This is a genomic window from Streptomyces sp. LMG1-1-1.1 (assembly GCF_040815545.1).
Classification (GTDB): domain Bacteria; phylum Actinomycetota; class Actinomycetes; order Streptomycetales; family Streptomycetaceae; genus Streptomyces.
Map to the genome: position 1 here is coordinate 1 of NZ_JBFPNH010000054.1, position 230,686 is coordinate 230,686.

The 230,686-nt window shown below is 71.7% G+C and carries 182 protein-coding genes and 8 pseudogenes (1 of these 190 cut by a window edge); 109 read left to right on the forward strand and 81 right to left on the reverse strand.

Annotation, left to right across the window (positions count from 1 at the left end; genetic code table 11):
• The first annotated feature begins 1,232 nt into the window (after positions 1-1,232).
• Positions 1,233-1,808, forward strand: coding sequence for a DUF6328 family protein (locus MRBLMG1_RS27945; protein WP_367826906.1), 576 nt, complete (start codon positions 1,233-1,235; stop codon positions 1,806-1,808).
• Positions 1,809-2,040: 232 nt separating this feature from the next.
• On the opposite strand, the gene MRBLMG1_RS27950 is transcribed toward MRBLMG1_RS27945, so the two are convergent.
• The 3 genes from MRBLMG1_RS27950 to MRBLMG1_RS27960 form a co-directional block, all read right to left on the reverse strand.
• Positions 2,041-2,214 carry a CsbD family protein gene (locus MRBLMG1_RS27950; protein WP_367826907.1) on the reverse strand — a complete coding sequence of 58 codons (174 nt, stop codon included), beginning with the start codon at positions 2,212-2,214 and terminating at the stop codon, positions 2,041-2,043.
• A gap of 95 nt (positions 2,215-2,309) precedes the next feature.
• On the reverse strand, positions 2,310-4,040 hold the full coding sequence (locus MRBLMG1_RS27955; protein WP_367826908.1) for a thiamine pyrophosphate-dependent enzyme: 1,731 nt from the start codon (positions 4,038-4,040) through the stop codon (positions 2,310-2,312).
• A 32-nt stretch (positions 4,041-4,072) separates the two neighbouring features.
• Positions 4,073-5,665, reverse strand: coding sequence for an FMN-binding glutamate synthase family protein (locus tag MRBLMG1_RS27960; RefSeq protein ID WP_367826909.1), 1,593 nt, complete (start codon positions 5,663-5,665; stop codon positions 4,073-4,075).
• A 119-nt stretch (positions 5,666-5,784) separates the two neighbouring features.
• On the opposite strand from MRBLMG1_RS27960, the gene MRBLMG1_RS27965 reads away from it, so the two are divergent.
• Together MRBLMG1_RS27965 and MRBLMG1_RS27970 are read left to right on the forward strand one after the other, a co-directional pair.
• Positions 5,785-6,156 (forward strand): hypothetical protein, encoded by a 372-nt coding sequence (locus MRBLMG1_RS27965; RefSeq protein WP_367826910.1) that lies wholly within the window; start codon positions 5,785-5,787, stop codon positions 6,154-6,156.
• 101 nt (positions 6,157-6,257) lie between these two features.
• Positions 6,258-6,419, forward strand: a complete 162-nt coding sequence (locus MRBLMG1_RS27970; RefSeq protein ID WP_033211473.1) for a DUF5670 family protein — start codon at positions 6,258-6,260, stop codon at positions 6,417-6,419.
• 137 nt (positions 6,420-6,556) lie between these two features.
• Here the strand turns inward: MRBLMG1_RS27970 and MRBLMG1_RS27975 are convergent, their stop codons facing one another.
• Positions 6,557-6,784 (reverse strand): DUF5133 domain-containing protein, encoded by a 228-nt coding sequence (locus MRBLMG1_RS27975; protein ID WP_367826911.1) that lies wholly within the window; start codon positions 6,782-6,784, stop codon positions 6,557-6,559.
• A gap of 284 nt (positions 6,785-7,068) precedes the next feature.
• Here MRBLMG1_RS27975 and MRBLMG1_RS27980 point away from each other — a divergent pair, with 284 nt between their 5' ends.
• The 4 genes from MRBLMG1_RS27980 to MRBLMG1_RS27995 all read left to right on the forward strand — a co-directional run bounded on the left by MRBLMG1_RS27980 (position 7,069) and on the right by MRBLMG1_RS27995 (position 15,418).
• Positions 7,069-11,091 (forward strand): HAMP domain-containing protein, encoded by a 4,023-nt coding sequence (locus tag MRBLMG1_RS27980; RefSeq protein WP_367826912.1) that lies wholly within the window; start codon positions 7,069-7,071, stop codon positions 11,089-11,091.
• 115 nt (positions 11,092-11,206) lie between these two features.
• The gene (locus tag MRBLMG1_RS27985; RefSeq protein WP_367826913.1) at positions 11,207-13,756 is read left to right on the forward strand and encodes a SpoIIE family protein phosphatase; all 2,550 of its coding nucleotides are present in this window, start codon (positions 11,207-11,209) and stop codon (positions 13,754-13,756) included.
• Between the two features lie 53 nt (positions 13,757-13,809).
• Entirely contained in the window at positions 13,810-14,178 is a 369-nt protein-coding gene (locus MRBLMG1_RS27990) for an STAS domain-containing protein (protein WP_367826914.1), read from the forward strand.
• A 64-nt stretch (positions 14,179-14,242) separates the two neighbouring features.
• Positions 14,243-15,418, forward strand: a complete 1,176-nt coding sequence (locus MRBLMG1_RS27995; protein ID WP_367826915.1) for a PP2C family protein-serine/threonine phosphatase — start codon at positions 14,243-14,245, stop codon at positions 15,416-15,418.
• Between the two features lie 118 nt (positions 15,419-15,536).
• Here the strand turns inward: MRBLMG1_RS27995 and MRBLMG1_RS28000 are convergent, their stop codons facing one another.
• Positions 15,537-16,049, reverse strand: a complete 513-nt coding sequence (locus tag MRBLMG1_RS28000; protein WP_367826916.1) for a MarR family winged helix-turn-helix transcriptional regulator — start codon at positions 16,047-16,049, stop codon at positions 15,537-15,539.
• Between the two features lie 107 nt (positions 16,050-16,156).
• Here MRBLMG1_RS28000 and MRBLMG1_RS28005 point away from each other — a divergent pair, with 107 nt between their 5' ends.
• Both MRBLMG1_RS28005 and MRBLMG1_RS28010 read left to right on the forward strand, forming a co-directional pair.
• The gene (locus MRBLMG1_RS28005; protein ID WP_367826917.1) at positions 16,157-17,368 is read left to right on the forward strand and encodes a PP2C family protein-serine/threonine phosphatase; all 1,212 of its coding nucleotides are present in this window, start codon (positions 16,157-16,159) and stop codon (positions 17,366-17,368) included.
• Between the two features lie 110 nt (positions 17,369-17,478).
• On the forward strand, positions 17,479-17,928 hold the full coding sequence (locus MRBLMG1_RS28010; protein ID WP_367826918.1) for an ATP-binding protein: 450 nt from the start codon (positions 17,479-17,481) through the stop codon (positions 17,926-17,928).
• A 115-nt stretch (positions 17,929-18,043) separates the two neighbouring features.
• On the opposite strand, the gene MRBLMG1_RS28015 is transcribed toward MRBLMG1_RS28010, so the two are convergent.
• Entirely contained in the window at positions 18,044-18,301 is a 258-nt protein-coding gene (locus MRBLMG1_RS28015) for a WhiB family transcriptional regulator (RefSeq protein ID WP_367826919.1), read from the reverse strand.
• A 271-nt stretch (positions 18,302-18,572) separates the two neighbouring features.
• On the opposite strand from MRBLMG1_RS28015, the gene MRBLMG1_RS28020 reads away from it, so the two are divergent.
• From MRBLMG1_RS28020 to MRBLMG1_RS28035, 4 genes are all read left to right on the forward strand, one after another.
• The gene (locus tag MRBLMG1_RS28020) at positions 18,573-20,255 is read left to right on the forward strand and encodes a PP2C family protein-serine/threonine phosphatase (RefSeq protein WP_367826920.1); all 1,683 of its coding nucleotides are present in this window, start codon (positions 18,573-18,575) and stop codon (positions 20,253-20,255) included.
• A complete protein-coding gene (locus MRBLMG1_RS28025; protein WP_367826921.1) occupies positions 20,252-21,355 on the forward strand; it encodes a cobalamin B12-binding domain-containing protein in 1,104 nt (367 codons plus the stop codon). The genes MRBLMG1_RS28020 and MRBLMG1_RS28025 overlap by 4 nt, the downstream gene beginning before the upstream one ends.
• Positions 21,352-21,753 (forward strand): STAS domain-containing protein, encoded by a 402-nt coding sequence (locus MRBLMG1_RS28030; RefSeq protein WP_367826922.1) that lies wholly within the window; start codon positions 21,352-21,354, stop codon positions 21,751-21,753. The genes MRBLMG1_RS28025 and MRBLMG1_RS28030 overlap by 4 nt, the downstream gene beginning before the upstream one ends.
• A 136-nt stretch (positions 21,754-21,889) precedes the next feature.
• The gene (locus MRBLMG1_RS28035; protein ID WP_367826923.1) at positions 21,890-22,315 is read left to right on the forward strand and encodes an SsgA family sporulation/cell division regulator; all 426 of its coding nucleotides are present in this window, start codon (positions 21,890-21,892) and stop codon (positions 22,313-22,315) included.
• 70 nt (positions 22,316-22,385) lie between these two features.
• On the opposite strand, the gene MRBLMG1_RS28040 is transcribed toward MRBLMG1_RS28035, so the two are convergent.
• Entirely contained in the window at positions 22,386-22,808 is a 423-nt protein-coding gene (locus tag MRBLMG1_RS28040; RefSeq protein WP_367826924.1) for an ATP-binding protein, read from the reverse strand.
• A gap of 167 nt (positions 22,809-22,975) precedes the next feature.
• Here MRBLMG1_RS28040 and MRBLMG1_RS28045 point away from each other — a divergent pair, with 167 nt between their 5' ends.
• Positions 22,976-23,833, forward strand: a complete 858-nt coding sequence (locus tag MRBLMG1_RS28045) for an RNA polymerase sigma factor SigF (RefSeq protein WP_414721659.1) — start codon at positions 22,976-22,978, stop codon at positions 23,831-23,833.
• Positions 23,834-23,915: 82 nt separating this feature from the next.
• On the opposite strand, the gene ppk2 is transcribed toward MRBLMG1_RS28045, so the two are convergent.
• Together ppk2 and MRBLMG1_RS28055 are read right to left on the reverse strand one after the other, a co-directional pair.
• Positions 23,916-24,875 carry a polyphosphate kinase 2 gene (ppk2, locus tag MRBLMG1_RS28050; RefSeq protein ID WP_367827202.1) on the reverse strand — a complete coding sequence of 320 codons (960 nt, stop codon included), beginning with the start codon at positions 24,873-24,875 and terminating at the stop codon, positions 23,916-23,918.
• A 218-nt stretch (positions 24,876-25,093) separates the two neighbouring features.
• On the reverse strand, positions 25,094-25,774 hold the full coding sequence (locus MRBLMG1_RS28055) for a DUF4230 domain-containing protein (protein ID WP_414721660.1): 681 nt from the start codon (positions 25,772-25,774) through the stop codon (positions 25,094-25,096).
• A gap of 364 nt (positions 25,775-26,138) precedes the next feature.
• Between MRBLMG1_RS28055 and MRBLMG1_RS28060 the strand changes: the two genes are divergently transcribed.
• Positions 26,139-26,615, forward strand: coding sequence for a VanZ family protein (locus MRBLMG1_RS28060; protein WP_414721661.1), 477 nt, complete (start codon positions 26,139-26,141; stop codon positions 26,613-26,615).
• A gap of 71 nt (positions 26,616-26,686) precedes the next feature.
• Here MRBLMG1_RS28060 and MRBLMG1_RS28065 read toward each other — a convergent pair whose 3' ends face one another.
• The 5 genes from MRBLMG1_RS28065 to MRBLMG1_RS28085 form a co-directional block, all read right to left on the reverse strand.
• Positions 26,687-27,943: an NAD(P)/FAD-dependent oxidoreductase gene (locus tag MRBLMG1_RS28065; protein ID WP_367826926.1), complete on the reverse strand. Its 1,257-nt coding sequence runs from the start codon at positions 27,941-27,943 to the stop codon at positions 26,687-26,689.
• A gap of 94 nt (positions 27,944-28,037) precedes the next feature.
• Entirely contained in the window at positions 28,038-29,537 is a 1,500-nt protein-coding gene (locus tag MRBLMG1_RS28070; protein WP_367826927.1) for a cryptochrome/photolyase family protein, read from the reverse strand.
• A gap of 208 nt (positions 29,538-29,745) precedes the next feature.
• Positions 29,746-32,163, reverse strand: a complete 2,418-nt coding sequence (locus MRBLMG1_RS28075; protein ID WP_367826928.1) for a bifunctional serine/threonine-protein kinase/ABC transporter substrate-binding protein — start codon at positions 32,161-32,163, stop codon at positions 29,746-29,748.
• A 29-nt stretch (positions 32,164-32,192) separates the two neighbouring features.
• A complete protein-coding gene (locus tag MRBLMG1_RS28080) occupies positions 32,193-33,413 on the reverse strand; it encodes a metallophosphoesterase (protein ID WP_367826929.1) in 1,221 nt (406 codons plus the stop codon).
• Between the two features lie 272 nt (positions 33,414-33,685).
• On the reverse strand, positions 33,686-34,327 hold the full coding sequence (locus MRBLMG1_RS28085) for a TetR/AcrR family transcriptional regulator (protein ID WP_367826930.1): 642 nt from the start codon (positions 34,325-34,327) through the stop codon (positions 33,686-33,688).
• 71 nt (positions 34,328-34,398) lie between these two features.
• On the opposite strand from MRBLMG1_RS28085, the gene MRBLMG1_RS28090 reads away from it, so the two are divergent.
• Both MRBLMG1_RS28090 and MRBLMG1_RS28095 read left to right on the forward strand, forming a co-directional pair.
• Positions 34,399-36,021, forward strand: coding sequence for an FAD-binding oxidoreductase (locus MRBLMG1_RS28090; protein ID WP_367826931.1), 1,623 nt, complete (start codon positions 34,399-34,401; stop codon positions 36,019-36,021).
• Positions 36,022-36,273: 252 nt separating this feature from the next.
• A complete protein-coding gene (locus tag MRBLMG1_RS28095; protein WP_367826932.1) occupies positions 36,274-37,212 on the forward strand; it encodes an SMP-30/gluconolactonase/LRE family protein in 939 nt (312 codons plus the stop codon).
• A gap of 224 nt (positions 37,213-37,436) precedes the next feature.
• Here MRBLMG1_RS28095 and MRBLMG1_RS28100 read toward each other — a convergent pair whose 3' ends face one another.
• On the reverse strand, positions 37,437-38,450 hold the full coding sequence (locus tag MRBLMG1_RS28100) for a PI-PLC domain-containing protein (RefSeq protein WP_367826933.1): 1,014 nt from the start codon (positions 38,448-38,450) through the stop codon (positions 37,437-37,439).
• A 279-nt stretch (positions 38,451-38,729) separates the two neighbouring features.
• On the opposite strand from MRBLMG1_RS28100, the gene MRBLMG1_RS28105 reads away from it, so the two are divergent.
• Positions 38,730-39,017: a WhiB family transcriptional regulator gene (locus tag MRBLMG1_RS28105; RefSeq protein ID WP_367826934.1), complete on the forward strand. Its 288-nt coding sequence runs from the start codon at positions 38,730-38,732 to the stop codon at positions 39,015-39,017.
• A 193-nt stretch (positions 39,018-39,210) separates the two neighbouring features.
• On the forward strand, positions 39,211-40,005 hold the full coding sequence (locus tag MRBLMG1_RS28110) for a barstar family protein (RefSeq protein ID WP_367826935.1): 795 nt from the start codon (positions 39,211-39,213) through the stop codon (positions 40,003-40,005).
• Between the two features lie 372 nt (positions 40,006-40,377).
• Here the strand turns inward: MRBLMG1_RS28110 and MRBLMG1_RS28115 are convergent, their stop codons facing one another.
• A complete protein-coding gene (locus tag MRBLMG1_RS28115; protein WP_367826936.1) occupies positions 40,378-40,806 on the reverse strand; it encodes a Fur family transcriptional regulator in 429 nt (142 codons plus the stop codon).
• A gap of 338 nt (positions 40,807-41,144) precedes the next feature.
• On the opposite strand from MRBLMG1_RS28115, the gene katG reads away from it, so the two are divergent.
• Entirely contained in the window at positions 41,145-43,340 is a 2,196-nt protein-coding gene (gene katG / locus MRBLMG1_RS28120; protein ID WP_367826937.1) for a catalase/peroxidase HPI, read from the forward strand.
• A 275-nt stretch (positions 43,341-43,615) separates the two neighbouring features.
• Positions 43,616-44,137: a hypothetical protein gene (locus MRBLMG1_RS28125; protein ID WP_367826938.1), complete on the forward strand. Its 522-nt coding sequence runs from the start codon at positions 43,616-43,618 to the stop codon at positions 44,135-44,137.
• A gap of 104 nt (positions 44,138-44,241) precedes the next feature.
• Here MRBLMG1_RS28125 and MRBLMG1_RS28130 read toward each other — a convergent pair whose 3' ends face one another.
• A complete protein-coding gene (locus tag MRBLMG1_RS28130; protein ID WP_367826939.1) occupies positions 44,242-44,772 on the reverse strand; it encodes a hypothetical protein in 531 nt (176 codons plus the stop codon).
• 203 nt (positions 44,773-44,975) lie between these two features.
• On the opposite strand from MRBLMG1_RS28130, the gene MRBLMG1_RS28135 reads away from it, so the two are divergent.
• The gene (locus tag MRBLMG1_RS28135) at positions 44,976-47,363 is read left to right on the forward strand and encodes a hypothetical protein (protein ID WP_367826940.1); all 2,388 of its coding nucleotides are present in this window, start codon (positions 44,976-44,978) and stop codon (positions 47,361-47,363) included.
• Positions 47,364-47,449: 86 nt separating this feature from the next.
• Here the strand turns inward: MRBLMG1_RS28135 and MRBLMG1_RS28140 are convergent, their stop codons facing one another.
• Complete coding sequence (locus MRBLMG1_RS28140) at positions 47,450-49,615, reverse strand: glycoside hydrolase family 9 protein (RefSeq protein ID WP_367826941.1); 2,166 nt, start codon at positions 49,613-49,615, stop codon at positions 47,450-47,452.
• Between the two features lie 327 nt (positions 49,616-49,942).
• Between MRBLMG1_RS28140 and MRBLMG1_RS28145 the strand changes: the two genes are divergently transcribed.
• Both MRBLMG1_RS28145 and MRBLMG1_RS28150 read left to right on the forward strand, forming a co-directional pair.
• Positions 49,943-51,244, forward strand: coding sequence for an SLC13 family permease (locus MRBLMG1_RS28145; protein WP_367826942.1), 1,302 nt, complete (start codon positions 49,943-49,945; stop codon positions 51,242-51,244).
• Positions 51,245-51,249: 5 nt separating this feature from the next.
• Complete coding sequence (locus MRBLMG1_RS28150) at positions 51,250-51,771, forward strand: universal stress protein (RefSeq protein ID WP_367826943.1); 522 nt, start codon at positions 51,250-51,252, stop codon at positions 51,769-51,771.
• Positions 51,772-52,027: 256 nt separating this feature from the next.
• Here MRBLMG1_RS28150 and MRBLMG1_RS28155 read toward each other — a convergent pair whose 3' ends face one another.
• Entirely contained in the window at positions 52,028-52,990 is a 963-nt protein-coding gene (locus tag MRBLMG1_RS28155) for a zinc-dependent alcohol dehydrogenase (protein WP_367826944.1), read from the reverse strand.
• A gap of 490 nt (positions 52,991-53,480) precedes the next feature.
• Here MRBLMG1_RS28155 and MRBLMG1_RS28160 point away from each other — a divergent pair, with 490 nt between their 5' ends.
• From MRBLMG1_RS28160 to MRBLMG1_RS28180, 5 genes are all read left to right on the forward strand, one after another.
• Positions 53,481-54,482 carry an ABC transporter substrate-binding protein gene (locus tag MRBLMG1_RS28160; protein ID WP_367826945.1) on the forward strand — a complete coding sequence of 334 codons (1,002 nt, stop codon included), beginning with the start codon at positions 53,481-53,483 and terminating at the stop codon, positions 54,480-54,482.
• A gap of 68 nt (positions 54,483-54,550) precedes the next feature.
• Complete coding sequence (locus MRBLMG1_RS28165) at positions 54,551-56,113, forward strand: sugar ABC transporter ATP-binding protein (protein ID WP_367826946.1); 1,563 nt, start codon at positions 54,551-54,553, stop codon at positions 56,111-56,113.
• Positions 56,110-57,225 (forward strand): ABC transporter permease, encoded by a 1,116-nt coding sequence (locus tag MRBLMG1_RS28170; RefSeq protein WP_367826947.1) that lies wholly within the window; start codon positions 56,110-56,112, stop codon positions 57,223-57,225. Before MRBLMG1_RS28165 ends, MRBLMG1_RS28170 begins: the two co-directional genes overlap by 4 nt.
• The gene (yjfF, locus tag MRBLMG1_RS28175) at positions 57,222-58,229 is read left to right on the forward strand and encodes a galactofuranose ABC transporter, permease protein YjfF (RefSeq protein ID WP_367826948.1); all 1,008 of its coding nucleotides are present in this window, start codon (positions 57,222-57,224) and stop codon (positions 58,227-58,229) included. Before MRBLMG1_RS28170 ends, yjfF begins: the two co-directional genes overlap by 4 nt.
• A gap of 118 nt (positions 58,230-58,347) precedes the next feature.
• Positions 58,348-59,418: an aldose epimerase family protein gene (locus tag MRBLMG1_RS28180; RefSeq protein ID WP_367826949.1), complete on the forward strand. Its 1,071-nt coding sequence runs from the start codon at positions 58,348-58,350 to the stop codon at positions 59,416-59,418.
• A 75-nt stretch (positions 59,419-59,493) separates the two neighbouring features.
• Here the strand turns inward: MRBLMG1_RS28180 and mmsB are convergent, their stop codons facing one another.
• Genes mmsB through chvE form a run of 3 tightly spaced genes read right to left on the reverse strand, consistent with a single transcriptional unit; the run spans position 59,494 to position 63,460 of the window.
• Positions 59,494-60,738, reverse strand: a complete 1,245-nt coding sequence (mmsB, locus tag MRBLMG1_RS28185) for a multiple monosaccharide ABC transporter permease (protein WP_367826950.1) — start codon at positions 60,736-60,738, stop codon at positions 59,494-59,496.
• Positions 60,735-62,354, reverse strand: coding sequence for a multiple monosaccharide ABC transporter ATP-binding protein (gene mmsA, locus MRBLMG1_RS28190; RefSeq protein WP_367826951.1), 1,620 nt, complete (start codon positions 62,352-62,354; stop codon positions 60,735-60,737). The genes mmsB and mmsA overlap by 4 nt, the downstream gene beginning before the upstream one ends.
• A complete protein-coding gene (gene chvE / locus MRBLMG1_RS28195; RefSeq protein ID WP_367826952.1) occupies positions 62,351-63,460 on the reverse strand; it encodes a multiple monosaccharide ABC transporter substrate-binding protein in 1,110 nt (369 codons plus the stop codon). Before chvE ends, mmsA begins: the two co-directional genes overlap by 4 nt.
• A gap of 223 nt (positions 63,461-63,683) precedes the next feature.
• Here chvE and MRBLMG1_RS28200 point away from each other — a divergent pair, with 223 nt between their 5' ends.
• The 4 genes from MRBLMG1_RS28200 (at position 63,684) to araD (ending at position 69,300) form a co-directional block, all read left to right on the forward strand.
• On the forward strand, positions 63,684-64,730 hold the full coding sequence (locus tag MRBLMG1_RS28200; RefSeq protein WP_367826953.1) for a LacI family DNA-binding transcriptional regulator: 1,047 nt from the start codon (positions 63,684-63,686) through the stop codon (positions 64,728-64,730).
• Between the two features lie 387 nt (positions 64,731-65,117).
• Positions 65,118-66,824 (forward strand): ribulokinase, encoded by a 1,707-nt coding sequence (gene araB, locus MRBLMG1_RS28205; protein WP_367826954.1) that lies wholly within the window; start codon positions 65,118-65,120, stop codon positions 66,822-66,824.
• Positions 66,825-67,033: 209 nt separating this feature from the next.
• Positions 67,034-68,542: an L-arabinose isomerase gene (gene araA, locus MRBLMG1_RS28210; protein WP_367826955.1), complete on the forward strand. Its 1,509-nt coding sequence runs from the start codon at positions 67,034-67,036 to the stop codon at positions 68,540-68,542.
• Positions 68,543-68,586: 44 nt separating this feature from the next.
• A complete protein-coding gene (araD, locus tag MRBLMG1_RS28215; RefSeq protein WP_367826956.1) occupies positions 68,587-69,300 on the forward strand; it encodes an L-ribulose-5-phosphate 4-epimerase AraD in 714 nt (237 codons plus the stop codon).
• Between the two features lie 57 nt (positions 69,301-69,357).
• Here the strand turns inward: araD and MRBLMG1_RS28220 are convergent, their stop codons facing one another.
• From MRBLMG1_RS28220 to MRBLMG1_RS28235, 4 genes are all read right to left on the reverse strand, one after another.
• Positions 69,358-70,806 (reverse strand): endo-1,4-beta-xylanase, encoded by a 1,449-nt coding sequence (locus tag MRBLMG1_RS28220; RefSeq protein ID WP_367826957.1) that lies wholly within the window; start codon positions 70,804-70,806, stop codon positions 69,358-69,360.
• Positions 70,807-71,117: 311 nt separating this feature from the next.
• A complete protein-coding gene (locus MRBLMG1_RS28225; protein WP_367826958.1) occupies positions 71,118-72,605 on the reverse strand; it encodes a glycoside hydrolase family 43 protein in 1,488 nt (495 codons plus the stop codon).
• Positions 72,602-74,821 (reverse strand): beta-glucosidase, encoded by a 2,220-nt coding sequence (locus MRBLMG1_RS28230; RefSeq protein ID WP_367826959.1) that lies wholly within the window; start codon positions 74,819-74,821, stop codon positions 72,602-72,604. Before MRBLMG1_RS28230 ends, MRBLMG1_RS28225 begins: the two co-directional genes overlap by 4 nt.
• A 9-nt stretch (positions 74,822-74,830) precedes the next feature.
• The gene (locus MRBLMG1_RS28235) at positions 74,831-75,844 is read right to left on the reverse strand and encodes a LacI family DNA-binding transcriptional regulator (protein ID WP_367826960.1); all 1,014 of its coding nucleotides are present in this window, start codon (positions 75,842-75,844) and stop codon (positions 74,831-74,833) included.
• Between the two features lie 262 nt (positions 75,845-76,106).
• On the opposite strand from MRBLMG1_RS28235, the gene MRBLMG1_RS28240 reads away from it, so the two are divergent.
• From MRBLMG1_RS28240 to MRBLMG1_RS28295, 12 genes are all read left to right on the forward strand, one after another.
• Entirely contained in the window at positions 76,107-77,399 is a 1,293-nt protein-coding gene (locus MRBLMG1_RS28240; protein ID WP_367826961.1) for an extracellular solute-binding protein, read from the forward strand.
• Entirely contained in the window at positions 77,392-78,381 is a 990-nt protein-coding gene (locus MRBLMG1_RS28245) for a carbohydrate ABC transporter permease (protein WP_414721662.1), read from the forward strand. Before MRBLMG1_RS28240 ends, MRBLMG1_RS28245 begins: the two co-directional genes overlap by 8 nt.
• Complete coding sequence (locus tag MRBLMG1_RS28250; RefSeq protein ID WP_367826962.1) at positions 78,378-79,208, forward strand: carbohydrate ABC transporter permease; 831 nt, start codon at positions 78,378-78,380, stop codon at positions 79,206-79,208. Before MRBLMG1_RS28245 ends, MRBLMG1_RS28250 begins: the two co-directional genes overlap by 4 nt.
• A gap of 69 nt (positions 79,209-79,277) precedes the next feature.
• Positions 79,278-80,642: a glycoside hydrolase family 30 protein gene (locus MRBLMG1_RS28255; RefSeq protein WP_367826963.1), complete on the forward strand. Its 1,365-nt coding sequence runs from the start codon at positions 79,278-79,280 to the stop codon at positions 80,640-80,642.
• A 29-nt stretch (positions 80,643-80,671) separates the two neighbouring features.
• Positions 80,672-81,712: an endo-1,4-beta-xylanase gene (locus tag MRBLMG1_RS28260; protein WP_367826964.1), complete on the forward strand. Its 1,041-nt coding sequence runs from the start codon at positions 80,672-80,674 to the stop codon at positions 81,710-81,712.
• Positions 81,709-82,755, forward strand: coding sequence for a Gfo/Idh/MocA family protein (locus MRBLMG1_RS28265; RefSeq protein WP_367826965.1), 1,047 nt, complete (start codon positions 81,709-81,711; stop codon positions 82,753-82,755). The genes MRBLMG1_RS28260 and MRBLMG1_RS28265 overlap by 4 nt, the downstream gene beginning before the upstream one ends.
• Positions 82,752-83,612: a PmoA family protein gene (locus MRBLMG1_RS28270; RefSeq protein WP_367826966.1), complete on the forward strand. Its 861-nt coding sequence runs from the start codon at positions 82,752-82,754 to the stop codon at positions 83,610-83,612. Before MRBLMG1_RS28265 ends, MRBLMG1_RS28270 begins: the two co-directional genes overlap by 4 nt.
• Entirely contained in the window at positions 83,606-84,292 is a 687-nt protein-coding gene (locus MRBLMG1_RS28275) for a cupin domain-containing protein (protein ID WP_414721663.1), read from the forward strand. Before MRBLMG1_RS28270 ends, MRBLMG1_RS28275 begins: the two co-directional genes overlap by 7 nt.
• 61 nt (positions 84,293-84,353) lie before the next feature.
• On the forward strand, positions 84,354-85,826 hold the full coding sequence (locus tag MRBLMG1_RS28280; RefSeq protein ID WP_367826967.1) for a non-reducing end alpha-L-arabinofuranosidase family hydrolase: 1,473 nt from the start codon (positions 84,354-84,356) through the stop codon (positions 85,824-85,826).
• A 140-nt stretch (positions 85,827-85,966) separates the two neighbouring features.
• Positions 85,967-87,517 (forward strand): sigma-70 family RNA polymerase sigma factor, encoded by a 1,551-nt coding sequence (locus tag MRBLMG1_RS28285; RefSeq protein WP_367826968.1) that lies wholly within the window; start codon positions 85,967-85,969, stop codon positions 87,515-87,517.
• Between the two features lie 279 nt (positions 87,518-87,796).
• On the forward strand, positions 87,797-90,151 hold the full coding sequence (locus MRBLMG1_RS28290; protein WP_367826969.1) for a non-reducing end alpha-L-arabinofuranosidase family hydrolase: 2,355 nt from the start codon (positions 87,797-87,799) through the stop codon (positions 90,149-90,151).
• A gap of 38 nt (positions 90,152-90,189) precedes the next feature.
• Positions 90,190-92,814: an RICIN domain-containing protein gene (locus MRBLMG1_RS28295; RefSeq protein ID WP_367826970.1), complete on the forward strand. Its 2,625-nt coding sequence runs from the start codon at positions 90,190-90,192 to the stop codon at positions 92,812-92,814.
• 117 nt (positions 92,815-92,931) lie between these two features.
• Here MRBLMG1_RS28295 and MRBLMG1_RS28300 read toward each other — a convergent pair.
• Together MRBLMG1_RS28300 and MRBLMG1_RS28305 are read right to left on the reverse strand one after the other, a co-directional pair.
• A pseudogene (locus MRBLMG1_RS28300) lies at positions 92,932-94,051 on the reverse strand (sensor histidine kinase).
• A complete protein-coding gene (locus tag MRBLMG1_RS28305; protein WP_367826971.1) occupies positions 94,048-94,728 on the reverse strand; it encodes a response regulator in 681 nt (226 codons plus the stop codon). Before MRBLMG1_RS28305 ends, MRBLMG1_RS28300 begins: the two are co-directional and overlap by 4 nt.
• Positions 94,729-95,144: 416 nt before the next feature.
• Here MRBLMG1_RS28305 and MRBLMG1_RS28310 point away from each other — a divergent pair, with 416 nt between their 5' ends.
• Complete coding sequence (locus MRBLMG1_RS28310) at positions 95,145-96,377, forward strand: DUF418 domain-containing protein (RefSeq protein ID WP_367826972.1); 1,233 nt, start codon at positions 95,145-95,147, stop codon at positions 96,375-96,377.
• A 10-nt stretch (positions 96,378-96,387) separates the two neighbouring features.
• Here MRBLMG1_RS28310 and MRBLMG1_RS28315 read toward each other — a convergent pair.
• Positions 96,388-98,186, reverse strand: a pseudogene (locus MRBLMG1_RS28315) (ABC transporter ATP-binding protein).
• A 395-nt stretch (positions 98,187-98,581) separates the two neighbouring features.
• Here MRBLMG1_RS28315 and MRBLMG1_RS28320 point away from each other — a divergent pair.
• The 4 genes and pseudogenes from MRBLMG1_RS28320 to MRBLMG1_RS28335 form a co-directional block, all read left to right on the forward strand.
• Positions 98,582-99,787: pseudogene (locus MRBLMG1_RS28320) on the forward strand (carboxylesterase family protein); the annotation flags it as partial.
• Positions 99,788-100,207: 420 nt separating this feature from the next.
• Positions 100,208-101,008 carry a hypothetical protein gene (locus tag MRBLMG1_RS28325; RefSeq protein ID WP_367826973.1) on the forward strand — a complete coding sequence of 267 codons (801 nt, stop codon included), beginning with the start codon at positions 100,208-100,210 and terminating at the stop codon, positions 101,006-101,008.
• 83 nt (positions 101,009-101,091) lie between these two features.
• On the forward strand, positions 101,092-101,790 hold the full coding sequence (locus tag MRBLMG1_RS28330; RefSeq protein WP_422664614.1) for a HalD/BesD family halogenase: 699 nt from the start codon (positions 101,092-101,094) through the stop codon (positions 101,788-101,790).
• Between the two features lie 100 nt (positions 101,791-101,890).
• Positions 101,891-103,159: an NAD(P)/FAD-dependent oxidoreductase gene (locus MRBLMG1_RS28335; RefSeq protein ID WP_367826975.1), complete on the forward strand. Its 1,269-nt coding sequence runs from the start codon at positions 101,891-101,893 to the stop codon at positions 103,157-103,159.
• Between the two features lie 50 nt (positions 103,160-103,209).
• On the opposite strand, the gene MRBLMG1_RS28340 is transcribed toward MRBLMG1_RS28335, so the two are convergent.
• The gene (locus tag MRBLMG1_RS28340) at positions 103,210-104,214 is read right to left on the reverse strand and encodes an ABC transporter substrate-binding protein (protein WP_367826976.1); all 1,005 of its coding nucleotides are present in this window, start codon (positions 104,212-104,214) and stop codon (positions 103,210-103,212) included.
• Between the two features lie 258 nt (positions 104,215-104,472).
• On the reverse strand, positions 104,473-107,139 hold the full coding sequence (locus MRBLMG1_RS28345; RefSeq protein WP_367826977.1) for a SpoIIE family protein phosphatase: 2,667 nt from the start codon (positions 107,137-107,139) through the stop codon (positions 104,473-104,475).
• Positions 107,140-107,632: 493 nt separating this feature from the next.
• On the opposite strand from MRBLMG1_RS28345, the gene MRBLMG1_RS28350 reads away from it, so the two are divergent.
• Complete coding sequence (locus MRBLMG1_RS28350; RefSeq protein WP_414721664.1) at positions 107,633-109,615, forward strand: SpoIIE family protein phosphatase; 1,983 nt, start codon at positions 107,633-107,635, stop codon at positions 109,613-109,615.
• 82 nt (positions 109,616-109,697) lie between these two features.
• Complete coding sequence (locus MRBLMG1_RS28355; RefSeq protein ID WP_367826978.1) at positions 109,698-110,195, forward strand: hypothetical protein; 498 nt, start codon at positions 109,698-109,700, stop codon at positions 110,193-110,195.
• Between the two features lie 45 nt (positions 110,196-110,240).
• Here MRBLMG1_RS28355 and MRBLMG1_RS28360 read toward each other — a convergent pair whose 3' ends face one another.
• Both MRBLMG1_RS28360 and MRBLMG1_RS28365 read right to left on the reverse strand, forming a co-directional pair.
• Positions 110,241-111,212 (reverse strand): alpha/beta hydrolase, encoded by a 972-nt coding sequence (locus tag MRBLMG1_RS28360; protein ID WP_367826979.1) that lies wholly within the window; start codon positions 111,210-111,212, stop codon positions 110,241-110,243.
• 63 nt (positions 111,213-111,275) lie between these two features.
• Positions 111,276-112,268: a helix-turn-helix domain-containing protein gene (locus tag MRBLMG1_RS28365; protein ID WP_367826980.1), complete on the reverse strand. Its 993-nt coding sequence runs from the start codon at positions 112,266-112,268 to the stop codon at positions 111,276-111,278.
• Positions 112,269-112,898: 630 nt separating this feature from the next.
• Between MRBLMG1_RS28365 and MRBLMG1_RS28370 the strand changes: the two genes are divergently transcribed.
• The 4 genes from MRBLMG1_RS28370 to MRBLMG1_RS28385 all read left to right on the forward strand — a co-directional run bounded on the left by MRBLMG1_RS28370 (position 112,899) and on the right by MRBLMG1_RS28385 (position 117,691).
• A complete protein-coding gene (locus MRBLMG1_RS28370) occupies positions 112,899-115,682 on the forward strand; it encodes a helix-turn-helix transcriptional regulator (protein ID WP_367826981.1) in 2,784 nt (927 codons plus the stop codon).
• Positions 115,683-115,744: 62 nt separating this feature from the next.
• Positions 115,745-116,740: an alpha/beta hydrolase gene (locus MRBLMG1_RS28375; protein WP_367826982.1), complete on the forward strand. Its 996-nt coding sequence runs from the start codon at positions 115,745-115,747 to the stop codon at positions 116,738-116,740.
• 210 nt (positions 116,741-116,950) lie between these two features.
• Positions 116,951-117,223 (forward strand): SDR family oxidoreductase, encoded by a 273-nt coding sequence (locus MRBLMG1_RS28380; RefSeq protein WP_367826983.1) that lies wholly within the window; start codon positions 116,951-116,953, stop codon positions 117,221-117,223.
• A 30-nt stretch (positions 117,224-117,253) separates the two neighbouring features.
• The gene (locus MRBLMG1_RS28385) at positions 117,254-117,691 is read left to right on the forward strand and encodes an NUDIX hydrolase (RefSeq protein WP_367826984.1); all 438 of its coding nucleotides are present in this window, start codon (positions 117,254-117,256) and stop codon (positions 117,689-117,691) included.
• Between the two features lie 68 nt (positions 117,692-117,759).
• On the opposite strand, the gene MRBLMG1_RS28390 is transcribed toward MRBLMG1_RS28385, so the two are convergent.
• The 4 genes and pseudogenes from MRBLMG1_RS28390 to MRBLMG1_RS28405 all read right to left on the reverse strand — a co-directional run.
• Positions 117,760-118,224: a hypothetical protein gene (locus tag MRBLMG1_RS28390; RefSeq protein ID WP_367826985.1), complete on the reverse strand. Its 465-nt coding sequence runs from the start codon at positions 118,222-118,224 to the stop codon at positions 117,760-117,762.
• A 232-nt stretch (positions 118,225-118,456) separates the two neighbouring features.
• Entirely contained in the window at positions 118,457-119,296 is an 840-nt protein-coding gene (locus tag MRBLMG1_RS28395; protein ID WP_367826986.1) for a class II glutamine amidotransferase, read from the reverse strand.
• A gap of 534 nt (positions 119,297-119,830) precedes the next feature.
• Positions 119,831-120,214 (reverse strand): hypothetical protein, encoded by a 384-nt coding sequence (locus MRBLMG1_RS28400; protein WP_367826987.1) that lies wholly within the window; start codon positions 120,212-120,214, stop codon positions 119,831-119,833.
• 254 nt (positions 120,215-120,468) lie between these two features.
• Positions 120,469-120,603 (reverse strand): annotated as a pseudogene (locus MRBLMG1_RS28405) (oxidoreductase); the annotation flags it as partial.
• A 533-nt stretch (positions 120,604-121,136) separates the two neighbouring features.
• On the opposite strand from MRBLMG1_RS28405, the gene MRBLMG1_RS28410 reads away from it, so the two are divergent.
• Both MRBLMG1_RS28410 and MRBLMG1_RS28415 read left to right on the forward strand, forming a co-directional pair.
• Positions 121,137-121,652, forward strand: a complete 516-nt coding sequence (locus MRBLMG1_RS28410; protein WP_367826988.1) for an RICIN domain-containing protein — start codon at positions 121,137-121,139, stop codon at positions 121,650-121,652.
• A 151-nt stretch (positions 121,653-121,803) separates the two neighbouring features.
• Positions 121,804-122,283: an RICIN domain-containing protein gene (locus MRBLMG1_RS28415; protein WP_367826989.1), complete on the forward strand. Its 480-nt coding sequence runs from the start codon at positions 121,804-121,806 to the stop codon at positions 122,281-122,283.
• A gap of 572 nt (positions 122,284-122,855) precedes the next feature.
• On the opposite strand, the pseudogene MRBLMG1_RS28425 reads toward MRBLMG1_RS28415, so the two are convergent.
• A pseudogene (locus MRBLMG1_RS28425) lies at positions 122,856-123,050 on the reverse strand (IS5/IS1182 family transposase); the annotation flags it as partial.
• On the opposite strand from MRBLMG1_RS28425, the pseudogene MRBLMG1_RS28430 reads away from it, so the two are divergent.
• The 5 genes and pseudogenes from MRBLMG1_RS28430 to MRBLMG1_RS28450 form a co-directional block, all read left to right on the forward strand.
• Positions 123,048-123,161 (forward strand): annotated as a pseudogene (locus MRBLMG1_RS28430) (IS5/IS1182 family transposase); the annotation flags it as partial. The pseudogenes MRBLMG1_RS28425 and MRBLMG1_RS28430 sit on opposite strands and share 3 nt — an antisense overlap.
• A gap of 4 nt (positions 123,162-123,165) precedes the next feature.
• Positions 123,166-123,748, forward strand: a pseudogene (locus tag MRBLMG1_RS28435) (transposase family protein); the annotation flags it as partial.
• Between the two features lie 365 nt (positions 123,749-124,113).
• Positions 124,114-124,551: an aspartate 1-decarboxylase gene (panD, locus tag MRBLMG1_RS28440; RefSeq protein ID WP_367826990.1), complete on the forward strand. Its 438-nt coding sequence runs from the start codon at positions 124,114-124,116 to the stop codon at positions 124,549-124,551.
• A gap of 36 nt (positions 124,552-124,587) precedes the next feature.
• Entirely contained in the window at positions 124,588-124,917 is a 330-nt protein-coding gene (locus tag MRBLMG1_RS28445; RefSeq protein WP_414721665.1) for a GNAT family N-acetyltransferase, read from the forward strand.
• 461 nt (positions 124,918-125,378) lie between these two features.
• The gene (locus tag MRBLMG1_RS28450) at positions 125,379-126,842 is read left to right on the forward strand and encodes a transglycosylase family protein (protein WP_367826992.1); all 1,464 of its coding nucleotides are present in this window, start codon (positions 125,379-125,381) and stop codon (positions 126,840-126,842) included.
• Here the strand turns inward: MRBLMG1_RS28450 and MRBLMG1_RS28455 are convergent.
• Positions 126,723-127,781, reverse strand: coding sequence for a DMT family transporter (locus MRBLMG1_RS28455; protein ID WP_367826993.1), 1,059 nt, complete (start codon positions 127,779-127,781; stop codon positions 126,723-126,725). The genes MRBLMG1_RS28450 and MRBLMG1_RS28455 overlap by 120 nt on opposite strands.
• A gap of 292 nt (positions 127,782-128,073) precedes the next feature.
• Between MRBLMG1_RS28455 and MRBLMG1_RS28460 the strand changes: the two genes are divergently transcribed.
• The 3 genes from MRBLMG1_RS28460 to MRBLMG1_RS28470 all read left to right on the forward strand — a co-directional run bounded on the left by MRBLMG1_RS28460 (position 128,074) and on the right by MRBLMG1_RS28470 (position 130,790).
• On the forward strand, positions 128,074-128,787 hold the full coding sequence (locus MRBLMG1_RS28460) for a (2Fe-2S)-binding protein (RefSeq protein WP_414721672.1): 714 nt from the start codon (positions 128,074-128,076) through the stop codon (positions 128,785-128,787).
• Positions 128,788-128,847: 60 nt separating this feature from the next.
• Positions 128,848-130,332 carry an SDR family NAD(P)-dependent oxidoreductase gene (locus tag MRBLMG1_RS28465; protein ID WP_367826995.1) on the forward strand — a complete coding sequence of 495 codons (1,485 nt, stop codon included), beginning with the start codon at positions 128,848-128,850 and terminating at the stop codon, positions 130,330-130,332.
• Positions 130,333-130,619: 287 nt separating this feature from the next.
• The gene (locus tag MRBLMG1_RS28470) at positions 130,620-130,790 is read left to right on the forward strand and encodes a hypothetical protein (RefSeq protein WP_367826996.1); all 171 of its coding nucleotides are present in this window, start codon (positions 130,620-130,622) and stop codon (positions 130,788-130,790) included.
• Between the two features lie 82 nt (positions 130,791-130,872).
• Here MRBLMG1_RS28470 and MRBLMG1_RS28475 read toward each other — a convergent pair whose 3' ends face one another.
• From MRBLMG1_RS28475 to MRBLMG1_RS28485, 3 genes and pseudogenes are all read right to left on the reverse strand, one after another.
• Positions 130,873-132,297 (reverse strand): lipase maturation factor family protein, encoded by a 1,425-nt coding sequence (locus tag MRBLMG1_RS28475; RefSeq protein ID WP_367826997.1) that lies wholly within the window; start codon positions 132,295-132,297, stop codon positions 130,873-130,875.
• 22 nt (positions 132,298-132,319) lie between these two features.
• Positions 132,320-132,871, reverse strand: coding sequence for a DUF1990 family protein (locus tag MRBLMG1_RS28480; protein ID WP_367826998.1), 552 nt, complete (start codon positions 132,869-132,871; stop codon positions 132,320-132,322).
• A 170-nt stretch (positions 132,872-133,041) separates the two neighbouring features.
• Positions 133,042-133,854 (reverse strand): annotated as a pseudogene (locus MRBLMG1_RS28485) (YndJ family protein); the annotation flags it as partial.
• A gap of 292 nt (positions 133,855-134,146) precedes the next feature.
• Here MRBLMG1_RS28485 and MRBLMG1_RS28490 point away from each other — a divergent pair.
• The 8 genes from MRBLMG1_RS28490 to MRBLMG1_RS28525 all read left to right on the forward strand — a co-directional run bounded on the left by MRBLMG1_RS28490 (position 134,147) and on the right by MRBLMG1_RS28525 (position 144,571).
• Entirely contained in the window at positions 134,147-135,643 is a 1,497-nt protein-coding gene (locus MRBLMG1_RS28490) for a DUF6777 domain-containing protein (RefSeq protein WP_367826999.1), read from the forward strand.
• Between the two features lie 49 nt (positions 135,644-135,692).
• Positions 135,693-137,777: a SpoIIE family protein phosphatase gene (locus MRBLMG1_RS28495; RefSeq protein ID WP_414721666.1), complete on the forward strand. Its 2,085-nt coding sequence runs from the start codon at positions 135,693-135,695 to the stop codon at positions 137,775-137,777.
• A 210-nt stretch (positions 137,778-137,987) separates the two neighbouring features.
• Positions 137,988-139,334 (forward strand): wax ester/triacylglycerol synthase family O-acyltransferase, encoded by a 1,347-nt coding sequence (locus MRBLMG1_RS28500; RefSeq protein WP_367827209.1) that lies wholly within the window; start codon positions 137,988-137,990, stop codon positions 139,332-139,334.
• A 36-nt stretch (positions 139,335-139,370) separates the two neighbouring features.
• Positions 139,371-140,243 (forward strand): Fpg/Nei family DNA glycosylase, encoded by an 873-nt coding sequence (locus MRBLMG1_RS28505; RefSeq protein ID WP_367827000.1) that lies wholly within the window; start codon positions 139,371-139,373, stop codon positions 140,241-140,243.
• 30 nt (positions 140,244-140,273) lie between these two features.
• Positions 140,274-141,029 (forward strand): LytR/AlgR family response regulator transcription factor, encoded by a 756-nt coding sequence (locus MRBLMG1_RS28510; protein WP_367827001.1) that lies wholly within the window; start codon positions 140,274-140,276, stop codon positions 141,027-141,029.
• A 117-nt stretch (positions 141,030-141,146) separates the two neighbouring features.
• Entirely contained in the window at positions 141,147-141,533 is a 387-nt protein-coding gene (locus MRBLMG1_RS28515) for a hypothetical protein (protein ID WP_367827002.1), read from the forward strand.
• Positions 141,534-141,579: 46 nt separating this feature from the next.
• Positions 141,580-143,331: a cation acetate symporter gene (locus tag MRBLMG1_RS28520; RefSeq protein ID WP_367827003.1), complete on the forward strand. Its 1,752-nt coding sequence runs from the start codon at positions 141,580-141,582 to the stop codon at positions 143,329-143,331.
• 31 nt (positions 143,332-143,362) lie between these two features.
• Positions 143,363-144,571 carry a histidine kinase gene (locus tag MRBLMG1_RS28525; protein WP_367827004.1) on the forward strand — a complete coding sequence of 403 codons (1,209 nt, stop codon included), beginning with the start codon at positions 143,363-143,365 and terminating at the stop codon, positions 144,569-144,571.
• Positions 144,572-144,588: 17 nt separating this feature from the next.
• Here the strand turns inward: MRBLMG1_RS28525 and MRBLMG1_RS28530 are convergent, their stop codons facing one another.
• The 3 genes from MRBLMG1_RS28530 to MRBLMG1_RS28540 form a co-directional block, all read right to left on the reverse strand.
• A complete protein-coding gene (locus MRBLMG1_RS28530; RefSeq protein ID WP_367827005.1) occupies positions 144,589-145,092 on the reverse strand; it encodes a hypothetical protein in 504 nt (167 codons plus the stop codon).
• A 219-nt stretch (positions 145,093-145,311) separates the two neighbouring features.
• Entirely contained in the window at positions 145,312-145,731 is a 420-nt protein-coding gene (locus MRBLMG1_RS28535) for a PaaI family thioesterase (RefSeq protein ID WP_367827006.1), read from the reverse strand.
• 4 nt (positions 145,732-145,735) lie between these two features.
• On the reverse strand, positions 145,736-146,293 hold the full coding sequence (locus MRBLMG1_RS28540; RefSeq protein ID WP_367827007.1) for a sigma-70 family RNA polymerase sigma factor: 558 nt from the start codon (positions 146,291-146,293) through the stop codon (positions 145,736-145,738).
• A 260-nt stretch (positions 146,294-146,553) separates the two neighbouring features.
• On the opposite strand from MRBLMG1_RS28540, the gene MRBLMG1_RS28545 reads away from it, so the two are divergent.
• Both MRBLMG1_RS28545 and MRBLMG1_RS28550 read left to right on the forward strand, forming a co-directional pair.
• The gene (locus tag MRBLMG1_RS28545; RefSeq protein ID WP_367827008.1) at positions 146,554-147,774 is read left to right on the forward strand and encodes a CapA family protein; all 1,221 of its coding nucleotides are present in this window, start codon (positions 146,554-146,556) and stop codon (positions 147,772-147,774) included.
• Positions 147,775-147,887: 113 nt separating this feature from the next.
• Entirely contained in the window at positions 147,888-148,778 is an 891-nt protein-coding gene (locus MRBLMG1_RS28550) for a polysaccharide deacetylase family protein (protein ID WP_367827009.1), read from the forward strand.
• 68 nt (positions 148,779-148,846) lie between these two features.
• Here MRBLMG1_RS28550 and MRBLMG1_RS28555 read toward each other — a convergent pair whose 3' ends face one another.
• Positions 148,847-149,509, reverse strand: coding sequence for a class F sortase (locus MRBLMG1_RS28555; protein WP_367827010.1), 663 nt, complete (start codon positions 149,507-149,509; stop codon positions 148,847-148,849).
• 494 nt (positions 149,510-150,003) lie between these two features.
• Here MRBLMG1_RS28555 and MRBLMG1_RS28560 point away from each other — a divergent pair, with 494 nt between their 5' ends.
• Positions 150,004-150,528: a hypothetical protein gene (locus MRBLMG1_RS28560; RefSeq protein ID WP_367827011.1), complete on the forward strand. Its 525-nt coding sequence runs from the start codon at positions 150,004-150,006 to the stop codon at positions 150,526-150,528.
• A 118-nt stretch (positions 150,529-150,646) separates the two neighbouring features.
• Here the strand turns inward: MRBLMG1_RS28560 and MRBLMG1_RS28565 are convergent, their stop codons facing one another.
• The 3 genes from MRBLMG1_RS28565 to MRBLMG1_RS28575 form a co-directional block, all read right to left on the reverse strand.
• Positions 150,647-151,213 (reverse strand): hypothetical protein, encoded by a 567-nt coding sequence (locus MRBLMG1_RS28565; protein WP_367827012.1) that lies wholly within the window; start codon positions 151,211-151,213, stop codon positions 150,647-150,649.
• 167 nt (positions 151,214-151,380) lie between these two features.
• Positions 151,381-152,145: a hypothetical protein gene (locus MRBLMG1_RS28570; protein WP_367827013.1), complete on the reverse strand. Its 765-nt coding sequence runs from the start codon at positions 152,143-152,145 to the stop codon at positions 151,381-151,383.
• 100 nt (positions 152,146-152,245) lie between these two features.
• Positions 152,246-152,992, reverse strand: a complete 747-nt coding sequence (locus tag MRBLMG1_RS28575) for a hypothetical protein (protein ID WP_367827014.1) — start codon at positions 152,990-152,992, stop codon at positions 152,246-152,248.
• Positions 152,993-153,535: 543 nt separating this feature from the next.
• Here MRBLMG1_RS28575 and MRBLMG1_RS28580 point away from each other — a divergent pair.
• Both MRBLMG1_RS28580 and MRBLMG1_RS28585 read left to right on the forward strand, forming a co-directional pair.
• Positions 153,536-154,348 (forward strand): SAM-dependent methyltransferase, encoded by an 813-nt coding sequence (locus tag MRBLMG1_RS28580; protein ID WP_367827015.1) that lies wholly within the window; start codon positions 153,536-153,538, stop codon positions 154,346-154,348.
• Positions 154,345-156,510 (forward strand): putative bifunctional diguanylate cyclase/phosphodiesterase, encoded by a 2,166-nt coding sequence (locus tag MRBLMG1_RS28585; RefSeq protein ID WP_367827016.1) that lies wholly within the window; start codon positions 154,345-154,347, stop codon positions 156,508-156,510. The genes MRBLMG1_RS28580 and MRBLMG1_RS28585 overlap by 4 nt, the downstream gene beginning before the upstream one ends.
• Before the next feature lie 79 nt (positions 156,511-156,589).
• Here MRBLMG1_RS28585 and MRBLMG1_RS28590 read toward each other — a convergent pair whose 3' ends face one another.
• Positions 156,590-157,477, reverse strand: a complete 888-nt coding sequence (locus tag MRBLMG1_RS28590; RefSeq protein ID WP_367827017.1) for a LysR family transcriptional regulator — start codon at positions 157,475-157,477, stop codon at positions 156,590-156,592.
• A 96-nt stretch (positions 157,478-157,573) separates the two neighbouring features.
• On the opposite strand from MRBLMG1_RS28590, the gene MRBLMG1_RS28595 reads away from it, so the two are divergent.
• From MRBLMG1_RS28595 to melC2, 5 genes are all read left to right on the forward strand, one after another.
• A complete protein-coding gene (locus tag MRBLMG1_RS28595) occupies positions 157,574-158,299 on the forward strand; it encodes a succinate dehydrogenase (protein WP_414721667.1) in 726 nt (241 codons plus the stop codon).
• 1 nt (position 158,300) lies between these two features.
• Positions 158,301-160,244, forward strand: a complete 1,944-nt coding sequence (locus MRBLMG1_RS28600) for a fumarate reductase/succinate dehydrogenase flavoprotein subunit (RefSeq protein WP_367827018.1) — start codon at positions 158,301-158,303, stop codon at positions 160,242-160,244.
• Positions 160,241-160,990 carry a succinate dehydrogenase/fumarate reductase iron-sulfur subunit gene (locus MRBLMG1_RS28605; protein WP_367827019.1) on the forward strand — a complete coding sequence of 250 codons (750 nt, stop codon included), beginning with the start codon at positions 160,241-160,243 and terminating at the stop codon, positions 160,988-160,990. The genes MRBLMG1_RS28600 and MRBLMG1_RS28605 overlap by 4 nt, the downstream gene beginning before the upstream one ends.
• A gap of 294 nt (positions 160,991-161,284) precedes the next feature.
• Positions 161,285-161,674: an apotyrosinase chaperone MelC1 gene (gene melC1, locus MRBLMG1_RS28610; RefSeq protein WP_367827020.1), complete on the forward strand. Its 390-nt coding sequence runs from the start codon at positions 161,285-161,287 to the stop codon at positions 161,672-161,674.
• Between the two features lie 23 nt (positions 161,675-161,697).
• A complete protein-coding gene (melC2, locus tag MRBLMG1_RS28615) occupies positions 161,698-162,525 on the forward strand; it encodes a tyrosinase MelC2 (protein WP_367827021.1) in 828 nt (275 codons plus the stop codon).
• A 16-nt stretch (positions 162,526-162,541) separates the two neighbouring features.
• Here melC2 and MRBLMG1_RS28620 read toward each other — a convergent pair whose 3' ends face one another.
• Entirely contained in the window at positions 162,542-164,920 is a 2,379-nt protein-coding gene (locus tag MRBLMG1_RS28620) for an ATP-binding cassette domain-containing protein (protein WP_367827022.1), read from the reverse strand.
• Between the two features lie 53 nt (positions 164,921-164,973).
• On the reverse strand, positions 164,974-165,990 hold the full coding sequence (locus tag MRBLMG1_RS28625; RefSeq protein WP_367827023.1) for an MsnO8 family LLM class oxidoreductase: 1,017 nt from the start codon (positions 165,988-165,990) through the stop codon (positions 164,974-164,976).
• 142 nt (positions 165,991-166,132) lie between these two features.
• On the opposite strand from MRBLMG1_RS28625, the gene MRBLMG1_RS28630 reads away from it, so the two are divergent.
• From MRBLMG1_RS28630 to MRBLMG1_RS28655, 6 genes are all read left to right on the forward strand, one after another.
• The gene (locus MRBLMG1_RS28630; RefSeq protein ID WP_367827024.1) at positions 166,133-167,380 is read left to right on the forward strand and encodes an ABC transporter substrate-binding protein; all 1,248 of its coding nucleotides are present in this window, start codon (positions 166,133-166,135) and stop codon (positions 167,378-167,380) included.
• A gap of 12 nt (positions 167,381-167,392) precedes the next feature.
• Positions 167,393-170,272 (forward strand): ABC transporter permease subunit, encoded by a 2,880-nt coding sequence (locus MRBLMG1_RS28635; protein ID WP_367827025.1) that lies wholly within the window; start codon positions 167,393-167,395, stop codon positions 170,270-170,272.
• The gene (locus MRBLMG1_RS28640) at positions 170,269-171,063 is read left to right on the forward strand and encodes an ABC transporter ATP-binding protein (protein WP_367827026.1); all 795 of its coding nucleotides are present in this window, start codon (positions 170,269-170,271) and stop codon (positions 171,061-171,063) included. Before MRBLMG1_RS28635 ends, MRBLMG1_RS28640 begins: the two co-directional genes overlap by 4 nt.
• 291 nt (positions 171,064-171,354) lie before the next feature.
• Positions 171,355-171,558: a DUF6229 family protein gene (locus MRBLMG1_RS28645; RefSeq protein WP_367827027.1), complete on the forward strand. Its 204-nt coding sequence runs from the start codon at positions 171,355-171,357 to the stop codon at positions 171,556-171,558.
• Between the two features lie 237 nt (positions 171,559-171,795).
• Complete coding sequence (locus tag MRBLMG1_RS28650; RefSeq protein ID WP_367827028.1) at positions 171,796-174,669, forward strand: type 2 lanthipeptide synthetase LanM family protein; 2,874 nt, start codon at positions 171,796-171,798, stop codon at positions 174,667-174,669.
• A 99-nt stretch (positions 174,670-174,768) separates the two neighbouring features.
• On the forward strand, positions 174,769-175,257 hold the full coding sequence (locus MRBLMG1_RS28655) for an LNS2 domain-containing protein (protein WP_367827029.1): 489 nt from the start codon (positions 174,769-174,771) through the stop codon (positions 175,255-175,257).
• 45 nt (positions 175,258-175,302) lie between these two features.
• Here the strand turns inward: MRBLMG1_RS28655 and MRBLMG1_RS28660 are convergent, their stop codons facing one another.
• Entirely contained in the window at positions 175,303-175,518 is a 216-nt protein-coding gene (locus tag MRBLMG1_RS28660) for a dodecin (protein ID WP_367827030.1), read from the reverse strand.
• Positions 175,519-175,796: 278 nt separating this feature from the next.
• On the opposite strand from MRBLMG1_RS28660, the gene MRBLMG1_RS28665 reads away from it, so the two are divergent.
• From MRBLMG1_RS28665 to MRBLMG1_RS28675, 3 genes are all read left to right on the forward strand, one after another.
• Complete coding sequence (locus tag MRBLMG1_RS28665; protein ID WP_367827031.1) at positions 175,797-177,047, forward strand: extracellular solute-binding protein; 1,251 nt, start codon at positions 175,797-175,799, stop codon at positions 177,045-177,047.
• Between the two features lie 137 nt (positions 177,048-177,184).
• The gene (locus tag MRBLMG1_RS28670) at positions 177,185-178,012 is read left to right on the forward strand and encodes a GNAT family N-acetyltransferase (RefSeq protein ID WP_367827032.1); all 828 of its coding nucleotides are present in this window, start codon (positions 177,185-177,187) and stop codon (positions 178,010-178,012) included.
• The gene (locus MRBLMG1_RS28675) at positions 178,009-178,899 is read left to right on the forward strand and encodes a lysophospholipid acyltransferase family protein (protein WP_367827033.1); all 891 of its coding nucleotides are present in this window, start codon (positions 178,009-178,011) and stop codon (positions 178,897-178,899) included. The genes MRBLMG1_RS28670 and MRBLMG1_RS28675 overlap by 4 nt, the downstream gene beginning before the upstream one ends.
• Here MRBLMG1_RS28675 and egtD read toward each other — a convergent pair.
• Genes egtD through egtA form a run of 4 tightly spaced genes read right to left on the reverse strand, consistent with a single transcriptional unit; the run spans position 178,794 to position 183,080 of the window.
• Positions 178,794-179,759: an L-histidine N(alpha)-methyltransferase gene (gene egtD / locus MRBLMG1_RS28680; RefSeq protein ID WP_367827034.1), complete on the reverse strand. Its 966-nt coding sequence runs from the start codon at positions 179,757-179,759 to the stop codon at positions 178,794-178,796. The two genes, MRBLMG1_RS28675 and egtD, sit on opposite strands and share 106 nt — an antisense overlap.
• Entirely contained in the window at positions 179,756-180,508 is a 753-nt protein-coding gene (gene egtC, locus MRBLMG1_RS28685; RefSeq protein WP_367827035.1) for an ergothioneine biosynthesis protein EgtC, read from the reverse strand. Before egtC ends, egtD begins: the two co-directional genes overlap by 4 nt.
• Positions 180,508-181,824, reverse strand: coding sequence for an ergothioneine biosynthesis protein EgtB (gene egtB, locus MRBLMG1_RS28690; protein ID WP_367827036.1), 1,317 nt, complete (start codon positions 181,822-181,824; stop codon positions 180,508-180,510). The genes egtC and egtB overlap by 1 nt, the downstream gene beginning before the upstream one ends.
• A complete protein-coding gene (gene egtA / locus MRBLMG1_RS28695; protein ID WP_367827037.1) occupies positions 181,821-183,080 on the reverse strand; it encodes an ergothioneine biosynthesis glutamate--cysteine ligase EgtA in 1,260 nt (419 codons plus the stop codon). The genes egtB and egtA overlap by 4 nt, the downstream gene beginning before the upstream one ends.
• A 223-nt stretch (positions 183,081-183,303) precedes the next feature.
• Here egtA and MRBLMG1_RS28700 point away from each other — a divergent pair, with 223 nt between their 5' ends.
• Together MRBLMG1_RS28700 and MRBLMG1_RS28705 are read left to right on the forward strand one after the other, a co-directional pair.
• Complete coding sequence (locus tag MRBLMG1_RS28700; RefSeq protein ID WP_367827038.1) at positions 183,304-184,134, forward strand: TIGR02452 family protein; 831 nt, start codon at positions 183,304-183,306, stop codon at positions 184,132-184,134.
• 77 nt (positions 184,135-184,211) lie between these two features.
• A complete protein-coding gene (locus MRBLMG1_RS28705; protein WP_367827039.1) occupies positions 184,212-184,382 on the forward strand; it encodes a hypothetical protein in 171 nt (56 codons plus the stop codon).
• 93 nt (positions 184,383-184,475) lie between these two features.
• Here the strand turns inward: MRBLMG1_RS28705 and MRBLMG1_RS28710 are convergent, their stop codons facing one another.
• From MRBLMG1_RS28710 to MRBLMG1_RS28725, 4 genes are all read right to left on the reverse strand, one after another.
• Entirely contained in the window at positions 184,476-185,879 is a 1,404-nt protein-coding gene (locus tag MRBLMG1_RS28710; RefSeq protein ID WP_367827040.1) for a flotillin family protein, read from the reverse strand.
• An 83-nt stretch (positions 185,880-185,962) separates the two neighbouring features.
• Positions 185,963-186,193, reverse strand: coding sequence for a hypothetical protein (locus MRBLMG1_RS28715; protein ID WP_366306345.1), 231 nt, complete (start codon positions 186,191-186,193; stop codon positions 185,963-185,965).
• A 14-nt stretch (positions 186,194-186,207) separates the two neighbouring features.
• Entirely contained in the window at positions 186,208-186,915 is a 708-nt protein-coding gene (locus MRBLMG1_RS28720; protein WP_367827041.1) for an alpha/beta fold hydrolase, read from the reverse strand.
• A 51-nt stretch (positions 186,916-186,966) separates the two neighbouring features.
• Positions 186,967-188,241, reverse strand: coding sequence for an MFS transporter (locus tag MRBLMG1_RS28725; RefSeq protein ID WP_367827042.1), 1,275 nt, complete (start codon positions 188,239-188,241; stop codon positions 186,967-186,969).
• Positions 188,242-188,396: 155 nt separating this feature from the next.
• On the opposite strand from MRBLMG1_RS28725, the gene MRBLMG1_RS28730 reads away from it, so the two are divergent.
• From MRBLMG1_RS28730 to MRBLMG1_RS28740, 3 genes are all read left to right on the forward strand, one after another.
• A complete protein-coding gene (locus MRBLMG1_RS28730; protein ID WP_367827043.1) occupies positions 188,397-189,431 on the forward strand; it encodes a LacI family DNA-binding transcriptional regulator in 1,035 nt (344 codons plus the stop codon).
• Positions 189,432-189,738: 307 nt separating this feature from the next.
• Positions 189,739-190,008, forward strand: coding sequence for a hypothetical protein (locus MRBLMG1_RS28735; RefSeq protein WP_367827044.1), 270 nt, complete (start codon positions 189,739-189,741; stop codon positions 190,006-190,008).
• A 216-nt stretch (positions 190,009-190,224) separates the two neighbouring features.
• Complete coding sequence (locus MRBLMG1_RS28740) at positions 190,225-191,412, forward strand: thiolase family protein (protein WP_367827045.1); 1,188 nt, start codon at positions 190,225-190,227, stop codon at positions 191,410-191,412.
• 310 nt (positions 191,413-191,722) lie between these two features.
• Here MRBLMG1_RS28740 and trxA read toward each other — a convergent pair whose 3' ends face one another.
• Positions 191,723-192,088 carry a thioredoxin gene (gene trxA, locus MRBLMG1_RS28745; RefSeq protein WP_367827046.1) on the reverse strand — a complete coding sequence of 122 codons (366 nt, stop codon included), beginning with the start codon at positions 192,086-192,088 and terminating at the stop codon, positions 191,723-191,725.
• A 116-nt stretch (positions 192,089-192,204) separates the two neighbouring features.
• Between trxA and MRBLMG1_RS28750 the strand changes: the two genes are divergently transcribed.
• On the forward strand, positions 192,205-193,656 hold the full coding sequence (locus MRBLMG1_RS28750) for a dihydrolipoyl dehydrogenase family protein (protein ID WP_367827047.1): 1,452 nt from the start codon (positions 192,205-192,207) through the stop codon (positions 193,654-193,656).
• A 7-nt stretch (positions 193,657-193,663) separates the two neighbouring features.
• Here MRBLMG1_RS28750 and MRBLMG1_RS28755 read toward each other — a convergent pair whose 3' ends face one another.
• Complete coding sequence (locus MRBLMG1_RS28755; RefSeq protein ID WP_367827048.1) at positions 193,664-194,308, reverse strand: TetR/AcrR family transcriptional regulator; 645 nt, start codon at positions 194,306-194,308, stop codon at positions 193,664-193,666.
• A gap of 158 nt (positions 194,309-194,466) precedes the next feature.
• Between MRBLMG1_RS28755 and MRBLMG1_RS28760 the strand changes: the two genes are divergently transcribed.
• Complete coding sequence (locus MRBLMG1_RS28760) at positions 194,467-195,873, forward strand: purine-cytosine permease family protein (protein ID WP_367827049.1); 1,407 nt, start codon at positions 194,467-194,469, stop codon at positions 195,871-195,873.
• A 142-nt stretch (positions 195,874-196,015) separates the two neighbouring features.
• On the forward strand, positions 196,016-197,704 hold the full coding sequence (locus MRBLMG1_RS28765; protein WP_367827050.1) for an amidohydrolase: 1,689 nt from the start codon (positions 196,016-196,018) through the stop codon (positions 197,702-197,704).
• 70 nt (positions 197,705-197,774) lie between these two features.
• On the opposite strand, the gene MRBLMG1_RS28770 is transcribed toward MRBLMG1_RS28765, so the two are convergent.
• The 4 genes from MRBLMG1_RS28770 to MRBLMG1_RS28785 form a co-directional block, all read right to left on the reverse strand.
• Positions 197,775-198,662 carry a F510_1955 family glycosylhydrolase gene (locus MRBLMG1_RS28770; protein ID WP_367827051.1) on the reverse strand — a complete coding sequence of 296 codons (888 nt, stop codon included), beginning with the start codon at positions 198,660-198,662 and terminating at the stop codon, positions 197,775-197,777.
• Positions 198,663-198,789: 127 nt separating this feature from the next.
• Entirely contained in the window at positions 198,790-199,452 is a 663-nt protein-coding gene (locus MRBLMG1_RS28775) for a DUF305 domain-containing protein (protein WP_367827052.1), read from the reverse strand.
• A 92-nt stretch (positions 199,453-199,544) separates the two neighbouring features.
• On the reverse strand, positions 199,545-200,060 hold the full coding sequence (locus MRBLMG1_RS28780; RefSeq protein ID WP_367827053.1) for a hypothetical protein: 516 nt from the start codon (positions 200,058-200,060) through the stop codon (positions 199,545-199,547).
• A gap of 52 nt (positions 200,061-200,112) precedes the next feature.
• Positions 200,113-200,457 (reverse strand): tetratricopeptide repeat protein, encoded by a 345-nt coding sequence (locus tag MRBLMG1_RS28785; protein ID WP_367827054.1) that lies wholly within the window; start codon positions 200,455-200,457, stop codon positions 200,113-200,115.
• A gap of 152 nt (positions 200,458-200,609) precedes the next feature.
• Here MRBLMG1_RS28785 and MRBLMG1_RS28790 point away from each other — a divergent pair, with 152 nt between their 5' ends.
• The 3 genes from MRBLMG1_RS28790 (at position 200,610) to MRBLMG1_RS28800 (ending at position 206,894) form a co-directional block, all read left to right on the forward strand.
• Complete coding sequence (locus MRBLMG1_RS28790; protein WP_367827055.1) at positions 200,610-201,575, forward strand: pirin family protein; 966 nt, start codon at positions 200,610-200,612, stop codon at positions 201,573-201,575.
• 339 nt (positions 201,576-201,914) lie between these two features.
• Positions 201,915-203,150, forward strand: a complete 1,236-nt coding sequence (locus tag MRBLMG1_RS28795) for a hypothetical protein (protein ID WP_367827056.1) — start codon at positions 201,915-201,917, stop codon at positions 203,148-203,150.
• A 198-nt stretch (positions 203,151-203,348) separates the two neighbouring features.
• The gene (locus MRBLMG1_RS28800) at positions 203,349-206,894 is read left to right on the forward strand and encodes a hypothetical protein (protein WP_367827057.1); all 3,546 of its coding nucleotides are present in this window, start codon (positions 203,349-203,351) and stop codon (positions 206,892-206,894) included.
• Between the two features lie 566 nt (positions 206,895-207,460).
• On the opposite strand, the gene MRBLMG1_RS28805 is transcribed toward MRBLMG1_RS28800, so the two are convergent.
• The 10 genes from MRBLMG1_RS28805 to MRBLMG1_RS28850 form a co-directional block, all read right to left on the reverse strand.
• Positions 207,461-208,699, reverse strand: a complete 1,239-nt coding sequence (locus MRBLMG1_RS28805) for a hypothetical protein (RefSeq protein ID WP_367827058.1) — start codon at positions 208,697-208,699, stop codon at positions 207,461-207,463.
• Between the two features lie 601 nt (positions 208,700-209,300).
• Entirely contained in the window at positions 209,301-210,926 is a 1,626-nt protein-coding gene (locus MRBLMG1_RS28810) for a cation acetate symporter (RefSeq protein ID WP_367827059.1), read from the reverse strand.
• Between the two features lie 5 nt (positions 210,927-210,931).
• A complete protein-coding gene (locus MRBLMG1_RS28815) occupies positions 210,932-211,174 on the reverse strand; it encodes a hypothetical protein (protein ID WP_367827060.1) in 243 nt (80 codons plus the stop codon).
• 307 nt (positions 211,175-211,481) lie between these two features.
• The gene (locus MRBLMG1_RS28820; protein WP_367827061.1) at positions 211,482-212,828 is read right to left on the reverse strand and encodes an NAD(P)/FAD-dependent oxidoreductase; all 1,347 of its coding nucleotides are present in this window, start codon (positions 212,826-212,828) and stop codon (positions 211,482-211,484) included.
• A 44-nt stretch (positions 212,829-212,872) separates the two neighbouring features.
• On the reverse strand, positions 212,873-214,420 hold the full coding sequence (locus tag MRBLMG1_RS28825) for a long-chain-fatty-acid--CoA ligase (protein WP_367827062.1): 1,548 nt from the start codon (positions 214,418-214,420) through the stop codon (positions 212,873-212,875).
• 117 nt (positions 214,421-214,537) lie between these two features.
• Complete coding sequence (locus tag MRBLMG1_RS28830) at positions 214,538-216,001, reverse strand: aldehyde dehydrogenase family protein (protein ID WP_367827063.1); 1,464 nt, start codon at positions 215,999-216,001, stop codon at positions 214,538-214,540.
• Positions 216,002-216,028: 27 nt separating this feature from the next.
• Positions 216,029-217,126, reverse strand: coding sequence for a Zn-dependent alcohol dehydrogenase (locus MRBLMG1_RS28835; protein ID WP_367827064.1), 1,098 nt, complete (start codon positions 217,124-217,126; stop codon positions 216,029-216,031).
• Positions 217,127-217,180: 54 nt separating this feature from the next.
• The gene (locus tag MRBLMG1_RS28840; protein WP_367827065.1) at positions 217,181-219,526 is read right to left on the reverse strand and encodes an AMP-binding protein; all 2,346 of its coding nucleotides are present in this window, start codon (positions 219,524-219,526) and stop codon (positions 217,181-217,183) included.
• Positions 219,527-219,594: 68 nt separating this feature from the next.
• Positions 219,595-220,311 carry a transporter gene (locus MRBLMG1_RS28845; RefSeq protein ID WP_367827066.1) on the reverse strand — a complete coding sequence of 239 codons (717 nt, stop codon included), beginning with the start codon at positions 220,309-220,311 and terminating at the stop codon, positions 219,595-219,597.
• Positions 220,312-220,335: 24 nt separating this feature from the next.
• Complete coding sequence (locus MRBLMG1_RS28850; RefSeq protein WP_367827067.1) at positions 220,336-221,235, reverse strand: phytanoyl-CoA dioxygenase family protein; 900 nt, start codon at positions 221,233-221,235, stop codon at positions 220,336-220,338.
• A 198-nt stretch (positions 221,236-221,433) separates the two neighbouring features.
• Here MRBLMG1_RS28850 and MRBLMG1_RS28855 point away from each other — a divergent pair, with 198 nt between their 5' ends.
• Positions 221,434-222,027 (forward strand): TetR/AcrR family transcriptional regulator, encoded by a 594-nt coding sequence (locus MRBLMG1_RS28855; RefSeq protein WP_367827068.1) that lies wholly within the window; start codon positions 221,434-221,436, stop codon positions 222,025-222,027.
• 81 nt (positions 222,028-222,108) lie between these two features.
• Here the strand turns inward: MRBLMG1_RS28855 and MRBLMG1_RS28860 are convergent, their stop codons facing one another.
• From MRBLMG1_RS28860 to MRBLMG1_RS28870, 3 genes are read right to left on the reverse strand one after another with little or no spacing between them, the layout of a single operon-like run.
• Positions 222,109-222,882: a gamma-glutamyl-gamma-aminobutyrate hydrolase family protein gene (locus tag MRBLMG1_RS28860; RefSeq protein WP_367827069.1), complete on the reverse strand. Its 774-nt coding sequence runs from the start codon at positions 222,880-222,882 to the stop codon at positions 222,109-222,111.
• Positions 222,879-224,249: a glutamine synthetase family protein gene (locus tag MRBLMG1_RS28865; protein WP_367827070.1), complete on the reverse strand. Its 1,371-nt coding sequence runs from the start codon at positions 224,247-224,249 to the stop codon at positions 222,879-222,881. The genes MRBLMG1_RS28860 and MRBLMG1_RS28865 overlap by 4 nt, the downstream gene beginning before the upstream one ends.
• Positions 224,242-224,907: a hypothetical protein gene (locus MRBLMG1_RS28870; protein WP_367827071.1), complete on the reverse strand. Its 666-nt coding sequence runs from the start codon at positions 224,905-224,907 to the stop codon at positions 224,242-224,244. Before MRBLMG1_RS28870 ends, MRBLMG1_RS28865 begins: the two co-directional genes overlap by 8 nt.
• Positions 224,908-225,065: 158 nt before the next feature.
• On the opposite strand from MRBLMG1_RS28870, the gene MRBLMG1_RS28875 reads away from it, so the two are divergent.
• The 4 genes from MRBLMG1_RS28875 to MRBLMG1_RS28890 all read left to right on the forward strand — a co-directional run bounded on the left by MRBLMG1_RS28875 (position 225,066) and on the right by MRBLMG1_RS28890 (position 229,994).
• Entirely contained in the window at positions 225,066-226,037 is a 972-nt protein-coding gene (locus MRBLMG1_RS28875; protein WP_367827072.1) for an alpha/beta hydrolase, read from the forward strand.
• Between the two features lie 198 nt (positions 226,038-226,235).
• A complete protein-coding gene (locus tag MRBLMG1_RS28880; RefSeq protein ID WP_367827073.1) occupies positions 226,236-227,900 on the forward strand; it encodes a flavin-containing monooxygenase in 1,665 nt (554 codons plus the stop codon).
• The gene (locus tag MRBLMG1_RS28885) at positions 227,897-228,277 is read left to right on the forward strand and encodes a hotdog domain-containing protein (RefSeq protein ID WP_367827074.1); all 381 of its coding nucleotides are present in this window, start codon (positions 227,897-227,899) and stop codon (positions 228,275-228,277) included. Before MRBLMG1_RS28880 ends, MRBLMG1_RS28885 begins: the two co-directional genes overlap by 4 nt.
• A gap of 247 nt (positions 228,278-228,524) precedes the next feature.
• Positions 228,525-229,994, forward strand: a complete 1,470-nt coding sequence (locus MRBLMG1_RS28890; protein WP_367827075.1) for an MFS transporter — start codon at positions 228,525-228,527, stop codon at positions 229,992-229,994.
• Between the two features lie 104 nt (positions 229,995-230,098).
• On the opposite strand, the gene MRBLMG1_RS28895 is transcribed toward MRBLMG1_RS28890, so the two are convergent.
• Positions 230,099-230,686: the 3' portion of an ATP-binding SpoIIE family protein phosphatase gene (locus MRBLMG1_RS28895; protein WP_367827076.1), read on the reverse strand. Its footprint extends 1,764 nt past the window's final position; the window shows 588 of its 2,352 coding nt (coding positions 1,765-2,352); the start codon falls outside the window, past its right edge; it ends in the stop codon at positions 230,099-230,101.

Sequence of the window (230,686 nt, forward strand, 5' to 3'; positions counted from 1 at the left end):
CCCCAGGCCGGCGCCCCAGGCCGGCGCCCCAGGCCGGCGCCCCAGGCCGGCGCCCCAGGCCGGCGCCCCAGGCCGGCGCCCCAGGCCGGCGCCCCAGAGCCCGCGCCCGGGGACGACGTATCCCGGCAGGCCGGACCGCCGAGCGGTTTCCCCGCATCTCGGGGTTTGGCCCCGGAAAGAGCGGCAAGCCGAACTGGTAGGCACCGGAAGCGGAGTGACGGACAGTCGGCCCACGGAACCCACCCAGGAGGCGCTCAATGTCGAACCCGACCCGAGCGCTCGCCCGCGTGGCGCCGTGCGCCGCGCCGGTGGGACCGACCCGGCCTCGCCGCCTCGCACACGCCTCCGGTGGCCCGTCGGGACCGGGGACTGCCTCCCGGGACCACGGGCATCGGCGCGAGCCGCCGCACCCGGGGAGGCCCACGCCGGGCATTGCGATGCCGGGTGCCCCCCTGTACGGCATCCCCGCGCGGGGGCTGCCCGCGGGGACGGTTCCCACGCCCGCGCACTCCGGCCGGACCGGCGAGGCGGCGCACTCCGCCCCGGTCCGCCCGCCCCGTCGCCCGACCCGCCCTCCGGTGACGCCGCCGTCGCGGCTGCCGGAGGCCGCAGTCCCGTCCGAGGACCCCAGTGCCTCGGGCCGGAGCGGGGAGAGCCGCACGTACGCTCCCGCCGTGACCCCCGACGCGCCGCGCGGACGGGACGGGCAGGAGGGGCAGGAGGGGCTGAACGGGCGGGCCGACGGTCCAGCCGCCGGTGACCGCGGGCGGCCGCCCGGCGACGGCGGCAACGCCCGTCGCGGACGGTGGCGGCACCACGCGCCCCCGCGAACGGCCGGTACGCCGCGGGCCTGACTCCGCACCGTGCCGCGCCGGACGGAAGCCCCCACGCTCGACGGGGGCTTCCGCCGTGCCGGCCCCGCTCCAAAGCGCCGCACGTCCGCGCCGCACCCCGAGCCCCGGCGCGCGCCCCGGACCACCCGACGACTCGCATTACCCCACGACCCACACCGCCCGGCGCCCCGCACCACCCCATGACGCGCACCACCCCACGACGCGCACCGCCCCGCGCCCCGCGCCACCCCACGCCCCGCACCACCCCACAACTCCCCGAGCCGCCCGTGCGGCACGGGGCGTCCGCGCAGTCCGCAACCGATCACGGGCGGAGCGCCACCGGACCCGGTGGTGAGGGCCCGTTCCTGCCCCGTCCCCGTACTTCAGAGGAGGATCTTCATGATCGAACGAAACGCCGTTACGCCGGAGGACGAGCCGAGGGAGGCGCGGCACGGCGGGAAGGCGCAAGAGCCGGACAGCGGCCCCGGTGCCGGCACCGGCAGGCACGACGGGCGCGGCGAGACGGAGGAGGAGCGCGCGGACCGGCGCTGGCAGGAGCTGCTCCAGGAGATCCGGGTCGCGCAGACCGGGGTCCAGATCCTCCTCGGCTTCCTCCTCACCGTGGTGTTCACCCCGCTCTTCCACGACCTGGAGCGGACCGACAGGATGATCTACCTGGTCACGGTCGTCCTCGGGTCGCTGGCGACGGGCGCGCTGATCGGCCCCGTCTCCTTCCACCGGATCGTGTCGGGGCGGCGGGTCAAGCCCCAGGCCGTCGTCTGGGCCTCCCGGCTCACCTTCACCGGCATCCTGCTGCTGCTCGCGACGCTGACGGCCGCCCTGTTCCTCATCCTGCGGGTGGCGACGCACGACCCGTACGTGCCCTGGCTGGTCTCCGGCATCCTCGCCTGGTACCTGGTCTGCTGGTTCGCCCTGCCCCTGTGGGTCCGCACCCACTACGCGGACGGAAGCTGACCGGAGCGCGTCGCGAGAAGGCCCCCGACCCGAGGCGCGTACCGGCCCGGGAAGGCCCCCCGCCCCGAGGACCCGAGGCGCGTACCGGCCCGGGAAGGCCCCCCGCCCCGAGGACCCGAGGCGCGTACCGGCCCGGGAACTGCCGCCGGCGGAGGACGACGACGGAGAGGGGCGGCCCGCCGGATGGCGGGCCGCCCCTCTTGGTGCCGGACGAGGTCAGTCGTCCGTGGGATCAGTGCTTGAAGGCGTCCTTCGCCTTCTCCTTCGCGGCGCGGGCGTCGCCCTTGGCCTGTTCGGCCCGGCCTTCCGCCTCGAGACGCTCGTCGTCGGTCATCCGGCCGACCGCCTCCTTGACCTTGCCCTTGGCCTGCTCGCCCTTGGCCTTCATCTTCTGCTCACCCGACACAAAGGATCACTCCTTCTCCGTGCGACACATCTGACAACAGAGCGCCTCACCGGAATCGGCGCGTACAAACCCATGGAAATCTGGCGCGTCATCGCTCAGCGCGCCCCGGAGGGGAGGTTCTCCTTGATCTTGGCGATGGCGAAGCCCCACCCCTGCGACACCGTCGGCTTCCCCGGCACGGCCACCTCCGCCGGGTTGGTCAGCACGTCGAGGAGGACCGGGCCGGGGAGGGTGAGCGCCTTGCGCACGGCCTCGTCGAGCTCGCCCGGCGCGGTGACGCGGATGCCGGTCAGCCCGAGCGCCTCGGCCACCGCGGCGAAGTCGGGGTTGTCCAGGACCGTCCCGAACTCGGGAAGCCCCGCCTGCTCCTGCTCCAGCTTGACCATGCCGAGGCGGCGGTTGTCGAAGACGACGAGTTTCACCGGCAGCCGTTCGGAGCGGATGGTCATCAGGTCGCCGAGCAGCATACTGAGGCCGCCGTCGCCGCAGAAGGCCACGACCTGCCGGTCCGGCGCCCACAGCTGCGCCCCGATGGCCTGGGGCATGGCGTTGGCCATGGATCCGAGGTTGTAGGAGCCGATCAGCCGGCGGGTGCCGCGCATCCGCACGAGCCGCGAGAGCCACACGGTGGCCATCCCGGTGTCCGAGGTGAAGATCGCGTCGTCGGCGGCGTGGCGGTCGACGGCCGCCGCGAGGGCCTCGGGACGGATGTCCGCCTCCCGGTTGTCGAACATGGCCCGCACCCGTCCCAGCAGCCGCCTGTCGTGGTCGGGGTCGGCGAGGTCGGCCTGGCCCTTCCGCCAGTCCGCGTACCGCTCGCGGCTCTCGTCGAGGTGGTCGCGCGAGGGGACGGGCGCCAGCAGCGGCAGCAGGGCCCGCAGCGTCGCGCCCACGTCCCCGGCGAGCCCGACGTCCACCGGAACGCGGCGCCCGAGGTGCTCCTCGCGGGTGTCGATCTGTACGACCCGGCAGTCCTCCGGATACCAGTCCCGGTAGGGGAAGTCCGTCCCGAGCATGATCAGCGTGTCGCAGGAGTCCATGGCGTGGGCCGCGGCCGGATTGCCGATGAGGCCGGTCTGGCCGACCTCGTACGGGTTGTCGTCCTCGAAGCCCTCCTTGCCCTTCAGGGTCAGCACCATCGGCGCCGAAAGCAGCTCGGCGGCGCGCAGTACCTCCTCGCGGGCCTCCCGGGCGCCGCGCCCGACCAGGAGGGTGACCCGCGAGCCCTGGGTGATCGCCTCGGCAGCCTCGGCGAGCGCCGGGTCGTCGGGACGCGTGACGGCCGGGCGCGGCAGCGCGAACCGCGTCGGCCGGTCCTCCTCGACCTCCCGGTCGCCGAGGTCGCCGGGGACGGTCAGCACCGCCACGCCCCGCCCGGTCACGGCCGCCCGCACTGCGGACTCCAGCAGCCGGGGCATCTGGGAGGGGGAGGTCACGGTGGCCCGGTACACGGCCACGTCCCGGAAGAGGAGGTCGTTGTCGACCTCCTGGAAGTAGTCCCCGCCCACCTCCGACAGCGGCACCTGGCCGCAGATCGCCAGGACCGGCGCGCCGCTCTTGGCCGCGTCGTACAGTCCGTTCAGCAGGTGCACCGAGCCCGGTCCCACCGTGCCCATGCAGACGGCCAGTTCGCCGGAGAGCTGGGCGCGCGCTCCGGCGGCGAAGGCCGCCGCCTCCTCGTGGCGGAAGCCGGTCCAGTCGATGCCCTCGGTGGTCCGGATGGCGTCGGTGAGCGGGTTGAGCGCGTCGCCGACCACTCCGAAGACACGGCCGACACCGAGGTCCGCGAGTCCGTCGACGATCACCTGCGCGACGGTACGAGTCATGGGGTCTCCCTTCACTGTGCACGTCGACCGGGTCACCGCAGGGTGAACCGGTCCGGATGAGCCGCCTTCCAGTCGCCTGCCCACGTGTCCGGAACCGATGCGGGCGACAGGAGCACACCGGGTTCGAGCGGTTCGTACAGCTCGGCGTGGGACCGCACGGCGTCCGGACCGACCCGGCGCAGCAGCATGCCGGGCCCCAGCTCCCGGGGGCCGTCGGCGCCCATGGCGGCCATGAGTGCGAGGGCGCTCCGCACGGTCGCCTCCTGGAAGCGCCGTACCCGCTCCGCCTTGTCCTGGACATCGAGGGCGCGGGCGCGCCGGCGGTCCTGGGTGGCGACCCCGACGGGGCAGGTGTTGGTGTGGCAGCGCTGGGCCTGGATGCACCCGAGGGCGAACATCATGGCCCGGGCGGAGTTGGTGTAGTCGGCGCCCTGGATCAGCCGCTTGACGATGTCGCTCCCGGTGGCGATCTTGCCGGAGGCGCCGATCCGGATGCGGTCGCGCAGCCCCGTGCCGACGAGGGCCCGGTGCACCGTGGTCAGGCCCTCGGTGAGGGGCAGGCCGACGGTGTCCGCGAACTCCAGCGGGGCGGCGCCGGTGCCGCCCTCCGCCCCGTCGACGACGATGAAGTCGGGCGTGAGGTCCTCCTCCAGCATCGCCTTGCAGACGGCGAGGAAGTCGCGGCGCGCGCCCACGCAGAGCTTGAAGCCGACCGGCTTGCCGCCGGAGAGCTCCCGCATCCGGCCGAGGAAGCGCACCAGCTCCCGGGGGGTCCGGTAGACGCGGTGGTACGGCGGGGAGATCACCGTGCGGCCCTCGGGGACGCCGCGGACGGCGGCGATCTCCCGGCCGACCTTGGAGCCGGGCAGTACGCCCCCGATACCGGGCTTCGCGCCCTGGCTGACCTTCAGCAGGACGCAGGCGACCTGGTCGAGCGCGGCCTTCTCGGCGAACCGCCGCGGGTCGAAGCCGCCGTCCTCGGCACGGCAGCCGAAGTACCCGGTCCCGATCTCCCAGACGAGGTCGCCGCCGGGGGCGAGGTGGTGCTCCGATATCCCGCCCTCGCCGGTGTCGTGGGCGAAGCCGCCGCGCCGGGCGCCCTCGTTCAGGGCGCGGATCGCCGGGGCGGACAGGGAGCCGAAGCTCATCGCCGACACGTTGAGCAGGGCCATGTCGTAGGGCCGGGCGCAGTCGGGGCCGCCGATCCGGACCCGGGGCGGCTCGTCCGGCACCGGGCGCGGGGCCATGGAGGGGACCAGGTACTCGGTGCCGGTCCGGTCCAGCTCCAGCTCGGTGCCGAAGGGGTCCTCGGCGTCCGTTCCCTTCGCCCGCTCGTACACGATGGACCGGGTGTCCCGGTCGAAGGGCACGCCGTCGACGTTCCCCTCGACGAAGTACTGCTGGACCTCGGGGCGGATCGCCTCCATCGCGAATCGGAGGTGCCCGAAGAGCGGATAGTTGCGCAGGATCGAGTGGCGCCGCTGGACGACGTCGTACGACGCGACCGCGGCGAGCAGCAGGGCGGGGCCGGCCGCGCACCACCACCACGGGGACACCAGGGCGGCCGCGAGGCCGGTGGCGAGCGCGGCGAGGACGGGGCAGACCACGAGCAGTGACGTCACCATGGACGGCCGTCTGTCCCGGACGGGCGCGGTCAAAAGCGCGCGAGGGGAACGGGCGGGGCGGGACCGGCGGGACCGGATCCACCAGGTTTAGCGTGCGGGAGTCCGGCCAGACGGTGCCCATGAGTGCTTCGGAGAACAGCGAACGCAACCAGTTCCCCTGGACCGGCCCCTACGTCGTCCCGGACTACCCCGACCTGGCGCGGGTGGACGACCCGGACGTGGACGAGGGGTACGAGCCGGCCGCTCTCGGGGAGCCGGGCGTCCTGCCCGAGCCGTTCGCCGAGAAGGCCCGCGCCGCCGCGTACGTGGCCCGCGGCGCCGGGAGCGACCTGTGGGCCGCCGCGCGTGCGCACCGGGCCGTGGCGGCCGGTGCCGCCGCCGGCACGGCGGCCGCGCTCGCCCTCGCGTACGGGTGGGGGCACCGGGCCGGGCGCCTGGCCGCGCGGCGCGACCTCGGCCCGGTGGCCCTGTTCTTCGAACGCCGCGGCTGAGCGGGCGGCGCTTCCCGCCCCGTAGGAGGCCGGTGCGCGCGTGTGCGCCGTCCGGCCGTCCCTCTACCTTTCCGTCACCGTCCTTACGGAGGTCGATCCGCATGGTCCCCCTGCTTCTCGTACTGCTTCTCGTCCTGCTCCTCTTCGGCGCCGGCTTCGCCGTCAAGGCGCTCTGGTGGATCGCCGTCATCGTGCTCGTCCTGTGGCTGCTGGGCTTCGTGGCCCGGCCGAAGGGCGGCACGGGCCGCTGGTACCGCTGGTAGGCGGCCCCGCGGCGCGCGCCCGCCCGAGACGTGACCGAGCCCGGCACCTCCGTCAGGAGGGTGCCGGGCTCGGTCGTGCGCGCTAAGGGGCCGGCACCGCCCCGGAGAGTCCGGAGGGTGCCGGGTTGGCCGGGTGCTCAGGCGCTCAGTATCGAGTCGTCCTCGGGGCGCGCGCCCGGCAGGCGATGGCGGGCCGCGATCAGCGCCGCGTCCACGTCACGCGTACCGGTGGAGACGCACAGCGTGTATGCGAGGTCGTCCATGCGCCGCCGTACTTCCTTGCCGCCGTTCTCGGCCTGGAGCACCTTGAGCGTCTCGTACTGCTCGATGAGATTGCGCAGGACCGCGGGGTGGGCCATCAGCACGTACTGCTCCCCTCGTCGTGGGGGCGGGAGACCGCCCGGTTCGACGCGCGTGTACCCCGGAAGTGGCGTCGTACGCCCCTCCGCCCGGGCCCGGAGAGGACGGGTTCCGGCCGGATGGCCCGGCACCGCCCTCCTCTTGTCGATCACGGAGGGGTAGTGTCGTCATGATTGCCGTACGGCAACGATCGCGGTAGTCGGAGCCGTCCCGGGGGAGCGGACGTCCGGCGCGCGGCGTGGGCCGCGCGGTCCGTGTGCGCAAGCTTGCTGGGGAACGAGGATGGGGCATGTCCGACACGACGACCAGGGGCTCCTCCGGCCGGGAGCAGCTCGGCCCGGCCGCAGTGGTCGAGCCTGAACTCCGTCAGCTGCTGGCCGGGCTTACGGCCGTGCGGGACGGCGACTTCGGCACCCGCCTGCCGGACGAGGCCGACGGGCTGATGGGCGAGATCTCCCGGGTGTTCAACGGGATGGTCGACCAGCTGTCCCTGTTCACCTCCGAGGTGACGCGGGTGGCACGCGAGGTCGGCACGGAAGGGACGCTCGGCGGGCAGGCCGCCGTGCCCGGTGTCTCCGGCACCTGGGCCGACCTGACCGACTCGGTGAACGCGATGGCCGGCAACCTCACCACCCAGGTCCGGGACATCGCCCATGTGGCGACGGCCGTCGCCAAGGGCGACCTCTCCCAGAAGATCGACGTGGACGCGCGCGGCGAGATCCTGGAGCTGAAGAACACCATCAACACGATGGTCGACCAGCTCTCCGCCTTCGCCGACGAGGTCACGCGCATGGCCCGTGACGTGGGCACCGAGGGCATCCTCGGGGGACAGGCCGACGTGAAGGGCGTCTCCGGTACCTGGCGCGACCTGACCGACTCCGTCAACTCGATGGCGGGGAACCTCACCGCTCAGGTGCGGGCGATCGCCCACGTCGCCACCGCCGTCGCGGGCGGCGACCTGTCGAAGAAGGTCGACGTGGACGCCCGGGGCGAGATCCTGGAGCTGAAGACGACCATCAACACGATGGTCGACCAGCTCTCGGCCTTCGCCGACGAGGTGACCCGGGTCGCCCGCGAGGTCGGCACCGAGGGCAACCTCGGCGGCCAGGCCACCGTCCGGGGAGCCTCGGGCACCTGGAAGGACCTGACCGACAACGTCAACGTGATGGCCTCCAACCTCACCGGGCAGGTGCGTTCGATCGCCCAGGTCGCCACCGCCGTGGCCCGCGGCGACCTCTCCCGCCGGATCACCGTGGAGGCCAAGGGCGAGGTCGCCGCCCTCGCCGACACCATCAACACCATGGTGGACACCCTGTCCGCCTTCGCCGACGAGGTGACCCGCGTCGCCCGCGAGGTCGGCACCGAGGGCCGGCTCGGCGGCCAGGCCAGGGTGCCGAACGTGGCCGGCACCTGGAAGGACCTCACCGACAACGTCAACTCCATGGCGAACAACCTGACCGGACAGGTCCGGAACATCGCCCAGGTCACGACCGCCGTCGCCAACGGCGACCTGTCGAAGAAGATCGACGTCGACGCCCGGGGCGAGATCCTGGAGCTGAAGACGACCATCAACACGATGGTCGACCAGCTGTCCTCGTTCGCGGCCGAGGTGACCCGCGTGGCCCGCGAGGTCGGCAGCGAGGGCCGGCTCGGCGGCCAGGCCGAGGTCGAGGGGGTCTCCGGCACCTGGAAGCGGCTGACCGAGAACGTCAACGAGCTGGCGGGCAACCTCACCCGCCAGGTTCGCGCCATCGCCGAGGTCGCGAGCGCCGTCGCCGAGGGCGACCTCACCCGCTCGATCACCGTCGAGGCGTCGGGCGAGGTGGCCGAACTCAAGGACAACATCAACGCCATGGTCGGCTCGCTGCGCGAGACGACGCGGGCCAACCAGGAGCAGGACTGGCTCAAGTCCAGCCTGGCCCGGATGTCCGCGCTGATGCAGGGCCACCGCGACCTGGCCGTCGTCGCCGACCTCGTCATGGACGAGCTGACCCCGCTCGTGGCCGCCCAGTACGGCGCGTTCTACCTCGCCGAGGAGGGCGCCGACGGCGTCGAGCTGGGCCTCGTCGGCTCCTACGGACGCCCCGCCGGCGACCAGGACCCGGTCCGCTTCCGACTGGGCGAGTCGCTCGTCGGACAGGCCGCCCGCAGCCGCCGCACCATCGCCGCCGACAACGTGCCCGCCGACTACGTCACGATCTCCTCGGGTCTCGGCAGCACGTCCCTGGGCAGCCTCGTGGTGCTGCCGGTCGTCGTCGAGGAGCAGGTGCTCGGCGTCATCGAGCTGATGTCCTTCAGCCCCTTCACCTCCGTGCACCGGGACTTCCTGGAACAGCTCATGGAGACCGTCGGCGTCAACCTGAGCACCATCGTCGCCAACGCCCGTACCGACGAACTCCTGGACGAGTCCCAGCGCCTGGCCGGCGAACTCCGCTCGCGCACCGAGGAGCTCCAGGTGCGGCAGGAGGAACTCCAGCTCTCCAACGCCGAGCTGGAGGAGAAGGCGGCCCTGCTCGCCACGCAGAACCGCGACATCGAGGCCAAGAACCTGCAGATCGAGCAGGCCCGGCAGGAGCTGGAGGACCGCGCCCAGCAGCTCGCCCTGGCCTCCACGTACAAGTCGGAGTTCCTGGCCAACATGAGCCACGAACTGCGCACCCCGCTCAACAGCCTGCTGATCCTGGCCCAGCTGCTGGCCCAGAACCCGACCCGCAACCTCACGGCCAAGCAGGTCGAGTACGCCGGCATCATCCACTCGGCCGGATCCGACCTGCTCCAGCTGATCAACGACATCCTCGACCTCTCCAAGGTGGAGGCCGGGAAGATGGACCTCAACCCGGAGCGCGTGCCCCTGCGCGGGCTCCTCGACTACGTCGAGGCCACGTTCCGCCCCCTCACCTCGCAGAAGAGCCTCGCCTTCGCGGTCTCCACGGCCGCCGGCGTCCCCGTCGACCTCGTCACCGACGACACGCGGCTCCGCCAGGTGCTGCGCAACCTGCTGTCGAACGCCGTCAAGTTCACCGAGCACGGCAGCGTCGAACTGCGCATCGAACCGGCCACGGACAGCGAGCTGCCCGTGTCCGTGCACCGCGGCGGCCCCGTCGTCGCCTTCCGCGTCGCCGACACCGGCATCGGCATCGCCCCCGAGAACCTGGACGCCATCTTCGGCGCCTTCCAGCAGGCCGACGGGACGACCAACCGCAAGTACGGCGGCACCGGCCTGGGCCTCTCCATCAGCCGCGAGATCGCGTATCTGCTCGGCGGCGCCCTCACCGTCACCAGCGTGCCCGGCGAGGGCAGCACCTTCACCCTCTACCTCCCCGTCACCCGCACCGACTTCACCGAGCAGTCCGACCCCGCCGCCCCGCCGGCGGACCCCTCGACGGTGGGCACCCTCCCGGCCCGGGGCGGCGCGCTCGCGCTGCCCGGCGCCCCGGCCGCCCGGCCCACCCGGCGCCTCCTCGTGATCGAGGAGCGCCCGCGCGGGCTCCTCGCCGTCGTCGCCGAGAACGCGATCACCCAACTCGCGGCCGACGGCGGGCACACGGGCCGGGCGGACATCGAACTGGTCGCGGTCGTCGGCCCCCAGGAGGCCGCCACCGCGCTCGCCACCCAGCCGTTCCACTGCGTCGTGCTCGACGTCGACATGGCGGACGGCGACGCCCTGCGCTTCCTGGACGCCGTGGACGGCGACGAGGCGCTGCGCACCGTCCCCGTCCTCGCGCACAACAACCGCCGGCTTCCCGCCGACGAGGAGGGCGCCCTCCAGGACCTCGCCGGCCGCCGCCCGCTGGAACTCCTCTCCAGCCTCGACGAGCTGCGCGAGCGGATCGCCCTCCACCTGTCCTCGGAGCAGCCCGGCGACGTCGTGCCCCTGGTGCGCGGCGACCACTGGGCGCCCGCGCCCCAGGCCATCGACACCACCCTGCGCGGCAGGACCGTCCTCGCCGTCGACGACGACGCCCGCAACCTGTACGCCCTCAGCGGCATCCTGGAGCTGCACGGCATCACCGTGCTGCACGCCGAGAACGGGCGGAAGGGGATCGAGACGCTCCTGGCGAACCCGGCCGTCGCCCTCGTCCTGATGGACGTGATGATGCCGGAGATGGACGGCTACACGGCGACCGCGCGGATAAGGGAACTGCCGCAGTACGCGGACCTGCCCGTGATCGCCGTCACCGCGAAGGCCATGCCCGGCGACCGGGAGAAGAGCCTCGCGTCCGGGGCAAGCGACTACGTCACCAAGCCCGTCGACGCCGACGAACTGATCGCCTGCGTCAGCCGCTGGCTCGACGGCGGGGAGGCCTCGTGATCGTCCCCGCGGGATCGCCCCGCACTCCCCGCCCGGGCCCGGAGCGCCGGACCGGCGCACCCCGGCCCCGTCCGCACGGCGGCCCCGGGGCCGCCCCGACCGAGGAGTCGCCGACGTGAGTGGCCCCCGCTTCCCGGGCGCAGACCCGTCCGCCGGCCCCTCCGAGGCAGGCGCCGCCGCGTCCCCGACCCCCGGCACCGCCGTCCCGCACCCCGCCCCCGGCACCGCCGTCCCGTACCCCGCCGACGGCACCGCCGTCCCGTACCCCGCCGACGGCACCGCCGTCCCGTACCCCGCCGACGGCGCGTCGGCCGACGCGTCCCCTGACGGCCGGCTGGCCGCCACGGTGGAACGGCTGCGCGGCGAGGTGCGCGCCGCGCACGCGGCGGCCGAGGGCCGCGCCCTGATCGAACTCGCCAAGGGGGTCATCGTCGAGCGCCTGGGCTGCGGCCCCGCCCAGGCGGCCCGCCAGCTCGCGGAGCTCGCCGACCAGGCCGGACTGTCCCGGCTCGAGCTGGCCGCGGACATCATCAACCAGGCGGCCCGGGACCGGCTGGCCGGGGCCGCCGACGAGTTCGTGCGGACGGCCGTCGGCGAGCCCGGCGCCACCGCCCCCGCCGCACCCGCCGCCTCGGTCGCCGTGCGGCTGCGTACGGCGGAGAGCGCGGCGCTCAGCGCCGGTGACACCCAGGCCGTCGCCGAGTCGCTGCTCAGGCACGCCCTCGAACCCCTGGGCGCCGTCGCCGTGGCGATCTGGACCACCGGCCCGGACACCTCGCTGAGCCTGCGCGGCCACGCCGGCTTCGGCCTCGACGAGGCGGCCCGCTGGCACTACGTACCGCCGGGGGTGACCACCGCGGCCCGCCAGGCGCTCACCGGGCGCCGCACCGTCCGGTACGCCTCGCTCGCGGCCGCGGGCATCCCCTCGATCGGACGCGCGCGCCATCCCGACGGCGGCCGGGTCGTCGTCCCCGCCGGGACCGGCGGCCGCATACACGGCGTCCTGGAGATCTGCTGGGCCCGTCCGCTCGACGCCCTGCCGCAGGCCGTGGAGCGCCAGATCGAGGCCCTCGCCGAGCTCTGCGCCCACACCCTGGAGGCGCTGCCCGAGGCCTCCCCCGGGGGCTTCCCCGTCCCCGCCCCCGGCGGGGACGGGGCGCCGGGGCTGGCCGAACTCTCGGACGCGCTCTACGACCCCGCCCTCGTCCTCACGCCCCACCTGGACGAGGCGGGGAAGCTCGTCGACTTCCGCATCCGGCACACCAACGCGCACTTCCAGGATCCGGCCGGACGGCCCCGCGGCTCCGTCGACGGGGCCTTGCTCCTGGAGGCGTACCCGGCGACGGCGGGCGGCAGCGAACTCTTCGAACGGATCGAGCGGGTCTACGCCACGGGGGAGCCGTTCCGCGCCCGCCGGGTCCGGCTCACGGCCCTGGTGGACCAGGTGCCGCTCGCCTCGCTGGCCGACATCAGCATCAGCCGGTGCGGCGCGAGCGTCCTCCTCATCTGGCGCGTCGAGGACGAGTCGGCCCGCCTCGCCAGCCTCCTCCAGCACGCCCAGCGGCTCGGCCGGGTCGGCGCCTTCGAGGAGGACCTCGTCACCGGGGACATCACCTGGCACGGCCAGCTCTTCGAACTCTTCGGCCGCAGGCCGACGGAGCCGCCGGTCGCCCTGCGCGACCTCGCCGCCCATGCCCACCCCGACGACGCCGACACCATCCGCCGCTTCCTCCAGACGGTGCTGTACCAGCGGCGAGTGGGTTCCGCCGCCTTCCGCATGCTCCGCCACGACGGCGTCACGCGGCACATCCGGGTGACCGCCGAACCCGCCCTGGGCGCCGACGGCGGTCTCCAGACCGTCCGGGGCGCCTACCAGGACATCTCGGCGCAGCACTGGACCGAGGTCGCCCTCACGGCCACCCGCGACCGGCTGGCGGCGACGGAGGAGGCGGCTGAGGAACGCAACCGGCTCACCCTCCAGCTCCAGCACGCCATCATGCCGCCGGCCAAGCCGCCGCTCGACGCGCCGGGCCTCGACGTCGCCGTGCGCTACCGCCCCGCCGAGTCCGAGTCCCTGGTCGGCGGCGACTGGTACGACGCGGTCGTGCTGCCGTCCAAGAAGGTGCTCCTCTGCGTCGGGGACGTCGCCGGCCACGGCGTGGAGGCCGCCACCGGCATGGTGGTGCTGCGCAACGCCCTCCGCGGCCTCGCCGTCACGGGCGCGGGCCCGGGGCAGCTGCTGTCCTGGCTCAACAGCGTCGCCCACCACCTCACGGCCCAGGTCACGGCCACCGCCGTGTGCGGCATCTACGACCCGGGGAGCCGTACGCTGCGCTGGGCCCGCGCGGGACACCTCCCGCCGGTGCTGGTCCGCGGGGACGAGGCGCTCGACCAGTCGCTCCTGCACGGGCTGCTGCTGGGGGCCCTCGCGGAGGTCGAGTACGAGGAGGCGGAGCTCCGGCTCGAACCCGGCGACACGGTGCTGATGTACACCGACGGGCTCGTCGAGCGGCGGGACACCGCCGTCCAGGAATCCGTCGCCCAGCTGCTCACCGTCGCCCGGCAGCCGTCCGACAGCCTCGAAGCCCGACTGGACCAGCTGCTGGCGCGCAGCAAGTCGGACACGGACGACGACACGTGCGTGGTCGGCGTCCAGGTGTCCTGACCCCGTCCGTCCGCCCCACGACTTGCCCCACCCCCCCACGGAAAGCAGGGAACATGCCCGAGCGAGAACCGATCCTGGAAGTCGACGTCGAGATCCGCGACGACCGCACGGCCGTGCTGACCGTGGCGGGTGAGCTGGACATGGAGACGGCCGCCCGGCTCGAGGACCGCCTGACGGAACAGTTCGGCCAGGGGCGGCGCCGTCTCGTGCTGGAGCTGTCCGCCCTCGACTTCATGGACTCCTCGGGGCTGAACGTCCTGATCAGGGCGGTCAACAGGGCGCGGGAGACCGGCGGCGACCTGTATCTCGCCGCGCCGACCCCGGCCGTGCGCCGCATCCTGGAGATCACCGGCGTGACGACGACGATCCCGCCGCACGACGGCGTGGCGGACGCGCTGGCCGCGGCCGGCGGCGCGAGATAGCGGACCGGCGGCCCGGTCCCGTGCACGGGACCGGGCAGGGAAGAGGAAGAGGAAGAGGAAGACCGTGCACGAGATCGCCGAGATCGAGCATGCGCTCCGCCGGGCGGCTCCGCACCGGCTCGTGGGGGTCGTCGAGGACGCCCTCAGGGAGCACTGCGGGGTGCTGCGGGTGGAACTCCGCCTGGCCGACTACGGTTTGCGGACGCTCCAGCTCGTCGGCCACGTCTCGGGGGCGGATGCGTCGGTGCCGATCCACGACAGCCCGCAGGGGCGCGCCTTCGGCGCCCAGGAGCCGCACGTCGTCCGGGAGCCCGGGGCGCTCCGGCTCCACCTGCCCGTCACCGTCCGCGGGGACCGGCTGGGGGTGCTGACGGCCGAGCTGCCCCCGGAGGCCGACCTCAGGCCGCTGCTGCCGGGGCTCGCCCAGGTCTGCGAGGCGCTCGGCCACGAGATCCTGGTGGCGGAGCGCGACACGGACCTGTACGTCCTGGCGCGGCGTGCGACGCGGCTCACGCTCGCGGCGGAGATGCAGTGGCAGCTGCTGCCCGGCCGTTCCTGCGCCCGTCCCGAGTTCGCCCTCGCCGCCCATCTGGAGCCCGCCTACGCCATCTTCGGCGACAACTACGACTGGTCGGTCTCGGACGGCCGGCTGACCCTGACGGTCACCAACGGCATGGGAGAGGGCATCGAGGCCGCCCTGCTGACGAACCTCGCGATCAACGCGCTCCGCAACGCCCGCCGGGCCGGCCTCCCGCTGGCGGACCAGGCCGCGCTGGCGGACCAGGCCGTGTACGCCCAGTACCGGGGCGAGGCCTTCGTGTCGGTGCTGCTGCTCTGCTTCGACCTGGCCACGGGCGAGGTGGAGGCCGTGGACGCCGGATCGCCCCGGCTGTGGCGGCAGCGGGGGCAGGCGGTGGAGTCCGTCGGCTTCGAGGCGCAGCTGCCCCTCGGCATGTTCGAGGACACCGTGTACGTGCCCGAGCGGTTCGCGGTGCGTCCGGGCGACCGGCTGCTGTTCGGCAGCGACGGCGTGTACGCGGCCGTCTCGCCCGCGGGGGAGAGCTACGGGGACCGGGCGCTGGCCCGCGCGCTGAGGGGGACGCGGCTGCTGCCGCCCACGCACGTGCCGCAGGCGGTGCTCCGGGAGCTCGCCGTCCACCACGGCGGCAGTCCGCTGGAGGACGACGCCCTGGTCGTCTGCCTCGACTGGCACGGCACCGTGGCAACAGTTGCCGTGTGACAACTGTATCCTTGGGGCAACACCTGGCGGGTGCCCGGAAGAACGCCGTCAAGGACGACCAGAGGTGGCAATGAGGACATGGGGTGTGCGCCCGGCCGGAGCCGGCGTCGCGCGGGGATCAGGCCGAACTGACGTCCTTCAGCGGCGTGCGTGCGGGTGACGAGGCGGCCGCTCCACTCCCTCCCACGGCTTCGTGGAACCCGGTGAGCCCCCGCAGCAGCGCCTTGCGGCTCGTCGGCGACATGTCCGCGATGACCGCGAGCAGGGCCTCCTCGCGCTGGCCCCTGAGGTCCCGCAGGTACGCCTTGCCGTGCACGGTCAGGTGCAGCTCCAGCTGCCGACGGCTCACGGGGCTGGGCAGCCGCTGCACGAATCCCAGCGCCTCCAGCCGGTCGCACATGCGGCTCACCGAGGGCGGGGCGGAGCCGAGCAGCTCGCCCAGGGTGCGCAGGCTGATGCCCTCCTCGCGGTCCAGGCTGTACAGCACGCGCAGCTGACTCGCCGAGACGGGTGTCGACGACACCATGTCCCGGCCGCGCTCCCACAGCACCTCCAGCAGCTCGATGAGCTCCCGGGCGGACTCGGCCGTCCGCTGCGGTTCCCGCGGCGGCGGGGCGGGGTTGCCGTTCATGCCTGCCGACCCTCCTCGGACGTCCCGGGCCGGGGACAGCGGCCTTGCGACGGACCGGTCATCTCCACATCTCTCCAGAAGGCGGTACGGATCCGGTGGATCGACACGTGACAGTGGAAGGCGCACTGCGCGGGGCGGCACCGCACCTCCTGCTGGACTCCCTCCGTACCAGTCTCGCCCACCTGTACGCCGCGACCTCCGCCGACCTGCTGCTCGTCGACTACGGATTCACGACCCTGCGCCCCGTGGAGCCCGTCCAGACACCTGGCGGGATGCCGATCGCGCCCGTGGACGCGGGCCCCGCCGGCCGCGTCTTCCGCACCCAGCAACCATATCTTTTCCGTGATGTCGGGCCCACGGCGACCGTTTACCTGCCCGTCACGGTCCGCGGCGACCGTTTCGGCGTCCTGGTCGTCGTCCTGCCCGCGGACCGGGCCACCCCGGAGACCCCCGCGAGCCTCGCCCGGGTCGCCGAGACCCTCGGGCACGCCCTGCGCGTCGCCGACCGGCACACCGACCTGTACCGCCGCACCCGCAGGACGCACGCCCTCAGCGTCGCGGGGGAGATGCAGTGGGACACCCTGCCGGGCCGGGCCTGCGCCGGACCGGCCTTCGACCTGCACGCCCACTGGGAGCCCGCCTACACCTCCGGAGGGCACCTCCTGGACTGGAGCGCCACCGAGCGGGACCTCGTGATCGTCGTCGCCGACGGCGCCGGCCCCGGCACCCCGGCCGCCCTGGCGAGCACCCTCGCCCTGACGGCGATCCGCAACGCCCGGCGGGCCGGGCTCGACCTGGTGACCCAGGCCAGCCTCACCGACCAGGCGCTCTACGGGCAGTACCGCGGCGAGCACCCCCTCTCCGCCCTGCTGCTCCGGCTCGACCTGACCACCGGCGAGGCCGAGGTGGTGGACGCCGGGTCGCCGACGCTCTGGCGCGTCCGCTCCACCGTGACCGAGCGCATCGAACTGGACCGCCAACTGCCGCTGGGCATGTTCGAGGACACCGTCTACGCCCCCCAGCGCCTGCGCCTCCTGCGCGGCGACCGGCTCGTCTTCGTGGCCCACGGCACCGGAGAGCCGACGGCCGGCCACGGGCACGAGGCGCCGGACGGTCCCGTCGCCCGCGCCCTCACCCGGGCACGCCGCCGGAAGGGCGCGGACGTCCCCCGGGCCGTCGTACGGGCGGTGCGCGGGACACCCCGTGGCGCGCCGGACGCCGTCCTCGTACTCTGTCTCGACTGGCGCGGCCACGAGGCGGGGACCCCGGGCCAGGGACGGTACGGGGGGCCCACGCCGACCGCGCCGGCGTCCCCTTGACGCGCTGTCGGCGGTGATCCGCGTTGCGGGCGGTGTGGAAATCATGAAGAGGGGAAAGGCGGGTACGAGGAGCCCAGCCGCCGACCCAGGACGAGGGGAGCACCAGCGCCATGACGGACGCGATGACCGCAGAGCGCGCGGTCCCGGAGCCTCTGCTGTCCGCGGGTGCCGTCTACGACGACGCCGCCGCCCGCGGCGGGGCGATCGCCTCCGCCCGCGCCTTCACGGCCGAGTTCCTCGCGGCCGCCCCGACCGTGCTGCCCGGACCGGTCGGCCAGGAGCGCGTCGAGCTCGCGCAGCTGGTGGTCAGCGAACTGGTCACCAACGCGATCCGGCACACGTCCGGCCCCTGCTGGCTCCTCCTGGAACTCGGCCGCGACGTCCTGGAGATCTCGGTCTTCGACCAGGAGGCCGCCGCCCCCGTGCCCCGCGGACACGACCCCCGCCGCATCGGTCAGCACGGCGTCGAGATCGTCGTCGCCGTCTGCGAGAGCCTCACCGTGGAGCCCGCCCCGGAGGGGAAGCGGGTCCGCGCCCGCCTCTCCCTCCTGCCGCAGTAGGCCCACACGACGAACCCGCCCGACCGGCGAGCGCGCTGACGCACCGGCACCTCACCGGCCCGCCGGGCGCACCACGGCCCTCCGGGAACGCCGGGGGCCGTGATCCGGCGGCCGGTCACCGGCGGCCGTTCGCCTTGCGGCGGGCCCGGCGTTCCAGCGCATGCCGCTCGGCCTCGGTCAGGCCGCCCCACACTCCCGACGGCGGGTGCGGCTGCGCCAGGGCCGAGCGCAGGCACGGCTCGCGTACCGGGCAGCCCCGGCAGACCCTCTTGGCCTCCTCCTCCTGGGCGAGGGCGGGGGAGCCGGTCCCCACCGGGAAGAACAGATCGGGGTCGACCTCCTGGCAGACCGCGTCCGCACGCCAGCCGTCCATGTGAGCCTCCTGGCACATGAGTAGGGATGCGTCTCTCCCCGTTCGCCTGACCGTTCGTCCGTCCGTGAAACCCCGGCGGGACCGCTCCGGGACGCCACCGGGCCCCCGGGTGAAGCGCCTGTGTCGGAATCGTGGGGATAGTGCGGGGAAGAGAGGGGTGCGTACCGGAAGAGGGGGGTTCACTTGATGTGCGGCGCCCACTGCGGAATGGTGGACGGACGAGCTGTCGTCGAGTGGGAAGGGGGCGGGCCACTACGCGCGGGCCACGCTTATGACTGTTTTCGAGGACAAGTCCGGCCGCTCCCGGGAGAGCACGGGAGCGGGGAGCACCTCGTGGCTCGGGTCGCCGCATCCGGCGGTGGTGGCCGACCGCCAGGGCGGCGTCGTGGAGTTCAACGCCGCCGCGGCCGACCTCTTCCCGCGGATGGGGGTCGGCAAGTGGCTGGACGAGGTCGTCCCGGGATGGCTCGCCGACGCCCACCGGCGACTGGCCCACCCGGCCCGCACACCCGCCGCCGCGACTCCGGCGCGGGCGGGACCCGCCCCGCTGCGCGGCAGCCACGCCGGCCGGCTCCTGAGGGCCCACCCCAGCGAGTCCGGCCACGGCGACGTGGCCTGGTGGCTGGTCGACGACTCCGACCTGACGGCCGCGCAGGACGCCCTGCGCACCGAACGGGAGCGCCACGCGATCCTGGCCGAGGCGTCCACCCAGCTGCTGGCCTCGCTCAACCCCGACCGCTGCCTGGAGAAGGCGGCCCTGCTCGCCGCCGCCCACCTCGGCGACGCGGCCCTCGTGATCTCCCCGCCCGTGCGGAACCGCTACACGGTGGTCACCGCCATCGACGGGGGGTTCGAGCGGACCCAGCTCACCCTGGATCCGACCGGCGTGCCTGGTCTCGCCGAGGCACTGCAGGGTTTCCCCCCGGTGCCCGCCCGCTGGATCGACCCGGCCGAACTGCCGCCCTGGGCCGTGCCCGAGGGCTTCGGCGGGACCCCCGGGTCCGTCGCCATCACCCCGCTGCCCGGCCACGGCGTGCCCGCGGGCGCCCTGATCCTGCTGCGGCGCGGCGGACGGCGGGCCTTCGACGCCTCGGAGGAGCTCTTCGCCCGGCTGTTCGCCGCCCGCGCCGGCGCCGCCCTGTCGGCCGCGTGCCTCTACGCGGAGCAGGCCCGCATCACGCGCGCGCTGATCGCCGAACTCCTCCCGCCCCGGCTCCACCACGTCGGCGGGGTCGACTTCGCCGGCGGCTACCGCACCTCCCAGGACACCGAGCGGATCGGCGGCGACTTCTACGACGTGCACCCCTGCACCGACGACGGCCAGGAGACGCTCGCCGTCCTCGGCGACGTGTGCGGCAAGGGGCTGGACGCCGCCGTGCTCACGGGCCGGATCCGCAGCACCTTGCACGCCCTGCTGCCCCTCGCCGGAGACCACCAGGACGTCCTGCGGCTGCTCAACGGCGCCCTGCTGACCGCCCGGCACACCCGCTTCGCCACCCTGGTCCTGGCCTCGGTGCGGCGCACGGGCGGCCGGGTGCGGCTCCGGCTCACCAGCGCCGGCCACCCCCGCCCGCTCCTCCTGCGCGCCACGGGAGAGGTGGAGGAGGCGGACACCGGCGGGACCCTGGTGGGCGCCCTCCCCGTCGTCACCAGTCGGTCGGCGACCGTGGACCTGTCGCCCGGCGAGACCTGCGTGCTCTACACGGACGGGATCACGGAGGCCCGCGGCGGGCCGCTCGGCTCGGCCATGTTCGGCGAGGACCGGCTGCGCTCCGCGCTCGCCGAGTGCGTGGGACTCCCGGCCGAGGCCGTCGTCGAGCGCGTGCAGATGATCGCCGGGGACTGGGTGGGCCGCGGTCCGCACGACGACATGGCGGTCGTCGCCATCACCGCGCCGCACACCACCCACCTGTCCGCGGTGAACGGCCACACCCGGGGCAGGTACACCGCATGAGCACGCAGACCACCACCTCGACCACCGACCTCGCCGCCGCCCGCCGGCAGCTGTGGGCGGCCCTGGAGGCGAGGGACGAACCGGCGGCCACCGCCGCCGTCCTCGGCGCCCACGACGCCGGGGTCCCGGCCGAGGACCTCCTCCTCGACGTGATCGGCCCCGCCCAGGCCAGGGTCGGCGCGGAATGGGCCGCCGGCCGCATCGGGGTCGCCCAGGAGCACGCCGCCACGGCCATCCAGGACCGCGTCGTCGCCGCCCTCGCCCACCGCACGGCGGACGGGACCCGTCCCCGACCGGAGACCGGGGAGGCGCCCCGGCGCGTCACCGTCGCCTGCGTCGACGGCGAGTGGCACGCCCTGCCCGCCCGCCTCCTCGCCGAGGTCCTGCGCGGCCGGGGCTTCCTCGTCGACTACCTCGGGGCGCACGTCCCCACCCCGCACCTCATCGCCCACCTGCACCAGACCGGCACGGACGTCGTCGCCCTCTCGTCCTCGCTGCCGGTCCGGCTCCCGACGGCCCACGCCGCCGTCACCGCCGTCCAGGCCATCGGGCTCCCCGTCCTCGTCGGAGGCGCCGCCTTCGGCCCCGACGGCCGCTACGCCCGCCTGCTCGGCGCCGACGGGTGGGCGCCGGACGCCCGGGCCGCCGCCCGTCTCCTTGCCGCCTTCCCGCCGCGGGGCACGGCCCGGCCCGCCGCAGCCCGCGACCTGCCCCATCTCGCCGACCAGGAGTACACCCTGGTCACGCGCGCCCGGACCCAACTCGTCCGGCAGGTCCTCCAGGGCCTCGAGGACGCGGTCCCGGCGATGGCCTCGTACACCGACCGGCAGCGGGAGCGGACCGCCGAGGACATCGCCCACATCGTCGACTTCCTCGGCGCGTCCCTCTACGCCGACGACGCCGAGCTCTTCACCGGCTTCGTCACCTGGACCGCCGAAATCCTCCGGGCTCGCGGCGTCCCGGGCGATGCCCTGATCGCCGCCCTCGACCTGCTCGCCGACGCCCAGCACGACTTCTCCCGCGCGCGGGCGCACCTCGCCGCCGGGCGCCGCGCCCTCCTCCGCGTACCCGCCCCGCCCGCCCCGGGACCCCACTCGTGAACACCCCCGACCACACCTTCGAAGTCAAGGCCGTCGCCGCGCCCGACAGGATCCTGTACGTGACGCTCGTCGGCGACCTGGCCTGGGACGGCGCCGACGAGCTGCTGGACGCGACCCGGGCCCACCTCGACCCGGCGACCGCCCCGGCGGGCCTCCGCGTGGACTGCGCCGGAGTCACCCTGTGCGACTCGACGGGCCTCTCCGCCCTGTTGGCCCTCCACCGGCTCGCCGAGGCCGCGGGCGTCCCGCTGCACCTCGACCGCAGACCGCCCTTCCTTGACCGGCTGCTCCTCCTCACCGGCACGTACGAGCACCTGACGGGCCGGTCCGAGACCGCCGGGCCCGACGGCGACACCCCGAGCGGCGCGGCGGAGAGCCCTCGTCCCGCCGGCCCCTGACGGCCCCTTTCACGACCTTCACCACATCGTGACACCATCGGCACATCCGTCACGGCGGCACGAGGTGTAGCAGGGACGGGACGGGTCAAGCGGACACCGCACCCGCTCGCTGACAGCCCCTCAGCCGGAGGACCCCATGCCCCAGCACCCCGTCGCCCCGCTCCCCGCACCGCGCGTCCTCACCCAGCCCATGGCCATGGAACTGCTCACCTCGGACGCGGCGGTCCGGATCGACACCACCGTCGGCTACGACTCCCGCGACCCGCACGCCCTGAGCATCGCCTTCCACCTCCTCGGCGAGGACCCGGTGGTGTGGCGCGTCGACCGCGAGATGATCCTCGCCGGATCGCTCCAGCCCACCGGCGAGGGCGAGGTCCGGCTCCGTCCCGCCCCCGACGGCGGACTCCTCCTGCGGCTCGGGCCGGTGGGGCAGCGCGCCGTCGTCAGGTGCGAGCAGGAGGCACTCGGCCGTTTCGTGCGCGACACCTTCGTCCTGGTGCCGCTGGGCACGGAGGAACGCCACCACGACTGGGGACCGCTGCTCGCGTCCCTGGGGCGCTGAAGTGCGGTGCGCCGGAACGCCGTACGGGGACGGACACCCGTCCGCGCAAGGGGCCCGTGGAGTGGCTCCCTCAGCCGGGACGGCCGGGGGCGGCCGGGCGGAAACAGGCCGTCACGTCCTTGCCCCGCGGACAGGGGCGGGTCAGCACGTCGTCGGCGAGCGCGTCGACCAGGAGCATTCCGCGCCCGCCCAGCGCGCCGTCGTCCGGGCTGCGCTGCTCGGGCACCTGCGGCGAGGCGTCGTGCACGGTGACGTGCAGGCACTCCTCGTCCCAGGTGAGGATCAGCTGCGCGTCGCTGCGGGCGTGCACATGGGCGTTGGTGACGAGTTCGGAGACCGTCAGCACGACGGAGTCCGCCACGCCGGGGGCGGTACGGTCCCAGCCGAGCGTCGCCAGGTGCTCGCGCGTCCAGTCCCGGGCCGTCTTCACGCTGCTGCCTATCGGCAGCGACCGCGCCCAGCCGATGGCCCTCATCGAGTGATCCCGTGTCATGACTCTCCTTCGTACGACCGGTTCGAGGTTCCGTCTGCCCCTCGACCGGGAGAAGGGAACCGATAGAAAACACATGAGGAGTCGATGGGTGTGGATGTGAGAAGACCGGGTAGGCGACCAGCCTCAGGGTCACGCGATACGAGCAGTACACGTGAAAGGGGAACGGTGTGACGGTCACCACGATGTCGACCACGGGAGTCCAGTCCGGAGCGGGGACGCTGCCGCAGATCCCGGACACGTTGGCGGTCGCGCCCAAGGACGCGAGGGCCCTGTCGAAGGTCTTCTTCCAGGAGCTCGCGACGCTGGAGGAGGGGACGCACGAGTACCAGTACGCGCGCAACACCCTCATCGAGATGAACATGAGCCTGGTCCGCTACGCGGCCGGGCGTTTCCGCCACCGCGCCGACGAGATGGAGGACATCGTCCAGGTCGGCATGATCGGCTTGATCAAGGCGATCGACCGGTTCGAGCTGTCGCGGGAGGTCGAGTTCACCACCTTCGCCGTCCCCTACATCGTCGGCGAGATCAAGCGGTTCTTCCGGGACACCTCCTGGGCGGTGCACGTACCCCGCCGGCTCCAGGAGGCGCGGGTGGAACTGGCCAAGGCGACCGAGGAACTGAGCTCGCGCCTGGGGCGGACGCCGACGGTCCGTGAGCTGGCCGAGCTGATGAGCCTCACCGAGGAGGAGGTCACCGAGGCGCGGCTGGCCTCCAACGGCTACAACTCCTCGTCGCTGGACGCCGCCCTCGGCGGCGAGGACGAGGACGGCGACGCCTCGCTGGCCGACTTCATCGGCAGCGAGGACCCCGCCATGGCGCTGGTGGAGGACTTCCACTCGCTGTCCCCGCTCATCGCCGACCTCGACGAGCGGGACCGCCGGATCATCCACCTGCGGTTCGTCGAGGAACTGACCCAGGCTCAGATCGGTGAGCAGCTGGGCTGCTCGCAGATGCACGTCTCGCGGCTGCTCGCGCGCACCGTGAAGCGCCTGCGCGAGGGCCTGCTGGGCACCGGCGTCGGCTGATCCCGGCCGGCCGGCCCGCACGACTACGGCTCCAGGGCTCCCGCACCGACACGCGTCCGGTGCGGGAACCCTGGAGCCGCAGTCATGCGGGCGGGTGCTGGCCCCGGCCCACCGGAGGGCCGGCCAACGGCGTGGGGGAGAGCGCCGACGGCTCCTCTCCCGCTTCCAGGAGGGTGTCGGCGGCGCCCACGATCAGGGGATCGGGCAGGCCCACGGCCTCGGCGTCCTTGCTGGCGTAGTCGATCCGCCACAGCAGATAGCGCATCGCCTCCAGCCGCCCCCGGCGCTTGTCGTTGCTCTTGACGACCGTCCACGGCGCGTCGGCGGTGTCGGTCGCGCGGAACATCTCGATCTTCGCGGCGGTGTACGCGTCCCACAGGTCCAGCGAGGCCAGATCCGTCGGCGACAGCTTCCACTGGCGTACCGGGTCCACCTGCCGGATCGCGAACCGGGTGCGCTGCTCCGCGCGGGAGACCGAGAACCAGAACTTGACCAGGATGGTGCCGTCCTCGACCAGCATCGACTCGAAGGCCGGGCACTGCCGGAGGAAGAGCGCGTGCTGCTCCTCCGTGCAGAAGCCCATGACCTTCTCGACACCCGCGCGGTTGTGCCAGGAACGGTCGAAGAACACGATCTCGCCGCGCGCCGGCAGGTGCGGGACGTACCGCTGGAAGTACCACTGTCCGGCCTCCCGCTCGGTCGGCTTGTCCAGGGCGACGATCCGCGCCCCACGGGGGTTCAGCCGCTCCGTGAAGCGCTGGATCGTGCCGCCCTTGCCCGCGGCGTCCCGCCCCTCGCAGATCACTACCAGCCGGGCCCCCGTCTCCTTGACCCAGCGCTGCAGCTTCAGCAGCTCGATCTGCAGGACCCGCTTGGTCCGTTCGTACTCCCGGCGGCGGACCTTCCGGTCGTAGGGGTAGTTCTCGCGCCAGGTCCGGATGGGTCCCCCCTGCGCGTCCAGCAGGACGGGCTGCTCCGGCTGGCTGGTGTCCACTCTCAGCCCGGCCAGCAGGTCGTCGGCGGGGTCGACGGCGTCGCTCATGTGTCGGCTCCTTGGTGCGTCGTTGGCGTCCGGGGCGTCTTTGGGGTTCGGGGCGCCGGGGCCGGGGCCGTCCCGGTCGTCGTCGTGAGTGCTCATAGGGGCCCCTTGCCCCGTCGGCGGGCCGACACGAGCGTCACGACTGACGCGTCACCCGTACGGCGCAGTCGGGCCGGAGGGCGCCCGCCCCGCGGAACGCCCTCCGGCCCGGCTGATCCCGTTCAGACGAAGGTCACGGTCACCCGCTCGAAGCCGAGGCCCCGCAGCAGTTCCCGCAGCATCGCGGCGGTGTTCCGCTCCGCCCGGGACGTCAGGTCGGACTCCCGGGCCGCGTCGCCGATGCGCCGGGCGGCGAGGACGTGGACGGCCTGCTCGCTCGAGGGGTTGTCCGAGAACAGGTCGCCGATCCGGTCGAGCAGACCGCGCTGCTTGGACACGGCGTACGAGCGCTCCGGATCGAGCGCCGGGTCGGCCAGCCGGGCGTGCGGCAGCCGGAGGGTGGCGTCGGTCCGGTCGGCGTCGACGGTGACGGCGTCGTCCCCGAGGCCGCCGAACTCGACGTAGGAGGCGACGCTGCCGATCGCCACGTACAGGGTGCGGGTGCCGCGGATCGCGTCCGGCAGGAACCGCGCGTCGTGCTCCAGGTCGACCACCACCTGGTAGGTCCCCGCCGCCCCCTCGTACCGGCTCAGGTCCTGGACGGACTTCAGGACGGCGGGGCCGGAGCGGTCCTTCACGTCCGTCCCGAAGACGTCCATGCCGGGGATCCGGAGGAACTGGCCGATCAGCATGAGGGCGACGGCGAGCACGAGCAGGACGACGGCGGCGAGGGGCCACCTCCCTCCGGGGCGCTTCCACGAACGGCGGGCCGGCGCGGGTCTGGTCTCGGTCTCTTCTCCCATGCGGCCCGGATGCCCGAGTCCGCCGCTCCCACACCTAACTCGGTCCGAAATAGGGTCTGTTGGGGCGCGAGGGAGAGGCGGTCCGGAAGTGGGCGCCCCGCGGGGCCGCAGGGCATGCGGCCCCCCGGCGGGGGTACGCGGGATCCGTTGGGACGCGGACACCAAGGGGAGGAGACGGCTCATGTTCGGTCGGAGAGCGACGAAGAGACGGGGCGGTGCGCCCGCCGGAGGGGACGGAGGCGGCGGGGGAGACGCGGGGGGTGCGGGCGGAGCGGCGCCGGCCGGCGGGAGCCCGGAGCGGAAGGAGCCGGTCACCGCGGCGCCCCGGGCCGCTGTCCCGGTCCGGCGCGGCCCGGGTCCGTTCGTGCGGGCGCTCGTCGCCCTCACGGCCCTCGCGGGCATGGTGGCGTTCGCCGTGGTCCTGGCCCGGCTGACGCTGGAGGCCTCGCCGGCCTCCGTGCCCCTCACCCACAACAACCTGACGCCCGGGCGCTCGATCGAGGCCTACCTCGGCCGGCCCGCGTTCGTGGACACCGTCAAGCAGCTCGGCGGCAACATCCTCCTCGGCGTCCCCTTCGGGATCCTGCTGCCGCTGCTGGCCCGCAAGGCCCGCGGCTTCCTCCGCGTCGCGCTCCTCACCGCGGCCACCATGCTGCTCGTGGAGCTGGTGCAGGGGGCGCTCGTCACGGGCCGCGCCTTCGACATCGACGACGTCCTCCTCAACACGACGGGAGCGCTGCTCGGCTACGTGACCGTCGGCCGGCGCCTGGGCCGCGCCGTGCACCCCCGCACCCGCCCCCGCTGGTGGCAGCGCCGACGCCCGGCCCGTACCTCGGCATGACAGCCGGGACGGCGGGCTCCGGCGCAGGACCGGCCTAGGGGATACCCGCCGGTGCCTCGCCCGAGGGGGCCTCAGACCGCGTCCGCCCGTAGGTCGTCCAGGACCGCGCGGGCGGCCCGCGCGCCCGAGGCCAGCGCGCCCTGGACCGAACCGGTCGCCCGGTGGTCCCCGCACACGTACCGACCGGGTGCCCACCGCACGGACCGGGAGAGCGGCATCGGGCCCGGCATCGCCGGCAGCGCGTCCGGGACCGTGACGCGGTGGACGGGCTCCCAGCCGCCCGTGTCCGCGCCGTACACCTCGCCCAGGGCCGCGAGCACCGCCGCCGTGTCCGACGGTCCCGGAGAGCCGAGCACCGACGTGGACACCAGCGCCCGGCCGTCGGCGGAGAACCCCGGCTGGACGGCGGTGAGGACGCAGGTGTTGAGGAACCTGCGCGCGGAGTCGACGACCAGCACGGGCTCGTCCAGGGGAGGCCGGTCGGCCGCGTGGTACAGCGTGGTCACGGTCCGGCCGGCCGGGACGGGAAGTCCCGGCAGCAGCTCCGCCGCGACCCGCTGCCCGGTGGCGACGACGACCGCGCGGGACCGCAGCTCGCGCCCGTCCGCGAGGACCACGCCATCCGGCCCCAGCGCGGACACCACGGTTCCGGTGCGCGGCACGTCCGGCGGCAGCCGCGCGGCGAGCTGGGCGGGCACGGCGCCGATCCCCTCGGCCGGAAGGCACAGGGTGCCGCGCAGCATGCTCCGCCACACCAGGTGGAAGAAGCGCGCCGAGGTCTCCAGCCGGTCCTCCAGGAACACACCGGAGAGGAACGGCCGGAAGAACGTCTCCACGAGCCGCGGCGACACGCCCGCCGCGGCCAGCGCCTCGCGCGTGGTCCCGTCGGCGCCGCGCCGCAGCACGGACGCCGGTGCCAGCGCGTCCCGCGCCGACAGGACGGAGAGCGCGAGCAGGTCGCGGCCGGACGCGAGCCGCCCCGGCAGCAGGTCCCGGGCCTCGCCCGGGCGGCGGCTCGGATCCGTGAACCGGCGCGGCCCGCGCTCGGTGTGCACGAGCACCCCCGGCGTGAACGGCCGCAGCCTCAGGGGCCTCAGCCGCACGCGCCGCTTCACCTGCGGATACGAGGTGTTGAAGACCTGGAAGCCGCGGTCCACGGTGAAGCCCGCCACCCGGTCGGTGCGCATCCGTCCGCCCACCGCGTCACCCGCCTCCAGGAGCAGCACCCGCAGGCCCGCCGCGCACAGGTCGGCGGCGCAGGCGAGGCCGGCGGCCCCCGCTCCGACGACCACCGCGTCGTACCGTGTGTCGTCCGTCGTCCTCTTCATGCCGTCCTCTCTCCGTGTCCGCGAGGTCGCCCCCGCCCGCGTGCCGTGGCCCTGCCTCGCCCACCCGTAGGGGCGGGCGGGCGGCGCGGGGCCGTCAGGGCGGGCCGGCGCCCCGCTTCCGCTCCTGTTCCAGGAGGGCGGGCAGGTCCCGCAGCCGGTCGAGCCCCGCCACCGGCCGGGACGTGCGGGGGTTGCGGCCGAGCCGGTCGCGGTGCCGGTGGAGGAAGGCCCAGTATCCGGTCGTGAACGGGCAGGCGTCCTCGCCGACCCGCCGGTCGGGGCGGTAGGGGCACGGCCCGCACAGGTCGCTCATGCGGTCGATGTAGGCGCCGCCGGAGGTGTACGGCTTGCTCGTCATCCGGCCGCCGTCGGCGTACTGGGACATGCCGACGACATTGGGCAGCATCACCCAGTCGTAGCCGTCGGCGAAGCTGCGGTGGAACCAGTCGGTCACGGCCGCCGGGTCCCAGCCGCGCTGGAGCGCGTAGCTGCCGAGGACCATCAGGCGCGGGATGTGATGGGTCCAGGCCGTGTCCCTGACCTCGCGCAGGGCCGTCGCCACGCACCGGGCCGACACGGCGTCCGCGTCCAGCTCCTCCCACCAGCCGGGGACGGCCCCGGTGTGCCCGAGGACGTTGCTCGTCCGGTACTCCTCGCCGAAGTGCCAGTACAGGTGCCAGACGTACTCGCGCCAGCCGGCGATCTGCCGGACGAAGCCCTCCACGGACCGGAGCGGCGCCGCGCCCGCTCGCCAGACGGCCTCCGCCCCCTCCACGCACTCCGCCGGGTCGAGGAGTCCCAGGTTCAGTGACGTCGACAGCAGACTGTGGCTCATGACGCCGTCGCCGGCCAGCATCGCGTCCTCGTGCGCGCCGAACCCGGCGAGCCTGTGGTCCAGGAAGCGCCGTAGCGCGGCGAGCGCCTGACGACGGTCCGCCGGGAACGCCCGGGGACCGTCCCGGCCGACGAAGGAGACGTCCCCGTCCCTTTCCCAGCGGTCCAGGTCGTGCCGGACCTCCTCGTCGATGTCGTCCTCCCGGGGCCGGTACGGCGCCGGCGCGCCCAGCGAGCGCGCTCCCCGCGGCGGTGGCACGCGGTTCTCGCGGTCGAGGTTCCACACGCCTCCGGTCGGCCCGTCCCCCTCCATCAGGAGGTCGTGGTCGCGGCGGACCCGCCGGTAGAAGTCCTCCATGCGGAGGGTGCGCCGCCCCTTCGCCCAGGCCGCGAACTCGTCCGGACCGACGAGGAACCCGCGCGGCGGCAGCACCGTGACATCGCCGAGCGAGCGGACCAGGCGCAGCGCCGCCCGGGAGGTGGGGTGGTGCACCGTCACCCGGCCGCGTCCGACGGCACGCCGCAGCCCCTCCCGGTAGGTGTCCGCCCGCACGTACGTCACCCGGTCGCCGAGCTCGGCGGCGCGGTGCCGCATGGCCGACAGGACGAGGTGGGCCTTCGCCCTGTGGAAGCGCCGGCGACGGAAGACGGAGCGGGCCTCGATCATCACCACGGGGGCGCCACGGGCGGGGCCCTCCTCGCCCGGCGCCAGGAAGGCAGGCCCCAGCTGGGCCCCGAAGAGCCAGTGCGTCTCCGTCATGCCTCACCCGTCCCTCTCCAGGCCGTCCCCGACGACGCCCGGGCAGGCCCCGACGACGACTGCCCGATCCCGCACGCCCCGTCTTCCCTCTTCACCCCGAGCGCGCCCGCCGGATGCACCAGTGCCCCTGGTCCTCGGCGCCCTCTTCGTCAGGAACGCGCCTCGGCGACCTGCGACCGCTCGGTGGCGGTAGCCGAGGGGAACCCCGTCAAGGAGTGGAAGGCCCGGTCGTCCTGGCCTGCCAGCTTCCGCCGTCCACCCGGTACACCGTCAGTCGGCGGTTGACGGGGTCGCCGCCGTCGAAGGCGACGCGGCCGGTGACGCCGTCGAAGGCCAGCCGCTCGACGGCTCGCGGCAGTTCCGCCCGGACGCCGTCGGCGAGTGTGCCGCCCTCCGCCTTCGCGACGGCCTTCACCGCTTCGATGAGGGCCCAGGTCGCGTCATAGGCGTAGGGGCCGTACCAGCCGGGTGGCTGGGAGTAGCCCGCTTCGCCGTAGCGGGTCAGGAAGTCGCGTCCCGCCGCCGACTCCGTAGCGGGGGCGCCGATCTGGGTCGCGAGGTCGCCGTCGGCCCGGGGGTTCGCCGTGAGGTACTGCTGGTCGAAGACGCCGTCGCCGCCCATCAGTGGGATGGCCACTCCGGCCTGCTTGAGCTGCTGGGACAACGGTGCCGCGGTGTCGTAGTAGCCGCCGAAGTAGACGGCCTCGGCGCCCGAGGACCGCACCCTGTCGGCGAGGCCCGCGAAGGAGCGTTCCGCGGGATCCACCTGCTCGGTGCCGACGACGGTCCCCCCGAGCTTCTTCCACTCGGCCGTGAGGCCGGCGGTGAGGGCGGTGCCGTGGCTGCTCGCGTCGTCGACGACGTAGAGCCTGGTCTTCCCGGCCCCGTGCAGGTACCGGGCGGCGAACGGCCCCTGGTCGACGTCCGTGCCGATCGTCCGGAAGTAGGTGGGGTACGGACGGACGCGGGTGCCCGACGCCCAGTCGGGGCCCAGCGTCAGGGCCGGGTCGGTGTTGCCCGGTGACACGTTGACGACGCCCGCGCGAGACAGCGCCGGCACCAGGGTGCGGGCGACGCCGGAGTTGAGCGGGCCGACCACCCCCACCAGCTTGGCGTCGGACACGAGCCGGGCGGCGTTGGCCGCGCCCTTGGCGGGGTCGGCTTCGTCGTCCACGGCCGTGATCTCGAAGGTCACACCGGGGACGTGACCGGTGTCGTTGGCGGTCCTGACCGCCAGTTCGGCGGAGTTCCTGACACCGACGCCCATCGAGGAGAGTCCGCCGCTGAGGGGCGCGGCCACCCCGATCCTCACCGTGACGGACGCCGCCGCCGGCCCGCCGCCCCCCGTCCGGCCGCCGCTCTGCGCGTCGTCGTCGCGGGTGAGGGACCAGGTCAGGAAGGATCCCGTGGCGAGCACGGCGAGTGCCGTGGCCAGGACCGCGGAGCGCCGGGTGAGTCCCCGCCCTCGTGCGGACACCCCGTCTGCCTGCTCCGACCGGGCTGTCGCGCCGAGTGTCCCCCGCTGCTCGTCAGAGGTCACGACGACCGGCGGGTCCGTCGGCCGGTCCGGCACGGGGTGGCGCGCGGAGCCCGCGTCGGCCCCGGAGGAGTCCGGGACCGTGGGGGTCGCCGCGGACGGTGCCGACGAGGGAGCCTGCTGCGGCATCGTCGGGGCGGAGGAGGGCTCCACCGCCGCGTCCGGTGCCGGAGCCGCCGTCGGATCGGGGGCGGGAACCCGTCGGCTGTCCGGTTCGGGTTCCCGTGCGGGGCCGGGACCGTGAGGCGCGTCGGGGCGGGGCGGGGCGGACATCAGTACGCCCCTGAGCATCTCAGCCGCTTCCGCGGCGCCCACGCGTCGTGCCGGGTCCTTGGTGAGGAGGGCGTCCAGCACGGGGGCGAGCGGGCCGGCGTGGACCGGCGGCCGGTGCGGGCGGGTGAACACGGCCACGGCGAGGGCGTGGAGACCCTCCGCCTCGAACGGGGGGTGCCCCTCGACGGCGTGGTACAGGGTGGCGCCGAGCGCCCACAGGTCGTTGGCCGGGGTCGGGCGCTTGCCGTCCAGCTGCTCCGGCGGCATGTACTGCGGCGTGCCGATGACGATCCCGCTGTGGCTCAGCTTGGTCGTGGCGTCCGCGAGGTGGGCGATGCCGAAGTCGGTCAGGACGACACGGTCCTTGGCCAGGAGCACGTTGTCCGGCTTGATGTCGCGGTGGACGATCCGCGCCTCGTGCGCCGCGGTCAGCGCGTCGAGGACGGCGGCGCCGATCTCGGCCACACGCCCTACGGGCAGTCGGCCACGGCTGCGGATCGCAGCGGCCAGGGACTGGCCGCGGACCAGCTCCATGACGATGACCGGGGCGCCGTGATGCTCCACGACGTCATGGACGGTGATGACCCCAGGATGGCTGAGAGTGACTGCCGCGCGCGCCTCGCCCGTGAAGCGCCGGAGCAGCGCCTCACGGGCGTCGTCGTCCATGCCCGGCGGGAAGAGGATTTCCTTGACGGCGACTTCACGTCCGAAGAGCTGCTGGTCACGACCACGCCAGACCCGGCCCATGCCGCCTTGGCCGATACGTTCGACCAATTGGTACCGGCCGGCGATGAGTTCGTGGTTCTCCTCCGTCACGCGCACACTCTAGGTCCTGAAACGACCTGTTACGGCGAGGTGGACCGTTCCGGGGAGCGGAGCACGAGCAAGGTGATCTCGCTGGGGGCGAAGACACGGAAGGGCGGGCCCCAGAAGCCGGTGCCGCGGCTGGTGTAGAGGAGGGTGCGAGCGCCGTGGTGGCTGAGGCCGGCGACGGTGGGCTGGTCGAGGCGGACCAAGTGGTGGAAGGGCCAGATCTGGCCGCCGTGGGTGTGGCCGGAGAGCTGGAGGTCGATTCCGTGGGCCGCCGCCCGGTCGACGAACTTGGGCTGGTGAGCGAGCAGGAGGACGGGCAGGTCTGGATCGGCGCCCTGGAGGGCTCCGGCGAGGTGGGCGCGGTGACCCGCCAGTCCGGAGGACTCGGCGGTGACGTCGTCGACACCTGCGACCACGAGGGTGTCACCGCCGCGTTCGAGCAGCAGATGCCGGTTGCGCAGCGGCTCCCAGCCGAGCTCGTCCATCAGGTCGACCCAGCCCTGAGCCTCGCTGTAGTACTCGTGGTTGCCGGTGACGTAGACCCGGGCCCGCGTCGCCCGCACGGTGCCCAGGGGAGCGGCCTGGGCGCGGCGCCGTTCGGCCGTGCCGTCCGCGATGTCACCGGTGTGGCACACCAGATCGGCTTCCAGGCCGTTGACCTTCTCGCAGACCCGCGCCGACCAGCGGGCGCGGTCGAGCGGACCGTAGTGGGTGTCGGTGATCAGAACGACTCGGGTGCCGTCCAGCCCGGCCCCCAGACGCGGGAGCGGCACATCGAGCCGGCGCACGCGCGGCACGCGTCGGGCCTCGCCGTACCCCCATGCGAGCAATCCGGCGGCCACGCAGAGGACGGTCCAGGTGGCGATGCGCGCCCGGCCCTGTCCGTCACCGACACCGGCCACGGTCAGGACGATCCGCAGCGGGACACCGAGCAGAACAGACCAGGTGAACAGGACCCAGATGCCGCCCAGCAGCGTGTCACCGACGATCGCCGCCCGGTCCCGCTGGCGCCGACCGTGGCCGCGTGCCATCGCGAGCGGCATTCCGGTCAGGCCCAGGGCGAAGAGCGCGGTGCCGGTCAGCGTGACGGGGAGCGGCCAGCGCTGACCGGTGTGCAGGAGGACCCAGCACGGCACGGCCCACAGCAGGAGGGGGGCGATCAAGGGGAGGTAGCGCATCAGGCGCCGCAATCGGCTCCGTGACGCCCCTTGCGCCTCCTGGGCGGCGGATCGGGTGTTGCTGATCTCTGTCACGCTTCCCCTCCTGAAGTGCTGTCCGGCGGACCGTGCGAGCTGCGGAGCCGGGTGACGGCGGCGGCACACGTTCGTCGTGCCGGCCATCCGCTGGTGGCCTCGACACGAGCCGCCGCCCACGCCCTGATTCTGCTCCGGCCTTGCCTGCCGGAGTCTCTTGGAATGCCCATTGTCCGTCGTGGGGGACCGGGCGACCCGCTGCGCAGGTCGTCGCTACCCTGCGGCCACAACCGGAAGGCTGTGACCTGGGGAAGGGCGGGCGACGGTCTGGCTCACGTGTCGTCGTCGTCGCCGGCGGCGAAGATGGTGTGGGCGGCCTCGGTGAGCCGGATGCAGCGCCGGGTCATGGCCTGCGGCGACTGGTCGGGGTGCTCGATCCACCAGCGGACCAGAGCGGTGCACAGGCCGCGCCAGGCGTATGTGAGGGCGTCGGCGTCCAGTGGGTCGGTGGTTCCGGCCGTGCGCAGGAGTTCGGCGGTGCCGGTCGCGGCGAGGCCGTCGATGGCGTCGCGGTACCGCGCGGCGCGCTGGGCGGCGTCGCTGCCGGGCGGCAGTGTGGGGTCGTAGAGGACGAACCAGGCCCTGCGCTGCCCGTCGAGTGCCGTGAAGAGGGCGTTCAGGACGCGCAGGGGGGTCGGCGGCGCGTCGGTGTCGTGTCCGGCCATGGCGGTGCGGATGGCGTCAAGGAGTCGGTCGCCGATCGGGTCGAGGCAGGCGAGGTAGAGCCCCTGCTTGCTGCCGAAGTACTGGTGCAGCAGCGGCTTGGTGACGCCGACCCGTACGGCGATGGCGGCCACGGTGGTCGCCTCGTAGCCATGGCGGCCGAACTCCTCGGTGGCCGCGGCCAGGATCTGTTGTTCGCGATCGGCTCTCGGCACGCCCTTGGTGCCGGCCTTGGAGGAGACCGTTGTCATGGAATCAGATCTTACCCTAAGGTAATTTACCGCTGGGTAAGTTCAATCGGACCCCGACTGGGAGCACTCTCATGTCTGCGATCCCCTCTGTCCCCCGCTCCGCCCGGACCCGTTCCTGGTGGGGCTGGGGCTATACCGACGCCCACCCCGACGACGCCGAATGCGCCGCGATGGGGGCCCTGCTTCCGGGCACCCTGGCCCGCCCGCTGCCGATACCCCGTATCGCCGACCTGCCCATCGCCCCACCCGCCGTGACGCCCCCGCCCTCCCTCGCGCACCTGGCCACCGGCGACCCGCGGGCGCGCGCCTCCCACGCCATGGGCAAGGCCTACCGCGACGTCATCCGGGCCCTTCGCGCCCGTCCCGGCCGGATCCCCGACCTCGTCGCCCACCCCACCGGCGACCGAGAGGTGGCCGACCTGCTGGACTGGGCCGGCGAGCACGACGTGGCCGTCATTCCCTTCGGCGGCGGCTCCTCGGTGGTCGGCGGCGTGGAGTACCGCGGCGACGCCCACCGCGCCGTGCTGTCGCTCGACCTGACGTCGATGGACCGCGTTCTGGAGATCGACACCGCCGGCCGCGCGGCGCACATCCAGGCAGGAGCCCTCGGCCCCGTACTGGAAGAGCAGCTGCGGCCCCACGGCCTGACCCTGCGCCACTTCCCGCAGAGCTTCGAGTTCTCCACCCTCGGCGGCTGGCTGGCCACTCGGGCCGGCGGCCACTACGCCACCGTCCACACCCACATCGACGACTTCGTGCAGTCCCTGCGTGTGGTCACACCCGCCGGAGCCGGTACGTCCTGGCGCCTGCCCGCCTCCGGCGCCGGCCCGTCGCCCGACCGGCTCTTCCTCGGATCCGAGGGCGCGCTCGGCGTCATCACCGAGGCATGGATGCGCGTGCAGGAACGCCCCCGCCACAAAGCCTCCGCGTCCGTGGCCTTCACCGACTTCCACCGCGCGCTGGACGCCGTGCGCGCCATCGCCCAGTCCGACCTCGCCCCCGCCAACTGCCGCCTGCTCGACGCCGGCGAAGCCCTCCTCTCCGGCGCCTCCCGCGACGGCTCCTCCGTCCTGGTCCTGGGCTTCGAATCCGCCACCGGACCCGTCGGCGACCGCCTCGCGAGCGCGGTGGACCTGGCCCGCGCCCACGGCGGCCGAGCCGAGACGCCCCCGGCGGACCGTGACGCCTCGGCCGGCTCGGCCGGCTCGGCCGGCTCGGCCGTGAGCGCCTGGCGTTCGGCGTTCCTGCGCATGCCCTACCTGCGTGACGGCCTGGCCCGCATGGGCGCCGTCGTCGAGACCTTCGAGACCGCCGCCACCTGGGACAAGATCCCCGCCCTGATCGACGCCGTCCGTACCGGGGTAGGCGCCGCCGCACTGAAGATCACAGGACACCCGGCCACCGTCAACTGCCGCCTGACCCACGTCTACCCCGACGGGGCCGCCCCCTACTTCACCGTGGCCGTCGCCGGCCGACCCGGCGACGAGGTCGAGGTCTGGGACGACATCAAGGCCGTCGCCGGCGAGATCCTGCACCGCCACCGTGCCACGATCACGCACCACCACGCCGTCGGCCGTGACCACCGCGCCGGCTACGACCTCCAGCGCCCGGAGCCCTTCGCGCTGGCCCTGAGCGCGACCAAGGACGCCCTGGACCCCTGCCGCATCCTGAACCCCGGCGTCCTGCTCGACTGACAGGACCGGGTGGGGGACGGCGGTGGGGCCGTGGTGCCCTGTGTGCTTGCTTCGCCTTCGCGGGGTGGGTTCCCCGCGAAGGCGGGCGGGCGGCCGGCACCCGGCGCCGCGGTTCGCCGTCCTGCACCCGTCCCGGACATTGGAGTGGCCCGGGGAAGAACGGGCGGCGTGGTTCCCGTGTCTTCCGGCGCCACTTCCTATGGTCGGCGCAGGTACGGCAGTGGGCCGGCCGCTCAGACCCGATGGGGAGTCATGGTGCGTACGACGGCCAGGCCCGGAACGACGTCCGTGCCCTCGAAGGGGCGTGCCACGCGCCGGTGGGCCCGCCGGCTCGCTGCCGCGGTGGGCCTCGCGGCGCTGTGCGCGCTGCCCACGACGACGGCGGGCGCGACCCCGCCGCAGGCCGGCCGGACCTCCGCGCATGCGCTCCTGTACGTGTCCGACTACGGCAACAACCGGGTTGTCGCCCTGCCCACGAGAGGCGGCGACCAGACACCCGTGCCCTTCGAGGGTCTCGTCCGGCCGACGGGCATGGTCTGGGACGCCTCGGGCCGCCTCTACGTGTCGGACACCGGCAACAACCGCGTGGTCGTGAGGGCGGCGCACGGGGGCGGCCAGTCCACCGTCCCCACCGACGGCTTGTCGCGCCCCCTGGGACTCGCCCTCGATCGGGCCGGGAACCTCTACGTCGCCGACAGCTTCAACGACCGGGTCGTGAAGGTGTCCGTGGCGAGCGGTACCCAGACGACCGTACCGACCACGGGGCTGCTGCACCCCTGGGGGCTGGCGCTGGACGCCGCCGGGAACCTGTACGTCTCCGACTTCGTCAACGACCGTGTCGTCAAGGTGTCCGGAGACGGGAGCGGCCAGTCCACGATCCCCGCCCTCGGCCTCTCGCAGCCGACCGGCCTGGCACTCGGCGCCACGGGGGACCTCTACATCGCCGACAGCGGCAACAACCGCGTGGTCAAGATCGCGGAGGGCGGCGGCCAGACCACCCTCCCCACCACCGGTCTCAGCGATCCGCTCGGCCTCGCGCTCGACGGCTGCGGCGGCCTGTACATCGCCGACGGCTTCAACAACCGTGTCGTCCGCGTCCAGGAGACGGGCGGTGGTCAGACCACCCTCCCGGCCACCGGCCTGAACACGCCCACGGGCCTCGCCTTCCCCCCGACGGGCACCCGCCCCTGAAACCCCACGATCCGGCGCCTCTCGGCCGCGCGCCGACCCACGAGCAGCGGGCACGGGACTTCTCAGCTCCTCACGGAGGGACTCTTCGCTCCTGGCCGGCCGCTCCGGGGCCGGCCGTCCGAGCGTGCGGGGGAAAGGGCGGCCCACCCGCCGCGGGCTCGGACGGGCGGGCCGTGCAGGGGCGCCGACAGGGTTCAGTTCCGGGCGTTCAGTTCCGCAGGGCTTCAGTTCCGGGCGTTCAGTTCCGCGACGATCGAAGCCGGTGTGTGGCCACTGCCGTCGGACACCCGGTGGAAGTCGACCGAGACGAAGTTCGGGTCGCGACCTCCGGCCGCCGGGCGGCACTGCCGGTCGATGCGGTCGCGCAGCTTGGTTCCGTTGTCGAGGGCGGCGTTGATGACCGTGGGTACGTTCCGCTGGTGGCTCATGGTGAAGAGCCTCCGGAAGCCCGGCTCCTGACGGTCCAATGGCACGTCGGACCACCGACTGACGCAGGAGACGTCGTTCCCGAGGTCTCCGAGGCTCCAGAAGTTGCTGACGGTCCACGCCCTGTCGTACATGACACCCAGGTATTCACGGTCGGGCGCGTCGCTGAAGATCAGCAGGCGCTTCCCGGCGCCGACGAGGTCGGTCATTTTCGGCCACCCCTGCTGGCGCACGTTCCATGCGTCAGGCCGGAAGAGCAGCTGGTCGAGGCCGCGTACCCGGCCGAGCGAGTTGCCGAGCTGCTGCGCGCTGACGTAGTCCTCCAGGAAGATCGTCACGACTTCCTCGGGGTTCGCCGCGAGGAAATCCACCACGGTCTGCATGCTGCCCTGGAGGGACTGTCGGGGCAGTGCGTACGTCACCCCGGCGAGGGTCTTGCACTCGCCGTGGCAGAGGTAGACGTCGCTCGGGTAGCAGTCGCTGCCGAAGCTGATCACGCACAGCCACGTGCTGCGCTCGTACCAATGCGTGTCCAGGCTGAGGCCGCGCACTCCGTTGTCGAGCTGGTGGCGTAGGGACTCGGACTGCGCCACTGAACTCCAACGGGAGTCCTCGTAGTTGGCGAACGCGTTGTGGGCACCGAGGAAGGAGACCTCGTCGAGCCGCCGATCCCCCCAACGTGCCCGGGCCTGAGCCACGGCCGTGTCGTTCGCGTTCGACGCCACCGCTGACCCGCGGCTCGCTGCGGGGAGCGGCGCGGCACTGGCCAGCGCCGGCATTCCGAGGAGGCTCACCAGCAGCAGCAGGACCACGGAAAGCCGTCCCGCACTCCGTGACGAACCGGCCCCGACCGAGCGCGGTCCGAACCGCGGGCCCCCGGCTCGGCGGGCGTTCAGAGGTGACATGTCCATGATTGGCATGCGAGGGAGCGTAACGGCTCGACGGCCGATTCGGTCCTGTCGGGAACGTAATGGCCGGCAATGCGCGACGTGCTCCTGCTGCGCACGCCCCCCGGCACGTTTCGTGCCCGGCTTCCCGGCCAGACGCGTGAGTGAAGTCGTTCGGCGCGCGGAGCGAAGGAGAGGGCTGTCATGTCGAAGGTTTCGCATCTGCCCGGTCAGGCGGAGCACCAGTGGGCCTGGCAGAGTGCGGCCGCGTGCCGCGGCCTGGGTACCGAGGTGTTCTTCCACCCGGAGGGCGAGCGCGGCAAGAGCCGGGCGATGCGGGAGGAGACCGCCAAAGCGGTGTGCGACCGATGCCCCGTACAGGCTCGGTGTCTCCAACACGCCGTCAGCGTGGGCGAGCCGTACGGAGTCTGGGGCGGTCGTACGGTCAGCGAGCGCCAGCCGTCCGGGGAAACCGACGCGTCGGCGGCGTAGCCGGTCCGGCTCCTGACGTACCTCCCACACATCGTGGTTCGGCTTGGCCGTCCGGGAAGGGGCAAGGTGACCCGACGGCACGTTTTTCGGCTTCGCCTTGTACTCCCTGATGCTTCTGACCGGCGAGTTGCCGGGCGTCGGTAAGATCAGCGCTCTCATGGGGGGTGCGATGCGAACATCAGGGCGGGGCGGCGTGGGGCAGAAGTACGCGCTGACATCGGACGAGGACGACAGTGACTTCTGGGGCTTTGCTCACGAGGCCGAGGGGCTCTTCACGTCTCTGCCGGATGATGAGGGCTCACGCCGAGTGCGCCTCGAAGGTTGTCTCCCGCAGGGCGGCCTACTGAAGAGCGTCGATCACGTCGGTAGTCGTCGCGCCACGGCGGGGAACGCCTGGCTCGCCCTTCTCGACGGCGACGGTGCCACCATGGGGTCCTACTCCGTCTACGAGGTCACCGTCGTCGACGTCGAACCTTCCGCCCGTGGAACCGGCCTCGTCGACCTCACGGTGACGCTGTGGTGCGAGAACGCCCTTCCCGGAGCGGAACGAGCGTGGGACCTGGTCCGCACGGGTCAACTGAACCGCACCGGCATGTGGCACGAACTCGCACCCGAGGAAAGACACGCGTGGCTGTCGGTGGCGCTGTGGTCCCGGGGGTACCAACGCCAGGGAAAGCCCGATGCCCCGGTAGGCCAGGTGTTCGCCCTGGACGGCCGGCACATCGTCGACGAAGACAGCTTCTACTGTGCGATCGGTGAGGCCGTCAACGGACCCGGCGGATACTTCGGCTGGAACCTGGACGCTCTGGACGACTGCCTTTGCGGCGGGTGGGGCGCCGCTTCTCCCTTCATCTTGCACTGGGAGTCCTCGGCCGAGGCCCGGGCACGGTTGGTGGAGCGCGTCCCTGTCGGCGACCGTGAGGTTGCGCTGTTCGACCTGCTCCTGGAGATCTTCGAGGAACGGGGTGTGAGCGTCTTCCTTCAGTGACAACCGGTCGCTTGGGAGCGATGACCAGCAGCGAGATGACCTCGCCACCGGGGCGCTGATACTGGCGAACGCTCAGGTGGGTGAGCTCGCACAGCTCCTCGAAGCGGACGCCGGAGTGCCGCAGCGTCTCCACCGCTGCCCGGTCCCAGAAGGTGGTTTCCTCCTCGGCGGCGATGTGGACCGTCTCGCCGCTGTCGTTGTTCCGCGGAGGCGGCGGATCGGTGCTGTGTGACGGCTGAGCTTGCGTTCGGCTTCGCTCAGCGCGTGTGTGTAGCTGGTGCCGACGAAGGTGAACGTCTCTCCTTCGGCCGCCCCCTCGGCGAGCTGGAGCAGCCGGCGGAAGTGGTCGTAGCGGGACTCGACGTACTCGAGTCACGCCGGCGGTGGAGCCGCCGTGCAGGAGGGGCACAGTCCGCGGTAGACGATCTCGACGTCGGACACCGCGAAGCCGAAGCGCTCTTGCGCGGGGAGGCCGGCCAGTGGGTCGCCGACGGGATGGACGTCGCGGATGAGGCCGCAGGCGGAGCACACGAGGTGTTGGTGGGGGCGGTGCGCGTTCGGGTCGTAGCGCTTGGCCCGTCCGTGCGGGGAGAGTTCCGCGACCTCGCCGAGGGCGACCAGCTCGCCCAGGGTGTTGTAGACGCTGGCTCGGGAGATCTCGGGCAGTCGCCGGGCCGCGCGGGCGTGGACCTCGTCGGCGGTGAGGTGCACGTGCTCGCCGTGGAGGACCTCCGCGACGACACGCCGCTGGGATGTCATGCGCCAGCCGCGCCCCCGCAGCCGCTCCAGCAGGTCACTCATCTCGGTTCACCAGTTCGGGTTCGGAGGGAAAAAGGATTCGGAGGGACAAAGGATGTGGCGGACAAAGGATTCGGCGGGACCGGTCACGGGGCCGAAAGGGAGCTACAGGGTACCCGGCGGTGATAAGAGCCGGGCTTTTCCGACCGGCGGGAGAGATATCGATGATCGTACGATCTTTCCTGTTCTCGCCCATTCCCGCCCGGCCCGAGCGGGAAAGTTTCTCGGGTGGGGGAGCCCTGCGTGTTCTCTCCGCCGGGGGCTCCGCGGTGCGCGACCATACGGACGCCGTCAAGAGCGAGCAGCCAGATGGAAGCACCGAGACAGGAAGAAGGACGGACGTGTCCGGCAGCGAAAGCGAGAACCCCGCAATCCCCTCCCCCACCCCCGCGCCCACTCGTCCCAGGACGAACCGGGACTGGTGGCCGAACCAGTTGGACCTCCAGGTTCTCCATAAGAACTCGCCCCAGGCCGATCCGATGGGCGAGGACTTCGACTACGCGGAGGAGTTCGCGACCCTGGACGTCGACGCGCTGAAGCGCGACGTCTTCGAGGTGATGACGACGTCGCAGGACTGGTGGCCCGCCGACTACGGCCACTACGGGCCGCTCTTCATCCGGATGAGCTGGCACGCGGCGGGAACGTACCGCATCGCCGACGGCCGCGGCGGCGGCGGTTCCGGCGCGCAGCGCTTCGCCCCTCTCAACAGCTGGCCGGACAACGCGAGTCTGGACAAGGCGCGGCGGCTGCTCTGGCCGGTGAAGCAGAAGTACGGGCGGAAGATCTCCTGGGCCGACCTTCTGGTTTTCGCCGGCAACTGCGCCATGGAGTCGATGGGGTTCAAGACGTTCGGATTCGGCTTCGGCCGGGAGGACATCTGGGAACCGGATGAGGTTTTCTGGGGGCCCGAGGACACCTGGCTGGGAGACGAGCGCTACAGCGGTGACCGGGAACTCACCGGTCCTTTCGGTGCGGTGCAGATGGGTCTGATCTACGTCAATCCCGAAGGTCCCAACGGAAATCCGGATCCCCTCGCCGCCGCCCGGGACATTCGCGAGACGTTCGGGCGCATGGCGATGAACGACGAGGAGACGGTCGCGCTCATCGTCGGCGGCCACACCTTCGGCAAGTGCCACGGCGCGGTGGACCCCGAGTACGTCGGTCCGGAACCGGAGGCCGCCCCGCTGGAGCAGCAGGGCCTCGGCTGGCACAACTCGTTCGGCAGCGGCAAGGGCGCCGATACGATCACCAGCGGGCTCGAGGGCGCGTGGACGAGCGAGCCGACGAGGTGGGACAACGGGTACCTGGACAACCTGTTCGCCTACGACTGGGAGCTGACGACGAGCCCGGCCGGGGCGCAGCAGTGGACCCCCAAGGACCCTGCGGCGCAGGGCACGGTGCCGGACGCGCACGATCCCGGCAGGCGGCACGCCCCGATGATGCTGACGACGGACCTCGCGTTGAAGCTGGATCCCGTCTACGCCCCGATCTCGAAGAGCTTCCACGAGAACCCGGACAAGCTCGCCGACGCGTTCGCCAGGGCCTGGTACAAGCTGCTGCACCGGGACATGGGCCCGGTCTCGCGCTATCTCGGCCCGTGGATCCCCGAACCGCAGCTGTGGCAGGACCCGGTGCCGTCGGTCGACCACGAGCTGGTGGCGGACGGGGACGTCGCCGCACTCAAGGACCGGATCCTCTCCTCCGGGCTGACCGTTTCCCAACTGGCCGCCACGGCCTGGGCGTCGGCGGCCAGCTTCCGCGGCACCGACAAGCGGGGCGGTGCGAACGGCGCCCGGATCCGGCTCGCGCCGCAGAAGGACTGGGAGGTCAACGCCCTGCCCGAGGTGGCCGAGACCGTGCGGACCCTCGAAGGGATCCAGCAGGACTTCAACGGTTCCCAGAGCGGCGGGACCAAGGTCTCGCTCGCCGACCTGATCGTCCTGGGCGGCTGCGCGGCGGTCGAGCAGGCCGCGAAGAACGCCGGGCACGACATCACGGTCCCGTTCGCCCCGGGACGCACGGACGCCACGCAGGAGCAGACGGATGTGGAGTCGTTCGCCGTGCTGGAGCCGCGGGCCGACGGGTTCCGCAACTACCTGCCGGCGGGTGAGAAGCTCTCGCCGGAGACGCTGCTGCTGGACCGTGCCGGCATGCTGAACCTGACGGCGCCCGAGATGACGGTGCTCGTCGGCGGTATGCGCGCCCTCGACACCGGCTTCAAGCGGTCCGCGCACGGTGTGTTCACCGACCGGCCGGAGACCCTGACCAACGACTTCTTCGTCAACCTGCTCGACATGGGTACGCAGTGGAAGGCGTCGGCCATGGACGAGAACGTGTTCGAGGGGCGCGTCGCCGGCACGGAGGGCGGCGAACCGAAGTGGACCGCCACCGCCGTGGACCTGGTCTTCGGTGCGAACTCCCAGCTGCGGGCCATCTCGGAGGTCTACGCGGCCAAGGACGCGCGCGAGAAGTTCGTCCGTGACTTCGTCGCCGCCTGGGACAAGGTCATGAACCTCGACCGGTTCGACCTCGCCTGACGCGACGTCCCCCGCCGACTACGACCGGATGCCCACCGGACGTCGCTCGGACTACGGCCCGGAGTGCGACTCGCAGTCCGGGCCGTAGTCCGAGGCGGGATGCCCGGACCGTAGTCCGAGGCGGGCGTCCCGGCCGGCTGCTCGTGGCGGCCGACGGGGCGGACGACCCTCCCCCGCGTGGGGGAGACGGAGGGGCGGGTCTCCTTCCGAGGCCGGCGTCGAGGCCCGTCCCCAGGGGCGATGCCGGGGAGACGGCACGCCGAGACGATGGACTCATGAGGACCACGCAACGCGACCCGAGCCTTCCGCCCCCGCCCCGTTGGGCCGTCCGAGCCGCCCACGCCGCAGCGCTGCTCACCCTGCCGTCCGGGGTCTGGCGCCTGCTTCTGGCGGCCGGTTTCACCGCCGGGTACACCGAGGCCGGGTACGAGGCGATGGGCTTCACCGGCTGGGGTGCGGTGTACGTGGTCGGGCTCACCGTGGGCGGAGAGCTGCTCGCGTTGCTCACGCTCGGGCTGGTCCGGCCGTGGGGTGAGGTGCTGCCGTCGTGGGTCCCCCTCGTCGGCGGACGCCGGCCGAACCCGCGTGCGGTGACCGTGGCGGCGAGCTGCGGCGCCGCGGCGCTGACGCTGATCCTCACCCAGTTCGCCTTCTGGTGGGCCTTCCCCCATCCCGACATGACCCCACTCGGCAGCACCATCGCGGGAATCCTCTACCTGCCGCTGGTCGCCTGGGGGCCACTCCTTGCCGCCGTCACCCGCGCCCACCACCGGCGGCGTCACGCCGCAGGACGCTGACCGGTCCAGCATCCCCCGTCCCCGCTTCGGCCAGTGCACGTGCGCGTGCAAGCTGCACGACGGGCCACCCGTCGGCGAGGAACTCGTGTAGATGCGGGCGCCAGTTACTCGTCGTCTTCCTCGTCTCCCTCGTCTTCGTCGTACCAGCCTTCGACCATGCCGACGAGTCGTTCGTCGATCGGGTTGTCGAACTCGTCCTCGGTGGCGAGGAGTCGGCGCAGCGTGTTCAGGGGGTACCAGTGTTCGCCGGGCTTGGCATCGGGGGCGCCGACACAGGGGGTGTCCAGGTATGCGGGGTCCGGGACCGTCGGATAGAACGCCGGGAGCAGGCCGAAGGCAACGTCCGGTTCGAACTTCCATACCCAGCCCTCGCGCCGCCGGCGCAGGGTCTCGCCGATGTACCACACGGCACCCTGGATGAAGGGGGAGCGGCGCTGTGCGGTGATCTCCTCCGACTCGGCGAACGACGCCTTGACGAGGTCTTCCAGGACATCGAGGGAGGCGTCGGAGAAGTCGAACCGGTCGACGCCGCCGGCTTCCCGAGCCCAGCGTTCGAAGGAGGCCTGGCGTTCGGTGAGCCAGGCCAGGAGGTCGGGGTGGCGGGTGGAGTCGTAGTCGGAGTGGGGCGTGGTCATGCGCCAGAACCTACCGAACCGTGCTGTCACCCGCGCAGGATCTTCGCGGAGTTATCACACGACGCGTCAACAACGCCTTGTCCGTGCGGTGTTGGCGGACTCTAGTGTGGTGGGTCGGCAGGAGTGGGCACGATACGGGGGCCCCTTGTCCGGCCTGCCCTCGCAGTCTTGAGTCCCGTGGCCCCCACGACCAGGGACACTACGTGAGCACACCTATACGACAGCGCCTGAAGAGGCGCTTATCTGCCGCGCTGGCGGTCGTTTCCTCGGCGGCGGTGCTGCTGGTCGGCCTGCCGTCCGTGGCGTCGGCCGCGCCCGGGGACTACGCGAAGATCACCGGCGGCAAGCGGTGCGATCAGATGCACCTGAAGAGGACCGTCCCGCGTACGCCCAACAACTCGGGTGCGCCGACGGGGCAGCACCAATGGACGAAGTCCGGGCCGGACGAGGAGTACTACTACAACAACGCGTTCAAGGGCTTCGAGAACGTTCCCGCGCCCACCGCGGCCGAGTTGGGGCAGCTCACCGGCAGCCGCGCGGACATCGACAAGTGGGACGCGGCGTATGCGGCCTCCAAGGACCCGGAGGACATGCGCAAGGCGATCTACTCCCGCTACAAGCGGCACCGGAACGAGTCGAGCAGCCCCAAGCCGTTCGGCAGCTGGAAGGTCAACCTGATCAGCGCGCAGGTCAGCAAGCAGAAGGGGGGCGTGTTCGAGGTCAAGGCGGTTCAGGACTTCAACATGGTCGGCCCTGACTGGCTGTGCGAGGTCACGATCGAGATCTTCGACAAGGACGGCAAGAAGATCGCCTCCCGGCGCTACGACTCCTACAACCAGCGCACCGGTGAGCTGGGGGAGTTCAAGTCCGACGGCAAGCGCAAGCCGGCCCAGCTCCGGGCCGACAGGGTCATCCTGCGGCACAAGGACGCGAAGTACGACTTCACCCGGCACCGCCTGACGATGTTCACGTCGGAGAAGCCGAACGGGGCCACCCTCCGCGACTACAAGGCCGAGAACGACAAGCTGCGGGCGGAGCGGGGGACGGGGAACAACCCGATCCGGATCGCGGAGCGCCGGGCGACCGCGAAGGGCCTGTGGCCGCAGACGAAGTACACGAAGACGTACGACGTGTTCAACCCGCTGCCGAACCGCGGCACCCAGGGTCCGGGCGCCTCGATGGCCTACGGGTCGGGACGGAACCCGGCCCAGGCCCGGCAGTTGCAGAACCAGTACCTGGCGGACAACGCCCGGTCCGCGCTCGGCCGGGGCCCGGGCGGGGTGGACTTCTCCACCCTGGAGCTCCAGTACGTCGGCAACCCGGTCAAGGGCAAGGCCCTGGACTACTCCATGAAGGCCGACCTCGTGCCCGATGAGGACGACAACCCGGGCTGGGGCGGACAGGCGAAGCTCGAACTGGCCTCCGATGCCCTGTTCACGTGGCTGGCGCTCACCCCGGACCGGCAGTGGGTGAACCTCAACCCCGACCAGCCCGACACCATCATGGACAAGGCGTTCGGTGAGACCGACGCCGGCCGTGTCCTCCTCGTCGCCGACATGGAGATGAAGCGGGACTTCTCCCGCGCCATGGACCCCAAGAAGTCCCCGGGCAAGGAGTTCATGGCCGCCGCCCCCAAGGTCGAAGGGGTGCCGTGCTGGGGATCGGGACGCAACTGGATCGTTCCCGGCCGGGCGAAGGTCCGCGAGCAGGACGGCGGGATCTACATCCTCGACGCCCCGCTGGAGGTCAACCACGCGGCGATGGACTTCGACACCCCCGTACAGGGAGAGAACTGCTCGAAGAAGCTCAGCAAGGAGGAGAAGGAGCGCAGCCACCGGCTGATCACCCAGTACCTCGTCCCGCATGTCGCGCAGCAGATCAACACCGACCCCAAGTACGCCGACCTGCGCCGCGTCTACAAGTCCCGCGTCGCGGCCGAGTGGATCCGTCAGCAGGACGCGAAGAAGGCGACCGACTTCCGTCCCCTCATCAACAGCAACAACCTGAAGCGGTGGCCGCTGCGCGGTGAGAACGCCCACTGGGACAAGCGGACCGTGTGGCAGGAGATGGTGAAGTCCTTCACCAAGGGCGACTTCACCTACGAATGGCCCCTCGGTGACGGCCGGATCTACACGTTCTTCGTCGGCGGCATCGACTTCGCCAAGGCCCCCAAGCGGAACATCACCGCAGTCGAGTTCACCGCCCAGCACCGTGAACTGCCCCGCGAGACGCAGGACTCCGTCCGCACGGAGACCTCTGCCCGCGACAGCGACACCGCGTTCCTGGGCGGCAACGGCGCCGCCCTGACAGATGACGGGAAGCCCGAGCCGACGCCGACGCCGACGCCAAAGCCGACGCCGACCGACCCGCCCACGTCACCGGGCCCGGACCCGACCACGCCCGGCAACGGCGACACCGGCGGCAGCGGGGGCGCGACGCCTCCTGCTAACCGGCCGGCCCCGGACGGCGGCCTCGCCGACACCGGATCGGACACCCCGATCGGCCTGATCTCCGGCATCGCCGTCGCGATCGCCGCCACCGGCGCGGCCCTGGTGTGGTGGATGCGGCGTCGCCGCACCGTCCAGGAGTAGCCTGAACGAGCAGCGCAAACAGGAAGGGCCCCACCCCGGTTCGCCCCGGGGCGGGGCCCTTCCCATGCGTACTGCCGATGTCGGGGTCAGGCGCAGGGCCCGGCGTTGAGGGTGAAGGCCGTGGGAGGGGGAGTGGAGCCGGTGTGGCTCCCCTGGACTCCGAAACTCACGGTCGCTCCCGGGGCGATCGTCCGGTTCCAGTCCGTGTTGCGGGCGCTGACGGCGGTGCCGCTCTGGGTGACGGTGGCGTTCCACGAGCTCGTGACGCGCTGGCCGGCCGGGTACGTCCAGGCCAGCTGCCATCCGTCCACGGCCGTCGGACCGGCGTTCTTGACGGTGACGTTCGCGGTGAAGCCGGTGCTCCAGACGTTGCTCACCGCGTAGGTCACCGTGCAGGAAGCGGTGGGCGGTTCGCCGCCGGTGGAGGTCCGCTCGGCGGCGTAGGCGGCGAGCCAGGCCAGCGGGGCGTTCCAGTTGACCGCCACCTCGTTGGTCGAGTACGAGTCGATGTGGTCGACGTAGCAGGCGGCGGGTGCGCAGCCGCGCAGCCTCTCCTGGGCCAGCGGGTCCTGGAGCGCACTGTTGGGGCCGCCCGCGAGCGAACCGGCGGGCGGGTGGGGAAGGGAGGCGTCCAGCTGGTGTGCCCAGAAGCGGTGGTGCTGGTTCTGCGAGGACGTCTCGCCGTGGCCGGTGACGTAGGACTGGCCCAGGGCGTTGCGCCCCAGCAGGTAGTCCATGGTCTCCAGGGCACCGGCGCGGTAGCGCGCGTCGCCCGTCAGCTCCCCGGCGACGGCCATGACGATGGCGTCGTTGGCGACCTCACCGTTCGATCCCCAGAAGTAGCCGTCCGCGGGGACGGGTACGGCGTACCCCTGGGCAGCCATCCTGGACAGGTAGCCGTCGGCCGCGGCGGTCACCGAGGTGCGGATCCGGGCCGTGTCGGCGGCGGGCAGCCCGTTCGGGACGGTGGCCAGGACGAGCCGGCCGAGCGCGGCGGTGTCCGCCCAGCCGAAGCCGTACGGGCTGATGGCGTCGGCGGAGGTGTGCCAGGACGAGGAGGTGACCGCATCCCGGAAGGCGCTCTCGCCGGTCGCCGCGTACAGCTCGGCCGCGGCCCAGTAGAACTCGTCGGTGACCCGCGTGTCCCCGTAGGCCCCGCCGCCGGTCCCGTCGGAATCCGGTGCGTACATCGCCGGGTTGGCCTGCGCGGCGCTCCACGCCCGACGGGCGGCCGACAGGCAGCGGTCGGCGTAGGCGGAGTCGTACGGCCGGAAGACCCGGGCGCACTGCGCGGCGGCTGCCGCGAGGTTGAGGGTGGCCGCCGTGGACGGGCGGTGCAGTTCCCGTGGCTGGGGATCCTGTTCGGGGCGCATCGGCATGCCGGTCCAGGCGGCGTCATGGATCTTGTGGAAGGCCATGCCCGCGTACGGCCTGCCGTCGGGCACCTGCATCCGCATCAGGAAGTCGAGCTCCCACCGCGCCTCGTCGAGGACGTCGGGGATGCCGTTGCCGCGCTCGGGGACGCGCAGGGTGGAGTCGCCCAGCGCCGCTTCCTTGCCGGCTCGCTCGGCCCTCTCGAAGGAGTTGACGAGCAGCCAGGTGGAGATGCCGCCGTTGACCACGTACTTGCCTTGGTCGCCGGCGTCGTACCAGCCGCCCCTGACATCCTGGGTGTAGTCGCACACCGTGGCCTGACAGGGGACGGAGACGTCGCCCTTGTTGGGTGCGACGCCGAGGTGTCCGGCCGGGCGTGCGTAGGCCGAACCCACCAGGGAGGCGTCGATCGCGATGCCGCTGCGCTGGTGGTGGAAGAACGCCATCGCATCGGAGCGCAGCGTGTCGTAGAGGTCCACGCGGATGTCGAACGGAGCGCTGCTGCTGCCGTCCACGCTCAGGACGTACCCGGTGCCCGCCACCCGGTGCGAGGAGAAGTCCGCCACCTGGACGGACTGTCCGGAGGGGGCGTCCGCGCCGCGTGGGACGGTCGAACCGGAGGCGACCACCGTGCCGGACGCGTTCCGCAGCTGCCAGCCGAGCGCCTGCGTCGCCGTGGTGACGACGGTGGCGCGCTTCGGCCCGTCGGGCAGGTAGCCGACCTGGTTGACGCGTACGGCTGTGGTCGCCGCCGTCGTGGCGGATGCGCCCGCGGCAGCCTGTGCCGGCACGAGACCCCCGACGAGGAGGGCGCCGGTCAGGAGCGTGGCGGAGAGGCGTGCGGGGCGGCGCAGTAACGAGGCCGTGGTGGGGGGCATGGGGGCGGCTCCTACGGGATGTGGGGGTCAGCAGGAAGTGGCGCTGGTGGCGTCGCGAGCTGGTGGAGAGAGCCGAGGCTCGTCTCGGATGAGCACGTACTGACTCCGGCTTGCGGCCCACCTCTCCGCCACCGGCGCAACTGGTGGGGGAAAGTATGGGAGCGCTCCCAGAGCGCGTCACGTCGAACCGGGGCAGACAGGTCGAAGATCTGGACCGGACAGTAGTGACGCCCGGTGCCGCCGTCAACGGTCCCGACGGGGGCACCGCGAAGTCGGCTGCCCGTCGATGCGCGAAGCGCGAGATCCACCGGGGTAGCGTTCGGCGCGATGGCGCAGGTGGCCCGCCCCTCGCGACGGAAGGAACGGATCCTGGACCCCCAGCTCGCGGAGACGCTCGCCGTGGCCCTGCTCGTTCTCGTGCTGGCCTGTGCGGTCATTCGGCCCTTCGGGTGGCCGGAGGCGGTCGTGGCCGTCCCGGCCGCGGCGGTGGTGATCGCCACCGGGACCGTCTCCTTCGACGACGCGCTGGCCGAGGCGGAACGGCTCGGGCCGGTGATCGGATTCCTGGCGGCCGTCCTGGTGCTGGCCCAGCTCTGCGACGACGAGGGGTTGTTCCGGGCATGTGGGGCCTGGATGGCGCGAACGGCGGCGGGTCGGCCACGCCGGCTCCTCACGCAGGTGTTCCTGGCCGCGTCGGCGATCACGGCGGTGCTCAGCCTGGACGCCACGGTGGTGCTGCTCACGCCCGTGGTGTTCGCCACCGCGGCCCGGATCGGCGCCCGGCCGAAGCCACACGTCTACGCCTGCACCCACCTGTCCAACACGGCCTCCCTGTTGCTGCCCGTCTCCAACCTCACCAACCTGCTGGCCTTCGCCGCCAGCGGGCTCAGCTTCACCCGGTTCGCCGCGCTGATGGCCCTGCCGTGGGTGGTGGCGATCGGCGTCGAGTACCTGGTCCTCCGGCGTTTCTTCGCCACCGACCTGGACGCCGGGGCGCAGGCCCCCGCCGCCGTCGAACCGCCGCCACTGCCGCTGTTCGCCCTGGTGACCGTGGGATGCACGCTCGCGGGCTTCGTGCTGACCTCGGTGGCCGGCGTCGACCCGACGTGGGCCGCCCTGGCAGGGGCACTCGCGCTCGCCGTACGTGCCCTCATCCGCCGCCGCACCAGTCCCCGGGCTCTGCTCCGGGCCGCCTCCGTGCCCTTCCTCGCCTTCGTCCTCGCCCTCGGGATCGTGGTTCTGGCGGTGGTCGACAACGGTCTCGACGAAGCCCTCGGGCACCTGATCCCCGACGGCACCGGCCTCCCGGAACTCCTCGCTCTCGCCGGGCTGGCCGCAGTCCTCGCGAACGTCATCAACAACCTGCCCGCGGTACTCGTACTGCTGCCGCTGACCGCCCCGTCGGGACCCGGCGCCGTCCTGGCCGTCCTGCTCGGCGTCAACATCGGCCCCAACCTCACCTACGCCGGCTCGCTGGCCACCCTGCTGTGGCGGCGTATCGTCCACGCCCACGACGGTGAGGTGGAGCTGAAGGAGTTCACCCGGCTCGGCGTGTACGCGGTCCCCGCGAGCCTCCTCGCCGCCGTCCTGGCACTGTGGCTCTCGCTGACCGTCATCGGAGGAGGCTGATACCCATGGCCGTGGTCGTCTGGATCGCCGAGGGCACCTGGCCCGCCTGTGTGGACGCCGCCCGCGCACACACCCCGGCGGACGCCGAGATCGTCCTGCTGCACGTCACCTCGGTCGACGTCCCGGGTGCGGCCCATGGCGCGTTCGCCGGGCTGATGGGACGCGGCCACCCCTCGGGGAACCGTCCGGCCGAAGGCTGGGGGAGGGACCCCGGAACGCACCTGGAACACCTCGCGGCCGACTCCGCACGGCAGCTGCTCCAGGATGCCTCCGACCGTCTGGGGCGCCCCTGCACGCGTACCGAGCGCACCGGGCGGGTCGAGCGCGAGGTCGTCGCCGCGGCGGAGGGGTGCGACCTGCTGATCCTGGCCCGGGACGGCGACCGTGCCCATCTCGGACCGCACAGCCTCGGTCCCGCCGCACGCTTCGTCGTCGACCACGCCCCCTGCCCGGTGCTGCTCGTGTGGCCCGAACCGCCGCCGGGGCCGCCCGCCTTGCCGCCCCCTCTTCCGCCTCATACCGTCTGACGGGCGACGACCCGCCGCCCGTCACCGGCGCGGCCGTGGTGCTCGGCCTTCCTCGGCTACGGCTCCGGCGTCCATGTCCCAAGGGCCGCGGTGGCGCGGCCGTGTCCCACCTCGCCCACGGCGAGAGCGACCGTCCGCCGTTGCCCCCACGGTGGACGGCCGGATCCAGGGCGGCGACCGGGTCGACTACCTCCACCGGCACCTCAGGCCGTTCACCGGGCCATCGCCGCGAACGCGATCCCGGTGGCCGTGAGTCTCAAGGACGGAGCAGGACTCTCCCGACGCGGGGATCCCCGCTGCCCGTGAGTTCCATGGCGCGCTCGAACTCGTCGATGCCCAGCTGGTGCGTGAGGAGTTCGAGCGGCGTCAGCCGTTTCGCGGAAAAGGCGCGTACGGCGTAGGACCAGGCGCCTGAGGAGGCTCCGAAGACGGCCCCGATCGACAGCTGCCGGGCGACGACCTCGGTGGGATCGAGCCTTTCCGCCCCGTGGACCGGGATACCCGTGAGAACCAGGCGTCCTCCCGGTCGCAGCAGGGACGTCGCGGTGCGCGCGCTCGACGCCGCGCCCGCGGTGTCGAGCACCACGTCGAAGTCCGCGAGACCGGAGGCACGGTCCCACGTCCGGTAGGCGGTGGCTCCGAAACGGCGGGACAGATCGGCTCGGTCGGGGCTCGTACCGACGACCGTCAAATCGCTCGGGGAGAAGGCGCCGAGGAGCTGTGCGGCGAGCAGTCCGAGGGCACCGGAGCCGATGACGGCCACCCGTGCACCGGGCAGGGGGGACGCCTTGAGGACGGCGGCGGCCGCGCGGGCGGCCGGCTCGAGGAACGCGGCGGCGGTGAGGTCGGCGTCCGGCGCGAGGGTGTGCAGCAGACGAGCGGGGAGGACGAGGGTGGGGGCCATGGCGCCGGGAAGGGTGAACCCCGTCTCCTCGTATCCGAGGGTGCACAGGTTGGTCTCTCCGTCGCGGCACGGCGCGCAGGTCCCGCAGGTGCGCAGCCCTTCGCCCACGACCTTGCGGCCGAGCAGGGAGGCGGGCGCGCCCTCGCCCACGGCGGTGACGGTGCCGGACCACTCGTGGCCGGGGGTGAGCGGATAGCGCACGTACGGAGCGGGGCGCCGACCCAGGTAGGCGTCGCGGTCGCTGCGGCCGATCCCGACGGCATGCACGCGCACCTGGGCTTCGCCGGGCCCCGCCTGTCGAGGTTCGTGCGGCACGAGGCGAAACGTGCCGGGAGCGTCGATGACGACGGCCTGCCCCCGGCGGCTCACAGGAAGCCGCCCTGCGCGGTGGGCGGAGTGGAACACATGGGGCGACTCCTGATGTTCGAGATTTCGGGCGCCGTTCGAAATTGTGTCGCGACGATACGAAGCATGGTGGGGGGTGTCAACGGGCTTCAATCCGTGGGGCCTTCTGTGCCGCGAGGCGCCTCAGGAAAACTGTTAACGCTCACAACTTTTGGGTGCGACTAGCGGTCCGACGACGCGTCTCTCCGTATCAAGAACAGGAAACAGCCGTACGAACCCTTGAGTTACGCGTCTGTTAGCGCTCACAATGTGTCGCGTTCGGCAGCCCACCGGTCGTCGGGGGCCGGCGCACACTCCGCCTCGGCCCAGGTCAACCACCGCTGAGCAGCCACACCTTCGCCGGGCCCCTCCCCTTCAGGGCACCGCCCGGTACGACGCACGTCCCGAGAGGAACCACGACATGGCCCACAGAGCCCTCCGCATCGTCGCCGCCGTAGCCCTGGCCGGTGGTGTGCTGACCGCCTGCACCACCGAGCCCGCGACCACCGGTACCACCGGCGGCGCCGGCAAGGGCTCCTCCGACGGCAAACTGGTGCTCGGGTTCGCTCAGGTAGGAGCCGAGAGCGGCTGGCGTACCGCCAACACCAAGTCCGTACGCGAGGCGGCCGAGAAGGCCGGCATCACGCTGAAGTTCTCCGACGCGCAGCAGAAGCAGGAGAACCAGATCAAGGCGATCCGCACCTTCATCCAGCAGAAGGTGGACGTCATCGCCTTCTCGCCGGTGGTGGAGTCCGGCTGGGACACGGTCCTGAAGGAGGCCAAGAACGCCGGCATCCCGGTGATCCTCACCGACCGTGCGGTCGACTCGCAGGACACCTCCCTCTACCGGACGTTCCTCGGCTCCGACTTCGTCAAGGAGGGAGAGGAGGCCGGCAAGTGGCTGGTCAAGGAGTACGAGGGCACCTCCGCGCCGGTCAACCTCGTCGAACTCCAGGGCACCACCGGCTCCGCACCGGCCAACGACCGCAAGGCGGGCTTCGCCGACGTCATCAAGGGTGACCCCAAGTTCAAGGTCGTCGCCTCCCAGACCGGGGACTTCACCCGAGCCAAGGGCAAGGAGGTCATGCAGGCCTTCCTCAAGTCCCACAAGGACATCGACGTCCTGTACGCCCACAACGACGACATGGCCCTGGGCGCCATCCAGGCCATCGAGGAGGCCGGCAAGAAGCCGGGCACCGACATCAAGGTGATCTCCGTCGACGGCATCAAGGACGCCTTCGTCGCCATGCAGGAGAAGAAGATCAACGTGGTGGTCGAGTGCAACCCGCTCCTCGGCGACCAGTTGATGGAACTCGCCAAGAAGGTCGCGGCGGGGGAGAGCGTCCCGCGACGGGTCGAGGTCAAGGAGGGCGTCTTCACCCAGGACCAGGCCGCGGCCGCCCTGCCCGGCCGCCAGTACTGACCTACCGCCCGCACCGGACCGGGGGCGGTCCTCGCGCCGCCCCCGTCCCTCTCAGGAGAGGAGGGCGGATGGCAGCCCCACCCACCCCCCGCACACCCCCACGCACCGACCAGCCGGTCCTGGAGGCCCACGGCATCCGCAAGGCGTTCCCCGGCGTCCTCGCCCTCGACGGCGTGGACCTGCGCCTCTTCCCGGGCGAGGTCCACGCGCTGATGGGCGAGAACGGCGCCGGCAAGTCGACCCTCATCAAGGTACTCACCGGGGTCCACCCACCCGACGCGGGAACGGTCTCCGTGGACGGCAGCCGCGAGCGGTTCGCCGAACCGCTGGAGGCACAGCACGCCGGAATCAGCACGGTCTACCAGGAGGTGAACCTGTGCCCCAACCTCTCGGTCGCCGAGAACATCCTCATCGGCCGTGAACCCCGGCGCCTGGGACTGGTCCGCTGGTCGGCCCTCCACCGGCGCGCGGCACAGCTCATCACCGAGCTGGAACTCGACCTCGACGTCCGCCTGCCGCTGAGCGCGCACTCCCTGGCCGTCCAGCAACTCGTCGCGATCGTACGTGCCGTGGACATTCGGGCGAAGGTGCTCGTCCTCGACGAGCCCACCTCCAGCCTCGACCGGGACGAGGTCGCCCAACTCTTCGCCCTGGTGCGCCGACTCCGGGACCGGGGCGTCGCGATCCTCTTCGTCACCCACTTCCTCGACCAGGTCTTCGACCTGTGCGACCGGGTGACCGTCCTGCGCAACGGACGCCTCGAAGGCGAGTACCGGATCGACGAACTGACACCCGTCACCCTCGTCCACCGCATGGTCGGCAGCGAACTGCGCACCCTGGACGAACTGGCCGAGACCTCCCACACCGCCACCGCCGTCGTCCCCGAGTCCACGGACGCCCCCTTCCTGAGCGCCCGCGGACTCACCCGGGCCGGTTCCGTCCAGCCGTACGACCTGGACATCCACCGCGGTGAGGTCATCGGCCTGGCCGGACTCCTCGGATCCGGACGCACCGAGGCGGCCCGGCTGCTCTTCGGCGCCGACCACGCCGACGGAGGCGAGCTGCGGATCGACGGCGAGCGCGCCGTCCTGCGCTCGCCGCGCAACGCGATCGCCCACAAGATCGCCTTCTGCTCGGAGAACCGCAAGGCGGAGGGCCTGATCGGCGAACTCACGGTCCGCGAGAACATCGTGCTCGCCCTCCAAGCCGCACGAGGCTGGACCAGACCCCTCTCCCGCGCCCGACAGGACGAGATCGCCGCCCGGTGGACCGAGGTTCTCGACATCCGCCCGGCCGACCCCGAGGCACAGGTCCGCAACCTCAGCGGGGGCAACCAGCAGAAGGTGCTGCTCGCCCGATGGCTGCTCACCGACCCCGAGCTGCTGATCCTGGACGAACCCACCCGGGGCATCGACATCGGCGCCAAGACGGAGATCCAGAAACTCGTCACCCGCCTGGCGGCGGAGGGCACCGCGGTCCTCTTCATCTCCGCCGAACTCGAGGAAGTACTGCGCTTGAGCCACCGGGTCGGCGTGCTGCGCGACCACCGGCTCGTCGCCACCCTCCCCAACGACACGACCCTGACGCCCGACCGGATCCTGGGCGCCATCGCCACCGGAGCCACCTCATGACACCACCTGACGACAACGGCGCCGGGGGGCGTCCGGTCCGGGCGCCCGGCGCCCGGCGGCTCACCGAGCACCGCCTGTTCTGGCCCGCCGCCGTCCTGGCCTCCCTGTTGCTGGGGAACGTCGCGCTCACCCACGACTTCTTCGCCGTACGGGTCCAGAACGGACACCTGTACGGCAGCCTGATCGACATCCTCCAGTTCGGCGCGCCCCTGATCCTGGTGTCGCTCGGCATGACGCTGGTCATCGCGACCCGGGGCATCGACCTCTCGGTCGGCTCGACGGTCGCCATCGCCGGCGCCCTCGCGTGCGAGCACATCGCCACCGCGAAGGACCCCGGAAGTCTGCCCACCGTCATGTCGGCGATCGCGGTGGCGGTCGGCGTGGCCGCCGCGATCGGAGTGCTGAACGGCTTCCTCGTCGCCCGGCTCGGCGTCCAGCCCATCGTCGCCACGCTGGTCCTCATGGTCGCCGGGCGCGGCGTGGCCCAGCTGATCACCGACGGTCAGATCATCAGCGTGTCCAGCAGCGCCTACAAGATGATCGGCGGCGGCTACTGGCTCACCCTCCCCTTCGCCGTCCTGCTGGCCGCGGCCCTCGTGGCCGTCACCTCCCTCGTCACCCGGCGGACCGCGCTCGGCATGCTCATCGAATCGGTGGGCGGCAACCCGGTCGCGAGCCGACTCGTCGGCATCCGGGCGGCCGGCCTTCTGGTCATGGTCTACGTCGTCAGCGCCGTGTGCGCCGCGGTGGCCGGTCTGATGATCAGCTCCAACGTGTCCAGCGCCGACGGCAACAACGCCGGCTTGTGGATCGAGCTGGACGCGATCCTCGCCGTGGTCATCGGCGGCACCGCTCTCACGGGCGGCCGTTTCTCCCTCGGCGGGACGGTCCTGGGCGCGCTGATCATCCAGACCCTCTCGACCACGATCTACACCCTCGGCGTGCCGCCGGAGACCACCCTCGTCTTCAAGGCCCTGGTCGTCATCGTCGTGTGCCTCGTCCAGTCGCCCGCGTTCCGCGCGCGACTCTCACGCCGTCACCGACCGACCGCCCCGGACCCGGGCCCCGCGGCCGGCGACGTGGGAGCCCGCCGCCAGGAGGTCCACCCGTGAGCACCACCCTCTCCTCCCTCACCAGGCCGCTCCAGCGGTTCTCGGTACGGCATGCCACCCGCCTGCCGCTCATGGTGACGGCCGCACTGCTGATCGCGATGTTCTCGATCGGCTCCCTGCAGTACGAAGGCTTCTTCTCCGCGCAGGTCCTGCTGAACGTCCTGATCGACAACGGCTTCCTGCTCGTCGTGGCGATCGGCATGACGTTCGTCATCCTCACCGGTGGAATCGACCTGTCCGTCGGCTCCATGGTGGCCCTGTCGACCATGCTGACGGCCTGGCTCGTCGAACAGAACGGCGTGCCGCTCGCCCTGGCGGTGCCCGCGGTCCTGCTGGTGGGAGCAGGAGGCGGGGCCCTCATGGGCTGGGTGATCCACGCCTTCGAGATCCAGCCCTTCATCGTCACCCTCGCGGGCATGTTCCTCGCCCGCGGCCTCTGCTACATGATCAGCACCGAGTCCATCTCCCTCACCGACCCGACGACCACGCGGATCGCCCAGACCCGGGTACTCCTGCCCGGGGGCCTGTTCGTGTCGCCCGCCGTGGTCATCGCCCTGGTCGTGCTGGCGCTCGCCTTCGTCGTCCTGCACCACACCCGCTTCGGCCGTACCGTCTACGCCCTGGGCGGCAACGAGTCCTCGGCCCGTCTCATGGGCCTGCCCGTGGGACGCACCAAGGTCGCGGTGTACGCCGTGAGCGGTCTGTGCTCCGCCCTCGGCGGTCTGCTGCTGACCTTCTACATGCTGTCCGGCTACGCCCTGCACGCCGTCGGCATGGAACTCGACGCCATCGCGGCCGCCGTCATCGGAGGGACGCTGCTCACCGGGGGCTCGGGCTTCGTCCTCGGGACCGCGCTGGGCGTGATGGTCCTCGGCCTGATCCAGACCGTCATCAACTTCCAGGGCACGCTCAGCTCGTGGTGGACGCGCATCGTCATCGGCGGCCTGCTGTTCGTCTTCATCCTCCTCCAACGCCTCTTCGGCGGATCCCGCCCGTCGCGGTAGACCACCCGGGCCGGGCAGGCCCGGATCCCGAGCAGAACACCGACGGCGACCGCGGCCGGGAAAGCGGGGCCTACCGCCCCCTGCCCGGCCGCGGTCGCACTCCGAACAAGGAACGCCCATGACCCCGTCCTCCTGCCCTCCCTTCACCGGAGGCCCACCGGTCTGCCACCCCGGCCCGGACTCCGGGCAACGATGGATCTTCGGTTTTCCCGACGGACTCACGGCGGAGGTACACACCCGGGGTGCCCGCCTCCACGGGCTGTGGGTGCCGGACCGGTACGGCACGCCGACCGACATCGTCCTCGCTCCCCGCGAACCGGCACAGACGGCGACCGCCGCCCGGTACTTCGGCGCCACCGTCGGCCGCTACGCCAACCGCATCGCACAAGGCCGGTTCTGCCTGGACGGAAAGCCGTACCAGCTGACCACTCAGGAGAACGGCCACTGCCTGCACGGCGGAACCGACGGCTTCGACACCCGGCTCTGGGAAGCCGAAAGCGTGCACACCCCGGAGTGGACCGGCGTACTCCTGCGCCTCCGCAGCCCCGACGGCGACCAGGGATTTCCGGGCAACCTGGACGTCACCGTCAGCTGTCTCGTCGGCCGCGACAACGAACTCTCCTTCTCTTACACCGCGGTCACCGACGCGCCCACCCTGGTCAACCTGACCAACCACGCGTACTTCAACCTCGACGGCGAGGGCGCCGGCGACGTCCTCGACCACGAACTCGCCGTCCACGCCTCCCACTACACGCCGGTCGACGACGACCTCATTCCCCACGGGGACCACCGCCCCGTCTCCGGCACCGCGTTCGACCTCCGCCGACCGCTCAGGATCGCCGACGCCCTGGCCCGCCCGGGCGCGGCCGGGGGGTACGACCACAACTTCGTACTGAACCCGCACGGCGACGACACGCCGCACCGGGCCGCCGTCCTCCACGCGCCGGCCACGGGCCGCTGCATGGAGGTGCTGACCACGGAGCCCGGACTGCAGGTCTACACCGCGGGGCAGTTCGACGGAGCGGTCCTCGGCAAGAGCGGTACGGCCTACGGGGCGGGCGCCGGCATCGCGCTGGAGACCCAGCACTTCCCCGACTCCCCGAACCGCCCCGGTGACCCGTCCGCGGTGCTGCGACCCGGTGAGGAGTACCGGTCGAGGACGGTCCTGCGGTTCGGCACGCGCGGCTGACCGCGCACGCGCACGCCGACATGGCTGTGCCCGCCGGGGGAGGAGCCGGCGGGCACAGCCATGTCGGCAGCGGCGTCAGGCGCCTGCCCTGCGCTTGTTCCAGACGTCGAAGCCGACCGCCGCGAGGAGCACGAGGCCCTTGATGACCTGCTGCCAGTCGGTGCCCACGCCGACGAGGTTCATGCCGTTGTTGAGTACGCCGAGGACCAGGCCGCCGATGATGGCTCCCAGGACGGTTCCGACGCCACCGCTCATCGACGCCCCGCCGATGAACGCGGCGGCGATGGCCTCCAGTTCGAAGTTCACGCCGGCCTTCGGCGAGGCCGCGTTGAAGCGCGCGGCGAAGACGAGCCCGGCGAGCGCCGCGAGCATTCCCATGTTGAGGAACACCGCGAAGGTCACCTTCTTGTCCTTGACCCCGGACAGCTTGGCGGCCGGCAGGTTCCCCCCGATCGCGTACACGTGGCGGCCGATCACCGCGTTGCGCATCACGTAACCGAATCCGACCAGCAGCGCGGCCAGGATCAGGAGGACCACGGGGGCACCCTTGTAGCTGGCGAGCAGCAGGGTGGTGACCAGGACGGCGGCGACCAGCGCCGTGACCTTCAGCGCGAACAGGCCCGTGGGGAGCGGCTCCAGGGCGAACTCCCGCTGGCGACGACGGTCGCGGATCTCCTGGAACACTACGTAGGCGATCAGTCCCAGACCGAGGAGCAGGGTCCCGTTGTGGTAGTTGGTCTGCGGCCCCACTTCCGGCAGGAAGCCATTGGCGATCTTCTGCAGTCCGTCCGGGAACGGGCCGAGCGTCTGCCCCTTGAGGAAGATCTCCGTGAGCCCGCGGAACAGCAGCATGCCGGCGAGGGTCACGATGAACGACGGTATGCCGACGTACGCGATGAAGAATCCCTGCAGGGCGCCGGCGGCGGCCCCGAGGAGCAGGGTGACGAGCACCGCGACGGGCCAGGGCACGTGGTGCTCGACCATGAGCACCGCCCCGATCCCACCGACCAGGGCCATCAGGGAGCCCACCGACAGGTCGATGTGCCCGGAGATGATGACGATCATCATGCCGATCGCCAGGATGAGGATGTAGCTGTTCTGCAGCACCAGGTTGGAGACGTTGCGCGGCAGCAGGAGGTCGCCGCCCGTCCAGATCTGGAACAGGAGCACGATCAGGCCGAGTGCGAAGAGCATCCCGTACTGGCGCATGTTCCGCCGGACGCCGTCCAGGAGCACCCGGATCACCGGTGTCCCGTTCGGCGGGGCGGCGCCGCCCGGGGGCGCCGGAGCGCTCTTGTCCATGCTGATGTCGGTGCTCATGCCTGGTGTCCTTCGCTGGAGGCGGCGCCCGCGGCGCCCGCCGGTGGTGCGGGGGTGTCCTGCGTCATGTGCCGCATCAGCACTTCCTGGGTGGCGTCCGCACGGGCGACCTCGCCGGTCAGCCGTCCCGCGGCCATGGTGTAGACGCGGTCGCACATGCCGAGCAGTTCGGGCAGCTCGGAGGAGATGAAGAGGATCGCCTTGCCCTCGGCGGCGAGCCGGTCGATCACGGTGTAGATCTCGAACTTGGCTCCCACATCGACTCCGCGCGTGGGCTCGTCGAGGATGAGGACGTCCGGTCCGGCGAGGATCCACTTGCTGAGGACGACCTTCTGCTGGTTGCCGCCGGAGAGGCGCCCGACCGGTTCGAGGACGTTCGGCGCCTTGATGGTCATGGTCCGCCGGTACCGTTCGGCCACCTTGCGTTCCTCGTGGCCGTCGACGATGCCGTGGCGGGCGAGGGCACCGAGTGACGCGAGCGAGATGTTCCGGCTCACGGAGTCCTGGAGGTCGAGCCCGTAGTGCTTGCGGTCCTCGGTGACGTACGCGATGCCGTGGGCGACCGCCTCGGGGACCGTGCGGGTCCGTACCTCGCGGCCGTCCTTGAGCACGGTGCCGTGCTCGTAGTGGCCGTAGGAACGGCCGAAGACGCTCATCGCGAGTTCGGTGCGGCCGGCCCCCATGAGTCCCGCGACGCCGACGATCTCCCCGCGGCGGACCTGGAGCGAGACCCCGTCGACGGCCTTGCGGCCGCGGTCGAGAGGGTGACGTACGGTCCAGTCCCGGATCTCCAGGACGGGGGCGGCGTCGGCCGGGCCCTCGTACGGCGTGCGGTCGGGGAACCGGCTGTCGAGGTCCCGCCCCACCATGCCGCGGATGATGCGTTCCTCGGTGGTGGCGGGGTCCCTGACGTCGAGGGTCTCGATGGAGCGCCCGTCGCGCAGGATGGTGACGGAGTCGGCGATCCGGGCGATCTCGTTCAGCTTGTGCGAGATGATGATCGAAGTGATGCCCTGGCTCTTCAACTCCCGCATCAGCCGCAGCAGCTTCGCGCTGTCCTCGTCGTTGAGCGCCGCGGTGGGCTCGTCGAGGATCAGCAGGCGGACGTTCTTCGCCAGTGCCTTCGCGATCTCCACGAGCTGCTGCTTGCCGACACCGAGGTCGGCGACCCGGGTCTCGGGGTGCTCGTCGAGCCCGACCCGCCTGAGCAGTTCGGAAGCACGGCGCAGCGCCTCGTGCCAGTCGATGATCCCGTGCCGGGACGGCTCGTTGCCGAGGAAGACGTTCTCGGCGATCGACAGGTAGGGAACGAGTGCGAGCTCCTGGTGGATGATGACGATGCCGCGCCGCTCACTGGCCCTGATGTCCTTGAAACGGCACGGCTCGCCGTCGAAGAGGATCTCGCCCTCGTAGGTCCCGTGCGGGTGGACGCCGGACAGGACCTTCATGAGGGTCGACTTCCCGGCACCGTTCTCCCCGCACAGGGCGTGCACCTCACCGCGCGCCACGGACAGGGTCACCTCGGACAGTGCCCTGACTCCGGGGAAGGTCTTGACGATGGACCGCATCTCGAGGACGGGGCCGGCGGCCGGGGACGGGGCCGCGGAGGGTGTCATCGCAGTTCCTCGGCGTCGATGTAGCCCGAGTCGACCAGGATCTTCCGGTAGTTCGACTTGTCGACGCTCACCGGGTCGAGCAGGAAGGCCGGGACCACCTTCTTGCCGTTGTCGTAGGTGGCGTCGTCGTTGATCTCGGGCTTCTTGCCGGCGAGGACGGCCTCCACCATGTCCGCGGCGACCTGCGCCAGTGCACGCGTGTCCTTGTAGACGGTCTGGGTCTGCTGTCCCGCGATGATCGACTTCACGGAGGCGACCTCCGCGTCCTGGCCGGTGACGACCGGCAGGGGCTTCGCGGCGCTGCCGTAGTCGTCGGACTTCAGGGCGGAGAGGATGCCGATGGAGATGCCGTCGTAGGGGGACAGCACGGCGTCGACCCGGGCGGTGGAGTAGGCGGAGGTCAGCAGGTCGTCCATGCGCTTCTGGGCCGTTCCTCCGTCCCAGCGCAGCGTGGTGACCTGGTTGAGCTGGGTCTGCTGGGAGCGTACGACCAGCTGCTTCTTGTCGAGGTAGGGCTTCAGCACCTTCATGGCGCCGTTGAAGAAGTACTTGGTGTTGTTGTCGTCGTTGGACCCGGCGAACAGCTCGATGTTGAAGGGGCCCTTCTTCGAGCCGGCCTTCAGGCCCAGCTTCTCCACGATGTACGTGGCCTGGAGCTCGCCGACCTTCTCGTTGTCGAAGGAGGCGTAGTAGTCGACGTGCGGGGAGCCCAGGATGAGCCGGTCGTAGGAGATGACCGGGATGTGGGCGTCCGCCGCCTGCTGCAGCACGTTGGACAGGGCCTCGCCGTTGATGGCGGCCACGACCAGGGCGTCGACGCCCTGGGTGATCATGTTCTCGATCTGGGCGACCTGCTGGTCGGGGTCGTCCTCGCCGTACTGCAGGGTCGTGGAGAAGCCGGCCTTCTTCAGGCTCGCGGTCATGTTCCGGCCGTCGGCGATCCACCTCTCGGAGGACTTGGTGGGCATGGCGATGCCGATGGTGAGGTCCTTCTTGTCCTTCGACTCCTGGCTGCCGCCCTCGCTGTTCTGCCCGCAGGCGGTCAGGAGCAGGGCACAGCCGGTGGTCACGGCCAGGAGGGCGGATACGGATCGGAACTTCTTCATGGGCGTTACCTGGCAATCCCGTCGTCGGCGGCTCCGAACCGGGACGGCTCGACGGCAGCGCGTGTCCTCGCACCACCGGGACGACACCGTTCCGGCTGGGTGTCCAGGGCTTCGGCACCCCGGTCGAGCTAGATTGTTAGCGCTCACAACGGCGTGATACAAGAGGCGCTAAGGTTTTTCTCGTATCGATACTCAGCCGTAAGCAGGGAGAAGGGAGGCGAACGTGGCGCATCCCGCGGAAGACGTCCGCCCGCCGACGATGGCCGACGTCGCACGTGAGGCGGGGGTCTCCCACCAGACCGTCTCCCGGGTGCTGAGCGATCACCCCAACGTGCGCGCGGCCACCCGGGAGCAGGTCACCCTGGCCATCGAGCGGCTGGGCTACCGCCGCAACTCCGCCGCACGCGCCCTGGTGACGCGCCGTACGAGGACACTGGGCGTCATCGCCGTCAACACCGCCCTGTACGGCCCCGCCAGCACCCTGACCGGCCTGGAGGAGGCGGCCCGGGAGCAGGGCTACCTGGTGTCGACCGTCAGTCTGCGCACCGGAGCGGGGCAGGGGCTCAAGGACGCCATCGACCACCTCGCGGCCTGGGGCGTGGAGGGTGTCGTCGCCATCACCCCGCAGCGCTCGCACGTGCAGGCGCTCGCCGAACTGGACGCGCCCTTCCCCGTGGTCACCGTGGAGGGCGGCCATCAGCTCGACCTTCCCGGCGTCTCCCTCGACCAGGAGCTCGGCGCGCGCATGGTCACCGAGCACCTGCTCGCCGCCGGGCACGGCAATGTCTGGCACGTGGCGGGTCCCGAGGACTGGCTGGAGAGCGAGGCCCGCACCGCGGGATGGCGCACCGTCCTGGAGGAGAGCGGCATCCGCCCTCCGCGCGTCCTGACGGGGGACTGGAGCCCGCTGTCCGGGTACCGGGCGGGGCAGGAACTCGCGGGCCTCGCGCTGGCGCGCCGCGGGGCGACACCGGTCACGGCCGTCTTCGTCGCCAACGACCAGATGGCGCTCGGTGTCCTGAGGGCGCTGCGCGAGGGCGGGATCCGCACCCCCGGACAGGTGGCCGTCGCGGGCTTCGACGACATCCCGGAGGCCGAGTTCTTCCCTCCGCCGCTGACGACGGTCCGGCAGGACTTCGCCGCCATCGGGCGCCGGAGCATCGGGCTCCTGGTGGACCACATCGAGGGTCGCGCCCGGAAGGCCGAGCACCTCCTGGTGGAACCGCAGCTCATCATGCGCGCGAGCACGCGCCCCTCGAACGAATCCTGACGCGGCGGACGGCTCTCGCCGCCCCCTCCTGCCGCCGGTGAGGGGCCTCCTCGGCCGTCCGGTGTCCGTCGGTGCACGTGCGCCGGCCGCCCCTGCGCGTGCCTTCGCCGACCGCTTTCGCCGACCGCTTTCGCCGACCGCTTCGCTGCCCCTTGCGGCCGCCTCCGCCCCGGCTCCTGCCGGGCCCGTCGCGGCGCCGAGGGCTACCTCTGCGCCGGTCGTCGGCGCCGAGGGCTACCTCCGACATACAAGTGAGCGCTCACTTTGGAGGCTCCTCAACCTGCCGGAAATTCGACAGAACTGCACCCAGCTCTTGTCCAACGCAATTGTGAGCGTTAACAATCAGGGTGCTCCTCTGGCCCTGCTCATGACGAGAGAGACCGCATCGTGACCACACACGCCCTTTCCGACCCCGCAGCCCGCCACCATCCCGAGGCCTGCACCATCGGAGTCGACTTCGGCACCCTCTCCGGGCGCGCCGTCGTGGTCAGGGTCCGGGACGGCGCCGAACTCGGTTCGTCGGTCCACGAGTACCGCCACGCAGTCATCGAGGACCACCTTCCCTCCACCGGCGCCCCCCTGCCCCCCGACTGGGCCCTGCAGCACCCCGAGGACTGGCGCGACGTCCTGCGTACCGCCGTTCCGGCGGCGCTCGCCGACGCCGGCGTCGACCCGGCCCGCGTCATCGGCATCGCCACCGACTTCACCGCCTGCACGGTCCTCCCGACCGCCCCGGACGGCACCCCGCTCGCCCTGACGCCCGAGTGGGCCGACCGCCCGCACGCCTGGCCCAAACTGTGGAAGCACCACGCGGCCCAGGGGCAGGCCGACCGCATCAACGCCCTCGCTCACGCCCGCGGCGAGAAGTGGATCGCCCGGTACGGGGGCAAGATCTCCTCCGAGTGGCAGTACGCCAAGGCCCTGCAGGTCCTGGAAGAGGATCCGGCCGTCTACGCCGCCTGCGCCCGCTGGATCGAGGCGGCCGACTGGATCGTCTGGCAACTGACCGGCACCGAGTCCCGCAACACCTGCACCGCCGGCTACAAGGGCATCCACCAGGACGGCGCCTACCCCTCGCCCGACTTCCTCGCCCGACTCCACCCGGACTTCGCCGACTTCCCCGCCACGCGCCTGGAACACCCGCTGTCACCTCTGGGCTCCCGTGCCGGCGGACTGAGCGCCCGGGCCGCGCACTGGACCGGGCTCCCCGAGGGCATCGCCGTCGCCGTCGGCAACGTCGACGCCCATGTGGCCGCGCCCGCGGCGGGTGCCGTCGAGAACGGCCGGATGCTCGCCATCATGGGCACCTCCACCTGCCACGTACTCAACGGCGCCACCCTCGCCGAGATCCCTGGCATCTGCGGGGTCGTCGACGGCGGCATCGTCGAGGGTGCCTACGGCTACGAGGCCGGCCAGAGCGCGGTCGGCGACATCTTCGCCTGGTGGCTCCGCCAAGGCGTCCCGGACCACTACCGCGCCGAGGCCGACGCGTCGGGCGAGGACCTGCACCAGCTCCTGACCCGCAAGGCCGCCGACCAGCCGGTCGGCGCGCACGGCCTGGTCGCCCTGGACTGGATGAACGGCAACCGCTCCACCCTGGTCGACCACCACCTCTCCGGAGTCGTCGCCGGCCTCACCCTCGACTCCCGGCCCGAGGACGTCTACCGGGCCCTGCTCGAATCCACCGCCTACGGCACCCGGATGATCGTCGAGACCTTCGAGGGCGGCGGGATCCCCGTCGAGGAGTTCATCGTCACCGGAGGGCTGAGGAAGAACGCGCTGCTCATGCAGATCTACGCCGACGTGCTCCGCCGCCCCGTGTCCGTCGGTACCTCCGAGCAGGGGCCGGCGCTCGGCTCCGCCATCCACGCCGCCGTCGCCGCGGGCGCCTACCCCGACGTCCGGTCCGCCGCTTCCGCGATGGGCAGCGTCCAGCGCCACGCGTACGTGCCCGACCCCGCACGGGCGGACGCCTACGACGCGCTGTTCGACGCGTACCGCGCCCTGCACGACCACTTCGGCATCGGCGCGGACCTCCTCCTGCACCGCCTGCGACGGATCCGCAACACCGCACGCCGGGTCACCACCGGCTGACCGGGGCGCCTCCCCGCCCCGGCCTCCGTCGGCCCGACCTCCCCGCCCCCGGCCGCCACCGGCTCTCCGCCACCCGGCCTCCGCGCCCCCGGCTGTCACCGGCTCTCCGCCCCCGACCTCCGCGCCCCCGGCCGCCACCGGCTCTCCGCCTCCTGGCCTCCGTCGGCCCGACCCCTCCCGCCCCCGCACCTCCGAGGAGCACACCCGACATGACGCTCGCCCAGCCCGACCGCGAGATCTGGTTTCTCACCGGAAGCCAGGCCCTCTACGGCGACGACACCCTGGCCCAGGTCGCCGACCAGTCCCGCGCCATCTGCGACACCCTCGCCGGGCAGCCCCAGATGACCGTCCGCCTGGTGTGGAAGCCGGTCCTCACCGACGCGGCCGCCATCCGCGCGGTCTGCCTGGAGGCCAACGCGGACGACCGCTGCATCGGCCTGATCGCCTGGATGCACACCTTCTCCCCGGCCAAGATGTGGATCGCCGGCCTCGACGCCCTCAGCAAGCCCTTGCTGCACCTGCACACCCAGGCCAACCGCCAACTGCCGTGGTCCACCATCGACATGGACTTCATGAACCTGAACCAGGCCGCTCACGGCGACCGCGAGTTCGGCTTCGTCCAGACCCGCCTCGGCGTCCCGCGCAAGACCGTGGCCGGCCACGTCTCCACCCCCGATGTCGTCGACCGCATCGCCGGATGGGCCCGCGCCGCCGTCGGCCGCGCCGAACTCGCCACCCTCAAGCTCGCCCGGTTCGGCGACAACATGCGCGACGTCGCCGTCACCGAGGGCGACAAGGTCGAGGCGCAGCTGCGGTTCGGGGTCTCGGTCAACACGTACGGCGTCAACGACCTCGTCGCCGTGGTCGACGCCACCGACGAGGACACCGTCACCGCCCTCGTCAAGGAGTACCAGGACCTCTACGCCCTCGCGCCCGAGCTGCGCCCCGGCGGAGAGCGCCACGCGTCCCTGCGCTACGCCGCCCGCGTCGAAGCCGGTCTGCGCACCTTCCTCACGGAAGGCGGGTTCCGCGCCTTCACCACCAACTTCGAGGACCTCGGCGGCCTGCGCCAGCTGCCCGGCCTCGCCGTGCAGCGCCTGATGGCGGACGGCTACGGCTTCGGGGGCGAAGGGGACTGGAAGACCTCCACCCTGCTGCGCACCCTCAAGGCGATGGGTCACGGCCTGCCCGGCGGTACCTCCTTCATGGAGGACTACACCTACGACCTCACGCCGGGCCGGGAACTCATCCTCGGCGCCCACATGCTGGAGGTCTGCCCCTCCCTCACCACGGCCGCGCCCAGCTGCGAGATCCATCCGCTCGGGATCGGCGGACGCGAGGACCCGGTCCGCCTCGTCTTCGACGCGGATCCCGGTCCGGCCGTCGTCGTCGGTCTCGCCGACATGGGCGACCGGTTCCGCCTCGTCGCCAACCACATCGACGTCGTCGCTCCGCCCGAGCCGCTGCCCCGGCTCCCTGTCGCCCGCGCCGTCTGGCGCCCCCGCCCTGACCTCCGTACCTCCACCGAGGCCTGGCTGACGGCCGGGGCACCGCACCACACCGTGCTGACCACCGCCCTCGGCGGCGAGGAGCTCGAAGACCTCGCCGAGATGCTGCGGACCGAACTCGCCGTCATCGACGAGGACACCACCGTCCGGCGCTTCACGCGCGAGCTGCGCTGGAACCAGGCGTACCACCGTCTGGCCCAGAGCCTGTGAGCACCCCCGCCACCCCATCCACCCCCACGAGGACGGAGCCCTCCGTGACCACCGCCGTCTCCAAGGAACTGCGCCGGGAGGTACTGGAGGCCAACCTCCGCATCCCCCGGGCCGGTCTGGCCACCCTCACCTGGGGCAACGTGAGCGGTGTGGACCGACAAGCCGGCGTCTTCGTCATCAAGCCCTCGGGTGTGGCCTACGACGTGCTGAGCGAGGAGGACCTGGTCGTCGTCTCCCTGTCCGACGGAAGCGTCGTGGAAGGCCACCTGCGACCGTCCACCGACACGGAGACGCACCGGAGCCTCTACCTGGCCTTCCCCTCCATCGGAGGCGTGACCCACACGCACTCCACCCACGCCGTCGCCTTCGCCCAGGCCCGGCGTCCGATACCGGTGCTCGGCACGACCCACGCGGACACCTTCAACGGTCCCGTCCCCGTCACCGAGGCCCTCACCCCCCAGCAGTGCGCCACGGACTACGAGTACAACACCGGCCAGGTCATCGTGGACCTGCTGGGCCGTGACGACACCCGGGCCCGCGAGGTCCCCGGCGCCCTGGTCGCCCACCACGGCCCCTTCACCTGGGGCGCCGACGCCACCACGTCCCTGGAGCACGCCGTCATCTGCGAGGCGGTGGCCGAGATGGCCCTCCACACCATCGCCCTGGGCACGGTCGAGCCCCCGCAGCACCTCCTGGACCGTCACTTCACGCGCAAGCACGGCCCGGACGCCTACTACGGCAACCCTTCCTCCGCCTGATCGCACCGAGGGGAGCCAGGATCATCCCGGCTCCCCTCCATGGTGTGCGGCAGCGGGTCAGGTGCGGGTCCAGCGCTGGTTGCCGCTGTTCCAGCAGGAGTAGAGCTGGATCAGCGTGCCGTTGGCGGTGCCGTTGGCAGCGGCGTCGAGGCAGAGGCCGGACTGGACACCGACGATGGAGCCGTCGGAGTTGAGGCGCCACTTCTGGTTGTCGGCACCCCAGCAGCTGTAGATCTGCACCTTGGCGCCGTTACCGGTGCCGGCGGCGTCCAGGCACTTGTCGCCGTAGACCCTGAGCTCACCCGCGGCGGTGTACGTCCACTGCTGGTTGGTGCGGTTGTTGCAGTCCCACAGCTGGACCTGGGTGCCGTCGGTGGTGACGGCGCCGGGTACGTCCAGGCAGCGGCCCGAGGCGACTCCCTTGATCGCTCCGGAGCCGGGGGAGGGGGTCGGAGTGGGGGTGGGGTTGGGGGAGGCGGAGTTGAGCGCGTTGAGGACGGAGGAGTAGGCGGGCTTCTTGCTGCCGTCGCCGTTGAAGAGCAGCGGCGTGTGCTCGGCTCGCCAGGAGTCGGTGTCGCGCACGCCCCAGACGGTGATGCCGAGGCAGCGCGGGACGGCCAGGCAGTCGTTGGTCACGTTGGCGTAGGTCGTGCCCGAGGCGCCCTGGATGTCGAGTTCGGTGACGGCCACGTCGACGCCGAGGGCGGCGAAGCTCTGGAGGGTGGTGCGGAAGTTGCTGTTGTAGGGGCTGTCGTTGTTGAAGTGCGACTGGAAGCCGACGCAGTCGATGGGCACGCCGCGCTGCTTGAAGTCCTTGACCATGGCGTACACGGCCTGGGTCTTGGCCCAGGTCCAGTTCTCGACGTTGTAGTCGTTGTAGCAGAGCTTGGCGGCCGGGTCGGCGGCGCGTGCGGTGCGGAAGGCGACCTCGATCCAGTCGTTGCCGGTGCGCTGCAGGTTGGAGTCGCGCCGGGCTCCCGAGGTGCCGTCGACGAAGGCCTCGTTCACGACGTCCCACTGGCCGATCTTGCCCTTGTAGTGGGCCATCACGCCGTTGATGTGGTTGGTCATGGCCTGGCGCAGCGCGCTGCCGCTGAGGTTCTGCATCCAGGCGGGCTGCTGGGAGTGCCAGGCCAGGGTGTGGCCCCGTACCTGCTTGCCGTTCTGTACCGCCCAGTTGTAGACGCGGTCGCCGGCGGTGAAGTCGAACCGGCCCTGCTGGGGTTCGGTGGCGTCGATCTTCATCTCGTTCTCGGCCGTCACCGAGTTGAACTCGCGGTTCGCGATCGTCGTGTACGTCGCGTCGCCGAGCCTGCCCGAGGCGATGGCGGTGCCGAAGTACCGGCCGCTCTGCGCCGCCGCACTGCCGAGCGTGCTCTCGGCGGCCTGTGAGGTCAGCGGCGCCACCAGCACGGTGGCGGAACCGAGGACGCCGACGATCAGCGCCGCGCAGAGGCCACCTGTTTTCCGGCGGACGGTGGACGGGGGAATGGCATGTGAACGCATGACTGGACCTCCAGTACGGAAATCACGGATGGATGCGAGCGCGGCGGAAGGATTCCGCGAGGGTGATGTCCGCGTGCGTGGGAAAAGGACGCGGACCATCAGGGCGCGATGATGCGAGGCCGGCGCCGCGACATGCAGGTAAAGGGGAGGCGGCGCCTCGGGATTCAGTCTGGAAACACCGCAGGGACATGTCAAGTGTTTCGGAGATGTTTCGGGAATGCGGCCCGAGAATGGGGCCTTTGAAGCCGCTCGAAAGGGTGCTCCAAGAAATGCCGGGACTGCCTCCTGTATAAGCGAGTGGTTGCCTCGCCTCACATTTTCGGGGCGTCGATGCCCGTCGCCCCGGAGGGCCGGTGCGGATATGTGATGTCGAACCACGTGAAGTGGGCTCGGTTCGTGGACGGGCGGCCGTGGGAGGTGGCGTAGAGGCCGAGCTGGACGCTGGTGAACAGCGGCGTGAGGAAGGTGGCTTCGACGGTGGCCAGGTCCTGCCAGGGGCCGTCGGGCGCCGCGTGGGCGAAGGTGTGGCCGAAGCCCCGGATGCGGACCCCCAGGCGCACGGGCCCCGGGGGGACGGGAGCGCCGGCCAGGACCTCGACCCCGTGGCGGAGGACGAGCCCTTCCTCGGTGCGCAGGAAGAGGAGGTGGGCGTCGTCGTCGAGGACTACGGCGAGCCCGGCCTGTTCATCCGGTGAGGCGGGGACGAAGCGCAGTTCGGTGGAGACGTCGCAGTCCGGCTGTTCCTGCGGGCGGACCAGGAGGGAGGGGACGGTGCGTTCGCCGAGGCGTTCGGGGCGGAGTCGGAGGCGGAGCCCGTCGCCGGTGGTCCAGAACGGCGCGCGTGGGGTGCGCAGGGTGCTCCAGTCGGTGGAGAGGACGGCGAAGTCGTCGTGGAGACGTTGGCGGGGGCTCGTGTGGTCGACGGGGGAGAAGACCGGCCGGCCGTCGTTCCAGGTGACCCTGCTGAGGAAGGTCTCGCGGCCGACGGCGGAACCCGGGCGGACGCCCAGGAGGACGGCCCGCCAGTCGCCGTACGGGGTCTGCACGAGGTCGGCGTGCCCGGTGCAGGTGACGGGTCCCCTCTGAGCGGGAGGGAGGACCGGGTTGCCGGGGGTGCCCCTGTACGGGCCGGTCACGTGGTCGGCGAGAGCGGCCACCACGCTGTGGTCCACATCGGTACCGCCCTCCGCGGTGAGCAGGAGATAGGTACCGTCGATCTTGTAGAGGTGCGGGGCCTCCGACCAGCGGGCGCCCGGCCGACTTCCCGACCACAGGACGTACTCGGGTCCTGTGAGCCGTCGTTCACCGGGAAGGTACTCACGCATCCAGATCTCGGTGCGGCCGGCGGCCTCGTCCAGGACCCGGGCGGCGGTGAACCAGGCCCGGCCGTCGCTGTCGCCGTCGTTCGGCCCGTCGTCGAAGAACAGCGACGGGTCGAAACCCTCGCCCTCCAACCAGTGCGGTTCCGACCACGGTCCCGCCGGGTCGGTCGCCGTGACGACTAAATGGCCGGGGCCGTCCATCAGCGTGCAGACGAGATGGAACACCCCGTCATGGTGCCGGATCGTCGGCGCGAACAGGCCGCGCGAGGGCCCGCACCCGTCCAGATCGAGCTGGGACGGCCGGTCCAGCGCGGAGCCGAGACGCCGCCAGTTCACGAGATCGCGGCTGTGGAACACAGGAAGGCCCGGGAACCACTCGAAGCTGGACGTCACCAGGTAGTAGTCCGCTCCCACCCGGCAGACCGAAGGGTCGGGCCGGAACCCGGGCAGCACGGGATCGCCGAAGGACGTACTCACGGGACCGGGACGATCTCGACCGGCACGGACAGCACGCGGTCGGCCGCCGGGTGACGCACGGGGCCGCGCAGGGTGAAGGAGCCCTGGAGCGGGAGGTCGCCGCTGGACCGTCCGACGGCCACGCCGATCTCTCCCGGCTCCACTCTTCTGCGCAGGTCGACCCCGGTGAACGAGGTTCGGTCGGCATGGACGGAGAAGGTGATCCGAGCGGCCTCGCCCGGCCGCAGCTCGACCCGGCCGAATCCGGCGAGCCACCGCCGCGGCCGCACGACGGACGCCTCGGGGTCCGAGAGGTACAGCTGGACCACCTCGGTCCCGGCCACCTCGCCGACGTTGCGTACGGTGACCGCGACGGAGACGGCTCCGTCCGTCGGGGCGACGGGGTCCACCGTGAGATCCGAGCAGGTGAAGCTGGTCCAGCTCAGCCCGTGCCCGAACGGGAACAGCGGAGTCGGGTCCACCGAGCTCCAGTCGGTGCGCCCGCCCAACGTGGAGTGCAGGTAGGTGCCGGGCTGTCCGCCGACCTGGCGGGGGATGGAGACGGGGAGCCGCCCGGACGGTTCCGCGGCACCGCTGATGATCCGGGCCAACGCCGTCCCGCCCTCTTCGCCGGGGAAGAAGGCCTGGACGACGGCCGCCGCGCGCTCGGCCAGCGAGCCGAGCGCGTAGGGCCGGCCGGAGACGAGGACCAGGACGGTCGGCACCCCGGAGTCCAGCTCGGCGGAGGCGAGCGCGGCCTGGTCGCCGGGCAGGTCGAGGGTCTCGGCGTCGCAGCCCTCTCCCGAGGTGCCCCGGCCGAACATGCCGGCCCGGTCGCCGAGTACCAGCACGTTCACCTCCGGATCTTCCGCGGTGACCGTGAACCCGGCAGCGGCGAGCGCCTCGCCGAGCGTCGGGATCTCCAGCCCGGGGTCGCCGGGCAGCGCCACGTGGTTGGGGAAGGAGTAGCAGCCGAGGAAGGAGTGGGGGTCGTCGGCGTACGGCCCGCTGACCGCGACCCGGCACGGACGCAGCGGCAGGATGCCGTCGTTGGCGAGCAGCACGGTGGAACGTTCGGCCAGGAGCCTGGCCAGTGCCCGGTTCTCCGGCGGGTCGAGGTCGACCGGCTCGGGCTTGACGGGTTCCCAGTCGGGGTCGAGCAGACCGAGCTCGGCCTTCTGCAGCAGGACCCGCTCCGCGGCCCGGTCGACGAGCTTCCCCGGAACGTCTCCCGACCGCACCAGTGCGGTCAGTGGCTCGCCGTAGCAGCGGGCCGTGGGCAGCTCGACGTCGATTCCGGCGGTCAACGCCAGCGCGCCGGCCGCGCCGCGCGACCCCGCGACGCCGTGCCTGCTCTCCAGGAAGGAGACGGAGTAGTAGTCGGCGACGACGACACCGCCGAAGCCGAGCTCATCCCTGAGCAGTCCGGTCAGCAGGCGTTCGTCGGCGGCGACCGGGACGCCGTCCACGTCGGTGTAGCTGTTCATCACGGACCGGGCGCCTCCCTCGCGCAGCGCCCGTACGAAGGGCTCGACCAGCACGTCGGCGAACTCGCGCGGCCCCGAGGCGACGGGGGCCATGTTCCGGCCGCCGCGCGAGGCCGAGTACCCGGCGAAATGCTTGAGCGTCGCCACGATGCCGGCGCCTTCCAGGCCCTGCACGTAGGCGGTGCCGATCGCCCCGACGAGATAGGGGTCCTCGCCGATGCACTCCTCGGTCCTGCCCCACCGGTAGTCGCGGACCACGTCGAGCACCGGAGCCAGCCCCTGGTGGACGCCGACCCGCCGCATCCCCTCGCCGATGGCGGTGGCCATGCGCCGCACGAGCCCGGGATCGAAGGACGCGCCCCAGGCGAGCGGCCCGGGGAAGACGGTGGCCCCGAACGTCATGAACCCGGTCAGGCACTCCTCATGAGCGATCGCCGGGATACCGAACCGGCCGGATCCGGCCACCTGCCGCTGGAGTGAGGCGAGCCGCTCCATCCCGGCTTCCGCGGTGATCGGGGCGGTTCCGTACACCCGCGTGAGCTGGCCGAGTCCGTGCCCGACGATGTCGTCGAGGCCCGGCGCGGGCTCGCCGGAATCGTCCTCCATCGGCGCGACGGGTACTCCGGGATGCGAGGGCAGTGCCCAGAAGCCGGTGAGTTGCCCCGCCTTCTCCTCCGGCGTCATCCGACTCAGCAGATCGGCGACTCGCACGGAAGCGGGCAGGAGAGGATCACGCCAGGGCTCGGTCACAGGGTTCTCCTAGGGACGGGGCGGGGCGGTGGAGAGCCGGACCTTGAGCTCGGTCGAGAGCTCCATCCGGGGGCTGACCAGGGGCTGGTCCTCCAGAAGCTGGAACAGCGTGCGGGCGGCGAGCCGGCCCATCTCCTCCAGAGGCTGACGCACGGTCGTCAGCGGAGGTGACAGCCATTCGCACATCGGCAGGTCGTCGAAACCGACCACACTGAGGTCCCGCGGGATGCTCAGCCCCTCCTGCCGGGCGGCCTCGTAGACGCCCATCGCCTGCTGATCGCTGCCGGCGAAGATGGCGGTCGGAGGCTCGGGGAGGGCGAGCAGCTCCTGGGCGCGCCGGAACCCGCCCTCGTGCTGGAAGTCGCCGAACCGGATCAGGTCGCGATCGACGTCGATCCCGGCCCGCTCCAGCGCGGCCCGGTACCCGTCGATGCGGGCCTGGCTGCAGAGCATCTCCTTGCGCCCGCCGATCGCGGCGATCCGGCGGTGCCCCATCGCCAGCAGGTGCTCGGTGGCGGCGAGGCCGCCCGCCCAGTTGGTCGCGCCGATGCTCGGCACACCGTTGCCCGGCAGGTCGATCGGGTCGATGACGACCAGCGCCACCCCGCCGCGTTCGACCTGGGCGCGCTGGGCCTGGGTGACCGAGGCGGTGACGAGGATGACGCCGTCGCTGTGGTGCAGGACCGGCAGTGCGGCCCAGCTCGATGGCGTGGCCTCGCCCGGCGGGACGAGTGACACGACGGTGCCGACGCCCCGTTGGGCGCACTCGGCCTCGACGCCGCGCAGTATCTCCACCGCCCACGCGCTGTCCAGACCGCCGATGATCAGGTCGACCAGGCCCGACCTGCGAGCCCTGCCCTGCCGGCCGGGCTGGAGGTAGTTGTGGGACCGCAGCAGGCCCTCGATCCGTTCACGCGTCGAGGGCGCGACATCGGAGCGGCCGTTGATCACCTTGGAGACGGTGGCCTGGGAGACCCCTGCCTCCGCGGCGATGACCGCCAGAGTCGCACGCTGCTCTCTCAACTTCTCTCCTCTCGACGCCGTCGATCGACGACAGGTATCGCAAACTTTCGAAGAGTTTCTGGTCGGTGCGACTGCTTGTCAAGCCCAGGATCAAGCGGTGTTCCGAGATAAATCGGTGAGAGGTCTTGACCGTGCAGCCCGGCGTTCCTAGTTTATGGCACCACGGAATTCGAGAGTATTTCGAAAAGTTTTCGTTCGCGAGACCGGCACTGAACCCGGCAGCGGCCCGGCGTCGAACCCGGCATCCCCTCACGGAGGTCCCATGGCCAGCACTCCACCGAGCCGACGAAACTTCCTTGCGCTCGCGGGCTTGACCGCCCTGTCCGTCTCCACGACCGCGGCCTGCGGAGCCGGCGCATCGGGCGGCAGGGCGTCGGCCGACGGCAAGGTGACGTTCGAGTGGTGGAACATCGCCACGACGGAACCGGGCAAGTCCCTCTTCCCGCAGATCTCCTCGGCGTTCACGACCGCCCACCCGAACATCGGGATCAACACCACCTCGTTGGAGAACGAGGCGTTCAAGTCCAAGCTGACCGCCACCACCTCGTCGGGCAAGCTCCCCGACGTCTTCCAGACCTGGGGCGGCGGTGTGCTGCAGCAGCAGGTCGACGCGGGGCTGGTCGAGGACCTCACCGACGTCCTGGACTGGTCGTCCCGGCTCACCCCGGTCTCGCTGCAGGCCTATCAGTTCGGGGGCCGCACCTACGGGGTGCCCTACGACATCGGCATGGTCGGCTTCTGGTACAACAAGAAGCACTTCGCCAAGGCCGGGATCACCGCCCCGCCGGCCACCTGGGCCGAGTTCCTCGAAGACGTCAGGAAGCTCAAGGCGGCGGGCATCACGCCGATCGCCCTCGCGGGCAAGGAGAAGTGGCCGGGCCACTACTACTGGGCCTACCTCGCGATGCGCGTCGCCGGCCTCCCCGCGCTGCAGAAGGCCGCGACCACCAAGGACTTCACCGGTGCCGGCTTCGTCCAGGCGGGCGCCCACCTCAAGGAGCTCGTCGACCTCCAGCCGTTCCAGACGGCCTTCCTCGGCGCCGGCTACGCCACCCCCGGCGGGCAGGCCGCGACCATGGGCAACGGCAAGGCCGCCATGGAGCTGATGGGGCAGTGGGGGCCGTCGGTGCAGAAGGACGCGGGCGCCGACCTCGGAGCGGACCTGGGCTTCTTCCCCTTCCCGACGGTCGACGGCGGTGTGGGACAGGCCACCGAGGTGTTCGGCGGCGGCGGTGGCTTCGCGCTGCGCAAGGGCGCCCCGAAGGAGGCACTGGACTTCCTGAAGTTCTTCGTCCTGGAGAACGAGTCCAAGCTGCTGGCCTCCAACGGCTACCTGCCGGTGGTCAAGGGCGCGGAGAGCGGGCTCACCGACGCCAACAAGAAGGTGGTGGCCGAGAGCCTGGTCAAGGCGACGGGCTTCCAGCTCTTCCTCGACCAGGCCTACCCGCCGGCGGTCGGCCAGGAGGTCAACGACAGCGTCGCCGACCTCATCGCCGGCAAGAAGACCCCCGAACAGGTCACCACGTCGATCACCGAGGCTGCGAAGAGTGCCTAGCTCCGTGTCCACCCTGGCGAAGGAGCGGACGGAGGAGGCCGTGCCGGCGCACCCGCCCGCCCCGGCCCGGTCGCGCCTGCGCGGGTGGGGGGACTGGGCGTCGGTCGCCTGGTTCCTCGTCCCGGCCCTGGTCCTCTTCCTCGTCTTCGTCCTCGCCCCGATCGTCGTCGCCGTCTACACCGGCTTCTTCAAATGGGGCGGGATCGGCCCCATGGACGACTTCGTCGGCTTCGCGAACTACACGAAGCTCTTCGACGACCAGGTCTTCCTCGGCGATCTGGGGCGCGGGCTGTACCTGATCGTCCTGTCGATCACCATCCAGCTGCCGTTCGCCCTGTTCACCGCGGTCCTGCTCAACCAGAGGATCCGCGGCCGGGCCGTCTACCGGATGCTGTTCTTCGCGCCGTACATCCTGTCCGAGGTGGTCACGGCCGTCCTCTTCACGATGATCTTCCTGCCCGGCGCCGGCATGGCCGACCATCTCGCCGGCCTCCTGGGCCTTGAGGGGTTGCAGGGCACGTGGCTCGCCGATCCCTCGACGGTCATGCCGACCCTCTTCGTGGTCATGATCTGGAAGTACTTCGGCTTCCACATGATGCTCTTCCTCGCCGGACTGCAGAGCATCCCGCCCGAGATCCTGGAGGCCGCCTCCATCGACGGCGCCGGCGCCTGGCAGCGCTTCCGGCACGTGACGCTGCCGCTGCTCGGCCCGACGATCCGGATCAGCGTCTTCCTTTCGATCATCGGGTCCATCCAGCTCTTCGACCTCGTCTGGGTCATGACCGCGGGCGGGCCCAACCACTCCTCCGAGACGATGGCGATCGCGATGTTCCAGTTCGGGTTCAAGCGGTACCAGGTCGGCTACGCCAGTGCGATCAGCGTGGTCCTGTTCATGATCAGTCTGGTCTTCTCCCTCTTCTACCAGCGGTACGTGCTCCGCCGTGACCTGACCGGGGCCGTCACCACGGGAGGCGGCCGATGAACGCCCGCCGGACGGCACGTGGCCTCTCGCTGCACGCCGTGGTCGGGCTGATCGCCGCGTTCGTCGCGGTGCCGCTGCTCTACGCGGTGATCTCCGGGTTCAAGAGCACCGGCGAGCTCACGACGAATCCGTTCGGGCTGCCGGAGCAATGGAAGACCGGTAATTACACCGGAATTCTCGGCGACGGAATGTTCTGGCGGCAGATCGCCAACAGCGCGGGCATCGCGATCGGCACGACGTGCTGCACGGTGGCGGCCTCCGCGATGGCGGCGTTCGTGCTGGCCCGTTATGCCTTCCGGGGCAGGGAGTTGTTCTATACGCTCTTCACGATCGGGCTGATGTTCCCGTTCGCGGTGGCCGTCCTCCCGCTCTTCCTCATGCTGCGTACCTTCGGCCTGCTCGACAACCCGCTCGGTGTGATCCTGCCGCAGGCGGCTTTCGGGCTCCCCATGACGATCGTGATCCTGCGCGGTTTCTTCCGGACCATCCCGGCGGAGATCGAGGAGGCGGCCACCATGGACGGCTGCGGCAAGTTCCGCTTCTTCTGGAAGATCCTGCTGCCCATGGCCCGTCCGGCGCTCGGCACGGTCTCGGTGCTGGCGGTCGTCGCGAGCTGGAACAACTTCTTCCTGCCGCTGCTCGTGTTCAACGACCCGAAATGGCAGACGATCCCGGTCGGCGTCCAGCAGTTCCAGGGCCAGTACTCGACCGACTTCGCGCTCGTCCTCGCCTACATCGTGCTCGCCATGGTCCCCGCCCTCGCCTTCTATGCCGTCGCCGAACGGCAGCTGATCGGCGGCCTCACCGCGGGCGCCACCAAGGGGTGACCCGCCCCGACGTGACCCCCACCCCCGAGGAGACCTGTGAAACGCCTGACCGCCCTGACGACCGTCGTAATGTTAGCGCTCACAATGCAGGGCGCGGCCGACCCCGCGCGACCCCCGGCCCACCCCGCACCCGTCGGCGTCGACTTCCGGGCCGCACTCCAGCCCATCGACGGATTCGGCTTCTCCATGGCCTTCCAGCGGGCCGACCTGCTGCACGGCGCGCGCGGCCTCAGCCCCGCCAAGCGGCGGGAGGTGCTCGACCTGCTGCTCAGCAAGGACAAGGGCGCGGGCCTGTCGATCCTGCGCCTGGGCATCGGGTCGTCGACCGACCGGGTCTACGACCACATGCCGACGATCCTGCCCACCGATCCCGGCGGGCCGGACGCCACACCGAAGTACGTCTGGGACGGCTGGGACGGCGGCCAGGTCTGGCTCGCCAAGGAGGCCAAGGCGTACGGCGTCGAACGGTTCTTCGCCGACGCCTGGAGCGCGCCGGCCTTCATGAAGACCAACGGCAGCGAGAACGACGGCGGCGAGCTCCTGCCCGCATGGCGGCAGGCCTACGCGAACTACCTCGTGCAGTACGCGAAGTTCTACCAGCGGGAAGGCATAAGGATCACCGACCTGGCGTTCACCAACGAACCCGACTGGACGGCGACCTACGCCTCGATGCGCTTCACCCCGCGGCAGGCCGTCGACTTCCTCAAGGTGCTCGGATCGACCGTCCGCGCTTCCGGACTGAAGACGGAACTGGTCTGCTGCGACGCCGCGGGCTGGGACCGGCAGGTGGCCTACACCGAGGCCATCGAGGCGGATCCGGCGGCCGACAGGGCCGTCCGTACCATCACCGGGCACCGCTACAGCGGCCCGACCGCGATCCCGCAACCCACCGACAAGCGCGTGTGGATGTCGGAATGGTCGCCGGACGGCACCACCTGGAACGAGAACTGGGACGACGGCAGCGGCTACGACGGCCTCACCGTCGCGGCCGACATCCAGAACACCCTGACCGTCGGCAACGCCAACGCCTACGTCTACTGGACCGGCGCGTCCCTCGGCGCGACCCGGGGACTCATCCAGCTCGCCAACCCCGGTGACGACTACCGGGTGTCCAAGCGGTACTGGGCGCTGGCGGCCTTCAGCCGCTTCATCCGCCCCGATGCCGTCCGCGTCCAGGTCGCGAACACCGACCCGGCACTGCGGATCACCGCCTTCCGCAACACCGACGGCAGTCGCGTGATCGAGATCCTCAACACCGCGACCACCGAGAAGTCCGCCGCCCTCACCCTTCGGGGCGGGCACGACCGGCACCCCGACGCGTACGTCACCGACGAGACCCGCTCGATCACCCCGGCCGACGTCGTCTCCACGCACGGCACGACCCTCACGGCCACACTCGCCCCGCGCGCCCTGACCACGATCGTCCTCGACTGAACCGCCGGCCCCCCTCCGAGGAGTCATCCATGTCCCTGTCCCGGCACCTCATCGCCCTGTCCGCCGCCGTCTGCCTCGCGGCCGGCCTCGCCGCCGCGCCCGCGACCGCCGAACCCCGTCCCAGGACGCTCGGCGAACTGGCCAGGAAGCACCACAAGTACTTCGGCTCCGCCACCGACAACCCCGAGTTCACCGACGCCGCCTACCTGAAGCTCCTCGGCAGCGAATTCGGACAGACCACCCCCGGCAACGCCATGAAGTGGTACGCCACCGAACCCGAGCCCGGCGTCTTCGACTTCACCGCCGGCGACGAGGTCGTGGCCTTCGCCAAGGCCCACCACCAGAAGGTCCGCGGCCACACCCTCGTCTGGCACAGCCAGCTCCCCGCCTGGCTCACCGAGCGCAGTTGGACCGCCGAAGAGCTGCGGCCCGTCCTCAAGAACCACATCCAGACGGTGGCCCGGCACTACAAGGGCAAGGTCATCCACTGGGACGTCGTCAACGAGGCCTTCAACGAGGACGGCACCTACCGCGAGTCGGTCTTCTACAAGACGCTCGGCCCCGGCTACATCGCCGACGCCCTGCGCTGGGCCCACGAGGTCGACCCGCACGCCAAGCTGTACCTCAACGACTACAACGTCGACGGGATCGGCCCCAAGAGCGACGCCTACTACCACCTGATCAAGCAGCTGAAGGCCGACGGCGTCCCCGTGGAGGGCTTCGGCATCCAGGGGCACCTGGCGCTCCAGTACGGCTTCCCCGCCGACGTCCGGCAGAACATGCAGCGCTTCGCCGACCTCGGCGTCGAGGTCGCGGTCACCGAGCTCGACATCCGGATGAACCTCCCCGCGACCCCGGAGAAGCTCGCCACCCAGGCCACCTGGTACGCCGACTACGTCAAGGCCTGCCTGGCGGTCAGGAAATGCGTCGGCGTGACCATCTGGGACTACACGGACAAGTACTCGTGGATCCCCTCCGTCTTCCCCGGTGAGGGCGCCGCGCTGCCCTACGACGAGAACCTGTCGCCCAAGCCCGCCTACCACGCGATCAGGAAGGTGCTGGGCGGATGATCAGGACGGCGATCGTCGGAACGGGCGGGATCGCGGGCATCTGCCACGTACCCGCCCTCCGGGCGCAGGCGCACCGGGCCGAGATCGTGGCGGCCGTCGACGTGGACGCCACGCGCGCCGAGGCGTTCGCGGCCGAGCACGGCATCCCGGCGGTCTACACCGACCTGCACACGATGCTGCGGGAGCAGCGCCCGGACCTCGTGCACTTGTGCACGCCGCCGTCCCTCCACGCCGAACAGGCCGTGGCCTGCCTGGAGTCGGGGGCATGGGTGTGGTGCGAGAAGCCGGTGGCCCTGTCGCTGGCCGAACTCGACCGGATCGAAGCCGCCGAAGGGACCGCCGTCGCGGGCGCGGTGTTCCAGCACAGGTACGGCTCGGGCGCCCGGTACCTTCGCGACCGGATCGCGGCCGGGATTCTGGGCCGTCCGCTGGTCGCGCAGTGCGTCACGGCGTGGTACCGCGACGACGCCTACTACGACGTGCCCTGGCGCGGTACCTGGCGCAGCGAGGGCGGTGGCCCGACGCTCGGCCACGGCATCCACCAGATGGACCTGATGCTCGCGGTGCTCGGCACATGGGTCGAGGTACGCGCGATGGCCGGCCGACTGGAGCGCGACGTCCAGACCGAGGACGTGTCCGCGGCCCTGGTCCGGTTCGAGAACGGAGCCATCGCGACGGTCGTCAACAGCGTCCTCTCCCCACGCGAGGAGAGTTACCTGCGGTTCGACCTCACCGACGCCACGGTCGAGCTGCGGCACCTGTACGGCTACTCCAACGCGGACTGGACGTTCACCGCCAGGTCGACCCACGCGAAGTGGGAGCCGCCGGACGACCTGCCCAGCTCGCACACGGCCCAGCTCGCGGACTTCCTGGACGGCTACGAGGCCGGGCTCCGGCCCGATCTCGGCAGGCCCACCATGGAACTCGTCACCGCCCTGTACAAGGCCGCGATCACCGGCCTGCCGGTCCGGCGCGGAGAGATCGACGCGACCGACCCGTTCTACGGCTCACTCGACGGGGGACGCCCGGAGGTGTTCCGATGACGTTCGAACTCCACGAGAACGAGGACTCGCTGATCGTCCGGGCCCGCGACGTCGACCTCTTCCGCTATGTGCACCGTCCGGTCATGGACCCCTTCGAGGCGCCGAAGCCCTACCTGCATCCGGTGCGCACGCTCGCCGGCGACGTGGTCACCGGGTACCGGCCGCACGACCACCGCTGGCACAAGGGCATCCAGTTCACGGCGTCATGGGTGTCGGGGCAGAACTTCTGGGGCGGCGGCACCTACCTGCGCGGGCAGGGTTACGTCGACCTCCCGAACCTCGGCACGATGCGCAGCCTCGCCCTGTCAACCGAGACGGACCACGTCCGCGCCCTGATCACGGAGGACCTGGCCTGGCACACCATGGCGGGGGAGCACTGGATCGACGAGCGCCGCACGCTGACGGCGTGCGACATGGCGGCCGACTCCTGGACCCTGGAGGTCACCACCGCGCTGACCAACGTCCACGACACCGCCCTGACGTTCGGCAGCCCCGGCACTCAGGGCAGAGAACTCGCCGGATACTCCGGCCTGTTCTGGCGCGGGCCGCGCGACTTCGCCGGCGGTGACGTGATCGGCCCCGCCATGGGCGAGCAGGGCGACTGGCTGGCCTTCACCGGTACGCACGACGGGGTCGACCGCTCCTCCACGCTGCTGTTCCTGGACGATCCGGACGCCCCTTGCCACTGGTTCGTCCGCAGTGAGCCCTTCCCCGCCGTCAACCCGTCCCTGGCGTTCGGCAAGGAGCTGCCGCTGGCCCCGGGCGCCACCCTGTCGCGCCGGTACCGGATCGTCGTGGCCGACGGCGCGTGGAGCGCCTCGCGCCTGTCCCGCCACGTCGAGGAACACCCGTGGTGACCCCGCTCCCCGGCGGTGTGGGGATCTCCGGGCTGACCGTGTACGACTGGGAGGCCGCCGACGGGCTGTGCGGCGGTACCCCGCACATGCACCTCGTCTGCTCCGAGGCGTACGTCGTCATCGGCGGCGAGGGCAGCGTCCAGACCCTCACCACCTCCGGTTTCGCCGACACACCGCTGCGCCCCGGGGACGTCGTCTGGTTCACCCCCGGAACGATCCACCGTCTCGTCAACGCCGGCGGCCTGCGCCTCGTCGTACTCATGCAGAACAGCGGGCTCCCCGAGGCGGGCGACGCCGTCTTCACCTTCCCCCCGCACGTCCTCGCCGATCCCGACACCTACCGGGCGGCGGCCGTCCTGACCGGCGACCACGCCGCGGCGGCGCGCCGCCGCCGCGACCTGGCACTGGAGGGATTCCTGACCCTGCGCCGCGAAGGAGGGCTGCGGGAGTTCCACAGCGCGGCGCACCGCTTGAAGAGCGAGCTGCTCGACGCCTGGTGGTTCCGCTGGCGCGACGGCCCGCTGGCGGCGACCCTCGCGACCGGCGGCCAACTGGCGGCGCTGAAGGCCGGAGACCCCTCCCACCTCGACCACGGCGAGGTGTCGCGGCTGGAGCGCCCGGAGGACCCGCTCTTCGGCATGTGCGGCCTTCTCCACGCCTATCCGTCCCCGTCCTCCTGACGCGGCCGTGCGCGCGGTTCGTCGGAGTCACCTCACCCCCACCCCCGAAGGAGCTCTCCTGATGAGATTTCGCCGTCCACCCCTGGTCCTGAGTCTCGTCCTCGCGGTCCTGTCGTCCTTGCTGCTCGGGGCCTCTCTCCTCACCGCCCCGCCCGCCGCCGCGGCGACCGTCGACACCAACGCCTGGTACGTGCTGGTCAACCGCAACAGCGGCAAGGCCCTGGACGTCTACAACCTGGCGACCGGCGACGGTGCCCGCATCACCCAGTGGACCAGGAACGACCAGAACCAGCAGCAGTGGCAGTTCGTCGCCTCCGGCGACGGCTACTACCGCCTCAAGTCCCGCCATTCCGGCAAGGTCCTGGACGTCCAGAACGGTTCCACCGCCAATGGCGCCGCGATCGTCCAGTGGGCCGACCTGAACGCCACCAACCAGCAGTGGCGCCTGGCCGACAGCGCGGACGGCCACGTGCGGCTCGTCGCCCGACACAGCGGCAAGGCCCTCGAGGTACAGGGCGCCTCCACCGCCGACGGCGCGAACGTCGTCCAGTACGACGACTGGGGCGGCGCCAACCAGCAGTGGCAGCTCGTCAAGGTGGCCGGCGGCACTCCCGGCACCTGCGCCCTTCCCTCGACGTACCGCTGGTCGTCGACGGGCGCGCTGGCGCAGCCCAAGGCGGGCTGGGCCTCGCTCAAGGACTTCACCGTCGCCCCCTACAACGGCAAGCAGCTCGTCTACGCGACGACGCACGGCGCCGCGGGAACGGGAGCGGGCTGGGGCTCGATGAACTTCGCCCCGTTCACCGACTGGTCGGAGATGGCCTCGACGGCTCAGAACACGATGTCGAGTTCCGTCGTCGCGCCCACGCTCTTCTACTTCGCGCCGAAGAACACCTGGGTGCTCGCCTACCAGTGGGGCAGGACCGCCTTCTCCTACCGGACGTCGAGCGACCCCTCCAACCCGAACGGCTGGTCGGCGGAGCAGGAACTCTTCTCCGGGACGATCGCCGACTCGGGAACGGGCCCCATCGACCAGACGCTCATCGGTGACGGTACGAACATGTACCTGTTCTTCGCCGGCGACAACGGCAAGATCTACCGGGCCGGCATGCCGATCGGGAACTTCCCCGGCAGTTTCGGGAAGACCTCGACCGTGGTCATGAGCGACACGACGAACAACCTGTTCGAAGCCCCGCAGGTCTACAAGCTCCAGGGCCAGGACCGCTATCTCATGATCGTCGAGGCCATCGGCTCCCAGGGCCGGTACTTCCGCTCGTTCACGGCCACCAGCCTCAACGGTTCCTGGACACCCCAGGCCGCGACCGAGAGCAACCCCTTCGCGGGCAAGGCCAACAGCGGTGCCACCTGGACCAACGACATCAGCCACGGCGAACTGATCCGCACCGGCGCCGACCAGACCTTCACGGTCGACCCCTGCAACCTCCGGTTCCTCTACCAGGGCCGCGACCCCAACTCCGGCGGGGACTACGGCCAGTGGCCCTACCGCCCGGGTCTGCTGACGCAGCAGCGCTGACCGCTTGTCACCGCTCCGGCTCCGCGGTGGAGCCGGAGCGGGCAGAGCGGGTCCCGGCCCCGGGACTTCGGCCGTATATCTTTGCCGACGCTACGGTAACCCGTCGGACTCGGCGGATCGCTCCCCTGAAGAAGGCGGGAATGGGGCTCATCGATGTGGACCACGCAGGGCTGGTCGTCGCGGCGCAGGCCGGTGACGACCGGGCGCGCGAGGAGCTGATCACCGCGTACCTGCCGTTGGTCTACAACGTCGTCGGGCGAGCGCTGAACGGACATGCCGACGTCGACGACGTCGTCCAGGAGACCCTGCTGCGTGCGGTGCGTGACCTGCCCGCCCTGCGCGCCCCGGAGAGCTTCCGGTCCTGGCTCGTGTCGATCACACTCCGCCAGATCAACACCCACCTGCACCGGAACCACGCCTTCGCCGACCGGACCACGCTCATCGACGAGGCGCACGAGATACCGGACGCCGGCGCCGAGCCCGTGGACACGGCGATCCTGCGGCTGCATGTGTCGGACGAGCGCCGTCGCGTCGTCGAAGCCGGCCGGTGGCTCGACCCGGATCACCGGGTGCTGCTGTCGCTCTGGTGGCAGGAATGCGCCGGTTTGCTGAGCCGTGACGACATCGCCGCCGCGACGGGGCTCACGGTCGCCCACGTCGGAGTACGCCTGCAACGCATGCGCGAGCAGCTGGAACTGTGCAGGACGATCGTCGCCGCGCTGGAGGCAGACCCGCGCTGTCCGCAACTGGACGAGGCCGTCGTCGGCTGGGACGGCCTGCGCGCATCGGTGTGGCGCAAGCGCATGGCGCGGCACACCCGCGGCTGCCCGGTCTGCACGGCGCCGACGACGGAACGGGTCCCGGCCGAACTGCTCCCCCTCGGCCTCGCGACGCTGGCCGTCCCGGCCGGACTGATCTCCGCGCTCGCCGCCAAGGGCCTGCTGTCGGGTACCGCGGTGATCGCCGCCGGGCCGGCCGCGGCACACGTCGCTGTCGGCACCGCGACGGGGGGAGGTGGCGTGCACGCCGCGCTGACCGGCAAGCTCGCGGCGATCACGGCTCATCCGCTGGTGAGCCTCGCCACCGGCGCGGTGCTCATCGCCGGAACCGCCACCTATGTGGCCTGGCCCGAACCGGCGCCTCGGGTGCCCGCCGTCACCGCCGCCCCCACGGCGGGCGCCGCCTCACCTGTCCCGTCGCGCACCACGACGTCGGACGCACCGTCCCCCGCGAGTCCGCCCGCCGCCGCAGCCACTGTTCCGCTCGGCGCGCGGTCGCTGGAGGCCGTGGACGAACCCGGCCTGTTCGTCACCTACGCCGGCGACCACGCGACGCTCGGCCGGGTCTCCGCGTCCAGCGGCGCGCAGACCCGCAACCGGGGCACCTTCACGGTCGTCGCGGGGCTGGCCGACACAAGGTGCGTCACCTTCCGCGCCGCGGACGGCCGGTACCTTCGCCACTCCTACCTGCGGCTGCGGCTGAGCGCCGACGACGGCAGCGAGCTGCTCCGGGAAGACGCGACCTTCTGTCCGCGCCCTGGGCCGGTCGCGGGGTCGGTGACCCTGCACGCGCACAACTATCCCGGCTCCGTCCTCCGTCACCGTGACGGGGGCCTCTGGCTCGACGGCTCCGACGGAACACGGACCTTCGCCGGGCAGGCGTCCTTCTTCGTGCGCCGGAACTGGTCCTGAGAGTCGCTGCCGCGCCACGCCGTTCCCCACAAGGCACCGCGTCGGGTGCCGCGCGCCGCCTCCGCGGGGACGGCCGAACAGTGGGGCTCGGCATAACGCTTTCCGCCTGCGACATGCGTCACTGAGCGAACTTCCGGGCGGCGCGAGTTTTCTGTTACGCGACCTCGTCTTCGGCAGCCTCCACTTCAGGGGTGACCTTCCCCCACTGGCGTAACCCCCTGAAGAGAGGCCTCCCATGACGCGACGCACCCATGTGAACAGCGACCCGCGAGGAAAGGCATGAAGGGCCTGCACCGGCTCCGCCGGCGTCGCCGGACGTGGGCGACAGCACTGTCGGCCGCGGCGGTGGTGGCCGGCGTCGTGACCGTCCTCCCCAGCTCCGCGGGAGCCGCGGCCCTGGGCACCCAGGCGGCCCCCTCGGGCAGGTACTTCGGCACGGCCGTGGCCGCCGGCCTGCTCGGCGACGCCGCGTACACCGCGATCTCGGACCGGGAGTTCAACATGATCACCCCGGAGAACGAGATGAAGTGGGACGCCATCGAACCGTCCCGCGGCACGTTCGACTTCGCCCCGGCGGACCGGATCGTCGATCGTTCCCTGGCACGCGGCCAGCGCCTGCGCGGCCACACCGCGGTCTGGCATTCGCAGCTCCCCTCCTGGGTCGGCGCCATCCGTGACGCGAAGACGCTGCGCAGCGTGATGAACCACCACATCACCACCGAGATGACCCACTACAAGGGCAGGATCTACGCCTGGGACGTGGTCAACGAGGCGTTCGCCGACGGTGGCAGCGGCCGGCTCCGCAGCTCGGTCTTCCAGACGGTGCTGGGCGACGGCTTCATCGAGGAAGCCTTCCGCACCGCCCGGGCGGCCGACTCCTCGGCCAAGCTCTGCTACAACGACTACAACATCGAGAACTGGTCGGACGCCAAGACCCAGGGCGTCTACCGCATGGTCAAGGACTTCAAGTCCCGCGGCGTGCCCATCGACTGCGTCGGGTTCCAGAGCCACTTCGGGGCGGGCGGCCCGCCGGCGAGCTTCAGGACCACCTTGGCCGGCTTCGCCGCGCTGGGCGTCGACGTCCAGATCACCGAGCTGGACATCGCCCAGGCGTCACCCACCCACTACGCGAACACGGTGAGCACCTGCCTGTCCGTGGCCCGATGCACCGGCATCACGGTGTGGGGCGTCCGCGACAGCGACTCCTGGCGGAGCGGCGAAAGCCCCCTGCTGTTCGACCGCAACGGCAAGCCCAAGCCCGCGTACACCGCCGTCATGAACGCTCTCACGTCCGGCTCCGCCACCACCCCGACCAAGCCGACCGACGGTACCGGGGAGATCAAGGGCGTGGCCTCCGGTCGCTGCATCGACGTCCCCGGCTCCGTCCCCGCCAATGGCACCCGGGCGCGACTGCGGGACTGCGGCGGACAGGCCGACCAGCGCTGGACCCACACCGCCACCAAGCAGTTGAAGGTCCACGGCAAGTGCCTGGACGCCAAGGGCAACGGCACCACCAACGGCACCCCGGTGATCATCTGGGACTGCAACGGCGGGGCCAACCAGCAGTGGAACACCAACGCCAACGGCACGATCACCGGCGTCCAGTCCGGGCTGTGCCTCGACGCCGTCGGCGCGGCCACCGCGAACGGCACCACGATCCAGCTGTACGCCTGCGCCTCCGTCGACAACCAGAAGTGGACCGCCCCGTCCGTTACGGGCGGCGGTACGTGTGCCCTTCCGACGACGTACAGGTGGACTTCGACGGGTGCCCTCGCGCAGCCGTCGAACGGATGGGACGCGGTGAAGGACTTCACCCACGTGGTGGTGGGCGGCAAGCACCTGGTCTACGCGTCGAGCGCGTCGGGAACCTCGTACGGCTCCATGGCGTTCAGCCCCTTCACGAACTGGTCGGACATGGCGTCGGCCGGCCAGACCAAGATGAGCCAGAACGCGGTGGCGCCCACACTGTTCTACTTCGCGCCCAAGAAGATCTGGGTGCTGGCGTACCAGTGGGGTGCATCGCCCTTCAGCTACCGCACGTCGAGCGACCCCACCGATCCCCACGGCTGGTCCGCGCCGCAGCCGCTGTTCACCGGGACCCTCCCCGACTCCGGCACCGGCCCGATCGACCAGACCCTGATCGCCGACGACCGGAACATGTACCTGTTCTTCGCCGGTGACAACGGCAAGATCTACCGGGCGAGCATGCCGATCGGGAACTTCCCGGGCACCTTCGGCTCGTCGTACACGACGGTCATGAGCGACACGGCGAAGAACCTGTTCGAGGCGCCGCAGGTCTACAAGGTCCAGGGCCAGAACCAGTTCCTCATGATCGTCGAGGCGCGGGGGGCGAACGAGCACCGCTACTTCCGCTCGTTCACCGCCTCCAGTCTGAGCGGTTCGTGGACCCCGCAGGCCGCCGCCGAGAGCAACCCCTTCGCGGGCAGGGCCAACAGCGGTGCCACCTGGACCAACGACATCAGCCACGGTGACCTGGTCCGCAGCAACCCCGACCAGACGATGACCGTCGACCCCTGCAACCTGCAGCTCCTGTACCAAGGCAAGTCCCCCGCCGCGGGCGGCCCCTACGACCGACTGCCGTACCGGCCGGGCGTCCTCACCCTGCAGCGCTGAACCGCCCGATCCACGGTTACACAAGGAGAACACCCCCCATGAACAACCCCACGAACGGCGGGCGCCGCGGGCGTCACCGTCGTCGCTGGAGCGCCACCGCCCTGCTGCTCGGTGTGCCCGCCGCCGCCGTGCCGTACCTCCTGCTCACCCAGGAGGACTCGCAGGCCGCGACGGTCGACGGCAGCGCCTACTACCGGCTGGTCTCCGTGCGCAGCGGCAAGGTGCTGGACGTCAACGGCTTCTCCACCGCCGACGGCACCCGCATCCAGCAGTGGACCGACCAGAACACCGCCAACCAGCAGTGGAGACTGAGGCCCACCGGGGACGGCTACCACGAGCTGGTGAACCGCAACAGCGGCAAGGTACTGGGCATAGCCGGCGATGCGAGCGCCCAGGGGGCCGCCGCCGAGCAGCAGACCGACAGCTCCTCCGCCGCCCAGGAATGGCGGATCGACGACGTGAGCGGTTCCGGCGCCGTCACCTTCACCTCCCGTAGGAGCGGCCAGGTCCTGGACGTCTCCGGAGGCTCCACGGCTGAGGGCGCGGCGATCATCCAGTATCCCGGCAGGGGCAGCGCCAACCAGCAGTGGAAGCTGGTGAAGGTCGCCGACGCGCAGTCGGCCGCGACCGGACCGTACACCTGGCGGAACGCCCAGGTGGGCGGCGGCGGTTACGTCACCGGGCTGGTGTTCAACCCACGGGAGAAGGGCCTGCTGTACGCGCGCACCGACATGGGTGGCGCCTACCGCTGGGACGGCGCGGCCGAGCAGTGGATCCCGCTGACCGACTGGCTCGGTGAGAAGGACTGGAACCTGCTGGGCATCGACGCGCTGGCCACCGACCCCGTCGATCCCGACCGTCTCTACCTCGCGACCGGCACCTACACCAACGACTGGGCCGGCAACGGCGCACTCCTGCGCTCCACCGACCGGGGCCGCACCTTCCAGCGCACCGACCTGCCGTTCAAACTGGGCGGCAACGAGGACGGCCGCGGGGCGGGCGAGAGGCTCGTGATCGACCCCTCGGACAACCACACCCTGCTGCTGGGCACCCGTAAGAACGGCCTCTGGCGCAGCACGGACAGCGGTGTGACCTGGCGCCAGGTCCCGTCGTTCCCCGTCAAGGACGGGGCGGGCAGCGGGGCGGGCATCTCCTTCGTGACCTACGGCCCGGCCGGCAGCAGGACGATCTACGTCGGTGTCGCCGACAGGTCCACGTCCCTGTACCGCTCCACCGACGGCGGCGGCAGCTGGCAGGCCGTCCCCGGGCAGCCCACCGGCCAACTGCCGCAGCACGGCGTGCTCTCAGGAGACGGCTCGCTGTACGTGACGTACACCGACGCCCTCGGACCCAACGGCGTGACGGCGGGCTCGGTCTGGAAGCACGTTCCCGCAGGCGGGGCGTGGAGGAACGTCTCCCCGTCCCAGGGCGGTTACGGGTTCTCCGGCCTGGCCGTCGACCCGCGCAAGCCGTCCACCGTGATGGTGACCACCCTCGACCGCTGGTGGCCCGAGGACGAGATCTACCGCACCACCGACGGCGGCACGACCTGGAAGGCGCTGGCGGACAAGTCGGTGCGGAACGCCTCGGCCGCTCCGTACATCGGCACCCACACCGGGCACTGGATGACCGCCCTGGCCATGGACCCCTTCGACTCCGGGCACGTGCTGTACGGCACCGGCAACGGCATCTGGCGCAGCAAGGACGCCGACGCCACCGACAGCGGCGGCACCAGCCACTGGACCGTCGGAGCGCGCGGCCTTGAGGAGACCGCGCTGATGGACGCGATCGCCCCACCGGGCGGTGCCACCGTCATCACCGCCATGGGCGACCAGGGCGGATTCCGCCACGACGACCTGACCAAGGTGCCCGCCGGGCGACTGAGCAACCCGATGATGAGCAACAGCACCGACATCGACTTCGCTCAGGCCAACCCCTCGATGATGGTCCGGGTCGGCCGTGGCGGTGCGCAGGACGGCGCCTACTCCACCGACGGCGGCACCAGTTGGACCGGCTTCACGGCGGAGCCGGTGGCCGGCGCCCAGGACGGTCATGTCGCGCTCGCGGCGGACGGCTCCACCATCGTCTGGACCCAGGCCGGCCAGGCCCCGTACCGCTCGACCGACAAGGGTGCGAGCTGGTCCAAGGTCCGCGGCCTGGGCACCGACGCCGTGGTCGTCGCCGACCGCTCATCGGCCGGGACGTTCTACTCGCTGTCCGGCGGTACGCTCTCCGCCAGCACCGACGGCGGCGCGACCTTCACCGCCCGCGCCACGAACCTGCCCGCCGGCCGGCTCACGGCCGTCTCCGGCGTCGCCGGAGACCTGTGGATCGCCGGCAGCGCCAAGGGACTGCTGCACTCCACCGACGGCGGCCGCACCTTCACCACGCTCACCACGGTGCGGTCCGCGTCCGCCCTCGGCTTCGGCAAGGCCGCCCCAGGCGCCTCCTACCAGGCCCTCTACCTGATCGGCACGGTCAAGGACGTCACCGGCGTCTTCCGCTCCACCGACGAGGGCGCCACCTGGATCCGCGTCAACGACGACGCCCACCAGTGGGGCGCCATCGGCGGCGTCGGCGTCGTCACCGGCGACCCCGACACCTTCGGCCGCGTCTACGTCGGCACCAACGGACGCGGCCTCCAGTACGGCGACCCGTCCTGACCCACCCCCCGAGCGGGGCCGCAGGCACGATGCCTGCGGCCCCGGCAGGTGCCACGGCCTCCACCCGGAGGGGCCACCCGTCGCCGACCCGCCTCCCGGGCCGCTGGCGCCGCCGGCTCAGTCGGACCGGGCGGGGGCCCGTAGTTCGACCTCGAACCCGCCCTGGGAGGTGGGTGCGGCGGTGAGGGTGCCGTCGAGCAGTTCGGCGCGTTCCTTCAGGCCGATGAGGCCGTGGCGGGCGCTGGGCAGGGCGACGGACGGGCGGGTGGGGGCGGTGTTGGTGACGGTGACGCCGAAGTGGTGTGCGTCGTGCCACAGGCGCACCTCGGCGCGGGCGCCGGGGGCGTGTTTGCGCACGTTGGTGAGCGCTTCCTGGACCGTGCGGTAGACGGTGCGCTGGGCGGTGGTGCTGATGCCGGCGGGGAGGTCGCCGGTCACGTCGGTCTCGATGCCGCTGTTGGCGACGAGCTGCTGGAGGTCGGCGAGGGTGGGCTGGGGGGCGAGTGCGGTTTCCCTGCCGCCTGAGGCGCGGAGCAGGGTGACCATGTGGCGGAGTTCGTCGAGGGTGTTCGCGCTCAGGGCGCGGATGGTGCGAGCCGCCTCGCGGGAGTCGAGGTCCTTGGCGGCCACCTGCAGTGCACCCGCCTGTACGGCGATGAGGCTGACCTGGTGGGAGACCACGTCGTGCATCTCGCGGGCCAGCTGGGCCCGTTCCCGGGCGAGGACGGTCTGGGCGTGCAGGGCACGTTCGTGTTCCCGGGCCTCTTCGACCTCGACGAGCTGTCGTGCCACGTCGTGCCTGGCCTGCACGAGCTGGCCGAACAGCACAGGGGCGACGGCCGTGGCCAGCGTGTAGACGAACTGGACGAGCGTCCACGTCCGGTCGCCGTCGAACGCGTCGGCCAACGGCCAGACGAGGGTGTCCACCGCCGCGTTCAGCAGGGCGCAGCCGGCCAGCAGCGGGCGGTTGCGGGTGGACGCGGCCAGTGTGTACAGGGCGGTGATCGGCGCGACCGCGACGTCCATGAACAGCGTCATGGGCAGGGTGAAGGAAGACGGCCAGAGGGAAGCGCCTGCGCAGGAACAGCGCCGTACTGCCGAGGGCGACGCAGGCCCAGACGAGAGGGCTCCCCTCGCCGGCGAGGTTGATCCAGGCGTCGAGCACGGCGAGGACGACGAGGCCCGCGTCGACGGCCCAGGGGGGTACGCGCCGCCACAGTGCCCGGCCCGTGCTCATCGCCCGTCGTCCCGCGCCGGGTCGTCGCCGTTCCCGCTGAGCAGCCCGGCGCGCTCGGCGAGCAGTGCGGCCTGGACACGGCCGGCGACCCGCAGTTTGGTCAGGATCGAGCTGACGTGGTCCTTGACGGTGCCCGCGCTCAGATGGATCCGGGTGCCGATCTCGGCGTTGGACAGTCCTTCCGCGACCAGGACGAGGACGGCGCGCTCCCGGTCGCTGAGCAGGTTCACGCGTGCCACCTCCGCGTCCTGGGGTGCTCCCGCCCCGGGGTGACCGCGCAGCAGCGCGCGTGAGGCTTTCGGGGACATCACCACCCCGCCGGCGGCCAGGGTGCGCACGAGCTGGGCGAGCTGCTCGGGCTCGGTGTCCTTGAGCAGGAAGCCCGCGGCTCCCGAGCGCAGCGCGGTGAGGACGTACTCGTCGGTGTCGAACGTGGTCAGCATGGCCACGTGCGGTGGTTCGGGCAGCGCCTGGACCTGCCGCAGGACGGTCAGGCCGTCCACGTCCGGCATGCGGATGTCGAGGAGTACGACGTCCGGCCGCTCACGCCGGATCACGTCGGCCGCCTGCGCTCCTTCCGCGGTCGCCACGACCTCGATGCCGTCGGACGCGTTCAGGATCATCCGGAAACCGGACCGCACCAGGGCCTCGTCGTCCACCACCACTACCCGGATCACCGGCGTTCCGCCTCACACTCGTCTGCTCCGTCCGGCTTCTCGGCGATCCGTGCCGGCACGCGCATCGGGGCGTCCACGCTCTCGTACGGTGATCGCCTGCCGTCGACAGTACGTCCGGCAGGGTACGCGGTGGCGCGGTGACCGTGGAGTGTGGACACCCGGCGGGTCGGCTCCAGCCGTTCGGGGGTGTGTACGGGGCGGTGCCGCCGTGAGGATCGGCACGGTGGACGCGTTGCTCGGCCTCGTGGTCGTCGTGGCCAACGCAGTCATCACGTAGGGCGGTGGGCCGTCCGGGCCCGCGAACCGTCCCGGGCGCTGTTCCGCCACTCGGCGGGGGCGGTCTCGGCCGGTCGGCGGGGGCGCCACCGAAGCCCGTCGGATGGTCCGCCTCCTGACGGCGCCCGGAGATTGTCCGTATGACACAGATACAGCCGCCGCAGGAGAACTCGCCTCCACGGCCCCGCACTTCGACCGACTCCGTCGGCAAGCTCTCGGGCGGTCCCTCGACGGGACGCCTGGTCGGGGTGGATCTGGCCCGCGCGCTCGCGGTGTTCGGCATGTACATCGTGCACATCGGCCCGCCGCTGTCGGCCACGGACGGCGTCGCCAGATGGGTCCGGTACCTCGCCGACGGCCACTCGTCGGTTCTGTTCGCCACCCTCGCCGGGTTCTCGCTGATGCTGATCGCCGGGCGCCGTGAGCCGAAGGCGGGCCCGGCGGGCCGGCGGGCGAAGGCCAGGATCGCGATCCGCGCCGCGGTCCTGCTGGCACTGGGCACCGTGCTGGCGATGGAGTACGGGGGTGTGATCATCCTCGGCTTCTACGGCGTGTACTTCCTCCTTGCGCTCCCCCTGCTGAGGCTGTCCGCCAAGACACTGGCGATCCTCGCGGCAGGGCTCGCGCTCGCCACGCCGCAGCTGGCGTTCGTCCTGAACTCGCTGCTGAGCGAGTCCGTCCAGCAGAGCATCGACGCCTATGACCCGCTCAAGAAGATCAGCGAGGTGGGAGTGCTCGATCTGCTGCTCACCGGCTTCTACCCGACGATCACATGGATGTCGTTCGTGGTCGCCGGGATGGCGCTGGCCCGCCTCGACCTGTCGGCCGTCTCCGTCCAGCGGCGCTCGGCCGCGCTCGGTGCCGCCCTGACCGTGGGCGCGTACGGGCTGTCCCTCCTGCTGGCGGGCACGGACGCGCTGCGGAGCATGGCGGAGGGCGGGAAGTCGTCCGCCGGGTCCGAGGCGGCTTCCTTCGGCAGCGGATCCTTCGAGACCCAGCGGTCGGCCTCGGAACTCCTGTCCGCCGGGCCGCACAGCGGCACCACGTTCGACATCGTCGGCAGCGTGGGGGTCGCCGTCCTCGTGATCGTGGGCGGGACGGTGCTGATGGACCGCCTGCCGCGACTGCGCCGTCCGGCCAAGCCGGTCATCGCCGTGGGCACCATGTCCCTGACGGCCTACGTCGGCCACTTCGTCGTGCAGTCCATGGTGGGCATTCCGGCCGGTGAAAGCAGCCAGGAGTCCTGGGTGCCCGTGCTCACGTTCGTCCTCGGGGCGATCGTGTTCGCCACGGTCTGGTCCCGCTTCTTCCGCCGCGGACCGCTGGAGGCGTTGCTCAACGCCGCCACCAAGCCGGCGAAGCACATCCGATGAGGCCGGCGCCCTACTCGCCGGGGCGCCCCGCCGGGATCAGGAGCTGGGTCGCGGCCAGCTGTGCGTACAGCTCGTCCTTGTCCACCAGTTCCTCGTGGGTGCCGATCGCACGGACCGTTCCGGCGTCCATGACGACGATGCGTTCCGCATCCGTGACCGTCGACAGGCGGTGTGCCACCACCAGGACCGTGGTCTCGCTCGCCGTCTCGGCGATGACGTCCCGCAGCGCCAGCTCGTTGACGGCGTCGAGCTGCGAGGTCGCCTCGTCCAGGAGCAGCAGCCGAGGTCTGCGCAGCAGCGCGCGGGCGATCGCGACGCGCTGGCGCTCGCCCCCCGACAACTTCGAACCGCGTGCCCGACCAGGGTGTCCAGGCCGTGGGGGAGGCGTTCGACGAGGGCGTCGAGCCTGGTCCGGGCGAGGACGGCGCGGATGTCGTCGTCCGTCGCGCCGGGTGCGCTGAAGAGCAGGTTCTCCCGGAGGGTGCCGGCCAGCACCGGCGCGTCCTGCTCGACGTACCCGACGACGGACCGCAACTCGGCCAGCGGCCACTGGCGTATGTCCTTGCCGTCCACCAGGATCCGGCCGCCGGTCGTCTCGTAGAACCGCTCGATGAGCGAGAAGACCGTCGACTTGCCCGCACCCGAAGGTCCGACGAAGGCCGTCATCCCGGCGCCCGGCACGTCGAGGTCCACCCGCTGGTGAATGAAGGGCAGGCCGGGCCCGTAGCGGAAGGACACGCCCTCGAAGCGGACCGACGCCGGCCGCCGTACGGCAGCCGCCTCGGCCCGCACCGGCCGGTGGCTGGCCGGCGGCTCCGCCGCCAGGCGGTCCACCTCCTTGATCCGGGAGATCGCGGCCGCGCCCTCCTGGTACGCGGAGGCGGCCTCGACCAGCTTGTACACCGGCTCCATCAGGTAGAACAGGTACAGCAGAAAGGCGATGAGCGTGGAGACGGGGATGTCCCCGGACGCCACCCGCGCCCCGCCGACCGCGAGCACCGCGAGGAACGCCAACTCGACGGCGAGGTTGTCCGCCGTTCCCAGCAGGGCCTCCCACTTCGCGCCGCGCACCCCGTGCCGCCACGCCCGCCGGGCCGACGCCTCCACGCGGGCGGTCTCCCGCTCCTCGGCGCGCGACGCCTTCACCGTGCGGAACGCGCCGAAGACCCGCTCCAGGCCGGTGGACATCTCCCCGACCGCGGCCTGGGAACGCTCAGCGGCCTGCCCGATCCTCGGCATCACCAGGGCGGCGCCCGCGCCGACGACCGCGACCACGACGAGGGTGACGCCGACCAGGACGGCGTCCAGGAACGCCATCACCACGACCGCCGCGACCAGCGTCAGCGCCCCGGTCGCGGCGTTGACCACCGCCTGGGTGCTGACGGCCCGCAGCAGCGTGGTGTCGGAGGTCACCCGTGACATCAGATCGCCCGGCTGCATCCGGTCCACCGCCGAGAGCCGCAGCCGCAGCATGCGGCCGATCAGGCTGCGGCGGGCGGCCAGGACCACCGACTCCGCCGTCCGCTCCAGGACATAGGCGCCGAACGCCTCGGCCACCGTGCTCAGCAGCACCAGCACCGTCAGTGCCAGCAGAATGGTGGCGAGCGTGCCACCGGACGAGAGCCGGTCGACCAGCGCCTTCGTGGCCAGCGGCTGCAGCAGCCCTCCGGCGGCTCCGACCAGCGCCAACAGCAGACCGAGCACGACGGTCCACCGGTGCGGTCGGACATACCCGTACAGCGCCTTGAGCGTCTCGCGGACGAGCAGGGATTCGGCACCCGTCGTCTCCGGGGCGGATGCGGTGTTCACAAGGATCCTCTCCTGGTGGTCTGTCGCCATGGCAGGACGAACGCCCCGTCGCCGGCGTCCCGACGGTCCGCCGCACCGGCCGGTGACCGGTGTGAGATGTCGAGCTCGTGCTCGTGCGTACGGCGTGTCGTGCCCCAGCCTGCAAGGCAGGACATCTCTTCGACCATCCGACGATCGTCGGCCGGACCCCCGCCGAGCGGCTGGAACAGGAGATCCCTCACGGGGAAGAGATCTGATGGACGGCGCCGGCGGAGTGCCGTCCGGGGCAGGAGGGCCGCAGGAGCGGCGGATGACGAGGAAGGGGAGCGGCCAAGTGTCACCTGGCGACCATCGGGTGACCGCTGCCCGCCCAGCGATTTGTCGGATCCCGGGGAAGGATGAGAGGGCGCCACGGCGAGCGGTACCGCCGCCCCGTGGTCGCTGAGTTCGATCCGGCCCTCCCTTGTGACCGCAAGGGCGTCGTCTCCATCCAGCCCGACAGCGGCGACTGGCTCGAAGCGGACAGCGGGATGGGCGAGGACTGCCTGAACCTGAACGTGTGGGCCCCCGAGCAGCCGGCCGGCAAAGCGCTCCCGGTGACCGTGTACATCCACGGCGACGGATTCGAGTACGGCGCGAACACGCAGATCACCTCGAACGCCGCCGGCCTCGCCGCGACGGGGCGCGTGGTGGGCGTGTCCATTAACTACCGGCTCGGCGCCTTGGGCCCGCTCTCGCTCTCGCAGTACGGCGGGAAGCTCGCCGAGGCCAGCAACCTCTTCCTCCAGGACGTCATCGCCGCACTCACCTGGATCCAGCGGAACATCGCCCACTTCGGCGGCGACCCGGCCAATGTCACCGTCTACGGGCACAGCGGCGGCGCCTATACCTCCTTCGGTCTGCTCGGCGCCTCTTCCGCCGACGGTCTGTACCGGCGCCTGGCCGGGTTCTCCGGCGGACCCGCCCGCTCGATTCCGGCCTGGTGGGCCGAGGAGCTCGCGCACCGGTTCGTCACCGAGCTCGGCGTCGCGGACAACCCGGAGAAGCTGCTCGACCTCGACCCGCTCTCCCTGCGGGACGCCCTGCGCAAGGTCCTTCCGACGGACCTCGGCGTCCGCGGCGGGGTGGACAACAAGGCCACCGGCGTCGTCCTGGACATCGGACAGCCAGGCGCGGTGGTGCACGCCCACCCCATGGACGTCCTGGCCTCGGGCGCGCACGGCGACGTCGACGTGTTGCTGAGCATGGCCAGTGACGACATGGGCTGGTGGGTGGCGAACGGCCTCGGCCGGTTCGACCCGCAGACGATCGACCGCGTCACCGACGAGGTCGCGGGGTGGCGCATCTCCCGCTCCCGCGCCAAGAAGATCGACGACGCCCGCCGCGCCCTGATCGCCATGGCCGACAGCGACGGCCGCTACCTCCTCAACATGGCCGAGCAGCTCCAGGACCTCCCGGCCACCGGCACGCCCCTGGACACCGCCGCGCTCGCCCACCACATCCAGCAGCGCGCCCCGCTGTACGACAAGGCGCAGGAGGGCCACTACAACCTGATCTCCGCGCTCCACAAGTCGATGCGCGGCTCCGACCCGGACGCGTCAACCCATGGACCCGCGAACCTGACCCGTTCGCAGGCTGGGAGTTCGACTGATCCAGGCACGACCCGCGCCCCCATCCCGCTCCCCTTGAGGAGAGGACAGGGACGCGGGACGCGGCGGCCGACACCGGCAGGCGGGTGCTCCGGGTCGACGGCCCACCGGCTCCACGGACCTGGTGACACGCGCCCGTCCAGCCGGAAAGTACTGATTCGGGTCGGCGGCGCCGTTCGCGGCTCCTAGCCCGTGACGAGAAGGAGGGCGGGGCTCGGGGATCCCCCCGGGCCCCGCCCTTTCGTGCGACGGATGCTCTCGCTGGCGCAAGGGTGTCGCTCGTGCGAGGGCGATCAAACGTTTCCGCAGTTCACGGCGTCGAGCAACGGGTCATGGTCGTGGAACTCGCCCTCACCAGGACCCCCCTCGTCGCCCCTTCGGAGGTAGCCTCCCGTGGTTCTCGTCATCGTCGTCGCCGTACTGGCCCTGCTCGCCGGCCTCGCCGCCAACCGCTGGCTGCGGCCGCGGCTGCTCAGCGAGGACGACGACACCGGCATGGCCGTCAAGGACCTTGTCGGCCCCCTCCTCACTCTGACCGTCCTGCTCCTGGCCTTCGTCCTGGTCACCGCCAACGGTTCGTACGGCAAGGCCGAGGTCGCCTCCCGCGGCGAGGCCCGCGCTCTGGACCAGCTCGTCGAGACCGCCGAGTATGCCCCCGCGGCCCAGCGGGCCCGGATCCAGGCCGACGCCGTCTGCTACGCCCGTGCCGTCCGCGAGCAGGAATGGCCGGCCATGTCCGACGGCAAGGGATCGCCGGCCCCGAGCGTGTGGTCGACCGACTTCCGGCGGACCTTCCGGTCCCTGGAGGGCCAGTCGGCCTTCGGCATGCTGATCGCCACCGACAACAAGCGCTCCGACGAACGCGAGGAACGCCTCACCCAGGCCACCGCCAGCATCCCCAGCGCCATCCTCTGGTTTCTGCTCGCCACCCTGGTCATCACCGTCGTGGCCCTCGGCGTCTGCCTGCCCCGCCGCAACAACCGCGGTCAGCTGATCACCCTCGTCGTGATCACCGCGTTGCTGACGACGGCGCTGTGCATCATCCGCGACGTCGACCGCCCCTTCGGCGGCATCATCGACGTACAGCCGACGGCGATCACCGAGGCCGAACGGCAGGCAAACCGCGACTTCCTCGCCCACAGCCCGACCTCCGAACTCCCCTGCGACGACCAGGGCAACCGCCGGAACGCCTGATCGCGGCCTCCGATCTTCCGGCCTCCGGCAGGGACCGTCCCGACCCCCGACCGAAGACCATCGAGCCCCCACTCTGGATACTCATGTCACTGCTCTCGGCATCGAACGAATCGCTCCGTCCTCTCCACCCTGCAGGCGAGGGGACAGCCGACCGACTCCGAGCGGAGGGCTATGCGCCACTGCCCGGCTTGCTGACCGCGGCCGGGCTCTCGGTGCTGCGCGATGAGGCGGCTCGGCTGCAACGGGCCGCCCGCCGCCGGGACTTCGCCATGGACTGCATGGACGGCTCACCACGGCACATGACGACGCTGGGCGGCCACGTCATCGCCGAGCTGTCGGCGCTCGTCCCCGAGCTGTACGCCGACGAGGAGCTGCTGGCACTCCTCTCCGGGCTCATCGGGGAGAAGGCACTCCCGGTGCCCGACCCGGTGGAACGGCACGTACTGAATATCCTCCACCGTCAAGGCGACACCCACGGCGCCCACACCGACGACTACCCCTTCGCCCTCGTGATCTTCCTGGAGGCCCCCGCCTCGCCCGAGGAGGGCGGACTGCTGGAGTACGTCCCCGAGGCCGCCTCCCTGCGGGACCTCACCGCCGGCCCCGCGCGGACCGCTCACCACCACGCCGGCGATGCCTATCTGCTGCGCAGCGACACCACCGCGCACCGCGTCACCCCGCTCGCCCGCACCGGAGCACGGCGCACCGTCCTCAACTTCGCCTACACCACGTCCGCTGCCGCCCCTCGGACGACGCCGTCGGCCCACAGGCTGTACGCGTGACGCCCACGGCTCGGGCCGATCTCCGGAGTCCTGCAGCAGACCCGTCCCCGTGCCCCCGCCGGCCGGCCGCCGGTGACATCGATCCCCGAGGAGCATCGTGATGCGTCATGCCGAGGTCGTCGTCATCGGTGCCGGGATGTTCGGTGCCGCGGCGGCCAAGTACCTCAGCCGCGCCGGGGCGGACACCATCGTGATCGGCCCCGTGGAACCCGCGTACGGGACGACCGCCCGGCTGCCGGAGTACGGCGCCCACCACGACGAGTCCCGGATCGCCCGCTGCCTGGGCTGGGACCGGTTCTGGGGCACCGTCGACGCCCGCTCGACCGCCCGCTACCGGGGCATCGAGGCGGAGTCAGGCATCGACTTCTTCCACGAGTGCGGCTCCCTCGCACTGGCGGCGACCTCCCTGGCCGGCCACACCGACCACATGATCAGCGCCGGACGGGACGACGGTGTCGTGGTGGAGCGGCTGTCGGACGTGGAGACGCGCCAGGAGTTCCCCTGCCTGTGCCCGCCCCCGATGGCCGGCGGTGTCGAGGCTCTCCTGGAGCGCAAGAACGCCGGCCACATCAACCCGCGGCGACTGGTGAGGGCCCAGCTGGAGTTGGCGACGGCGGCGGGCGCACGGCTGCTGCGGGGAACGGTGGCCTCCGTACGCAGGGACGGTCTGTGGCGGGTGAGCGGCGACGGTTTCTCCGTCGGAGCGGAGAAAGTCCTCGTCGCGGCGGGCGCGCTGATCAACCACAACGACGCCCTCCCGCCGGGCCTGCGGCTCGACCTCCAGGTCTTCACCGAGCCCAACCTGCTGTTCGAGGTCGACGGGACCCAGCGCGAAAGGCTGCGAGAACTCCCCACGGTCGTGACGATCGACCCGACCGACTCCGGCGACGACAACATGTCCGCCTACCTGCTGCCGCCGATCCAGTACCCCGACGGCAAGTGGTACCTGCGGATCGGACCGGCGATGCAGCCCCTCGTGAAGGAGCTGAGGACGGCATCCGAGATGCTCGCCTGGTGCACGCGGCAGCGGATCATGCCGGAGCAGTCCGACTTCCTCCTCCGGATGGCCCGCACGCTGCTGCCCGGCCTGAAGCCGGTCTCCGTCCGCGAGGCGTGCTGCGTTGTCGACAAGACCCCCTCCCGCTACCCGTACATCGGCCACCTCGGCGCCGACGGCCTGTCCGTGGTCGTCGGCGGCAACGGCCACGGGGCCCGCGGATCCGACGAGATCGGCCGGCTCGCCTCCACTGCCGTACTCGGCGGGACATGGGACTTCCCGCTCCCGCAGGGGTCATTCGCTCCCATGACAGCGCCACTGACGCGATCGGACCGACCCGAGTACCTGAAACCGCCCTTCGGTCTGTGCTGAACCGCCTGCCCTCACCACCGTCGCCCCATGATCAGGAGCGCTCTCGGCCCTCAGGTCGAGACGGCCTCGGCCCAGCCGCGGTTGACGGTCTCTCTGGCCTTCTCCGTCTGCGCCTCCGTCGGAAACGTCGGGGTGCCCTCGACCGTCGGGAGTTTCTCCGCGGCGGTCTTGTCGAGGGTGCCGTTCTTCTCCATGGCGTCCATGAGGACGGGGCGTGCGTAGGCGCCGAGCCGGAGGTTCTGGCCCTCCGGGCTGAAGACGTACTCCTGCCACAGACGTGCCGCCGCGGGGTGCGGAGCGTCTTTGTTCACGCCGTTCGCGTAGTACTGAGCGAAGCTGCCGTCGAAGGGGATGGCGGTCCGCCAGTCGACGTCCGTGCCGTTCTCGCGGAACTCGTCGGCGTATCCGAGGTTGAGGAAGTCCCAGTCGATGCTGATCGGGGTCTGGCCCTTCGCGATCGTGGCCGGGGTGGATTCGACCGGGATGAAGTTGCCGTTCTTCCTGAGCTCGGCGAAGAAGTCGATGCCGGGCTGGATGTCGTCGAAGGAACCCCCGTTCGCCAAGGCCGCCGCGTAGACCGCGGCGAAGGCGGAGCCGGACTTGGTGGGGTCGCCGTTGAGCGCGACCTTGCCCTGGTACTCGGGCTTGCGCAGGTCGGCGAAGGTCGCGGGGCAGGTCTTGACGCGCTTGGCGTCACAGCCGATCGAGATGTAACCGCCGTAGTTGTTGTACCAGCGGGCCCGGTCGTCCTTCTGTTCCTTGGGGATCTCGTCGTACGCGGCGACCTGGTACGGAGCGAGCAGGCCCTGCCGTGCCGCGGACTGCGCGAACGAGCCCCCCACGTCGATCACGTCGGGGGCGCGGCCTCCGCGCCTGTGCTCCTTCAGGGCGTTGATCTCGTCCTGGCTGGTTCCTTCCGGGTTCTCCACCATGACCTTGATCCCGTACTTCTTCTCGAAGCCGTCGATCACTGCGCCGTAGTTGGCCCAGTCGCTCGGGAGCGCGATCGTGTTGAGCGAGCCCTCTTTCTTCGCCGCTGCGGTCAGTGCTGCCATGCCGCCGGCGTTCGCGGCGGAGGTTGCTGCCGCGGGTGCTCTGGGCGCGGTGCTGGGCTTGTCTCCGCAGGCGCCGAGAGGCGCCGCGAGGACCAGGCAGGCGGCGACGAAGGCTGTCGGGAGACGAGGTGTGGGCACAAAGGCTCCATAACGGGCGGTCGCGTACTGATCGAGGCCAGCGTACGGTCGGCGGCCCCGGCAGCGCAGTCCCAGACGGTGGTGTCCGCTGTCTTCCCTGCGGCTGCCGTACCGGCGTTCTCAGAACCCCTCGTCGTCCCACCCGGCCAGGAGCGCCTCCCCGAGATCCATGGCGGGCGGTGCGGCCCCGTCGGCGAGGGCCTGCTCACTCCAGATGATCTTGCCGCGGACGGTGTAGCGGGTGCCCCAGCGCTCGGCGAACTGCGCGACGAGGAACAGGCCGCGACCGCCCTCGTCGGTGGCCTCGGCCCGGCGCAGGTGCGGGGAGGTGCTGGACCCGTCGGAGACCTCGCAGATCAGGCTGCGGTCGTACAGCAGCCTCACCCGGATGGGCTCGGTGCCGTAGCGGATGGCGTTGGTTATCAGCTCGCTGAGGATGAGTTCCGTGGTGAAGGCGATCTCCTCCAGGCCCCATTCCGCCAGTCGGCGGGCGCAGGCGTTGCGCACCGGGGACACCGCCGCAGGGTCGGGCCGCACGTCCCACTCGGCGACCCGCGCGGGGTCCAGTCGGCGGGTGCGGGCCACCAGCAGCGCGACGTCGTCGCTGGGCCTGCTGGGCAGCATCGCGTCGATCACCGCGGTGCAGGTTTCCTCCGGGGTGCGGGCGGGCCCGGCCAGGGCGGCGCGCAGCGCTGCCAGGCCCGCGTCCGGATCGCGGTCGCGGCTCTCGATCAGCCCGTCGGTGAAGAGTGCCAGCCGGGAGCCTTCGGGCAGGGTGACCGTCATGGTCTCCATGGGCAGGCCCTCGCCCAGGCCCAGCGGCGGGGAGATCGGCACCTCGGGCAAGGACACGGTTCCGTCGGGGAGGACCAGTGCGGGGCCCGGATGCCCGGCGGTGGCGGCCGTCACCTGCCCCGAGACGGGATCGTAGATGGCGCACAGGCAGGTGGCTCCGGTGATCCCCTGCCACTCCTGCTCGTCGGTGTCGATGTGGGCGACCAGCTCGTCCAGGTGGCTCAGGAGTTCGTCCGGAGGCAGGTCGAGCGTGGAGAAGTTGTACACGGCGGTGCGCAGGCGGCCCATGGTGGCGGCTGCGTGGAGACCGTGGCCGACGACGTCGCCGACCACCAGGGCCACCCGGGTGCCGGGCAGCGGGATGACATCGAACCAGTCACCACCCACACCGGCCTGAGCGGCCAGATAGCGGTGCGCGACCTCGACGGCGGACTGCTCCGGTACGCCCTGGGGCAGCAGGCTGCGCTGCAGGGTGACGGCCATGGTGTGCTCGCGGGTGTAGCGGCGGGCATTGTCGACGGCCAGTGCCGCCCGGGCGGTCAGCTCCTCGGCGAAGGACACGTCCTCCTCGTCGAACGGCGGGGAGTCCTGCCCCCGCCAGTAGCCGGCCATCCCCAGCACCACGCCCCGGGCCCTCAGGGGCACGGCGATCAAGGAGTGGATGCCGCGATCCAGGATCCGCAGGGCGTTGGCCGGGTCCTGGATCCGCCAGCGCTGGGTGGTGCGCAGGTCCGCCTCAAGGACCGCACGGCCGTTGGTCAGCCCAGCCGCCATGGGGCTGCTGGGAACGAACCGGATCAGCTCGCCGACGGGGTAGAGCGGGTGGTCGCCCTGAAGGCCGACGGCGGCGGTGCGGCGCATCTCGGTGCTCGCTTCGGTCGGCTCCTCGCCGCGCAGCACCGGGTCCAGCAGGTCGACCGTGACCACATCGGCGAACCGCGGGACCGCCACCTCCGCCAGTTCCTCCGCGGTGCGCTCGACGTTCAGCGTCGTTCCCACCCGCACCCCCGCGTCGTAGAGCAGCTTCAGCCGCTCGCGGGCCACCTCGGCCCTGCCGGAGAGTGCCCGCAGCTCGGTGGTGTCCCGCAGCGTGACGACGGTCCCGGCCTGCCCGTAGGGGGCGGTGGGCCGGATGTTCACCGACAGCAGACGATCGGTTGCCATGTGCAGCTCGTCGGTCGCGGGACGGCCCGATGCGATCGGTTCGGCGATTCCCTCCTCCAGACCCAGGTCCGTGACGGGGAGGCCTTCCGCGTCCACGGGCAGACGCAGCAGCCGCCGCGCCTCGTCATTGGCCAGCAGCAGCCGTCCGCCGCCGCCGATGATCAGCACGCCCTCTCGCACCGCGTGCAGCACCGCGTCGTGGTGCTCGTACATCCTCGTCATCTCGGCCGGTCCCAGGCCATGGGTCCGGCGCAGCAGCCGACGGCTCACCAGAGCGGTTCCGCCCGCCGAGAGGGCGAGCACCGCGGCTGCACTGCCGAGGACGACCGGCAGCTGCCGGTTCACCATGCTCTGCACGTTCTGGACCGTGACCGGGGAGGAGACGATGGCGATGACGCGCCCGTCGGAGTCCTTGACGGGGACCACCGATACCACGGACTGCCCCAGGGACCCTTCGAAGGTCTCGGTGAAGGACTGACCGGCTGCCGCCTTGGAGAAGGGGCCGACGACGTGCTTCCCGATCTGGCGTGGGTCGCTGTGGGCGAGGGTGACCCCGGAGAGTGTGTACACGTTGATGCCGTCGACCCCGGCGATCTTCCGGGCCGCCTCGGCGCTCGGCTGTAGCACTGCGCTCGGATGGGGGCTGCGGAGGGCCGCGACGATTCCCGGAGATTCCGCGAACGTTCCGGCGGCGGCGAGCGTACGGTGCCGGGCGTCCACCATGCCCGCGCTCCGGGCTTGCACCACGAGCGCCCCCACCGCGGCGGCGACGAGCAGCACCACGACGGCCAGCTGCAGGAGGAACACCTCGCCGGCCACGCTGCGCACGCTCAGAAGGGAGGACAGACGCTGCGGCCGCCGTGCCCTTCCCTTGGGGGGCCGGGCGTGCTTCTGACGCTCCTGGTGGCTTCCTGAGCGGGGACGCCGAGGGGGAGAGGAAGAGCTGGTGGTCGAGCCGAGCAGCCGACGTCGGACTCGTCCAAGTAGGTCGCTCATACTTTATTTTCCAACCTCCATGGGCCGTCGGCAGCGGGGAGCGAGGGTCGCCGAGCCGGCGATCCGGTTCCCTCCGGCGATCCGGGTCCCCTCCGCAGAGCGAGCGTGGGGCGTGGCGCGGCGCGTGGGGGCGCGGGCGGGCGTGTCTCTCGGCTCAGTCCTCACCACGGCGCACTTCGTGCCGCGGAATGCCCGTGGTGTCCGGATAATGGATGGAACGGCGAGTGGAAGGGGACATCTCGTGCCATCGGCTCGGCGGCCGGGGGGCGAGGATACCCACGGCCCTTTCTGGTCCGAGCCGGGGACGCTGCTCGAGCACGTGCCCGTGGCCGTCTTCGGCCTCGATGAGGGGGACCTCATCTGTTACTGGGGGCCCGGCGCGCGGGACCTCTTCGGATATGACGCCACCGCCGTCCTGTCGAAGCCCGGCGCCGTTCTCTTCGCCGACGGGCCCCCGGGCGCCCCCGATCCGTGCTCCCAGCTGACCGAGCGAGGCCGGGCCCAGGGTTACTGGAGGGGGCGGCTGCCGGTCCGGCATCGTGACCGCACCGTCTTCGACTGCGGCTTCCGGGCCTTCTCCGTGACCGGATCCGGCGGACCTTCGGTGGTGATGGTCCTGGCGAGCCGTAGTGACGAGCTCGATCGGGTCAAGACCAACCTCGCCTTCCTCGACGCCCTCTTCGAGACGTGCCCCATCGGTCTGGTCATGCTCGACCAGGACCTCCGGTACGTCCACCTCAACCAGGCGCTCGCCGACATGGACGGTCTGCCGATCGAGGCCCACCTCGGGCGGCGCATGGACGAAATCATGATCATGTCCGACGGTGGCGAGTACCAGCGCATGGTCCGCGGCGTCGCCCTGGGCGGAGCACCGGTCGTGGGGACCCTGGTGGGCATGCGTCCGCGGGGGCATCCGGACCGTGATCAGGTGCGGTCGGTGAGTTTCTTCCCCCTGAGCCAGGCGGTCGGCTCGCGCCCCGGAGTGGGCGGTCTGATGCTGGACGTGACCGACCGGGAACAGGCCATCCTGGAAGCCACCGCCAGCCGTCGACGGCTGGCTCTGCTGGACGGGGCCTCCACTCGCATCGGGACCACCCTGGACGTGAACGTCACCGCCCAGGAGCTGGTCGACGCTTCAATGCCGGACTTCTGCGACGGCGCCGTGGTCGAAGTCGTGGAGTGGATGGACGAGGCAGAGGAGTTTGACCCGGCGCGACCGCTGTTCACCCGCAGGATCGCCTCCGGGACGATCCTGCCCCCTCCGGCCACCGAACTCGTGAGCGGGGTGGAGACGGTGCGGTATCCACCCGGCTCCGTCATCCACGACATGCTGAGGACCGGTCGCGCCCTCTCCGCCGTGGTGAACGAGGAGTTCCTGGCCCGGACCGTCCACATCGAGTCACGCTCACGGCTCTTCGCCGAGAGCGGATTGGCCTGCGTCCTCGTTGCCCCGCTCATCGCCAGGGGCACGGTCCAGGGAATCGCCATGTTCGGCCGGTCCACGGGCCGGCCGGCCTTCACCCGGGACGATGTCAGCCTGGCCGGTGAGCTCGCCTCACGGGCTGCGATCTGCCTGGACAACGCCCGTTTGTACAGCCGCGTCCAGGACATCGCCCTCACACTGCAGCGGGCGTTGTTGCCCAGCGCGTTGGCGACCAGCCTGTACGTGGACGTGGCCCACCGGTACGTACCCGGCAGTCGGATCACCGAGGTCGGCGGAGACTGGTACGACGTGATCAGCCTGTCCGACGGCCGAGTCGCCCTCGTGGTGGGCGACGTGATGGGGCACGGTGTGTCGGCCGCCGCAGCCATGGGCCGCCTTCGCATCACCACCAAGGCTCTGGCCAGGCACGACAGCGAGCCCGACGACCTCCTCACCGAGCTCGACGCATGCGCCCAGGAGGCCGGCATCGAGCTGGCGACGTGCCTGTACATCGTCTACGACCCGAAGAGCGGAAGAGCCCGCATCGCCAGCGCCGGCCACCCCCCGCCCCTGGTACTCCGGCCGGACGGCACAGTGGAGACCATCGACGATGTCCTGGGAATCCCTCTCGGCGTCGGCGGCTGTCCTTTCCGGACGATCGAGATCGAACTCCCCGGGAACGCGAGTCTCGCCCTGTATACCGACGGCCTCATCGAGACACGCGGTGCGGACCTCGAGGTCGGTCTGAAGGCATTGCGCGCCGAACTGGGCAGAGCCCCAGGCCCGTTGGAAGCAACCGCGGACCGCATCCTCGCGAGCCTGCTGCCCGCCCCGCCGGCCGACGACGCGGTTCTGGTCCTCGCCCGCGTCCGCCGCGCCCCTTGATGAGGCGTCGAGTCCGGTGTGTCTTGGCAGCTGTTGGTACGCGGCCTCTCTACGAGGCACCCTGTGGTTCTAGAGTCTCCCTGTGGACGTCAACAGCTGGTTCGAGGTCGAGGACCCGGAGGAGTACGGCGAGGAGCCCTGGGACTTCGACGAGGCCGAACTCGCCTTCCTGGCAGCCCTGCGAGCCCGGGCCGCTGATTGGCAGGTGCCGTGGGCCCCCAGCCAGGTCGGACGGCCCGAGGACGAGTCGTCGTTCCTCGTCCACATCAGCCTTCTCGACGAGGCGCGCCGACTGGTGCTCGCCGAGTGGGCCGTGCACTTTTACGGCACACACGTGCTGGCCGGGAAAGTCTGCGACCAGCTCTTCAACCTCCACGAGTCGCCCGAGCACGGCTTCTTCCGGGCCTCCGGCACGGTCGAGGAGCTCGCGGAGCGGTGCGCCGACTGGTTCGAGAGCCTGTTGAGCCGCCCTGTCGACGACGACGAAGCGGTCCGTGATGAACTCACCCGCCGTGTGGACAGGTACGTCCCGGTCGGCATTGATGAACCTCGGGGCCGTGGCTATCACCGGCTCGCGTAGCAGCAGGTGCCCCGCAGCGGCGTGCCCTGTGCTTCTCGCTGCGGGTCAGGCCGGGTGGAGCGCGGTGCGGAGGGTGTCGGTGGCCAGGGTGATGGCGGTCTGGGCCCCGCGGGTGGGGCGTAGAGCATTGAGCATCACGAAGTCGTGGATGACACCCTGGACGCGGACGGCAGTCACGGCTACGCCTGCGGTGCGGAGGTTGGCGGCGTATGCCTCGCCCTCGTCGCGCAGGACGTCGGCCTCTGCGGTGATGATCAGGGCCGGGGGCAGGCCGATGAGCTGGTCGGTGGTGGCCCGCAGCGGGGAGGCGGTGATCTGTGCGCGGTCCTCCTCGCCGGGTGCGTACTGGTCCCAGAACCACTGCATGCCGTCACGGCGCAGGAAGTAGCCGGTGGCGAATCGGTGGTAGGAGTCGGTGTCGAAGCTCGCGTCGGTGACCGGGTAGAACAGGACCTGCTGGAGCAGAACCACGTCGCCGCGCTCCTTGGCCATCAGAGTCAGCGCCGCGCTCATGTTGCCGCCGACGGAGTCGCCGACTACGGCCAGTCGCGTGCCGTCCAGGTCCTTGTCGGCCCCCTGGGTGGCGATCCACTGGGCGACGGCGTAGTTCTGCTCGATGGCCACCGGATAGCGGACCTCGGGCGACAGACCGTACTCGGGGAAGACCACCGCGGCGTGGGCGCCGACGGCCAGTTCGCGGACCAGGCGGTCGTGGGTGCGGGCATTGCCGAAGACCCATCCAGCACCGTGGATGTAGAGGATCACGGGCAGCGGGCCGGTGGATCCGGTCGGCCGCACGATCCTCGCCCGGACGCTGCCGGTGGGGCCACCCGTGACGGTGATCCACTCCTCGTCGATCACCGGCAGTTCGACCTCGCCCGACTGCACCTCATCCACGGCCTTGCGGCCCTCGACCGGATCCAGGTCGAACAGGTACGGCGGGTTCGTCGTCGCCTCGGCGAACGCCAGGGCCTCGGGTTCGAGTACGGGCTCGACCGGAGTCGTCGCATCAGACATCTGCAGCTCCTTGTGGGGCGGGAACGGTTTCCTGATCGCCACGCTATGGGCTGCCGCCATGGGTCACTTTTCCGTCGGTGCACCGTCGGTGTTGCCGCAGTGTGCTCCGGGTCGACCCTGGAGTTGCCATTCACGGGGCGTCGTACCGTAGGCCGCTCGAAAGATCCGGCTGAAATGACTGGGACTCACAAAACCCCAGCGCTGGGCGATTGCCGCCACCCCCACCTCCCTGGTCATGGGTCGGAGGAGTTCCCGACGGCACCGTTCAAGTCGCTGCGTCCGGATCCAGCCGCCCACGGTCGTGCCTTCGAGCTGAAACAGCTTGTGCAGGTAGCGGACCGACATGAAGTGCGCTTCGGCGATCCTGGACGGTGACAGGTCTGGATCACCGAGGTTGCGCATGACGTAGTCCTTCACACGCTCAAGAGAGGCGGCGGCATGCGTGCCCGCGGAAGTAGAGCGCCCGCGGCGCTCGTCGATGAGCAGCACCATCAGATCGAGCGCGGTGGCGGCGACCCGCCGGCCGGCACTGTCGTCGAACCCATCGGCTTCGCGCGCCATGCGCGAGAGAAAGGTCGCCAGGAGCGCAGCGCTGCCCTCCTCGCCGGTGAAGGTGGTGGCAGTCAACGCCTGCAGATCCTTGTCCCGCACGTGAAGTTCTTCGCGAGGGAAATGGAAGGAGGTGAAAGCGAATTCCCCTTCGAGTTTAACCCCGAACTGGCGGGACGAGTCACTGATGGAGAATTCTCCCGGTCTTATCACGGATTCCCGCCCGTCCTGCTCCTTTGTCGTGATGCCCTGCTGCTGAAGGCTGACGATCAGTGACCTGCAGCCGTCGCGGGAGATGTGGCGCTTGTCGCGCTTCACTACCTGTGGTCCCGCCTGAACACGGGAGATGTGCAGGGTGCCGAGCCGGCTGCTGACGATCGTTCCGGGCGACGGCTCCTTCTCCAGCAGATTCACATCCATCGGCATGAAGGTGCCGGAAACCGCTTCATGCCAGCGCTCCGCCCGGTCAGCAGCTGACAGCGGCTCGGTGGAGAGAACAACGGGCACGGACTTCCTCCTTGACGTCGCGGGCGCTCGGTTGAAGATCCGTAGGGGAATCGCCTGCCTGCGCTGCCGGAGTGAATCCCGCTGGTCGGGGGCCGGACGGCAGATCGGATCTGTCTGTGTCCCAGCCTGCCGGGCGACCGGGGCAGGCGCATCAGTCAGTCGACTGGTCCGTACGTCATGCCCCGCGGCGGTCGCGCTGAGCTCAGGCGAGCAGCCTTCGCAGGGACACGCCCTGTCCCCATGCCACCCGCGTCGGCGTATTCCTGGAGAGCAGCGGCCCGCCGGCGGTCGGCGACGCCGTACACTCCACCGCCGATGGCGGTAAGCACGTCACCGTCCACCAGGACGCCGAGATCCCGTGTGAAGCGGTGAGCGGGTGGCCGGCCTGGCGAGTTCAGGCCTTGTCCGTTGCTTCTACGACGGGCTCGACAGAAGGGGTCCCCATTCGTTGCCCTGAATGAGGCAATAGTATGCTTTCTCTTCTGGCTGGCAGGGCCTGGGAGCGCATTGCATTTCGGACGCTGACGGAACGAGGGATCCCCACCATGAACGAGCCGACGGGTCCTTCCTGCGTGCCGTTTCCCCGATTGCTTTCGACTCAGGCGCAGCGTGGGCACTAGGCGCAGCACGATGGGTCGGCCGGAGCCCGTCACTGGGCTGGCGGGCAGGGAATCGGAGGTCGGCCGGATCCTGGACGCGATCGAGCACGGTCGCAGCGCCCCGCGAGCACTGCTGCTCACCGGTGAGGCGGGCAGCGGGAAGACGTCGTTGCTGGAGGTCGCTGCCGAGCACGCGCGGGGGACCGGAGCGTGTGTGCTGAGGTCTCAGGGCTTTGACGGGGAGTCGCAGCAGTCGTTCGCGGCCCTGCACCAGTTGCTGCTTCCGCTCATGCCCGGTGCCGCTGATCTTCCCGGCCATCTGCGGGAGGTTCTGGAGACCTCGTTCGGCCTCGCCCCGATCACCAGACCCGCCGATCCGATGCTGCTGCGCGTCGCCGTCCTCACCCTGCTGGTCGAGGCCTCGCGCCATCGACCTGTCGTGATGCTCGGGGATGACGTCCAGCTCTTCGACCGAGACTCCCTCGACGTCTTGGGGTTCGTGCTGCGCCGTTTCGCGGCCGAGCCGGTGACGGTGCTCCTTGCGGCCAGGGGGCTGGCAGCCCCGGACTCTGCTGTCGCGCACCTGCCGGTCCTGTCGCTGGGGCCGCTGACGGTCCAGGCGGCGGCCCGCCTGCTGGACGCGCAACCCGATTCTCCTACCGGCAGGGCCCGGAGTGAGGTGCTGGAGCAGGCCGACGGCAATCCTCTGGCCATCATCGAACTGTGCCGTTCCGTGCGAGCCGGCAGTCCTCTTGGTCTGGCCGACGGCGTACTGCCCCAGACCCAGCGGATCCAGGAGATGTTCTGCGCCCAGTTGCGCGCGCTGCCCGCCATCACCCAGCGGATGGTGCTCTACGCGGCGGCTTCCTCGGACCAGGAGGACCTGCAAACCCTGATGTCCGCAGCGGGAGTTGGCACGGACCTGTCGGTATGGGCGTCTGCGGAGGAGGCTGGGCTGATCACGATTGCGGGCCGCCAGGTGGGTTTCCGGCACCCGCTCGTGCGCGCGGGCGCCTACCAGGGCGCCCCGGCGCACCTGCGCCAGCGAGCGCACATCGACCTCGCGGCCGTGCATCAGGACGATCCAGCCCGCCAGGCCTGGCACCTGGCCGCAGCCTGCATCGGCCAGGACGAATCCGTGGCGGCGACCCTGGAGGACACCGCCGAACTCGTCGAACAGCGTGGTGGATTCTACGCGGCCGCACGGGCCCTGGAACGGTCCGCCGAGTGCAGTCCCGCTCTGGAGGACCGGGCACGCCGATACGCCAAGGCACTGAGAGCCGCCAACAACGCGGGCGACACGTTCTGGGTACGCGAGCTCTACTCCAAGGTCACCGCACTGACCGAGGACCGCGACCTGCTCGGCGTCGCGGCGAACGGGGCCGGTCTGGCTCTTTCCATGTCCGGCCATCAGCGGGAAGCGTTCCAGCTCCTGATGGGCGCCCTGGAGCCAGACCTGCCGCAGGACGCCAGGACAACGCTGGCGATAACCGCCGTGATCGGTGCGGTGGCCTTCCAGTCGGGCCTGTCCGAGGTCAGGCGCCCGCTGGTTCCCCTCCTCGAAGCGATCGAGACCAGTGCCGTCAGTACGACCTACTCCGAGCTGGTTGCGGACGAGGCCGTCAACGCTTTGCGGGCAGTCATCCTCTGCGAAGCGGATCCGACCAGGAACGCCCCTGCCCTGTTGAGCCGAACCCGGCGGCCGAGCTTGCTGGAGCCGCTGACGGGCATAGCGGAAATGATCCGATTGCAGACACTGGGCGCGGTTGCCTGGTGGGCCGACGAGTCCGACCTGTGCGTGGACACCTTCCGGCGGGCGTTCGCCATGCTCCGCTCGTACGGAGCCATCGGAACGGGCGCAATCGCCCTCTCGGCAATGGGCTCAGCCCTGATCGATGTCGGACGGTGGACAGAGGCCGACGAACTGCTGGACGAGGCGGCTACCCTGGCCGCCGTCCAGAAGATGAAGCACATCGAAGTCGACATCGAAGCCCTGCGCGTGACGCTGCGAGCCCTGCGCGGCCGCTCCGCCGATGCCGGGATCCTGATGGATCCCGCGTGGACGGTCGTCAACCTGGAGGAGAACACTGCCACCCACGCCCGACTGCTGCGCGCGGCAGGCACCGCCGCGACAGCCGCGGGCGACTACGACGGGGCGCTGCGCCACTTCCGGCAACTGTTCCACCAGGACGGCACTCCCCTGCACTACTTCCTCTCTCACAGGTCCATCGCCGACCTCGCCGCGGTCGCCCAGCGGACCGGACACCAGGAGGAAGTCGGGCCTCTCGTCGAGGCGGTACGCAAGGCGCTGGGACCGCATACGACAACGCGAATGACGCTGCTCCTGCACCACGCCACCGCGTTGGTCGGCGACCCGACGCAGGCAGAGCACCACTTCCGCCTGGCCCTGGTCAACCCGGCCGGTGACCAGTGGCCGCTCGCCCGTGCGCAGGCCCGGCTTCACTACGCCCAGTGGCTGCGCAGACGCCGGCGCCCGCTGGACGCCCGCCCGATCCTGGCCTCGGCAATGGAGGCGTTCTCCCGGCTTGGTGCCACCGCCCTGGCGGACGAGGCGAGGGCCGAACTTCGGGCGAGCGGCGTCGCCGCGCCGTCCGACCGGCCCGATCCGCTGTCGGAACTGACCGCCCAGCAGCAGCAGATCGTACGGCTGGCGGCACAGGGCCTGGGCAACAGGGAGATCGGAGAGAAGCTCAAGCTGTCCCCCCGCACGATCGGCTCGCATCTCTACCAGGTGTACCCGAAGCTCGGCGTCAGCAGCCGCCACCAACTCCGCGACGTCTTCGGTGTCCTGTGAACGACGACAAGCCGACCGGCGGATAGATTTCCGATCGCTACGAGGAAGGAGAGGTGAGGCGTGTGGAGCGCAAGCCCGTCACCGGCGAAGGCGGCCCCGATCGCCCCGCCGTGGTCCTCGACCCCGTCGTCCAACGGTTGGTCGACGCCTCGGCGGACCCCCCGTACCTGCATCAGCTCGGCCCGGTCGACGGCCGGGAGGCACTTCTGGAAGCCCAGGGGCACCTGTTTGACGACTTCCCGGTGGACGCCGAGTTCTGGGCGGCGCCGGTCGGCCCCTCCGGACTCGCCGGCTTCTGGACCTTCCGCCCCGCAGCGCGGAGCGGCCCGCTCCCCGTGGTCCTTTACGTCCACGGGGGCAGGTGGATGCTCGGTGACGCGCAGACCCACACCCGGATGATCTGTGAACTCGTGACCGCCAGCGAAGCCGTGTTCGTGGTTCCCGAGTACACGCGCACTCCCGAGGCCCGGTACCCAGTAGCGCTCGAAGAGCTGTACGCCGTACTGACCTGGCTGACCGACAACGCCTCGGACTTCGCACTGGACAGTCGGAGGCTGGCGGTGGCCGGCGACTGCGCGGGCGCCACCATGGCCACAGCGCTCACCCTCATGGCCAAGCAACGCGGCGGTCCTCGCATACGCGCACAACTGCTCTACTACCCGATGACCGCCCCGCACTGCGACACCGCCTCGCGGACCCACTTCGGGTCCGGCTACCTCCTCACCACCAAGGCCCTCGACTGGTACTGGCAGCAGTACACGGACGACGATCGAGAACTCGCCGAAGCCACGGCCTCCCCGCTACGGGCGACGACCGCCGAACTCGCGGGCCTGCCCCCCGCACTGGTCGTCACAGCCGAGGCCGACGTCGTTCGGGACGAGGGTGAACAGTACGCCCGCCAGCTACAGCAAGCAGGTGTGGCCGTGACCGCCGTCCGCTACCTCGGAACGGTCCACGACTTCGCGTCTCTGAACGCTCTACGCGACAGTCCTCCCACCAAGGCCGCCATCCGCCAAGGCGGTGCCTTCCTCAACGAGGCTCTCACTACCGGGCAGTGACAGCGGGGAGGCGAACCGCGCTCTCACTGGATCAACGGCCAATGAGAAGTCCAAGGCCGAGCACATGGCAGCCCCAGCGGAAGAGCTGTCTGCCAACAGGCCCAGCGGTACGGCGAACGCGCCAGCCGGACGAGGAGGTGGTGTGTGCCTGCGTCGGCGGCGTGCAGGTCGTCCAGGAGGACGACCGCGCCGCCGGTCCCGCCAATCTCCGTGGCCGGCCTGTCACGCTCTCTCGCCCGGGCACTGGGCCCGTACGGGATCTGCGTCAACTCGGTCCTGCCCGGAGCGATCCAGGTCGAGGCCGAGAACACCTCCCCGCCCAGTACCGCGAGCGGCCGGAGGACCAGATCAAGCGCCAGTGCGTCCCGCGCCGTGGCAGGCTCGAGGATGTCGCTGCCCTGGTGGCGTTTCTCGTGGGCCCCCACCGCCTCGTTCATCACAGGGCAGTCCGTCCACGTCGACGGCGGCTGGCTGCTGCACTGAGACCGTCAACAAGCAAGGAGACGAACCGAAATGATCGAACGAGTCCGCGCCGTCCTCATCACCGCCGACGACACGATGCTGGTCATTCGCCGCACCAGGCCCGGCATCCCCGAGTACTGGGTCCTGCCCGGCGGGGGTGTCGAGCCCGGCGACGAGTCGCGGGAGGCCGCCCTCCACCGGGAGATCCACGAGGAGATCGCGGGTAAGGCCGACATCGTCCGCCTCCTCCACACGATGGAGGCCGACGACGAGCGCCAGCTCTTCTACCTCGCCCGCATCGCCACCTGGTCCTTCGACGACCGCACCGGTCCCGAGTTCAGCGCCGAAGGCCGCGGCGAATACGCCCTGGAGGAGGTCCCGCTCACCTTGGACGGTCTCGACGGCATCGACCTCAAGCCCGAGGAGATCACCCGCGTCCTGCGGGGAGCCATCAGTGCCGGAAGCCTCGGAGCCGAGGCATCGCTCTGAGCCTGCACGTGCATTACGCAGCCGCCCGGGCAGCTCTCAGAAGAGCCGGCTCCGACGGCCTTCCGGTGTCAGCGGGTGGAGCCCGGACGAGGTTCTTCGTCCTGTCCCGGCAGTAGCCGCAGGGCGAGGACCGATCCGTCGGCGTGTACGGAGACGGGGCCGCCCCAGTCCTTGTCGAAGGTGAGGCGGGGGCGGACGTGGCGGCTCGCGTGGACGAGGGCGCGGTACTCCTCGACGTCGCCCCTGGCGAGAAGCCGGAAGACCTCCTCGTCCACGCCGGAGAACGCCTCGACGCGGGGGCCGTTGAGGCGGAAGACGTGGTCGGTGCCGACGTACGCGTCGCCGAAGAGGACGTGGGCGGCGTCCTGGACGCTCATGCCGGCCGCGTGTTCGAGGCCGGTGAAGCGTTTGCGGCCCTGCCGGTCGGTCAGGTGGCGGGCGGTGGCGTGGCCGGAGCCGGTGAAGGCCATGAGACCTGCCGCCGTGGTGTGGGCCAGGGACTCCTGGAGCCAGGCGTCGTCCTTCGCCTGCACGTGGCAGCCCCGTACAGGGCTCCGGTGCCACCAGGCCCTCGGTGGGCGGGTGGATGTCCGGCATCCCGTTCGCGTGGAACGGCGGGGCGTTCAGGTTCGCCTCGCGGACCTCCGCCGGGGACAGTCGGCCGCCGCTGCCGGGTGCCTGGAGGGCGTGGACGGTCATCGTGCCGCCGTCCGTCGGGAGCTCGCCAGGGGGCGCGATGAGAAGCCCGCCTCGCGCCCCCGGCGTTCAGGCCGCGGCCTGGGGGGCGAAGGGGAGCAGTTCCTCCCGGCCCTTGCCGACCACGCCGTAGGTGGCCTCCGGAACCTCGATCCAGGCGCCCGGCAGGTCGCCGACCGGTTCGGAGACCACCAGGCGCGCGTCGTCGGCCACGCTCTCAAGGCGGGCGGCCCGGTCGGGAAACAGGTCCCGCAGCTGCGGGACGCTGCGGTTGAAGTACAGCGACCGGGTCTGGCCCACGCTGGAGTACCGGAACGCCCATAGGGTCTCGCCGTCGCTGGTCGCGATCGTCCCCTGGAAGGGCGACTGGTGACCGTGTTCGCGGCCGAGCGTCTCGACCAGCCCGATCGTGCGTGCGACAGCGCTCGGAGGGTCGTCTTCGAGGCCGAAGGTCAGAGCCAGGTAGAACATCAGCTCGGTGTCGGTCGTGCCGCCGATGTTCAGGTAGAGCGCGGGGTCGACCGCGAAGGCGAGATCGCGTTTGATGTCTGTGAGCCCGTCGATGAAGCCGTTGTGCATCCACAGCCACCGCCCGTGCCGGAACGGGTGGCAGTTCGTCTGCTGGACGGACGAACCGATGGCGGCGCGGATGTGCGCGAAGAACAGTGGCGAGGTGGTGTGCGCCGACAACTCGCGCAGGTTCGTGTCGTTCCACGCCGGCTCGGTGCTGCGGAACACCCCCGGCGCATCGGTGCCCTCGTCGTACCAGCCGATGCCGAAGCCGTCGCCGTTGGTCGTCTCGGCACCGAGCTTGGAGTGCAGACTCTGATCGATCAGCGAGTGGACGGGCGTGTAGAGCACATCCGTCAGCCGGATGGGAGAGCCCCAGTAGGCGAGCCATCGGCACATGGTCGACCTCCTTCGGACGTCGGAACCCGCGGGACCCCTCGGCGTAACAAGCCCCGCCAGGCATCGCTCACCACCCCATTGTCAACCAGCCCCCCAAGCGGTGCGGCTCCGGCCTGCGACACCCCCCACGGCCACCGCCCTCGACGCGGACGCTTGGGGAGGACCCGATACGCTTCTTCACCTGGAAAGTGCCTCCGGCGGCAGCAGGAACAAGGACCTCGACCATCCTCATTCTCGCTGTTCAGAGGCACTTTCTGCTGTTCTGACCACCTGCCGGACAGCCCACTTCATAAAAGCGCGATAGCCGCCCTTGGCCCTCCATGGCCCCGACCTCCACACCGCGGCAACTCCGCCCCCACCAGTGGAACTACCGCACGGCATGCTTCCGCCCCTACTGTGGGGCAACCGTCTGCCTCACGCCGTGAGACCCCGAACACCAGAGGTAAATCAGCACCACCCGCAGTGGACATCGACGTACCGATTCGGCCCACGTCCGACCCAGCAGACGCAGCGCCCACCGCCGCCACCCGGCAATCAGAATTCTGGGGGCAGCGTTCCCCAATTCCTGATTGCTGAAGCCGTGCAACCGAAACTGGTCGCATTGAAGGAACAGCGGAAGTTAATGAAGTGGGTCACGCCGTGGAAGTTGCGGTCACTGGATACGGAGTACGGATAGGCGCACGCGTCGACGGATCGAATGGCGTTGTCCCACGCGAGATTCCATAGGCCGATTTCATTCTGGCGTGGAACTTGGGCCAGATCAGGCACCATTGCCTCCGGGTCGAGCCTCAGCTTATGTCCATGGAGGTTAGCGCGGTCGCGGCAATCTAGAACCAGCCTTACCGGATCACTATCCTCAAGACAGCCGAGAGCAACGTGATCTCTGAGCAATTTGCGCAGTTCGGAGTTGCCCGTCATTTCTCGGTCTCGTCGAATGTGAGTTGTGGCTGCACTTCCGACGATGCTCAACCGGTAAAAGTTCCACTATTCAACGTGCAACGGCGGATATGGATCCGATTTCGAGACCAGCGGAGCCTGTCTTGTCAAGGGCGGCCCTGCCCGGCCGCCTGGATGTGCTGGGCATAGCTGCCGACGGTGATGAGAGTGGCGATCTGGCCCGTGTCGTCGGGCGGGCGAGCCGTTTCGAGCGATCCTATGTCGGGGCTGGTGGCGAGCGGCGGGGGCTCGATCTCCTGACCGGCCGCGAGCTGGTGCAGCGGCAACCGCTGCACGAACTCCGGCTCGGCGTTCACCACAATGATCTCGACATGCGATGGCGCCAACCGCCGCGCCAGGGTCCCGGCCACGGAGGCCCTGGCGTAACCGGCGCCGAGAACGAGGACGCGGCCCCTGGCGGGATCGGTGAGGCGTGAAAGTCCGCGGGATCGTCAGACAGGAGCGGTGAGGAACGCACGGATACGCCTTCATCCGACCGACCAAGCCCCGGTCGGCCCCAGATCAGCCGGCCCCGAGTTCCTGCTGGACCTGTCCCTGGACGCCGTCCAGGGACACCGCGCCGGCAAGCCTGACGACGCCCGCACTCTGGGCCCCCGCACTCCGGAGATCCCCCACGGGAAGCGGCGCGGGCCTCTGCCGAGCTGCACCCGTTGCACAGAAAAGCTGCGTGCTCCGCACACCCTGACGTTCCGTCCGGCCCTAGATTCACTGTTGCCGGACACCCGCCCGGGCGACGAACGCTGCCATGCCGCGTCGATCCTCATGATCTGCGCTCATGGCCGCGCGGCGCGGACAGTGGAGTCGGCCGCAGGCCGTCGTGCTGGCGCTTCGTGCGCCACGTGGAAGGAAGCGCGACTACGTGCTTCATTTGAGAAAGCTGATCATGCGTAAGTCCATACTGGCCGTCTTCGCGGCCCTCCTGGTCGTGTTCACCATGAACGTCTCGACCGCCGCTGATGCGGACGCCGCGACGTACCACGTGCTGAAGAACAAGTACTCGGGGAAGTGCGCCACTCCGAAGGGCAACGGCACTTCCAACGGAACGATCATCACCCTGTGGGACTGCACCGGCTCCCCGCTCCAGCACTGGGAGATCCGAATGGATGGGGGGAGCTACCAGATCGTGAACAGGGCGAGCGGTAGGTGCCTGACCCCGTCCGGCAACGGCTACAAGACCGACGGCGCCGTCCTGACCCTGTGGGACTGCGACACCAGCAGCACCAACTACCCGCAGCTGTTCGACTACAGCCAGGGCTGGACCTGGACCGCGTACTCGGGCCCGGACTACCGCTGCCTGACGAACAAGGGCGGCAGCCACGCCAACGGCACCTACCTCACCCTGTGGCGCTGCGCCAGCGACTACCCCACCGAGCAGCAGTGGGTCTTCAACTACGCGTAGTAGCCCCTTTGGGGCTGATGGGTCCCGGATGGTAGTGACGATGTCCGCCCTGTGCGGATCCGCGCGGAGACGACCCCGCCCTTCCGGCCGGCAACCAGCACATCACCGCCACCCCCGCCCGCGGGGTCGGCAACCTTCGAGGAAGACCGAGATGATACGCAAGGCGTCCGCCCTACTCATCGCACTACTCACCGCGCTCGGCGTCAGTGTCCTGTCGACCGGCACGGCCAACGCCGCCGGCAACCGGCTCTACAACCTGGGCAGCTGCGCCACACCCGAGGGCAACAGCACCGCCAACGGGGCAGTCATCACCGTCTGGTCCTGCACGGGCAGCAACCTGCAGAACTGGCACTGGCTCAACCAGCACATCGTGCACGACGTCAGTGGCAAGTGCCTGACACCGCGCGGCAACGCCTCCGCCACCAACGGTACGGTCCTGACCCTGTGGACCTGCGACTGGAGCGACACCAGCCCGCAGGTGTTCATCGGCAACTCCGAGCGGACCTGGACCAAGTTCGGGGGCAAGTGCATCACGAACAAGGGCAACTCCTCGGCCAACGGAACCTGGCTGACCCTGTGGACCTGCAACCCGGAGTTCAACACCGCCCAGGCGTGGGGCCTGGTCTACTGACGATTCCGCGGCGGGGTGTGAGCGGTCCACGCTTTCACCCCGCACCCGTCGTGACCGACTCCCGCCCAGGGCTAGCTGATGGAACTCACGCTCCGTCACAGGCCATCGGACCACGAGATGCTGTCGCGGTGATGGTTGCCGCGGGCGAGGCCGTCGTAGTCCTCGCACAGGACGATGCCCGGGTCCCACCAGCAGCGCTCGCCGCCTGCTCGGCGTACCGTCGAACCTGCTGTGCGCGAGGACCACGACGAGCCCGCCGGGCCGAACCGTCTCCCAGCGAGCCCGCCAGTACCGACTCCCGTGACGGATGCCCCGGCGTGACCGCCACCCCCGTGATCGCGTTCGTCGCGCAATCGGTGAACCACGTGACCCACGGGCTGCGGGCATGGCCGTCCACATCGACCAGCACCGGCGCCTGTACGTGGTCGGTCTCCCACGCCTGATTACGCCAGCCCCGCGGCCGGGCCAAGAACCACGCGTGGACCGTACCGGCAGGCAAACCTCCACCTCACGTCCTTACGAGTTGGTGCGTGATAGCGGGTGGGACATGTCTGCCCTGTTCAGTGCCGTCTTCAGGCGGTGATGTTGCGGTCGGAGACGAGGGCGGCGATGGCTTGGTAGGTGGCAGGAAGGTTCTCTCTGCGGTGGGTCCAGCGCGTCAGTTGTTTCCAGCGTTTGTGGTCGGCGAGGGCGTGTTCGACGGTGATCCGCTGTGAGGAGCGCTCGTGTCGCTGGCGTTCGTTGTGTTCGAGGAAGGGAAGTTCGCCGATGGCGGCTACCCGGGCACAGGACTGGTGATGCCGCACCGCCGCAGCCCCGGCGAGGAACTACCCGACTGGAAGAAGGCCCACAACAAGACCCACAAGCAGGTCCGAGCCCTGCTCGCCGGCGACGGTCTGCCGGGTGATCCAGCGGCTGCGTCCGCGATCGAGCCGGCCGCACGTCCGGCCGACGCGGTCGACCGGCTGTGGATCGTGGACGGCACCCTGATCCCGGTCCGCGACCGCAGGACCGGGGCGTCTTCACGCAACTACCGGTTCTCGGCGAACGGGCAGGTCATCATCGATGCCGACACGAAGCTGGTCATCGCTGGGGTCCGGCCGGTGCCCGGCAACACCGCGGGCGCGAAAGCCTGGCGGGGCTTCGGCCTGGCCGCCGTCTGCGAGGGCGTGACGGTGCTGGCCGACGGCGCCTACATCAACACCGGGCTCCTCGTGCCGCACCGCAAACGCCCGGGCCGGGCCCTGCTGCCGGGTGAGGAGGAAGACAACGCCGAGCACCGCAAGGTCCGGGCCCGTGTCGAGCACGCCTTCGCCCGCATGAAGCACTACAAGATCCTCCGCGACTGCCGACTGCCGACTGCCGACAGCGCGGCAACGGCCTCCACTACGCGGTCCAGGCCGTCGCCCACATGCACAACCTCGCCCTCACCGCATGGCCAGACCCGCCCGAAAACCGGCCCTGACCTGCCCGGACGCAACCTTCTGCAACACGCTTTAGGCGGCCGCGCGGCTTCGAGGGTTCCTGCGGTGACGAGGCCTACGTGCACGTGGCGAGCGGGAGCGTTGCCGCATCGTCGGAGTGACGGTGGTCACGAGGGATCTTGGGGGAGTGGTGCGTAGGCTTGTGGGGTCGTCGCGGTGGGGCAGGGAGAGGATGCGAAGCTCCTGCTCGGCGTCTGACGATGCGTCAGTAAAGTCAGCAAGTGGTCAGCATGAGTCCTGAAAAACCTGGGGACAGCTGCCCGAACTTGCGACTCGTTGTAGGGTGTGGAAACAGCCCTTGACCTGCAAAAACGCAGGCAGGGAGCCTATGTCCAGGAGTACCTCGATGATACGAACGATGTTCAAGTCCAAGATCCACCGGGCGACCGTGACCCAGGCTGACCTGCATTACGTGGGGTCGGTCACCGTCGACGTGGAGTTGATGGAGGCGGCGGATCTGCTGCCGGGCGAGTTGGTGCACATCGTCGACATCGACAATGGGGCGCGCCTGGAGACGTATGTCATCGAGGGGGAGCGCGGGTCGGGTGTGATCGGGATCAACGGGGCGGCCGCGCATCTGGTGCACCCGGGGGACCTGGTGATCCTGATCAGTTATGCGCAGGTGGAGGACGCGGAGGCGCGGACGCTGGTGCCGCGTGTCGTGCACGTGGACGCGGACAACCGCATCGTGGAGTTGGGGGCCGACGCGTCCGCGCCGGTGCCTGGGAGTGACACGGTGCGTGCCCCGCACGCCGTGCCCGCCGCCGTGCCCGTGAGGGGCTGAGCAGAGGGGGAGCGCGGGATGGCAGCAGGGCCGAGGATGCGTGACGATCGGGCGAACGGGCGCTTGGAGGCGTTCGAGGGCGAGATGTTCGTGGGCGTCGTCGTCTACTTCGTGCTCGACGCGGAGCCCCATGCTCTGGTGGCCGTCCACACCGTCGTGGAGGACGGGCACGAGGGGAAGGGGATCGCCGGGGCGCTGGTGCGCGAGTTCTACGGGATCGCCGCGGGGGAGGGCGTGCCCGTGGTGCCGCTGTGCCCGTACGCCGCCAAGTGGGCCGAGCGTCATCCCGACGAGGCGCCCGTGCCGGCGTCGGACGTGGTCCGTGCGGCGAAGGTACAGCTCAAGGCCACTCCGGAGCTGTGGTGAGCCGGGAGGACCTCGGGGTCTGAGGGGCCGGACCGGCGGCACCCGGACGGACGTGTCTCCGAGGTGGGGACCCCCGGGCGGCGGGATCCGGCGGGCGCGGGTGCGTTCGCCGGTCCACCCTGGGAGGGGGGAACCCGTCGAGCGAGAGGTCCGTGATGACGCACCCGCCCTACCCCGATCCGCTGCCGCCTTCGCCGATCCCGCAGCCGGAGCCTCCGCCGGTGCCGCCGCCGAACCCGGTTCCGGCGCCGCCGGACCCCGCGCCGACGCCGCCGACGCCGCCTCCGCAGCCCGGTGGGCCCGTACCGGAGCCGGAGCCTCAGCCGCAGCCGGGACCGGCGGGCCGGGGGCCGGCGTCAACAGGGGGCTGATGCCGGGGGCTTGAGGTTGCGCGAAGGCCTTGTCACGGAGTGTGTGCCACCCCTAACTTGGACGGCTGCTGCTGTGTTCAAGGGGGGCCCATGGCCGTACGCGGACGTCACCGCCGCCACCAGCCGAGCCGGATCAACCGTGCCTCGCTCACCGTGACCGCGGGAGGCGCCGGGATGGCGCTGCCGCTCATCGGGGCGGGCGCGGTGCAGGCGGCGTCGCTCGATGTGTGGGAGAAGGTCGCGGCCTGCGAGTCCTCCTCCAACTGGCGCATCAACACGGGCAACGGTTACTTCGGCGGGCTCCAGTTCAGCCAGTCCACCTGGGAGCGGTACGGCGGCACGCATTACGCGCCGCGAGCCGACCTGGCCTCCAAGGACCAGCAGATCGCCGTCGCCGAGCGCGTGCTGAAGGGCCAGGGGCCCGGTGCCTGGCCGTCCTGCGGTCCGCACGCCGGTCTGGCGCGGGGCGGGCAGGCGCCCGACACCACGCCGGAGCGGGGGGCGGAGGGCACGTCGTCCCGCGCCGGGAACGCGCCCCGGACCGCCTCGCTGCCCGGGCAGCGCGCGTTACCCGAGCAGCCCGCGAGGAACGTCGGCCCCACCGCCGTGCCGGCCGTCCGCGAGATGTACACCGTGACCCCCGGTGACTCGCTGTCGGCCATCGCCCGCGACGAACACGTCCAGGGCGGCTGGAAGGGCCTCTACGAGACGAACAGGTCGGTCGTCGGAGACGACCCCGATCTCATCCACCCGGGCCAGCGCCTCACCCTCCGCATCGCCGCTCCCCGGAAGGCGGACGGGGCGAAGGCGGCCCCGGCGGCGAAGGCCGCCGCCCCGGCGAGGACCGCGGCCCCGGCGAAGACCACCGGCAAGCCCGCCCGCCCCGCCACGGCCACGCCACCGGGCGGGACCGCCCAGCCGACCGGGGCGACCCGCCCCGGGACCAGGCCGTCCACGCCGCCCGTCACGCGGCCCACGGCCCCGCGCCCCGCGCCGGCGGCCTCGACGAAACCCGCACCGAAGGCGGTGCACAAGCCGGTGCCGAAACCGGCGGTCAAGCCGGTCTCGAAGCCGGCGGCGAAGAAGCCCGCCCCGAAGCCCGCCCCGAAGCAGACCCCCAAACCCCGGCCGGCCGCCGCGCCCCACGAGGCCACCTACTCGGCCCCGGTGTCCGCGGGCATCGGCACCCGGTACGGCAAGCCCGGCAGTTCCTGGTCCAGCGGCTACCACACCGGTGTCGACTTCCCTGTCCCCACCGGGACCTCGGTCAAGGCCGTGGCCGGCGGGCGGATCGTCTCCGCCGGGTGGGCTGGGGCGTACGGCTACCAGATCGTCCTGAGGCACGACGACGGCCGTTACAGCCAGTACGCGCACCTGTCCGCGCTCAGTGTCCGTGAAGGCCAACGGGTGAGCGCCGGTCAGCGCATCGCGCGCTCAGGATCGACCGGCAACAGCACGGGACCGCATCTCCACTTCGAGGTGCGGACGGGTCCCGGGTACGGGTCCGACATCGACCCGCTGGCCTACCTCAGGGCCCGGGGCGTCACCCTCTGACTCCCGGGCGACCCGCTCCGGGTCGAGCGCCGGCCCCTGGACCCCCGTGTCCCGGGCCGGGGCTCCGGCCGAGGGGCGGGGCGCCGGGGAGGAACCGGGCGGCGCGTCCGGGGTCACCGTCATCCGGTCCAGCATGAGCTGGACGAGCCCGCCCGCGGCCACCGCGCCGCAGAGGAGAGCGGCGACGGTGCCGGCCGTGCCGTAACGGAAGCTCTCGCCGAAGAGGGTGAGGCCCACGGCCGCGGCGACGACCGGATTGACCACGGTGACGGTGGCCAGCGGGGCGGCGAGTCCGGCGCCCCGGTACGAGGCCTGGGAGAGGAGCAGGCCGGTCACGGCGAGGGCCGAGAGGACGAGGAGCGCCGTCCACTCGGCGAGCGGCGAGTCGGGTGTCCACTCCTCGGCGACGGCCTTGGTGAACACCGAGGCGATGCCGAAGGAGACGCCGGCCGCGGCGGCCAGGGCGATGCTGCGCAGCACCGACCGGCCCACCAGGCGCGCCACCGTGAAGAGGACCGCGACCGCGCCGAACGTCGCGGCCGCGAGCAGCCAGCGTTCGTCGTCGGCCAGGGACTGCGCCTCGGCACCGCTGGTCAGGCTCAGCAGTCCGGCGAGGCCCGCGGTGGCCAGGATGGCCCCGCGCCAGGCCCGCCGTCCGGCCCGGCGGCCGACGAAGAGCGCCGCCAGGGGCAGCGCGAACACGATCGTCAGCGCGCCGAGCGGCTGGACCAGGCTGAGCGGCCCGTAGGCGAGGGCGGCGACGTGCAGTGCGGCGCCGACGCCGTTGAGCAGGACGGACCCCCACCAGGCGGGGCTGCGCAGCGGTGCGTAGCCCCGGCCCGTGGCGGAGGCCGCGACCCGCTCCTGCACGATCGCCGCGGACGCGTAGGCGACCGCCGAGACCAGGGCCAGGAGGACGGACAGCACGAGAGGGCTCATACCTTCCACGATCTCTCTTCCCGGCCGATCGCGTCGTCGTACCAGGGGACGTCTTCGCACGTACCGCCGGCGCAGTACGCGGGCCCCGCGTACGCCTCGGGATGTACGCCTTCGCAGGTCGGACCGGGTGGAATGCGGCTTTTCCGGGCCCTTTGTCGATCGCGCGGTCGGCCGTGGAACCGGTGTGCGAAAGTTGCCCGGCTACGGTGGGCGGCGAGCCTGCGACAGGGGCTCCTTTCCGTTCCGGCCGGGCCCGGACGGGACGTACGGCGAAGGACCGGGGGGCATGCGCGTGGATCTGGTGGAGAGCGGAGCGGTGGGCGGCTTCTTCGCCCTGCGGACCACCCCGCCGGAGAGCGGCGGGGCACACCGCCCGCTCGCGCGGCTGTACGCGGGGGAGGACGGGCCCCTCACCGCGCGCGTGGACCGGGTCGCCGCCCGGCTCGGCGGCCCCGAGCGGCGCGTCGCGGCGTCGATCGCCCACCTCGGACTCGCCGCCCGCCTCTGGTCGACCGCCCTCGGACCGGCGGCGCTGTCCGGTCACTTCCCCGACCTGGCCCCCGGCGAGCTGCACTGGGACGGGGCCCTCACCTCGCCCGACGACCTGTGGTGGTCCGGCTCCGCGACCCGCCCCGCCACCGTGGACGACCTCGCCGCCGTGGTCCTGGAGGCCCACCTGGTCCCGCTGCACACGGCGCTGCGGCGCGACGGCGGGATCTCGCCCCGGCTGCTGTGGGGCAACGCGGGCTCCGCGCTCGCCGGCGCGCTGCGGGAGCTGACCCGGTGGGCGGCCGTTCACCGGCGGCCGGAGGCGTCGGAACGGGCCGCGGCACTCGTCTCGGGCCTCCTCGCCCACCCCGACCTGGCCGGCACCGTCCGCGGGCCCCGGCTGCGCCGGGCCAGCTGCTGCCTGTACTACCGCTGTGCCGGCGGCGGCCTGTGCGGCGACTGTGTCTTCGACCACGCTCCCCGTACGGGTTTGGAGGGGCGGCCCCCGGCTCCGTAAAGTTGCTTTTTTGAAAGCCCGCGAACGGCGACGTACGAGCGAACGAGGAACCCGAAGGCCATGACGGTGACCGAAGAAACCCAGGACTACGGGCCGGGCGTCGACCCCGAGCGCCTGGCCGTCTGCCTGAGCGTCCTCGACGAGCTCGACAAGCTGGACGTCGACCACCCGGACGCGATCCTCGTCCGGCGCGCCACCGCCGGGATCTACCGGACCGTGAAGCAGCGCCGCCGCCAGGACCGCCGGGCGGCCAAGACCGCCAACGACAAGGCGGTCACCGAGGCCACCGCCACCGGCTCCGCGCAGCGCATCGACGACGAGACCGAGGGCATCCTGCCCAGTTCCGTCACCGAGGAGGGGCGGATCGCCGGCATACTCCAGCGCCCCCGCTCCTGCTACGTCTGCAAGACGCGGTTCGTCGAGGTCGACTACTTCTACCACCAGCTGTGCCAGCGGTGCGCCGCCGAGAACCGGTCCAAGCGGGACGCCCGGGCGGACCTCACCGGCAAGCGCGCGCTGCTCACCGGCGGCCGGGCGAAGATCGGCATGTACATCGCGCTGCGGCTGCTGCGCGACGGCGCCCACACCACCATCACCACCCGCTTCCCCAAGGACGCCATCCGCCGCTTCAAGGCGATGGAGGACTCCGCGGACTGGATGCACCGCCTCGAGGTCGTCGGCATCGACCTGCGCGACCCGGCGCAGGCCGTGGCCCTCGCCGACCAGATGACCGAGGCCGGCCCGCTCGACATCCTCATCAACAACGCGACCCAGACCGTGCGCCGGCTGCCGTCCGCGTACGCCGCCCTGGTCGACGGCGAGAACGCCCCGCTGCCCGCCGGTGAGCTGCCCGCCCACCACGTCATCGGCGCCTTCAACTCCGGCGCGGTCGGCGAGCTCGTGAGCGGCTCGTCGCTGCCCGCCGGCGTGAGCGGCCTCGAACCGCAGCAGGTCGCCGACCTCGCCCTGGTCGCGGGCAACGCCTCCATCGCCCGGCACCTCGACGGCACCGCCATCGACGCGGGCGGCCTGGTGCCGGACGTCGTCGAGAGCAACACCTGGGTGCAGAGCATCGAGCAGATCTCCCCGGTGGAGCTCCTCGAGACCCAGCTGTGCAACTACACGGCGCCGTTCATCCTGATCAGCAAGCTGCGGCCGGTGATGGCCGAGGCGGCGAGGAAGGCCGCGAGCGGCCGGTCCTACGTGGTGAACGTCTCCGCGATGGAGGGCGTCTTCAGCCGCGGCTACAAGGGCGCGGGCCACCCGAACACCAACGCCGCCAAGGCCGCGATGAACATGGTGACGCGGACCAGCGGCGAGGAGATGTTCAAGACGGACGGCATCCTCATGACCTCCGTCGACACCGGCTGGATCACCGACGAGCGCCCGCACTTCGACAAGCTGCGCCTGGCCGAGGCCGGCTTCCACGCCCCGCTCGACCTGGTCGACGGCGCGGCCCGGGTCTACGACCCGGTCGTGCGCGGCGAGGCCGGCGAGGACCTGTACGGCTGCTTCCTCAAGGACTACGCCCCCGCCAACTGGTAGGCCCGGCCGCACGGCGCGCAGTTCGTCTGGAATGAGCGTTCTACCGATCGGTAGGGCGCTCATTCGACTTGTGTCACCCGATCGCGTCACACTTTGGAGCCCGGTAGAGCGCGGATCCGCTCATTTGGTTACTCTGAGGTCCACGGTCGGCCACCGAGGAGCCACACCTTCCTCACGGCCGGCCCGGGGACTGGCCTGCCATCAAGGCCGCGGTCCCGCCCGACGAACGGCGCCACCGCGACCGACCGGCACTTGTCCTACAGGTACGCGACACAAAGGAGTGCGCGGTGACACCCGAACTGACGAAGCAGGATCCGCGACCGGCCGAACCCATCGACCGGCCCCGCCGCAAGGGCGAGCTGGGAAACCTCGAAGTGTGGGCCCGCTCGGCCCCCATCCGGCTCGCGGGCTACGAGGACGACCTCGCCGAGCCCCACATCCTGCCCGGCATCGACTGAGCCGGAACCCTGATTCCACCCCTGTGCCCCGATCGCCGGAACGCGTGTTCCGGCGATCGGGGGCACAGGCACGTGCACGTGCTCACCGCCCGTCCGCCCGCTCCCGCAGCCGGATCGGCGGCAGGTACTCCCGCACCAGGGTCCGGTGCCACCAGGCCCCGGTCGTGCGCAGCTCGCGCCAGGTCGTGTACCGGTAGCGGTAGAGCCGGGCGCGGACGAGCGTCGGCGGCGCGTCCGGGAAGGGGTTGTGGGCGAGCAGCCGCAGCGTGTCCCGGTCGCCGTCGAGCAGCCGCTCGACGAAGGGGCCGAACCACTCGCGCGCGTACCCGGGGGAGAGCGCCGCGAACCACATCAGCCAGTCGAGCCGCAGGTGGTAGGGGGCGAACTGGCGGGGGAGCCGGCGCGGATCGCCCGGCTTGCCCTTGAACCCGTACTCCCGCCAGACCGTGCCCGGATGCGGAACCGGGTCGTCGGTGCCCTCGACGACGATCTCGTCCCGGATCCGGCCGACGGTGCCGAACGCGCCGTAGGTGTTGACCAGGTGGTACGGGTCGTACGAGCGGTTCATCGCCTGGTGCCGGGAGAGCAGGTTCCGCACCGGGCGGTAGCTGCGTACCAGGACGAAGACGGTCAGCAGCGCGACGAGCACCACGTACCAGAGCGGCGGATCGGGCTGGGGGTGGGCGCCGGTGAGCGGCGAGGCGTCCACGGCGGACAGGGCCAGCACGATGGTGATCCAGTTGAGCCAGGCGAAGTTGCCGGAGAGCACCAGCCACAGCTGGGTCGCGATCATCAGCCCGGCCGCGACGGTGGCGATCGGCTGCGGGGTGAACAGCAGGAACGGCACGAACAGCTGGACGACGTGGTTGGCGCCGGCCTCCACCCGGTGCAGCGGGCGCGGGAGGTGGTGGAAGAACCAGCTCAGCGGTCCGGGCATCGGCTGGGTCTCGTGGTGGTGGTAGAGGCAGGTCAGGTTCCGCCAGCAGGCGTCGCCGCGGATCTTGATGAGGCCGGCACCGAACTCGACCCGGAAGAGCAGCCAGCGCAGCAGGAAGAGCACCAGGACCGGCGGGCCCGTGTCGTCGTTGCCGAGGAAGACGGCGAGGAAACCGGTCTCCAGGAGCAGTGACTCCCAGCCGAACGAGTACCAGGTCTGGCCCACGTTCACGATCGACAGGTACAGCGCCCACAGCACGAACCACAGGAGCATCGACACGGCCAGCGGGACCGCGTCGCCGGCGCCCGCCACCAGCGCGAGCGCCAGCGCGGCGCCGGACCAGGAGACCGTCGCGAACAGCCGGTCGGAGTAGCGCCAGTGGAAGAGGGAGGGAGTGTTCCGCGGGTGCGTCCGGCGCACGTACTCCGGCACCGGGAGCATGCCGCGCTCGCCGATCAGCGCCCGGAACTGGAGGGCGGCCGAAAGGAACGCCACGCAGTACAGCCCGGCGAGGCCCCGCTGGAAGACGATCCGGCTCAGCCACTGGTCGGGTGCGGTGAACCATTCCATCGCTTCCAGTATCGGCCCCGGATCACGTCCTGACGAGGCGCCGGAGCGTCCGGCCCAGGCGGCGCGCGTACGCCAGCTGGAGCCTGGGGATCAGGGGGCCTGCCAGCCGGGTGTACCAGGTGGCGGGCCGGCTGAACGCGGTGACCGTGAACCGGACGGCGCCGCCGGGTTCGAGCGAGACGACGAAGGACTCCTCGCCGCACTCCGGATGCCCGGTCAGGGTCCCGTACGCGAAGCCCACGCGGTTCTCCTCGTACGCCGTCCAGATCACCGAGCAGGGCGCGCCGAGCCGCATCCGGCCGACGCCCAGCGACACCTCCAGGGAGACGCCGGGCTCGGCGCGCCGGGCCTCGCTGCGGACGGTCGCCCCCGAGGCGCGGTGCATCCGCCAGGTGGTGACGGCCGCGCCGGCGGTCTCGAACGCGGCGCGCCCGCTGCCGACGACCACGCTGTGCCGCAGGTGGTGGTACCCGCCGGGCAGGGCCTCCGGAGTGCGGGTGGCCTCGACCTCGCGGTAGGTGAGGGTCGGACACGGGTGGGCGGGCCGGGCGAGGCCGCTCGTGAGACGGGTCATGCCGGTATCTCCGTTATCGGGTGGAGGGGGTGGAGGAGCTGGTGGGGGTCGGTTGGGCGCGGGGCGGGTGGTGCGGTCGAGGAGGGGCCGGGGACGGGCCCTGCGGCCGGTCCGGGCGCGGCGGCCGGTCTGGGCGCGGCGGCCGGGCCGGGCTCGGGCACCGCTCCCGGCCGGAGGCGGCGGCGGGCGAGCAGGGCGCAGACGGCGAAGCCGAGGGCGTTGCCGAGGCCGTGTGTGGCGGCCATCCAGGTCAGGGACGGGTGCGGCAGGCCGGTGGCCTCGCCGAGGGCCCAGCTCAGCGCGAGCAGCATGGTGGCGACGAGGACGAGGGCCGACACGGCGAGAAGGGCGCGGGTGAGCGGGTCCGCCGCGAGGTCCCTGCGCTCGCGCAGGGTCAGGACGGCGACCGCCGCCATCCCGGCCGTCAGGACGACCGCCCCGGCGAGTTCGGCCCAGTCGTCGACGAAGTAGCCGGCGAGCACGAGCAGGGTTCCGGCGGGGACGCTGAGCGCGGCGAAGCGGGCCGTGGGGCCGTCGGAGGCGCGGCAGACGAGGCCGGCGACCAGGGCCGCGGCGAAGCCCGCGAAGTGGAAGTGCGGGACGGTCAGCGCGAGGAGCTCCAGGTCGAAGCCGAACAGCGGGTACGCGGCCCGCTCGGCGACCAGCGCGAGGCCGGCGACGGACGGGGCGACCAGGGCGGTGAGGACGGCGGTCTCCCTCGGTCGCAGGGAGCGGGTCAGGAGCAGGCGGGCCGGGGCCTGGAGCGCGAGCGCCAGGGTGCCGAGCGCGTAGACGGCGGCGAGTGCGGTGGACAGCCCGGAGCGGGGCAGCCAGAGCGCGAGCGCGCCCGGGGCCGCCAGGAACGGCCAGGCCCGGCGGAGCGTGTCCCTGCCCGGTGGCCTGGGGCCGTCGAGGAGTGTGAGCCCCGTCGGGACGACCCAGAACATCCCCAGCATCACGACCGCGGCCACCAGGACCGACAGCGTGGTCATGCGCGTCACCACCCCCCACTTGAACGTGTTCAACTGGCGAGTTGAGAGTAGGACTTTTCTTGAACGTGTTCAAGTGGAGGTGCGGTGGTGGGCCGGTCCCGCGAGGGTCGAGGGGCGGTCGCGGTGCACGGGAACGGTGATGCGGGCTGATGCGGGCCGACCGGGTGTCCGGGGACCCGGTCGGCCGCCCTCCGCTTGCAGGCCCTCGCGGGCTGCGCCACACATGGAGGACTGGCCGGAAACCGGGCCGCCGGGCCCCGGGGAGAGAAAGCGGGAGAACCAGGTGCGCACCCCCTTGCGCCGTACGCGGCACACCGCCCCCGACCGGACGACCCCGCCCGCCGACCGCGCGATCACACCCGCTCCCGTCGACCCCGCGACCCGGCCCGCCCCTGCCGACCGCGCGATCAGGTCCGCTCCCGTCGACCGCGCGCCCCGGCCCGTCGCTACCGACCGCACGATCGGCTCCGCTCCCGCCGTCGCCCCGTCCGCTCCCGCCGACCACGCGCTCCCGCCCGCTCCCGTCGACCGCGACCGCGGTACGGCCTCGACCGCCTCCGCCTCCGGTGCGGCCCCGCCCGTCCAGGCCCGCCGCGCGGCCCCGCCGGCCGCCGCGCGCTCGGCGGTCGCGGCGCTCGCCTCGGCGCTGCTGCTCGCGGGCTGCTCCTCCGCAGCGGAGGACGCGGGGCAAGGCGGCGAACAGGCGCGGGCCGCCCTCTCGCAGGACATCGTGCTCCAGCCGGTCGGCGCCGGCGGGCCCGACCCCTTCACCGCGTCCACCGCGCGGATCACCGGGCGCGCGACCGCCCCGGACCGGGAACCGGGCGACGGGTCCGGGCGGCTCCGCGAGGTCACCGGCTCCACGCCGGGCCTGTACGGCGGCACGCGCGCGGAGGCCAGCTGCGACGTCGAGCAGCAGGTGGCGTTCCTCGCCGCGGACCAGGGCAAGACCCGTGCGTTCGCCGAGGCCGCCGGCGTTCCCGAGGCCAACGTCGGGAACTGGCTGCGCGGACTGACCCCGGTCGTCCTGCGGGCCGACACCCGGGTCACGAACCACGGGTACCGCGCGGGCAGGGCGGCCGCCTTCCAGTCGGTCCTGCAGACCGGTACGGCGGTCCTCGTCGACCAGTACGGCTCGCCGCGGGTCCGCTGCGCCTGCGGCAACCCGCTGCGCACCCCGGTCGCGGTCAAGGAGGGCGTCCACCAGGGCGACCCCTGGGACGGCTTCGACCCCGACCGCGTCATCGTCGTCCGGCCGACCACGACGGTCGTCACCAGCCTCGTCATCGTGAACGCCGCCGACCGCAGCTGGATCGAGCGGCTGACCGGCAGCGACGGGGCCGAGGACCGCAAACCCGCGGTCGAACCGGACTGCGACCCGGACGCCTGCACCCTCGCCGACGCGGCCACCCCCGACCCGAGCTCCCCGGACCGCCGCACCTCGCCCGACCCGGCCTCCCCGGCCCCCGTACCGCCGCGTTCCGTCCCGTCCGCCCCGGTCCCCGACTCCTCGGGGACCGGCGGCACGGGCACCGGCAGCGAGCCGCCCGTCCCACCCTCGGAGCCGTACCCCGACCCGTCCACCGACCCCGGCACGGAGCCCTCGCCGGACCCGTCCGCGGACCCCTTCGCCGATCCCCGGACGGACCCCTACCCCGACCCGCAGGACGCGCCGCACGTCGACCCGCCCACCGTGCCGGTGCCGGACGGGGAGATGCCGCCGGAGGAACTGTTCCCGGCGGGGGCGGTGCCGGACCGGCCCGAGACCTTCGAAGGGTGAAACCGATCTTCCTGGTGCGCAGGGGCGGAGCTGCGCCTAGCGTGGCCCCATGAACGCGGGCAGAGGGGGCGGGGAGGCGGTCGAGCGGCTTCGCCGTGCGCCGGAGGAGCCGGCCGGCGGGGCCCGGATCCTGCACGAGTACGGCTCCGTCTTCCGCATGGGCGGGTTCGACTGGGACCTGGTCAGCGGCATGATGATCATGGATGACGCGGCGCTCGACGTCTTCGACATGGACCGGGCGGATTACGACGGCCGCCCCGAGTCGCTCGGCTCGCGGGTGCTGCCGGACGAGGGCCGCCGCCTCGACACCATGGTGGCGCAGGCGCTCAAGGAGGGCGCCGACCAGTACGGGGCGTACTTCAGGATCCGCCGCCGGGACGGCAGCCACCAGTGGACCCACACCCAGGGGCTCGTCCACCGCGACGACTCGGGCCGGCCGGTACGGATCGTCGGCGTCCTGCGCGACGCCACCCACGAGCTCACCGAGTCCGCCGCCCGGCTCGGCCTCGACGAGGGGCGCAGACAGCGGGCCGGCGTCGTCGAGGGGACCACGGCGGCCCTCGCCTACGCCCGCACGGTGCAGGACGTCATCGACCTGCTCAACGACTCGCACGCCCTGGAGCACTTCGGCGCCGCGAGCCTCGTCATGGGCCTCCTGGAGGCGGGCCGCATCCACCTCGTCGCCGAGGGGCCCGCCGGCGCCTTCGTGCCGGGCACCCGTTTCACCCGGGTGGACGAGCCGTACCCGATGAGCGAGGTGATCCGCACCCTGCGGCCCCGGTTCATCGACTCGGCCCGGGACTTCGCCGACTCCTTCCCCGTGCTCTGGCCGCACATCAGCGGGCTCGGCATCACCGCCGCCGTCTATCTGCCCCTCGTCGCCCAGGCCCGGCCCATCGGCGCGCTCGGGCTGCTCTACAGCGACAAGACCGGTTTCAGCGAGGACGAGCGGACCCTGCTCGTCGCCCTCGGCAGCAGCATCGCCCAGAGCCTCCAGCGGGCCATGCTGTACGAACAGGAGCACGACCTCGCCGAGGGGCTCCAGCAGGCGATGCTGCCGCGCCGGATCCCGGAGGTCCCCGGCGCCCAGACCGCCGTCCGCTACCGCTCGGCCCGCCTCGGCCGGGACATCGGCGGCGACTGGTACGACATCATCCCGCTGCCGGGCGGGCGGGTCGGCGCCGTCATCGGCGACGTACAGGGCCACGACACCCACGCGGCGGCCGTCATGGGCCAGCTGCGGATCGTGCTGCGCGCCTACGCCGCCGAGGGGCACCCGCCGGCCACGGTGATGGCCCGGGCCTCCGTCTTCCTGCACGAGTTGGACACCGAACGCTTCGCCACCTGCACGTACGCCGAGATCGACCTCGCCACCGGGGTCGTCCAGGTGGTCAGGGCCGGTCACGTCGACCCGCTGGTGCGGGAGATCGACGGCGGCTGCCGCAGGATCCCGGTGGAGGGCGGACTGCCGCTCGGGCTCTCGGCGGAGTTCGGCCGCCTCGACTACCCCGTGACGACCCTGGACCTGGACCCGGGGCAGACCCTGATGCTGTACACCGACGGTCTGGTGGAGAAGCCGGGCGCCGACCTCGACGAGGGCTTCCAGTGGCTGGGCTCCCTGGTCAAGCGCGGCCCCGGCGACCTCCAGCAGCTCGCCGACCACCTGTGCGACGTGGTCGCCGACCGCGGTGGCGAGGACGACGTGGCGATCCTGCTGCTGCGCCGGGACGGCGGGTACGCGGTGCCGGGCGGGCGGTTCCGGCAGCACGTGGCCCAGAGCGATCCGGAGGCGCTGAGCTCGGCCCGGCACATGGTCAGGGCCGCGGTGCGGGCCTGGGGTGCCGAGGAGCGCGCGGACGAGATCGAGCTGGTCGCCGACGAGCTGATGACCAACGCGCTGATGCACACCGACGGCGGGGCGATCGTGACCCTGCGGATCCTGGCGGGTCCCGTCCGGCGGCTGCGGGTGGAGGTGGAGGATCGTTCCAGCGCACTGCCCCGGCGCCGGGAGGCGGGGGAGGCGGGGGTGTCCGGCCGCGGGCTGCTCCTCGTCGAACGGATCTCCGACGTGTGGGGGGTGGAACCGCGGGGCGGTGGCAAGTGCGTGTGGTGCGAGTTCACCTTGGAGCGTTGAGTTTGTTAACTGAGCGTGAACCGGTCGTACTTGACCGTAACTGTCGGTACGCGATTGACTTCGGTCTTCCGCCCCTCCGCGCATGACGTGAGGACACCCGTGAGCAGCAGTGAGCTACTGGTCCCCGAGCTACCGGCCCCCGAGCGACCCGCCTCCGAACGGCCACCCGCCCCCGAACCGCCGGCCCCCGAACCGCCGGCCCCGGAACTCCTGGCCCCGCTCGACCTGGCCTTCTGGCACCTGGAATCCACCGCCCACCCCCTGCACCTCGGAGCCCTCGCCCACTTCGGCCCCACGCCCGTCCCCGCCGGCCACGAGCCGCCGGACGTCCTGGAACTGCTCGCCCGCCGCGCCGCCGCCGTCCCCCGGCTCCGAATGCGCGTCCGCGACGTGCTCATCCCCGTCGGCGGCGCCGCCTGGAGCGCCGACCCCGACTTCGACGTGCACCGCCACGTCCGCGAGATCGTCCTGCCCGGCGTCGACTTCCCCGCCGAGACCGCCCGGCTCGCCGCGGAGCTGATGGAACGCCCCGTCGAGCGCGGCCTGCCGCCGTGGGAGATGTACCTCCTCACCGGCGCCCCCGACGGCTCCTTCGCCGTCCTCGTCAAACTCCACCACGCCCTCGCCGACGGCATGCGGGCCGTCGCCATCGGCGCCGGCATCTTCGATGAGATCGCCGCCGGCCGCCGCCCCGCCGGCCGCCCCCGGCCGGTACCGCCGCGCTCCTGGCTCCCCGGCCCCGGCCGACTCCTCGGCCTCGCCCGGGACCGACTCGGCGACCTCGGCCGGGCCGTCGAGGTCGGCGCCTCGGTCGTCGGCTCCTCCGTCGCCCGCGCCACCCGCCCCGCCGAGGCGTTCGCCGCCGAGTCCAGCGGCACCCGCAGGATCGCCACCGCCACCCTGGACCTCGACCGCGTCCAGCGGATCCGCCGCGCCACCGGCGGCACCTCCAACGACGTCCTCCTCGCCGTCACCGCCGGAGCCCTGCGCCGCTGGTTCGAGGGGCGCGGCCTGCCGCTCCCCGGCACCGACCCCCAGGCCCTCGTCCCCGTCTCCCGCCGCCGCCCCGGCGCCCCTCCCGGCCCCGGCAACAGCCTCTCCGGGTACCTCCTCGACCTGCCGGTCACCGAAGCCGACCCGGCCGCCCGGCTCGCCGCCGTCCGGCGGGCCATGGACCGCAACAAGGCCGCGGGCCCGTTCAGGGGAGCGGGCGCCGTCGCGCTCCTCGCCGACCAACTGCACCCGCTCGCGCACCGCTTCGGCGCCCCTCTCGCCGCCGGCGCCGCCCGGCTCCTCTTCGACGTGCTGATCACCCAGGTGCCCCTGCCCCGCACCGCGCTCTCCCTCGGCGGTGCCCCGCTGCGCGCGCTCTTCCCGATGGCCCCGCTCGCCCGCGGCCAGTCCCTCGCCGTCGCCATGTCCCCGTACGGCGGCCGGGTCCACATCGGTCTCGTCGCCGACGGCGAGGCCGTCCCCGACCTCGACGCGCTCGCCGCCGCGCTCCACGCCGAACTCGACCTGCTCGACCCTCCGGAGGCCGCCCCGACCAGCGCCTGACGCGCGCCCCGGCCACCCGTGCGGCAGGGTGGAGCCATGCCCGAACTCCCCGAGGTGGAAGCGCTGCGCGAGTTCCTCGACGCGCACCTGGTGGGCAAGGAGATCGCCCGAGTCCTGCCCGTCGCGATCAGCGTCCTCAAGACGTACGACCCGCCCCTGAGTGCCGTCGAGGGCGCCGAGGTCACCGCGGTCGGCCGCCACGGCAAGTTCCTCGACCTCGGGACCTCGGGACCGGCGGGCGAACTCCACCTCCTGATCCACCTCGCCCGCGCGGGCTGGCTCCGCTGGCAGGATCCGCTCCCCTCGGGACCGCCGAAACCGGGCAAGGGCCCGCTGGCCCTGCGGACCGCCCTCACCGGCGGCGACGGCTTCGACCTCACCGAGGCCGGCACCACCAAACGCCTCGCCGTCCACCTGGTCCGGGACCCCCGGGACGTGCCGGGCGTCGCCCGCCTCGGACCCGACCCGCTCGCCGAGGACTTCGGCCCCGAAGCCTTCGCCGCCCTCCTCGCCGGCGAGCGGCGCCAGATCAAGGGGGCGCTCCGCGACCAGAGCCTCATCGCCGGCATCGGCAACGCCTACAGCGACGAGATCCTGCACGCCGCCCGGATGTCCCCCTTCAAACCCACCGCGAACCTCACCCCGGACGAGACCGCCGCCCTCTACACGGCGATGCGCACCACCCTCCGCGAGGCCGTCGAACGCTCCCACGGACTCGCCGCCGGCCGGCTCAAGGCCGAGAAGAAGAGCGGCCTGCGCGTCCACGGCCGTACCGGCGAACCCTGCCCCGTCTGCGGGGACACCATCCGCGAGGTCTCCTTCAGCGACTCCTCCCTCCAGTACTGCCCCACCTGCCAGACCGGCGGCAAGCCCCTCGCCGACCGGCGCCTGTCGAAGCTCCTCAAGTAGTCCCGGGGACCGGCCGTTACACTCCGCCGCATGCTGCGCGTACTGGCCGTCGACGACGAGGAACCCGCCCTCGGAGAACTGCTCTACCTGCTGCGCGCCGACCCCCGGGTGCGGACCGCCGAGGGCGCGGGCGACGCGACCGCGGCCCTGCGCCGCATCGGACGGGCCCTGGAGGCGGGTCCCGATGGGGACGAGGGCATTGACGTCGTCTTCCTCGACATCCACATGCCCGGCCTCACCGGACTCGACGTCGCCCGGCTGCTCGCCGGCTTCGCCCGCCCACCGCTCGTCGTCTTCGTCACCGCCCACGAGGGCTTCGCGCTCCAGGCCTTCGACCTGAAGGCCGTCGACTACGTCCTGAAGCCGGTCCGCCGCGAGCGCCTCGCCGAGGCCGTCCGCCGCGTCCACGACCTGGTACACGCCACCGCGGCCCCCGCACCGGCCCCGGCGGCCCCCGAGCAGATCCCCGTCGAACTCGGCGGCGTCACCCGCTTCCTCCCCGTCGACGACATCGCCTACGTCGAGGCCCACGGCGACTACGCCCGCCTGCACACGGACCACGGCAGCCACCTCGTCCGCATCCCGCTCTCCACCCTGGAGGAGCGGTGGGCGGCCCGGGGCTTCGTCCGCATCCACCGCAGCCATCTCGTGGCCCTCGCCCGGATCGACGAACTCCGGCTCGACGGCGGCGCCACCTCCGTCCGGGTCGGCGCGACCGACCTCGCCGTCAGCCGCCGGCACGCCCGCCACCTGCGGGACCTCCTGATGCGTCGGGCCGGCGGCTGACCGGACGCACGTCTACCGCGGCCGGAGCCCGCTGCGTAGACTCCACGCGTCCGCCGGGCCGGTGCCGCCGCCCGCGCGAGCCGTCGGAAGTCGTCGAGAGAGGCGGGAGCGGACCCCATGTCCGAGCACCACCCCCCGCGCAGATCCCGGCGCGAGACCGTCACCTACGCCTCCGCCCACGGCGCCGGGCCCGTGCCGCGGCCCGCGGGACGGCGCCCCGTCCACCCGCCGGCCCGCTCCGAGATCGACGAGCAGACCACGCTCGGCCACACCTACGTCCGCTCGCTGATGCGCAGCCAGCTGCGCGCCGCGCTCACCGCCCTCGGCGCGCTCGCCCTGCTCGTCGGTTCCCTGCCGCTGCTGCTCGCGCTGCCCGCGCCCGAGGCGCTGGTGTGGGCCGCCCTCGGCGTCGGCGTGTACCCGGTCATCTGGACCATCGCCCACTGGTACGTGCGCCGGGCCGAGCGCAACGAGCGCGACTTCACGGGCCTCGTCGAACGGTGAGAACGGTCGGACGCCCCCGCGCCGTCGGGACGCGCGAGGTGTGCGCGTGAACCAGACCCACGCCGTCGTCGCCGTCACCGCCGTGGTCCTCGCCACCGTCCTCATCGGCGCCCTCGGCCTGCGGATCTCCCGCACCACCTCCGACTTCTACGTCGCCTCGCGGAGCGTCAGGCCGGGGCTCAACGCCGCCGCCATCAGCGGCGAGTACCTCTCCGCGGCCTCCTTCCTCGGCGTCGCCGGCCTCGTCCTCGTCCAGGGACCGGCCATGCTCTGGTACCCGGTCGGGTACACCGCCGGATACCTCGTGCTGCTCGTCCTCGTGGCCGCCCCGCTGCGCCGCTCGGGGGCGTACACCCTCTCGGACTTCGCCGAGGCCCGGCTCGAATCCCCGCAGGTCCGCAGGCTCGCCAGCCTCTTCGTCGTCGGCATCGGGTGGCTCTACCTGCTGCCCCAGCTCCAGGGCGCCGGACTCACCCTGGAGATCCTGACCGGCGCCCCCGACTGGGTCGGCGGGCTGCTCGTCGCCCTGGTCGTCACGGGCACCGTCGCCGCGGGCGGCATGCGCAGCATCACCTTCGTCCAGGCCTTCCAGTACTGGCTGAAACTCACCGCCCTGCTCGTCCCCGCGCTCTTCCTGCTCGCCGCCTGGTACGGGGACGGGGCGCCCCGGGCCCGGTTCGACGCGCCCGCCGTCCTGCGCGGCCACACCGTCGTCCGGGTCGCCGACACCGTGCGGATCGGGATCGACGACCCGCTCACCGTCACCGTCACCGGCCGCGTCGACTCCGTCCCGTACGCCGACCGGACCGTCACCCTGGCCCCCGGCACCCACCACGTCCTCGGCGGGACCAGCCTGTCGTTCGCCCCGGGCGCGCCGCTGCCCGAGAGGGCGGCCACCGGATCCGACCCGCTCGGCTGGTCCCAGCCGCTGGCGGGGGGCCGCGACGGGCACCAGCTCTACGCCACGTACGGACTGATCCTGGCGACCTTCCTCGGCACCATGGGCCTGCCCCACGTCGCCGTCCGCTTCTACACCAGCCCGCACGGGCGCGCCGCCCGCCGCACCACCCTCGTCGTGCTCGGCCTCGTCGGCGCCTTCTACCTGCTGCCCCCGCTCTACGGCGCCCTCGGCCGGATCTACGCCCCCGAACTCGCCCTCACCGGCTCCGCCGACGCCGCCGTCCTCGTGCTGCCCGACCGGATACTCGGCGGACTCCTCGGCGACCTGCTGGGTGCTCTCCTCGCGGGCGGCGCGTTCGCCGCCTTCCTCTCCACCGCCTCCGGGCTCACCATGTCCGTCGCGGGGGTCCTCACCCAGGACGTGCTGCCCTCCCGGGGCGTACGGCACTTCCGGCTCGCGACCCTGCTCGCCACCGCGGTCCCGCTGGCCGTCGGGGTGGTCGCGTCCAAGGTGCCGGTCGCCGACGCGGTCGGTCTGGCCTTCGCGGTGTCCGCCTCCTCGTTCTGCCCGCTGCTCGTCCTCGGCATCTGGTGGCGGCGGCTCACCCCGCCGGGCGCCGTGGCGGGACTCCTGCTCGGCGGCGGCTCCGCCCTCGCCGCCGTGATGGCCACCCGGGCCGGACTCGCGCCCGAGGGCTGGCCGCACACCCTGATGGCCTGGCCCGCCGTCTGGTCGGTCCCGCTCGGCTTCCTCAGCATGGTGCTCGTCTCGCTGGCCACGCCCCGCCGCATCCCGCCCGGCACCCCGGCGATCCTCGCCCGGCTCCACCTCCCGGAGGAGTTCACCGGCCGCCCGGAGGCGGCCGGCACCGTTCCCGCCCAGGAGGCCCGCCGGTGACCGCAATCCCTCACGTCCGGGAGGTGGACCCGTGAGCGGCATCGCTTTGGCCGCGGCGGCGGCCGCCGGGGCCGTGCTGCTCGCCGCGGGTTTCGTCCTCGGGCGGTTCGCCGCCCGGCGCGGCGGCCGCGCGGCCGACCCGGGCCTCGGCACGCCGGTCGAGCGGGCGACCTTCCACACCCTGCACACCGCCTCCCTCGCCGCGCCCCCGCTCCGCGCCGGACTCACCGAGGAGACCGCGCGCAAGGCGGCCGGCACGCTCCGCTCGCTGCTCGGCACCGAGGCGCTGTGCCTCACCGACCGGGGCGCGGTCCTCGCCTGGGACGGCCCCGGCGAGGACCACCACCGCGCGCACGTGCCGGTACAGGCGGCCGAGACCCTGGAGTCCGGCCGCAGCCGCTCGGCGCACACCGGCTGCGCCGACCCCGCCTGCCCGCTGCGCTGGGCGGTGATCGCCCCGCTGACGGGCGAGGAGGGGGTCCTCGGCGCGCTCGTCGCCTACGGCTCGCGGGAGTCGGCCGTCCTGGTGCGCGCCGCGACGGAGGTGGCCCGCTGGGCCTCCGTACAGCTGGAACTGGCCGAGCTCGACCGGTCGCGCACGAGGATCGTGGAGGCCGAGATCCGGGCCCTGCGCGCCCAGATCTCACCGCACTTCATCTTCAACTCCCTCGCGGCGATAGCCTCCTTCGTCCGCACCGACCCCGAGCGGGCCAGGGAACTCCTGCTGGAGTTCGCCGACTTCACCCGCTACTCGTTCCGCAGGCACGGCGAGTTCGCCCAGCTGGCCGACGAACTGCGTTCCATCGAGCAGTACTTGGCGCTGGCCGGGGCGCGCTTCGGCGACCGTCTCAAGGTGACGCTCCAGATCGCCCCCGAGGTGCTGCCCGTGACCCTGCCGTTCCTCTGCCTCCAGCCGCTGGTGGAGAACGCGGTCAAGCACGGGCTCCAGGACCGGGAGCGGGGCTGCCGCGTCATCATCGCCGCCCGGGACGCGGGCGCCGAGGCCGTGGTGACCGTCGAGGACGACGGCATCGGCATGGACCCGGAGGTCCTGCGCGCCGTCCTGCGCGGCGAGCACCCGGCCGGTTCCGGCATCGGCCTCTCCAACGTGGACGAGCGGCTGCGCCAGGTGTACGGGACGGAGTACGGCCTCGTCATCGAGACGGGGTTCGGGGCGGGGATGAAGGTGACGGTACGCGTCCCCAAGTACCGCCCGGGGGTGCATCGTTCGGCACCCTAGGAGGTGCCCCGGCGTCGTCAGCGCAGGTGCAGGGAGAGATGGGCGAGCGGCAGGCCGAGCTTCCAGGCGGGGAGCCAGACCTGGTCGTCCTCGTCGATCGGGGCAGCCGGGTCCCCGGGCGTGCGGCCGTCGAGGTCGGCGGCGCGCACCCAGGTGTCGCGCAGCCCCCGCCAGGCGGTGTGCGCGAGTGCCAGGTCGGGGCCGCCGCCGTCGGCCGCGCGGAGCGCGGCGAGGCGCTCCTCGACCCAGGGCGGCCAGGGCCGGTCGTACGCGGTGTGGCGCAGCCAGGTGTCGGCACGGCCGGCGGCCCACCCGACCGCGGGTCCGTCCGGCTCCCCGGAGAGGTGGACGGTGAGGGCCAGGGCCTGGAGGCCCGCCCGGTACTCCAGTGAGCCGGGCGCCACGAGGGCGGCGGCCCGCAGCACCTCGTCGGCCAGGTACTCGGCGCACAGCCAGGCCATCGGGACGGCGAGGCCGCCGCCCCCTCTGCCGCCGGCGCCGTTCGTGCTCTCGGGCAGCAACGCTCCCACCTTCTCCCGGACGTCGGGGACCCGGACGTCAGGGCCCGGGGGAGAGCCTCCTCCGAGAAGGGCGCCCGCGGGTCCCGCTTTGCTCAACTCGCCGGTGTGGTTTCGGATACGTTTCCCGGCCGGATCGGTGCCGGTGAGGTTCCTGGTGTCAGGCGTGTCGAGGGTGGCGTGAGAGGCGGGTGCGACGGGGCCTCGGCGGGCGGACCGGGGTCAGCCGAGGAGCGCGTACACCGCGGTCGCGTGGGCGGCGGTCTCCTCCGTGCCGTCGGCCGTCATGGTGATGTCGGCGAAGGCCATCCGCTTGCCCGCCTTGGTGAGCCGGGCGTGCACGAGGACGTCGGCGCCGAGGACCGCGCGCTGGAAGCTGATGGACTGCTGGACGGTGGTCATCGGCACGAAGCCGCCCCGGGCCGCGGCGACCGCGATCACCGTCGCGGTGTCGGCGGCGGCCATCAGGGCCTGCCCGGAGAGGCCGCCGCCCTCCCGGGCGAGCCGGTCGGACCAGGGGAGCCGGAGCACGGCCCCGGCACCGTCGGCCGGGACGGACTCGACGGTGAGCCCCAGGTCGAGCACCCAGGGGGCGAAGTTGTCGGCGAGGACCTTTTCGGCGGCGGCGAGTGTCAGCGTCACGGCGTCATTGTGGGGCCCCGGCCCGGGGCCGGGCAACGCCCGCGCGGCGCGGACGGTACCCGGGCAGCGACCGGCCGAGCTGGCGCAGCGCGTAGTGGGAGCGGGACTTGACGGTCCCGGCGGGGATGCCCAGGTCCACGGCGGCCTCGTTGACGGTGAGGCCGTGGAAGTAGAGCCGTACGAGCACCGCGCGGTGCTCCGGGCTCAACTCCCGCACGGCCGCGCGGACATCGAGCGCGGCCTCGGCGGAGGAGGTGGCGTCGGCCGGGTCGGGGGTCACGGCGAGGACGCCGTCGCCGATCTCGGCGGGCCGCGCCAGCCGGGACCGCCGGGCGTCGATGGCGAGGCGGCGCGCCACGGTGAAGAGCCAGGGCCGGATCGAGGCGTAGGCGCCGTCGAAGGCCTCGGGGTGGAGCCAGGCGCGTACCAGGGTCTCCTGGGCGAGGTCCTCGGCCCGTTGGCGGTCCCCGTAGGTCAGCCCGAGCAGGAAGGAGAGCAGCGCGGGGCCGTGGTCCCGCTGCAACTCCTCCAGGGTCCGTTCGTCGGTTGTCGCCGTCGTCATCCCGCCCACCTCTCCCGCGGCTCGTCGTCCGGGCCGTATACGAGCGCATGCGGAAGGCGGGGGACAGGGAACGGACAGCGGTCTGCGCCGAACGGTCGCACCGAGCGGCGAATGGTACGGCGAACGGTCAGACGGAGTCGTTGCATCCGTTTCGGTGGGGTTCGTGGCGCTCCACGGCCTTGACCCTTGACTGCGGCTTTTCCGCGAGCTCAAGTCATCAGAACAAATGTTCATCAGATGAGTTGGGTGGAGTGCCGCACATGACCTCACGCACCAGACCCGCGGGAGCCGTGGCGCTCGCCGCCGTCCTGCTCGCAGCGGCGACCGGCTGCACCGACGGGGCCGGCGGCGACGGCCCGGGCGGGCGAACTCCCGGAACCTCGGCGGACGCGGGCCGCTCGCCGGACCCCGCGGCCCCGTCCGCGGCGCCGGGGGGAGCCTCCGCGCCCACCGGATTCACCCTCGTGGCCTCAGGCGACGTCCTCCCGCACGACTCGATCATCCGGCGCGCGGCCGAGGACGCCGGCGGCGAGGGATACGACTTCGGCCCCATGCTCTCCGGCGTGAAACCCGTCGTCTCCCAAGCCGACCTCGCCCTCTGCCACATGGAGACCGTGTACGGGAAGGAGGGTGGTCCCTACACCGGCTACCCCGCCTTCAAGTCGCCGCCCGAGGTGGCCGCGGCGCTGAAGGCCACCGGATACGACTCCTGCTCCACGGCTTCCAACCACACCCTCGACGACGGCGCCGCGGGCCTCGCCCGCACCCTCGACGCGCTCGACAGGGTGGGCGTCCGGCACGCCGGTTCGGCCCGCACCGCCGCGGAGGCCGGACGGCCCGCCCTGCTCAAGGCCGGCGGTGCCACCGTCGCCCAGCTCGCCTACACCTACGACACCAACGGCTACCCGCTGCCCGACGGGCAGCCCTGGGCGGTCCAGCTGCTCGACGAGAAGAAGGTCGTCGCCGACGCGCGCGCCGCCCGGGCGGCCGGCGCGGACGTCGTCGTGGTCAGCGTCCACTGGGGCACCGAATGGCAGACCGCGCCCGACGAGCGGCAGCTCTCCCTCGGCCGCGCGCTCACCGCCTCGCAGACCGGAGGCCGCCCGGACATCGACCTCCTGGTCGGGACACACGCACATATTCCGCAGGCTTACGAGAAGGTCAACGGCACCTGGATCATCTACGGGATGGGCGACCAGATCGCCGGCGACATGATCAACCACGAGGGCGCCTACGACCCGCGCGGCAACCAGGGCACCCTCGGCCGCTTCACCTTCGCCCCGCCCCGGACGCCCGGCGGGCGGTGGGAGGTCACCAAGGCCGAGTTCATTCCCCAGTGGTTCGACACCGCACGCGGGCGTGTGGTCAACCTCGGCGCCGCCGACGCCGGCAACGCCCGGCACGCCGAGATCCGCGACACGATCCGGCAGGTGGTGCTCAGCCGCGGCGCCGACAAGGACGGCCTGGTGATGGGGAAGTAGTCGGCCCGCACGCGCTCCGGAAACGCTCCGGGGCGATCCGCCCATCGGGTGTTTTCGGGCGGGTGCCGGTGTCGGTGGGGTGCGCGGGGCCTCCCTCGTATGAACCATTGGTCATGAAAAAGCATCAGATGAACAGCGGGCGCCGGGCGGTGCTGCGTCTTGCCGCCGCCCTCGGCGCCACCGCCACCGTCGGCGTCCTCGCGGCGGACCGGTTCGGCGCGCCCGAACCGGCCACCGGCGCCGCCCCCGCGCCCCAGGGCGCCCCCGGAACGGGGAGCGGCGGAGCGCGACCGGCGCCGGCCTCCGGACCGCAGGCCGCCGCGGCCGCCCGGCTGCGATCGACGGCGTACCGGCTCCAGCCGATGACCGCCTACGCGCCGCCGGCGTTCCGGCGCGCCGTGCCGCCGGTGCGCCAGCGGCCGTTCCTGAGCATGTCGGGGGTCGGCCGCTCGATGGTGCTGACCTTCGACGACGGCCCCGACCCCCGCTACACCCCGGCCATCCTGGAGACCCTGCGCCGCTACGAATGCCGGGCGATGTTCTTCGTCTGCGGCGAGATGGCCGTCGACAACCCGGACCTGCTGCGGCAGATGGCCGAGGACGGACACGTCGTCGGCAACCACTCCTGGTCCCACCCGCTCATCCCCAAGCTGCGGCCCTCCCGCATCCGCGAGGAGCTCGGCTCCACCAGCGAGGTCGTCGAGCGGACGCTCGGCACGGCGCCGCTCTGGTACCGGGCTCCCTACGGGGCCTGGAACCGGCACTCCTTCGAGATCGGCGCCGAGCTCGGCATGGAGCCGCTCGCCTGGACCGTCGACACCCTGGACTGGAAGGAACCCGGCACCGGCTCCATCGTCCGACGCGTCCTCGACGGTGCCGCGCCCGGCGCCGTCGTGCTCTCCCACGACGCCGGGGGCAACCGCTCGCAGAGCGTCGCCGCGCTCCGCCGCTATCTGCCCGAACTCCTCGACGCCGGCTACCGGATCACCGTGCCCCGGCGCTGACCGGCCGCCACGCGAAGGGCCCCGGCACCTCCAGGTGCCGGGGCCCTTCGCGTGATTCCGCCGTCCGCCTAGCGGGAGCCGACCATGCGGGCGTAGACGACGACGTTCCCGTCGTAGCCACGCGAGCGCGTGTAGCCGCCGCCGCAGGTGATGACCCGGAGTTCCGGCTCCCCGTTGTCGGCGTAGACCTGCACGCCGGGGAAGTTGTCCTTGGCGTACACCTCGACGCCGTAGATCTCGAAGACCGCGACCCGGCCGTCGTACCGCTCGACCTCGACGTGCTGGCCCTTCTGGAGCGAGCCCAGGCCGTAGAAGACCGCCGGTCCCTTCGCGTTGTCGACGTGGCCGACGATGACGGAGGTGCCGCGCTGGCCGGGGGCGATGCCGTTCTGGTACCAGCCGGCGAGGTTGGGGTCCTCGGGTGGCGGGGCCGCCACCCAGTCGTCCGCGTCCAGGCCCACGTCCATGATGGGGGCCGCCACCTGGATCGCCGGGATCTTGATCCGGGACGCCGGTGCGAAGGGCAGCGGCTCCAGACCGGTGGCCGCGGCGGGCGGCGGCGGGGCGACCGGGTGCGCCACGGGCCGGGCGGCGGCGGCGGGTTGAGGCGGCCCGTCGGCGATGTCCACCCCGTTGCGCATCATCGCGAGTCCGGACAGCATGGCGAGGGCCAGGACGCCCCAGGGTCGGCGTCTCCTGCGTTCGAAGACGCGGAAGTCCTTCGGGGGCATGGTTCTCCCTTCTCGGCGTCGTCAGAACGGTAAAGCCGGTCGCGCGCGCCGTCGCGCTGGACGGCGCGAACGGGTGGGGCCCGCTGCCGGACGGGTGTCGGGGGCCATTGACCGCGTGCGGGCGCGAGCCCGGACGGCCCGGGCCGAGGCACGGGCCGGAAGCGGTGCGGGGGGTTGCGTGGAGGCGGGCCGGGGCTGGGGCTGGGCGGAGCGGGGCTGGGCTGGGCGGGGCGAGCGTGGCAGCCCGTGCCGCAGCGCAGCCGGGTGACGTCGGGGCTGACCCATCCGAGTAATCGTCAGATAAGCATCCTGAACGCCTTTGACCTGCGGCTCCGTTGCCTCAGAGGGCTCTTCCCTCGGCGTGTCGCCTCACCGGGGTGGCCCAGTGCCGACGTGCACGGCTCGCACCGACTTGTGATGGTTCGTCATGGAAGGCGTACTCGTCGAATCTCCCGGAGCACCGCTTTGGGGCGTCTTCCACAGGAGGTTCAACCATGCGTGCTGCACGCACTCTGGCGGTGACGGCGACCGCGTTCGCGGCGCTCGGACTCGCGGCTCCCCTCGCCACCGCAACCAACGGGCCCAGCAACGTGACGGTCCCTCTCCAGGCCGAGCGGGGCGGAGACGGTTCCAACGGCGTCACCGTGTCCCCCTTCGCGGTCCACCAGGGCGCGATCCTCACGATCACCGTCCGCGGCTGCGCGGGTGGCACGGTCACGTCCAACGCCTTCGCGACGACCACGCTCCCCGCCGCCGTCAACGGGGTGTCGACCGCGACCCCCCGCATCTTCAACAACGCCACGCCCGGCCAGTACAACCTGGCCGTCCAGTGCAACGGCCGCACCCTGACCCAGCCGTTCCGGGTCCTGTCCGGCCAGGGCGCGCAGGGCGGTCTCGGCGGCTCGCTCGCCCCCAGCTCCACCGAGATGGCCGTCGGCGGCAGCCTCGTCGCGGCGGCCGCGCTCGGCGGCGGACTGTTCATCGCCCGCCGTCGCCGTGTGACCGGCGCGGGAGTCTGACCGGCCGAACCTCCCGGTCGGCCCGCTGTGCCCGCCGCCCCCGAGTCCCCTCCGGGACCCGGGGGCGGCGGGCGTCCGTGGCCGTCGCGGACCGCTCCGGTCCGGCCGCGGCGCCCGCTCAGTGGCGTCGGGCGGAGCCGGAACGGCGCCGTACCACGAACACGAAACTGGTGGCCGCGGCCACGACCAACGCACCGCCGACGGCCAGCTCGAAGGGTTCGAGGCCGTCGTCCATCGAGCCGCCGAGACCGCCCTGCACCCCGCGCGGGGGAGTGAGGATCGTGGCGCTGATGGTCGGGCTGGCGGTGGGGGTGGGGGTGCCGGTGATCGTCAGATCGACGGTGTCCTGGATCCCGCCCGTGCAGTTGAACGCCACCGTGTACACGGCGCCGCGCTTGGCGTCGATGTCCACGACGGCGGTGGCCGCCGAGCCCGGGGCGATGACGACGGTGTCGAAGATGCCCGCCGAGGCCGTCGCCGTACTGGCGCAGCCGGGCGCGCTCAGCGTCACCCGGCCGCCCGGGGCGACGACCGAGGGCGACACGACGAAGTCGCCCGTGGCCCTGGCCTTCGGCGCCCGCGGGCCGTTTGCGGGGGCGTCGTCCGCCGCGACGGCGGCGGGGGCGGCCAGGGCGAGGGCGGCCGCCCCCAGTAGGGCTGTGGACGCGGCACGTATCGCGCGCATGGTGAATCCTCCGGGTCCCGAGGGGCAGCCGCGGAAGGGGGTTTCCGCCGAAGACCTTGCGTACACCTCGATGCCCGACACGCTAGGAGCGCACTACCACAGCCGCGATCCCAGGCGTGCGAATGGGGCACCCATGTCCCCCGTGCGGCCCACTCGGGAGCGTCGGATCACCCTGTGAGCTGCGGGAACAGATCGGTGAACGGCGTGGCGGTCGCCGAGATGCCCCGGCCGAACGGCGCGTCGAAGTCCCAGATGAGGAAGAGCAGGAACGCGATCAGCACGCTGAAGAGCCCGGCGAGCAGCAGCTCGCGCCCGGTCCTGCGGATCTGGAGCGTGAAGATCAGGCCGACGGTCACCAGGGCGCCGATGATGAGGCCGAACCACACCACCCCCGGCATGGTCGCCCCCGCGCTCTGCCCGCGGGCCCCCCGGGCGTCGTCGGCCGCCGCCACCTGGTCGACCAGCGGCTGGTAGGCCTGGCCCTCGAAGTCGTTGGCGGGCTGGTAGTCGGTGACGCCGCGCCGGACCCGCTCCAGGAGCGCGGTCCCCTCGTCGCTCAGCTCGCCGTGCTCGGACATGTACGTCCACTCCTCGTCGACCACGTACGAGACGTACGCGTCGACGTCGGCGCGGATGCCGTCCCGGACGGCCCGCGGGTACACCTCGGCGCGGGCCGAGATCTCGTGCATCGCCTGCGCCTCCTGCCGGACGGTCTCCTGGGCGGCCCCGCGGGCCTCCCAGACGCCGGCGATGGCGAGACCGAGCACGATCGCGTAGATCACGCCGATCATCATCGTCATGTACTCGATGACGTCGGGGGTCTCGCTGGGGTCGTCGTCCTCGGGGATCCGGCGGTTGTTGATGACGACGATGGTGAGGACGACGGCGCAGGCGGCCGCCATCGCAAGGGTCAGAACAAGCCATTCGGACATGGGGATTCTCCGGCGGGACTCAGCGGGCGAACGGGACGGACGGGCGTCGGGACGGCGGCCCTGCGGGACGGGCGGGGCGGCGGATCAGGCGGGCGGCGGGTCATCTGGACCGGGGGCGCAGGATCGCCGTCGCGAGCACGGCCGGGGCGGTGATCATCAGCGTCGCGGTGACGACCGACGTGCCTCCCTCCCGCTTGGTCTGCGTGACGGGGCGGTAGTGGGGCATCGCCACCGGGGTGGGGGCCGGCGGCCGGGGGCGGGCGGTCGGCGGAGGCGGCGGTGCGGGCGCGGGCTCCGGCGGCCTGGTGGTCGGCGGCGCGGGCTTCGGCGGTACCGGCCGGGGCGCGGGCCTGGTGGTCGGCGGCTTGGGTGCGGGCCGGGGCGGGAGGGGCTCGGGCGCGGGCGGCGGCGGGGGCGGCTCCGGCTTCGGTGTGGGCGTCGGGGTCGGGGAGGGCTTCGGCGGCTCGGGCGTCGGGGTCGGGGAGGGCGGAGGCGTCGGTGTGGGCGACGGGCACGGCGGGGGCGGCTCGGGGTGGCAGGGCTTCGGGTGGTGGTGCTGGTGACCCTTGCCCTTGCCCTTGTCGTGGCCCTTGCCGCGGCCGTCGTCGCCGCCGTTGTCGCCGCCGCCGTGACCGGGGCCGTTGCCCCGGCCGCGGCTCCGGCTGTCGGCCCGTCCGTCGCCGTCGTCGGGGCCGTCGCCGGCGACGGCCACCGCGATGGTCGAGCCGCCCTGGTCGGTGGTGGCATAAGCGCAGGCGTCGGCGGCGGCCGGCACGGGTGAGGCGAGAAGCCACACCAGTCCCAGGGCCGCCAGCGGCCGCGCGAGGAGTGATCCGTACAGAGGCACGCCGTCGAGCTTGATCACACGGGCGGCGCGCCGTGGCGGAAACGCCGGGGATTCGCCGGATGGAGGGGATCTCCGGTTGTGGGGACTTGACGTTTCGCCGTGTGTCGTAGACGGATTCGGCACCATGCCCGGTATCGGCGCCCCCCTGATTCCGGACGGCGGGCCGAGAAGGGACGTTCCGGCCTCCGGAACGAGAAGTGTCCGGTTGTCGCCCTGTCGGACCGGGCGGTCAACGGGGCATCCTGCACCGGCGACCGGGTCCCGACGGCGGCAACGACCGAGGTACGGACGGGACCTGGGCCACCGTCGGGTGATGAGCGGCGTCGTCGGAGTAGCCGACGCACGATCATATGCACGTGAATTTGCACAGCCTGAAGGCGTGAACTCTACGTTCCAGGAGCACGTGCCAATGGCGTGTGACCAAGAACGGATCGCTAATTTCCGTTTCTACTCGCTCTCCCGGCGGGCGATCAGTAGCCTCACCTCGAACACCGGCCGCGAACACATGGCCGCATCCCCCGTGGCGACTTGTTGGAGACATTGATGGAGCGTCCCGCCTGGGCTCCGCCTGGTATCGACATTTCGATACCGAGCGTGTCCCGTATGTACGACTTCTATCTGGGCGGCTCGCACAATTTCGAAGTGGACCGGGAAGCGGCGCGCAAGGCCATGGAGTTCATGCCTGGCCTGCCCAAGATCATGCAGGCGAACCGTGCCTTCATGCGGCGCGCCGTCCGCCACGCCGTTGACAACGACGTCACCCAGTTCCTGGACATCGGCTCCGGCATACCCACCTTCGGCAACGTGCACGAGGTCGCCCGGGCGGCCGACCCCTCCGCGCGGGTCGTCTACGTCGACCACGACCCGGTCGCCGTCGCGCACAGCCGCGCCGTCCTGGAGGGTGACGAGTCCGTCGCGGTCGTCGCCGCCGACCTGCGCAAGCCCACCGAGATCCTCCACAGCCCCGAGGCGTCCCGGCTCCTCGACCTCGACCGGCCGGTGGCGCTGCTCCTCGTCGCCGTCCTCCACTTCCTGGAGGACGAGGACCGCCCGTACGAGGCCGTCGCCGAACTCGTCGAAGCCCTCGCCCCCGGCAGCCTCGTCGTCGTCACCCACGCCTCCTACGAGGGCATCCCGCTCCTGGAAGGGGAGGCGGACGGCACCGTGGGGGTCTACCGGAACATCCGCAACCCCCTGGTGATGCGCTCCGGCCGCGAGATCACCCGCTTCTTCGAGGGCACCGAACTGGTCGAGCCCGGCCTCGTCCCGATGCCCCTCTGGCGACCGGAGAGCCCGGTCGAGGAGGAGGACCCCTACGCCTTCTCCGGCTTCGCAGGGGTGGGGCGCAAAGCGTGAAGGTCCCGTCGCAGCCGACCGGCGCACTCGCGGAGGCCGACGGCCCGGAGGACAGGCTCAGGCGCTTCGTCACCATCTGGAGCCGCGCGATCTTCCCGGTGACGGCCACCTCGCTGACCCGCGCCGAATTCGAGGGGCACCTGCTGCCGCTGGCGCGCACCCTGTGCGACGCGCTGCACGCCCGGCCCTTCGACACGGCCCCGGCCCTGCGCACCGGAGCGGCCCTGATCGAGGCGCACTGCACCGACCCGGACGCGCTCGGCCGCAGCCTCGGCGTCGTCGACTCGTACCTGGTGCTCTACTGCGGAACGGAGTCGGACCTGCCGGCCGAGGAGCTCCGCGCCCGCTGCGCCCGGCTCCAGCACGCCATGGCCACCGGCTACGCGCAGGCCCTGCGCGAGCGGACGCGCGCGGAGCAGGAGGCCATCGCCCGCTCCGCGCTCGCCGCCCGCAGCGCCGCCGAGATCGCCCTGCATGCCACCGAGAGCCGCTTCCGCGCGGTCTTCGACGGGGCGGCCATCGGCATCGGCATCGCCGACCTCGACGGCAACATCCTGGAGATCAACGAGACCCTCACCCGCATGTTCGGCGGGATGGAGGGCCAGATGCGCAGCAAGAACGTCAGCGAGTGGGCCCACCCGGAGGACGGTCCGCACGTCTGGAAGCTGTACGAGGAGCTGGTCCGGGGCGAGCGCGAGCACTACCGCGTGGAGAAGCCGTACTACCGGGGCGACGGCACGGTGCTCTGGACCAACCTCACCGTCTCGCTCCTCCGCGACGCCGAAGGCCGGCCCCAGTACCAGCTGGCCCTCCTGGAGGACACCACCGAACGGCGCCTGCTCCACCTGCGCCTGCGGTACGAGGCCACCCACGACGCGCTCACCGGCCTGCCCAACAGGACCCTGTTCTTCGAGCGCCTGGAGAAGGCGCTCGTGCCCGGCGACAACGCCCGCTTCGGCCTCTGCTACCTCGACCTCGACGGTTTCAAGGTCATCAACGACAGCCTCGGCCACTCCGCCGGCGACCGGCTGCTCGTCGAGGTCGCCGACCGGCTGCAGAGCTGCGTCACCGGGGCGGGCGAGATGGTGGCCCGGCTCGGCGGCGACGAGTTCGTCGCCCTCACCACCGCCCCCGGCGGCCAGCGGGACGTCACCGAACTCGCGGACCGCATCCTCGCCGCCCTCGCCACGCCCCTGCGCATCGACGGCCGCGAACTGACCGTCCGCGGCAGCCTCGGCGTCGTGGAGGGACCGGCGGGGGAGCGGACCCCGGCAGAGGTGCTGCGCAGCGCCGACATCACCATGTACCGGGCCAAGTCCGCGGGCGGCAACCGCTTCGAGCTGGCCGACCCCGAGGCCGACGCCCGCGCCATCACCCGGCACGGGCTCACCACGGCCCTGCCCACCGCCCTGGAGCGCGGCGAGTTCTTCATCGAGTACCAGCCGCTCGTCCACCTCGACGACGGCAGCGTGCACGGCGCCGAGGCGCTCGTCCGCTGGTGCCACCCGCAGCACGGGGTGCTCGGCCCCGACCGCTTCATCCCGCTCGCCGAGGACACCGGCCTCATCGTGCCCCTCGGCCGCTGGGTGCTCCAGGAGGCCGTGCGCCAGGCCCGCTTCTGGCAGACGCGGCACGCCGACGGCGGACCGCTGCGGATCAACGTCAACCTGTCCCCGACCCAGCTCCACCACCCGCGCCTGGTCGCCGACACCGTGGACGTCCTGGAACGGTCGGGCCTCGAACCCGGCGCGCTCTGCCTGGAGGTCACCGAGTCCGCGCTCATAGGAGCCGACGAGGACCTCCTGAAGCCGCTGCGGCAGCTCGCCGAGATGGGCGTCGACATCGCGCTCGACGACTTCGGCACCGGCTACTCGAACCTCGCCAACCTCCGCCGTCTCCCGGTGAGCGTCCTCAAGCTCGACCGCTCCTTCACCCGGGGCATGCAGCAGCACCCCGTGGACCCGGTCGACCTCAAGATCGTCGAAGGGATCGTCTCCCTGGCCCACAGTCTCGAACTCGCCGTCACCGTCGAGGGCGTCGAGACCGGCGCCCAGGCCCGCCAGCTCCGCGACCTCGGCTGCGACACCGCCCAGGGCTGGTACTACGCCCGCCCCGGAGCCCCCGACCGCATCCACTCCCTCCTCCTGGCGGACGCGGTCTGAGCCACCGGTCGCCGCTCGCGCCTCGCGGAGAGGCGTCAGGACGCCGCGAGCCGCCCGGGACCGTGGCGGCCGGAGGTGGTCACGCGCCCCGGCGGGAGGCCATGAGGAGCCTCTGGAGCTCGCGCGCGGCCCTCGGCGGTGCCACGTCGCTGCGGTGGGCCAGGGCGATGGTGCGGCGCAGGCCCGGCCGGGCGAGGGCCGTCACCCGGAGGTCGCGGCCCGCGCGGGCGGCGACCATCGTGGGTACGACCGCGAGTCCGAGGCCGGCGCGTACGAAACCGAGGACCGCGTCGAGCTCGCCGCCCTCCACGGTGAAGGTGGGCTCGAAGCCGGCCGCGCGACAGGCGCCGACGGTCAGTTCCCGCAGGTCGTAGCCGTGGCGGAACATGACGAGGGGCTGGTCGCGCAGGTCGGTGATCCGCACGGGCCGGCGCGGTGGCGGGGCCGCTGCGGCGGAGACCACGACCAGGTCCTCGTGGAGCAGCTCGACCGTGGTCAGGGCCGGTGACGGGGTGGGCAGCGGCAGCACCACGAGCGCGAGGTCGAGCGCTCCGCGCGCCAGCTCCCGTACGAGGTCGTGCGAGCCGCCCTCCTCGATGAGCAGCTCGATCCCCGGGTGCAGGTCGTGGAAGGTCCGCAGGACGTCCGGCAGGAGCCCCGTGCACAGGCTCGGCGTCGCGCCGAGCCGCACCCGGCCCCGCTTCAGCTGGGCCAGCTCCTGCACTTCGAGGCGGGCGGTCTCCGTGTCGGCGAGGATCCGGCGCGCGAGCGGCAGCAGTGCCTCGCCCGCGTCGGTGAGCGTGATGTTCCCCCGGGCCCGGCTGAACAGCTCCGCGCCCAACTCCTGTTCCAGCGCCTTGATCTGCTGGGACAGCGAGGGCTGCGAGACGTGGACGCGCTCGGCGGCCCGGGTGAAGTGCCGGGTCTCGGCGACGGCGACGAAGTAGAGGAGCTGCTGGAACTGCATGTGCCCAGCGTAGGCGACATGGATAGGTGCGGCCTATCGAGATCAGCCGGACCATGTCTTGGACCTCTCGGGCCCTTCGGCCCTAGCGTCGTACGCATGGCTCTGGCACCCACGAGGGACCGGACGGCGGGCCGCCCGCCGTCCCCCGCCCCGTCACGCGGATTCTGGTCATCGACCCTCGGCAAGAAGACGGTCATGGCCGTCAGCGGGCTGATCATGCTCGGCTATCTCGTCGCGCACGTCGCCGGCAACCTGAAGGTCTTCTTCGGCCCCGAGGAGTTCAACGCCTACGGCCACTGGCTGCGGGTCATGGGCGCACCCGTCCTCCACCGCGAGTGGGCCCTCTGGCTCGTCCGGATCGTGCTCGTCGCCGCCGTCGCGGCCCACGCCGTCTCCGCCTACCAGCTCAGCCGGCGCGACCTGAAGGCCCGCCCCACGGCGTACGTCCACCGCCGCAGGCGCGCCTCGTACGCCACGCGCACGATGCGCTGGGGCGGGATCGTCCTCGCCCTCTTCATCGTCTGGCACGTCCTCGACCTGACCACCGGAACCGTCCACGCGGGCGGCTTCGAGGAGGGCAAGCCCTACCAGAACGTCGTCGACACCTTCTCCACCTGGTACGGCAACGTCGTCTACATCGTCGCCATGCTCGCCGTCGGCCTGCACGTCCGCCACGGCTTCTGGAGCGCCGCCCAGACCCTGGGCGTCGGCAACGCCCGCCGCGAGCGCCTGCTGCGGGCCCTCGCCGACGGCCTCGCCCTCGTGCTGACCGTGGGCTTCGTCTCCGTACCCGTCGCCGTCATGACCGGAGTGGTGAGCTGACATGAGCTTCCTCGACTACACGACCGGTGAACCGGTCGTCGACGCGGCCGCCCCCGCCGGTCCCGTCGCCGAACGCTGGGACACCCGCCGCTTCCAGGCCAAGCTGGTCAACCCCGCCAACCGCCGCAAGCACCGGATCATCGTCGTCGGCACCGGCCTCGCCGGCGGCTCCGCCGGCGCCACCCTCGCCGAACAGGGCTACCAGGTGGTCCAGTTCTGCTTCCAGGACTCCCCGCGCCGGGCCCACTCCATCGCCGCCCAGGGCGGCATCAACGCCGCCAAGAACTACCGCAACGACGGCGACTCCGTCCACCGGCTCTTCTACGACACCGTCAAGGGCGGCGACTTCCGCGCCCGCGAGTCCAACGTCCACCGCCTCGCCCAGATCTCCGTCGAGATCATCGACCAGTGCGTCGCCCAGGGCGTGCCCTTCGCCCGCGAGTACGGCGGACTCCTCGACACCCGTTCCTTCGGCGGCGTACAGGTCTCCCGCACTTTCTACGCCCGCGGCCAGACCGGCCAGCAGCTGCTGCTCGGCGCCTACCAGGCCCTGTCCCGGCAGATCGCCGCCGGAAACGTCGAGATGCACGCCCGTACGGAGATGCTCGACCTGGTCGTCGTCGACGGGCGGGCCCGCGGCATCGTCGCCCGCGATCTGGTCACGGGCGAGATCTCCACCCACTACGCGGACGCGGTGGTCCTCGCCAGCGGCGGCTACGGCAACGTCTTCTACCTGTCGACGAACGCGATGAACTCCAACGCCACCGCCGTCTGGCGGGCCCACCGGCGCGGCGCGTACTTCGCCAACCCCTGCTTCACCCAGATCCACCCCACCTGCATCCCGCGCACCGGCGACCACCAGTCCAAGCTGACCCTGATGAGCGAGTCGCTGCGCAACGACGGCCGCATCTGGGTCCCCAAGGCCAAAGGCGACACCCGCCCCGCCGCCGGCATCCCGGAGGACGAGCGCGACTACTACCTGGAGCGGATCTACCCCTCCTTCGGCAATCTCGTCCCCCGTGACATCGCCTCCCGCGCCGCGAAGAACGTCTGCGACGAGGGCAGGGGAGTGGGCCCCGGCGGCCAGGGCGTCTACCTGGACTTCGCCGACGCCGTCCGACGCATGGGCAGGGGAGCGGTCGAGGAGAAGTACGGCAACCTCTTCGACATGTACGAGCGGATCACCGCCGAGAACCCGTACGAGGTCCCCATGCGGATCTATCCGGCCGTGCACTACACGATGGGCGGACTCTGGGTCGACTACGACCTCCAGACCACCGTGCCCGGCCTCTTCGCCGTCGGCGAGGCCAACTTCTCCGACCACGGGGCCAACAGGCTCGGCGCCTCCGCCCTCATGCAGGGCCTCGCCGACGGCTACTTCGTCCTCCCGGCGACCATCAACGACTACCTCGCCCGCCACCCTCACGCCGAGCCCGTCACCGACGACCACCCGGCCGTACGGGAGGTGCTCGCCGAGACCGAGGACCGGCTGAACCTCCTGCTCGCCGTCGACGGCGACCGCACCCCCGACTCCTTCCACCGCGAACTCGGTGAACTCATGTGGGAGTTCTGCGGCATGGCCCGCACCGAGGCGGGCCTGCGCACCGCCCTCGACCGGATCCCGAGGATCCGGGAGGAGTTCTGGAGCCGGATCAAGGTCCCCGGCACGGGACAGGAGTTCAACCAGTCCCTGGAGAAGGCCAACCGGATCGTCGACTACCTGGAACTCGCCGAGCTCATGTGCCTCGACGCGCTCCACCGGGCCGAGTCCTGCGGCGGGCACTTCCGCGAGGAGTCCCAGACCCCCGACGGCGAAGCCGCCCGCGACGACGAGCAGTTCGCCTATGTGGCGGCCTGGGAGTTCGGCGGCGCCGGCGCCCCCGTCCTCCACCGGGAAGACCTCGCGTTCGAGTACGTCCACCCCACCCAGCGGAGCTACGCATGAGGCTCAACCTGCGCGTCTGGCGCCAGAAGAACGGCGCCGCCGAGGGCGCCATGGCCACCTACGAGGTGGACGGGATCTCCGCCGACATGTCCTTCCTGGAGATGCTCGACACCCTCAACGAGGACCTCATCCTGCGTGGTGAGGACCCCGTGGCCTTCGACCACGACTGCCGCGAGGGCATCTGCGGGGCGTGCAGCCTCGTCATCAACGGCGACGCCCACGGCCCCGAGCGCACCACCACCTGCCAGCTCCACATGCGCTCCTTCCGCGACGGCGACACGATCGACGTCGAGCCCTGGCGCGCGTCCGTCTTCCCCGTCGTCAAGGACCTCGTCGTCGACCGCGGCGCCTTCGACCGCGTGATCCAGGCCGGCGGCTACGTCACCGCCCCCACCGGGTCCGCCCCCGAGGCGCACGCCACCCCCGTCCCCAAGGCCGACGCGGACTCCGCCTTCGAGCACGCCGAGTGCATCGGCTGCGGGGCCTGCGTGGCGGCCTGCCCCAACGGCTCGGCCATGCTCTTCACCTCGGCCAAGGTCAACCACCTCAACGTCCTGCCGCAGGGCTCGCCCGAGCGCGAGACCCGCGTCCTCGACATGGTCGCCCAGATGGACGCCGAGGGCTTCGGCGGCTGCACGCTGACGGGGGAGTGCGCGACGGCGTGCCCGAAGGGGATCCCGCTGCCGTCGATCGCGGCGATGAACAGGGAGTGGCTGCGGGCGCGACGGAAGGCCACCCGGGGCTGAGGCCGTTTCAGGACACTCTGGCGGCGTGAGCCGGCCCACGCCGCGCACCCCGGAACCGAAGATCCTTCACGGAATGATCATCCTCTCCGTAAGATCTTCGCTCCGGGGTGCTCCTGTCGTGTGCGACAGCAAGATCAACTCCGTTCAAACCTGTACTTACCGTGGCATGTTGTCCACTTCACGGCCAACCGGTCGTACGTGATTTCCGCCCCGCCGACACCCCCGGGTACTGATGAGGACCGCCGGGGGGTACACGACCAGACCCCCCGGTCGCACAGACCATTTGGGGGTTTCATGTCCAGCATCACCCGCCGCCGGGCACTCGGCGTCGCGGCCGGCGCGGCCGGCGCCGCCGCGGGCCTCGCCCTGGCCGGCCACGCCGCCGCCGCACCCCGGGCCGGCGCTCCCGCGGCCGGCCCGGACCCGGCCTCCTTCGACGAGGTCTACCAGGGCCGCCGCATCCAGGGCGGCCCCTCGCACGGCGGCGGCCACCACGGGGGACACCACGGAGGCGGCTACTCCGTGACGATCGACGGTCGGGAACTGCACGTCATGCGCAACGCGGACGGCACCTGGATCAGCGTGATCAACCACTACGAGCCCGTCGCCACGCCCAAGGCGCTGGCCCGCGCGGCCGTCCGGGAACTCCAGGGCGCCCCGCTCGTACCCCTCACCCTCACCTGATCCGATCCAGGAGCGGCACCGGCATGACCGTACGCAAGAACCAGGCCACCCTCACCGCCGACGAGAAGCGGCGCTTCGTCGACGCGCTCCTGGAGCTCAAGCGCTCCGGGCGGTACGACACCTTCGTCACCACGCACAACGCCTTCATCATGAGCGACACCGACAGCGGCGACCGCGTCGGCCACCGGTCGCCGTCGTTCCTTCCCTGGCACCGGCGCTTCCTCATACAGTTCGAGGAGGCGCTGCGGTCCGTCGACCCGGCCGTCACGCTCCCCTACTGGGACTGGACGGCTGACCGCACCTCCCGTTCCTCCCTCTGGGCGCCCGACTTCCTTGGCGGCACCGGGCGGGCCCGGGACGGCCGGGTGACCGACGGCCCGTTCGCCCGCGCCGGCAACCGCTGGACGATCAACGTCCGAGTGGACGGGCGCGACTTCCTCCGGCGCGACCTCGGCGCGGGCGGCCGCCAGCTGCCCACCCGCGCCGAAGTGGACTCCGTCCTCGCCATGGAGACGTATGACACGGCGCCCTGGAACAGCTCGTCGGACGGGTTCCGCAACCACCTGGAGGGGTGGCGCGGAGTCAACCTCCACAACCGCGTCCACGTCTGGGTAGGCGGCCAGATGGGCACCGGGGTCTCCCCCAACGACCCCGTGTTCTGGCTGCACCACGCGTTCATCGACAAGCTGTGGGCCGACTGGCAGGCCCGTCACCCCCGGTCGACGTACCTGCCGGCCGCCGGCACCCCGAACGTCGTCGACCTCGGAGACACCATGCGCCCGTGGAACGACGTGACCCCGGCGGACATGCTCGACCACACCCGCCACTACACCTTCGACACGGCGGCCTGACCCCGTAGCAGGGATCTCAGGACCGTCCGTCGAACCCCAGGGCCCGGGCCAGATACGGCGCGGTGCGGCTGCCGGCCGCCCGCGCCACCCGGTCCGGAGGGCCCTCCGCCACCACCCGGCCGCCCTCGTCGCCGCCACCGGGGCCGAGGTCGAGCACCCAGTCCGCGGTGGCCACGACGTCCATGTCGTGCTCGACGACGATCACCGAGTGGCCGGCGTCCACGAGGCCGTGGAGCTGGCGCATCAGGACCTCGACGTCGGCCGGGTGCAGCCCGGTCGTCGGCTCGTCGAGGACGTACAGGGTGGGGGAGCGGTGCGGCCGCTGGAGCTCGGAGGCGAGCTTGATGCGCTGGGCCTCTCCGCCGGACAGCTCCGTGGCCGGCTGCCCGAGCCGCAGATAGCCGAGGCCGACGTCGAGGAGTGCTGCCAGGCTCCGGGCGGCCGCGGGCGTGTCCGCGAAGAACGCGGCGGCCGACTCCACGGTCAGATCGAGGACCTCGGCGATCGTCAGCCCGCGCAACCGCACCTGGAGGGTCTCCGGGTTGTAGCGGCCGCCGCGGCAGTCCGGGCAGGGCGCGTACGTGCTCGGCAGGAAGAGGAGCTCCACCGAGACGAATCCCTCGCCCTGGCAGGTCTCGCAGCGACCGCCGGGCACGTTGAAGGAGAACCGTCCCGCCTTGTAGCCGCGGGCCTTCGCCTCGTCCGTCTCCGTGAACAGCTTCCGCACGACGTCGAACAGGCCCGTGTACGTGGCCAGGTTCGAGCGCGGTGTCCGGCCGATCGGCCGCTGGTCCACCGTCACGAGCCGGCCCGCGCCGGAGACCCCTTCGGTCAGCGCGCCGACCAGGGTCGACTTGCCGGACCCCGACACTCCGGTGACGGCCGTGAGGACGCCGACCGGGAAGGCCGCGTCCACCGCCCGCAGGTTGTGCCGGGTGACGGGACCGGTCCGCAGCCAGCCGGCGGGGGAGCGGACCTCCCGCGCGGGCACCGGCGCCCGGTCGAAGAGGAAGCGCCGGGTCGCGGACGCCTCCACGTCCGCGAGCCCGCCGGGCGGACCGCTGTGCAGCACCCGCCCGCCGTGTACTCCGGCACGCGGCCCGACGTCCACGAGCCAGTCGGCGTGCCGTACGACGTCGAGGTGGTGCTCGACGACGAAGACGGAGTTGCCGGCCGCCTTGAGCCGGTCGAGGACCACGAGCAGCGCCTCCGTGTCGGCGGGGTGCAGACCGGCGGACGGCTCGTCGAGCACGTACACCACGCCGAAGAGCCCGGAACGGAGCTGGGTGGCGAGCCGCAGCCGCTGAAGCTCGCCACTGGACAGGGTGGGCGTCGCCCGGTCCAGACTGAGGTAGCCGAGGCCGAGTTCGGTGACGGTGCCGATCCGGGCGACCAGGTCGGCGGTGAGCACCCGCGCCGTCGCCCCGTCGTCCGCCGCCGCCCCGCCCGCCGTGCCCGCCGCCGACAGCAGCGCGGACAGGGCCGTCAGCGGCAGCGCGGCGAGCTCCGCGATGCTCCGGCCCCCGAACGTGACCGCGAGCGCCTCCGGCCGCAGCCGGCCGCCGCCGCACACCGGGCAGGGCGCGCTGGTCAGGAACCGCTCCGCCTTCGCCCGCAGGGACGGGCTCTTCGAGTCGGAGAAGGTCCGCATCACATAGCGGCGGGCGCTCATGTACGTGCCCTGGTAGGGACGTTGGATGCGGTCCGCCTCCCGTACCGGATGCACCGTGACGACGGGCTGCTCCTCCGTGAAGAGGATCCACTCCCGGTCCTTCGCGTCGAGCTCCCGCCACGGCCGGTCCACGTCGTGGCCGAGGGCGTCGAGCACGTCCCGCAGGTTCTTCCCCTGCCAGGCGCCAGGCCAGGCGGCGATGGCGCCCTGACGGATCGACAGATCGGGGTCGGGTACGAGGAGTTCCTCGCTGGTCTCGTGGATCAGGCCCAGACCGCTGCACGAAGGGCACGCGCCGGCGGCCGTGTTGGGCGAGAAGGCGTCCGAGTCGAGCCGCTCCGCGCCCTCGGGGTACCGCCCGGCCCGGGAGAACAGCATCCGCAGGGAGTTCGACAGGGTGGTCACTGTACCGACCGAGGAGCGGGCGTTCGGCGAGGAACGCCGCTGTTCCAGGGAGACCGCCGGCGGCAGTCCGGTGATCTCGCCGACCGCCGGCGCCCCCACCTGGTGGATCAGCCGCCGCGCGTACGGCGCCACCGACTCGAAGTACCGCCGCTGCGCCTCCGCGTAGATCGTGCCGAAGGCCAGGGAGGACTTTCCGGAGCCGGACACGCCGGTGAACGCCACGAGGGCGTCCCGCGGGATGTCGACGTCCACCCCGACGAGGTTGTGCTCACGGGCACCGCGGACGCGGACGTACGGATCGTGGGGGTTGTCGTGCATGGTCCGATTTTAGCCACTGGCGACCGTTTGCCCTGGTCGGCGGGGTCGCGGTGTCACGCTCGCGGCGTCAGGCCGACGGCGCGCGCGAGCCCCCGGTACGACGCGCTCAGGGCCGCCCGGTCGTACGTGCTCGTGGTGACCAGCACCTCCTGCGCCCCGGTCTCCTCCACGGCCTCCGCGAGGGCCGCGGCCACCTGCTCCTCCGTGCCGTGCACATGGCCGCGCAGTCCCGCCTCGTAGAAGTCGCGCTGCTTCCCCGTCATCGACAGGGTCTCGATCCGCTCGGGCGCGTCGAGCGGCGGGAAGACACCGCGGGTGCGCGAGTACGCCAGGGACCAGGCCTCGGGCACGAGCAGCCGCCGGGCCTCCGCCTCCGTCGCCGCCACCGCGACCGTGCCGGCGACGACGACGTACGGCTCGGCGGCCCACGGGGAGGGCCGGAAGCCGGCACGGTAGGTGTCGACGGCGGCCAGCAGCCGCTCCCGGCTCCGCAGGTCCCCGATGACCAGCGGCAGGCCCGAGGACGCGGCGATGGCCGCACCCTCGCCCGTCGCGAGGACGAACGGCGGCACCCGCAGCCCCTCCGCCGGGTGGGCGTGCACCTGGGGGTGCGCCGTCTGCTCGCCGGTGAACCAGCCGAGGAGCTCCGCGAGCTGCTCCGCGAACCGGTCGACCTCGTCCTTGTCCCGCCCGAGGGCCCGCCGCACGCCGTCCGTGAAGCCCACCGAACGCCCGACGCCCATGTCGATCCGGCCGGGGAACAGCGACTCCAGGACGCCGAACTGCTCGGCCACGACCATCGGCCGGTGGTTCGGGAGCATCACCCCACCGGTGCCCACCCGGACGGCGGACGTGGCGGCCGCCACGGCGGCGGCCAGCACCGTCGGCGCCGCACCGGCGACCCCGGGCACGCCGTGGTGCTCCGACACCCAGAACCGGTGGTAGCCGAGGGCCTCCACCTCCCGGGCGAGGTCCACGGTGGCGCGCAGCGCCTGAGGGGCGTCCTCGCCCTCCCGGGTGCGGGAGCGGTCGAGGACGGAGAAGCGGATGCCGTCGGGGAAAGTGCTCACGCAGGGTGAACCACATGGGGTCGGGAAGGATTCCCTGGCGTCGTCCGGTCTTTTCTGACAGATCATCAAATGACGCTGCATCAGTTATTGACGGTTCATCCGTTCGCTCACAGAATGCGGTCACCCGACGGAGGGATCGCCCGTGCCTCGACCGTTGCGCGTCATCGCCGCCGCGTTCGCCCTGCTCCTCGTCACCGCCTGCAACTCCGCCTCCAGCGACGGCGGTACACCCTCGTCCGTACGCGGAGTCACCGCCGACACGATCAAGGTCGGCGGCATCGTCTCCATGACGACCGCCAGCGGCTACTCCAAGAAGGACACCGATCTCGGCGCCCGGGCCCGCTACGACCGGGCCAACGCCGAGGGCGGCGTCAACGGGCGGAAGATCCAGTACCTGGGGGCCGAGGACGACGGCCAGGACCCTGCCAGGAACCTGGCGGCGGCCCGCAAGCTCGTCCAGCAGGACGAGGTCTTCGCGGTCTCCCCCATGAGCTCGGTCACCTTCGCCGGAGCGGACTTCCTCGACGGCCGGAAGGTCCCGACCGTGGGCTGGGGCACGCTCCCCTCCTTCTGCGGGCCGGCCCACCTCTACGGTTTCAACGGCTGCCTCGTCCCGACCCCCGGCGGCACGCTCAACCAGACCTGGCCCGAGAGCCTCGCCGCCGTCCTCGGCGGCGCGCGCGGAAAGACGGTCGCGCTGATCGCCGGCGACAACGACGCCGGCAAGTTCGGCATCCGCACCTTCACCCAGGGCTTCAAGGCGGCCGGCTTCCGGGTCCCGTACGCCAAGGCCGTCGTACCGGCGACCTCGATGCCCAGCGACTGGTCCGCGTACACCAAGGAGATCCTCCGCTCCGGCCCCGGCGGCGGCGCGCCCGACGCCGTGGTCTCCGTGATGCAGACGCCCTACAACATCGGCCTGTTCACCGCACTCAAGCGGTCCGGTTACAAGGGGCTCATCACCGACCCGACGGACTACGACCCCGGGCTGCTCGCCAAGGACGCGACGAAGCAGGCGCTCGACGGGGTGCACGTACTGCTGCAGTTCCAGCCCTTCGAGTCGGACAGCCCCGCGATGCGGCAGTTCAAGGACGACATCGAAAAGGCCGCCGGAGGCAAGGACGTACCCCTCAACATGCACATGATGACGGGGTACATGAGCGCCGACCTCTTCCTCTCGATCGCCCGGAAGGCGGGCAGGGACCTCACCGTGGAGTCCTTCCAGAAGGCCGCCGACGGCTTCTCCGACAGCGGCACGCTCGTGGGCGACCGTGCCGAGCCCAAGGGGAAGAAGGAGAGCTTCGGCTGCGGGGCGCTCGTCCGGCTGGTGAACGGACGGTACGAGGTGGCGGTCCCGTTCAAGTGCTACCCGCCGATCCCCTTCGGCTGAGGGGCGCGTCACGTGGGTGACCTGCTGGGCTTCGTCCTGAGCGGACTGGTCTCCGGCGCGCTGTACGCGCTGCTCGCGACCGGCCTCGTGCTGTCGTACTCCGCCTCCGGGGTGTTCAACTTCGCGCACGGCTCCACCGCCTACCTGTGCGCGCTGGCGTTCTACGAGCTCCACTCCGGTTGCGGCTGGCCGGCCGTGCCCACCGCGCTGCTCCTCGTGTGCGTGGTGGCGCCCGGCCTCGGCGGTGCCCTGGACCGGCTGATGTTCAGGAAGCTGGCCGGGGTCGGCCAGACGGCGCAGATCGTGGCCACGATCGGTCTGCTCGTCGCGCTGCCTGCGGCCGGACGGTGGACGGTGGAACTCCTGGCGCGGGCCGGCGCCCCCGTCCTGCCCGCCGAGAACCAGTTCGGCTTGCCGGGCGTCGGGCCGAGCCCCGCCGTGTCCTGGCGGCCGGTCGACGGTGTGGGCGTCGACTCCGACCAGCTGATCACCTGGATCGCCACGGCCCTCGCCGCGGCCGGCCTGTGGGTCCTCATGCGGCACACCAGGCTCGGCCTGCGGCTGCGGGCGGCGGTCGACGACCGCACGCTCACCGAGCTGCGGGGCATCAGCGCGGACCGGCTGTCCTCGATCGCGTGGATGCTGTCCTCCGGTCTCGCCGGCCTCGCCGGTGTCCTCGCGACCCCGCTCCTCGGCCTCTCCGCGCACGACTACACGCTGTTCCTGTTCGTCTCGGCCACCGCGGCGGTCCTCGGGCGCTTCACGTCGGTGCCGCTCGCCTTCGCGGGCGGCCTCGGACTCGGGGTGCTCCAGAACCTCGTGGCGGGGTACGCGTCGTTCACCGACGACATCACCGGCCTCCGCACGGCCGTGCCGTTCCTCATCCTCTTCGCCGGGCTCGTCGTCCTCGTGCGGCGGCAGCGCGCGGCGGGCACGGCGGCCGCGGACCCGCCACCGGTCGACTACCTCGCGGGGAAGGGGTGGGGCCGCCGCTGGGGCGCGTGGGCCGTCGCCGGCGCGCTGCTCGGCACGGCGTTCTACACGGTCACCACGCCCTTCTGGAGCGGGATCCTGGCCCAAGGCCTCGCGATCGGGCTCGTGTTCATGTCGTTCACGGTCGTCACCGGCCTCGGCGCGATGGTGTCCCTGGCCCAGGCCACGTTCGTCACGGGCGCCGCCCTCGTCGCGGGGCTGCTGATGAGCCACGGCTGGCCCTTCGTCGCCGCGGCGGCGGCCGGCACCGCGGCGGCGGCGCTGCTCGGCGCGGTCGTCGCGCTGCCCGCCCTGCGGCTCGGCGGCAGGACACTGGCCCTGGCCACGCTCGCGCTCGCCTTCCTGGCGGACCAGGTGCTCTTCCAACTCGGGTGGCTGCGCAACGGCGACACCGGATGGGAGATACCCCGGCCGGTGGCCGGCCCCGTGGACCTCGCCGACGACCGGGCGATGGGGCTCGCCCTCGTGCTGCTCAGCGCGCTGCTCGTCGCGCTGCTGACCTGGTTGCGCGGCTCCCGCTGGGGCCGGGCCATGCTCGCCGTCCGCTCCGCCCCGGAGGCCGCCGCGGCGTCCGGGGTGTCGGTGGTGCGGACGAAGCTCCTGCTCTTCACCGTGTCCGCGGGCCTCGCGGGCCTCGGAGGAGTGCTCTACGCCTCGTACAACACCCGGATCACGGCCACGGACTTCACCGCGATGACCGGCCTGGTGTGGCTGGCGGTCGTGGTCGCCGCAGGCGTGCGCAGGCCGCAGTTCGCGGTGGTGGCGGGGCTGGTCTTCGCCGTGGTCCCGCACCTGATCACGACGTACGTGACGGAGTCCGCCCACCTTCCGGTGATCCTCTTCGGTCTGGCGGGGCTCGCGCTGGCGAACGACCCCGACGGGTACTGCGCCGCGCTGCCGTCGAGGCGAGCCGCCCGCCGCGCCGCGACACGGGCCGGTGACCGCCCGCCCGCGCCGCCCCGCGCGCGTACGGCCGGGCCGTACGGCGTCGGCCCCGGGAGGACCGACCCGGGCGCCGGCGGCGACGCCGGCGAGACGTCGAGCGCACGTACGGCCGGGCCGTCCGCCGTCGGCCCCGGGAGCACCGCACAGAGGACCGGCGGCGACCTCGGCGAGGCGCCCCGCGCGCGTACGGCCGAGCCATCTGCCGTCGGCCCGGGGAGGACCGACCCGGGCGCCGGCGGCGACCCCGGCGAGACGCCGAGCGCGCTGCGGCTGAGCGGCGTCCGAGCCGGGTACGGCGGCGCGCCCGTGCTGCACGGCGTGGACCTCGCGGTGCGCCCCGGTGAGGTGCTGGCGCTGCTCGGGCCCAACGGGGCCGGGAAGTCCACGCTCTGCCGGGTGGCGGCGGGACTGCTGCGGCCGGCCGGCGGTGTCGTACGGGTCGGGGGCGAGGACGCCACGCGCGACGCGCCCGTCGCCCGCGCCCGCCGCGGGGTGCGGCTGGCCCCCGAAGGGCGGGGCGTCTTCCCCGGCCTCTCGATCGAGGAGAACCTGGCCCTGCAGCTGACGGAAGCCGATGACCGGGACGCCGTGTTCGCGCGCTTCCCCGCGCTCGCCGCCCGCCGCACCGTCGTCGCCGGGTCCCTTTCCGGCGGCGAGCAGCAACTCCTCGCCCTCGCCCCGCTCCTCCAGCGGCCACCGGCCGTCCTCGTCGCCGACGAGCCGTCCCTCGGTCTCGCGCCGCGCGTCGTGGACGAGGTCTTCCACCTCCTGACCGAACTCCGCGGCCACGGCACCGCGCTCCTCCTCGTCGAGGAGAAGGCCGCCGAGGCCCTGGGCGTCGCCGACACCGTCGCGTACCTCGCGCAGGGCGAGATCGCCTGGTCCGGCCCGCGGTCCGAAGTGGACCGCGACCGGCTCGCCGAGGCCTATCTGGGGACGGGAGCCCGCCGATGAACCACTCTCTGCTCCACGCGAGCGGGGTCGACGTCCGCTTCGGCGGCGTCCACGCCCTGCGCGGCGTGACCGTCTCCGTACGCCCCGGTGAGATCTGCGGCCTCATAGGCCCGAACGGCGCGGGCAAGACGACACTCTTCGACGTGCTGTCCGGCATCCGGCGACCGGACGCCGGAGCCATCGCGTACGACGGTACGGACATCACCCGCCGCCCGCCCTCCTGGCGCGCCCGGCACGGCATCCGTCGCACCTTCCAACGCCAGCAGCTCTTCGGGCAGTTGACCGTCACGGACAACCTGGTCGTCGCGCAGGACTGGCGCGGCGGGGTACGCCCCTCGGCGCGCCGCCACCGACAGCGGGCCGCCGCCGTGCTCCGCGACTGCGGGATCGACGCGCTCGCCGACGCCTACGCGGGCGGCCTGCCCGTCGGCCAGGCCCGCATGGTCGAGCTGGCCCGCGCCCTCGCCGACCCACCCCGCGTCCTCCTCCTGGACGAACCCGCCTCCGGCACCACCCCCGGCGAGCGCCGGCGGCTCGCCTCCCTCATCCGCCGCACGGCCTCCGAGGAGAACTGCGCGGTGCTCCTCGTCGAGCACAACGTGTCCTTCGTGATGGACCTCTGCTCACGCGTCGTCGTACTCGACCTCGGCCACGTCCTCGCCGAAGGCACGCCTGCCGAGATCCACGCGAACCCCGCCGTGCGCGAGGCCTACCTCGGCACCGGATCCGGCGGGACGGAGCGCGGGCACGGCCCCGATCGTCGAGGCGGGACCGCCGCCCGCGGACGGTGAATGGCCGAATGTGGGAGGGCCGCGCCCCTTGACGGGCGCGGTGACCGCCCGGGGACCCCCGGCCCGGGCGGGTCCGCCGGACGGGGACGCGCGGGGGTGGGCACCGCCACTCACCTCGGCTCGCGCCCCGAGGCGCCGACCGGTGGACACGGGCCCGGCGGCCGGGCGGCGGCCTCCGGGCGCAACCGAACACCTGACGGAAGAATGACCGGTTCTGGCAGGTGGAGGACGGACATCCTCCGGTGGATTCTGTATCTCCGCGCATTCCCTGCGATTCGTAGGAGGAACCGCATGCCCGTCATGTCCGCCAGCCGTACCGACGAGATCGTCACCGCGTGGCTTCAGGGTGCCGAGACGGCCTTCGGTACCGACAACCCGGCCGGCCCGCTCTACGTGGGCGGGGCGGCCGGAGAAGCCGCGCTGACCGACGCCACCGAGGCGCTGCTCACCGGATGCAGCAGCTGTACCGGCTCGTGGCACAGCTACTGCTGCTGACGCACCGCCGCACGGCAGCGCACGCAACACCCGGGGAACCCTGACGGGTTCCCCGGCCCGCGATGCCGCCCCGGTCCGCCACGGCAGGTCTCCGACGCACCGCGACGGGGCCCGTCAGGTCGCGGTGCGGCTCGCGGGGAGCGTCACCGGCCCGGGCCGGAGGCGGGGACGCGCCACCGGCCCCGGGCCGGATCACGTGGACCAGTCGTCAGGAGAGGACCCAGCATGGTGGAACCGGTGGCAGCGGCCCGATCGGCCGACGGGGCACCGCCCGAGGGATGGTTCGCGGCACCGGTGGACGCCTTCGTGACCCCGCTGTTCACGGAGCTGGAGGACCGGATCCCGCGGATCGCCGGACTGGCCGCCGACGAGCGGGCAGTACTGCGCGACGCGACCCGCGACGCCCTCGGCCGTACCCTCCAGCTCCGGCTCAACCGGGTGCTCCTGCTGGAACTGCGGGCCGCCGCCCTGGCCGGCGAACTGCCGGGCGCGGACTCGGCCGCCCGCTGGGACGCCTTCATCCGGCACGCCTCCGCCCCCGAGTTCGCCGAGACCCTGCACCGGCGGTACCCGGCGCTGCGCGCACGCGTCTTCGCCTCCGGGCGCCTCCTGATCGAGGGCGCGCTGGAGCTCGGCACCCGGCTGGCCGCGGACCGGGAGGCCATCGCCCGCCTGCTCGGCGACGACCAGGGCCCCCTGCGCGCCGTGGAGCTCGCGCGCGGGGACACGCACCACGGAGGGCGAGCGGTGGCCCGGGTGCTCTTCGAGACGGGCAGCGTCATGTACAAGCCGCGGCCGGTGGAGGTGGATGCCGCGCTGCGCTCCTTCGTCGCCGCCGTCCCCGGCGCCGAGGACCTGGGCGTGCCGAGGACGGTGGTACGGGACGGCTACGGCTGGGCCGAGCACCTCGGCCACCACTACTGCCGGGACGAGGCCGAACTCGCCCGGTTCTACCGCGCCCTGGGCGGATGGCTGGCGGTGATGCGCCTCCTCGGCGGGACCGACCTGCACGCCGAGAACCTGGTGGCCCACGGCCCGGTGCCCGCCGTGGTCGACGCCGAGGCCCTGTTCACACCCGACGTCGACGTCCCGCCGAGCGGGCGCGGCGAAGCCGTCGACCAGGCGGCCCGGACCATCCGCAACACCGTGCTCCGCACCGGCATCCTGCCGCTCCGCACCGACGGCTACGCCCTCGCCGGTGTGGACCTCTCGGCCGCGGGCGGCCTGCCCGGTCAGCAGCCGCGGATCCGCGTCCCGGTCATCGCGGACGGAGGGCTGGACACCGCGCGCATGGAGATCGGCGTGGTGGACCTGCCGCCGGCCGGCAACCACCCCAGTCCCGAGCCGGTCCTGATCCGCCACTGGGACCAGGTGCTGGCCGGTTTCGACGCGCTCACCGGGACGCTGGCGGAACTCGACGCGCGCGGTCGACTCGGCACGCTGACGAAGGTGTTCGACGGATGCCTCGTCCGCAGGATCCGCCGGCCCACGCAGGCGTACACGGACATAGGCCGGATGCTCTGGCACCCGGCTTCGCTGCACGACCCCGACGCCGGCCTGGCGCGGGCCCGGGACATCCTCCGCCGCAACGCCCTCGCCGCTCCGGGCGCGCCCCGCGAACCCGCGGTGATCGACGGGGAGATCGCGGACCTGCTGATCGGCGACGTCCCCGTGTTCGGCGAACGGGTGGACGAGCAGCGGCTGTCCGCCTTCCTGACCGGATGGCGGCAGGCGGACCTCGCCCGCGAGCGCGACACCATCCGCAGCGCGCTGGTCGGTGCCTATCTCAACGAAAGGCGGCTTCCCGACCGGGTGCGGACGCCCGCCCGGTCGCCGGGCACCGAGGACCTGGACCGGCGCCGTCGCGCCCTGGCGGCCGCGGCCGTGGAGACCGTCTGCGCGGCCGCCGTACGCGGCACCGACGCCACCGCGACGTGGATCAGTCCGGTGCTCACGGACTACGGCTGGGCCGTCCGCCCGCTCGGCGCGGACCTCTACACCGGCCAGGGCGGCGTCGCCCTCGCCCTCGCGGAGTACGTGCGGGAGCACCGGGCCGGGCGGGCCGACGCGGTGGACGGCGTCGAGTCCGTGCTCGCCGGCGCCCTGGAGGTGCTGGCCGCCACCGAGGACACCACGCCGACCCGCCAGCTCGGCGGGTTCACCGGGATCGCCTCGCAGGTGTGGACCTGGGCGGCCCTCCACCGGCTCCTCGGGACGTCCGGACCGCTCGACCGCGCCCGCGCCAGGGCCGCGCTGCTGACTCCCGAACTCATCGCCGAGGACCGGGCGCTCGACGTGCTCGGCGGCGTGGCCGGCGTGATCGTCCCCCTGCTCGACCTCGCCGAACTCACCGGCCAGGAACGATGGGTGGACCTCGCCGCCGAGGCCGGGCGGCGACTGGAGGCGACCGCGGTCCTCGACGACCGCGGAGCACGCTGGTCAACCGTCATGTTCCCGGAGGGCATCGGCGGATTCGCCCACGGCTCCACCGGCGCGGGCTGGGCGCTCACCAGGCTCGCCCTCTCCACCGCCGGTAGCACGACCGACCGGCGCCGGTGGTACGAACTCGGCGCCCTGGCGCACGACTTCGAGGAGTCGCTGTACTCGCCCGGCGAACGGGCCTGGGCCGACGCGCGGGTCGGGGGAGAGGTCGACCATCCCACCGCGTGGTGCCACGGCAGCACCGGCATCGGCCTCGCCGCCGTCGACCTCCACGACCGCACCGGCGACCCCCGCCATCTGGACACCGCGCTCCGCTCCGGCCCGGCCGGCCTGCGCGAGGGCTTCGGTTGGAGCCACACCCTCTGCCACGGCGACCTCGGACTCTGGGAGATCCTCCACCGCCTGCGCGGCCTCGACGGCTACGAGGGGCCGTCCGCCGCGCGGGCCGACGCCGAGCTGCTCACCGGCATCGAGCAGCGCGGCCCCGTCGGCGGCCTCGCCAAGGAGGCCTTCGCGCCGGGACTGCTCCCGGGACTGTCCGGCGTGGTCCACCAGCTCCTGCGGATGCACCCGGACGCCCGGCTGAGCTCGCCGCTCCTCCTGGCGCTCCCCCCGGCAGAGGGCGACACCGCGAGCGGGCGGCACGGGGGCACGGTTCCCGTCCGGTAAGGGGGGCGGGTTCCAGACCGCCGCTGACCTGGCGCCTCGGTCGGGACCCGCCGCGGAATCCCCGGGCGCGCTCGTCGTACGGCTCCTACCCTGGGGCCCGTGACATCGGACAACAGGCCGCTGGCCGTCTTCGACCTCGACAACACCCTGGCGGGCACCGCGCACCGCCAGCACTTCCTGGAGCGCAAGCCCAAGGACTGGGAGGCCTTCTTCGCGGCGGCGCCGGACGATCCGCCGCTCGACGAGGGCGTCGCGCTGTGCCGCGAGGCGGCGCAGGAGTGCGAGGTGGTCTATCTGACCGGGCGGCCGGAGCGGTGCCGGCGGGCGACCGTGGAGTGGCTCGCCGAGCAGGGACTCCCCGAAGGGGCGGTCCACATGCGGCGCAACCGCGACTTCCGCCCGGCCCGGGTGACGAAGGTGGAGATCCTGCGCCGGCTCGCCGCCGACCGCACGGTGAGGATGCTGGTCGACGACGATCTGGCAGTCTGCGATGCGGCGGAGGCGGCCGGCTTCCGGGTCGTGCGCGCCCGGTGGGCGGAGCCCTCCGAGACGCTGCGGGTGGCCCAGGAGAAGGAGGGCCGTACCTGAGCGGGTCCGCCGCCGGCGGTCGGCCCGTCGGGGGGAGGGGGCTCCTCAGGCCTCGTCCTCCAGGCGGAAGCCGACCTTCAGGCCGACCTGGTAGTGCTCGATCGCTCCGTCGACGATGTGGCCGCGCACCTGGGTGACCTCGAACCAGTCGAGGCCCCGCAGGGTCTGCGAGGCGCGGTTGATGCCGTTGCGGATGGCCGCGTCGACGCCTTCGGTGGAGGTGCCGACGATCTCGGTGACGCGGTAGGTGTGGTTCGACATGGGGGCGGAGCTCCTCTCGGTGCGTTCCCTCCACGGTGCCCCAGGGTGCGTCGGCCCGCGACACGACGGGGGCCGGTCGGCGTCCGGGAGCTACCGAAGGTAAGGGCTCGGCCTGCCCGACCTCGGGTCGGAACGGGATGGTCCAGGACTTGACCATCCCGTTGGTCCAGACCAGAATCCAGGCCACATACCCGCGCGAACACCCCGTTCGGTCCCCCCATGTCGGGTCAGCCCCCCATGCCGCACGCCCCTGTGCTGAACCGCAGAAGGTGACCCACGTGAAGAACCGCCATCTCGCCTGCCCCCTGGCAGTCGTCACCGCGCTCGCCCTCGCCGGCTGCGGGATGCTGCCGGGCGGAGGCGGCCGGACGAAGACCGTCAACATCTGGCTCATGAGGGACAGCGTCAGCGAGGACTTCCTCACGCGCTTCACGGAGGCGTACGAGGACGAGCACGACGACGTCGAGCTCAACGTCACCATCCAGGACTGGACCGGCATCGGGAAGAAGGTCACCGAGGCCATCGAGGGCTCCGGCGGACCGGACGTCATCGAGGTCGGCAACACCCAGGTCGCCCAGTACGCCGACACCGAGAAGCTCTTCGACCTCACCCTGGAGTCGGTGCGCGACCTCGGCAGCGAGGACTGGGTGCCCGGCCTCGCCGAACCCGGCAGCATCGGCGGCTCCCAGTACGGCATCCCCTGGTACGCCGCGAACCGCATCGTCATCTACAACAAGGACCTCTTCGACGACGCCGGCATCGACGCGCCGCCGGCCACCCGCGCCGAGTGGCTCACCGACACCGAGAAGCTCAACCAGGACGGCAACCAGGGCATCTACCTCGCCGGACAGGACTGGTACACCCTCGCCGGCTTCATCTGGGACGAGGGCGGCGAGCTCGCCGTCGACAAGGGCGGCGAATGGACCGGCGCGCTCGATTCCCCGGCCGCCCGACGCGGCATGGCCTACTACAAGTCGCTCCAGTCCCTCGGCTCCGGCCCCAAGAACGCCGACGAGCAGAACCCGCCGCAGGCCGACGTCTTCGCCAAGGGCGACGTCGCCCAGCTCATCGCCACCCCCAGCGCCGTCGCCGCCATCCTCAAGGCCAACCCGGCGCTCAAGGACAAGCTCGGCTACTTCCCGATACCCGGCGCCAGGGCCGGCCAGCCCTGCGCCGTCTTCACCGGCGGCTCCGACCTGATCATCCCGGAGAACGCACCCCAGCGCACCGCCGCCATCGACGTCGTCAAGGCGTTCGCCGGCGAGAAGTGGCAGTCCGAGCTCGCCCGCACCATGGGGTACGTGCCCAACAAGAAGAGCCTCGCCTCCGTCGTCGCCAACCAGGAGGCCACCGCCGTCATGGCCAAGGGCGCCGTGCGCGGCCGGGCCACCCCCAACTCCCCGCAGTGGGCCAGCGTCGAGGGCGACAACCCCATCAAGCCGTACATGACGGCCGTCCTCATGGGCGAGGACCCCCTGAAGGCCGCCAAGGAGGCCTCGGACGCCATCACGGACACGCTCGCCGAATAGCATTCAGCCTTCGCACACCGGCGATCCCCCGGACGGCCAACTCGAATCCAGCCGGTCACGGAAGAAGTAGGGAGCCGGGCCACCGCGCAAGCGGCCCGGCCCGCCCCGTCCGCTTCCGTCCGCCGGAGGAGCCCGCCATGACCGCACCGACTCCCACGCTCGCCGTCTCCGCACCGACGCCCCTGCTCGCCGTCCCCGCGCAGCCCGCCGGCCCCGCGGAACAGCAGGAACCCACCCCCCGGTACGTCGTCGGCCTCGCCCGCCACCAGGAGGACGTACGGGCCGCCCAGCGGCTGCGCCACCTGATCTTCGCCGGCGAGATGGGCGCCGTGATCGACGGCCCCGAGCCCGGCCTCGACACCGACGCCTTCGACGCGTACTGCGACCACCTCCTCGTCCGGGAGGAGACCACCGGCGAGGTCGTCGGCACCTACCGCATCCTGCCCCCCGAACGGGCCGCCGTCGCAGGCCGCCTCTACTCCGAGACCGAGTTCGACCTCACCCGCCTCGCGCCCATCCGGCACGACCTCGTGGAGGTCGGACGCTCCTGCGTCCACCCCGCCCACCGCAACGGCGCCGTCATCGCCCTCATCTGGGCCGGACTCGCCCGCTACATGACCACCACCGGACACGACTGGCTCGCCGGCTGCTGCTCCCTTCCCCTCGCCGACGGCGGCACCCTCGCCGCCGCCACCTGGGACACCGTCAAGGCCAAGCACCTCGCGCCCGAGGAGTACTGGGTCACCCCGCACAAACTGTGGAGCCCCGACGGCATCACCCGGCCCGAAGGCCGCACCGAGCTCCCGCCGCTGCTGCGCGGCTACCTCCGCCTCGGCGCCTGGGTCTGCGGCGCCCCCGCGCACGACCCCGACTTCGGCGTCGCCGACCTCTACGTCCTGCTCTCGCTGCGCCGCACCAACCCGCGCTACCTCCAGCACTTCCTGTCGCTCGCCCCGGCGCGGTGAACGGGCCCACGGCACCCTCGCCGTGGCTCCCCACGGCACCCTGTACCCCGGGCCGCTGCGCCGCCCACCCGCACACCGGCGGTGACCCCGAGGCCGCCGGGGCCGCCCTCGCCGTGCTACGACTGGCGGCCGGGACCGGCGCCGTCCTCCTCGGTCTGCTCCTCGCTCCCGGCACCGGGCTGCTCCCGCCCGCCGTCCGGCTCGCCCTCGTCCGGTCCTGGGTACGGGCGGTGGTCCGCGCCTTCGGCGTACGCGTCCGGTACGCGGGCGACGCCCCGGCCGCGGGCCCGCTCCTCGTCGTCGCCAACCACGTCTCCTGGCTGGACATCCCCCTGGTCGCCGCCGTGCTGCCCGGCCGGATGGTCGCCAAGGCGGAGGTGCGCCGCTGGCCGGTCCTCGGGGTGCTCGCCGCACTCGGCGGCACCCTGTTCCTCGACCGGGACGGGCTCCGGTCCCTGCCCGGCGCCGTACGCGCGATGACCGGGGTGCTCGCGACGGGCGGCCGGGTCGTCGTCTTCCCCGAGGGATCGACCTGGTGCGGCCGGGCCGGCGGACGCTTCCGGCCGGCCGCGTTCCAGGCGGCGCTCGACGCCGGGGCCGACGTCCAGCCGGTACGGATCGACTTCCGGCCCGCCGGGGCGGCGGCCTACGTCGGCGACGACCCGCTCGGCGCCTCGCTGTGGCGGGTCGTCACCACCCGCCGCCTCACCGCGGAGGTCCGGCTGCCGGAGCGGATACCCGCCGCCCGGCACCCGGACCGGAGGTCACTCGCCGCCGCCGCTCAGCGCGCCGTCGCGAGCGACAGCGCGAACCTGCCCGCACCATCCGTCCACCAGCGGTCCAGATCCAGGTCCGCCTCCGCGAGCTCGGCCCGGACACCCGCCTGACGGAACTTCGCCGACACCTCCGTACGGATCTCCTCGCCCGCCGCGAACGGCACCACGAGATCCAGCTCCGGGATCTTCACGGTGAGCGCGTGGCGGGCGCGCAGCCGCATCTCGATCCACTCCCGATCGGCGTCCCACACCGCCACGTGGTCGAACGCGTCCGGGTCGGCGTCCGCGCCCAGCTCCCGGTCGATCACGGACAGCACGTTCTTGTTGAAGGCGGCCGTCACCCCGGCCGCGTCGTCGTAGGCGGCGACGAGCGTCGCCTCGTCCTTCACCAGGTCCGTGCCCAGGAGCAGCGCGTCACCCGGCGAGAGCATCGCCCGCACCGAGCGGAGGAACGTCCGCCGCTCCGCGGGCAGCAGGTTGCCGATCGTGCCGCCGAGGAAGGCGACCAGACGCGGCCCCGGCGTGCCGGGCAGCCCCAGCCCCCGGGTGAAGTCGGCGACCAGCGCGTGCACCCGCAGCCCCGGCCGTTCGGCGAGCAGCGACTCGGCCGCCCCGGTCAGCGCGGACTCGCTGACGTCCACGGGGACATAGCTGTCCAGACCCGGGAGCAGCGCGTCGATCAGGAACCGGGTCTTCTCCGAGGAACCGGAGCCCAGCTCCACCAGGGTCCTGGCGCCGGTGGCGGCGGCGATCTCCGGGGCCCGCTCCGCCAGGATCTCCCGCTCCGCCCGCGTCGGGTAGTACTCGGGCAGCCGGGTGATCTCCTCGAAGAGCTCACTGCCCCGGGCGTCGTAGAACCACTTCGGCGGCAGCTCCTTGGGGGAGCGGGTCAGTCCGTGCAGGACGTCGGCGCGCAGATCGGCGCCGGCGGCGTCGTGGGCGAGGGTGCGGGTCAGCTGGAACGGGCTCACGCGGACGGCTCCTTGAGCGGGGTGAGGGTGACGTCGGTGCGGGTGGCGGTCACGAGCGTGTGCGCGGGCACTTCCCGCCAGCGCGGATCGGCGTCGTACGGTTCGGAGGCCACGACCACCCGGTCGGGACCCGTCAGGTACCAGAGGCTGTCCCCCCAGGTCGTCGCGGCGATCGTGACGCCGTCGGTCAGCAGCAGGTTCAGCCGGGACCCGGGCGCCGCCGCGGCGGCCTCCCGCACGGTGTCCGAGAGCGCCCGGCCGGGCGCGTCCCCGGCCCGCAGCCGGTGCAGGACGAGCGCCCACAGCAGCGCCGAGTCGGTACGCGCCTCCAACGAGAGGAGCTCCCCGGCCGGGAGCGTGCCCGCCGGCGTGGCCAGGGAGCCCGGCCAGCCGGTGACCGCCCCGTTGTGGCTGAACAGCCAGGGCCCGCCGCCGAACGGCGCCGCCGCGGCCTCCCCGTCCGCGCCCGGCAGCGTGGCACTCCGTACGGCGGCGAGCACCGCCCCCGAGCGCACCACCCGGGCGAGGTCCGCGAAGGACAGGTCGCCCCAGATCGGTCCGGCCCGCCGGTACCGCGCGGGCACCGGATCGCCGTCCGCGTACCAGCCCACGCCGAAGCCGTCGGCGTTCACCACCCCGCTGGCCTGCGTACGGGGCTCCCACGACTGCCGCAGCAGCGCGTGCTCCGGCCGCAGGACCAGCTCGCCGAGCGCCACCGGATCGCCCACGAAGGCGATGTGACGGCACATCAGTCGAGCTCCGCGCTGCGCGCCGTACGGAAGCCCGAGAAGATCTGGCGCCGCACCGGCAGGTCCCAGTTGCGGAAGGTGCCCCGGCAGGCGACCGGATCCACCGCGAACGAACCGCCGCGCAGCACCTTGTGCTCGGGGCCGAAGAACACCTCCGAGTACTCCTTGTACGGGAAGGCCGTGAACCCCGGATACGGCAGGAAGTCGCTCGCCGTCCACTCCCACACGTCGCCGATCAACTGCCGTACGCCGAGCGGCGAAGCACCCTCCGGGTAGCTCCCCGCGGGGGCCGGCCGCAGGTGCCGCTGCCCGAGGTTCGCGTGCTCGGGACCCGGATCGGCGTCGCCCCACGGATAGCGCCGCGAACGCCCGGACACCGGGTCGAACCGCGCGGCCTTCTCCCACTCGGCCTCCGTCGGCAGCCGCCGCCCCGCCCAGCGCGCGTAGGCGTCCGCCTCGTACCAGCTCACGTGCAGCACCGGCTCGTCCTCCGGCACCGGCTCCGTCACACCGAACCTGCGGCGCAGCCACCGCGCGCCCTCCCGGTGCCAGAACAACGGCGCACCGATGGAGTGCTCCCTGATCTGCGCCCAGCCCTCCGGCCGCCACCAGCGCCGCTCCGTGTAGCCGCCGTCCGCCATGAAGGCCAGATACGCGCCGTTGGTGACCGGCGTGGTGTCGATGTGGAACGCGGGCACCAGCCGGGGATGCGCCGGCCGTTCGTTGTCCAGCGCCCACGGCTCGTCCGAGGTTCCCATCGTGAACGGGCCCCCCGGCACCAGCACTTCGGGCGGCAACGGCCCGGAGCGCCGCACCGGCGGCGGGGGAGCGGACAGCGCCGCCGGCCCCTTCCTCAGCTGGTGGGTGATCAGCATCGTCTCGTCGTGCTGCTGCTCGTGCTGGGCGATCATCCCGAACGCGAAACCGGCGTCAAGGAGCGGCCGCCCCTCCAGAGGGGTGCTCTCCAGCACGTCGAGCACCCGGATCCGTACGTCCGCCGCGTACGCGCGGGCCTCACGGGGAGCGAGCAGCGGAAGGGACGGGCGGGTGGCCCGCGGATGCTCGAACGCGTCGTAGAGCGAGTCGATCTCGGGCCGCAGCGCGTCACGCCCCGCGACGGCCCGCCACAGCCACTGCTCCTCCTGGTTGCCGATGTGCGCCAGGTCCCAGACCAGCGGCGACATCAACGGAGAGTGCTGCGCCGTCAGTTCGCCGTCCTCCACACAGGACGTCAGGAGCGCCGTCCGCGCCCGCGCCGCGGTCAGCGCGTCGAGGGCACGCGTACGCAGCGCCTCCGGATCCGTTCCACCGGTCATGACGTCACCGCCTGGAGCTCGTCGGCCGGGCAGCTCCCGGGGATCACGTACCGTTCCTGGAACGCGGCGACCGCGCGCCGCACCGTCTCGCTCGCCCCGACCCGCGGCAGCGCGTCGAGCGCGACCGCGAACACGGTCCGCGCGGCGGCGTGCAGCTCGGGATCGGTCAGGCCGTCACGGGCCGCCGCGGACCAGAGCGGATTGCGCGGAGCGGGTCCCGTACCGGCCCGCTTCCCCAGCGGTTCGAGCGCCCGGTACACGGTCTCCGCCGCCGCCGGGTCCTCGAACACGGCCGTCGTCACGGCCACCGGCACCATCCAGCCGTCGGGACCCTGCTGCGCGTCGACCATCCGCAACTCCAGATGACCACGGGGTCTGACCGGCGGGAACAGCGTCGTCACGTGGTAGCGGAGATCGTCCGCGTCGGCCGGGCGCGGCAGACCCGTCCGCAACCACTCCCGGAACGTCAGCCCCTCCGGCACCGCCCACGGGCCCTCGTCGGCCCGCACGCACAGCACCGGGGTGTCGAGCACATGAGCCGCCCACTCCGTGCGCGGGTCCCCGTCCGGCGGAGGCGCCAGCGCCCGCACGGGGTCGAGATCCGCCCACAGCGCCTGCCGCGTCGAACGCCAGCCGGTCCGGCGGCCCCCGTGCACGGCCGAGTTGGCGAACGCCGCCACCAGCACCGCGCCCAGGAGATGGGCGAACCGCCAGCGCCGCTCGTAGCCCAGGGGCCCCTCGTCCTCGACGCCCGCGTCGAGACAGATCTGCACCGACGCCGAGTCGCACATCATCGCCCGACCGGCCGAGCCGGTGCGGCCGAGCGCCGTCTCCATCGCGTCGTAACGGGGCTCGTGCAGCACCCGCTCGCGCGGCGCGAGCCACGGATCCACCCCGTACCCGCTGAGCGTGAGACCGAGCGGCCCCAGCGCGCCCCGCACCGCCCGCAGGTCGGCCGCGAGGGAGTCGAGGCACTCCATGAGGGAACCGGCCGGACGCGAGCTGAGCTCCAGCTGCCCACCGGGTTCGAACGTCAGGAGCGACACCAGCGGCAGCGACCGCACGGTGTCGACCGCCGCCGCGAGCCTCGGCGGCCGTACGGGCGTCCGAGGGTCCCGCAGGTCGTGCACCAGCCACTCCAGCTCCGCGCCCACCGTGCGGGGCGGGCCGGTCTTGAAGCAGATACATCGCAGCAGGTCCTCGGCCTCTCCCTCACTGAGAGGGGGCCCGCCGCGCGGTATGCCGCTCGACTCCATCCGTGCACCTCCAGGTCATGGGGACACGCCCCGGGAAGTCGCTGCTTCCACCTAAAGCCACCTCCGACCGGCATGCAAGAGCGCCCCAGAGGCCCCGCGTGCTCCCCCTGTGCCCCACTTCGGCCGAAACCCCTTCCCCCACCCGCCCCGCCCGCCCCCTCCCCGTCCCGCACCCCGCGAAATCCCGTTGCCCCGTCGGGGACGAAACGATCATCCTGACGGCATGAGCGCACGACTGCGCGCGATGGCGCGGCAGACCGAGGAGATCGTGGCCGCGGGCCACTACCAGGCCCCGGACGGACGAACCGTCTCCCTCACCGAAGACCTGGCCGCGGCCCTGTCGGGAACCCGCCTCCACGGCCCCGACCCCGTCGCCGTCACCCCCGACACCGACCGCACGCCCACCCTCGACGTCACCGGCGAGAGCAGCCTGGCCGCGGCCCGCAGGATGACCGAGGCCGACGCATCCCGCCCGGTGGCCGTCCTCAACTTCGCCTCGGCCCGCAACCCCGGCGGCGGCTACCTCAACGGTGCCCAGGCCCAGGAAGAGGCCCTGTGCCGCTCCTCCGCCCTCCACGCCACCCTGCTGCGCGCCCCCGCCTACTACGCCCACCACCGCGCCGAACGGGACGCCTTCTACTCCGACCGCGTCATCCACTCGCCGCGCGTGCCGGTCTTCCGCGACGACCGCGGCGCCCTGCTCGCCGAACCCTTCACGGTCGGCTTCCTCACCTCGCCGGCGCCCAACGCGGGCGTCGTCCGCCGCACCACCCCCGACCGCGCGCACGAGCTGCCCGCGGCCCTGGCCTCCCGCGCCGAACGGGTCCTTGAGACGGCGGCCGCGGCCGGCTACCGGCGGCTCGTCCTCGGCGCCTGGGGCTGCGGCGTCTTCATGAACGACCCGGAGATGGTCGCCGGCACCTTCAAGGCCCTGCTCACCGACGGCGGGCGCTTCGCCGGCCACTTCGAGGAGGTCGTCTTCGCCGTGCTCGACCGCTCCTCGGGCACCAGGACGCTCGCCGCCTTCGCCCGAGTCCTCGGCCATACGCCCTGACATGCGGCTTTCCCACCCCCGTGCCAGGCTGAGGGGATACGGACCACAGTCCGACACCCCTCACGGGAGGCACGATCGTGGGCAAGAAACAGACCCGGACGAACCGGGGAGCCCGTACCGGCGGTCATGAGCACCGCACCGAGGCGGCGGCGAAGGAGCAGACCGCGGCGGCTCCGAAGCGAGAGACCACGATGCCGCTGGTGGAGCACGCGTCCCACCGCAAGGAACGGAAGTTCGGCCACAACTGAGGCAGAGCGAGGCGGGGAGCCGACGGGGGACGTGACCGGGGCCCGGCGCCGTGAAGCCGCCGGGCCCGGCCCCTCACCCCGCGTGGCGCGCGGTCATTCCGCGTCGCCGATGGAGATCTGTACGCTCTCCTCCACCAGGGTTGCCGGCTGAGCCGGCACGGCCGTCCCGGCCGGGTTCATCGTGGCGAGCAGCTGCCGGGCCAGGCCCAGCCCGGTGCCGCCCATGGTGAGCGCCTTCGCGAAGACGTCCGCCATACCGTCGGCACCGTTGAGCAGCACCATCTGGTCGACGTTCCCGAACGCGGACGCGCCGGCGGAGACGATCTCCGGCCACTTCTCCGCGAGTTGCTGGGCGACGACGGCCTCCTGGTTCTCCGCGAGGGCCGCCGCCCGCGCCTTGATCGACTCGGCCTCGGCCAGACCCTTCGCGCGCGTGGCCTCGGCCACCGCGAGGCCCTTGGCATGCTGGGCCGCCGCCTCGGCCTCACCGGTGAGACGCGTCGCCGTCGCCCGGGCCGCGCTCGCGAGTTCGGTCTCCTTCGCCTCGGCCTCGGCGGCGGAGATACGGGCGTCGCGTTCGGCCGCGGCGAGCGTCCTGGTCTCGTAGGCCATGGCGTCGGCGGGCTTGCGGACCTCCGCCTGGAGCTGCTGCTCCTTGCGGTGTCCCTCCAGCTCGGCGACCCGGGTCTCCTGGACGACGACCTCCTGGCGGGAGGCCGCCTCGGCCAGCGGGCCGGCCTGACGCGCCCGGGCCGAGGCCTGGTCCCGCTCGGCCTGGTAGCCCGCCTGGAGGATCTCGCTGTCGCGGGTCGCCTCGGACATGCGGGCCGCGGCCTGCTGCTCCGCCTCGGTGGCCCGCCGGTTCGCCTCCGCCTGCGCGATCCGCGCGTCCCGCTGGACGGCGGCGGCGTGCGGGGCGGCGAGGTTCTTGATGTAGCCGGTCGGGTCCTCGATCTCGTGGATCTGCAGCGAGTCGACGATCAGACCGAGCTTCTCCATCTCCGTGCCACAGGCCGAACGGGCCTGCCCGGTCAGCTTCTCCCGGTCACGGATCATGTCCTCCACGGTCAACCCACCGACGATGGCGCGGAGATGACCGGCGAAGACGATGTGCACCCGTTCGGACATGAGCTTCTGCTGGTCGAGGAAGCGGCGGGCGGCGTTGGCGATCGACACGAAGTCGTCACCCACCTTGAAGATCACCACACCGCGGACCTTGAGCGGAATGCCCTGGTGAGTGACGCACTCGACGGACAACTGCGTCTCGTTGAGGTCGAGCGACAGCTTGCGCACCGCCTGGACGCCAGGCATGACGAGGGTGCCGCGGCCTGTGACGATGCGGAATCCCATCCCCGCGCCCAGGCCTTCGTTCTTGTGGTTGGAACCGGAGATGATCAGCGCCTCGTTGGGTTCCGCGACGCGCCACATCATCTTGAACACGGTGATCACGACGACGAAGGCGCCGACGACGACGCCCGCCAGAATGCCGATGCCCATGGGCAAGGTCCCCCTTCACCGGAGCCGAGCGGACCCGGTGAAGGGAGTGTGCGCCCGTGACGGGCGCACACTCAACGGTTCGGTCAACTGTCGTACGCGGCTGTGACATAGACGGTGCGTGGAGGGAGATGTTCCATGACCATCACGACCGTTCCGGTCTCGATCCGCTCCTTCGGAGTCGCCGGGTAGGCGAGGAAGTGCTCGGCGCCGCCCCGGATCCGGACGATCACCTCGCCGACGAGGCCGGGGCCGACGGTGCCGGTCACCCGGCCGAGCAGTCCCACCATCGCGGAGTCCATCGACGCGTCGTCCATGTCTGAACGGTACGTCAGATCCATCCGTCCAGCGCGGACATGAACCCGTCGAAGGCGTCCCGGTGGACGGTGTGCCCGGCCCCCGCCACCGTACGGACGACGAAGCCGCGGTCCGCCAGCATCCGGGCGGCGCCGGGCGGGACCAGCAGGCTCGGGTCGGCGAGCGTGACGAGGGACGGGACGACCGCGCCGGACGGCCACATGTCGGCGCCCCTGAACTCCTCCAGCGCGTACGCCGTCCGCTCGTCCCAGTCCCGTACCGACGCCATCTCCATGTCGACGTCCTCGTCCGGCCAGTGGGGGTTGAATCCCCTGATCTGCTCCCGGGTCATCGTCCTGCCCCGGACGAAGAGGTCGGCCCGGTAGCCGCCGGGCCCGGCCCCCAGGTGCCAGGCCGGGTCGGAGTAGACGGCCCGGGCCGGCTTCAGCCGTTCCACCGCACGGACCAGGGCGAGTGCCCCGAGCGAGTGGCCGACGGCCAACTCCGGTCCGACGGGGAGGGACTCGACGATGTCGTCGGCGTAGTCGTCCGGCCGGTACCGCTCCGCCCCGGACGCCCGCCCGCTGGCCCCGTGCCCCCGCAGGTCCACCGCGATCACCCGGTAGCCGCGCTCCGCGATCGCCGGTCCGACCCGCCGCCAGGTGCGGTGGTCGGCCATGAGGCCGTGGACGAGCAGGGCGGTCCGGTCGCCGGACCCCCAGGTGGTGGTGTGCAGGCGCACGGCGCCGTCCTTCCCTCGTGCCCGGTGGTGCGCGGCGGACGCCGACCTGGGTCAGCGCACGCTGCGGATGGGGCGCACGGCGAGCGCGCCGAGTACCGACAGTACGGCCGCGATCAGGAAGAGCGCCGTGTATCCGCCACTGAGCGAGACGACGAGCGAGGCCACGAACGGGGCGACGATCTGCGGTCCCGCGTTGGCGACGTTGAGGACGCCCATGTCGCGGGCGGCGTCCTCGGCCTTCGGCAGCACCATCGTCACCAGGGCGGTGTCGACGGCCATGTAGCAGCCGAAGCCCAGGCCGTTGACGGCGGAGAAGGCGAGCATCGCCGTCCAACTGGTGGAGACGGCCGGGATGAGCAGGGCGACGGCGGCGAGCGCGGCCGAGGCGCCCACGAAGAGCTTGCGCCGGTCGTAGCGGTCCGAAAGCCAGCCGCCGAGCACCGTGGACACCACCATGGCGACCGAGTTGAGCGGCATGAGGATCGCCACCGCCTCCTCCGGGGTCAGCCCGGCGGGCAGGTCGGTGTGGTCCTTGAGGATGTACAGCTGGAATCCGGCCACCGCGAAGTAGCCGAGGACCAGGAGGGCACGTCCGATGAACGCCCAGCGGAAGTCGTGGTCCTTGAGCGCGCTGCCGAAGGCCGCGATCTGCTCCTTGACCGGCAGCGCGGCCTTCGGGGGCATGCGCTCCTCACGGGCGCAGGTGGTGAACAGCACGGCGGTGGCGGCGACGAGCGCGCCGAAGACCAGGTAGCCGGTGCGGTAGTCCTCGGAGAAGGCGGCGCCGACGAGGGCGCCGATCGTCGAGCCGATGGGCAGGCCGAGGCCGACGGCCGCCGACGCCTTGCCCCGCGAGGCGACGGGCACCCGGTCGGGCACCACGGAGGTGATGGCCGCCTGGTAGAAGTTCATGACGGCCTGCCCCAGGCACCAGGCGATGGTGACCAGCAGGATCGTGTGGACGCTGCCGAGCAGCAGCATCACCGGCAGGGCCAGCAGGCCGCCGGCCAGGATCCACGGGTTGCGCCGTCCCGAGCGGTCCGAGAGGGCGCCGGCGACCGGGTTGAAGACGGTGGCGAAGATCGCGGATATGCCGGAGACGAGGCCGAAGTTCGCCACCTTGTCCGCCGGGTCGATGGCCTCGATCTGGAGCGCGAGCAGCATGCCGGGGACGCCGATGTACAGGGCGTACATCGCGGTGTTCCCGGCGAGGAGCAGGGGCAGCAGGCCGCGCGTCGGCCGGGGGCCGGCGGGGGAGCCCGCCGTGCCGGCGGCGGGGCCTGGGGTAGTGGTGCCGGAGCCGGTGCCGGGGGAGGAAAGGGCCACGATGCCCTCCTGGGGAGATCGCCCGACGAGGGGGCGAGGAGCGGATTGAACAGATCAGTTACACGTGTCAGTGACACGTGTGAGCATTGTGTAGCATTCAATTCCGGCCATCCGCCAGACCCTGTGCCGGATTGTTCTGGAAAGATGCCGAAGCGATGAGCCAGCCAACCGAACAGTCCCCCGAACGCCCCTCCGGGCGCGCGGTCCCGACGAGTGCCGACGTGGCGCGCCTCGCGGGCGTCTCCCGGGCCACCGTCTCGTACGTCCTGAACAACACCTCCGCCGTCCGCATCAGCGAACCCACCCGCCGCCGGGTCAGGGAAGCGGCCGAGGAACTGGGGTACGTCCCGCACGCCGCCGCCCGCAGCCTGCGCGCCGGCCACAGCCGGATGGTGCTCCTGCCGACCGCCCACGTCCCGGTCGGACCGCTGTACAGCCAGTTCTTCAACGACTTCCAGTGGGCCCTGCGGCGCCTCGACTACACCGTGGTCCAGTACGGCAGCATCGGCATGCGGCCCGAGGAGGCCGCCCGCGCCTGGGCCGAGCTGCGGCCGGTCGCCGTGGTCTCGCTCGGCGAGGCCGAGCTCAGCGCGCAGGGCGTCGAGATCCTCAAGCGCTCCGGTGCCCGCGCCGTGATCACCCTCGGCACCCAGCGCGTGGAGGGCACCCACGCCCTGGTCATGGAGCAGAGCCGGGTCGGCGAGGTCGCCACCGCCCACCTGGTGGAGACCGGCCGCCGCCGCATCGGCGTCGTCGTCCCGGAGGAACCGGGCCTCGACATGTTCTCGGCACCCCGCCTCGAAGGCGCCCGCCGCGCCGCCGAGGGCGCCGGCGCCACCGTCGTACCCCTCCCGCTGCGGTACGACGAGGAGTCGGCGCGGGCACTCGCCGCACGCTGGCGCGAGGAAGGTCTCGACGGCGTCTTCGCGTACAACGACGAGTACGCGATGCTCCTGATGCGGGCCCTCCAGGACGAGGGGATCTCCGTACCCGCAGAGACCGCCGTGATCGGCTCCGACGACCTGCTCCTCGGCCGCCTGCTCCGCCCCCGGCTCAGCACCGTCCGGATCGACATGGTCCTCGGCCGCGAACTCGCCGAACTCGTCGACCGGGCCGTCCGCGAACCCGAAGCGGAGCCCGTCACCCGCGCCCTGCTCGACTCGCGGGTCGTCCGGCGGGAGTCCAGCTGACGCACCCGCCGACGCCCACCGGCATCCCGGAAGGGGGGCCTGGTGAGGTCCGGCGGGGTCCCGGAAAGGGGGCGGCCGGTGCCATCCGGTGGGATCCCGGAAGAGGCCGGCCGGTGCCGTCCGACGGAGTCCAGGGAGGGGCGGTCGGCGGGGTCCAGGAAGGGGCGGCCGGCGCCGTCCGGCGGGGGTCCAGGAAGGGTCGGCCGGCAGGGTCCAGGAAGGGGCGGTCGGCGCCGTCCGGCGGGAATCCGTCCGGCGGGCCCGGCGTCGTCCGGCGCGAGTACGGCCGAGCGCTTAGCGTCGGTGCATGAGCACAGTTCCGAAGCGTTTCGAGATCCTGCTGGTGGCCGAGCACGTGGAGGACCGGGGCGGCGCCTCCGTGACGGACAGCGCCGTCCGCACGGCCGTCGTCGAGGCCACCGGACGCCACGGCGAGTCGGGCTACCCGATCTACGAGGGGCACGGCATCAGGGCCGACATCGACCCGGAGACGCGCACGGTCGAGGCCCTCCTCGTCGACGGGCGCGAACTCGACTACGGCCTGACGGCGCTGGCCCGGCCCGTCGCCCGCGGCTGACGTGCGGCCGCCCCGGACGTCCTGATGCGGCCCGTTGACAGGGCGCCCGCGGCTGACGTGCGGCCCCTCCGCCCCGGACGTCCTGAATCGGCCCGTTGACAGGGCGCGCCGACCGACGCAGACTCTGCGCGCGCACGCCGGCGAAGGTTTTTTCACCAGGCGAACAGCGTCGTTCCGAAGGTCACGCAGGCACGCAGGTCACGTGGGAGAGAACCGATGAGCATCCGCGACGTCTACATCGTCGACGCCGTCCGCACCCCGATCGGGAAGTTCGGCGGCGCCCTCGCCCAAGTGCGTCCCGACGACCTCGCCGCCCATGTGGTGAAGGCCCTCGTCGACCGCACGCCCGCGCTCGATCCGGCGCGCCTCGACGACGTGTACTTCGGCGACGCCAACGGCGCGGGCGAGGACAACCGGGACGTGGCGCGGATGGCCGTCCTGCTCGCCGGACTGCCCGTCTCCGTCCCCGGCGTCACCGTCAACCGCCTCTGCGGCTCCGGCCTGGAGGCCGTGATCCAGGCTGCCCGCGCCATCGCCCTCGGCGACGCCTCCGTGGCCATCGCCGGCGGCGTCGAGTCGATGTCCCGCGCGCCCTGGGTCCTCCAGAAGCCCGAGCGGGCCTTCCCCGCCGGTCACCAGCAGCTCCACTCGACGACCCTCGGCTGGCGCATGACCAACCCGAGGATGCCCGCCGAGTGGACGGTCGCGCTCGGCGAGGGCGCGGAGCTCGTCGCGGACCGGCACGGCCTCGCCCGCGAGCAGCAGGACGCCTTCGCCCTCGCGAGCCACCGCAAGGCGGCCGAGGCCTGGGCGAAGGGCCTGTACGACGACGAGGTCGTCCCCTACCCGGGAGTGGACCTCGCCCGCGACGAGTGCATCCGCGACGCCACCTCCATGGAGGCGCTCGCCAAGCTCAAGCCCGCCTTCCGCACCGAGGGCGGCACCGTCACCCCGGGCAACTCCTCGCCCCTCAACGACGGCGCCGCCGCCCTGCTCCTCGTCGACGAGGAGGGGCTGCGCGAGACCGGACGGGAGCCGCTCGCCCGCATCCGCACGTCCGCGGTCACCGGCATCGAGCCCCAGCTCTTCGGCCTCGGCCCGGTCGCGGCGGTCCGCCGGGCCCTGGAGAAGTCCGGACGCTCCTTCGCCGACCTGCGCACCTTCGAGCTGAACGAGGCCTTCGCGGCCCAGGCCCTCGGATGCCTCGCCGAATGGCCGGAACTCGACCCCGAGATCGTGAACCCGCGCGGCGGCGCCATCGCCCTCGGCCACCCGCTGGGCGCCTCCGGCGCCCGCCTCGCCGGCTCGGTGGCGCACCAGCTCGCCGCGGCCGGCTCCGGCACGGGCCTCGCCGCGCTCTGCATCGGCGTCGGCCAGGGCCTCGCTCTGGTCCTGGAGCGCTGAGCCCGGAACGGAACGACGGGCACGCACGGTGCGGAGGACGCGAGACGGAGAGCCTGAGCCCGGAACGGAACGACGGGCACGCACGGCGCGGAGGACGCGAGACGGAGAGCCTGAGCCCGGCACGGAACGACGGGCACGGACGGCGCGGGACGGAGCGCCGGGTCCCGCACGGAGGGGGCACGGAGGGCGGCGGACGGAGCGCCGAGCCCGGCACGAACCCGCGCGGGCGGAGCACGCGAGAGGGGTACGGGAAGTTCTCCCGTACCCCTCTCGCCCGGGTGTCTCCCCGTGCGTCACGCCGCCCGGCGGGTCACTTCTGCTGCGCGGCCTCGACGGACTTGCGGACCTCGTCCATGTCCAGCTTGCGGGCCTGGCCGATGACGTCCTCGAGGGCGGCCTCGGGCAGCGCGCCCGGCTGGGCGAACACGGCCACGTTGTCGCGGACGATCATCAGCGTCGGGATCGAGCGGATCTCGAAGGCGGCGGCCAGCTCCTGCTGCGCCTCGGTGTCCACCTTCGCGAAGACCAGGTCCTCGTGGCGCTCCGAGGCGGCCTCGAAGACGGGGGCGAACTGACGGCAGGGACCGCACCAGGAAGCCCAGAAGTCGATCAGGACGAAGGCGTTGCCGCTCACGACCTCGTCGAAGTTGTCCTTGGTGAGCTCTACGGTGCTCATGCTTCCTGCCTTTCGGTGGTCTCCTGGCGGTGTCCTGACGGTCCCCTGGGGACTCGCCCGGCACAACGGCGTATCGAGCCGCGCTATTCCGGACCGCTGCCAGCAGACTGGGACCCATGACACGAACGGTGGATGCGGTGGATGTCGAGCACACGTACGACGTGGTGGTCCTGGGTGCGGGACCGGTCGGCGAGAACGTCGTCGACCGGGTGCGGGCGGCCGGCCTGAGCGCCGCGGTCGTCGAGAGCGAGCTGATCGGGGGCGAGTGCTCGTACTGGGCCTGCATGCCCAGCAAGGCGCTGCTCCGACCCGCGCTCGCCCGCTCCGACGCACGCAAGGTCGCCGGTCTGCGCGAGTCGGTGTACGGCCCGCTGGACGCGATGGAGGTGCTCGCCCACCGGGACGCCGTCGTCGGCCACTGGAAGGACGACGGCCAGGTGGACTGGCTCGACTCCATCGGCGCCCGGGTCTACCGCGGCCACGGCCGGCTCACCGGGCCGCGCTCGGTGGAGGTCGCGGGCCCGGAGGGCGAGCGCCATCTGCTCACCGCCCGGCACGCGGTCGCCGTCTGCACCGGCACCCGCGCCGTCGTCCCCGACCTGCCCGGACTGCCCGGCGCGCACCCCTGGACCAGCCGCGAGGCGACCAGCTCCGCCCGCGTGCCCGAGCGGCTCGTCGTGGTCGGCGGGGGAGTGGTGGGCGTGGAGATGGCCACCGCCTGGCAGGCCCTCGGCGCGAAGGTGACCCTGCTGGTACGGGGCGGCGGCCTGCTGCCGCGCATGGAACCGTTCGTCGGCGAGCACGTGGCCGCGGCCCTCAGGACGCGCGGCGCGGACGTCCGTACCGGCACGGTCGTCACCGCGGTGGTGCGCGACGGGGGCACCGGCCCGGTCACCGTGGTCCTGGAGGGCGGCGACCACGTCGAGGGGGACGAGGTGCTCTTCGCGACCGGCCGGGCCCCGCGCACCGACGACATCGGCCTGGAGAAGGTCGGACTGACCCCGGGGTCCTGGCTCGACGTCGACGACAGCCTCCTGGTCACCGGCAGCGACTGGCTCTACGCCGTCGGGGACGTCAACCACCGCGCACTCATGACCCACCAGGGCAAGTACCAGGCCCGCATCGCCGGTGCCGCCATCGCCGCCCGCGCCCAGGGCGACACGGCCCTGGACACCGGGCGCTGGGGCGCGCACGCCGCCACCGCCGACCACGCGGCCGTCCCACAGGTCGTGTTCAGCGACCCCGAGGCCGCCGCCGTCGGCCTCGGTCTCGCCGAGGCCGAGCGCGCCGGCTACCGGGTCCGGGCCGTCGACCTCGACATGCGGCAGGTCGCCGGGGCCGATCTGTACGCCCAGGGCTACAAGGGGCACGCCCGGATCGTCGTCGACCTCGACCGCGAGGTCCTCCTCGGCGCGTCCTTCGTGGGCCCCGGCATCGGGGAACTGCTCCACTCGGCGACGGTCGCCGTCACCGGCGAGGTCCCCATCGCCCGCCTCTGGCACGCCGTCCCCTCCTACCCCACGCTGAGCGAGGCCTGGCTGCGTCTCCTGGAGGCGTACCGGGGCTGACCCCTCGTCACTTCGCTTCCGTCGCAGGGAGTTCGCCGCCCCCGGAGGCGTACGGCGTGACGAGCAGCCGCGCCGCCGAGCGCGCGGTCTCCAGGGCGGGGCGCGGGTCGCGCCGGGATTCCTGTCCCAGGACGACGCGGGTGCTCAACCCGTCGAGCAGGGCCAGGAGTTCGGAGGAGCGGGCGGCGGCGTCCAGGGGTGCGAAGCGCCTGCGGGCGACGCCCGCCGTCAGCAGGGCCTCCAAGTCCTCCTGCCAGCCCCGGTCCAGCTCCTCCTGGGCCTCGCGGAGCGCGCGGTTGCCGGGGGTACGGGCCCAGAGCTCGATCCACAGCGTCCAGCGCGGGTCGCGGGCGCCGCGCGGCAGGTAGAGGCGAAGGAACAGGTCGAGCTTGCGCTCGGCCGTGATCCGGCGGGCGAGGAGCGCGCGCCGCTCCTCGGCGAGCGCGGCCTCGCTCCACCGGAGCGCGGCGAGCAGGAGCAGGTCCTTGCTGCCGAAGTAGTACAGGATGTGGCCGCCGCTCGTGCCGAGCCGCTCGGCCAGCGCGGACATGGTGAGCGAGGCGAGGCCGTCCTCCGCGATCGCGGTCATGGCCTCCTCGAGCATCCGCTCCTGGGTGACGTGTCCGTCCCGTCGTCGTGCCGCCCCTGCCACCGCAGCCGTCCCCGTCCTGCCGTTCCGTGTCCCTGTGCGCGCTGTCCGCGAGACCGACCTTAACCGCAACCTCCGAAGGTCTTGACGTGGCCGGAACTCATCGCACATCTTGAATGCCGTTCTAACACTTAGAACGGCATTCAAGACAGGAGTGCGGTGTGCTCGGACACGAGACGGAGCCCGTCACCACGGGCCGGACGGCGACCGACGAGGTCTTCCAGGTCGAGGAACACGGCATCGACCCCATCCCCGACGCCGAACGCCACGGCGGCGCCAAGGACGTCTTCTGGCTCTGGTTCGGATCGAACCTCACGTTCACCTACGTCATCAACGGCGCCCTCGCCGTCGCCTTCGGCCTCTCCTTCTGGCAGGCCACCGCCGTCGTCGTGATCGGCGGCCTCTCCTTCCTCGCCATCGGCGCGGCCGGCCTCAGCGGAGTCCGCACCGGCACCGCGACCCTCGTGATCTCCCGGGCCGCCTTCGGCATCCGGGGGAACTGGCCCGCCGGGCTCCTCAACTGGATCGTCAGCATCGGCTACACCATCGTCAACACCGTGGTGGGCACCCTCGCCCTCGAAGCCTTCTTCACCGACCTCGGCTGGCACGGCGGCCACGCCTCCCGCGCCGTCGCCCTCGGTGTCACCCTCGCGCTGACCTTCGCCGTCGCCCTCTGGGGCCACGCCACCGTCCAGTTCGCCGAACGCTGGATGGCCTACGTCCTCGCCGTCGGCTTCGCCGTCCTGCTCGTCCTCGTCCTGCCCGGCGCCGACACCTCCGCCCCCGCTGCCGCACCCGGCGCCTCCGGCTGGAGCCTCGCCTTCGTCGTCATGCTCGCGGGCCCCTTCTCGTACCTCCCCATGCCCGCCGACTACACCCGCTACCTGCCCCGGGCGACCACCCTCAAGGCCGTCACCTGGAGCGGAGCCCTCGGCGGCTTCCTCTCCTCCGTCGCCCTCGGCGTGGCCGGAGTGGCCGCCGCCACCCAGGCGGACATGACCGACGCCGTGGCCGGCACCGAGAGCCTCCTCCCCGGCTGGTTCCAGCCCCTCTTCCTCGCCCTGGTCCTCGGCGGCTCCGTCACCAACTCGATCATCACCCTCTACTCGTCCAGCCTGAACCTCCAGGTCCTCGGCATCCCCTGGAGCCGGGCCCGCGCCATCGTCATCAGCGCCGCCGTCACCGCCGCGGGCTCCCTCGGCGCGCTCTTCCTCACCGACTTCACCACCTCGCTCCTCTCCTTCCTCTCCCTCCTGATCATCGTCTTCGCCCCCTGGGGCGGGGTCTTCCTCGCCGACATGGTGCTCCGCCGCTGCACCTACGACTCCGCCGGCCTGCACACGGGCGCCGGCGGCGCCTACTGGTACCGCGCGGGCTGGCACCCCGCCGGCCTCACCGCCCTCCTCTCCGGCCTCCTCTTCTCCGCCCTGACCTGCGACTCCGAGCTCTGGACCGGCCCCCTCGTCGCCCCCCTCGGCGGCGCGGACCTCACCCTCCTCGGCGCCGCGGTCTCCGCCCTCGTGTACGTGCTCCTCGCCCGCGGGCGCGTCACACCGATCCAGGCCTGAGGCGCGCGCCGATACGGGCCTCCGGCCTTGCGCCGATTGGGCCCTGGGGTCGCACGCCGATACGGCCCTGAGACCCCGCACCCCGCCCCTTCACAGCACCCCCGCCCCCTTCCCCCGTACGCACGTCACGGAGTCACCCCGCATGAACAGCGCGACCCCCACCCCTACCCCGGCCTCCGCCCCCACCCCCGCCGATCTCGTCCTCACCGGGGCCCGCATCCACACCGTCGACCCGGCGCTTCCCGAAGCCCAGGCGCTCGCCGTCCGCGACGGTCGCATCGTGTGGATCGGCTCCGACACCGGAGCGGGGGCCTGGACCGGCCCCGACACCGAGGTCCTCGACGGCCGGGGGCGGCTCGTCCTGCCCGGTTTCGTCGACGCCCACAACCACGTCCGGCTCGGCTCCGACGACGCCTGCGTGCAACTCGCCGGCGCCCGCACCCTCGACGCCGTCCACGCGCGCATCCGCGACTGGCACGCGGCCCATCCCGACGCCGAGTGGATCGAGGCCGAGGCCTTCGACTACTCCGCCGTCCCCGACGGGCGCATGCCCACCGCGGCCGACCTCGACCCGGCCACCGGCGACACCCCCGCACTCGTCCTCAGCTACGACGTCCACACCGCCTGGCTCAACACCGCGGCGCTGAAGCGGCTCGGCGTCGACCGCGACCACACCGACCTCCCCTTCGGGCGGGCGGTCACCGACCCCGCCACCGGCGAACCCACGGGATTCGTCAAGGACTTCGCCGTCAAGGGACTCTCCCGTGACGGCCACCGCGCCCTCCGCGATCTCGGCCTCCCCTGGGCCTCCCCGGACCGCCAGTACGGCCGGCTCGCCAAGAGCCTGGACGACGCCATCGGCTACGGGATCACCACCGTCGTCGAACCCCAGAACTCCCTCGACGACCTCGCCCTCTTCCAGTGCGCCCGGGCCGAGGGCAGGCTCCGCTCCCGGATCGTCGCCGCACTCTTCCACCCGCGCGGCACGACCGACCGCGACCTCGACGAATTCGAGGCGGCAGCGCGGGAGTTCGCGGACGACCGGCTGCGGGTCGGCCCGCTCAAGCTGTACATCGACGACGTCGTGGAACCGCGCACCGCCGCCCTCCTGGAGCCGTACGCGGGCTGCTCCCACCACCGCGGCGACACGTTCTACCCGCCCGAGGAGTTCGCCGAGCTGCTCACCCGCCTCGACGCGCGCGGCTTCCAGTGCTTCGTCCACGCCACCGGCGACCGGGGCATCCGTACCGTCCTCGACGCCGTCGAGCGGGCCCGCACCGTCAACGGGCCCCGCGACGCGCGCCACCAGGTCGTCCACGTCGAATGCCTCGACCCCGACGACACCCCGCGCTTCGCCGAACTCGGCGTCGTCGCCTGCATGCAGCCCCGGCACGCGGCCCCGGACATCGCCGGACCCGGCCAGGACTGGGCCGAGAACGTCGGCCCCGACCGCTGGCACAAGGCCTGGCCGCTGCGCAGCCTGCACGCCGCCGGCGCCGTCCTCGCCCTCTCCAGCGACTGGAACGTGGCCGAGATGGACCCCATGGTCGGCATCCACGCCGCCGTCACCCGCCGCCCGCCCGGCGGCGGACCGGCCTGGACGGCCGGCGAGACCCTCGATGTCGCCACCGCCGTCGAGGGCTACACGATGGGCTCGGCGTACGCCAACTTCCTCGACCACGAACGCGGTTCGCTGACCGTGGGCAAGCTCGCCGACTTCGTCGTCCTCTCCCGCGACATCCTCCGCATCGCCCCCGACGAGATCCCCGGCACCGTGGCGGAGACCGTCGTCGTGGGCGGAGAGGTGGTCGCGGGGCGGGCGCGGGGATAGGGACGGGCGCGGGGAGCGTGACACGAGCTCCCCGCCTCCGCCCCCCACCCCCGCCGCCGTCCCGGCGCGGTCAGTGGCCGTCCTTCCCGGACGTCACCGCCATCCGGCGCTCGAAGCGGCCGCCCGCGTCCCGCGACTCGTACACCCCGTCCTGGGTGGCGACGAGCAGCCGGCGGGCGTCCACGACGGTGAGCGCCTGCGGAGCGCCGCCCGGCACGGTGGAGACCCGGGTCCAGGAGGTGCCCCCGCCCGCGCCGCGGAAGAGGACACCGCTCGGGTCGACGCCGAAGAGGGCGTCGGGCGCGCCCCAGGACACGTACGCGAGGACCTGCCCGGCCGCGGGCGCGAAGGTCCTGCCGCCGTCCGTACTGCGCACCACGCCGGTCTCGGTGGTGGCGAGGAGGGTGCCGGGGGTGGCGGGGGAGACGGCGATGTCGAGGGCGCGCAGGGCGGCCCGCTCCTCCCAGCGCACACCGTCCGGGCTGACCCGCAGGAGTCCGTTCGCGCTGTCGTAGCCGTAGACCGTGGCGTCGGGGGCGGCGTCGAGGGCGTGGAAGTCGACCTCGCCCCCGAGGGACTTCTCCTGCCAGGAGCGGCCGGAGTCCGTCGACGCGACGAGACCGAGGTCGGCGGGGCCGCCGCTGCCGGGGGCCGGGTGCCCACTGGCGAGGAAGGTGCCCGAGGGCGTGACCGTGAAGCCCATGAAGTCGTCCTGGCGGTCGCCGACCGGTACGGGCCGGCCGTCGGCGCCCGCCGTGCGCAGCCCCTCGTGGGTGGCGACGTAGAGCTTGTCGCCGCGGGCCCCGAGGCCGTGGACGTGGCTGAGGGAGGCGGGGGACTCGTCGCCGGTGCCGGCCGGGCCGGGGGAGGAACAAGCGGTGAGGGCAAGGGCCAGGGCGGCGGTGAGGGCGGTGGTGGTCGTGGTGGCCATGCGGCGGCCGGAGGGGTGCGTCTGCATCGTTCTTTCGTCCGAGGTGCGGGGGTGGCGGGAGGGCGTGGGTGCCGGGGCACGGCGGCGGGGCGGCCCGTCCGGAAGGGGACGGGCCGCCGTGGCACGCGCGCGTGCTCGCCTTACGGGGACGGGATCAGAGGCGGTCGAGGATCTTCCGCAGCGCGGAGATCTCCTCGGACTGGGTCCGGACGACGTCGTCGGCGAGCGCCTTCGCCGTGGCGTTGCCGCCGTTCTTCCGCTCGTCCTCGGCCATGGCGACGGCACCCTCGTGGTGGGCGATCATCAGCTCGGCGAACTTGCGGTCGAAGGCCTTGCCCTTGACGGCGGCCAGGTCCTTCATGTCCTGCTCCGACATCATCCCGGGCATGCCGTGCCCGGAGCCGTGACCGGCGGACTCGGGCTTGCCCCACCCCTTGAGCCAGGCCTTCATCTTCGTGATCTCCGGGTCCTGGGCCCGCTCGACCGCGGCGACCAGCTTCTTGACCTCGGGGTCCTCGGCCCGGCCGGCGGCGAGCTCCGCCATCTCCAGGGCCTGCTCGTGGTGGGGGATCATCATCTGCGCGAACATGACGTCCGCGTCGTTGAAGGCACCGGGTGCGCCGGCCTCGGCGGCGGCCCCCGAGGCGGTGGCGGACGCGGAAGGGGTGGCGGAGGCGGTTGCGGAGGCGGACTTGCCCCCGTGGTCCATTCCGTTCATCGCGTCGTCCGTGCCGCAGGCGGAGAGCAGGAGCCCGGCCGCGGCGACGGCGCCGACAAGGGCGGACTTCCTGGTGGTGCGGTGGGTGAAGGCAGGCATGTGGTGACACCTCGTGTGCTGGTCGTACCGACGGAGAAGACAGGCCGAAGACGTTCACGGGCAGCGCGGAGCGCCCGCGGTGGCGTTACGGCCTAGATCCGCAGGACGGACAGACGAGCGAGGTCGGGGGGCCGGCGGGGCGGCGCGTGCGGCCCCAGCACGGGCGTGAGCCGCGCGAGGAGGAGCGTGAGCCACTCGGGGCGGCGCCCGAGCGCGGCCCGCACGAGCCCGGCGAGCAGCCAGGCGCCGAGGACGGCCACGCACAGCGTGGTCATGTCCATCCCCGTACCGGGGTCGTGCCGGGCGTCGCCCCCGTCGCTTCCATGGGAGCCGGAGGGGCTGTGGGAGCTGAAGCTGCCGGATCTTCCGGAGCCCTCGGAGTTGTGACGGCTTCCGGTTCCGTGTGACGCGCCGGACCCCGCGGCGTGCGCGGGTCCCGCAGGGGACGAGGCCGACGAGGCGGAAGCGGTGTCCATGCCGCCGCCGGAGCCCGCCGGGTGCCCGACGGCGTGCATCAGGAACACCCCGAGCGCGAGCACGACGACGAGCAGGAGGTGCCCCAGGGCACCTCCTGCTCGTCTGCCACGTTCCGCTCGATGTGCAGTCACAGCCAGGACCTCCTGGCTGCGGAATATACCGTGCGGGGGTATCTGATGCGCGTTAGGCGGGAAGCTCGCCCGACATCGCGGCGGCCATCCGCAGGTGCGGCGCCGCCTCGGCGGTGCGTCCCTGGCGCTCCAGGGTCCGGCCGAGCATCAGCCGGGCGTAGTGCTCGACGGGGTCGCGGTCGAGGACGGCCCGCAGCTCGGTCTCGGCCTTGGAGAGCTGGGCGGAGTGGTAGTAGGCCCGGGCGAGCAGGAGGCGTTGGGCCGTCTGCTCCGGGTGCTCGGCGACCAGGCCGAGCAGGATGCGGACGGCGGTGCCGTACTCCTTCGCGTCGAAGAACAGCTGGGCGCGGTCCCAGCGCTCTCCGGCCGTTCCGAACTCGTAGTACGTGTCGCTCACTTGCTGTCCCTTTCCCGAGTCCCCGATCTGCCACCCTGTGGGATGGTCGATCAGGTCAACACAGCAGGATGGTTGAACATTCCACCATGATCGGCCTCGCCTCCCCGGGAGCGCTCCGGCACCCGGAACCGGACAGGAAAAGGTTGAGCGACATGAGCAATCTCGATCGTCAGGCCACGCCCACCGTGTGCGGCGGCCGCGGCTTCGTCGTCGCCGAGCCGGTACGGGAGCTGCTCAGCCCCCGCCACGTCCAGCTCGGCGAGTCGACCGAGGTCCGCCGGCTCCTCCCCAACCTGGGCCGGCGCATGGTCGGCGCCTGGGCCTTCGTCGACCACTACGGCCCCGACGACATCGCCGACGAGCCCGGCATGCAGGTCCCGCCCCATCCGCACATGGGGCTCCAGACCGTCAGCTGGCTCCACGAGGGCGAGGTCCTGCACCGTGACTCCACCGGCAGCCTCCAGACCATCCGCCCCCGCGAGCTGGGCCTCATGACCTCCGGCCGGGCGATCTCCCACTCCGAGGAGAGCCCCCGCCCGCACGCCCGCTTGCTCCACGGCGCCCAGCTCTGGGTCGCCCTCCCCGACGCCCACCGCCACGTCGAGCCCCACTTCCAGCACCACGCCGACCTGCCCCACGTCACCGCCCCCGGCCTCACCGCCACCGTCATCCTCGGCACCCTCGACGGCGCCACCTCCCCCGGCGCGACGTACACCCCCCTCGTCGGCGCCGACCTCACCCTCACCGCCGGCGCCGAAGCCCGCCTCCCCCTCGACCCCGACTTCGAGTACGCCGTCCTCGCCATGTCCGGCGAAGCCCACGTCGACGGCGTCCCCCTCCTCCCCGGCTCCATGCTCTACCTCGGCTGCGGCCGCACCGACCTCCCCCTTCGCGCCCTCTCCGACGCCGGCCTCATGCTCCTCGGCGGCGAACCCTTCGAAGAGGAACTCGTCATGTGGTGGAACTTCGTGGGCCGTACGGACGAGGAGATCCGCCAGGCGCGGGAGGACTGGATGACGGGCGACCGCTTCGGTGAGGTGAAGGGGTACGACGGGGGCCGACTGGACGCGCCGGAGGTCCCGGCGGCGCAGCTGAAGGCGCGGGGGCGGGTGCGCTGAGCTGGGGTTTTCTCCTCGCGGTCGATGTTCGCAGCAGGCTCGCTCGGCTGTGCCTCCGACTTTCGGCGTGCCACTGGGAGGGATGGTTTCGCACCTTCTCTCGGTGGCGCAGCCAGCGCGGCGCGCTTCTATGGTGTGCTCGTGTGGGAGCAGGTCTGGTCAGCTGAATGCTGACCTTTTGCTGACTTTACTGACGGGTCATCAGGTGTGTTGCCAGGGGCAGTGGCTTCCTTACCTGGTGGTCGTACAGCGATCTGGCATGCCCAGCCTGCACCCCGAGACAGTGCCGATCATCGGACCGCCGTGTCCTCGGCGCCGCTGCTTGTGCATCATGAGCGGATGGAGAGCCCAGGCGAGTTGCCCATCGTGATGATCACAGTCGATCGTGGTTCGGACGCCCTCGTATTGGTCAGGTCCGACGGCAAAGAGGCGCGGCTGCCGCTGCCGGGCCCCTTGTTCGAACCGACAAGTCTGCTGTCTCGGGTCTCCTATCCGCCGACCTTCGAAGGCTTGGTTGTGGAGACTCTCAAGGGCGACAGCATCGTGTTCGAGCTCCCCCGGCTTGACCGAGCCGACCAGTTGGCCGGACGGCTCGTCGTCTATCTGGATCAGAACAAATGGCGCCTCGTGAGCGATGCGATGAGAGGGCAGCGGAGCGGGACGGCGGATGATCGAGTCGCGGCTTTTCAGCTTGCGCAGTGGTCAGCGGAGCGCAAGATCATCCTTCCTGCTTCGTCGGGGCACTATTACGAGACGACCAAGTGGTCGAACGCGGAGGGGCGCTACCGTCTAGGCCTGTCCATTCTTCAGACCAGCAGGGGCTGGCAGTTGCGGGATCCGCTGCAGGTGTGGAGGGATGAACTCCGTCTGATGTTCCGTGCGCAGATCGGGCAGTCTGAGGTGATGGCGCCGGTCGTGACGTTGGAGCCGAACTCGCTTCATTCGGCCGCGAGAGGCTTCGTTCCTGCTTCGGCGCCGGCAGATTTTCCACCGATGGCGGCGTTCCAGCAGGAGGCGCTTGTTTCTGCCGTTAGTTTGATCGACACCATGCTGGACTCGGAAGGTGGGGAGCGTGGTCCTGAGCTTGGCTGGACGGAGGCGAACCAGAAGTTCAGTGACTGGCTGGACACCCAAAGCGGCGATGCTCAGCAGAAGCGCAAGGCGATCGACGCATGGCTCCTCAGCGACCTGCGGAACAAGGTGGCCGAGGAATCCTTTGCCGCAGGAATGACGCCGGAGCAACTGAAGGAATGGGGCACAGGATCTCAGCCCGTCCAGAAGATGGCCTCTCTTCCGGCTCTGGGCCTCTTCCGGGAGATGCTCCATGAACGTCACCTCAACCGTGGCACCACGTGGAAGCCGAATGACGTGATCGACATGGTCTATCTCTCCTGCGCGGCCGGCTACGCCGACTTCGTCGTCTGTGAGCGGCAGATGCGGGAGTCGCTGGCGCGGGGGGCGAGACGGCTCGGGCGAAGCACTCAGGTCTTTCGGAGCCTGGCCGAAGCGGTATCTGCTGTGGAAACGGCGCTTGGAACCCGTCTTGGAGCTGGCGATGCCGGGTCGTCGGCGTAAGGCATCCTGCGTGCGTCCGCGACCAGAGCCGACGTGCCTTGCAAGTGGCGTTGCAGCCGTCAGGCCGCGTGGAAAGGTCTCACCTCGGCGTGTGCTTGCCTGGGCCGTTGCCGTGCATGCCTGGAGCGATCTTCCTTCAGGCATGGGGCCACCGCCGGATGGGGTGTACGGACGCCAGTGCGCGTAGCATGAATAATCATGGATCTCATTGCACGCGTGCGCCGGGCGATGGATGAACAAGCCATCCATCCAACGGAGTTCGAGCGTTGCGCCTGTGCGCTCCTGCAATCACAGTATCCGGGCCTGTCCGCGGTCGAGGGTGGGCATGACTTCGGTCGCGACGCCGACATCTACTTCCCATGGGGACCCCAGGACGCGGACGCCCGTGGGCGCCTGCTCGTGACTACGGGTGATCCTGTGGCGAACCTGCGCACGGGCCTTCGTCGTATGAGTGAAGAGGGCGTGCAAGCCGATCTGATTGTGATGGCCTGCTCACAGCCTGTCGACGCTACCAGGCGCGCCTCCTTGGACCGGTTGTGTGCAGATCGTGGCCTCCCCGCGCCGCACATCTATGCCCGGGACTGGTTCGCTTCGCGCTTGTCCAAGGAGCCGATGTGGAGGTTCCACCTCCTCGGCGTCAGAGGAGAGCTGGAGGCCCTGCTTGACCGGCCGCTGGAGCTGCCGGAAGACGGCGCTGAGCACACCGATCTCTTTGGCCGAGAGGCGGATCTGGCCAAGCTCGACGAGGCCGTCACCAGTGGCCGGGATGTCGTATTGGCCGGCGTGCCCGGTGTGGGGAAAACCCGGCTCACCGTTGAGCTCACAGGCAAGGTCGCCTACCTAGAGCAGGCGCAAGCAGATCGCATCTTGGACGAGCTACTGACTTCTTGCCCTGCCGCCGTGGTCGTGGACGATGCCCACACTCGTCTCGACGAGATGCGTGTGCTGCGGCGGGCGCGCCACGGTGCGGAACATGCTTTCGCCATCGTCGCGACCACCTGGCCCGACAGGGCGGACGAGGTGACGGCGGCCCTGCCCGGCGCTGTCCGCCTCGACATCGACCTGTTGGAGCGATCCGCCATGAACGCCCTGGTCACCTCTCTGGGCGTCACTGGGCACCGGGCCCGGGCGGCAGTTCTCGACCAGGCGGCTGGACGACCGGGGTGGGCCGTCACCTTGTGCCGGCTGTTCACAACGGGTGAGGGAGGCCAGGTAGCCAACGGCGCAGCACACCTGGCCAACGTAGAGCGCCATCTCCGCCGTATCACCGAGACCGAGACAGCCGTCGACGTTCTGGCCTGTGTAGCGGCCCTGGGAGGGGCTTCAAGCGAGACGCTATACGCGCTTGCGCCGCTCGTCGGCGAGCCGCCGGCCAGAATGTCCGGCCTGATGGAGCGCCTTGCGCGCCACGGCCTCGTGGAGACGGTGCACGACGTCTGGCGGCTGCAACCAGCCCTGCGCGCGCCACTGATTGCCCGGTGGTTCTTCACACGTCCGGCAAACAGGCCGTGGTCCACTCTCTGCGACGCCTTCCCCACCAGGAGCCGCGACCTCGTCTCCGCCGCCATCTCCGCAGCCCGCGTCTCAGTCTCCTCGGACGCTCGGACGGCAGTCGAGAACTGGGTGCGAGCCTTGCCCGCACCGACCGAGTGGGACACCGGCACCCTCTCGTTGGTGTCCGAATACGCCCGTCTGGACCGAGAGGCTGCACAGTTCGCGGTCACCCAGGCGCGTGCGATCCTCGCCGCCCCGCGTGACGAGCCAATGAACGCCACCATCACGGACCGGCAAGCTGACGCAGCTGCTCGGCAGCTCGCACAGTCGGCGACGCAGTATCTACTGCCTGAAGCCATAACCGCTCTGCTCGACCTTGCCGTGGGCGACGAGCGCCCGCGCCACTCCACTCCGCAGCACCCACTGCGTGTGCTCGACGACGTGGCCAAAACGATCGACCCGGACTTCGGAACCGTATTCGAGGTTCGAGGGCTGCTGTTGAGGCCCGTCCTTGAGTGGCTGCGTACTCACCGCTCTCCAGCTGACTGGGGTGTAGCCACCGAGGTGCTCGCAAGCATCTTCTCCGCCGAAACGTCTGGGACTTGGACTGACCCCGGTAGTCCCAACACGGTCACACTCGCCCGGGGCGTGGAAAGTGCCGAAAACCTGGCCTGTCTCATCTCCTTGTGGGACCAGGTGGCGCCCGTGATCGAGGAAACCGAACGACAGGACGGCCTGAACAGCGCCCCCGCCGCGGTTGTTCCTCTGCTGGACCTGGCCGCCTCATGGGTACGGCTCGGTGCAGGATTCGTTCCCCACAACAGCGAACCGAGCAGGGAACAGAAGAACCAGGGAGCGAAGGGAGGAACTCGCATGCTGGCTACCCTGCATCATCTGCTCCAGGCCTCTCCCGGCCTCGCTCTGCGTGCTCGACGCATGCTCAACGCCGCATACGCGCGGACCGGCGACGAAGGAAGCAACCTCCCGGCACTGGACATCGATCCAGATATGCAGTCCTTCATCGGCTGGAGTCGTCGGGACGCCACGGGCCACCAGGACGAAACCGCCCCAGGCAGCGTCCGCACAGTGGAATCTCTCGCCCAAAGGATTGCTGCCCTCGGCCCGACCGCCGGAGTCGCGCGATTCATCGCCTTGGCCGAGCAATCCGAGCTCGCGGGAGACCACGGAGGCGGCACCTGGGTCGCCGACCACATGGTGCCGCACCTCACCGACCCCGCCGCCTGGCACGCAGCGGCAACGGCAGCTGGCAGCCCGCCGATTCACCGAGCCGCACTGAGCCGATGGCTCACGACTTCCCCCGACACGTTGTCTGCTGAGGTCCTCACCTCTGCGCTGGATGATCCCCGCTTCAGAACCGGCGTCATCTCCACCGTCCTCGGACGAGGTACAGACGACACTGCTGCCCAGCTCGTGGTCGCGAAGATGCGCGCCGAAGACGCCTGGCTGCTCGACTCGATCTTCCTCCGCGACGAGCCGCACGAGGTACTGCACCGTCTCCTGCGCCACCCAGACGCTGTCGTCGCCGGCAGCACGGCGGTCATCTTCGCCATCGGACAACCCCACGGCCCCTCACTAACGGACGCATGGCGAGCAACCTGGTGTGATGCCGTACGCCGCATCCGCCCCGAGGATCTACCCCAGCACGACGAGTGGCGTGCCGGCCAACTCCTTGCCCACCTTGCCGAGCACGACCCCGATCTGCTGGAAACGTGGTACACCGCGCGCCTCGACGAAATGGCCGAGCAGGGCTACTTCGCTGCGCCCGAGCCCCACGGGTGCGACCTGCACTTGGACCGCCTTCCACAATGCCATCGCTATCGCCTTACCGTCCGCTGTGTCGACCTTCCACGCATCGGCCACAGCCCACTTGTCCAGCTTGTAGGCGCCGACCGCAACCTGGCAGAGCAGCTCATCAGGGATGACGTGGTCACTCCCGACAAGCTTCTCGAAGCCCTCGCGGGCCAGCGGAACGAAACACTGGAAAGCCTCGGACCACTTCTCCTCGACCACGGCGTACCCGCCGCACACATCGCGGCCGACGTCGCATGGGTCGACTCATGGTGGGGAGAGGATTCGGCCAGACACCAACATCTCATCGACTACTTCACAGACCTCTCCATTCGCGTCCCGGCTCTCGCTGCCGTCGCCGAAGCGGGTCGTGCTCAGCAAGAGGAGCTGCTGCGAACGGCGGAAAGGAAAGAGCGCGCTGCACGAGTGCGGGGGCGCTGAGCGAGGCTGGCACAAGGGCTTGGGGATGCACGCTGGAGATCATCGAACGGCCTACGTGCATACCAGAGGCGCTGTGCTGCTTGTTAAGCGTGTCGGTCAGGTGCGTTGGTGGGTTATAGGCAGCGGTGGTAGCCCGGTTCCTCATGCTCCGAGAGTGAGGAGATCTTCTTGAAGTCCTCGCCCGCGGGGCGCTGACCTGCGCAGATAGACGTCTAAGGGGTGCTGGCCTGCGACTTTGCTCCTTTCCGGAGCTTTCGCGATGACACCGTCTTACGCGGTCGATTCTCCCCAGACGCTCCCCAAGGCGGCTTGATTCTCCCCAGATTCTCCCCGGCTGGCACTGCTTCGGCAGGAGGTGCAGCCCCTGGTCAAGGCTAGTTCTCGGCTCGGAGAAGCGGCTACGCATAGTGTCAAGGGAGGTGCCGGTCGGTGCGACGAAGGCGGTCTGGCCGGCGAGGAGGCGGGCTGACCAGGCCGCGTAGTCCTCGGCGGCCCAGCCGATCCGGCGGAACAGTACGGCGGACAGCTCCGGTTCGCGGATGAGTGGCGCCGGTGCCCGGGGTGGGTCAGAGAAGGCTTCTTCTGCGGACGGGCAGGATGCTCAGGGCCATGACGGTGCCGTCCTCGTGGAACGAGATCGGCCCGTTCCACTTGCTGGCCTCTTCGGTGCTGGGCAGGGCGGAGCGGAGTTCGTAGGCTGCCTGCCGGTATCCCTCCACACGCCCTTCGCTGATCAGCCCGTACAGTCTCGCGTCCATTCCGGAGAATGCCTCGATGCGTACGGTCTCCATGCGGAAGACGTGGTCGGTCCCCACGAATCTCCTGCCGGCGACCGTGATCTCGGCGTCGTGAGAGCTGGACGTAGCGGCGAAGGTGGGCACGTCGTAATGCTCGCGGCCTTGGTGTTTGGTGAGGTACTGGGCTGTCTTCCGGCCGCCGCCGGCAAAGGCGGTCAGCCCGGCGGCCCCGGTGCGGGCCAGGAGCTGGCCGAACCAGGGGAGGTCGTCCTCGCCGACCTGGAAGCCGTCGACGTTCCGTGCGCGCCAGCCCCCGCGGGCCGGTACGCGGATGGCGTTGGGATAGGGGATGCCCGACTTGCCGGTGATCTCCTCGTCGGCGTTCCCGGGCGTTCCCGGTATACGGAGAGGGAGCAGGACTTCGCCGGAGGACTGCAGGGTGTTGATGACGATTCCGCCCTGGCCCACGAGCTCAGTGGACAGCATCAGGCACGGCGCCCTGTTCCACTCGCCGATCTGCATGCCCTCGGCCAGCTCCGATCCCTTGACCAGCTGCTGGATCGTGGTGCTACGGGTGCGGCCGGACCGCTTGGACGGCTTCTGGTGGTTGCCCCGGCAGACCACGAACGTGACCTTCGACGGCTCTCCCGGTTTCCACGCCTCGATGAGGAAGTCGGGCCGGGGACGTGAGCCCTTGTCCCGCTGGATGCCGCCCAGAGCCCAGCCGGCCCGCAGGATCGTGCTCGTGTCCACAGCCGAGACGATGTGATCCGGATACCGCTCCCGCACGATGTGCTCCGCGGCGGCGAGACCGAAGCCGACGGCCAGTTCCCTGGCCTGCATGGACTTGTACCAGCGTTCGGCGGTGCGCCCCTTGTCGGTGAGGTCCATGACTCCGGCGCGGTTGCCGCACAGAGCCTCGCAGTACTTCAGGCTCAGCCAGTGCTCCGCGAGCCCCCGACCCACGCCCTGGCCGGCCAGTACGTACCCGCGGGCGACGGCGTGCAGCGCCTGCCATGGGTTCAGACCAAGGGAGTTGTCGATGTCGGCCTTGGCGACGGGACGCACGTCGGGCTTCCTCCGAACCACCTCCTGGCCCTTCTCCCTGCGCCTTGCGTCGATGGCCGCTGCCGCGGAATCGACATGGGCGACGAGATCGGCGGTAGACCTGACGTGAACGGTCTGCCGACGGCTGAGTGCGTTCAGGATCTGACGAGCGGTTCTTGCCATGAATCCCCCGTGGTGTCCGCGTGCGCCTGGCCGACCGGGACGGTAGTTCGGCGTGCAGGGGCGCATACAAGTACGCATGGCACATCACCGTGCGGAACCAGCCATACGGAACGCAGGGCGGAGCTTCCAGCGGCGTGGTGGTGAAGCGGACGGAGGATCGACTGCGGATCCGCTGGCTGCATGCTGAATTTTCCAGCTAGTGACGTTCCGTGAGGCTGGGTTTGGAATCAGGTGGTCTTATGCCAGGGGACCAGTAGCCTCGTCACACGGCGCGATCGACTGACCAGTCGCCGGTGTGTGTCGGCTCGACGGTGACCAGTGGTGCAGCCGGCCGCCGGCTTCAGTGCCGCGGGCCCGGCCCCCGTCGAGGCGAAGGGGGCCGGGCGCGGGAAACTGTTCGGGGTCACGCTGCGCCGTGTCGCAGACAGCTGATCCCGGATCAGTGCCTCTGATCGACTTCTTTCCCCGTCAGGAGCCTGTACTCAACGGCTGGAAAATCGGGTTCGGAGTCATCCGGCGAGGTGATGGTGCCGAGCCAACCGAGGAAGAAGGCCGCCGGCACGGAGAACAGGCCCGGGGTCTGGAACGGGAACCAGTCGAAGCTCGCCTCCGGCCACAGCGCATAGGCGGTGCCGGAGACGCTGGGCGAGAAGAACATGAGCGTGGTGCAGAGCGCCAGTCCCCCGTAGACGGACCACAGGAGCCCCTTGCGATTGAACCTGCGCCAGAAGAAGGAGTAGACCAGTGGGGGGAAGACGCACGACGCCGCGACGCTCATCGAGAACGTGACGAGGAAGTCGACCGGGTAACGATGGGTGGCAGCGGACAGCGACAAGCCCACAGCGCACAGGACGACGACGGTCAGACGGAGCACCCGCACTTCTCCGGTGTCGGTGCGGGCGCGCTTGCTCCGGCCGAACACGTCGTGGGCGAAGGAGACGGCGGCGGCGAAGGTCACACTGGTCGTGGTCGACAGGACGGCCAGGAAGGCGACACACGCCATGGCGGTGATGAGCGCGACGCGCCCCGCCGAGCCGTCACCGAGCACGCCCGAGGCCAGCAGGATCGGGGCGGACTGTCCATTGGTATCGACCGCGCCGATGACCCTGCTGCCCACCACGGCCGCTGCGGCGAAACCCGTCGTGATCAGGAGCAGGGCGAACACACCGACCAGCCCCACGGCGATGCCCATGGACCGTCGCGCCGCGCGCCCGCTGCGGGACGCGCTGACGCGCAGGAGCAGGTGAGGCGCCACGGCCGTACCGAGGATCACGACCATGTGGTCGCCGAACGCGTTGAGCGGTCCGAGCCCCGCCGTGTACGGCCACAGTCCCGGGCTCAGGTACGCGTCCGGCGCCACGCTGTTGTCCACCGCGGAGGCCAGCAGACGTCCGGGGTCCCAAGCGAATCGATGGAGGGCCAGCAAGGTGAGCACTGCCAGCGTCACCAGCGTGACGGGCACCTTGACGACCTGCAGGAAGCTGGTGCCTCGCAGATCGGCCACCGCGGCGAAGCACGCGACGAGGCAGCCCACCAGTACCGTGCACGCCACCTGGGCCTCGTCGGTCGAGATGCCGATCACGAGCGCCGTGCTGATGCCGGCCGCGCGCAGTTGGATCAGGAGAAGGGGGATCGCGATGGTCATCGTCACGATGGTCGCGGCTATGCGGGGTGCCGTTCCTGATGCGCGCAGGGAGAAGAGGTCGCCGAGGGTGTACCGGCCGCTGTTGCGTACCTTTTGGGAAATGAGCAGCGTGACGCCGAGGGTGATCAGGATGTCGATGGCATACCCGAACCCGTCGTAGCCGAACAGGGTGATGGCCCCGGGAATCGCCAGCAGGGTGAGGACCGAGATCTGCTCGCCCGCCATGGCGAATCCGTTGAAGACCGGGGAGAGGGACCGGTCGGCGATGTAGAGCTTTTCCGGGTGGTCCTCCTGTGTGGCGAGATTGAAGATCCACAGGAGAGAAAGGCCGATGAAGACCAGAAAGGCGATGATCACCGGAGCTCTGGCATCGGAACCGATCGGGTCGACGTCGCCCGAGGTCAAGATGTGCAGGGTCACCCGCTTCACCGCCAGGAGTGGTCGACGGAGGAAGCGTCCGACGTCCCGGCCTGGGGCAGGGTGGATGTCAGAGACCGCTCGATGGGATCGCACAGACGCGTCGACCGACGCTCGTGCCACCAGGTGGAGGCGACGAACAGGCCACCTTGCAGGACGCCCCACAGCACGCCCATCGTGAGCTGCCCGTACACGCGCGCCGAGGGAAGACCCGTGAAGGGGAACAGCACGATGCCGGTGGCGAGGGGCACTGCGTTGACGACAAGGAATCTGCGCTGGGTGCGATGCACGGCTACGCGGAGACTTTCACTGCGGTACGACCGGGGGGCACCTCCTGAAGCGTGGGGCGTCGGTGGGCGACCGGGTGGCGCCGGGGGGAAGTGAGAGCGCATGGAACCTTCCTGAGTTGCCATCGGATTTCGCAGTGCTGATCACGGACGAACCCCGTCCTTTCACGGTCGCGTTTCTCGGCGACCGGCATGGCTCTCCGCCGCGCCCCGAGGCCACGGGGCGCGGCGGAGTTCCTGCTTGAGGGCCGCCCTTCGTCACCGGGCCCGGTCAGTTCACCGGGGCCGCGCCGCGTCGGGCGTTCCGTCGGCTGCCGTTGACCAGGTCGTTGAAACGGTCGACGGCCCAGATGGTCCGCAGCCCTGGAGCGCCCATCATCATGGGGCGTCCGAACGTGGGCTTCTTCACCCAGAGAGCCTTCAGGTCCTCGTGCTGTTCGCCGTCCACGATGTGGTCGGCGATGAGCGAGCCGAGGTACGGCGCCTGGGCCAGGCCGTGGCCGTTGCAGGCGACCGAGTAGAAGACGTTGTCGTCGATGTTGCCGGCGAGCGGCAGCCACGACGTCGTGATCCCGATCCATCCGCCCCAGGCTCGAGCGGCTGCGACGTCGGCCAGCGCGGGGAAGCGGGTTTCGAAGCCGCGTGCGAGGTCGGCGACGACCGCCTCGTCCGGCTTCCTCAGGGGAAGCGGGTAGCTCTTCCCCCGTTGGATCCGGCGGACGCCGAACACGATCGTGTTGCGCGAGGTGAGCCGGTAGTTCTCCATGAAGTTGTGCTGGGTGACCACCCCCGACCGGCTGGTCCAGCCGAGCGCGGCCAGGCGTGCGGGGTCGATGGGCTCGGTCTCCACCTCGGTGACCCAGATGGGCACGGACAGGCGCTTCGGAGTGATCGACAGCTCGCCGCCGAAGGCGTTCGTCGCGAGCACGAGTTTGTTCGCGCGCACCTCACCGCCGGGTGTCCTGACGGTGATGCGACCGCCGTCCCGCGTGATGTCGGTGACCCTCGTCCGTTCGAAGACCCGGGCACTGGACGAGAGGACGGCGCGGCGGATGCCCAGGCTGAACTTGCCGGGGTTCATCATCCCGCCGACGGACTCGCGGAAGCCGCCGAGGAATCCGCGGGGGATGCCCAGCTCCGCACTCGTGCCGAGTTCGACCTTCCCGCCGGCCTTCTGCAGGATCTTGGTCACGCGACGCACGCGGCCCATCTGCCCGCGGGAAACCGCGGCGCAGACGTTGCCGGTGGCCTCGTAGTCGCAATCGATGTCCAGCCGTTCGATCAGGCGCTCCACGAAGTGCGCGGAGTTCTCGGCGAACCGGACGATGCCGGGGAACTTCCTGGGGTAGAGGATGTTCAGGAACTGGATGTCGCCGCCCGGGGCACCTGCCAGCTGTCCGGCATTGCGCGAGGCGGAGCCGTGGCCGCAGAACTCGGCCTCCAGCAGCACCACGTCCTGGCCGCGCTCGGCCAGCCGCAGCGCCGTAGACATCCCGGCCAGTCCGCCGCCCACGACCACCACCTCACAGGTGACGTCCTCCTCCAGGGCGGACCGGACGTCGCCCGGCGGGTCGACCCATCCGGTGAAGGTGGTGTACTCGACGTTGTCCGTCTTCATCTCACGGTTCCTTGCTTCGTGTTGTACGGGGCAGCGGCTCGGCTTCAGACCAGCCGGCGCTTGAGGATCTTTCCGCTGCCGGTCATCGGCAGGCTCGACACGATCTCGACGATGCGGGGGTACTTGTAGGAGGCCATCTGCTCCTTGCCCCAGGCGACGAGGTCGTCGGCGGTGAGTGCGGCGTCCTTCTCGAGGATCACGAAGGCCTTGATCTCCTCGCCGTGGCTGTCGTGCGGGACGCCGATGACCGCCGCGAGGCTCACCGCGGGATGGGTGTGGAGCACCTCTTCGATCTCGCGGGGGTAGACGTTGAAGCCGCCGCGGATGATGAGGTCCTTGGCCCGGTCGACGATGTAGTAGAAGCCGTCCTCGTCGCGTCGTGCGAGGTCCCCGGTGCGGAACCATCCGTCACGGATCGCCTCGGCCGTCGCCTCCGGGCGGTTGTAGTAGCCCTTCATGACGTTGTGGCCCCTGATCGCGATCTCGCCGACTTCCCCGGCCTCGGTGACCTCCGTCCAGTCCGGTCGGATCAGCTTCAGTTCCACACCCCAGATCGGGAGGCCGATCGAGCCCGGTCGGGACTCGAGCCGGGGGTCGCTGAACGTGGCGACGGGCGAGGTCTCGGACAGCCCGTACCCTTCGAGCACGGTGACGCCGAGGCGCTGCTCGACCCGGTTGATGATCTCGACAGGCAGGGCCGCCCCACCGGAGATGCCGATCCGTAGGTTGCCGGCGATCCGACGGACGTCGACGTCGTCGGAGAGGGCGTTGAGCAGCCCCCACCACATGGTCGGAACACCCGCGAAGAACGTGATGACCTCGCGGCTCATGAGCTCGACCACCTCACGGGCGGCGAAGCGCGGCACGAGGTGCAAGGTCGCCGCGACCGAGAACCCCGCGTGCATCTGCACCGTCGCGCCGAAGGTGTGGAACAGGGGAAGGCACACCACATGGCTGTCGGTGGCCGGTTCGTTGCGGAACAACCGGTTGTTGGCCAGCACGTTCATCATCGTGTTCGCGTGGGAGAGTTCGGCGCCCTTGGCCTGGCCCGTCGTTCCCGACGTGTAGAGGATGACCGCGGTGTCGGTCGGCTCCCTGACCACCGACTCGAACACGGTGCTCATGCCGGCGAGTGCCTGACCGAGCGTCTCGGTACCGGCGATCGGGCTGGGCGCCTCCTGGTCGGCGGTGATGACGAAGAAGTGCTCGACCGTCCCGACCTCTTCGTATCCGGCATGGCCCTCCGAGGCCATGGCCAGCTCCGGAGTTCCCTCGAAGCAGAAGTACGCCGAGACGTCCGCGTCGTCCAGGTGGTAGGCGATCTCGCGGCCCTTGAGCAGGACGTTGAGCGGGACCACGACGGCACCCGCCTTGAGCACGCCGTAGTAGACGATGGGGAAGGAGGGCAGGTTGGGGCAGCTGAGGGCGACCTTGTCGCCGGGCCGGATGCCCCGGGACACCAGCAGGTTGGCGACCTGGTTCGCCGCCTCGTCGACCTGGCGGTAGGTCAGCCGGGTCGGGCCGAGCACGAGTGCGTCCCGGTCCGGGAACGTGCGGGCGGAGTCTTCGAGAAGGATCGAGAGGTTCAGCAAGGTGGTTCTCCAGCGGCTCTGGGTTGGTCATCGGGTGATCTCGACGGCTGAGTCGAAGACGTCAGCCCTCAGCCGCTGCGTCGTTCACCCGCGTCCCGGACACGACAGCGGCGCGTTTCACAGCGGAAGGTCCGGCGAGTCGACTCCGACCACCCGGTCACCGCAGAACACGCGCACCGACTCGGCGGGGCCGTGACCGCCGATGCCGGACGGTCCCCAGAAGCTCTGCGCGGAATCGTCGCCGAGGTCGGCGAGCTTGGCGCCGTTGACCCGCACCTCGCCGGACAGCACACGCGAGCCGACCTCGATCGCGCGCTCCGTGTCGCCGCCGAACACATAGGCGTCGAGCCCCGAGGGGTGGGCGTTCGCGATGCGCAGCGCCTCCTCGTCGGAATCGACGGCGTGCAGCGACACCACGGGACCGAACAGCTCCGCGGTGGCCTTCGCCGGGTCGGCCCCGGCGGCGACGGTCGGCGAGAGGAAGAACCCGTCGAGCTCGGGCAGCCGGGCCGGCCGGTGGACGCTCGCCCCCAGGGCGCGCAGGCCTTCGATCCGGCTCTCCAGCGTCGCGAAGTGCGGCGCGTTCGAGATCGGACCGAGTTCGGTGCCTTCGTCGAGCGAATGACCGATCACGACCTTGGAGATGCGCGCGGTCAGCGCTTCGAGCAGCGGCTCCACCAGGCTCCGGTGGGCGAGCACCTTACCCGGTCCCTCGCACCACTGGCCGTTCAGCTTGGTCATGCCCTCGAAGATCCCGTCGGCGGCGACCTCGACGTCGGCGTCGTCCAGGACGAGCGCGGGGTTGTTGCCGCCGAGCTCCAGCTGGAGGACCTTGAAGTCCTCCGCGGCGGCCCGGGCGATCGCCCGGCCGGCGGTCGGACCACCGGTGAACGACAGAACCTTGACGCGCGGGTCACCGGTCAGTGCGGCGCCCACGTCGCCCCGTCCGTGCACGAGCTGCAGCGCGCCGCTGGGCAGCCCGGCTTCGACGAAGCACTCGACGATGATCTGCGCGCTGCCCGGGGCGTGCTCCGACGGCTTCAGGATCACCGGGCAGCCCGCCGCGACCGCGCTCACGACCTTCGCCGCGGGGATGAAGCTCGGGCCGTTCCACGGCGTGAGGATCGCGGCCGGCCCCCACGGGACCTTGTACAGGCGGACATCGCGGCCGCCCGCCGCCAGAGCGCGCACCCGGGGGATGTTCAGCAGATCCGCCGCCGTCGCCCGGATCCTGGCGGGCAGGAACGCCGCCACCTTCCGGGTGACGCCGATCGGCACACCGCTGGTCAGGGAGTCCGTGCGGGCGATGTCCTCGACCCGGGTCTCGATGAGCGCGGCGACGCGTTCGAGCACGTCGGCACGCTCCCGGCGGGCCTCGTCGTCCCACCGGCCGACGCCGTACACGCCCTCGGCGTGCCGCAGCGCCCGCTCGACGTCTTCGGATCCGGTCGTGACCGCGCGGTGCACCGGTTCCCGGGTGTTGGGGTCGACGTTCCATTCGCCCCGGATCGTCTCGCAGTCGCTCCAGGCGTCCGCTATGTAGTTCACCGGCTGGGGAATCGTCGTCTCGCCGCTCGACATGTGAGTCACCTCTGCATCCGTTGTTGGTCAGGCATTGAGGTCGACGACGACGCGCGTCACGTCACCGCTGCGCATCGCCTTGAAGCCCTCGTTGATCTCGCCGAACGGGATGACCTGCGTGACCATCTCGTCCAGCAGCAGCCGCCCCTGCTGGTAGAGGCGCGCGAGCTGGACGATGTCCTGGCGCACCTGACCCGATCCCATGTACGAGCCGATGAGGCGCTTCTCGCCGAAGAAGAAGTCCGAGGCGGGCACCTTGAGCTCGGTGCCCGCCGGGGCGATGCCCACCAGGCACGCGGTGCCGGTCTCCCGCACCACCGAGAGCGCCGTGGCCGCGGTGCGCGCCGAGCCGACGGCCTCGAACGAGTAGTCGACCCCGTCGCCCAACAGCTTCCGGACCTCCGCGGCGACGTCCTCGGCGCCCCCGTTCACGACGTGCGTCGCGCCGTAGCCGCGGGCGGCCTCGAGTCGCGCCTCGTCCAGGTCGATCGCGACGACGGCCGAAGCCCCCGCCAGTCTGGCTCCCTGGATGATGGCCGACCCGACGCCGCCGCAGCCGATCACCGCCACCGTGCTTCCCGGACGCACCCGGGCACCGCGGAAGACGGCGCCGACGCCGGTGATGACACAGCACGCCAGGAGACACCCCACGTGCAGCGGCACCGCGTCGTCCAGCTTCACCAGCGCGTTCTCCCGCATGAGGGTGTGCCGCGAGAACGCGCCGACGTCGCCGAGCCGCTCGACCGGCTTGCCGTCCGCCAGTTGGAACGCGGGACGCGGGCGACGACGGACCTCCGCCACGCGCCGACACTGCGTCGACCGGCCGGCCTCACAGTTGACGCACCGGCCGCACGACGGCGTCAGCGCCCCGACCACACGGTCGCCGACACGCAGTCCGGTCACCGCGGAGCCGGTCGCCTCGACCACACCGGCCACCTCGTGACCCACCACCACCGGCAGGTCGGTCGGCACCGTGCCGGTCATGTAGTGCAGGTCGCTGTGGCACAGGCCCACGTGCGAGACCGCGACGCGTACCTCGTCGGGCTCGGGATCGTCCACCTGGATCGCGGTCATCTCGAGCGGTTCGTTCACCGCGGTGAGCACCGCGGCCTCTGTGTCGATCACTTCTTCTCCTCAGTCGTTCCTTGCGGAAGGGGCCGTACCGGCCCCTGTCCCGAGCTACTTGCCGGTGCCCTTCGCGGCCCAGAAGCCTTCGACGCCCGCCCTGAACACCCCGCTCTCCCAGGTCTCCCGCGCGGCGGCGTCCTCACGGGCGAAGGCCTGCTCGATCTCGTCGAGCCGCGGCCGCAGGAGCGCGAGGTGGAGCGCCGTCGTGTTGTTCTCCGGCGTCCACTCGACGACCAGGTCAACCGCGCGGTCGACCAGTTCGCCGGGCGCGACGACCTCGTCCAGGAGACCGATCCGCAGGGCCTCCTCGGCACCGATCCGCGGCGAGCCGAGGACCATGCGCATCGCGTGGTTCCCGACGATCCGGGTCAGCAGCAGGCTCGACGCGTTCGAGATCGTGATGCCCCGGCCGTTCTCCGGCTGGTAGTACTCCGCCGCCGGGCTGCCGATCCGCGCGTCGCAGCAGAGGGTGATCTCCGAGGCGCCGCCCACCGCGAGACCGTTCACGGCCGCGATGACGGGGACCCGTGTCTCCACGACGGCGCGGGTGATGTCGTGGAAGGTCTCGAACGCCTCCCGCATCTCCTCGTACGAGGTGGGCGGCGCCTGGAGGTCCTCGCCGGCCGAGAACGCCCGGCCCTCACCCGTGAGCACGATTCCGCGCACGCTCTCGCCGGCCCCGAACTTCCGTATGACCTGGGCGAGTCGGCGTCGCGTGGCGACGTCCATGGCGTTCAGCTTCTCCGGACGGCGCAGGGTCAGCACCGCCACGCCCCGTACGACGTCGACGTCGAGGACGTCCGCGGACGGGGTGGACGACTGGGCGGCGGGCGCGCCCGCAGAGCCGCGCCGGGCACCCAGGTCGAAGGTGACGCCGGGCTCGGCCGCGGCGCGGGCCTTGAGCGCCGGCTTGGACACGCGCTCGGACGGCGTCCGCGGGAAGTCGGCGACGAACTCCACGTAGCGCGGCACCTTGAAACGGGCGAGCTGCCGGCCGGCCCGGTCGACGAGCCGCGCGGCGGTCGTGCGGTCCGCCGGCACCCCGACGGAGAGCTGGACGAAGGCCTTGACCTCTTCGCCGAAGGTCTCGTCGGGTTCGGCGACGACGGCGGCGGCCACGACCTCCTCGTCACGTTCGAGAGCGGCCTCGACCTCGGCGCTCGCGATGTTCTCGCCGCCACGACGCACCATGTCCTTGATCCGGCCGACCAGCCGGACGCCCCCGTCCGGTCGGCGGACGACGACGTCGCCGGTGTGCAGCCAGCCGTCCCGCAGCACGCGGGCGGTGTCCTCCGGACGGTTCCAGTAGCCGAGCATCATCGGCCTGCCCGAGACGATCAGCTCGCCGGGCTCGCCGTCGGGCAGATCGACTCCCTGCGGATCGACCACCCGGATCCGCTTCGTCGGCACCGGAAGCCCCAGGCTCCCGCTCCCCACGGAGCTCGTGTCGTCGACGGAACCGAACAGGTCGACGCCGGTCTCGGTCATGCCGTAGATCTCCCGCCACGGCGCGCCCCAGCGTTCCTCCAGCTGCGCGTGGATCCCGACCGGGATGCCCGAACAGAGCACCAGACGGAGCTGGTTGTCCAGGTCGTCGGGGTGCGGCGGTTGCTTGAAGAGCAGCGTCGGCATGGACCCGAGCACGTAGAAGAAGGTGGCGCGGTGGCGGCGGACGTCGGCGAAGAAGCCCGAGGCGGAGAACCGGGGCAGCACGACCAGCGGGGCCCCGATCGTCAGGGCGAGCGCGGTGTTCCACTGCGGGTCCATGTAGGAGAACGGCTGAGCGGTGAGCAGGACGTCGTCGGACCCGAGGCCGGTCACCGCGGCACAGGTCCAGCCCAGCCGCACCCAGTAGTCGTGGGTGAGCATGCACGCCTTGGGGAAGCCGGTGGTGCCCGAGGTGTACTGCAGGTTCGCCAAGGTCCCGGCGGTGGGGCGCACCGCCGGAGCGGTCGCCGGGAAGGGCGCGGACCCGTCCGCGGCGACGTCGACGACGCGCAGGCCCGCCAGATCGGTCTCGGTGTCGGCGACCTCCTTCAGGAGACCCGCCCGCTCGTGATCGGCGAACACGACCCGGGCTCCCGAATCCCGCAGGAGGAAGGTGAGGTCGGCCCGCTTGTACGAGGAGTTGACCGGTACCGCCACAGCGCCGGCCTTCAGCGCGGCCAGCCACACGACCGGCCAGTGCACGATGTTCGGGAGCATGATCGCGACACGGTCGCCGGGCTGGACGCCGTCCACCTCGATCAGCCGATGTGCCAGCCTGGAGGTCCAGGCGTCGATCTCGGCGAAGGTCCAGGACGCGTCGCCGAAGCGCAGGAACTCCCGATCGGGTGATCGCCGCGCACGCTCGGCCAGCAACCCGGTCAGCGTCGCGATGGACGGGTCCTCTCCCATCTGCTCGGGCCTGACGGCCGGCTGCGGACGGCGAGGGGCCGCGTCTCCCTCTCGCTGGGGCGTTTCCTTCACGACCACGACTGCTCCCCGGCACCGGCACGGCTCTGCTCGCGTCGGTTCGGCTCCGCACCGACCGACTCGTTGTGCCTGTGCAGGGCGCGGTAGGCGAAGTAGTAGGTGAACATCTGGAATCCCCAGGTGCTCAGCGCGCCGATGTAGAAGAGGGTGTGCGCCGCGTCGTCACCCGGAATGTGGACGAAGTCGTACGTCCAGGCGATGACGCATGCGGCGGCGGTCGCCAGAATCACGCCGATGGCCGTTCCCTTCGCGCCGATCGACCAGAGCCGCCTCGCGAAGTAGATCAGGAACAGGGTGGTCAGAACATTGACCACGATGAGGAAGATCGCGGCCCCCACGCCGAGCTTCCCGCTGAAGAACAGCAGGAAGAGTCCGACCGCGGCGGCGAACACGAACACCCCGACGTCCGTCCCCACGGACGGCTTGTACCGGTGCGTCACCTGCATCAGGCCCATGACGAGGATCAACGTGATGCCGACCGACCGGGAGAACTGGTCGAAGAAGTACGCGACGGTGTACATGGGACTCGTCTCGTCGGCGCCCACGAGCGCATAGACGAGGAAGTTCGACCCGGAGGTGGCGACGATGATCCATTCGAGGCCGAGAAGGTAGTTCTTGAAATTCCGAATGAATTTCCACCCGAAGGTGAATCCGACGACGATCATCCAGACGTCGGCGAGCAGGAAAAGCAGGTCTCTGAATGCCATTTTTCCTCGGTTCCTTGATCCTCGTCAGAGCGTGGTGGGCAGGCCGGCGTCGAGGGAGGTGTAGTCGTCCCGCTTGAGCAGGTCCATGGGGTCGGACATCTGGCCGGCGACTTCGGCCCAGCCGAGGTAGTGCTCCGACGACCAGTCGAGGGCGCGCTGGATCTCTTCCGGGAGCTTCCGGATCTGCTCCAGCTTGTACGCGAGGAAGTGGTTCTCCTCCGTACGCAGGAAGGCGAGGTCCCAGCCCATCGAAAGCCCGAAACGATGGGTGTCCGTGGTCGTGTTCTCGCCGCCGCCGTGATAGGTCGATCCGATCCAGATGAGCGCGGAACCCGCCTTCATCTCGGTGGGGACCGCCTCCTCGCGCCGGGGCGCCCGGTGGTCGTCCCAGAGGTGCGACCCGGGAATCACCAGCGTTCCGCCGTTCTCCGCGGTGAAGTCGCTGACCGCGACCATGATCTGCACCCGGGCTTCACGCTGGTAGTCCGGATGCCGCCACAGCCAGACGGAATCGTCGCGGTGGAGCGGCTGCGCACCCTGGCCGGGGCCGATCTTGATGGCCATCGTGGCGCCGATGTGCATTCCCGCGGGATTCGGCACCGCGTCCTCTCCGAAGAAGACGTCGATCGGCTTGTTGAGGATGATCTCGGCGACTCGGTGGTACAGCGGGTTCAGCGCCACGGTGACCATGTGCTCGGTTTTCGCGAACAGGCCGCCCGCCCGGCGCGTGCGGTTGCCGGCGAACACCTCGTCGTGCCCCGTGTCCACCACGTCGAGCACGGGATCCAGGTCGTTCTTGAGGCCTGCGATCACCGTGTCGTCGAAGAGCCCTTCGACGATCACCCCGCCGTCTCGCAGGATGATCTCGACTGCCTCCTCGGGGGGCGTGTCGGCAGTGATGCGAGCGAGTACTGGGTTCGACATGGTCAATCCTCCAGTCGATGCCGGCGGCATCGGGTCTTCGCGTGGGGATGAGAGTCATGCTGCTTCATCTTGGTCATCCGATCAAGTCATATGACTAACTATTTCGACCTGGGGCTGCGGAGTCGGTGGAGACGGACAAACCGCCTGGTAGCCTGGGTGGCGACTTGATCAAACGTCCAACTCAGGCAGGGGGCAGATGTGGCACGCGTACCGGCGGCCGAGCGACGCAACGACCTGGTGAACGCCGCCATCCAAGTGATCGCCAGCCACGGCGTCGACGGTGCGACGACTCGCCGTATCGCCGAACAGGCGAAGGCCCCGCTGGCCACGCTGCACTACTGCTTCCAGACCAAGGAGCTGCTGTTCGCAGCCGTTTTCGAGAGGTTGACGGAGCGGTACCGCGAGGTTCTGATCGAGAACGATGTGCACGGCGACCTCGTCGCGACCGCGCGTGCGATCCTCCGCGGACTCCTGAACTGGTATCTCGAGTCCGATCCGGAATTCGCGTCCGCGAGCTTCGAGCTGATCAGCTGGGCACAACGCCAGGAAGAGCACCCGGCAGTGACCGTGTACAACGAGGCGTTCAACGTCGTGCGATCGATCCTCGCGAGAGCGGCCGCCGGACAGAACGTCCCGCCCGAGACGATCGACCAGATCGGTTACGTCATCGGGACCCTTTCGGACGGCTTCGTCGTGAACTGGCTGACGTACGCCGACCGGTCCCGAGCCGCCGAGCAGGCCGAGATCGTCGCCGATGTGTTCGACGCGTGGCTGGCCGCGAAGCTCGCCTGATCACGGGCCTTGGACGGCCCCTGACCGGACCCGAGTGCAGCTGCCCGCCGGCAGCACGCCGATGCCCTCGGGTCGGCCTCGTCACAGGCGTTTGACGGATTCCTCGACGATCCACGTCATCGTCGGATCGTCGCTCTCCATCCATTCCGGGTGCCACTGGACTCCCAGAACTGGTGCGTCCGGAAGCTCCACCGCCTCGACCACGCCGTCGGCCGTCCGACCCGTGACGAGAAGCCCCGTGCCGCAGCGATCGACGGCCTGGTGGTGCCACGAGTTGGTGACGGCCCGCTCACCGAACAGTCCCGCCACGATCGAGCCGGCCTCGAAGGTCACGACGTGATCGTCCGTACCGTCGGTGAGCGCGGCCTCCTGCGACAGGTGCCGCACCTCGCCGGGCGGAAGGTCGGCGACGAGCGTGCCGCCGAGCGCGACGTTGAGGACCTGCATGCCCCGGCACACGGCGAGCACCGGAATCCCCCGGTCGAGCGCGGCACGTACGAGCGCGAGCTCGTACCCGTCCCGCTCGACGTCGTGGACCATCGGGTCCGCACGCGGGTCGACGTCGCGGACCACGGAGGGGTCCCCTCCCCAGCACGCCGGGTGCAGGTCCTGCCCGCCGGTGACGACGACGCCGGCCAGCCAGTGGCAGACCGCCTCCGGATCCGTCTCGTACGCGAGGTGCACGGGGAGGCCGCCGGCCCGCGCGATCCGGATCGCGTAGTCGGACATGTAGCTGTCGGCGCAGCGGTCGCCGTACCGGCGGTCCGCACCCTTGATGAGGTCCAGCCGGATCCGTCGGCCGGTGATGCCGATCAGCGGCCGCACCGCGGTCGGGGTGTCGCCCGTCGTGCTCACGGCAGTTCGAAGTATCGGGCGGACTCCCACTCGGAGAGTTCGGCGAACGGGTCCCCGCCCGCGGTGTGGAACTGCATCCACTCCCACCGGCGCGTTCCGACCCAGTAGTCCACGAACTCGGCGCCGAGGAGGTCGCGGAGGACCGGGTCCGCCTCGAGCGCGGCGGCGGCCTTCGTGATGGTGTCCGGCAGCCGGGTGATCTCCCCGGGCGGCAGGCACCACGCCATCTCGCTGACCGGCTCCGGCGGTTCGATCTTGCGCTCCAGACCCGCGACCACGCCGGCCAGCACGCCGGCGAGCGCGAGGTACAGGTTCGCGTCGGCGCCGGGGACCCGGTACTCCAGGCGGGAGTACGAGGGGTGCCCGCACACCGCCCGGACCGCGGTGGTCTTGTTGCTGATGCCCCAGGTGGCGGTGACCGGCGGGCCGCTGAGGTCCACCAGGCGCCGGTACGAGGTGATCTGCGGGAGCACGATCGAGGTGTTGCCCTCGATCGTCGCGAGCAGACCGCCGACGGCGTGGCGCATCGCCTCCGACGGCCCCTCCTCCGCGTAGAACGCGTTGACGCCGTCGCGCTGGAGGGACAGGTTGATGTGCGAGGCCTGCCCGTAGCCCGCGGTGGGCTTGGCCATGAAGGTGACCGTGTGCCCGAGGTCGAACGCGACCTCGCGCATGATCTGGCGGGTCCGCGCCCAGGCGTCGCAGACGGTGATCGGGTCGCCGGGCGCCAGGTTGATCTCGATCTGGCCCGCGGCGTCCTCGTCGCTCCAGGCCTCCCACTCGATGCCGACCGCGGAGAGCCGGTCGGCGACGGCGTTCATGTAACCGGTCCAGTCCTTGGACTTCGCCAGGTGATAGGCCGTTCCCGCGCTCCCGCCGAGCGGTGTCAGGCCGCGGTATCCGCGGGCGCGCGCCTCGTGGATGGACTCCTCGAAGACGGTCGCCTCGATCTCGACGGCGACGGTCGCGGTGAAGCCGAGCGAGGCGAGCCGGTCGACCATCTTCTTCGTCAGGTTGCGCGGACAGATGGGGACCGGTGTGCCGTCCTTCAGCCAGTAGTCGCCGATCACGGCGTCCAGGCCCGGCTCCCACTCGACCAGGGTCGACATGTCGGGGCGGAAGTAGACGTCGTCCAGATGCCCGCGCCAGTCGGGATAGGCGAAGCCGAAGGCCGGGGCGTTGCCGAGGTCCAGGCCGAACAGGAGGTCGGCGAAGGCGAACCCCGAGTCCGTGCCCGAGGCGAACTTCTTCGGCGCCAGGGTCTTGCCGAGGAACGAGCCGTCGTGGTTCGTCGCCTCGATCCGGACGGCCCGAGTCGTGGCGTCGGGGGCGTCAACTCCCTTGGCGGATCGGGTGATTTCAGACATCGTAACGAACCTTCCAGGAAGCGCCGACCATGACCGACAGCTGGGAGAGGGTGCCCTGGATCCCGAGCACACCCGTGGAGAGAACGGCGATAAGGTCGTCGGCTCCGGAGAACACGCCGGCGAGCGTCTCGGGGGCTCCGGCGATGAGGTAATGGGTCGAGCCCTCGCCGAGCACGACCTGCTCCAGGCCGTCGGGGCCTTCGGTGACCGCGATGAGCACGTCCGGAATCCCCGGTACGGAGCGTGCGGCGGTCCAGAAGTGCTCGGCGGCCGTCTGCCAGTCCGGCACCGGCGGCGACAGCGCGAGCAGCGCGTCCGCGGCGAGCTCGGCGTCGCCCGAGGGGACGTCGGCGGGTGCGAACCGGGCGTTCAGGTCGACGGTGATCGTGGCATCGGGTTCGACGAGGACTCCGCTCGAGACCTCGATGACGCCTCCGGCGAAGGTGATCGTCGCCGCCTGCGGCGTCTCGTGGGACCGGATCGCCACCGTGGCGGCCGGCTTCCGCAGTGCCTGGAGCGCATGGCCCGCGCGGGCGGAATCCCGCAGGGTGCGGCCGATCAACCGGACGAGGGGAGTCGCATCGTCCTCGATCCTTACGTCGACCTCTGTGGCCGTCGCTGCGCCGGACACCGTAGGGGCCGTCGTGGTTTCGGTCATCCTCCAGTCCTTTCGACTTCGGGAGATCACGCGCGCCGCGAATCGGCTGCTTCGGATCTCGGATGGACCGTGATCATCATGGTCAACTGACTAGATCAGGTGACTAGGATGGTGGGGTACAGCTCGCCACCTGTCAATGACTTCGGGGAGGCCCCGCAGTGAATGAAGTGAATCCGTCGTACTGGGACCGGCTGGACGCCGATGCGCAGTACGTGGCGCAGGTCATCGCCGGAACCCTCAAGAAGCCCGTACGGGAACTGGGGGCGGAAGCGGCGCGGAAGCTCCTGGCGACCCCGCCGTCGGAGCAGCCGATCACGCCTCTCGACCGGGTCGAACGCCTGACCTTGCCAGCCCGCTCCGGCGAGCTCCGCGCACGCCTCTACCACCCGGACGACGCGCCGCCGTCGGCCGGACCGCGCCCGGTGCTGGTCTATCTGCACGGTGGCGGCTTCGTTCTCGGCACCCTCGACGGGGTGGACGAGGTCTGCCGCGCGATCGCCGCCCGATCCGGGTGGGCGGTGTTCTCCCTGGAGTACCGACTCGCGCCGGAGAACCCCTATCCGGCCGCGCTCGACGACTGTCTCGACGCGTTCGCCTGGTTGCGCCGATCGGCTTCCGGGCTCGGTGTCGATCCGCACGTGATCGCCGTCGGGGGAGATTCCGCCGGTGGCAACCTCGCTGCCGCGCTGTGCCTCAAGCTCCGGGATCTCGGGCTCGCCCGCCCCGTGTCCCAGGTCCTCGTCTACCCCGCCGTCGACGATGCGTTCGCCACCCCGTCCTGGGTGGAGTTCGCCGACGCCCCCCTGTTGACCAGTGCGGATGCCCGCTGGTTCTGGGAGCAGTACCTCGGTCCGGATCACGGGGGAGCGGTCGATCACTACGCCGCCCCGATGCGCGCCGCATCGTTGCGGGACCTCCCGCCGGCGCTGGTCCTCACCGCCGAGGTCGACCCGCTCCGCGACGACGCCGAGGCCTACGCCGAGAGGCTGCGGCGCGACGGCGTCGAGGTCACCGTGACCCGCTGTGCCGGCGTCTTCCACGGCTTCTTCACCGAAGTGGGCGTGTTCGCCAGGACGGACGAGGCGATCTCGCAGGTGGCGCGCCATCTGCGGGGCATCGCCGGCGCCTGAGCGCGGGCAGCCGGGGCGAACCGACTCGCGTCCGGCTGTTGACGGCATCCGAGCGCATGGCTAGATTCCGTTGGTCATACGACTAAGTCGTTTGACTAATACATGCGCTCTGATGCGCCGAGGGGCGAACGGCCCCCGCCGAGGCGAAGCCCTGACGGCCAGATGTCATCCGCATTTCGACTATCCGAAGGCACACGCATGACTGAGACCGCTCCACCCACCGCACCCGTCGTCGACCTCCTCTGCGTCGGTGCGGGATTCTCAGGCCTCTACGCGGCCTACAAGGCCGTCGAGAAGGGCTGGACATTCGCAGGATTCGAGCTTGCGCCCGATGTCGGCGGTACCTGGTTCTGGAACACGTACCCCGGCGCCCGGTGCGACGTCGAGAGCGTCTACTACTCCTACTCGTTCAGCCAGGAGCTCCTGCAGGAGTGGACGTGGAGCGAGCGCTTCGCCCCGCAGGCCGAGATCCTGAGCTACATCAACCACGTCGCGGACCGCTTCGACCTGCGCAGGCACTTCAGCTTCAACACCAAGGTGACCTCCGCGACCTGGCTCCCGGACGAGCGGCTCTGGGAGGTGGCCCTCGACTCCGGCGAGACCCGGCGGGGCCGCCATCTGCTCGCCGCCTCGGGCGGTCTCTCGGCGCCCAAGGACTTCGACGTGCCGGGCCTGGAGAACTTCACCGGGACCACGGTCTCGACGAGCCGGTGGAACATCCCGCTGAGCGACCTGGCGGGCAAGCGCGTCGCCGTGATCGGCACCGGATCGTCCGCGGTGCAGTGCATTCCGCTCATTGCCGAGGTCGCCGAGCACCTCACCGTGTTCCAGCGCACCCCCAACTACGTGTTCCCCGCCCGGAACACCCCGCTGTCGGCGGACTACGTCGACGAGATCAAGAGCAACTACGCGGCGATCCGCGAGGAGTGCCGCCACTCGCTCGGCGGCATCCCGGACCGCATCCCGGACGCCGCGGCGTTCGACGTCTCCGACGAGGAACGGCGCGAGCGCTACGAACGGGCCTATGTGCGCAGCGGATTCAACGGCGTCGGCGGCGAGTTCTCCGATCTGCTGACCGATGAGAGGGCCAACGAGACCGCGGCGGAGTTCGTGCGCGAGAAGATCCGCCAGATCGTCCACGATCCGAAGACCGCCGCCGTCCTCGAACCCCGCTTCCACCCACTCGGCGCCAAGCGCAGCTGTTTCGGCACCGACTACTACGAGACCTTCAACCGGCCCAACGTCTCGGTGGTCTCCCTGCGCGACGAGCCGATCGACACCATGACGGGCGACAGCATCGTCACGAAGGGCGGCTCCTACGAGGTCGACGCCATCGTGCTGGCGATCGGCTTCGACGCCTTCACCGGCCCGCTGTTCGCGCTGAACGTCTCCACTCCGGAGGCCGGCAGGCTGCAGGACGCGTGGAGCGACGGGGTCCGGACGTACCTGGGCATCATGGCCGCCGGGTTCCCCAACTTCTTCATGGTCGCCGGGCCGCAGAGCCCCGCGCTCGCGAGCAACGTCGTGGTCACGATCGAGCAGGCCGTCGACTGGATCACCGATCTGATCGGGCACGCCAAGGTCGCGGGGGCCGACGTCATCGAGCCGACGGCCGAGGCCCAGGACGACTGGGTGAAGATCACCGAGGACACGGTGAACCAGACGCTCTACGCGACCGCCGACTCCTGGTACCGGGGTTCGAACGTGGCCGGCAAGCCGACGACCTTCCTCGGTTACGTGGGCGGTGTCGGCAAGTACCGCCGGATGTGTACCGAGCTCGCCAAGCGCGGCTACCCCGGCGTCGAGCTCGACGGCGAGACCGTCGCCCGCCGCCTCGGCCGCATCGACAGGGAGATCGCATGAAGGTCGTGCACCAGCGCTACGTCGCCCATTCCGAGGCGCACTACGCGGGGAACCTCGTCGACGGGGCCTTCGGGCTGAAGCTCTTCGGAGACGCCGGAACGCACCTGGCGATCACGATCGACGGCCACGAGAGCCTGTTCGCCGGGTACGCGTCGGTCGAGTTCCTCGCCCCGGTCCGCGGCGGCGACGTGGTCGAGGCCGAGGCGCGCCTGGCGTCGAAGGGGAGGCGCAGCCGGACCGTCGACTTCGAGCTGCGGATCATCTGCAGGTCCGTCGACGACAGCGGCCGGGCCGAGGTGCTGGCGGAGCCCATCGTGGCCACTCGGGCGCGAGGGACGGCCGTCGTGCCGGCCGACGCCGCGACGACGGCACCGTGACCGCCGGGGGCGGCGTCGGCCGGCACCGGCGGTCCGAGTCGCACCACGGCACGTAGCCGGTCACGGCGGCGTGAAGCAGTTCACGGCGGTGGGCCGAAGGTCCACCGCCGCACCGGTGGAGGCCGTCCGGGCATCGACGGGACCCAGTCCCGACCGGGCGGCCGTCCATGCGTACGGCCCGCCGATTCCGGCGGCAGGCCGTACCGATGCATGCGTGGTCCCGCAAACAACCACTTCGGAGACTAACATGACCGAGATCAACGAACCGATCGGCCTGGCAGGGGAGTTGAGGCCGCGCAGTGCGCCGCGGAGAGGGGCGCTCATCGCAGTCGGCGCTCTGCTCGTCATCCTGACCAACGCGATCATGTTCATCCTGCCCCCGCTCCTGCCGATCATCCAGGCGCAGTACGGACTCGCCACCGTGTCCGCCGTCATGTGGATCTTCACTCTGCTCACGCTGGGAGGAGGCGCGGGCTACATCCTGCTTCCGCGACTCGCCGACGTGTCCGGCGATCGCAACGCGTCCGTGTTCGCCTCCGGTTGTCTTGCCGTCGGAGCGCTCGTCCCCGCCGTGGGCGACTCGTACCCGGCCCTGCTCATAGGGTCCACGATCATGGGCTTCGGCAGTGCGGCCCAACTGCTGCCCCTGGGCTTCCTGCGGCGGAACCTGGGGGAGGAGGGGATCATCACGGCCGTCCGCGTCCTGGTCGTCGCATCGGGAATCGGGATTGTCGTGGGCATGATCGGGGGTGGGCTCATCGTCGAGACCCTGTCCCTGCGCACGTTCTTCTGCATCCTCGCCGCGGCGTGCGTGGCGACCACGATCGCCTCGCTCGCGGTCGTCCCCCATTCCCCGCCGGCCGAGTCCGGCGGTCGCATCGGCCTGCTCGGCACGGTGTGGTTGATCACCTGGGTCGGGGCGGTGCTGCTGACCCTGACCCAGGGCCTGGTGTGGGGCGGCGCGGCCGTCATCCCGTTGATCGCCGGTGTCGTCGGTGGCGTCCTGTGGGTGCGTGTCGAGCGGAAGTCCTCGGCGGCGGTGTTCGACGTGGTGCTGCTGAAGTTGCCCCTCGTCACCGTGGCGTGCCTGTCGATGGCGGTGTTCGGTGCCGTGAACGCGGCCTTCCTGCTGCTGCTCAGCACGTACAGCCAGGTCGTTCCCTCCTCCCTCCCGCCCGGGGACGCGTACGGTCTCGGGCGCACCGCGCTGCAGACGGGCTGGCTCATGGTGCCCTTCGCGGTGATGTTCGTGGTGGGCGGCAAGGTGGTCGACCGCCTGGTCGCCAAGGGGCGCGGTGCTTCCGTGCTCGTGACGGGGGCGCTCCTCAGCGCCCTGGGACTCGCCTGGCTCGCGCTGGCCCACGACCGCCCGTGGCACTATCTCGTGGGCGCCGGCGTGATCGGTCTCGGGTGCAGCATGGGATACGCGGCCGGTTTCAGTATCGCCCAGATGGCGGTGCCCGAGGAGAAGGCCGGGATGGCCGCGGGTGTGGCCGGCACCGCCATGGCGATCGGCATCGCCTTCGGATCGGCACTGATCACCGGCGTGCTGAGCGCCTCGGTCGTCTCCGTTCCCGGAACGGACGTCGAGGTCGCCGAGAAGAGCCTCTACGGCACGAGCTACTGGATCTCGGTCGGCCTGACCCTGCTGATCGTGGTCGCCGTGCTCGTCTCCCGAGCGCGCGACGGCCGGCGCGTGCCCGCCGCGGCGTCCTAGATCGACCGCGATTCCCGGGGGAGGTGTCGGCGTGTCGACGGGCGATCCGCCGGCACCTCCACAAGGTCGGCGTCGAACGCCGACGGACACGTCGGGAGTCGCGCTCACGGCTCCAGGAACAGATCCAGTGGCACCTCCTGCCCTGACCCGATCTCGGCCCAGATGGTCTTGCCCCGGTCGCTGTAGCGAGTACCCCACATGCCGGTGAACTGCGCCACCAGGAAAAGGCCCCGCCCTCCTTCGTCTTCGCTGCCGGCGCGGCGAAGATGCGGGGAGGTGTGGCCTCCGTCCGAGACCTCGCAGATCAGGGTGGAGTCGGCGGCGCGGAGCAGGCGCAGCGAGACCGGGGGGCGGCCATAGCGGATCGCGTTGGTGACGAGCTCGCTGACGACCAGTTCCGAGACGAACGCCGCGTCGTCCAGCCCCCACTCCTCCAGTTTTCCTCGGAGGAGTGCACGGGCTCCGGCGACCTCGGCCGGGTCGGAGGCGATGGGCCAGAACGCCATGCTGTCCTCGGGGAAGGCGTGGATGCGCACCAGCAGCAGTGCCGCATCGTCGTCGGCAGATCCCTGGACCCGTAGAGAGACGATCTCGTCGGCCGCCTGCTCCAAGGATTCGGTCGAGGCGTCCAGCGCGCCGCACAAGTCTGCCACTCCTTCGTCCACGTCCCGGTGGCGCGCCTCGACCATTCC

Excerpts from the sequence above, each read along its gene's own strand:
- MRBLMG1_RS27945 (WP_367826906.1), top strand. The coding sequence starts at position 1,233 with ATGATCGAACGAAACGCCGTTACGCCGGAGGACGAGCCGAGGGAGGCG.
- MRBLMG1_RS27955 (WP_367826908.1), bottom strand. The coding sequence starts at position 4,040 with ATGACTCGTACCGTCGCGCAGGTGATCGTCGACGGACTCGCGGACCTC.
- MRBLMG1_RS27960 (WP_367826909.1), bottom strand. The coding sequence starts at position 5,665 with ATGGTGACGTCACTGCTCGTGGTCTGCCCCGTCCTCGCCGCGCTCGCC.
- MRBLMG1_RS27965 (WP_367826910.1), top strand. The coding sequence starts at position 5,785 with ATGAGTGCTTCGGAGAACAGCGAACGCAACCAGTTCCCCTGGACCGGC.
- MRBLMG1_RS27970 (WP_033211473.1), top strand. The coding sequence starts at position 6,258 with ATGGTCCCCCTGCTTCTCGTACTGCTTCTCGTCCTGCTCCTCTTCGGC.
- MRBLMG1_RS27980 (WP_367826912.1), top strand. The coding sequence starts at position 7,069 with ATGTCCGACACGACGACCAGGGGCTCCTCCGGCCGGGAGCAGCTCGGC.
- MRBLMG1_RS27990 (WP_367826914.1), top strand. The coding sequence starts at position 13,810 with ATGCCCGAGCGAGAACCGATCCTGGAAGTCGACGTCGAGATCCGCGAC.
- MRBLMG1_RS28000 (WP_367826916.1), bottom strand. The coding sequence starts at position 16,049 with ATGAACGGCAACCCCGCCCCGCCGCCGCGGGAACCGCAGCGGACGGCC.
- MRBLMG1_RS28010 (WP_367826918.1), top strand. The coding sequence starts at position 17,479 with ATGACGGACGCGATGACCGCAGAGCGCGCGGTCCCGGAGCCTCTGCTG.
- MRBLMG1_RS28015 (WP_367826919.1), bottom strand. The coding sequence starts at position 18,301 with ATGGACGGCTGGCGTGCGGACGCGGTCTGCCAGGAGGTCGACCCCGAT.
- MRBLMG1_RS28020 (WP_367826920.1), top strand. The coding sequence starts at position 18,573 with ATGACTGTTTTCGAGGACAAGTCCGGCCGCTCCCGGGAGAGCACGGGA.
- MRBLMG1_RS28025 (WP_367826921.1), top strand. The coding sequence starts at position 20,252 with ATGAGCACGCAGACCACCACCTCGACCACCGACCTCGCCGCCGCCCGC.
- MRBLMG1_RS28035 (WP_367826923.1), top strand. The coding sequence starts at position 21,890 with ATGCCCCAGCACCCCGTCGCCCCGCTCCCCGCACCGCGCGTCCTCACC.
- MRBLMG1_RS28040 (WP_367826924.1), bottom strand. The coding sequence starts at position 22,808 with ATGACACGGGATCACTCGATGAGGGCCATCGGCTGGGCGCGGTCGCTG.
- ppk2 (WP_367827202.1), bottom strand. The coding sequence starts at position 24,875 with ATGAGCGACGCCGTCGACCCCGCCGACGACCTGCTGGCCGGGCTGAGA.
- MRBLMG1_RS28055 (WP_414721660.1), bottom strand. The coding sequence starts at position 25,774 with ATGGGAGAAGAGACCGAGACCAGACCCGCGCCGGCCCGCCGTTCGTGG.
- MRBLMG1_RS28065 (WP_367826926.1), bottom strand. The coding sequence starts at position 27,943 with ATGAAGAGGACGACGGACGACACACGGTACGACGCGGTGGTCGTCGGA.
- MRBLMG1_RS28070 (WP_367826927.1), bottom strand. The coding sequence starts at position 29,537 with ATGACGGAGACGCACTGGCTCTTCGGGGCCCAGCTGGGGCCTGCCTTC.
- MRBLMG1_RS28085 (WP_367826930.1), bottom strand. The coding sequence starts at position 34,327 with ATGACAACGGTCTCCTCCAAGGCCGGCACCAAGGGCGTGCCGAGAGCC.
- MRBLMG1_RS28090 (WP_367826931.1), top strand. The coding sequence starts at position 34,399 with ATGTCTGCGATCCCCTCTGTCCCCCGCTCCGCCCGGACCCGTTCCTGG.
- MRBLMG1_RS28095 (WP_367826932.1), top strand. The coding sequence starts at position 36,274 with ATGGTGCGTACGACGGCCAGGCCCGGAACGACGTCCGTGCCCTCGAAG.
- MRBLMG1_RS28105 (WP_367826934.1), top strand. The coding sequence starts at position 38,730 with ATGTCGAAGGTTTCGCATCTGCCCGGTCAGGCGGAGCACCAGTGGGCC.
- MRBLMG1_RS28115 (WP_367826936.1), bottom strand. The coding sequence starts at position 40,806 with ATGAGTGACCTGCTGGAGCGGCTGCGGGGGCGCGGCTGGCGCATGACA.
- MRBLMG1_RS28125 (WP_367826938.1), top strand. The coding sequence starts at position 43,616 with ATGAGGACCACGCAACGCGACCCGAGCCTTCCGCCCCCGCCCCGTTGG.
- MRBLMG1_RS28130 (WP_367826939.1), bottom strand. The coding sequence starts at position 44,772 with ATGACCACGCCCCACTCCGACTACGACTCCACCCGCCACCCCGACCTC.
- MRBLMG1_RS28140 (WP_367826941.1), bottom strand. The coding sequence starts at position 49,615 with ATGCCCCCCACCACGGCCTCGTTACTGCGCCGCCCCGCACGCCTCTCC.
- MRBLMG1_RS28145 (WP_367826942.1), top strand. The coding sequence starts at position 49,943 with ATGGCGCAGGTGGCCCGCCCCTCGCGACGGAAGGAACGGATCCTGGAC.
- MRBLMG1_RS28150 (WP_367826943.1), top strand. The coding sequence starts at position 51,250 with ATGGCCGTGGTCGTCTGGATCGCCGAGGGCACCTGGCCCGCCTGTGTG.
- MRBLMG1_RS28160 (WP_367826945.1), top strand. The coding sequence starts at position 53,481 with ATGGCCCACAGAGCCCTCCGCATCGTCGCCGCCGTAGCCCTGGCCGGT.
- MRBLMG1_RS28165 (WP_367826946.1), top strand. The coding sequence starts at position 54,551 with ATGGCAGCCCCACCCACCCCCCGCACACCCCCACGCACCGACCAGCCG.
- MRBLMG1_RS28170 (WP_367826947.1), top strand. The coding sequence starts at position 56,110 with ATGACACCACCTGACGACAACGGCGCCGGGGGGCGTCCGGTCCGGGCG.
- MRBLMG1_RS28180 (WP_367826949.1), top strand. The coding sequence starts at position 58,348 with ATGACCCCGTCCTCCTGCCCTCCCTTCACCGGAGGCCCACCGGTCTGC.
- mmsB (WP_367826950.1), bottom strand. The coding sequence starts at position 60,738 with ATGAGCACCGACATCAGCATGGACAAGAGCGCTCCGGCGCCCCCGGGC.
- mmsA (WP_367826951.1), bottom strand. The coding sequence starts at position 62,354 with ATGACACCCTCCGCGGCCCCGTCCCCGGCCGCCGGCCCCGTCCTCGAG.
- chvE (WP_367826952.1), bottom strand. The coding sequence starts at position 63,460 with ATGAAGAAGTTCCGATCCGTATCCGCCCTCCTGGCCGTGACCACCGGC.
- araA (WP_367826955.1), top strand. The coding sequence starts at position 67,034 with ATGACGCTCGCCCAGCCCGACCGCGAGATCTGGTTTCTCACCGGAAGC.
- MRBLMG1_RS28220 (WP_367826957.1), bottom strand. The coding sequence starts at position 70,806 with ATGCGTTCACATGCCATTCCCCCGTCCACCGTCCGCCGGAAAACAGGT.
- MRBLMG1_RS28240 (WP_367826961.1), top strand. The coding sequence starts at position 76,107 with ATGGCCAGCACTCCACCGAGCCGACGAAACTTCCTTGCGCTCGCGGGC.
- MRBLMG1_RS28250 (WP_367826962.1), top strand. The coding sequence starts at position 78,378 with ATGAACGCCCGCCGGACGGCACGTGGCCTCTCGCTGCACGCCGTGGTC.
- MRBLMG1_RS28255 (WP_367826963.1), top strand. The coding sequence starts at position 79,278 with ATGTTAGCGCTCACAATGCAGGGCGCGGCCGACCCCGCGCGACCCCCG.
- MRBLMG1_RS28260 (WP_367826964.1), top strand. The coding sequence starts at position 80,672 with ATGTCCCTGTCCCGGCACCTCATCGCCCTGTCCGCCGCCGTCTGCCTC.
- MRBLMG1_RS28265 (WP_367826965.1), top strand. The coding sequence starts at position 81,709 with ATGATCAGGACGGCGATCGTCGGAACGGGCGGGATCGCGGGCATCTGC.
- MRBLMG1_RS28270 (WP_367826966.1), top strand. The coding sequence starts at position 82,752 with ATGACGTTCGAACTCCACGAGAACGAGGACTCGCTGATCGTCCGGGCC.
- MRBLMG1_RS28280 (WP_367826967.1), top strand. The coding sequence starts at position 84,354 with ATGAGATTTCGCCGTCCACCCCTGGTCCTGAGTCTCGTCCTCGCGGTC.
- MRBLMG1_RS28285 (WP_367826968.1), top strand. The coding sequence starts at position 85,967 with ATGGGGCTCATCGATGTGGACCACGCAGGGCTGGTCGTCGCGGCGCAG.
- MRBLMG1_RS28290 (WP_367826969.1), top strand. The coding sequence starts at position 87,797 with ATGAAGGGCCTGCACCGGCTCCGCCGGCGTCGCCGGACGTGGGCGACA.
- MRBLMG1_RS28295 (WP_367826970.1), top strand. The coding sequence starts at position 90,190 with ATGAACAACCCCACGAACGGCGGGCGCCGCGGGCGTCACCGTCGTCGC.
- MRBLMG1_RS28310 (WP_367826972.1), top strand. The coding sequence starts at position 95,145 with ATGACACAGATACAGCCGCCGCAGGAGAACTCGCCTCCACGGCCCCGC.
- MRBLMG1_RS28330 (WP_422664614.1), top strand. The coding sequence starts at position 101,092 with ATGTCACTGCTCTCGGCATCGAACGAATCGCTCCGTCCTCTCCACCCT.
- MRBLMG1_RS28335 (WP_367826975.1), top strand. The coding sequence starts at position 101,891 with ATGCGTCATGCCGAGGTCGTCGTCATCGGTGCCGGGATGTTCGGTGCC.
- MRBLMG1_RS28340 (WP_367826976.1), bottom strand. The coding sequence starts at position 104,214 with ATGGCAGCACTGACCGCAGCGGCGAAGAAAGAGGGCTCGCTCAACACG.
- MRBLMG1_RS28360 (WP_367826979.1), bottom strand. The coding sequence starts at position 111,212 with ATGTCTGATGCGACGACTCCGGTCGAGCCCGTACTCGAACCCGAGGCC.
- MRBLMG1_RS28370 (WP_367826981.1), top strand. The coding sequence starts at position 112,899 with ATGGGTCGGCCGGAGCCCGTCACTGGGCTGGCGGGCAGGGAATCGGAG.
- MRBLMG1_RS28385 (WP_367826984.1), top strand. The coding sequence starts at position 117,254 with ATGATCGAACGAGTCCGCGCCGTCCTCATCACCGCCGACGACACGATG.
- MRBLMG1_RS28395 (WP_367826986.1), bottom strand. The coding sequence starts at position 119,296 with ATGTGCCGATGGCTCGCCTACTGGGGCTCTCCCATCCGGCTGACGGAT.
- MRBLMG1_RS28400 (WP_367826987.1), bottom strand. The coding sequence starts at position 120,214 with ATGACGGGCAACTCCGAACTGCGCAAATTGCTCAGAGATCACGTTGCT.
- MRBLMG1_RS28410 (WP_367826988.1), top strand. The coding sequence starts at position 121,137 with ATGCGTAAGTCCATACTGGCCGTCTTCGCGGCCCTCCTGGTCGTGTTC.
- MRBLMG1_RS28415 (WP_367826989.1), top strand. The coding sequence starts at position 121,804 with ATGATACGCAAGGCGTCCGCCCTACTCATCGCACTACTCACCGCGCTC.
- panD (WP_367826990.1), top strand. The coding sequence starts at position 124,114 with ATGATACGAACGATGTTCAAGTCCAAGATCCACCGGGCGACCGTGACC.
- MRBLMG1_RS28445 (WP_414721665.1), top strand. The coding sequence starts at position 124,588 with ATGCGTGACGATCGGGCGAACGGGCGCTTGGAGGCGTTCGAGGGCGAG.
- MRBLMG1_RS28450 (WP_367826992.1), top strand. The coding sequence starts at position 125,379 with ATGGCCGTACGCGGACGTCACCGCCGCCACCAGCCGAGCCGGATCAAC.
- MRBLMG1_RS28455 (WP_367826993.1), bottom strand. The coding sequence starts at position 127,781 with ATGAGCCCTCTCGTGCTGTCCGTCCTCCTGGCCCTGGTCTCGGCGGTC.
- MRBLMG1_RS28465 (WP_367826995.1), top strand. The coding sequence starts at position 128,848 with ATGACGGTGACCGAAGAAACCCAGGACTACGGGCCGGGCGTCGACCCC.
- MRBLMG1_RS28475 (WP_367826997.1), bottom strand. The coding sequence starts at position 132,297 with ATGGAATGGTTCACCGCACCCGACCAGTGGCTGAGCCGGATCGTCTTC.
- MRBLMG1_RS28480 (WP_367826998.1), bottom strand. The coding sequence starts at position 132,871 with ATGACCCGTCTCACGAGCGGCCTCGCCCGGCCCGCCCACCCGTGTCCG.
- MRBLMG1_RS28495 (WP_414721666.1), top strand. The coding sequence starts at position 135,693 with ATGAACGCGGGCAGAGGGGGCGGGGAGGCGGTCGAGCGGCTTCGCCGT.
- MRBLMG1_RS28505 (WP_367827000.1), top strand. The coding sequence starts at position 139,371 with ATGCCCGAACTCCCCGAGGTGGAAGCGCTGCGCGAGTTCCTCGACGCG.
- MRBLMG1_RS28510 (WP_367827001.1), top strand. The coding sequence starts at position 140,274 with ATGCTGCGCGTACTGGCCGTCGACGACGAGGAACCCGCCCTCGGAGAA.
- MRBLMG1_RS28515 (WP_367827002.1), top strand. The coding sequence starts at position 141,147 with ATGTCCGAGCACCACCCCCCGCGCAGATCCCGGCGCGAGACCGTCACC.
- MRBLMG1_RS28540 (WP_367827007.1), bottom strand. The coding sequence starts at position 146,293 with ATGACGACGGCGACAACCGACGAACGGACCCTGGAGGAGTTGCAGCGG.
- MRBLMG1_RS28545 (WP_367827008.1), top strand. The coding sequence starts at position 146,554 with ATGACCTCACGCACCAGACCCGCGGGAGCCGTGGCGCTCGCCGCCGTC.
- MRBLMG1_RS28550 (WP_367827009.1), top strand. The coding sequence starts at position 147,888 with ATGAAAAAGCATCAGATGAACAGCGGGCGCCGGGCGGTGCTGCGTCTT.
- MRBLMG1_RS28555 (WP_367827010.1), bottom strand. The coding sequence starts at position 149,509 with ATGCCCCCGAAGGACTTCCGCGTCTTCGAACGCAGGAGACGCCGACCC.
- MRBLMG1_RS28560 (WP_367827011.1), top strand. The coding sequence starts at position 150,004 with ATGCGTGCTGCACGCACTCTGGCGGTGACGGCGACCGCGTTCGCGGCG.
- MRBLMG1_RS28565 (WP_367827012.1), bottom strand. The coding sequence starts at position 151,213 with ATGCGCGCGATACGTGCCGCGTCCACAGCCCTACTGGGGGCGGCCGCC.
- MRBLMG1_RS28570 (WP_367827013.1), bottom strand. The coding sequence starts at position 152,145 with ATGTCCGAATGGCTTGTTCTGACCCTTGCGATGGCGGCCGCCTGCGCC.
- MRBLMG1_RS28580 (WP_367827015.1), top strand. The coding sequence starts at position 153,536 with ATGGAGCGTCCCGCCTGGGCTCCGCCTGGTATCGACATTTCGATACCG.
- MRBLMG1_RS28590 (WP_367827017.1), bottom strand. The coding sequence starts at position 157,477 with ATGCAGTTCCAGCAGCTCCTCTACTTCGTCGCCGTCGCCGAGACCCGG.
- MRBLMG1_RS28595 (WP_414721667.1), top strand. The coding sequence starts at position 157,574 with ATGGCTCTGGCACCCACGAGGGACCGGACGGCGGGCCGCCCGCCGTCC.
- MRBLMG1_RS28600 (WP_367827018.1), top strand. The coding sequence starts at position 158,301 with ATGAGCTTCCTCGACTACACGACCGGTGAACCGGTCGTCGACGCGGCC.
- MRBLMG1_RS28605 (WP_367827019.1), top strand. The coding sequence starts at position 160,241 with ATGAGGCTCAACCTGCGCGTCTGGCGCCAGAAGAACGGCGCCGCCGAG.
- melC1 (WP_367827020.1), top strand. The coding sequence starts at position 161,285 with ATGTCCAGCATCACCCGCCGCCGGGCACTCGGCGTCGCGGCCGGCGCG.
- melC2 (WP_367827021.1), top strand. The coding sequence starts at position 161,698 with ATGACCGTACGCAAGAACCAGGCCACCCTCACCGCCGACGAGAAGCGG.
- MRBLMG1_RS28620 (WP_367827022.1), bottom strand. The coding sequence starts at position 164,920 with ATGCACGACAACCCCCACGATCCGTACGTCCGCGTCCGCGGTGCCCGT.
- MRBLMG1_RS28640 (WP_367827026.1), top strand. The coding sequence starts at position 170,269 with ATGAACCACTCTCTGCTCCACGCGAGCGGGGTCGACGTCCGCTTCGGC.
- MRBLMG1_RS28645 (WP_367827027.1), top strand. The coding sequence starts at position 171,355 with ATGCCCGTCATGTCCGCCAGCCGTACCGACGAGATCGTCACCGCGTGG.
- MRBLMG1_RS28660 (WP_367827030.1), bottom strand. The coding sequence starts at position 175,518 with ATGTCGAACCACACCTACCGCGTCACCGAGATCGTCGGCACCTCCACC.
- MRBLMG1_RS28670 (WP_367827032.1), top strand. The coding sequence starts at position 177,185 with ATGACCGCACCGACTCCCACGCTCGCCGTCTCCGCACCGACGCCCCTG.
- egtC (WP_367827035.1), bottom strand. The coding sequence starts at position 180,508 with ATGTGCCGTCACATCGCCTTCGTGGGCGATCCGGTGGCGCTCGGCGAG.
- egtB (WP_367827036.1), bottom strand. The coding sequence starts at position 181,824 with ATGACCGGTGGAACGGATCCGGAGGCGCTGCGTACGCGTGCCCTCGAC.
- egtA (WP_367827037.1), bottom strand. The coding sequence starts at position 183,080 with ATGGAGTCGAGCGGCATACCGCGCGGCGGGCCCCCTCTCAGTGAGGGA.
- MRBLMG1_RS28700 (WP_367827038.1), top strand. The coding sequence starts at position 183,304 with ATGAGCGCACGACTGCGCGCGATGGCGCGGCAGACCGAGGAGATCGTG.
- MRBLMG1_RS28710 (WP_367827040.1), bottom strand. The coding sequence starts at position 185,879 with ATGGGCATCGGCATTCTGGCGGGCGTCGTCGTCGGCGCCTTCGTCGTC.
- MRBLMG1_RS28715 (WP_366306345.1), bottom strand. The coding sequence starts at position 186,193 with ATGGACGACGCGTCGATGGACTCCGCGATGGTGGGACTGCTCGGCCGG.
- MRBLMG1_RS28730 (WP_367827043.1), top strand. The coding sequence starts at position 188,397 with ATGAGCCAGCCAACCGAACAGTCCCCCGAACGCCCCTCCGGGCGCGCG.
- MRBLMG1_RS28735 (WP_367827044.1), top strand. The coding sequence starts at position 189,739 with ATGAGCACAGTTCCGAAGCGTTTCGAGATCCTGCTGGTGGCCGAGCAC.
- MRBLMG1_RS28740 (WP_367827045.1), top strand. The coding sequence starts at position 190,225 with ATGAGCATCCGCGACGTCTACATCGTCGACGCCGTCCGCACCCCGATC.
- trxA (WP_367827046.1), bottom strand. The coding sequence starts at position 192,088 with ATGAGCACCGTAGAGCTCACCAAGGACAACTTCGACGAGGTCGTGAGC.
- MRBLMG1_RS28750 (WP_367827047.1), top strand. The coding sequence starts at position 192,205 with ATGACACGAACGGTGGATGCGGTGGATGTCGAGCACACGTACGACGTG.
- MRBLMG1_RS28765 (WP_367827050.1), top strand. The coding sequence starts at position 196,016 with ATGAACAGCGCGACCCCCACCCCTACCCCGGCCTCCGCCCCCACCCCC.
- MRBLMG1_RS28770 (WP_367827051.1), bottom strand. The coding sequence starts at position 198,662 with ATGCAGACGCACCCCTCCGGCCGCCGCATGGCCACCACGACCACCACC.
- MRBLMG1_RS28775 (WP_367827052.1), bottom strand. The coding sequence starts at position 199,452 with ATGCCTGCCTTCACCCACCGCACCACCAGGAAGTCCGCCCTTGTCGGC.
- MRBLMG1_RS28790 (WP_367827055.1), top strand. The coding sequence starts at position 200,610 with ATGAGCAATCTCGATCGTCAGGCCACGCCCACCGTGTGCGGCGGCCGC.
- MRBLMG1_RS28795 (WP_367827056.1), top strand. The coding sequence starts at position 201,915 with ATGGAGAGCCCAGGCGAGTTGCCCATCGTGATGATCACAGTCGATCGT.
- MRBLMG1_RS28800 (WP_367827057.1), top strand. The coding sequence starts at position 203,349 with ATGGATCTCATTGCACGCGTGCGCCGGGCGATGGATGAACAAGCCATC.
- MRBLMG1_RS28820 (WP_367827061.1), bottom strand. The coding sequence starts at position 212,828 with ATGAAGACGGACAACGTCGAGTACACCACCTTCACCGGATGGGTCGAC.
- MRBLMG1_RS28830 (WP_367827063.1), bottom strand. The coding sequence starts at position 216,001 with ATGTCGAGCGGCGAGACGACGATTCCCCAGCCGGTGAACTACATAGCG.
- MRBLMG1_RS28840 (WP_367827065.1), bottom strand. The coding sequence starts at position 219,526 with ATGGGAGAGGACCCGTCCATCGCGACGCTGACCGGGTTGCTGGCCGAG.
- MRBLMG1_RS28845 (WP_367827066.1), bottom strand. The coding sequence starts at position 220,311 with ATGGCATTCAGAGACCTGCTTTTCCTGCTCGCCGACGTCTGGATGATC.
- MRBLMG1_RS28850 (WP_367827067.1), bottom strand. The coding sequence starts at position 221,235 with ATGTCGAACCCAGTACTCGCTCGCATCACTGCCGACACGCCCCCCGAG.
- MRBLMG1_RS28865 (WP_367827070.1), bottom strand. The coding sequence starts at position 224,249 with ATGTCTGAAATCACCCGATCCGCCAAGGGAGTTGACGCCCCCGACGCC.
- MRBLMG1_RS28870 (WP_367827071.1), bottom strand. The coding sequence starts at position 224,907 with ATGACCGAAACCACGACGGCCCCTACGGTGTCCGGCGCAGCGACGGCC.
- MRBLMG1_RS28880 (WP_367827073.1), top strand. The coding sequence starts at position 226,236 with ATGACTGAGACCGCTCCACCCACCGCACCCGTCGTCGACCTCCTCTGC.
- MRBLMG1_RS28885 (WP_367827074.1), top strand. The coding sequence starts at position 227,897 with ATGAAGGTCGTGCACCAGCGCTACGTCGCCCATTCCGAGGCGCACTAC.
- MRBLMG1_RS28890 (WP_367827075.1), top strand. The coding sequence starts at position 228,525 with ATGACCGAGATCAACGAACCGATCGGCCTGGCAGGGGAGTTGAGGCCG.